213 protein-coding genes and 1 pseudogene (1 of these 214 running past the window's edge) are annotated in these 230,686 nt (G+C 41.6%); 157 read left to right on the plus strand and 57 right to left on the minus strand.

The genetic code is table 11. The features are described from left to right. Positions 1-46: 46 nt before the first annotated feature. Together R8P61_36100 and R8P61_36105 are read right to left on the minus strand one after the other, a co-directional pair. On the minus strand, positions 47-1,450 hold the full coding sequence (locus tag R8P61_36100; protein MDW3652557.1) for a S41 family peptidase: 1,404 nt from the start codon (positions 1,448-1,450) through the stop codon (positions 47-49). A 195-nt stretch (positions 1,451-1,645) separates the two neighbouring features. Beyond that, entirely contained in the window at positions 1,646-2,506 is an 861-nt protein-coding gene (locus R8P61_36105) for a helix-turn-helix domain-containing protein (GenBank protein ID MDW3652558.1), read from the minus strand. A 186-nt stretch (positions 2,507-2,692) separates the two neighbouring features. Here R8P61_36105 and R8P61_36110 point away from each other — a divergent pair, with 186 nt between their 5' ends. Continuing rightward, a complete protein-coding gene (locus R8P61_36110; GenBank protein MDW3652559.1) occupies positions 2,693-3,862 on the plus strand; it encodes a DUF3095 family protein in 1,170 nt (389 codons plus the stop codon). Here R8P61_36110 and R8P61_36115 read toward each other — a convergent pair. Then, a complete protein-coding gene (locus tag R8P61_36115; protein ID MDW3652560.1) occupies positions 3,859-4,623 on the minus strand; it encodes an SDR family oxidoreductase in 765 nt (254 codons plus the stop codon). The two genes, R8P61_36110 and R8P61_36115, sit on opposite strands and share 4 nt — an antisense overlap. 277 nt (positions 4,624-4,900) lie before the next feature. Here R8P61_36115 and R8P61_36120 point away from each other — a divergent pair, with 277 nt between their 5' ends. The 4 genes from R8P61_36120 (at position 4,901) to R8P61_36135 (ending at position 10,773) form a co-directional block, all read left to right on the plus strand. After that, the gene (locus R8P61_36120) at positions 4,901-5,608 is read left to right on the plus strand and encodes a response regulator transcription factor (protein ID MDW3652561.1); all 708 of its coding nucleotides are present in this window, start codon (positions 4,901-4,903) and stop codon (positions 5,606-5,608) included. Then, positions 5,595-6,923, plus strand: a complete 1,329-nt coding sequence (locus R8P61_36125) for a HAMP domain-containing sensor histidine kinase (protein ID MDW3652562.1) — start codon at positions 5,595-5,597, stop codon at positions 6,921-6,923. Before R8P61_36120 ends, R8P61_36125 begins: the two co-directional genes overlap by 14 nt. A 166-nt stretch (positions 6,924-7,089) precedes the next feature. After that, complete coding sequence (locus tag R8P61_36130; GenBank protein MDW3652563.1) at positions 7,090-8,730, plus strand: SulP family inorganic anion transporter; 1,641 nt, start codon at positions 7,090-7,092, stop codon at positions 8,728-8,730. 633 nt (positions 8,731-9,363) lie between these two features. After that, positions 9,364-10,773, plus strand: a complete 1,410-nt coding sequence (locus R8P61_36135; GenBank protein MDW3652564.1) for an exopolysaccharide biosynthesis polyprenyl glycosylphosphotransferase — start codon at positions 9,364-9,366, stop codon at positions 10,771-10,773. Between the two features lie 17 nt (positions 10,774-10,790). Here R8P61_36135 and R8P61_36140 read toward each other — a convergent pair whose 3' ends face one another. After that, complete coding sequence (locus R8P61_36140; protein ID MDW3652565.1) at positions 10,791-11,537, minus strand: hypothetical protein; 747 nt, start codon at positions 11,535-11,537, stop codon at positions 10,791-10,793. Positions 11,538-11,883: 346 nt separating this feature from the next. On the opposite strand from R8P61_36140, the gene R8P61_36145 reads away from it, so the two are divergent. Next, on the plus strand, positions 11,884-13,497 hold the full coding sequence (locus R8P61_36145) for a CotH kinase family protein (GenBank protein ID MDW3652566.1): 1,614 nt from the start codon (positions 11,884-11,886) through the stop codon (positions 13,495-13,497). On the opposite strand, the gene serC is transcribed toward R8P61_36145, so the two are convergent. Continuing rightward, complete coding sequence (gene serC / locus R8P61_36150) at positions 13,498-14,586, minus strand: 3-phosphoserine/phosphohydroxythreonine transaminase (GenBank protein ID MDW3652567.1); 1,089 nt, start codon at positions 14,584-14,586, stop codon at positions 13,498-13,500. Positions 14,587-14,701: 115 nt separating this feature from the next. On the opposite strand from serC, the gene R8P61_36155 reads away from it, so the two are divergent. Beyond that, positions 14,702-15,634: a sterol desaturase family protein gene (locus R8P61_36155; protein MDW3652568.1), complete on the plus strand. Its 933-nt coding sequence runs from the start codon at positions 14,702-14,704 to the stop codon at positions 15,632-15,634. Here the strand turns inward: R8P61_36155 and R8P61_36160 are convergent. The 5 genes from R8P61_36160 to R8P61_36180 all read right to left on the minus strand — a co-directional run bounded on the left by R8P61_36160 (position 15,626) and on the right by R8P61_36180 (position 25,835). Next, positions 15,626-16,816, minus strand: a complete 1,191-nt coding sequence (locus R8P61_36160; protein MDW3652569.1) for an AGE family epimerase/isomerase — start codon at positions 16,814-16,816, stop codon at positions 15,626-15,628. The two genes, R8P61_36155 and R8P61_36160, sit on opposite strands and share 9 nt — an antisense overlap. 4 nt (positions 16,817-16,820) lie before the next feature. Continuing rightward, positions 16,821-17,762, minus strand: a complete 942-nt coding sequence (locus R8P61_36165) for a DUF4434 domain-containing protein (GenBank protein ID MDW3652570.1) — start codon at positions 17,760-17,762, stop codon at positions 16,821-16,823. A 9-nt stretch (positions 17,763-17,771) separates the two neighbouring features. Next, a complete protein-coding gene (locus R8P61_36170) occupies positions 17,772-21,077 on the minus strand; it encodes a VCBS repeat-containing protein (GenBank protein MDW3652571.1) in 3,306 nt (1,101 codons plus the stop codon). 77 nt (positions 21,078-21,154) lie between these two features. Then, positions 21,155-22,732: a SusD/RagB family nutrient-binding outer membrane lipoprotein gene (locus R8P61_36175; GenBank protein ID MDW3652572.1), complete on the minus strand. Its 1,578-nt coding sequence runs from the start codon at positions 22,730-22,732 to the stop codon at positions 21,155-21,157. A gap of 52 nt (positions 22,733-22,784) precedes the next feature. Beyond that, a complete protein-coding gene (locus R8P61_36180; GenBank protein MDW3652573.1) occupies positions 22,785-25,835 on the minus strand; it encodes a SusC/RagA family TonB-linked outer membrane protein in 3,051 nt (1,016 codons plus the stop codon). Between the two features lie 533 nt (positions 25,836-26,368). Between R8P61_36180 and R8P61_36185 the strand changes: the two genes are divergently transcribed. Next, positions 26,369-27,448: a LacI family DNA-binding transcriptional regulator gene (locus R8P61_36185; GenBank protein MDW3652574.1), complete on the plus strand. Its 1,080-nt coding sequence runs from the start codon at positions 26,369-26,371 to the stop codon at positions 27,446-27,448. A 1-nt stretch (position 27,449) separates the two neighbouring features. Here R8P61_36185 and R8P61_36190 read toward each other — a convergent pair whose 3' ends face one another. Then, positions 27,450-27,800: an L-rhamnose mutarotase gene (locus R8P61_36190; GenBank protein ID MDW3652575.1), complete on the minus strand. Its 351-nt coding sequence runs from the start codon at positions 27,798-27,800 to the stop codon at positions 27,450-27,452. A gap of 48 nt (positions 27,801-27,848) precedes the next feature. Between R8P61_36190 and R8P61_36195 the strand changes: the two genes are divergently transcribed. Then, entirely contained in the window at positions 27,849-30,092 is a 2,244-nt protein-coding gene (locus R8P61_36195) for a GH92 family glycosyl hydrolase (protein ID MDW3652576.1), read from the plus strand. Positions 30,093-30,454: 362 nt separating this feature from the next. On the opposite strand, the gene R8P61_36200 is transcribed toward R8P61_36195, so the two are convergent. Then, positions 30,455-33,868, minus strand: coding sequence for a c-type cytochrome (locus tag R8P61_36200; GenBank protein ID MDW3652577.1), 3,414 nt, complete (start codon positions 33,866-33,868; stop codon positions 30,455-30,457). 33 nt (positions 33,869-33,901) lie between these two features. Beyond that, complete coding sequence (locus R8P61_36205; GenBank protein ID MDW3652578.1) at positions 33,902-35,761, minus strand: sodium:solute symporter family protein; 1,860 nt, start codon at positions 35,759-35,761, stop codon at positions 33,902-33,904. A gap of 32 nt (positions 35,762-35,793) precedes the next feature. Between R8P61_36205 and R8P61_36210 the strand changes: the two genes are divergently transcribed. After that, a complete protein-coding gene (locus tag R8P61_36210; protein ID MDW3652579.1) occupies positions 35,794-36,762 on the plus strand; it encodes a glycoside hydrolase family 130 protein in 969 nt (322 codons plus the stop codon). On the opposite strand, the gene R8P61_36215 is transcribed toward R8P61_36210, so the two are convergent. Beyond that, a complete protein-coding gene (locus R8P61_36215) occupies positions 36,759-38,231 on the minus strand; it encodes a PLP-dependent aminotransferase family protein (GenBank protein MDW3652580.1) in 1,473 nt (490 codons plus the stop codon). The genes R8P61_36210 and R8P61_36215 overlap by 4 nt on opposite strands. Positions 38,232-38,335: 104 nt before the next feature. Between R8P61_36215 and R8P61_36220 the strand changes: the two genes are divergently transcribed. After that, complete coding sequence (locus tag R8P61_36220) at positions 38,336-38,992, plus strand: pyridoxamine 5'-phosphate oxidase family protein (protein ID MDW3652581.1); 657 nt, start codon at positions 38,336-38,338, stop codon at positions 38,990-38,992. On the opposite strand, the gene R8P61_36225 is transcribed toward R8P61_36220, so the two are convergent. From R8P61_36225 to R8P61_36315, 19 genes and pseudogenes are all read right to left on the minus strand, one after another. After that, positions 38,979-42,140 (minus strand): DUF5107 domain-containing protein, encoded by a 3,162-nt coding sequence (locus tag R8P61_36225; protein MDW3652582.1) that lies wholly within the window; start codon positions 42,138-42,140, stop codon positions 38,979-38,981. The genes R8P61_36220 and R8P61_36225 overlap by 14 nt on opposite strands. A 34-nt stretch (positions 42,141-42,174) precedes the next feature. Next, entirely contained in the window at positions 42,175-42,297 is a 123-nt protein-coding gene (locus R8P61_36230) for a hypothetical protein (protein MDW3652583.1), read from the minus strand. Positions 42,298-42,308: 11 nt separating this feature from the next. Further along, positions 42,309-43,787, minus strand: coding sequence for a sodium:solute symporter family protein (locus tag R8P61_36235; protein ID MDW3652584.1), 1,479 nt, complete (start codon positions 43,785-43,787; stop codon positions 42,309-42,311). Positions 43,788-43,829: 42 nt separating this feature from the next. Further along, positions 43,830-44,525 (minus strand): carbohydrate-binding family 9-like protein, encoded by a 696-nt coding sequence (locus R8P61_36240; protein ID MDW3652585.1) that lies wholly within the window; start codon positions 44,523-44,525, stop codon positions 43,830-43,832. Between the two features lie 53 nt (positions 44,526-44,578). After that, the gene (locus R8P61_36245) at positions 44,579-45,334 is read right to left on the minus strand and encodes a creatininase family protein (GenBank protein ID MDW3652586.1); all 756 of its coding nucleotides are present in this window, start codon (positions 45,332-45,334) and stop codon (positions 44,579-44,581) included. A gap of 1 nt (position 45,335) precedes the next feature. Continuing rightward, on the minus strand, positions 45,336-45,758 hold the full coding sequence (locus R8P61_36250) for a Rid family hydrolase (protein ID MDW3652587.1): 423 nt from the start codon (positions 45,756-45,758) through the stop codon (positions 45,336-45,338). After that, positions 45,741-46,220 (minus strand): annotated as a pseudogene (locus R8P61_36255) (hypothetical protein). The gene R8P61_36250 and the pseudogene R8P61_36255 overlap by 18 nt, the downstream one beginning before the upstream one ends. Further along, a complete protein-coding gene (locus R8P61_36260; GenBank protein ID MDW3652588.1) occupies positions 46,217-47,347 on the minus strand; it encodes a mandelate racemase/muconate lactonizing enzyme family protein in 1,131 nt (376 codons plus the stop codon). The pseudogene R8P61_36255 and the gene R8P61_36260 overlap by 4 nt, the downstream one beginning before the upstream one ends. 10 nt (positions 47,348-47,357) lie before the next feature. Further along, complete coding sequence (locus tag R8P61_36265; GenBank protein MDW3652589.1) at positions 47,358-48,149, minus strand: SDR family oxidoreductase; 792 nt, start codon at positions 48,147-48,149, stop codon at positions 47,358-47,360. Between the two features lie 20 nt (positions 48,150-48,169). After that, positions 48,170-48,862, minus strand: a complete 693-nt coding sequence (locus R8P61_36270; GenBank protein ID MDW3652590.1) for an RraA family protein — start codon at positions 48,860-48,862, stop codon at positions 48,170-48,172. A gap of 190 nt (positions 48,863-49,052) precedes the next feature. Next, a complete protein-coding gene (locus R8P61_36275; GenBank protein ID MDW3652591.1) occupies positions 49,053-50,633 on the minus strand; it encodes an aldehyde dehydrogenase (NADP(+)) in 1,581 nt (526 codons plus the stop codon). Between the two features lie 12 nt (positions 50,634-50,645). After that, on the minus strand, positions 50,646-51,722 hold the full coding sequence (locus R8P61_36280) for an aminoglycoside phosphotransferase family protein (protein ID MDW3652592.1): 1,077 nt from the start codon (positions 51,720-51,722) through the stop codon (positions 50,646-50,648). A 75-nt stretch (positions 51,723-51,797) separates the two neighbouring features. After that, the gene (locus R8P61_36285) at positions 51,798-53,405 is read right to left on the minus strand and encodes a sialate O-acetylesterase (GenBank protein MDW3652593.1); all 1,608 of its coding nucleotides are present in this window, start codon (positions 53,403-53,405) and stop codon (positions 51,798-51,800) included. Positions 53,406-53,502: 97 nt separating this feature from the next. Continuing rightward, positions 53,503-55,041, minus strand: a complete 1,539-nt coding sequence (locus tag R8P61_36290; GenBank protein MDW3652594.1) for a sulfatase — start codon at positions 55,039-55,041, stop codon at positions 53,503-53,505. 4 nt (positions 55,042-55,045) lie between these two features. Further along, the gene (locus R8P61_36295; GenBank protein ID MDW3652595.1) at positions 55,046-55,882 is read right to left on the minus strand and encodes a fumarylacetoacetate hydrolase family protein; all 837 of its coding nucleotides are present in this window, start codon (positions 55,880-55,882) and stop codon (positions 55,046-55,048) included. Beyond that, complete coding sequence (locus R8P61_36300; GenBank protein ID MDW3652596.1) at positions 55,869-57,386, minus strand: sulfatase-like hydrolase/transferase; 1,518 nt, start codon at positions 57,384-57,386, stop codon at positions 55,869-55,871. The genes R8P61_36295 and R8P61_36300 overlap by 14 nt, the downstream gene beginning before the upstream one ends. Positions 57,387-57,420: 34 nt before the next feature. Next, positions 57,421-58,683, minus strand: a complete 1,263-nt coding sequence (gene fucP / locus R8P61_36305; protein MDW3652597.1) for an L-fucose:H+ symporter permease — start codon at positions 58,681-58,683, stop codon at positions 57,421-57,423. Positions 58,684-58,706: 23 nt separating this feature from the next. Beyond that, the gene (locus R8P61_36310) at positions 58,707-59,504 is read right to left on the minus strand and encodes an SDR family oxidoreductase (GenBank protein ID MDW3652598.1); all 798 of its coding nucleotides are present in this window, start codon (positions 59,502-59,504) and stop codon (positions 58,707-58,709) included. Position 59,505: 1 nt separating this feature from the next. Next, complete coding sequence (locus R8P61_36315; GenBank protein MDW3652599.1) at positions 59,506-60,336, minus strand: amidohydrolase family protein; 831 nt, start codon at positions 60,334-60,336, stop codon at positions 59,506-59,508. Positions 60,337-60,436: 100 nt separating this feature from the next. On the opposite strand from R8P61_36315, the gene R8P61_36320 reads away from it, so the two are divergent. The 4 genes from R8P61_36320 to R8P61_36335 all read left to right on the plus strand — a co-directional run bounded on the left by R8P61_36320 (position 60,437) and on the right by R8P61_36335 (position 67,026). Next, complete coding sequence (locus tag R8P61_36320) at positions 60,437-61,258, plus strand: MBL fold metallo-hydrolase (protein MDW3652600.1); 822 nt, start codon at positions 60,437-60,439, stop codon at positions 61,256-61,258. Positions 61,259-61,369: 111 nt separating this feature from the next. Beyond that, positions 61,370-64,885: a ThuA domain-containing protein gene (locus R8P61_36325; protein MDW3652601.1), complete on the plus strand. Its 3,516-nt coding sequence runs from the start codon at positions 61,370-61,372 to the stop codon at positions 64,883-64,885. A 4-nt stretch (positions 64,886-64,889) separates the two neighbouring features. Next, entirely contained in the window at positions 64,890-65,741 is an 852-nt protein-coding gene (locus R8P61_36330) for a sugar phosphate isomerase/epimerase family protein (GenBank protein MDW3652602.1), read from the plus strand. 172 nt (positions 65,742-65,913) lie between these two features. Continuing rightward, the gene (locus R8P61_36335; GenBank protein ID MDW3652603.1) at positions 65,914-67,026 is read left to right on the plus strand and encodes a Gfo/Idh/MocA family oxidoreductase; all 1,113 of its coding nucleotides are present in this window, start codon (positions 65,914-65,916) and stop codon (positions 67,024-67,026) included. Positions 67,027-67,085: 59 nt separating this feature from the next. Here R8P61_36335 and R8P61_36340 read toward each other — a convergent pair whose 3' ends face one another. Continuing rightward, positions 67,086-70,205, minus strand: a complete 3,120-nt coding sequence (locus R8P61_36340) for a glycosyl hydrolase (GenBank protein MDW3652604.1) — start codon at positions 70,203-70,205, stop codon at positions 67,086-67,088. 212 nt (positions 70,206-70,417) lie between these two features. On the opposite strand from R8P61_36340, the gene R8P61_36345 reads away from it, so the two are divergent. The 9 genes from R8P61_36345 to R8P61_36385 all read left to right on the plus strand — a co-directional run bounded on the left by R8P61_36345 (position 70,418) and on the right by R8P61_36385 (position 79,468). After that, complete coding sequence (locus R8P61_36345) at positions 70,418-72,616, plus strand: amino acid permease (protein ID MDW3652605.1); 2,199 nt, start codon at positions 70,418-70,420, stop codon at positions 72,614-72,616. 61 nt (positions 72,617-72,677) lie between these two features. Further along, positions 72,678-73,655, plus strand: a complete 978-nt coding sequence (locus R8P61_36350; protein ID MDW3652606.1) for a TRAP transporter substrate-binding protein — start codon at positions 72,678-72,680, stop codon at positions 73,653-73,655. After that, on the plus strand, positions 73,652-74,122 hold the full coding sequence (locus R8P61_36355) for a TRAP transporter small permease (protein MDW3652607.1): 471 nt from the start codon (positions 73,652-73,654) through the stop codon (positions 74,120-74,122). The genes R8P61_36350 and R8P61_36355 overlap by 4 nt, the downstream gene beginning before the upstream one ends. Further along, a complete protein-coding gene (locus R8P61_36360) occupies positions 74,119-75,393 on the plus strand; it encodes a TRAP transporter large permease (protein MDW3652608.1) in 1,275 nt (424 codons plus the stop codon). Before R8P61_36355 ends, R8P61_36360 begins: the two co-directional genes overlap by 4 nt. Before the next feature lie 20 nt (positions 75,394-75,413). After that, complete coding sequence (locus tag R8P61_36365) at positions 75,414-75,782, plus strand: cupin domain-containing protein (protein ID MDW3652609.1); 369 nt, start codon at positions 75,414-75,416, stop codon at positions 75,780-75,782. After that, the gene (locus R8P61_36370; GenBank protein ID MDW3652610.1) at positions 75,783-76,712 is read left to right on the plus strand and encodes a glyoxylate/hydroxypyruvate reductase A; all 930 of its coding nucleotides are present in this window, start codon (positions 75,783-75,785) and stop codon (positions 76,710-76,712) included. Then, positions 76,712-77,224 carry a hypothetical protein gene (locus R8P61_36375; protein ID MDW3652611.1) on the plus strand — a complete coding sequence of 171 codons (513 nt, stop codon included), beginning with the start codon at positions 76,712-76,714 and terminating at the stop codon, positions 77,222-77,224. Before R8P61_36370 ends, R8P61_36375 begins: the two co-directional genes overlap by 1 nt. A 105-nt stretch (positions 77,225-77,329) precedes the next feature. Beyond that, on the plus strand, positions 77,330-78,853 hold the full coding sequence (locus tag R8P61_36380; protein MDW3652612.1) for a Gfo/Idh/MocA family oxidoreductase: 1,524 nt from the start codon (positions 77,330-77,332) through the stop codon (positions 78,851-78,853). A 96-nt stretch (positions 78,854-78,949) separates the two neighbouring features. Next, positions 78,950-79,468, plus strand: coding sequence for a transposase (locus tag R8P61_36385; protein ID MDW3652613.1), 519 nt, complete (start codon positions 78,950-78,952; stop codon positions 79,466-79,468). A 59-nt stretch (positions 79,469-79,527) separates the two neighbouring features. Here R8P61_36385 and R8P61_36390 read toward each other — a convergent pair whose 3' ends face one another. After that, a complete protein-coding gene (locus R8P61_36390; GenBank protein ID MDW3652614.1) occupies positions 79,528-82,812 on the minus strand; it encodes a PDZ domain-containing protein in 3,285 nt (1,094 codons plus the stop codon). 162 nt (positions 82,813-82,974) lie between these two features. Between R8P61_36390 and R8P61_36395 the strand changes: the two genes are divergently transcribed. Continuing rightward, positions 82,975-84,450: a sulfatase gene (locus tag R8P61_36395; GenBank protein ID MDW3652615.1), complete on the plus strand. Its 1,476-nt coding sequence runs from the start codon at positions 82,975-82,977 to the stop codon at positions 84,448-84,450. An 86-nt stretch (positions 84,451-84,536) separates the two neighbouring features. On the opposite strand, the gene R8P61_36400 is transcribed toward R8P61_36395, so the two are convergent. Together R8P61_36400 and R8P61_36405 are read right to left on the minus strand one after the other, a co-directional pair. Further along, complete coding sequence (locus R8P61_36400) at positions 84,537-86,204, minus strand: serine hydrolase (protein MDW3652616.1); 1,668 nt, start codon at positions 86,202-86,204, stop codon at positions 84,537-84,539. Between the two features lie 130 nt (positions 86,205-86,334). Further along, the gene (locus R8P61_36405) at positions 86,335-87,492 is read right to left on the minus strand and encodes an acyl-CoA dehydrogenase family protein (protein ID MDW3652617.1); all 1,158 of its coding nucleotides are present in this window, start codon (positions 87,490-87,492) and stop codon (positions 86,335-86,337) included. A 309-nt stretch (positions 87,493-87,801) separates the two neighbouring features. Here R8P61_36405 and R8P61_36410 point away from each other — a divergent pair, with 309 nt between their 5' ends. The 11 genes from R8P61_36410 (at position 87,802) to R8P61_36460 (ending at position 96,351) form a co-directional block, all read left to right on the plus strand. Then, positions 87,802-88,527, plus strand: a complete 726-nt coding sequence (locus R8P61_36410; protein ID MDW3652618.1) for a histidine phosphatase family protein — start codon at positions 87,802-87,804, stop codon at positions 88,525-88,527. Between the two features lie 418 nt (positions 88,528-88,945). Then, positions 88,946-89,332, plus strand: coding sequence for a hypothetical protein (locus R8P61_36415; GenBank protein ID MDW3652619.1), 387 nt, complete (start codon positions 88,946-88,948; stop codon positions 89,330-89,332). A gap of 83 nt (positions 89,333-89,415) precedes the next feature. Continuing rightward, positions 89,416-90,357: an alpha/beta hydrolase gene (locus R8P61_36420; protein MDW3652620.1), complete on the plus strand. Its 942-nt coding sequence runs from the start codon at positions 89,416-89,418 to the stop codon at positions 90,355-90,357. Positions 90,358-90,470: 113 nt separating this feature from the next. Further along, complete coding sequence (locus tag R8P61_36425; GenBank protein ID MDW3652621.1) at positions 90,471-91,301, plus strand: hypothetical protein; 831 nt, start codon at positions 90,471-90,473, stop codon at positions 91,299-91,301. An 81-nt stretch (positions 91,302-91,382) separates the two neighbouring features. Next, positions 91,383-91,862 carry a hypothetical protein gene (locus R8P61_36430; protein MDW3652622.1) on the plus strand — a complete coding sequence of 160 codons (480 nt, stop codon included), beginning with the start codon at positions 91,383-91,385 and terminating at the stop codon, positions 91,860-91,862. A gap of 9 nt (positions 91,863-91,871) precedes the next feature. Beyond that, a complete protein-coding gene (locus R8P61_36435) occupies positions 91,872-92,780 on the plus strand; it encodes an aminoglycoside phosphotransferase family protein (protein MDW3652623.1) in 909 nt (302 codons plus the stop codon). Further along, the gene (locus R8P61_36440) at positions 92,770-93,333 is read left to right on the plus strand and encodes a GNAT family protein (protein ID MDW3652624.1); all 564 of its coding nucleotides are present in this window, start codon (positions 92,770-92,772) and stop codon (positions 93,331-93,333) included. Before R8P61_36435 ends, R8P61_36440 begins: the two co-directional genes overlap by 11 nt. Before the next feature lie 68 nt (positions 93,334-93,401). Then, the gene (locus R8P61_36445; protein ID MDW3652625.1) at positions 93,402-93,866 is read left to right on the plus strand and encodes a GNAT family N-acetyltransferase; all 465 of its coding nucleotides are present in this window, start codon (positions 93,402-93,404) and stop codon (positions 93,864-93,866) included. 2 nt (positions 93,867-93,868) lie between these two features. Further along, positions 93,869-94,387 (plus strand): hypothetical protein, encoded by a 519-nt coding sequence (locus R8P61_36450; GenBank protein ID MDW3652626.1) that lies wholly within the window; start codon positions 93,869-93,871, stop codon positions 94,385-94,387. 58 nt (positions 94,388-94,445) lie between these two features. Further along, complete coding sequence (locus R8P61_36455; protein ID MDW3652627.1) at positions 94,446-95,507, plus strand: helix-turn-helix domain-containing protein; 1,062 nt, start codon at positions 94,446-94,448, stop codon at positions 95,505-95,507. Between the two features lie 55 nt (positions 95,508-95,562). Continuing rightward, complete coding sequence (locus tag R8P61_36460; protein ID MDW3652628.1) at positions 95,563-96,351, plus strand: CPBP family intramembrane glutamic endopeptidase; 789 nt, start codon at positions 95,563-95,565, stop codon at positions 96,349-96,351. Positions 96,352-96,355: 4 nt separating this feature from the next. Here R8P61_36460 and modC read toward each other — a convergent pair whose 3' ends face one another. Genes modC through R8P61_36480 form a run of 4 tightly spaced genes read right to left on the minus strand, consistent with a single transcriptional unit; the run spans position 96,356 to position 99,211 of the window. Further along, positions 96,356-97,438 (minus strand): molybdenum ABC transporter ATP-binding protein, encoded by a 1,083-nt coding sequence (gene modC / locus R8P61_36465; protein MDW3652629.1) that lies wholly within the window; start codon positions 97,436-97,438, stop codon positions 96,356-96,358. After that, entirely contained in the window at positions 97,425-98,123 is a 699-nt protein-coding gene (modB, locus tag R8P61_36470; GenBank protein MDW3652630.1) for a molybdate ABC transporter permease subunit, read from the minus strand. The genes modC and modB overlap by 14 nt, the downstream gene beginning before the upstream one ends. Positions 98,124-98,138: 15 nt before the next feature. Further along, positions 98,139-98,960, minus strand: coding sequence for a molybdate ABC transporter substrate-binding protein (gene modA, locus R8P61_36475; GenBank protein ID MDW3652631.1), 822 nt, complete (start codon positions 98,958-98,960; stop codon positions 98,139-98,141). Positions 98,961-99,004: 44 nt separating this feature from the next. Next, positions 99,005-99,211: a hypothetical protein gene (locus tag R8P61_36480; protein MDW3652632.1), complete on the minus strand. Its 207-nt coding sequence runs from the start codon at positions 99,209-99,211 to the stop codon at positions 99,005-99,007. Between the two features lie 36 nt (positions 99,212-99,247). On the opposite strand from R8P61_36480, the gene R8P61_36485 reads away from it, so the two are divergent. Continuing rightward, a complete protein-coding gene (locus R8P61_36485) occupies positions 99,248-101,536 on the plus strand; it encodes a S8/S53 family peptidase (protein ID MDW3652633.1) in 2,289 nt (762 codons plus the stop codon). 5 nt (positions 101,537-101,541) lie between these two features. Here R8P61_36485 and R8P61_36490 read toward each other — a convergent pair whose 3' ends face one another. Next, complete coding sequence (locus R8P61_36490) at positions 101,542-102,429, minus strand: LytTR family DNA-binding domain-containing protein (GenBank protein ID MDW3652634.1); 888 nt, start codon at positions 102,427-102,429, stop codon at positions 101,542-101,544. Between the two features lie 177 nt (positions 102,430-102,606). Here R8P61_36490 and R8P61_36495 point away from each other — a divergent pair, with 177 nt between their 5' ends. The 24 genes from R8P61_36495 to R8P61_36610 all read left to right on the plus strand — a co-directional run bounded on the left by R8P61_36495 (position 102,607) and on the right by R8P61_36610 (position 120,804). After that, positions 102,607-103,536, plus strand: coding sequence for a DUF5694 domain-containing protein (locus R8P61_36495; protein MDW3652635.1), 930 nt, complete (start codon positions 102,607-102,609; stop codon positions 103,534-103,536). A 2-nt stretch (positions 103,537-103,538) separates the two neighbouring features. Beyond that, on the plus strand, positions 103,539-104,312 hold the full coding sequence (locus R8P61_36500) for a hypothetical protein (protein MDW3652636.1): 774 nt from the start codon (positions 103,539-103,541) through the stop codon (positions 104,310-104,312). Between the two features lie 78 nt (positions 104,313-104,390). After that, a complete protein-coding gene (locus R8P61_36505; GenBank protein MDW3652637.1) occupies positions 104,391-104,996 on the plus strand; it encodes a hypothetical protein in 606 nt (201 codons plus the stop codon). Positions 104,997-105,004: 8 nt separating this feature from the next. Continuing rightward, entirely contained in the window at positions 105,005-105,583 is a 579-nt protein-coding gene (locus R8P61_36510) for a class I SAM-dependent methyltransferase (GenBank protein MDW3652638.1), read from the plus strand. Positions 105,584-105,601: 18 nt separating this feature from the next. Continuing rightward, on the plus strand, positions 105,602-106,102 hold the full coding sequence (locus R8P61_36515) for a hypothetical protein (protein ID MDW3652639.1): 501 nt from the start codon (positions 105,602-105,604) through the stop codon (positions 106,100-106,102). 118 nt (positions 106,103-106,220) lie between these two features. Further along, complete coding sequence (locus R8P61_36520; protein ID MDW3652640.1) at positions 106,221-107,276, plus strand: helix-turn-helix domain-containing protein; 1,056 nt, start codon at positions 106,221-106,223, stop codon at positions 107,274-107,276. A 144-nt stretch (positions 107,277-107,420) separates the two neighbouring features. Next, positions 107,421-107,840, plus strand: coding sequence for a nuclear transport factor 2 family protein (locus tag R8P61_36525; protein ID MDW3652641.1), 420 nt, complete (start codon positions 107,421-107,423; stop codon positions 107,838-107,840). Continuing rightward, positions 107,792-109,042, plus strand: a complete 1,251-nt coding sequence (locus R8P61_36530) for an alpha/beta fold hydrolase (protein MDW3652642.1) — start codon at positions 107,792-107,794, stop codon at positions 109,040-109,042. The genes R8P61_36525 and R8P61_36530 overlap by 49 nt, the downstream gene beginning before the upstream one ends. 102 nt (positions 109,043-109,144) lie before the next feature. Further along, on the plus strand, positions 109,145-110,887 hold the full coding sequence (locus R8P61_36535; GenBank protein MDW3652643.1) for a sulfatase: 1,743 nt from the start codon (positions 109,145-109,147) through the stop codon (positions 110,885-110,887). Positions 110,888-110,967: 80 nt separating this feature from the next. After that, entirely contained in the window at positions 110,968-111,417 is a 450-nt protein-coding gene (locus R8P61_36540; protein MDW3652644.1) for a hypothetical protein, read from the plus strand. Continuing rightward, positions 111,407-111,934 carry a hypothetical protein gene (locus R8P61_36545; GenBank protein ID MDW3652645.1) on the plus strand — a complete coding sequence of 176 codons (528 nt, stop codon included), beginning with the start codon at positions 111,407-111,409 and terminating at the stop codon, positions 111,932-111,934. The genes R8P61_36540 and R8P61_36545 overlap by 11 nt, the downstream gene beginning before the upstream one ends. Positions 111,935-111,949: 15 nt before the next feature. Next, complete coding sequence (locus tag R8P61_36550; protein ID MDW3652646.1) at positions 111,950-112,684, plus strand: hypothetical protein; 735 nt, start codon at positions 111,950-111,952, stop codon at positions 112,682-112,684. A gap of 48 nt (positions 112,685-112,732) precedes the next feature. After that, on the plus strand, positions 112,733-113,467 hold the full coding sequence (locus R8P61_36555) for a hypothetical protein (protein ID MDW3652647.1): 735 nt from the start codon (positions 112,733-112,735) through the stop codon (positions 113,465-113,467). A gap of 35 nt (positions 113,468-113,502) precedes the next feature. Then, positions 113,503-113,694 (plus strand): hypothetical protein, encoded by a 192-nt coding sequence (locus R8P61_36560; GenBank protein ID MDW3652648.1) that lies wholly within the window; start codon positions 113,503-113,505, stop codon positions 113,692-113,694. A 204-nt stretch (positions 113,695-113,898) separates the two neighbouring features. Continuing rightward, complete coding sequence (locus R8P61_36565; GenBank protein MDW3652649.1) at positions 113,899-114,414, plus strand: hypothetical protein; 516 nt, start codon at positions 113,899-113,901, stop codon at positions 114,412-114,414. 59 nt (positions 114,415-114,473) lie between these two features. Next, positions 114,474-114,881, plus strand: a complete 408-nt coding sequence (locus R8P61_36570) for a hypothetical protein (GenBank protein ID MDW3652650.1) — start codon at positions 114,474-114,476, stop codon at positions 114,879-114,881. A gap of 2 nt (positions 114,882-114,883) precedes the next feature. Beyond that, on the plus strand, positions 114,884-115,432 hold the full coding sequence (locus tag R8P61_36575) for a CIA30 family protein (protein ID MDW3652651.1): 549 nt from the start codon (positions 114,884-114,886) through the stop codon (positions 115,430-115,432). Between the two features lie 118 nt (positions 115,433-115,550). Further along, entirely contained in the window at positions 115,551-116,042 is a 492-nt protein-coding gene (locus tag R8P61_36580) for an RNA polymerase sigma factor (GenBank protein MDW3652652.1), read from the plus strand. Next, a complete protein-coding gene (locus R8P61_36585) occupies positions 116,026-116,682 on the plus strand; it encodes a hypothetical protein (GenBank protein MDW3652653.1) in 657 nt (218 codons plus the stop codon). The genes R8P61_36580 and R8P61_36585 overlap by 17 nt, the downstream gene beginning before the upstream one ends. Before the next feature lie 41 nt (positions 116,683-116,723). Beyond that, positions 116,724-117,035, plus strand: coding sequence for a hypothetical protein (locus tag R8P61_36590; protein ID MDW3652654.1), 312 nt, complete (start codon positions 116,724-116,726; stop codon positions 117,033-117,035). A 5-nt stretch (positions 117,036-117,040) separates the two neighbouring features. Continuing rightward, complete coding sequence (locus R8P61_36595) at positions 117,041-117,565, plus strand: hypothetical protein (GenBank protein MDW3652655.1); 525 nt, start codon at positions 117,041-117,043, stop codon at positions 117,563-117,565. A 32-nt stretch (positions 117,566-117,597) separates the two neighbouring features. Further along, positions 117,598-118,731 carry a helix-turn-helix domain-containing protein gene (locus R8P61_36600; GenBank protein MDW3652656.1) on the plus strand — a complete coding sequence of 378 codons (1,134 nt, stop codon included), beginning with the start codon at positions 117,598-117,600 and terminating at the stop codon, positions 118,729-118,731. Positions 118,732-118,794: 63 nt separating this feature from the next. Beyond that, positions 118,795-119,937, plus strand: a complete 1,143-nt coding sequence (locus R8P61_36605) for an acyltransferase family protein (protein ID MDW3652657.1) — start codon at positions 118,795-118,797, stop codon at positions 119,935-119,937. Between the two features lie 246 nt (positions 119,938-120,183). Further along, positions 120,184-120,804: an NAD(P)H-dependent oxidoreductase gene (locus R8P61_36610; protein ID MDW3652658.1), complete on the plus strand. Its 621-nt coding sequence runs from the start codon at positions 120,184-120,186 to the stop codon at positions 120,802-120,804. A 373-nt stretch (positions 120,805-121,177) separates the two neighbouring features. Here the strand turns inward: R8P61_36610 and R8P61_36615 are convergent, their stop codons facing one another. Further along, positions 121,178-121,876 carry a hypothetical protein gene (locus tag R8P61_36615; protein ID MDW3652659.1) on the minus strand — a complete coding sequence of 233 codons (699 nt, stop codon included), beginning with the start codon at positions 121,874-121,876 and terminating at the stop codon, positions 121,178-121,180. A gap of 78 nt (positions 121,877-121,954) precedes the next feature. Here R8P61_36615 and R8P61_36620 point away from each other — a divergent pair, with 78 nt between their 5' ends. From R8P61_36620 to R8P61_36640, 5 genes are all read left to right on the plus strand, one after another. Continuing rightward, complete coding sequence (locus R8P61_36620) at positions 121,955-122,569, plus strand: TetR/AcrR family transcriptional regulator (protein MDW3652660.1); 615 nt, start codon at positions 121,955-121,957, stop codon at positions 122,567-122,569. 6 nt (positions 122,570-122,575) lie between these two features. Further along, a complete protein-coding gene (locus R8P61_36625; protein ID MDW3652661.1) occupies positions 122,576-123,340 on the plus strand; it encodes a helix-turn-helix domain-containing protein in 765 nt (254 codons plus the stop codon). 86 nt (positions 123,341-123,426) lie between these two features. Continuing rightward, positions 123,427-123,972 (plus strand): hypothetical protein, encoded by a 546-nt coding sequence (locus R8P61_36630; GenBank protein MDW3652662.1) that lies wholly within the window; start codon positions 123,427-123,429, stop codon positions 123,970-123,972. Between the two features lie 48 nt (positions 123,973-124,020). Further along, positions 124,021-124,611 (plus strand): hypothetical protein, encoded by a 591-nt coding sequence (locus tag R8P61_36635; GenBank protein ID MDW3652663.1) that lies wholly within the window; start codon positions 124,021-124,023, stop codon positions 124,609-124,611. 44 nt (positions 124,612-124,655) lie between these two features. After that, positions 124,656-125,270, plus strand: a complete 615-nt coding sequence (locus R8P61_36640; protein MDW3652664.1) for a DUF6434 domain-containing protein — start codon at positions 124,656-124,658, stop codon at positions 125,268-125,270. On the opposite strand, the gene R8P61_36645 is transcribed toward R8P61_36640, so the two are convergent. Continuing rightward, positions 125,247-126,077 (minus strand): phosphatase PAP2 family protein, encoded by an 831-nt coding sequence (locus R8P61_36645; GenBank protein MDW3652665.1) that lies wholly within the window; start codon positions 126,075-126,077, stop codon positions 125,247-125,249. The two genes, R8P61_36640 and R8P61_36645, sit on opposite strands and share 24 nt — an antisense overlap. 192 nt (positions 126,078-126,269) lie before the next feature. On the opposite strand from R8P61_36645, the gene R8P61_36650 reads away from it, so the two are divergent. After that, entirely contained in the window at positions 126,270-127,154 is an 885-nt protein-coding gene (locus R8P61_36650) for an alpha/beta hydrolase-fold protein (GenBank protein ID MDW3652666.1), read from the plus strand. Between the two features lie 11 nt (positions 127,155-127,165). Here the strand turns inward: R8P61_36650 and R8P61_36655 are convergent, their stop codons facing one another. The 4 genes from R8P61_36655 to R8P61_36670 form a co-directional block, all read right to left on the minus strand. Continuing rightward, complete coding sequence (locus tag R8P61_36655) at positions 127,166-128,380, minus strand: acyl-CoA dehydrogenase family protein (GenBank protein MDW3652667.1); 1,215 nt, start codon at positions 128,378-128,380, stop codon at positions 127,166-127,168. Between the two features lie 40 nt (positions 128,381-128,420). Further along, positions 128,421-129,404: a nitronate monooxygenase gene (locus R8P61_36660; protein MDW3652668.1), complete on the minus strand. Its 984-nt coding sequence runs from the start codon at positions 129,402-129,404 to the stop codon at positions 128,421-128,423. 59 nt (positions 129,405-129,463) lie between these two features. After that, a complete protein-coding gene (locus R8P61_36665) occupies positions 129,464-130,306 on the minus strand; it encodes a DUF3667 domain-containing protein (GenBank protein MDW3652669.1) in 843 nt (280 codons plus the stop codon). A 383-nt stretch (positions 130,307-130,689) separates the two neighbouring features. Continuing rightward, positions 130,690-131,649 carry a fatty acid desaturase family protein gene (locus tag R8P61_36670; protein MDW3652670.1) on the minus strand — a complete coding sequence of 320 codons (960 nt, stop codon included), beginning with the start codon at positions 131,647-131,649 and terminating at the stop codon, positions 130,690-130,692. Positions 131,650-131,931: 282 nt separating this feature from the next. On the opposite strand from R8P61_36670, the gene R8P61_36675 reads away from it, so the two are divergent. Next, the gene (locus R8P61_36675; protein MDW3652671.1) at positions 131,932-132,336 is read left to right on the plus strand and encodes a group III truncated hemoglobin; all 405 of its coding nucleotides are present in this window, start codon (positions 131,932-131,934) and stop codon (positions 132,334-132,336) included. On the opposite strand, the gene R8P61_36680 is transcribed toward R8P61_36675, so the two are convergent. Continuing rightward, positions 132,337-133,437, minus strand: a complete 1,101-nt coding sequence (locus R8P61_36680; protein MDW3652672.1) for a hypothetical protein — start codon at positions 133,435-133,437, stop codon at positions 132,337-132,339. Next, positions 133,421-134,068: an ATP-binding cassette domain-containing protein gene (locus tag R8P61_36685; GenBank protein ID MDW3652673.1), complete on the minus strand. Its 648-nt coding sequence runs from the start codon at positions 134,066-134,068 to the stop codon at positions 133,421-133,423. The genes R8P61_36680 and R8P61_36685 overlap by 17 nt, the downstream gene beginning before the upstream one ends. A 131-nt stretch (positions 134,069-134,199) precedes the next feature. Between R8P61_36685 and hypB the strand changes: the two genes are divergently transcribed. The 20 genes from hypB to R8P61_36785 all read left to right on the plus strand — a co-directional run bounded on the left by hypB (position 134,200) and on the right by R8P61_36785 (position 151,483). Further along, positions 134,200-134,910 (plus strand): hydrogenase nickel incorporation protein HypB, encoded by a 711-nt coding sequence (gene hypB, locus R8P61_36690; GenBank protein ID MDW3652674.1) that lies wholly within the window; start codon positions 134,200-134,202, stop codon positions 134,908-134,910. A 6-nt stretch (positions 134,911-134,916) separates the two neighbouring features. Then, positions 134,917-137,169, plus strand: coding sequence for a carbamoyltransferase HypF (hypF, locus tag R8P61_36695; GenBank protein ID MDW3652675.1), 2,253 nt, complete (start codon positions 134,917-134,919; stop codon positions 137,167-137,169). A gap of 141 nt (positions 137,170-137,310) precedes the next feature. After that, positions 137,311-137,604 (plus strand): HypC/HybG/HupF family hydrogenase formation chaperone, encoded by a 294-nt coding sequence (locus R8P61_36700; GenBank protein ID MDW3652676.1) that lies wholly within the window; start codon positions 137,311-137,313, stop codon positions 137,602-137,604. Further along, entirely contained in the window at positions 137,601-138,713 is a 1,113-nt protein-coding gene (gene hypD, locus R8P61_36705; protein MDW3652677.1) for a hydrogenase formation protein HypD, read from the plus strand. The genes R8P61_36700 and hypD overlap by 4 nt, the downstream gene beginning before the upstream one ends. Then, the gene (locus R8P61_36710; protein ID MDW3652678.1) at positions 138,710-140,449 is read left to right on the plus strand and encodes an enoyl-CoA hydratase-related protein; all 1,740 of its coding nucleotides are present in this window, start codon (positions 138,710-138,712) and stop codon (positions 140,447-140,449) included. The genes hypD and R8P61_36710 overlap by 4 nt, the downstream gene beginning before the upstream one ends. A gap of 59 nt (positions 140,450-140,508) precedes the next feature. Then, the gene (gene hypE / locus R8P61_36715; protein MDW3652679.1) at positions 140,509-141,528 is read left to right on the plus strand and encodes a hydrogenase expression/formation protein HypE; all 1,020 of its coding nucleotides are present in this window, start codon (positions 140,509-140,511) and stop codon (positions 141,526-141,528) included. A gap of 12 nt (positions 141,529-141,540) precedes the next feature. Then, complete coding sequence (locus tag R8P61_36720; protein MDW3652680.1) at positions 141,541-142,644, plus strand: hypothetical protein; 1,104 nt, start codon at positions 141,541-141,543, stop codon at positions 142,642-142,644. Then, positions 142,645-143,250 (plus strand): urease accessory protein, encoded by a 606-nt coding sequence (locus tag R8P61_36725; GenBank protein MDW3652681.1) that lies wholly within the window; start codon positions 142,645-142,647, stop codon positions 143,248-143,250. It begins immediately after the preceding gene. Positions 143,251-143,253: 3 nt separating this feature from the next. Next, positions 143,254-143,487, plus strand: coding sequence for a hypothetical protein (locus R8P61_36730; protein ID MDW3652682.1), 234 nt, complete (start codon positions 143,254-143,256; stop codon positions 143,485-143,487). Then, positions 143,480-144,043: a bifunctional nuclease family protein gene (locus tag R8P61_36735; GenBank protein MDW3652683.1), complete on the plus strand. Its 564-nt coding sequence runs from the start codon at positions 143,480-143,482 to the stop codon at positions 144,041-144,043. Before R8P61_36730 ends, R8P61_36735 begins: the two co-directional genes overlap by 8 nt. Before the next feature lie 31 nt (positions 144,044-144,074). Beyond that, entirely contained in the window at positions 144,075-144,746 is a 672-nt protein-coding gene (locus R8P61_36740; GenBank protein MDW3652684.1) for a TetR/AcrR family transcriptional regulator, read from the plus strand. A 28-nt stretch (positions 144,747-144,774) separates the two neighbouring features. Beyond that, positions 144,775-145,068 (plus strand): hypothetical protein, encoded by a 294-nt coding sequence (locus R8P61_36745; protein MDW3652685.1) that lies wholly within the window; start codon positions 144,775-144,777, stop codon positions 145,066-145,068. An 18-nt stretch (positions 145,069-145,086) separates the two neighbouring features. Continuing rightward, positions 145,087-145,695 (plus strand): TetR/AcrR family transcriptional regulator, encoded by a 609-nt coding sequence (locus R8P61_36750; protein ID MDW3652686.1) that lies wholly within the window; start codon positions 145,087-145,089, stop codon positions 145,693-145,695. A 152-nt stretch (positions 145,696-145,847) separates the two neighbouring features. Next, complete coding sequence (locus tag R8P61_36755; protein MDW3652687.1) at positions 145,848-146,807, plus strand: hydrogenase; 960 nt, start codon at positions 145,848-145,850, stop codon at positions 146,805-146,807. 18 nt (positions 146,808-146,825) lie between these two features. Then, positions 146,826-148,424, plus strand: a complete 1,599-nt coding sequence (locus R8P61_36760; GenBank protein MDW3652688.1) for a nickel-dependent hydrogenase large subunit — start codon at positions 146,826-146,828, stop codon at positions 148,422-148,424. Between the two features lie 74 nt (positions 148,425-148,498). Beyond that, positions 148,499-148,978, plus strand: a complete 480-nt coding sequence (locus R8P61_36765; GenBank protein MDW3652689.1) for a hydrogenase maturation protease — start codon at positions 148,499-148,501, stop codon at positions 148,976-148,978. A 3-nt stretch (positions 148,979-148,981) separates the two neighbouring features. After that, on the plus strand, positions 148,982-149,353 hold the full coding sequence (locus tag R8P61_36770) for a hypothetical protein (protein MDW3652690.1): 372 nt from the start codon (positions 148,982-148,984) through the stop codon (positions 149,351-149,353). Between the two features lies 1 nt (position 149,354). Next, complete coding sequence (locus tag R8P61_36775; protein ID MDW3652691.1) at positions 149,355-149,678, plus strand: hypothetical protein; 324 nt, start codon at positions 149,355-149,357, stop codon at positions 149,676-149,678. Next, a complete protein-coding gene (locus R8P61_36780; protein ID MDW3652692.1) occupies positions 149,653-151,140 on the plus strand; it encodes a hypothetical protein in 1,488 nt (495 codons plus the stop codon). The genes R8P61_36775 and R8P61_36780 overlap by 26 nt, the downstream gene beginning before the upstream one ends. Next, positions 151,133-151,483 (plus strand): hydrogenase maturation nickel metallochaperone HypA, encoded by a 351-nt coding sequence (locus tag R8P61_36785; protein ID MDW3652693.1) that lies wholly within the window; start codon positions 151,133-151,135, stop codon positions 151,481-151,483. Before R8P61_36780 ends, R8P61_36785 begins: the two co-directional genes overlap by 8 nt. Here R8P61_36785 and R8P61_36790 read toward each other — a convergent pair. Continuing rightward, positions 151,480-155,031 (minus strand): T9SS type A sorting domain-containing protein, encoded by a 3,552-nt coding sequence (locus R8P61_36790; GenBank protein ID MDW3652694.1) that lies wholly within the window; start codon positions 155,029-155,031, stop codon positions 151,480-151,482. The two genes, R8P61_36785 and R8P61_36790, sit on opposite strands and share 4 nt — an antisense overlap. A 164-nt stretch (positions 155,032-155,195) precedes the next feature. Here R8P61_36790 and R8P61_36795 point away from each other — a divergent pair, with 164 nt between their 5' ends. The 44 genes from R8P61_36795 (at position 155,196) to R8P61_37010 (ending at position 202,835) form a co-directional block, all read left to right on the plus strand. Beyond that, complete coding sequence (locus tag R8P61_36795) at positions 155,196-156,014, plus strand: SDR family oxidoreductase (protein ID MDW3652695.1); 819 nt, start codon at positions 155,196-155,198, stop codon at positions 156,012-156,014. Between the two features lie 66 nt (positions 156,015-156,080). Beyond that, a complete protein-coding gene (locus tag R8P61_36800) occupies positions 156,081-158,723 on the plus strand; it encodes a glucosidase (protein ID MDW3652696.1) in 2,643 nt (880 codons plus the stop codon). Positions 158,724-158,820: 97 nt separating this feature from the next. Then, positions 158,821-160,788, plus strand: a complete 1,968-nt coding sequence (locus R8P61_36805; protein MDW3652697.1) for an amylo-alpha-1,6-glucosidase — start codon at positions 158,821-158,823, stop codon at positions 160,786-160,788. Positions 160,789-161,108: 320 nt separating this feature from the next. Then, positions 161,109-161,831: an NAD(P)H-hydrate epimerase gene (locus R8P61_36810; protein MDW3652698.1), complete on the plus strand. Its 723-nt coding sequence runs from the start codon at positions 161,109-161,111 to the stop codon at positions 161,829-161,831. A gap of 106 nt (positions 161,832-161,937) precedes the next feature. Further along, on the plus strand, positions 161,938-164,529 hold the full coding sequence (locus tag R8P61_36815; GenBank protein ID MDW3652699.1) for a chondroitinase-B domain-containing protein: 2,592 nt from the start codon (positions 161,938-161,940) through the stop codon (positions 164,527-164,529). A gap of 152 nt (positions 164,530-164,681) precedes the next feature. Next, positions 164,682-165,128 carry an HIT domain-containing protein gene (locus R8P61_36820; protein ID MDW3652700.1) on the plus strand — a complete coding sequence of 149 codons (447 nt, stop codon included), beginning with the start codon at positions 164,682-164,684 and terminating at the stop codon, positions 165,126-165,128. Between the two features lie 253 nt (positions 165,129-165,381). After that, positions 165,382-166,575 carry a histidine kinase gene (locus R8P61_36825; protein MDW3652701.1) on the plus strand — a complete coding sequence of 398 codons (1,194 nt, stop codon included), beginning with the start codon at positions 165,382-165,384 and terminating at the stop codon, positions 166,573-166,575. Positions 166,576-166,583: 8 nt separating this feature from the next. Continuing rightward, complete coding sequence (locus tag R8P61_36830) at positions 166,584-167,303, plus strand: LytTR family DNA-binding domain-containing protein (protein MDW3652702.1); 720 nt, start codon at positions 166,584-166,586, stop codon at positions 167,301-167,303. A gap of 95 nt (positions 167,304-167,398) precedes the next feature. Beyond that, on the plus strand, positions 167,399-169,213 hold the full coding sequence (locus R8P61_36835) for a CocE/NonD family hydrolase (GenBank protein MDW3652703.1): 1,815 nt from the start codon (positions 167,399-167,401) through the stop codon (positions 169,211-169,213). A gap of 198 nt (positions 169,214-169,411) precedes the next feature. Continuing rightward, complete coding sequence (locus tag R8P61_36840) at positions 169,412-170,002, plus strand: Crp/Fnr family transcriptional regulator (GenBank protein ID MDW3652704.1); 591 nt, start codon at positions 169,412-169,414, stop codon at positions 170,000-170,002. 336 nt (positions 170,003-170,338) lie between these two features. Beyond that, positions 170,339-170,725, plus strand: a complete 387-nt coding sequence (locus R8P61_36845; protein MDW3652705.1) for a DUF6326 family protein — start codon at positions 170,339-170,341, stop codon at positions 170,723-170,725. A 73-nt stretch (positions 170,726-170,798) separates the two neighbouring features. Beyond that, entirely contained in the window at positions 170,799-171,326 is a 528-nt protein-coding gene (locus R8P61_36850; protein ID MDW3652706.1) for a cytochrome b/b6 domain-containing protein, read from the plus strand. A 52-nt stretch (positions 171,327-171,378) separates the two neighbouring features. After that, complete coding sequence (locus tag R8P61_36855; GenBank protein MDW3652707.1) at positions 171,379-171,915, plus strand: hypothetical protein; 537 nt, start codon at positions 171,379-171,381, stop codon at positions 171,913-171,915. 210 nt (positions 171,916-172,125) lie between these two features. After that, on the plus strand, positions 172,126-172,764 hold the full coding sequence (locus tag R8P61_36860; GenBank protein MDW3652708.1) for a hypothetical protein: 639 nt from the start codon (positions 172,126-172,128) through the stop codon (positions 172,762-172,764). 194 nt (positions 172,765-172,958) lie between these two features. Further along, the gene (locus R8P61_36865; protein MDW3652709.1) at positions 172,959-174,134 is read left to right on the plus strand and encodes a glycosyl hydrolase family 17 protein; all 1,176 of its coding nucleotides are present in this window, start codon (positions 172,959-172,961) and stop codon (positions 174,132-174,134) included. Positions 174,135-174,434: 300 nt separating this feature from the next. Further along, positions 174,435-175,328 carry a glycosyl hydrolase family 17 protein gene (locus R8P61_36870; protein MDW3652710.1) on the plus strand — a complete coding sequence of 298 codons (894 nt, stop codon included), beginning with the start codon at positions 174,435-174,437 and terminating at the stop codon, positions 175,326-175,328. Positions 175,329-175,337: 9 nt separating this feature from the next. Continuing rightward, a complete protein-coding gene (locus R8P61_36875; GenBank protein MDW3652711.1) occupies positions 175,338-176,279 on the plus strand; it encodes a glycosyl hydrolase in 942 nt (313 codons plus the stop codon). 181 nt (positions 176,280-176,460) lie between these two features. Beyond that, positions 176,461-177,060 carry a DUF6624 domain-containing protein gene (locus tag R8P61_36880; GenBank protein MDW3652712.1) on the plus strand — a complete coding sequence of 200 codons (600 nt, stop codon included), beginning with the start codon at positions 176,461-176,463 and terminating at the stop codon, positions 177,058-177,060. A gap of 191 nt (positions 177,061-177,251) precedes the next feature. After that, positions 177,252-178,181 carry a hypothetical protein gene (locus tag R8P61_36885; GenBank protein MDW3652713.1) on the plus strand — a complete coding sequence of 310 codons (930 nt, stop codon included), beginning with the start codon at positions 177,252-177,254 and terminating at the stop codon, positions 178,179-178,181. A gap of 152 nt (positions 178,182-178,333) precedes the next feature. Then, positions 178,334-179,506 (plus strand): P1 family peptidase, encoded by a 1,173-nt coding sequence (locus R8P61_36890; protein ID MDW3652714.1) that lies wholly within the window; start codon positions 178,334-178,336, stop codon positions 179,504-179,506. 95 nt (positions 179,507-179,601) lie between these two features. Next, on the plus strand, positions 179,602-182,337 hold the full coding sequence (locus tag R8P61_36895) for a PQQ-dependent sugar dehydrogenase (protein ID MDW3652715.1): 2,736 nt from the start codon (positions 179,602-179,604) through the stop codon (positions 182,335-182,337). A gap of 32 nt (positions 182,338-182,369) precedes the next feature. Further along, positions 182,370-183,665, plus strand: a complete 1,296-nt coding sequence (locus tag R8P61_36900) for a mandelate racemase/muconate lactonizing enzyme family protein (GenBank protein MDW3652716.1) — start codon at positions 182,370-182,372, stop codon at positions 183,663-183,665. Positions 183,666-183,771: 106 nt separating this feature from the next. Beyond that, complete coding sequence (locus tag R8P61_36905) at positions 183,772-184,257, plus strand: hypothetical protein (protein ID MDW3652717.1); 486 nt, start codon at positions 183,772-183,774, stop codon at positions 184,255-184,257. Positions 184,258-184,341: 84 nt separating this feature from the next. Continuing rightward, a complete protein-coding gene (locus R8P61_36910) occupies positions 184,342-185,091 on the plus strand; it encodes an NYN domain-containing protein (GenBank protein ID MDW3652718.1) in 750 nt (249 codons plus the stop codon). 9 nt (positions 185,092-185,100) lie between these two features. Further along, the gene (locus tag R8P61_36915) at positions 185,101-186,003 is read left to right on the plus strand and encodes a hypothetical protein (protein ID MDW3652719.1); all 903 of its coding nucleotides are present in this window, start codon (positions 185,101-185,103) and stop codon (positions 186,001-186,003) included. 26 nt (positions 186,004-186,029) lie between these two features. After that, positions 186,030-186,545 carry a Crp/Fnr family transcriptional regulator gene (locus R8P61_36920; protein ID MDW3652720.1) on the plus strand — a complete coding sequence of 172 codons (516 nt, stop codon included), beginning with the start codon at positions 186,030-186,032 and terminating at the stop codon, positions 186,543-186,545. A gap of 66 nt (positions 186,546-186,611) precedes the next feature. Then, the gene (locus R8P61_36925; protein MDW3652721.1) at positions 186,612-187,469 is read left to right on the plus strand and encodes a tetratricopeptide repeat protein; all 858 of its coding nucleotides are present in this window, start codon (positions 186,612-186,614) and stop codon (positions 187,467-187,469) included. Between the two features lies 1 nt (position 187,470). Continuing rightward, positions 187,471-187,992 (plus strand): hypothetical protein, encoded by a 522-nt coding sequence (locus tag R8P61_36930; protein ID MDW3652722.1) that lies wholly within the window; start codon positions 187,471-187,473, stop codon positions 187,990-187,992. Between the two features lie 26 nt (positions 187,993-188,018). Continuing rightward, a complete protein-coding gene (locus R8P61_36935; GenBank protein MDW3652723.1) occupies positions 188,019-188,333 on the plus strand; it encodes a hypothetical protein in 315 nt (104 codons plus the stop codon). A 105-nt stretch (positions 188,334-188,438) separates the two neighbouring features. Then, complete coding sequence (locus R8P61_36940) at positions 188,439-188,801, plus strand: DUF1304 domain-containing protein (protein ID MDW3652724.1); 363 nt, start codon at positions 188,439-188,441, stop codon at positions 188,799-188,801. A 92-nt stretch (positions 188,802-188,893) separates the two neighbouring features. Continuing rightward, a complete protein-coding gene (locus R8P61_36945) occupies positions 188,894-189,772 on the plus strand; it encodes an MBL fold metallo-hydrolase (protein MDW3652725.1) in 879 nt (292 codons plus the stop codon). Positions 189,773-189,828: 56 nt separating this feature from the next. Further along, positions 189,829-190,704 carry a hypothetical protein gene (locus R8P61_36950; GenBank protein MDW3652726.1) on the plus strand — a complete coding sequence of 292 codons (876 nt, stop codon included), beginning with the start codon at positions 189,829-189,831 and terminating at the stop codon, positions 190,702-190,704. Positions 190,705-190,719: 15 nt separating this feature from the next. Continuing rightward, complete coding sequence (locus R8P61_36955) at positions 190,720-191,568, plus strand: alpha/beta hydrolase (protein ID MDW3652727.1); 849 nt, start codon at positions 190,720-190,722, stop codon at positions 191,566-191,568. Beyond that, a complete protein-coding gene (locus R8P61_36960) occupies positions 191,565-191,951 on the plus strand; it encodes a hypothetical protein (GenBank protein MDW3652728.1) in 387 nt (128 codons plus the stop codon). Before R8P61_36955 ends, R8P61_36960 begins: the two co-directional genes overlap by 4 nt. A 39-nt stretch (positions 191,952-191,990) precedes the next feature. Beyond that, positions 191,991-193,037, plus strand: coding sequence for a hypothetical protein (locus R8P61_36965; GenBank protein MDW3652729.1), 1,047 nt, complete (start codon positions 191,991-191,993; stop codon positions 193,035-193,037). Between the two features lie 137 nt (positions 193,038-193,174). Continuing rightward, a complete protein-coding gene (locus tag R8P61_36970; GenBank protein ID MDW3652730.1) occupies positions 193,175-193,702 on the plus strand; it encodes an RNA polymerase sigma factor in 528 nt (175 codons plus the stop codon). Between the two features lie 2 nt (positions 193,703-193,704). Then, positions 193,705-194,514 (plus strand): HEAT repeat domain-containing protein, encoded by an 810-nt coding sequence (locus R8P61_36975; protein MDW3652731.1) that lies wholly within the window; start codon positions 193,705-193,707, stop codon positions 194,512-194,514. Between the two features lie 40 nt (positions 194,515-194,554). Further along, positions 194,555-195,424 carry a DUF4097 family beta strand repeat-containing protein gene (locus R8P61_36980; protein ID MDW3652732.1) on the plus strand — a complete coding sequence of 290 codons (870 nt, stop codon included), beginning with the start codon at positions 194,555-194,557 and terminating at the stop codon, positions 195,422-195,424. Between the two features lie 4 nt (positions 195,425-195,428). Then, positions 195,429-196,250, plus strand: a complete 822-nt coding sequence (locus R8P61_36985; GenBank protein ID MDW3652733.1) for a hypothetical protein — start codon at positions 195,429-195,431, stop codon at positions 196,248-196,250. Positions 196,251-196,428: 178 nt separating this feature from the next. Next, positions 196,429-197,766, plus strand: coding sequence for a S41 family peptidase (locus tag R8P61_36990; GenBank protein ID MDW3652734.1), 1,338 nt, complete (start codon positions 196,429-196,431; stop codon positions 197,764-197,766). Positions 197,767-197,940: 174 nt separating this feature from the next. Beyond that, complete coding sequence (locus R8P61_36995; protein ID MDW3652735.1) at positions 197,941-198,513, plus strand: hypothetical protein; 573 nt, start codon at positions 197,941-197,943, stop codon at positions 198,511-198,513. Between the two features lie 73 nt (positions 198,514-198,586). Continuing rightward, complete coding sequence (locus tag R8P61_37000; GenBank protein ID MDW3652736.1) at positions 198,587-199,228, plus strand: D-Ala-D-Ala carboxypeptidase family metallohydrolase; 642 nt, start codon at positions 198,587-198,589, stop codon at positions 199,226-199,228. An 81-nt stretch (positions 199,229-199,309) separates the two neighbouring features. Beyond that, on the plus strand, positions 199,310-201,583 hold the full coding sequence (locus tag R8P61_37005) for a CotH kinase family protein (GenBank protein MDW3652737.1): 2,274 nt from the start codon (positions 199,310-199,312) through the stop codon (positions 201,581-201,583). Between the two features lie 196 nt (positions 201,584-201,779). Then, positions 201,780-202,835 carry a bestrophin family ion channel gene (locus R8P61_37010; protein ID MDW3652738.1) on the plus strand — a complete coding sequence of 352 codons (1,056 nt, stop codon included), beginning with the start codon at positions 201,780-201,782 and terminating at the stop codon, positions 202,833-202,835. 56 nt (positions 202,836-202,891) lie between these two features. Here R8P61_37010 and R8P61_37015 read toward each other — a convergent pair whose 3' ends face one another. Next, complete coding sequence (locus tag R8P61_37015) at positions 202,892-203,257, minus strand: DoxX family protein (protein MDW3652739.1); 366 nt, start codon at positions 203,255-203,257, stop codon at positions 202,892-202,894. 97 nt (positions 203,258-203,354) lie between these two features. Here R8P61_37015 and R8P61_37020 point away from each other — a divergent pair, with 97 nt between their 5' ends. After that, positions 203,355-203,735 (plus strand): helix-turn-helix domain-containing protein, encoded by a 381-nt coding sequence (locus tag R8P61_37020; protein ID MDW3652740.1) that lies wholly within the window; start codon positions 203,355-203,357, stop codon positions 203,733-203,735. Here R8P61_37020 and R8P61_37025 read toward each other — a convergent pair. Beyond that, the gene (locus R8P61_37025) at positions 203,732-204,451 is read right to left on the minus strand and encodes a LytTR family DNA-binding domain-containing protein (GenBank protein MDW3652741.1); all 720 of its coding nucleotides are present in this window, start codon (positions 204,449-204,451) and stop codon (positions 203,732-203,734) included. The genes R8P61_37020 and R8P61_37025 overlap by 4 nt on opposite strands. 11 nt (positions 204,452-204,462) lie before the next feature. Beyond that, the gene (locus R8P61_37030; protein ID MDW3652742.1) at positions 204,463-205,608 is read right to left on the minus strand and encodes a histidine kinase; all 1,146 of its coding nucleotides are present in this window, start codon (positions 205,606-205,608) and stop codon (positions 204,463-204,465) included. A gap of 297 nt (positions 205,609-205,905) precedes the next feature. On the opposite strand from R8P61_37030, the gene R8P61_37035 reads away from it, so the two are divergent. The 9 genes from R8P61_37035 to R8P61_37075 all read left to right on the plus strand — a co-directional run bounded on the left by R8P61_37035 (position 205,906) and on the right by R8P61_37075 (position 216,625). Then, positions 205,906-206,736: a DUF2306 domain-containing protein gene (locus R8P61_37035; protein MDW3652743.1), complete on the plus strand. Its 831-nt coding sequence runs from the start codon at positions 205,906-205,908 to the stop codon at positions 206,734-206,736. Positions 206,737-206,915: 179 nt separating this feature from the next. Further along, entirely contained in the window at positions 206,916-208,346 is a 1,431-nt protein-coding gene (locus tag R8P61_37040) for an SUMF1/EgtB/PvdO family nonheme iron enzyme (protein ID MDW3652744.1), read from the plus strand. A 170-nt stretch (positions 208,347-208,516) separates the two neighbouring features. After that, entirely contained in the window at positions 208,517-211,309 is a 2,793-nt protein-coding gene (locus tag R8P61_37045; GenBank protein MDW3652745.1) for a hypothetical protein, read from the plus strand. A gap of 53 nt (positions 211,310-211,362) precedes the next feature. Then, positions 211,363-212,013, plus strand: a complete 651-nt coding sequence (locus tag R8P61_37050; GenBank protein ID MDW3652746.1) for a DUF6090 family protein — start codon at positions 211,363-211,365, stop codon at positions 212,011-212,013. Between the two features lie 126 nt (positions 212,014-212,139). Beyond that, entirely contained in the window at positions 212,140-212,787 is a 648-nt protein-coding gene (locus tag R8P61_37055; protein ID MDW3652747.1) for a DinB family protein, read from the plus strand. 98 nt (positions 212,788-212,885) lie between these two features. Beyond that, the gene (locus R8P61_37060) at positions 212,886-213,803 is read left to right on the plus strand and encodes an aspartyl protease family protein (GenBank protein MDW3652748.1); all 918 of its coding nucleotides are present in this window, start codon (positions 212,886-212,888) and stop codon (positions 213,801-213,803) included. Positions 213,804-214,034: 231 nt separating this feature from the next. Continuing rightward, positions 214,035-214,904: a hypothetical protein gene (locus tag R8P61_37065; GenBank protein MDW3652749.1), complete on the plus strand. Its 870-nt coding sequence runs from the start codon at positions 214,035-214,037 to the stop codon at positions 214,902-214,904. Between the two features lie 90 nt (positions 214,905-214,994). Next, entirely contained in the window at positions 214,995-215,933 is a 939-nt protein-coding gene (locus R8P61_37070) for a hypothetical protein (GenBank protein MDW3652750.1), read from the plus strand. Positions 215,934-215,980: 47 nt separating this feature from the next. After that, on the plus strand, positions 215,981-216,625 hold the full coding sequence (locus tag R8P61_37075) for an SMI1/KNR4 family protein (GenBank protein ID MDW3652751.1): 645 nt from the start codon (positions 215,981-215,983) through the stop codon (positions 216,623-216,625). An 82-nt stretch (positions 216,626-216,707) separates the two neighbouring features. Here R8P61_37075 and R8P61_37080 read toward each other — a convergent pair whose 3' ends face one another. Further along, the gene (locus R8P61_37080) at positions 216,708-217,043 is read right to left on the minus strand and encodes a helix-turn-helix domain-containing protein (GenBank protein ID MDW3652752.1); all 336 of its coding nucleotides are present in this window, start codon (positions 217,041-217,043) and stop codon (positions 216,708-216,710) included. Positions 217,044-217,206: 163 nt separating this feature from the next. On the opposite strand from R8P61_37080, the gene R8P61_37085 reads away from it, so the two are divergent. The 9 genes from R8P61_37085 (at position 217,207) to R8P61_37125 (ending at position 224,150) form a co-directional block, all read left to right on the plus strand. After that, positions 217,207-217,665 carry a DinB family protein gene (locus R8P61_37085; GenBank protein ID MDW3652753.1) on the plus strand — a complete coding sequence of 153 codons (459 nt, stop codon included), beginning with the start codon at positions 217,207-217,209 and terminating at the stop codon, positions 217,663-217,665. Positions 217,666-217,868: 203 nt separating this feature from the next. Continuing rightward, positions 217,869-218,597 (plus strand): amino acid racemase, encoded by a 729-nt coding sequence (locus tag R8P61_37090; GenBank protein ID MDW3652754.1) that lies wholly within the window; start codon positions 217,869-217,871, stop codon positions 218,595-218,597. 66 nt (positions 218,598-218,663) lie between these two features. Then, a complete protein-coding gene (locus tag R8P61_37095; protein MDW3652755.1) occupies positions 218,664-219,833 on the plus strand; it encodes a hypothetical protein in 1,170 nt (389 codons plus the stop codon). Between the two features lie 70 nt (positions 219,834-219,903). Beyond that, positions 219,904-220,308 carry a hypothetical protein gene (locus tag R8P61_37100; GenBank protein ID MDW3652756.1) on the plus strand — a complete coding sequence of 135 codons (405 nt, stop codon included), beginning with the start codon at positions 219,904-219,906 and terminating at the stop codon, positions 220,306-220,308. An 86-nt stretch (positions 220,309-220,394) separates the two neighbouring features. Next, positions 220,395-220,700, plus strand: coding sequence for a hypothetical protein (locus R8P61_37105; protein MDW3652757.1), 306 nt, complete (start codon positions 220,395-220,397; stop codon positions 220,698-220,700). Between the two features lie 50 nt (positions 220,701-220,750). Beyond that, complete coding sequence (locus R8P61_37110) at positions 220,751-220,915, plus strand: hypothetical protein (GenBank protein ID MDW3652758.1); 165 nt, start codon at positions 220,751-220,753, stop codon at positions 220,913-220,915. A gap of 81 nt (positions 220,916-220,996) precedes the next feature. After that, positions 220,997-221,314, plus strand: a complete 318-nt coding sequence (locus tag R8P61_37115) for a hypothetical protein (protein ID MDW3652759.1) — start codon at positions 220,997-220,999, stop codon at positions 221,312-221,314. A gap of 142 nt (positions 221,315-221,456) precedes the next feature. Beyond that, positions 221,457-223,412 (plus strand): adenylate/guanylate cyclase domain-containing protein, encoded by a 1,956-nt coding sequence (locus R8P61_37120; protein MDW3652760.1) that lies wholly within the window; start codon positions 221,457-221,459, stop codon positions 223,410-223,412. 243 nt (positions 223,413-223,655) lie between these two features. Next, positions 223,656-224,150 carry a DUF4440 domain-containing protein gene (locus R8P61_37125; GenBank protein MDW3652761.1) on the plus strand — a complete coding sequence of 165 codons (495 nt, stop codon included), beginning with the start codon at positions 223,656-223,658 and terminating at the stop codon, positions 224,148-224,150. Positions 224,151-224,624: 474 nt separating this feature from the next. Here R8P61_37125 and R8P61_37130 read toward each other — a convergent pair whose 3' ends face one another. Both R8P61_37130 and R8P61_37135 read right to left on the minus strand, forming a co-directional pair. Further along, positions 224,625-225,152 carry a 5'(3')-deoxyribonucleotidase gene (locus R8P61_37130; GenBank protein ID MDW3652762.1) on the minus strand — a complete coding sequence of 176 codons (528 nt, stop codon included), beginning with the start codon at positions 225,150-225,152 and terminating at the stop codon, positions 224,625-224,627. Positions 225,153-225,206: 54 nt separating this feature from the next. After that, positions 225,207-225,479 (minus strand): SemiSWEET transporter, encoded by a 273-nt coding sequence (locus R8P61_37135; protein ID MDW3652763.1) that lies wholly within the window; start codon positions 225,477-225,479, stop codon positions 225,207-225,209. A 133-nt stretch (positions 225,480-225,612) separates the two neighbouring features. On the opposite strand from R8P61_37135, the gene R8P61_37140 reads away from it, so the two are divergent. From R8P61_37140 to R8P61_37165, 6 genes are all read left to right on the plus strand, one after another. Beyond that, on the plus strand, positions 225,613-226,461 hold the full coding sequence (locus R8P61_37140; protein MDW3652764.1) for an AraC family transcriptional regulator: 849 nt from the start codon (positions 225,613-225,615) through the stop codon (positions 226,459-226,461). Between the two features lie 127 nt (positions 226,462-226,588). Further along, the gene (locus tag R8P61_37145) at positions 226,589-227,989 is read left to right on the plus strand and encodes a serine hydrolase domain-containing protein (GenBank protein ID MDW3652765.1); all 1,401 of its coding nucleotides are present in this window, start codon (positions 226,589-226,591) and stop codon (positions 227,987-227,989) included. Between the two features lie 78 nt (positions 227,990-228,067). Next, positions 228,068-228,730 (plus strand): NAD-dependent epimerase/dehydratase family protein, encoded by a 663-nt coding sequence (locus tag R8P61_37150; protein MDW3652766.1) that lies wholly within the window; start codon positions 228,068-228,070, stop codon positions 228,728-228,730. Between the two features lie 9 nt (positions 228,731-228,739). After that, on the plus strand, positions 228,740-229,336 hold the full coding sequence (locus R8P61_37155; GenBank protein ID MDW3652767.1) for a hypothetical protein: 597 nt from the start codon (positions 228,740-228,742) through the stop codon (positions 229,334-229,336). A 291-nt stretch (positions 229,337-229,627) separates the two neighbouring features. Continuing rightward, on the plus strand, positions 229,628-230,437 hold the full coding sequence (locus R8P61_37160; GenBank protein MDW3652768.1) for a hypothetical protein: 810 nt from the start codon (positions 229,628-229,630) through the stop codon (positions 230,435-230,437). A gap of 125 nt (positions 230,438-230,562) precedes the next feature. Beyond that, positions 230,563-230,686, plus strand: partial view of a DUF4375 domain-containing protein gene (locus R8P61_37165; protein ID MDW3652769.1) — the start only. It continues 395 nt past the right edge of the window; 124 of the gene's 519 nt are visible here — the first part of the coding sequence; it begins with the start codon at positions 230,563-230,565; its stop codon lies off the right edge, out of view.

The following is a 230,686-nucleotide window of genomic DNA, read 5'->3' on the forward strand; positions in this document are numbered from 1 at the left end:
GCCCTCTAGATTATTTCCTGTTTCCCGAAGGATTTATTTAGCTTTCCTACTCATTGCTCTTTGCCAGTTGTTTTTTGACATTGGCCAGGTTTTCTCTAAAAAGCCCCAGATTACCATCTTCATTTTTCTCCGCCAGCTCCACTGCCTTTTGATAACTCTTGATGGAAGCTTCCAGTTTCCCATTCATTGCCAAAGCTTCTCCATAACTATCATAGACATTTGCTGATTTAGGATAGAGTTTGGTATTCGTTCTGAAGATCACCTCAGCCACTTTGGGCTTCTTTTCCCGCATCAGGTATTCATACCCAAGTCCATTGATTTCATTTTCTGTCAATAAGCCCAGCTTCTTCCCCATTTTTATCCTCTTTTCAATCTCATTCCCGGAAGATTTATCCGAGTGGGAGTTCAGGGCTTTGAATAATCCCTGCAAGGCAAGTTTATACTCTGCATTTTTTCTCGATCTAAATTCGTCAGCAGCTTCTTTAGCTAATTCATGAGCCTTCTCCAGGGTCTTTTCAGGACTTACTTTTACCTCCGGAATAACACCCACTCCTTCCCAATTGGTTTTGGTGATAGGATTGATGGCTCTTCCAGTAGGAATAAATACGCCCAGTTCTTTATTGATTCGAACCATTTGACCCGGATTAGCTCCACCTCCTGTAGTTTGTCCGATAAGGGTGGCTCTTTTCCGGCTTTGCATATTGTAGGAAAATTCTTCTGCTGCTGAAAAGGTGCGATTGCTGGTTAGAACAAATAAAGGCACCTCCGGCATTTTCTCACCATTTACCTTATCCAGGGTCCAGAAATCTGTAGTTCTGTCTCCTTGCCTCCAATAGAGACTGTTCAAATGAACCCTTTCGTCAAAAAAGAAGCTACAGAGGTATTGTACCATTTCCGGATCTCCACCTCCATTTTGCCGCAGGTCAATAATGATGGCATCTGAAGTTGAAAGTAATTTCATGTAGTTATCTGCAACAGGGGCTCCTCTTTGGACACTGGCAAAGCCCCTGAGGTCGAGATAGCCGACATTTCCTTCCATTTTTTCCGCTTTAAAAAATCCCGCTGTCATTGCCCGACTACGATTGATCATGTCAAGTCTTTCCTCTATCATCCGCTCAGGGCTGTTTTCTGGCGCTTTATAAGGTGGATTGGGACGAATCCGCATGTGTTTATCTTTATTGATGTATTGGACCGATTCGGTCAGGGCCTCAGCAAAAGAAGATACATCTTTGAATTCTTTGAAATGTCCCGCTTTCAATTGCTTTTGAAGGTGCGCTGAAGTCTTCTCCGCAACTTCAGGAAATACATAGCGTTCATTCATCAATTCCGAAAGACGCTCGATGGTTTCCTCCTTGAATTTCTCACTCAGCTCCCCGTCCTGAGCTCTGAGTACCGCTGAGAAAATCAGACTTAAAAGGAGGAATAGGCTAATTTTTAGTATATTATTCATTGCTTATCTTAATTTCTTGAGTTCAAATTAGGATATGCGGAAAAGAAAAAATTGTAAAAAAGTAAAGGCAGGTGGGGATTTCAAAATTAAGAACGAGGAAGGTAGAAGTGATTGAATTCCTTTCAAGCGAAGCTGCAAAAACCAACTTCTCAATTCTCCAATCCTTGTTCCTTGTTTTTCCTTTCTTCCTCTTCCCTATCGAGGATCATACTGGTTGCTAAACCTTTGCTGGATGGCAAAGCGTGAGATTTCGAGCAGTTCACTTTTTTGACCCAAAAACTCTCGCGGTGCACTTCCCAACATGGATTTAAATTCCTTGATAAAATGGGCTTGATCATAAAAGCCACACTCCAGACATAGGGAAGTCAGGTTTTCATCTGTACTTGTATTTTTAAGTTGGAGGAAATAATTCATCCGCCAGATTCGAGATACCTTTTTGGGACTAAGGCCCACTTTATTGATAAAGTGTTTATGCAGAGTAACCTTGCTCACCCCAAATTCTGTAAATAGGTCCTGAACTCTTAATACGCCTTTTCGATCAAGAATATAATTGAGTTGGGCTCGTAAATTCTGATCAATGCTTAAGGAGTCTTCTAGTAGACTTGCTAACAACACATTTGCCTCAGAACATTGAAAATCTGTCTCCCACTTCCTCAGGATATTTTTTATGGTTTGTTCCTGAGAGGCTTTTAGCTTAAAAAGTTGACTTAGGACTAGAAACTGATCGGTGAGTTTGTGTACTGGTATGTCTAAAATATTTGCAAAGGCAAAAGGCTTAAAGCGAATTCCAAAAACCCTGATTGATTTTTTTACCCGAAAGCTAAGAGGAGTATTTCTTTGACCGAGAAAGTGAACGCCGGCAGGAATGCATTTCCATAGCTTTTCATAAGCAGCCTTAATGAAAAGATCCTGATCCGTAAAAATGATATTGAAGGTACAATCCGGTAGCAAAAGATCATTCAGATGATTGAGCTCACCTGCCTTGATCTGCATTTCCCAATAAATCTCAACATGTCTTGAGAAATGATCGGGCACATGTATTTCTTTATAATGCATATATCCTTAGAAATGAACCTTTAGGGGCAAATTTCAGGGGATAACTGAAACCAGAAGTTAATTAGGTGCAATTTGAAACAATTAAGACTTGCACTTAAAACAAATCATACGCCTTTTCTGCATTGAGGGTTTATTTCATTCCCCTTTTTCTTTTTTAACTTGTAAGCAGAAACAGGCTTTAGAGAAATGGGAACGGATAGCACTTTCTTTTATACAAATATCAATAGCCAGCAGGCACCTATCCATGAGGTTTTGGGGAAAGAGGAATTGTTCCAACGGGTACCTGAAGATTGGCATGTGGTGATCACAGATGTAAAAAACAGTACTCAGGCGGTTTCTGATGGAAAACATTCGCTGGTCAATCTCATTGCTACGGGCAGCATCATTGCCTCATTGAATCTGGCCAGAAAGGCAGGAATTAAAATTCCTTTTTTCTTTGGAGGAGACGGCGCAACCCTGATTGTCCCCGAACAAATCCTTTCGCCCCTATTACAAGCACTTCAGGAACACAAAAAGAACTCCCTGGAAAATTTCCAGCTGTATTTACGGGTCGGTAGTATGCCCGTTTCTCAAGTCTATGAAGAAAAGCATCGTCTGCTGATCAGCAAGGCAAATATGAGCCCAATACTGCCTATTCCACTTGTATTGGGATCCGGCTTGAAATATGCAGAAGATCAAATCAAAAAGGATGATCCACTTGCTGAGAGGGATGATGATTTCAGAGATTCAATGCTGGATCTTGCGGGTATGGAATGTAGATGGAAAAAGATTACTCCTCCAGAGAACAAACAGGAAGTTCTAAGTTTGCTAGTTGAATCTCTTGATGAGGAAAATCAGGGGATCGTATTTCGAAAGGTTTTGCAGGAGGTGGAGAACATTTTTGGCAGTCAGGGGAAAAGAAATCCTATATCTGTTCAAAAACTTCGGCTGGATGCCAGTATGGATAAAATTCGTGCAGAGATGAAGGTGAAACTTGGAGAAAATAGTTTTGCCTACTTTTTGGAAAATTGGCTGAGAACCCTGATTGGCAATGTCTACTTTAGATTTGACAAGGGTGGAAAGATGTACCTGGACAATTTGGTGAAATTATCTGACACTCTGGTGATAGATGGTCGGATCAATACAGTTATCAGTGGTACGGTAGCGCAAAGAAATCTTCTCATCCAGAAATTGGATCAAATTGAGGGCTCAGGCGATATCCTGTATGGAATCCATAGTAGCCCGGAAAGCATTATGTCCTGTTATGTAACTGACCGGGATGATCAACACATCCATTTTGTGGATGGTTCTGGGGGAGGCTATACCCAGGCAGCAAAAATGCTCAAAAGAAAGATTAAGCAACACAATAAAGCTTAAATTTCTGTAGAAAGACCTTCTGTATGCCCATCCAGTCCAATGGCTTGACCACTGATAAATCGGCCATTGGGTGATGCAAGAAAGAGGCATAACTGAGCCACATCTTCGGCTTCCACGAAAGTTTTCATAGAAGTTTGTTTTACATACAATTCCCGAATTTCATCTATACTTTTCCCTTGCTTTTTTGCATCTGCAGCGATAACCCTATCTATCCTTTCTCCATTTACGCTACCCGGACATATGGCATTGACCCGTATACCTTCCTTTCCTAATTCCATAGCAAGGGTTTTTGTCATTCCTATTGTAGCCCATTTTGCTGATGCATAGGGAGATCTAAATGGGAATCCGAAAAAGGATGCAGAAGAGGCAAGATTAATGATAGAAGCTGAATCAGAACGCTTTAACATCGGAATTCCTTCCCTTAAGCAATAAAACATCCCATTTACATTAACCTGGATACATCTCTCCCATGCCTCAACGGGCAGATCTTCCAATCTGCCTGTAGGCCCAGCAATTCCTGCACAGTTTATCAGTACGTCGAGTGTATCAACTTCTTTTTTTACCGCCCCGAAAAAGGATTTGACTTCCTTATAATTCGCTACATCCGTCTTTTGAACAAAAACCTTGGGAAATTCACTTCGAAATTGTTTGATCGCCTTTTCCGAAACATCACAAATAAAAAGTTTGGCATTTGCAGAAAGGAAGCTTTCCACTATCTTTTTGCCTATCCCGGATGCAGCTGCTACAATGACAACATTCATGGCCTTTTCGATTCAAAATAATTGGGGCTTAAGCCAAGCTTAAAACTTAAGGCAAAATAAATGAGTGCATGCGTAAAAAGCCACTATCTACTATTAAAAGACAAGTTTTAGACCTTCCCTTCTAAAATTGATGCAGAAGTTTGGCTTGATGTCAAAAATCTGCATCAATTTCAGTGTTCTTAATTTTATTTTAATATAATTTTAATTTCTTTAGAGAAATTAGAAACCTTTCAAATCTAAATCAGTTAGCATAAAGGTAAATTTGACTTAAGCTCAGATGAAAATACTCTTAATAGAAGACGAGCCTGCAATCTCCGGTTTTATTAAAAAGGGATTAGAGGAGAATGGCTGTGCTGTAACACAAGCCTTTGATGGAGAAATGGGGTTACGCCTTGCTGAGAGATCGGAATACGATGTGATGATCATGGATTTGATCCTCCCCGGTATCAACGGTTTGGAGCTGACACAACAAATCCGAAAAGAATTAAAAATCAAGACACCGATTATCATGCTAACTGCCCTCAATGAAACCGATGACATTGTTCGGGGATTGAATGCAGGCGCTGACGATTATTTAGGTAAACCCTTTAAATTCCAGGAATTGCTGGCCAGGGTGCATGCCTTATCCCGTCGTCCGGTAGAGCTAAAGCAGGAATCTAACCATCTGCAAATCGCGGATCTGATTGTTGACCTCAACCGAAAGACCGTCAAAAGAGCCGGTCAGGAAATCAAGCTTACCGCCAAAGAATACTTTCTTCTCACCTACCTTATGCGAAATAAAAACCGGGTTGTAAGCCGCATGGATATCCTGGAAAATGTTTGGGACGTCCAATTTGACCTGGGTACAAATGTGGTTGACGTATACGTGAATTATTTGCGGAAGAAAGTAGATAAGCCTTTTGATGAAAAACTGATTCGAACGGTGACCGGTATGGGATACATGATAGATGCCCAGAGCGAAGACAAGGTTTATGAGAATACGTGATCGACTCACCTGGACACTTTCCATTACCGCCCTTATTGCAGTTACCTTACTGGGGTCCATCATTTACATCTTTACCGCAACCTTTCATGAACTGGAGTTTTTCAGTCGCTTGGAAGAGCGGGTTGCGATAACCGAGATTATGTTTTTGGAGAATGATGCCGAATTGGAGTCTACCGTTCGGGATCGATTCTTACAGACCCTGGATGAAGAAGAAGAATACGCCATTTCTTTTCAGCCCAGCGGAGTTGATTCGCTCGAGAAACTATTCCCACCAGGATTCGCCACAGAAATTCAGAATAAAAAAAGGGTACAATTCTGGCAGGGAGATCGTCAGGGCGTAGGTGTCCATTATTATTTGCCGCGAGGAGAATACGCAGTTGTGGTGACGGCTCTCGATAAATTCGGTTTGCGAAAATTAGACTTCCTCAGAAAAGTCCTTTTATTAGGCGGTTTTTGCCTGGTAGGGATACTCGTACTGATCGACAGATTGGCGCTCTCTCAAGCCCTGAAGCCTTTAGAAAACACCAGCCAAAAAGCCAGTAACATTACCGCAGATCGCCTGGACCTAAGGCTGCATGTCAAAAACCCTAATGACGAAATCGGGAAGGTGGCTCATGCATTCAACAAAATGCTGGATCGATTGCAAAATGCCTTTGAGGCGCAACGATTATTTGTTCGGAATGCCAGCCATGAAATCAAAAATCCGTTAACGGCCATCAGCGGAGAAGCTGAGGTTCTGCTTCAAAAGAAAAGAAGCCCGGAAGAATACGAGGAAGCCCTTCAAACCGTACTTAACGAAAGCACCCGGCTTCAGGTACTTATCAGTCAATTGCTGGATCTTGAGAAAACGGATGCTCTCTTCGATTTGCCAGATCCTGAAATTTTCCCCTTAGATCAGGTTTTATTAGAATCTATTGAACACTTTCAAAGTCCGCGTTTTAAGCTGGAATTTGATCCGGGAGATGAAGACAGCCTGGTCTACGGAAGTAAGTATCTTCTCCAAACCGCCCTGATCAACATTTTGGACAATGCCCTCAAATATTCAGATAAGAAAGCAGTAACCGTTGCTTTCTCAAATCAGGATGAAAAACTCACCATTATCGTCGCGGATGAAGGCCAGGGCATCCCTGAGGAAGATGTTGACAAGATTTTTCAGGCCTTTTTCCGTTCGACTAATGCTCGGATTAAACAAGGACATGGGATTGGTCTGGCTTTGGTCAAAAAGATCATTGATCTTCACAATGGAGAAATTCAATACAATTCGGTGGAAGGAAAGGGGACAGCTGTGGTCATCAATTTACCCCAATACCCCTAAATCCCGAAAAGACCCCTAAATTCAGCCAAGCACTTCTTTTTCAACAGATTAAAATAAGATTAGATTTTCAAAAAAAATTCCTAATCGAATTCTAATATCTCTTTTAATCCTGTCTAATAGTAATGAAGGATATTGCGAGCCTCTAAATACCTTCAAAAATACCTTCATGACAAAAAATCAGAGTAACTCTCAGATGGAACTGCCTGCAAAAGGCTTGTTTGCCAATCTGAAGTACGATCTGCCAGCCAGTATCGTCGTCTTTCTTGTGGCGACGCCCCTGTGTTTGGGAATTGCGCTTGCCTCGGGTGCGCCCCTATTTTCCGGAATCATTGCTGGTATAGTGGGTGGTATCGTAGTAGGCATGCTGAGTGGATCAGACATAGGAGTAAGTGGACCTGCAGCAGGTCTTGCAGTAATTGTATTGAACGCCATTACCTCTTTAGGTGCGTATGAAACTTTCTTGCTGGCAGTAGTTATAGCGGGAGTTATTCAAACAGCGCTTGGGTTTTTGCGAGCGGGGATTATCGGTTATTATTTTCCCTCTTCTGTTATTAAAGGAATGCTATCGGGAATTGGGATTATCATTATCCTCAAGCAGATTCCCCACGCATTTGGCTATGACAAAGTACCGGAAGGAAGCCTGGCTTTTGAACAGGCTGACTCCCAAAACACGATTTCTGAGCTAACAAACATGCTCAATTTTATTGAGCCTGGAGCCTTAATTATCACTGTAATCTCTTTGGCTATCTTAATTCTTTGGGATCGTCCCTTCATGAAAAGAATTAAGCTATTCCAATTAGTACAAGGGCCCCTTGTCGCGGTTGTTACAGGTATCGTACTGAATATTGTATTCACGGCAGCATTTCCGAATCTTGCCATCGATGCCAAACACCTCGTACAGATTCCTGTTGCAGAAGGTATTTCAGGATTCTTGGGGCTCTTTACTTTACCCGATTTCACTCAGATAGGGAATCCTGAAATCTACATCACTGCAATCACCATTGCCGTTGTGGCCAGTTTGGAAACCCTCCTCTGTGTAGAAGCTACAGATAAACTGGATCCTTATAAACGTATCACCCCTACCAACCGCGAGCTCAAAGCTCAGGGTGTGGGTAACTTCCTCTCAGGTATGGTAGGTGGTCTGCCAGTAACCCAGGTAATTGTTCGTAGTTCAGCGAATATTCAATCAGGAGGTCGTTCAAAAATGTCTGCTATTATCCATGGTTTCTTTCTGCTTTTCGCAGCCATGTTGATTCCTAGCATTCTAAACATGATCCCTCTTGCGACTTTGGCTGCTATCCTCTTTATCGTAGGATACAAGCTCGCCAAGCCGGTATTGTTTAAAACCATGTACAATCAGGGTTGGACACAGTTCATTCCATTCATGGTTACCATCATCGGTATCATCACCACAGACCTTCTGATTGGTATTGGATTGGGTATGGCAGTAGCTGTATTCTTTATCCTGAGAACCAACTTTAGAAATCCTTATTTCTTTACCCAGGAAAAACGCGAAGAGGATGATGCGATTGTCATCAGCCTGTCTGAAGATGTTACCTTCCTGAACCGTGCTAATATCATGCAGACCTTGGATGAAATACCTCAAAACACCCGTCTGGTTATTGACGCTAGTCGCTCTGTCAGCATTGACCATGATGTGAAAGAGATCATTATGGAATTTAAGGACAAAGCCAAGCTCAATAACATTGACCTAACGATCATAGGCATTGGAAATGGCAGTCAAAATAATGCGAGAAATGAGGTTCGCAAGGCAATCCGGGAGAAGCAGGCTCAAGTCAGTGATTAAGTCCGTCTCTATTAATTTAGAACTGTCTATACATGAAATAGCTACCTAGTTTCTCTATCCGGGAAAGTTTCCGATCTGCTGCTAGGTAAGCGAACAGAATAAAAAATAATTCGATTTGGGGAGACTCAATCCCCAATATCTGAATTTATCATTGCCGGCTCCTGCATTTTCTGCGGAGCCGGCAATTTTTGTCACGATTCATCTCTTTTTAATTAGTTCGGAAAGGGAATGAAAAGACAACATTGGTAACGAGCTGATTCCCATTCAAAAAAATAGGATTTAAACTCATCCCTTCTATACTACCGTTCACCCAGAGTATTCTACTGTTCCTCCGAAAAATTGAACATTTCAAGGCAAAAAAACATTAGCCAGCTTTTTTAAGATTACCTTTAGACCAAGGAAATATTAGGTACTTTTTTAATTTTTAAATACATCCATAATAAAGTAGCAGGCAGGATAACTGCATGGCTCCGGAAGTACTAAAAATTAAGCTTATTCGAATTTTGATACTTGTGTTTATCCCCCGTAACTTCTTAAATAGGCAGATTCAAGTATTGCTCTGGCATAAGATTTCCGTACAGCCAAAACGACTCTATAATCTAATTGGGTTTAGAGTTCTAAATGTAATCAGGAATGATTGTTAAAAAACAGAGGATAGTCTTTGCCTATTTAATAATTGAACTTCTCTTACTCAATCTCGCGTATATTCCATTTTATATGGGAAGATTCGGCGAAATACTTCAACCCTCCTTTTGGGGAAACTTTATTCAATCTCCTCTTTTCGCCTTCATCCTGTTCAATCTTAGCTGGTTACTGATTGTCGCCTTTAAAGGGGCAAATGAAATCTATTTAAGTGAGAATCATTTGAAAAGATTTAAGCACCTGACGATCAATATTCTCGGTTATATGGGGATACTTTCCTCACTTATGCTTGTATTTGAGGTAATCGACTTTGAATGGCAACTGCTGATTTTGCCCCTCAGCCTTTTTGCCGTGCTCAATTTTCTCAGTTTTGCCTGGATTTCAAAAGTTTTCAGATCGAAAATAAGAGAACAAGCCTTCGGCTCAAATTTACTCATTATCGGTGACGGGAAAAGTGGTAGAGAAGTGATGAATTTTAGCAAAAACAACCAACATCTGGGCTATGGCGTCCTGGGATATGTAGTAGATGAGGAAGGAAAGCTGGGAACAAATCAGGAAATTAATGTATTGGGAGAATTAAAAGACTTAGGACAAATTCTCGACAATGTACCTGTTCATGAGATGGTCATCACCTTGCCACGTGAAGAAGATGAAAAAATCCGTCATGCAATAGAAGAGGCCAACTATAGAGGAATTCGCATAAGCATGATCCAGGACAATCCGGAATGGATGGGACATAATTTCAAGGACTATAGACTGGGAGATTTGAACATTATGCAGTTGCGACAAACGCCTCTGGATGATTTCAAACGCTTTATGCTAAAGAAGGTATTTGATACCCTATTTGCATTGGCAGTCCTGGTCCTCTTATCTCCCGTCTATCTTATCATAGGATTGATGATCGTCATTGAATCGGGCTTTCCGGTTTTCTATACTCCTACAAGGAAAAGGGAAGCAGGCATGACTTTTAAATGCTATAAATTCCGGACCATGAATGTGTGTGATGATCCGAATGCAGGTACAAAATCAACTGTCAAAGACGATCCCCGGCTAACCAAAATGGGGAAATTTCTCCGTAAAAAGGATTTGGATGAATTACCCCAATTTTTCAATGTTCTCAAAGGAGAAATGAGTGTTGTGGGTCCTCGGCCCCATCGTGTTCATTTGAAGCAGGACTTTAGAAGTGTCGTGCAGGAGTACATGGTCAGGCATTATGTCAAACCCGGCATTACCGGTTGGGCACAGGTAAATGGATGGCGTGGTCCTACAGTTACCCAGGAACAAAAAGAGGAACGGATCAAGCACGACCTTTGGTACATTGAAAACTGGAGTTTTTGGCTAGATGTAAAAATTGTCTTTCTGACAGTCTTCGGAAAGAAAACCCGCAAGAATGCATTTTAAGCTATCAAAGCTCTCCCTTAAAAATAATCTTCAGCAGCTGGGCAAAATTTAAAGGCATAAATGATGTCCTGAATAGCCTGAATCTCATCCTGGCTAATATTTCTCTCAAAGTTTCCGCCCGAACCAATCAGGATAAGTTTTGCCTGCTCAGATTCAATCATATTCAGAATCATTGTGTGGGTAGTCGCATTGTACTTTTGGTCAAAAAATTCCCAATATGATTCTTCCTCCTTGCCATGAATAATTTCTGATTCAGGGGCAAAGGTATAATCTCTATCCTCGCATTGAATCGTATAACCCAGAAGATCAAGGGGTTTATCTCCCTCATATTGTATGCGGAAACGAATCCAGTGTTCATTTTCTCTTTCGCCTAAATAAAGATGGAATGATTGCTTATTGGTGTATTGAGTTGTTGAGGAAGCATAATACCAGCTGATTCCTTCCTGTAAATCATAGTCTTTTCGGAGTCGAGCGAAAGCATCCTCTTTTTGTTCTTGTTTTTTCTGATAATCGCTCTGAAGGTTGTCCTTTGCCATAGAAATAATGGCATTGGCAAGCGATATATCTCGCTTCTCCTGAGATTCCGCAAGTACATGTACAGCATAGATACGGGCAGAATCCCAATTGTTTTGCTGCATATGCATACGCGCATCTTCAATACTATATCTGTGTTGAGATGAATTAGGAGTACAACTAAAAAGGGAGGTACTGAGGATTAAGAGAGTCAGGAGACGGCTTACGAATATGGGTATATAAAGGGGCATGTGTGAGAACGGAGTTTGTGCATCTCAAAAGTAAAAAGTCTTGCCGCTTTTTTCATGAGAAAAAGAATTCAAATATTACGTATTGTTTCCCTTCTGAAATAATACGCATAGGCCCAGACGTTAATTTTTTACATTTCAAAAACTATTTTATTGATGTAGAACACTTTTTTTATTAAAAATGTTACATAAGTATAAGTATGCGAGGGAATCCATTTAGGGGAAAGCTTCCTTATCTTTTATTAGGGTCAAGCCTGTTTGGGGAAATTCAACTGTAAATTTGTCGCTTTAAGGGCTTTTCCAATAAGTTCATTTGCGTAGATTTTCACTTTCTTTCTATTTTAGTCCAATGAAGCTGAACTTGCTCTTTTTCTTCTTCCTGATTATAAATTCTTTTCCAGCAATAGCCCAGGAAATTCTCGATTCTTCTCCCCTACCCATCGTTGTCATCAATACGCAGGGACAAATCATTCTGGATGATCCTCGGATACAAGCCAGAATGGGTATTATCACCAATGAAGATGGCAATCGGAACCTTTTGAGTGATCCATTCAATGAGTATGATGGCCGCATAAGCATAGAGATCCGGGGATCTTCGTCTCAGCTGTTCCCCAAGAAAGGTTATGGACTGGAAACCCAAATGCCCGATGGAAGCAATAGAAATGTATCTCTGCTCGGTATGCCCAAGGAAAATGACTGGATACTTCATGGTCCCTTCTCCGATAAATCTCTGCTTAGAAATCATTTAGCCTTTTCTCTGGGAGCCAAACTGGGGCAATATACCCCAAGGACGCGCCTGGTGGAATTGATCCTGAATGAAGATTATCAGGGCATATACCTACTCATGGAAAAGATCAAGCGGGATGATGATAGAGTTGATATTGAAAAACTCTCTCCTACGACCCTGAGTACTGATTCCCTTTCGGGAGGCTATATTATCAAGTTAGATAAAGGGACCGGTTCGGGTGCATGGCAGGGTTGGAACAGCCAGGCCGGTAGTTTTTTCCAATATGACTATCCAGATTCAGAAGATATAAATGCCGCCCAGGAGGTATATATCCAAAGCTATGTAGATTCGATGGAAGAAGCCCTTTTCAGTCCGCTTTATCAGGATTCAGAAATAGGCTACCGTAAATTTTTGGATGAAGCATCCTTCATCAATTTTATTCTGATCAATGAATTGAGCAAAAATGTAGATGGGTATAGACTCTCCACCTTTTTTCACAAAGAGAGGGGGGGCAAATTAAAAGCAGGGCCTATCTGGGATTATAATTTGGCCTTTGGCAATGCGAATTATTGTTCGGGATCAGGAACCTTCGGCTGGGGATTGAATTTCAATCAATTTTGCCCGGGAGATGGAGCCAATATCAACAACTATTGGGATCGCCTGTTAACGGATCCTGCTTTTGGGAAAGCAGTGGGTGAAAGGTGGGCTGATTTAAGAGAAGGTAGTTTCCATACCGACAGCATCATGTCTCTCATCGATAACTTCCAGCTTCAAATGGATGACGCAGTTGAGCGCAACTTCGATCGCTGGCCAATTTTGGGTACCTGGATTTGGCCCAATGTGGAAGTAGCAGCTTCCTATCCGGGAGAAATTCAATACCTCAAAGACTGGATAAGAGACCGCCTGGATTGGATGGATCAAAATATGCCCTTTATTAGTAAACAGGTTCTCGGAGTATATAGTCGGCCATCCATTAGTGTATATCCCAATCCCTTCGAAAATGAGATAAACCTCAATGTTACCAGTACCATTAGTGATGAACTGATTTTAGAGGTTCTGGATCTTCGTGGTAAAGTCGTTCGGGAACTGGAGATTATCCGAGAGTCTGGCTTTACCCTGATTTATCAATGGGATGGGAAAAGCTCAAACGGTACAGATCCGGGATCAGGTATTTATCTCTATCGTCTACGGAAAGGAGAAATTCTCATTGAAAACGGAAAGTTGATCAGGAAATAATCAGGCATTCCTTTTTTCAAAGGCTTTCATAAAGTTCACCAATTCCTCAACTCCTGCCAGAGGCATAGGATTATAAATACTTGCCCGCATGCCTCCCAGGGTACGGTAACCTTTCAGCGTTTTTAGGCCCACCTTATCTGCCTCAGCAATGAATTTAGCATCCATCTCAGCATTTCTACTCCGAAATGGGACATTCATCAGAGAGCGATCCCTGCCTTTCACATTGGCATCAAAAAACGCTGATTCATCCAAAAAGTCATAGAGCATTTGTGCCTTTTTTCGGTTCCTTTTTTCCATCTCAGCTACCCCACCCTGTCTGATCGTCCAGTCAAAAACCAATCCTGCCATATAAATAGAAAAACATGGAGGTGTATTATAAGCAGACTTTTTGGCTGCATGTGTACTGTATTTCAGCATGAGGGGAGTTTGCTCCATTTCTTTACCTACCAGCTCTTTTCTGACAATCACGAGGGTAAGACCGGCAGGTCCGATGTTTTTCTGTGCACCAGCATAGATCAATCCAAAATCATCCACTTTATATGCACGAGAAAGAATGTCTGAAGACATATCCGCTACCAGGGGAACGTTCCCGGTATCTGGAATGGAAGGCATACAGGTGCCGAAAATCGTATTGTTTGTAGTAATGTGAATATAATCCGCCTCCGAATCGAAGTTCAAATCTTCAATTGCCGGAATATAGTTATAGTTCTGATCGGCTGAGGAAGCCACTACCCGAACTTCTCCGTACCTGCGAGCTTCTCCAATGGCTTTCTTAGACCAGTTCCCGGTATCGAGGATATCGGCCTTTTTCGAATGCCTGAACAGATTGAGAGGAACCATGGAGAACTGGCTACTGGCTCCTCCTTGAAGAAAGAGAACATAATACTCTTCCCCAATTCCCATGAGCTTTCTGAGGCTTTCCTCTGCCCTATCCAGGATGTCAATAAAGTCAGCAGATCTGTGGCTCATTTCCATCACAGAGATTCCCCTTCCCTGGTAGTCCAGGAGTTCAGCTTGTGCATGTTCCAGCACCTCCTTAGGAAGGACTGCTGGCCCCGCTGAGAAATTATAGACCTTTTGCTTGTTCATCAGGCTTATTTTTGAGAGCGCCAAAATACTCTCATTCCCATATAAATAAAATATTTCTTTTCCGTCCTTGGCGAATTTTTCTCAACTTCCTTTAGATTTTTTTAATTCCAGAAGAATGGACGCTATTACTACTGCTCAAACCAGCATACAAAACTATTTGGAAATCTTCCTTCTTGGCCTTATCATTTACGGTCTTATTGAGATCGCATACCTCTATTTTTTCCGCAAGTATAAAAAGATGCATGAATTTCGACAGAATGGGATCAATTTTCTCTTTGTCATCGGGATGAATGCCTTGATGTCGGTTTTAATTGGGACCATCGGATTGGCGGTCTTTAGTTTGTGGGGCTATACATATGCCATTTTCGAAAGCGATCTGAGCTGGTATTGGTGGATCTATGGCTTGCTGGTATATGAATTCTTCTACTGGGTTCAACATTGGTTGGCACATAAAGTCCGCTTTTTCTGGTGTCTGCATTCTCCTCATCATGCCCCAGAATCAATGAACATGTTTGTGGGCTTCAATCACAATTTCCTGGAAACCATTTTCTATATGCCATTCTTTTTTGGGTTTTTCCCGGCCTTGTTAGGGGTAAATCCTATTATCATTCTTGTAGTGGGAGCTGTTGATGCGATTTGGGGAAATTTGCTCCATATCAATGAGGAAGTGATGCCGGGGAAATATGGTTTTTTGGAAAAGTTTTTACAAACGCCCTCTTATCATCGGGTGCATCATGCTCAAAACGTCCGCTATATGGACACCAACTACAATTCTATGACCCTTTTTTGGGATTGGGTCCTGGGAACTTTACAGCCATTGCAAGCAGAGGAAAAAGTCAAATACGGTATTACCCGAGAGGTAGATACAGGAAGTTTCTGGGATGTACAATTTGGAGAATATGCCTTGCTGCTGAAGGATATTTGGAAGGCGCCGGGTCTAAGAAACAAACTTCTATATCTGGCCATGCCTCCGGGTTGGTCGCATGAAGGAGAGCACAAAACCGTGAAAGTTCTAAAGGGGCAGTTAAAAGAAAAAGAATTAGCCTAAAGAGATCTTTTGTAAACTTTGAGCGCATTGAAACAAACCTCTGGGAACATGAAAGCATCCTTTCCATTTACCTCCTTTGAGGCTTAGCAAAGGGCTACCGCTTCTAGTTAGGTATCCATACCATTCGCCATATTCAGGATCAGAGAAATGAGTCCAGGCATACTCATGGATCCGTTTAAACCAAGTCCAACATGCAGCATCCCCACTAAATAGATAGGCTTTGGAAAGGGCTACCAGTGTCTCCAGATGAACCCACCAAAGCTTTTGATCCCATTCCAGTTGTTCTGTTGGATGTCCTTTTCGATCCAGAAAGTAAAAGATGCCTCCAAATTCTTTATCCCATCCATATTCCAGCATAAATAGCATTCGGTCTTTTGCCAGTTCCATCAAAGCCTTATCAGATTTCCTTTCCGCCAAATCCATGATAAACCACATAGCCTCTATGGCATGTCCAGGATTGAGAAGTCGACCAGAAAAACTATCAGACAAGTTGCCATTAGGACCCACATTTTCCAATATCAATCCTGATTCCTCATCATAAAAAACCTCCATGACTTCATGGATAACTGTTTCTATGGTTTGTTCTACAAATTCCTTTTCCAGCAAATCTTCCAGTTCCAATGAAAGATTGCAAAGGATCATAGGTAAGGCAAAATTTTTCAACTCACGACTAGCCGGATAGGCCTTATTGAATTTGCCTTTGGGATTGTTTTGTCTCTGAAGAATATTGGCGAAAGTTTGCTGAGCAATGACTGCATATTTTTCTTCTCCACTGGCCAGGGCATATTGTCCCATAGCCATGCTCGCAAAGCAATCTGAAAAAATATTATAGGGCTGTACCAAAGCTTGCCCGCTTCGGTCCAAAGAGAAGTACCAATTGCCCTCCTGATCTCTGCCATGTTTCTCGAGGAAGTGAATTCCATGAGCAGATAAGCTCAACCATTCCGGATTTTTTTGAAGTCGATTATACAGCATGCTAAAGGTCCAGGCTTGCCTTCCCTGTAGCCACATAAACTTATCCGTATCATATACCTTTCCTTCTCGACTCAGGCAGCTAAAATATCCTCCGTACTCACGATCAATCGAGTATTTTTCCCAAAAGGGAATAACCCTTTGCCTTAATTCGGCATCATAAAGTCTGGAAAGTGAAGCGGCTTCTTCTTGGATTGCTGCAGGGAACATTTGCTCAGGATTTGATCTCTTGGAGAAATTCTTGGTAACGATTATATAGGTGGCCCGCCTGAGGATAGGCAGATTGCGGACTCATAAAATGAGAGAATTCGAAGGTAATGGCTTTCTCTAATCCGGCGGCTTTTGCTGCTTCCAGTTTCCGCCTGAGTTTGTCCCATTTTATAGGCAGAAATTTGATGGGCATGTCACGGTCAAAACTCTCTGCATTGGTCCAGGAGCGGATGCCATAGCGATCAGCCATTTCTTTGTTCAGGGCAAAATAGTCTGCCAATTGATGGAGCTCTACATGTCCATCCTGAAAGGCTACAATATCGACCACTTCCTTTATGCCATCAAATATCTCGGACCATTCTTCTTCATGCTGCTTGAGAGAGACACTTTCTGCCTTTTCCAGATTTGCCTTGCTACTGAGAATAGCTTTGGTCCCGTCTATATAGGGAGAAATCAAAGTCGGCAAGCCTCCTGATATTTCTTTGCAATGTTTTGCCAGGGTTTTGTAGAGGGTTATAATGCTTCCCGTTCTTCGGCTTACCTCCTGGGAAAGATACCAGCCTTTAAAGGCTTTCTTCTTTCCATACATTTCCCAGACCTCATCAATCACCCGTAAATTGATCTCCGTTTCTTTCTGAAAATTCCCTTCTTCCCACCAGTATTTTCCTGAGTCGTATAAACCAAAATAAAAGCTCATCTCGAATTTCTCCGCAAGATTCAGGAAGAGCTCCAATAGATCCACATAGGGCCTGTAGGCTCCTTCTTCCTGAATCAGGTATCTGGAGGGATAAGTCAATTGACGTTTGTAACCGGAGCGGATCAGAATCACCGTATCAATTCCGACTTTTTTCATATGCTGAAAGTCGGCTTCCCATTCTTCTTTTCCCCAATTTTGATGAGGAATATCATGAGATATTTCGTCCAGAAAAGTCCCGCTTATTTTCACAGTAGTAAATTAAGGAGTAGGAGTAAACTGGTAAAGCTTCAAGGGGAAATCGCTTCGCCCAAAGAGCAAGCGGGGAGATTCAGAATCTTTGTCAAGAATACGGATCGCTCGTGTCTCTCCTTTCACATTCAGTCCACTTTTTGTAGGGGAAAGTGCAGAGAAATTTCCGCTACCATCTCCCAACAAAACAATGCCATGATTGGCATCATATCGACCAAATTTCACCCGGGTTCCATATAAATTACCAGCAAGAATAAGGTCTTTATTCGAATCTCCATTTACATCCAAGACTTCAATTGCGTAAATAGGAGAAAGCTGAGCTTCCAGTGGAAGAGCGTTTATCTCAAAATTCAGATTTCCTTTATTCTTGATATAGATACTTCTGAGTTCGACAGCCTTGAGGTAGCCGGCATCTTTTCTTTCCTCCTCTGTAAAGATATCCTGAAACTGTTGGTCTGCATAATCCTGATAGCGAACATAGCGGGATTTCAACATCGGTAATTGGGCAAGTAGATCATCTTTAGAGACCATGGGATAGGACTTTCCTTCTATATAGTAGCAAAGGATAGGATCAATAGCTGAGTTCTGATCAAAGTCTTTATAGTAAAGCTCAACGGGTTCTGTCGGACTTGCTTTTATTTGGCTATTCAGGCCCAGATTGCCGACAATCATATCCATATCTCCATCCTGATCCATATCGGCAATTTCCAGACTGTTCCACCAGCCTTCACTATTGGGCAGGCTCACAAACTCTTCGGTCCCATTTATCCAATACCTTATCGCTTCCCAATCTCCTACAAAAACAAGGTCAGCTTGCTCATCTCCATTCAAATCTGTCCAACTAGCATCTGTAATCATGCCCATTTCCTTCCAGCGAGGATGTGTATCGGCCGTAAAGTTTCCTTTTCCATCATTAATTAGCATGTATGAGGGTGCAGATAGCGGATAAGTTCCTGGAATCTGACGTGCTCCGATAAAGAGATCTATATCTCCATCACCATCTACATCTGCAGGAGCTACTACTCCCCCACTTATCAGCATTTCTGGAAGCGCACTTTCGGCCTTGACCCAGTTGCTATTTCTATCATTAATATAAAGTCTATCCTGCAAGGCCTCATCTGCACTTGTATATTCACTACCTCCGCTTAGCACATAAAGATCCAGGTCTTTGTCTCCATCTACGTCAAAAAAGATAGCATCCACATCTTCAGCTTCCTGGTCATTGAGAAAAATCGCCTTGGAACTACTTCCAAAACTTCCATCCATTTTTTGTAAAAGGATTTGAGCCGGAGAATCTTTGGCTCCTCCCAGAAAGACATCCTCTCTTCCATCGCCATTTACATCTCCTACTGCCAAAGCTGGGCCTTCTGTAGAGAAGAAATGATGCAAAAGAGGTTGTTGGTTAAAATCATTGTGATTGTTTTCGGTATGCCTGCCCCATTCGCCTTCAATTTCGGAGAAATAAGCGGTAGTTGGTTGGGAATCTCTCGTCTGAGTATCTTCCTGTTTGATTTCTATCCGTGTATCGATCGCTGGCTTTTCATGTACCGAATAGCTTCCGTCCGGCCAGTTGATATGAATCTTTTTTACTACTGAATCCTTACCCAACCCAAAGGTGAGGATAGGTTCAACCGAGGATTGAAATCCTCTGCTTGTCATGACTTGCTGTGTGAGCTTTTTATCCTTGAGTTCGAGCGTTACTTCCGCCCCAATAGCCATGGTGTTAAATTTTGCTCCTTCCAGTTTTAACTGGAGAAAGTGATTTCCGCTTTTTTCCCGGCTATAATTCCGATATACAGAAGCCACTTCATTGATATTGTTGACCACCAGATCAAGGTCGCCATCCAAATCCAAATCTGCATAAGCAGCTCCATTGGAGAGATGATCGCCTCCCAGTCCCCACTCATCAGCCTGGTTCACAAAGCTTAGGTCGCCCTGGTTCTGGTAGAGATAATTGGGGGCTTTGATCGCAGGGATATTTGCGAGAAGTTCAGCAACTGCTACTTCTTTATTCTCCTTCTCAGCTTTGATTTGTTCGTCGGCTGCAAAAGCAAGAAAATCCATATTGGTATAATCGCTTTCATAGCCATTGCTGATAAAAATGTCTTTCCATCCATCCAAGTCATAATCTGCGATCAGGGCTGACCAACTCCAATCGGTATTGGAGATGCCTGAAATTTGTCCAACTTCTACAAAGGAGTTTCCCTGATTGAGCTGGAGCATATTTCTCATGCTTTGATGGTGAAAGCCGGCATCAATCAGCATTTGGTATTTTTGGTAATTGTCTGAGCCGGAAGTCATCTTTTGGCGTTCATGCCCTTCGGGCAACATATCCAGGCTTATGATATCCGGCATACCGTCATTATTCAGGTCCGCTACATCTGAACCCATAGAAAACATGGATACATGATCTGTAAAGTCCCTGATACTCTCCCTGAAGCTGCCATCTTTTTGATTGATGTATAGATAGTCCTCTTCATTATAATCATTGGAAATATACATGTCCAGCCAGCCATCCCGATTTACATCTGCTATAGAGATCCCTAAACCAAATCCTAAAGCATTGGTGATGAGTCCTGCATCTTTGGTGACATTTGTAAAGCCAAAACCCGGAGGGCTTCCTGCCGCATTGACCAACTCACTGCGATAAAGTTTATCTCCATAAAAGGGATTATGTCCTTTTTTATTAGAGGGGAGAAAGCGGCTGAATCCCGCATATTCCTGGACCGAGTGATTGAGCACGTAGAGGTCCAAATCGCCATCTCTGTCATAATCAAAGAATGCGGCCTGGCTTCCATAGCCATTGTCATGCACATCGGTCACTATTGCCATCTCAACAAATTCAACAGCTTTACCATTTGTTTCTTTACCCTTATTGACGAAAAGAAGATTTTCCCTTCTCATCGGAAGATTTGCTGCCGAGCGACTGACGTAGATATCCATCCAGCCATCTCCATTTGCATCGGCCATCGTAACCCCTGTATTCCATAATCCTGCAGCTGCAACTCCTGCCTCTTCTGCCACTTCTTCAAATTCCCAGTTTCCTTTATTCAGATAAAGACGACTTGCCACCATATTTCCAGTGAAATAGATATCTGGCAATCCGTCATTATTCACATCTCCAATAGCTACTCCTCCGCCATTGTAGAAATATCCATAATTGAGTACATGAAATTCGGGAGATTCTCTCAAGAGGTTTTTGAAGGCTATGCCGGTTTGAGAAGGTGAGATTTCAACAAACAATGTCTCAGGAGTCTGAGTGCATCCGGCAATAAACAGGAGAAATCCTGCGATGAGAATCTTAGACAGAGACATAAGGGCTTTTAATGAAAATTGGAAAATAAAAAGTACCAACCAAGCGGTCGGTACTTTTTATTTTTGTGGAAATAGAATTACTTCTTATCCCACCATACTTTTGTGCTGTTTTTGTCACCACCGACTAACTCTGGATGACTTTGAGCCGCGGTAACAGCATCCGCGTTATTACTAAATTCACCATCTACATAGGTCATTCTTCTGAAGATATCAGTCGTTCCCAAATCAGGATTGTCTGAATTCAACAGAGGATAAAGTTTAGGATATCCTGTTCTTCTCACTTCTGCATAAGCTTCCCATCCATCCGGATAGATAGCGATCCACTTCTGCGTAATGATTTGTTCAAGCTGACGCTCAAAATCACCAGCGGCATCATATGCTACAGGGATATCAGAAGGAGGAGCAGAATTAGGTTCTGCAGGATCTCCACCAATTGCAGGAGTATTAGTACTTGCGATATAAGCATCTATATCACTAGCAGCTGCTCCGGCACGGTCTTCCATAGAAGCACGGATACCTGATTCATACAGGTCCTGAGCAGTTCCTCCCATGTTCCAACCACGGAGGGCACCTTCAGCACGAAGGAAAAACACTTCTGCTCTTGTCATAATCTGGATAGCTGGATTAGATCCACCTTTACCTACTGGCAACCAGGACTGACCAATATCAGAGTTGTTTCCATTCAATTCAGGAACTTTGTTCACTTTGGCCTGACCATTTCTCAAACCTTCATATAAGAATCCATCACCATCCTGATCACCAGAAGCGGCAGGACTGAACATGATACCCGCTCTTGGGTCTTCATATCCTTTCAGGATACTTTCCATCAAAGCACTCATACGAAACTCACCCCAGTTGGTGATAGTCGTATAAGGATTGAGAGAGTTTGCCGTAGTGATCATAAATGCGTTGTCAGCATTTACTTCCATAACTCCACCTGAGAAAGCTTTTTCAGCCTCAGATTGAGCTTTTGAAGGATTGGCATATGCAATTCTCATTGCCAGACGAAGGCGAAGAGAGTTTGCAAACTTGATCCACTGATCGACATCTCCTCCATAAATCTGGTCATTGGCTCCAAAGGCATTTCCTCCTCTGCTTGATTCCAGGGTAGCAATAGCTTCGTCAAGGGTAGTGAAGAAATCATTATAGATATCTTCCTGACTGTCATAAGATACGCTGGTCTCCCCGTTCCCAAATTGTGAGTAGATAATCGGACCCCAATAGTCAGTTTGACGATGGTAAGCCTGAACTCTCCAAACTTTGGCGATAGCTTCTTCCAGAGGAAGTCCGTTATCGCGGGCAAAGTCTTCAACAAATTTGATGTTAGGGGCTGCCTGTCCGTAGAAAGAAGACCAAGCCAGATCAATCCAGCGACCTACTTCTACATAACGGTCAGAGTCAAAGTTCGCTGCAGTCGTAGCAAAGTACTGGCTGTACAAATCAGAGAATAAACTCTGAGAGATTTGGAATCGCCAGTGCAATCCGTGCATTCCGTAGTATTGCCCTCTGGCAAATGCCTGTCCCAAAAGAGAAGCATCTACATTCGTAGCAATCAAGGCATCAGGCCTTGTATTAAGTTCTTCAAAATCCCCGGTACAGTTGCTGGAAAGAGCACCTGCTAACAGGACAATGATTAAAAGCTTAAAGTATTTCATGTTTCTGTCTATATGTCAATAAGTTAACAAACATATATGATTTTTGTTATATCTAGAAGTCAATTTTTATACTTCCTCCGAAAGATCTCATCGTTGGAGGACCAAATGACTGGAATCCTTCAGCAGCTTTACCTGTTCCTACCAATACTTCCGGATCAAGATCACCAGCAGCATTATAGAAGAAGAAGAGGTTACGTCCGACTAAAGAAACGGTAACGCCTGTTATAGCTGTTGTCTTAAGGGGCAATCTGTATCCAAGTACAAACTCACGTAATCTAACGTTGGTCGCACTTGTAGAGAAAGCTTCACCTACAGGAGCATTACGTCCACCAAAATTTCTCCAGAAATCCTCAGCAGTAGTTGCAATATTATTAGGCTCTCCGCTTTCGGTTACAGCTGTATACTCGTCAAAGAAACCGTCCTGACCGAAGATTAAGCCACCTTCGCGCCCCTGAAGGGTTTGCTCAGTCAAACCATCTGCGTAGATAATTGCATTGGTAAGGGAAGTTACACTACCTCCTACTCTCGCATCTACCAGGAAGCTCAAGTTGATGGCTTTGTAAGAAATTTCATTTCTCAAACCACCTAACCAGTCAGGATTGTAGTTGGCAACCAGTTCGGTCAATCCATTGGTTACCAATGGCAAGCCATTGTCTCCAACAATTACACGGCCTTGATCATCTTTCTGGAATCCACGGGAATAAACCTCACCCCAGGGTCTGCCTTGCTCGATACGGAATGAGCGTAGGAAGTCCTGAGCAACAGAAATACTGGGTCTTTGGTCATTGATCTGAACAACTGTACTTCTGTTACGAGTAAAGTTGAACAAGATGTCCCACTGAAAATCAGAAGTTTGAACCGGACGTAAAGAAAGTACGGCTTCGATACCTTTATTTTCAACATCTCCCCCATTGGTAAAGAACTGAGAAGCTCCTGAACCTACAGGTAGAGCGATGGAGAATAACTGGTTTTTGGAGTTGGTCTGGTACCAGGTGAAGTCAAGTCCTACGCGGTTGTTGAAAAAGCGAAGGTCAGCTCCTAATTCCAAAGAAGTTGTTTCCTCAGGAAGCAAGTTCTCATTAGGAATCGTAGTACTCAAGGCCAGGAATCCATTATTTCCACCTGCACCTACACTAGCAGTACGCAAGGTTTGGAAAGGACCCGTATCATTACCCACAATCGCATAAGATCCTCTCAATTTAAAGAAAGTGATCCAGGTAGGCATTTCTGTTAACTCAGAAAGGATAGCACTCAATCCAAATGATGGATAGAAGAATGATGCATTGTCCGTAGGCAAAGTAGAACTCCAGTCATTACGACCCGTTATGTCGAAATAGATTGCGTCTTTATATCCCAACTGAGCAAAACCATAGATAGAATTTACATCTCTTGGAGAACCAAAGCTATGAGTCGCACGGTTATCAGAGGTGTTACCGATGGTAAAGAAGTTCGGTACAATCAATGCATCTCCTGTATTTGCACTCAAGGTAGATCCTCTTTCCTTACGAGTATTTGCTCCCAGATTTACATTCAAAGAAAGGTCATCTGTAAGGTACTTATCATAAGTAATCAAGAGGTCATTATTCCATTCGTAGAATTCTCCTCTACTTACGGTATAGCGTCCATTGTCACCAATGATATAGTTATCTACCCAAAGTCTGTCTTCTCCCTGGCTTACAAAGCGGTCAAGAGAAGTACGAGCAAGAATAGAAATCTCATCCGTTAGCTGATATTTCAAGCTGGCAAATCCGATAATACGGTCTACATCTCTCTGATTGGTGGCACGATTGATCGACCAGTAAGGATTGGCTCCCCCGTTTGAACCGGGATTCCAATAGTGCTGTCTATTCGATCCTTCGGCATCTGTGTATTCAAAAATAGAAACATCTTCTGTTCTGATGTTTCTTGGAAGGCGTAGGGCATGACGAACAGGATTGGCAAAGTTCTCACCCTGTGGCAACTGATTGTCTACATCTTCACGGATGTAGTTCAACTTTGTATCCAAGGTCAATTTATTGGCCAATTTATTGGTTATCCGGATGTGCGCATTGTGTCTACGGAGATTATTATTCGGGACAATCCCTTCGGCATCAGTGAATGTATAAGAGAAATACGTCTGGGTATTCTCCGTACCTGCATTAATGGCAAAGTTGGTTGCCCAGTTGTAACCCGTCTGGAAGAAATCACTTACGTTGTCGGGTTGAGCAGCTAGCGTATAAGATTGAGTTGGGAAATTTGGGTCTGGAGACCAGTGGTCAACCGTTGTTCCCATTCTTGGTCCCCAGGCTTGCTCTGAAGCTGGTGAATATTGACCTGTATTACCCTGTCCATACTCATTTTGGTATTCGGTCAGAATAATTGGCTGATTTGCCTGATAGGTTGTACTCACACTCACATTATATCCACCTGCAGTTCCGGACTTGGTAGTTATAACGATGGCTCCATTGTTTGCACGGTTACCATAAAGGGCCGCAGCATTAGGACCTTTCAATACGGAGATGGAAGCAATATCATCTGGATTCACATCTGTGATATCCCCCAGAATCGGTACTCCATCTACGATGTAAAGCGGCTGACTGTTTCCTGCAATAGATCGGTTTCCTCTAAGGATGATCCGTGCGGGAGCGCCAACTCCTGCTCCTGAAGGGCTCACGGATATACCCGCAACCTTTCCGGATAGAGACTCTCCAACATTGAGGGCTCTGGCTTTTGATAAATCGTCAGTATTTACATTTTGAGCAGCAGAGGTGAGTGATTTCGCATCACGTTCAATTCCAAGGGCGGTAATAACAACCTCTTCAGCTAGAGCATCTTCTACCTCCATACTGACATTGACAGTTGTATTATCTCCCAATAGAACCTCCCGGGTGTTGTATCCGATGTAGCTAAATACCAGGGTTTCTCCGGCATTGGCTTCAACTTCATACTGACCTTGATTATTGGCCAGGGCACCACGGGTAGTTCCTTTTACTCTGACGGATGCACCCGCAAGGGCTTCTCCATCAGGACCTGTGATACTTCCTCTATAGGTGGCTACTTCAGGAGCGAGCTCCGTAAGTACAGCTACCGAGGAATTTTCAACAGGTAATGTCTGGCCCATCATGCTTGAGGAACATAGAAAGACCAAACAGCTCAGAAATATCGATCTAAGGATATTTCTTGTGTTAGTACAAGTTACCATAGTAATTAAATTAGTTTCCGTAGGCTAAATGTATTGTAAAGAACGATGATTAGTAGTTTCTACTCCGATCAGCCAACCATGACGATCGGTATATTTTTTTTGCTAGTCGCAATCAGAAATGTGGTGGAAATAAAGTCTTGCAATTAAGGCAGTATTGCAATCGAGTTGTGAAAATTTGATTGAGTTGCTGCAGTAGTGATAGTTAATCATAGCAATTCCTATAGTTACTGTAAGCCTTCCCCACTGTTATTATTTCCTCTGTTTTTGGGGTTAAAACCCTGATTTTAACCTAAGTAGTCCTTCAAATTCAAGAAAATCTGTTAATTCTTTAAGATATCCTTTGACAAGTATAATAAATTATTTTTTATTGTGCACGTGCACAACGCATTTTTGCACGTGCACACCTTTATATATCGGATACAAGATTTTCCAATTTTTTTTATATTTGTTATGTAATGGAAAAGAAAAGCTATACCATAAAGGATATAGCCAAGATGGCTAAGGTATCCAGAGGGACTGTTGACAGGGTCTTGCACAATAGGGGAAAAGTTTCAGAAGACGCTCTTATTCGAGTGAATGAAGTTTTAGAAAAAATTAATTATCACCCCAATCTTATCGCCAGAAGTCTAAAGAATAGCAAAGACTACTACGTAGCTGTTCTTATGCCGGACTATCAGAGCGATGCATACTGGAAGACTTGTTACAAGGGCATTAAAGATGCTGCCAAAGAATTTAAATCTTATGGTGTGAGCATCGAGCTATACTTCTTCACGATAAGCGAAGCGGGCTCCTTTATGGAGGCCTTTGATAAAATTCTGGAAGCAAATCCTGATGGACTTGTACTAGTACCTGCCTTTTCCCAGGAAGCCAAAAAGGTATATCAAGTCTGTGAAGAAAGATCCATTGCATACAATACCTTCAATACCCCGCCAGAAGAAGGAGTGGAAGCTTCTTTTGTAGGACAGGATATGATACAAAGTGGCCGTCTGGGGGCAGAACTGCTCCATTTGCTTGACAAGGATGCCAGCAGACTCCTCATTGTTCATATCAATGATGAAGAATTTGAAAATGCGATTCACCTTAAGAAAAAGGAAAGAGGTTTCCGGGCCTATCTTTCTGAACGTTCGGATATTGAAATTCTTCGATTGAGCATCCAACATTCTGATATAGAAGATCAACTGGCGGAGATTCGAAAATTTTTGTTGGAAAACGAAAATATCTCAGGCATTTGGGTCAGTAGCTCCAAAGCCTTTGTAGTAGCAGAGGTATTAAGTGAGTTGAACCTAAGGATCAGCCTTGTGGGATATGACCTGATCGAAAAAAATACTCGATTTTTGCAAGAGGGAAATATCGATTTCCTCATCAATCAAAATCCTCGTTCCCAGGCATTCTTCTCGGTGGCCCATGTAGCAGAAACGCTCGCCTTCCAAAAAGAAATGCCCGATGAACATTTACTACCCATAGATATCGTTAGTCGTGAGAATTTGATCTTTTATTTGAAAAATAAAAGAAACAGGACTAAACTCCTGATATAGGCTATTGCTGGCTTAAATCGAAGATCTTTTCCATCAATATCCATTTTTCTCCTGCTTTTGCCCAGGGAAGGCTTTGTTGAAATTTCCACATAAGCTCTTCCCACTCCTGCACTTTGGGATTGCCAGCATCCAGACGTGATTTTTCTTCGAAATCAAATTTTTCGTCTACTTCCATAATCATAAACAATCGATTTCCGGAAAGAAAAATTTCCATAGACTCGATTCCCGATGCATAAATACTCTCTTTGATTTCGGGCCAAATCGCACCGGGAGCATGATAGGCTTTGTACTGGGTGATTAGCTCCGGATTATCTTTCAAATCCAGGCACAGGCTAAATTTTCTAGAAGGCATGTTCCCTTATTTTTCCAGAAGTTAGTGTTTTTGTCAAATAGCTCGCACATGATTAAGCATCTTTCCCAAATCACGTTCCTATTTATCCTCATTTCTTGCGGTTGTAGACCGAATGAGAGTCAAGAACAGTCTGTATTGGATTTCGTCGATCCTTTGATCGGCACAGCTTTCCACGGCCATACCTTTCCAGGTCCAGTCCTTCCGCATGCGCGTATTCAGCCGGGACCCGACACCCATATTATGGGTTGGGATGCCAGCAGTGGATATCACTACGATGACAGCCTGCTTTATGGTTTTAGCCAAACCCATTTGAGTGGAACCGGGATAGGTGATATGGGAGATATTCTGATTCTGCCCTTTTTGGGGGAAGTGGGAGAAAACAAGCCCATAGCTGAACTAGATCATGAAAGCGAAGAGGCGGAAGCCGGATATTATGGGATAAAAGTTAAGCCCTGGGAAATATTTGCAGAAATGACGGCCACCTCCCATACTGCTATATATACATTCAGCTATCCGGCAAATGCCACTCCCCGTATAATGATCGATCTCGAACATATCTTACAGCCCAATTGGGGACATAAATTGATTTCTTCTGAGATCAGGAAGGTTGATGATTATAGCCTGGAAGGATTTCGATTTACTTCTGGTTGGGCTAAAGATGATCCGATTTGGTTCCGCATCAGCTTTAATCAAGCCCTGGACAAGATAGATTTGAAAGTAGATGGTAATATGCAGGAAAATAGCGAGATCGCGCGAGCAACTGCTATGACTGCCTTTTTAAGTTTTGCTCCATCAGATCAAGCTTTGGAAGCACGAATCAGTGTTTCTTCAGTAGATAAATTGGGAGCGAGGCAAAACCTGGAAAAAACAGTTTCCCTTTCTTTCGAACAACATAAAAAAGAGGCTCAAAGGAAATGGAAATCGGAATTGGACAAGATCCAGATCAAGACGGCAGATGAAGCTATCAAAAAGAACTTTTATACCGCTCTGTATCATAGCAAGATCGCTCCCATGAATTTCACTGATCTGGATGGAAGGTTTCGGGGAATTGATCAGAAAATCTATACCAAAGGAGTCGAAGACAGCTATACCGTCTATTCTTTATGGGATGTGTTTCGGAGTTGGTATCCGCTCATGACGATCATTGAGCCTGACCGATCCAGAAGCTGGGCTTATGATTTGTATGATCATTCGCAGAAAGGAGGCCTTCTACCAAAATGGGCCCTGAATGGAAATTATACGGGAACCATGGTGGGATATCCTGCCGTTGCAATTTTGGCAGATGCTTATGCAAAGCGCATGATAGACTCCATCCCCGAGCAGCTGCTCGATGCAAGCGTCAAAGCATCCTCCTGGCAGGAGGATTTCAATCGAAAACATAGAGGAACACGGGCGGAACGTGTCATGCCTAAACAAATCTATTTCAAAGAAGCTCATGGATTCATCCCCGCCGATAGTAGTAATGCTTCCGTTTCCTATGGCCTGGAAATGGCCTACTATGATTGGTGTGTAGCAGAGATAGCAAAAGGCATGGCGAATAAAGAAGTAGAAGAAAAGTATCGAATAAAAGCAGCTGCCTATCAGAAGTACTTTGATCCGGGGGTAGGATTTATGCGAGGACTCAATATGGATGGAAGCAGAGCAACAAAATTCAATCCGCGCTTATCAGATCATGAGCATTCAGATTATATCGAAGGCAATGCCTGGCAATGGACCCCTTTGGTATTGCATGATCCGGAGGGTTTTAGAGAATTGCTGGGTGGGAAAGAAGCCCTGGGGATTTGGTTAGACTCTTTATTTACGACTTCTTCTGAGATAGCCGGGGAAAATGCTTCAGCAGATATCACCGGACTTATCGGGCAGTATGCCCATGGAAACGAACCCAGTCATCACGTTCCCTTTCTGTATCAATACTCAGATCGCCCCTGGAGGACACAGGAAGTTCTGGACCAGATCCTCTATGAATTCTACACCCCTACCCCAGATGGCATTATTGGAAATGAAGATTGTGGCCAAATGTCGGCCTGGTATGTTCTCAATGCCTTGGGATTGTATCAATTGACTCCTGGTAAAGCAGAATTTCATATTGGAAGACCCCTTATTGAGGAAGCTAAGGTCTGGCAGGGGAAAGGCTACTTTCAGATAAAAGTCCATAATAATTCCCGCCAACATAAGTATGTGGAAAAGGTGATGCTAAATGGGAAGGAGTTGCAGGAATGGAGAATTGATTATTCCGATTTACAGCCGGGTGCTATTATTGAAATTTTCATGAGTGATAACAGAAATTCTTAGAAAGTTTTTACCAAAGATTGAAGAGTAGAATAATTCCCAACATAATTGCTGAAATACCGCCTATTATTAATCTAGTCCTTTTGAGCACATCGTATTCTTTTACTTCTTCCATTAAGTAGGCATTATTAAATGAATAAAGTCCGAGTATTATAAAAAGTACTCCTAGCAATTGTTCCATAATAAATTCAATATCTTAGGGAAGTTTTGAATTGAAACAATCTGTTCGTAATGGTAAGTAGAGGGCAAGGAGATTGCTTCACTTCGTTCGCAATGACAGGCTGATTTGCCTCCTCACTCGAGCTGTCATTGCGAGCTCTTATTAAAGAGCGAAGCAATCCCCTTGATGTTAATCATAGACTTTCCTAATGTGCAGCCTCCTTCAGTCCAGATAAAAAGGCTACCAAATCTCTGATCTCTCTTTTTGTCAGGATATTTCCCATTGCAGGCATACTGGAAGGAACATTGATCCTTTCGGCTACCTTATTTTTCGGGACTTCCCTCATATCATTTTCTGCCACCCGGATGGTGAGACTTCTGTTCGTCTCTTTCATTAGCACTCCTACCACTGGCTCTCCTTCTTTCAACCTTAAGGTTACAACTCCAAAACCGGGCGCATAGGCGGCACTGGGATCAATCATGGACTCAAGAATCTGTTTTTTACTCAATCTTTTACCCACATCGGCCAGTCCGGGGCCAGCATTTCCTCCAAATTCAAAGACTGCATGACAGCGTACGCATTGGGCCTGCTCATGTCGATAGAAAACATTTCTTCCTCTTCTCGCATTTCCTCCATACAGAGTTTCCTCATATTCTGCCAGTAGCCCCTCTCCTTTAGAAGCATGATAAGCCTTCAATTTCTCCATGAGTTGAGGATTGTTTTGGGTTTCTACGGCTTCCACCACATCCAAACGTAAATCTCTCGCTACCCTCCCTCTGATCAAATCATTGAGGGGCTTCTCTAACGCTTTTATCGCTGCTTCGCTATTATAAGTCGCGAGGGCTGCAAGGGAAGCCATCTTTTCTTGATTAGTCCCTTTGGCCAATACCGAGCTAAACAAATCAACTGCTTTGGCCTCCTCAATATCGGATTCAGGTAAAATACTAAGGGCTGTAGACCGTACTGCATTGTTCTTGCTACCCAGAGCGAGTTCAAGCGCCTCATCCAGTCTACTTGCTTTCAAACTTTTCAAGGCCTGAAGAGATGCTACCTGGACATCTTCTGTTTCCTCACCTTCCAAATGGTCAAATAACATAGTCTCAACTTCCTGTAATCCCAGTTTCGCACTCGCAGCGATGGCTGCAATACGAACAGCTTGTTCTTCGTCTTTGAAAAGCTCCTTATACAAAGTTTTGAACTTATTTACGACGGGCAAGCTATCTCTTACTACTTCTCCTCTATATCTACCATCTACTCTGTCCAGAACTGAAGGCCTGGCAAAGCCCCCGAGAGTCGCTAAGGCTTCTGCTCTCAATTCAGGACTGGCTGAACCTCTTTGCACATAGTCTGCAAGGTTTTGTAGGTTTTTCTCTTTCCCGACCCTGAGGTTGGCATTTATGGCTCTGCGTATCAGGGCTTCATTGGAGAATCTTTCTTCATTCAGGATATCTGCCAGGGCAGGCAATGCCGCTTCGATGGACCAGTCATCATTGATGCCACGAGCAGCTTCTGTAACGATAAACTCATCTTTGTCCTGAAGGAAACAAACGATGCCCGGATCTTGCATTCTTCGGAGGGCAACGACAGCTGCAATTCTAAGAGCTGTAGAAGGATGATTGCATAAATCCACCAGGCCTTGAGAATTTTCTATGCGAGAAAGAGCGATGATTCCACCATGACGCAACCAGGCATCTTCATCATTATTTTCCTCCAACATATTCAGAATTGGATCAAAGGCTTTCTTTTCTGCAGTTCTGCCTAAAGCTTCCGTGGCAAAAAATCGAATACGCGGGTTTTGATGTTTAAGTAAAGAGATCAATTTTTCATTGGCTCCTTCATATCGGACATCCCCTAGAAGTTTGGCAGCCTGAGCGATTATTTCATCATCTCCATCATCAAGTAAGGGAACCAAAGCCCGAGCATAAGAAGCTTTCTTTCTGGCCATTTGAGCTATTCCCCAAATACCATGCACGCGTGCCAATTGATGTTCTTTTTGTTCGGTGGCCGAAACCAGGGTTTCGAATCCTTCATTTCCTCTTTTCACTAATTCGAATTGAGCTTTTTGACGGATGCGCATATCCTGATGTTGCAGTAGATTTGTCAATTCTGCTCCACTTCTTTCCGCCAGATTAGCGGTCATCAGACTTTCCGTTTCTTTGCGGATTTCAGAATCAGCCCCCTCAGCTACATCCAATTTCCAAATGCGCCCTTTGTACTTTGTCGTCCATCCATCGATCCAGTCTCCAAAATATAAAGCACCATCAGGACCGAAATCCAGACCGGTAGGCAGTAAGCCACTTGCAATAATTCTTGTGCTGTCCAATTCAAAAGATGCGCCCTTAGGTTTTAGGGTAAAGGCATGTATAGGAGAACTGGCTGGAGTACCTCTGAATTCTGATATGAAAAAGTGATTATACCATTCTTCTCCTAATGCAGTACCGGGATTGTAAACCATACCGGTAGGTCCATTGACGTAGTTTTGGATACAGGGTAAAATATAAGCAGGTTGATCATCCCATCGCGGAATATTTAATCCCTCATCCATCCAGACCTTGTAGCCATTATTTTCAGGATCTGTGTATTTCCCGAATTGCCAATTGGTCCGCCAGCCGGTATCCGAGCCATTGATCAGGTAAACCAGTCTTTCTCTTTCGCCTCTATGGTCTCCATCATTGTCTTCAGAGATAAGGTTCCCATACTGATCAAACACAAACTCATGGGTATTTCTCAAGCCGCGGGAATAGACTTCAAAATTACTTCCATCAGGATCAGCCCTGACGATCACTCCCTGATTGGGATATTTCCAACGTTTGCCTTCCTTATCAAGCACATTCATGCCTATATCTCCTATCCCCCACCAAATGCGTCCGTCAGGTCCCATTTTCGCTCCAGACATTCCGTGAGCACCAAAGCCAATGTGTACCGCAAATCCATGACTGATAGATTCACGGGTGTCTGCAATTCCATCTCCATCTATATCTTCTGTTCTCCAAAAATCGGGGCCAACCGGGATATAGACTTTCCCATCAAAAACTTCTACTCCATTTGCCAAATCGGTTATCTCTTCATGGAAATCTTCGATATACATTTGTGCTCGATCCGCAATTCCGTCTCCGGAGGAATCTTCCACAAACCATATTTGTTCCTTTTCTACGGTAAGGTCTCGCCAATCAAGGGTACTATCCTGGTTGAGATCTTTGAGAAATCTTTTGCCCTGTTCATTTTCTTCGGCGAATGTTTCCCTTAGGAATTTTCTCCGGTCTTCCACACTCTGCCAGGAAATGGATTGCGTCATCCAATCTCTATGTCCACGAATGTCAAACTCAGAATTTGTAAGGCGGTTAGCTTTGCTGTAAAAGATTCTGCCCTTATCATCGATACTAATTGCGATAGGGTCTGTCATCAAAGAATCAGATGCCCATAGACTCAGTTCCAATCCGTCTGCAATTTCGGCGGCAACTTCTCCTCGGATCTCTTCTGCGATTTCAGCAGCTCTACTATCCTCTAGTTTCAATACTTTTCTGGGGTAAGTAAATCTTTCTAATTTCTTCTCTTCATTGCATGAACTAAAGATTGATAAAGTGATCAATCCTGCAATGAGAATAGCTATTTTTTTCATGTGCAGTGTAGTGTAATGTATATAGACGGTTTTTTAAACCTTTGATTTTTTCTCTTCTATCAGACTCAAATCTGCTTTATGTAAATGGTCATACCAATTTACTTTGAGGAAATATGTTCCCAGCAGGAATACCAGAAAGGCTATCCAGAAAGGTCCAAATTCCTTGATCATAATATAGATTGGCATAATGGTTAATGTCATTTGCCAGATTATACCGACAATCACATTTAAAGAATCTCTGCCAAGGTCATTATTTGGTTCAAAGCCAGGATCATCTCTTTTGAGGTCCTCAATAATGGGGTTCCAAAATCCCCAGGGTCGGGTTTGTTTGTAGAAGCTTTTAAGTACTTCACGATTATCGGGAGGACTAATAAAAGTACCAAGGATACATCCACCGAATGAGAAGGCAAGGATAATGGGGAAAAGATAAATAGCAGAGGTATCCGGAAACAAACCAGGGACAAAAGTAGCGGCTATCAATCCCGCCAACATGCCGAGAAAATATCCAAAGCCATTGAATCGCCACCAAATCCACTTCAATACATTTGCGGCAGCATACCCTCCATAGAGAGCTGAAGTAATCCAAACGGTCAGTGCATTAATCGAATCGGCAAAAAATCCGCCAAATACCCCTATTACAACCAGGATAAGAGAAGAGATATAACTATAGCGAACATAGGTTTTGTCGGAAGCATGGGGATTGATGTACTTTTTATATAAATCATTTACCACATAAGCCGGAGCAGAATTGATAAAGGCGGCAAAAGTACTCATGAAGGCCGCCAATAATCCAGCTAGCAATAAACCTTTGAATCCTACTGGAACGAATCTCTCAATTGCGAGGGGAAGTACGGTTTCAAAATCGATATTACTCCCCATAGCCTCAAATTCAGGGATCAGGAAAACCAGTGCGAGTACGGTAAAACCTGTAACCATCAAGTATCGCGGGAAATACAAAACCAACATGGTAAGCCCACTCATTTTAGCAGCCTCTGAGGGCGTACGAGTTGAAAGAATTCTTTGCATGTCATAACTCGGTACTGGACCTGCCAGACTGGCAAAGATGCCTTTGAATATCATCATCATGACCAGATAGCCAATCAATTCGAAGCCATCCTGATCAATTTTATCATTGACAGAATCCAGGTATCCTGTCCAATCCAGGTTAAGCTCCCAACCAAAAAATAGTTCTTTCCAACCTGCGGGAACTGCTTCTGAAATTTGATCAGCACTCACACTTGTAAAAGCGATATAGGCAATCACCAGACAGGAGATGGTCATAATTACAAACTGTATCACCTCGGTAAGTACCACGCTATACATTCCCCCTTTGATGACATACAAAGTGGTAATAGCGATAATGAGCATCGCATAGGATTCTGCCGAACTAAAATTTAAAGAAGCCAGACTAAAAGACAGATCCCAGGGGAAAAATATTTCGGCGAACTTCCCAATTCCGACAAAGAAATAGGCGATGAATCCAAAGACACTTATGATTGCAAATACGGTAACGATAATGTGTGAAAGTCGAGCTCCTCGTTCTTCACCAAAGCGATGGGTGATCCATTGGGCTCCTGTCATGACATTGGACCTTCGCAGCCAGACGGCAAGGAAGACCATGACAAATACCTGATTCCAGACGGGCCAAAGCCAGGGAATCCATGCACTTTTTAATCCATAGACAAAAAGGATGGTGACTGTCCACATAGTCCCTGAGATATCAAACATTCCCGATGCGTTTGAAAGGCCCAGGAAATACCATTTTATTTGATTATCCCCTAAAAAATAGGAATTTAGATTTTTGGAAGCTTTCTTCGAAATCCAAAAGCCAATGAAGATAGTGAAAATCAGGTAGGCAAGGATTATGCTTATATCGATCGGATGTAGGCTCATGTAGTAGCAAGGAATTTTCCTTAAAAGTATGCATAAATATGGATATTAACATTCCCTGGGAAGATCGGCCGGAGGGATTCGGCGATATTTTGTGGAGATACTCCCAAAATCCGGTTATCGGCCGATATCATATACCTAGTTCGAATAGCATCTTCAATAGTGCAGTCGTTCCATTCGGAGAAGGATTTGCAGGAGTTTTTCGCTGTGATAATCGCAGTGTCCAGATGAATATCCATGCAGGATTTAGTAAAGAAGGGCTCAATTGGGAAATTGAGGATACCCCTATCCAAATGCAATCAGACCATCCGGAGATTCTCCACTCCAGTTATAAATACGATCCAAGGGTCTGCAAGATTGACGATAAATATTGGGTGAGCTGGTGCAATGGGTACTATGGTCCTACTATCGGCATTGCGTATACCTATGACTTCAAGACTTTTCATCAATGCGAAAATGCCCTTTTGCCATTTAACCGAAATGGTGTTCTTTTTCCTCAGAAAATACAGGGAAAATATGCTTTGATCAGTCGACCCAGTGATAATGGACATACCCCTTTTGGAGATATCTTTCTGAGTTATAGTCCTGACATGAAATATTGGGGAGAGCATCGAATGGTCATGCAGGTTAGTCCGTTTGAGGAAAGTGGATGGCAGAGTTTAAAAATTGGAGCGGGTCCGGTTCCCATTTACACAGAAGAAGGTTGGCTCTTTATTTACCATGGAGTGATCAATACTGCCAATGGGTATAGATATTCGATGGGAGCGGCCATCCTCGATTTGGAAGATCCCTCAAAGGTCCTCTACCGTAGCCGACGTTATTTACTCGCCCCTGCAGAATTATATGAATTGACTGGCGATGTTCCCAATGTAGTCTTCCCTTGTGCAGCCTTGCAAGAGGGAGATAAACTAGCCATTTATTATGGAGCGGCGGATACCGTTACCGCTTTGGCGTTTGGCTATGTATCTGAGATTCTGGCCTTCATCAAAGAACATAATTTCTAAGAAAGTTTGGCTTGTATTCCATCTCTCAGGATTCCAAAGGCCTGATCTAATTCCTTTTTAGTTAGAGAAGCAAATCCCAAGCGACAAGCATTTTGTTTTTTCCCGATTTCATTGAAGATGGTTCCGCTGGATAGAAAGAGTCCGCGTTCCAACAAGTCTTTACTCAGTTCTATCAAATTGAGTTTCTTATCAAACTTGGTCCATATCGCCATACCACCCGCCGGTTTTCTAAAACTGAGATAGTCAGAAAATTCCTCTTCCAGAATCTGGCAGGCATAATCCCTTCTTTCCTTATATAGTTTCCATGATTTCCGCAAATGTCTCCGCAAACTTCCGTCTTCGATCAGATCTCCCATGCTTTGCTCTAGCACGATATCCCCTTGGCGGTCTATAAGGCGTCTCAATTTGGGAAGTTCTTTAATTACCCGTTTGGGAGCCACCAAATACCCCACCCGAAAAGCTGGAGCCAATACTTTGGTGAAAGATCCCAAATACAAAACCCGATCTTTTTGTTCGGCACTGGCCAGGGGAAGAATCGGGGTGTTTTTATAATGGTAGTCATAGTCATAATCGTCCTCTAAAATGAGGAAGTTGAATCGCTCTGCCAGACTTAGTAGTTGAATTCTTCGCTCAGGACTAAGGGTGACGGTCGTTGGATGATGGTGATGGGAGGTTAGGTAAATGGCCCGGATTTTTTCCTTCCGACAAAGCTCTTCTATAGCCTCCGTTTGCAAGCCATTTTCATCCACAGGCACTTTCCTCAATTCTGCTCCGAAATGTGTGAGAATGGTATTTGCCGTTTGGTAATTGCTTTCTCCTACAATCACTTTATCTCCCTTCCTGACACTAACCAAAATAGATAAGTGAATGGCCATAATCGTCCCCCGGGTAATCATGATGTTTTCTTCATCTATATTTAGGCCCCTGCTTTCATTCAAAAGTTTCACCAAATGCTCTTTCAGCTTTTTGTTACCAGCTGCATCCGTATAGGTCAGTCTTTTCTTATGAGCTAAGTGCCTCATATTGCGCGCATAAGCCCTGGCCAATTCATCTATAGGTGCAAGCCTGATGTCGGGAAGACCATCGTCAAAAGAAAGAGGATGCTCAAAGGAATAAGGTGCCGAAAGTTCCGGGTATTCATAGAATGAAAATGCTTCTTTCCCTGAACCTTCATATGTATCCCCTTCCTGCCAATTACTAGGAGTGGAAACAGGCAGGCTTTCAACCACGAAGGCGCCTTTATTAGGAATGATCTCTATCCAACCTATAGCTTGTAATTCCTCGAGGGCCTTTACAACTGTATTGCGGTGGACATTGAGGCTTTGAGAAAGACTTCTGGAGCCGGGAAGCTTAGCAGAAGGCTGCAATTGACCTCGCTGAATAATCAGGATCAATTGATTGACAATCTGAAGGAAAACCGGATGATTGGAGTTCCGATCTAATTTGATAAGATTTTTATAAGGCAGCATATCCGGACTATCTAAGTTATAAAAACTGGCATACGTGAGGGTACCGGAAATCTATTAGCTTTACTTCATAATTGCAAATCAGCCACTCTAAGAATTCAAATAATATGTCTGATTCTTATTCAATTGATAGTAGAAATAAAGTAAAGCGAATCCCCAAACGCGGGCATTATGACCGCGAAACTGTCCATCAAATCCTGGATGCAAGTTTCCTTTGTCATATCGGATTTGTGGTAGATGGACAACCTTATGTGATTCCAACTTCTTATGGGAGAAAAGGAGATACCATTTATCTGCATGGGGCTAGTACCAGTCGGATGATGGTAAATCTTTCAGAAGGAATCCCGGTTTGTATTACGGTTACCCATTTTGATGGGCTGGTATTGGCCAGGTCTGCTTTTCACCATTCCATGAATTATCGCTCAGCTGTTGTATTCGGTACAGCCCATTTGGTGGAAGGGGAAGAAAAAGAAGAAGGACTTCGCATTGTATCTGAACAAATACTTGAAGGTCGATGGGAAGAAAGCCGTGGGCCTAAAGCGAATGAACTGAAAGCAACCACAGTATTGAGGGTAGACATAGATACGGCCTCAGCCAAGATCAGAACAGGTGGACCGGGCGATGATAAGCCGGATTACGAGCTCCCCATTTGGGCAGGAGTCGTGCCAGCCAAAATCGTTTATGGCCAACCGGAGGCTGATCCCTTGCTTACAAAAGGGATTCCTCTAGCTGATAGTGTGAAGGATTTGCTTAAAGCTGAGTAATTTTCTCTAAGAACAAGACCAATTCGCTATTCGCAAATAGCGAATTGACTCTGCTAATCTCCTTAGCTTTTCTATCATCACCCACGAAACTTGCTGCTATCCAGCGAGTAGAAACGCTCTTTCCATGTGTACTATTGAGCAGATTATCAAGCAATTGCATAGCCTCTTTTTCTTTACCCAGCTTTCTCAAAGCTACTAAAGAGGTGAGATTATGGATGTTTGAACGCTCAGGATGCTGCATCGCATAGGCTGCGCAAGCTTCCCAATGAGCCTTGGCTTCTTTTTCTTTGCCTAGGCTCTCATAGGCATATCCCAGGAGGTAGTCGGAGATTCTTTCATCCGGATCAAAGGGCTTACCAACGCCCAGATTCTCCGGCCATTGTTTAGAATCAAGCAGTATTTTTATTGCTTTTTCAAAAGCGACTTTTGCCGCCTTTTTATGGCCTTTCTTTTCAAGCAGTTCCCATGCGGCATAATGATGTGCTCGCTCATAGAGTCTTCTGCCTGCGGATGCTCCTTCAAAAGGAAGTACCTGCAGGCTTTTCAATTGTGCAATGGCCTGTTGATACAAGCCCGAATTGATCAAAGCTTCCGCATAATCCATTCCTACTGCATAATTATTCGGAAACTCTCTATGGGCTCTATCCGCCATTTTTAGGGCTTCATCAGCCGGTTTATTTTGCTTCAAGTAAAGGTTTAAGCTCCTCCAGTTTCTCCAATCTTCTTTACCTACTTCAAAGGCCCTTTCCAAATCCACATACGCGTCTTTATCTCTCACTTCTTTCAGGATATGAGCTCGACTTTGATAAAAGGGAGCAAAATTGATCCGCGATTCTCTAGCATCTATGCCTTCCAAGAGATCAGCAGCTTTTTCTCCCCTGCCCAGACCCCATAGATTCAAGGCCAAATAATAACGAGATTTCCAATGCGTGCTTTGCTCATTCATCCACCTCAAGGCGTTTAAACTTTCTCTCCTATAGGGAAATACCAGAGCAGGATCAGCACGCTCTATCTTCTCTGATTCTCCTTCTACTCCCAGAAAAGCTCTCCATAGATGGATCATCGGATGATCAGGCGCCAAAGCCAATAGCTGTTTGCACTCTTCCAACTGTCCCTTGTTCCAGTAATTGATCGCTAATTCCAGAAAGGTCTGATAGCGCAATTCTGATCGATGCTTTTTCAGGAATCTCTCCCTTGCCATTTCATTAGGATTATTGAGGAAACTTTCAAAAGCCAGGAAATGATTGAGTGGATCCATATCCTGAATTTGTTGATGGCTTGTTTTCAGTAACTCATTATTTCCTTCCTTTCGAGCCAAAATTGCCAGCACTTCCCATGCATGAATATTGTAGCGGTTAAAGTCCAGGGATTTCCCTGCATAGCTTGTGGCCTTTTTATGCTTTCCTTCGCTGAGGTATATTTCGGCCATTTGTGCATAGGCATTTGACCGAAATGCCAGGGATCGAGCAGCCCATCCAAAAGCTTCCTTTGCATTGAGTTTGTCTCCTTTTGCCCGATAAGTAATTCCCGCCAGGTAATTGGCCTCTGGATGATAAGTGTCAATTTTCAACACCTTGTGAATATGCTTCAAGGCTTTCTTATAAGATGCACTACGGAAATTGAGCTCTGCCATAGCCAGATGAGTTCCTATGTGCTGCCCTTCAAGTTCTAAAGCTTTGTGAAACTTCTCTTTGGCTAAGGAGAAGTTTCGATATTTCATCTCTTCCATTCCTTGTCTATAGAGTCGCTCAACAGAATTAAGGACCGGGCGATCCTTATCACTATCAAAAGAACGCTCTATCAGTCTATCATCAGGATCACGGGTGTAATGTAGATCCCATTCTGGCAGCTTAATTTCAAAGTCTTCTCCTTCCAGCTTAAAGGATTGCTTGAAGACCTCCATTGCTTTAAGTTTTAGTTTTTGTGATTTCAGAATATTCCCATTTTGTAGCACAGATAAATTGGCTTCAGAATCCTGGAAAGGGTGTAAAGCGATATTCAGCATCCCCTTTTCTACACTTACTGCCATAGCAGCATGTTCTGATACATCAGACAGGCCTCCGAGTTCTTTTACCGGAAACCAAAGTTCCGACCAGATATCGTGTCCGTGTGCCTCAAAGTTTGCCTGGGTGACAGGATTGACATGAGCGCCAGGGGAATACTGAACAAAGAGGCGGCCTGCCTGGAATTCGATATACTGTCCATCCGTATCAGTGAGCAGGTCTTCCCAAATGCCTCCGGAACGAGACAAAGCCCACAACCACAATTTTTGTCCGGGGATAGCTTCATATTCTCCCCAATGCCCAAAGCCATATCCGGCATCATGGTAGTAACCGCCAAAAAAGTCATTGAATTCGCCCACAACATGATAAGACTTACTAGGCCCAAAGGCATTTTCCTTATACTTTGACAAATCTCTTCCCATGGCATCATAGGGCCATGATTTGGCTTCTCCGGGATGTGTCAGGTATTGATCTCCTGGTGTGTAGAATTCAAAATCCTCTCTTGCAGGAGCAGCAGCCGTCATCCAATTGTAATAAGCCTGGCTAATTGGACTGGGATTGTACCAATGAACTTTGGTTTCAAAGAGGGCTTTATCTTTGGGTAAAATAATCTGCACACGCCATTGAGTACGTGAGGGTAAGTCGATATTGCCGACGGTACAACTAACACTGCCATCTGGGTGTTCTTGCATCACATAGTCCACAGGAGTAGCCGTTGAAGGATGATGCCCGATTATGCCGAAATTGAATTCTATTCCGCCGGATGTCCAGGGGCCACGCATAGAAATATTGCGAAATTTCATCACTTCATTTCGGTAGATAAATTCTTCTCCTGTGGTTTTGTCGATTGCTCCCCATACCTTACCTCCCACTTCTGGAAGGACATAAACTTCGACCAGATCATTCTCCAGTTTTACCACCTTCCATTCTTTATCTACAGCCTCTGAACTATAGCCCTCGTATTTGTGATAGGGATAAATTTTGGGATTGGAGGTCAGAATGGGAATAGGATCAGGGTCTGAAAAAGGATAGGTCTTAAGCGTTCGAACTTCTTCCGTAATTTTTGCATCCTGAGCCTTGATACTCAGACTGAGAAAGGAACAAGCGATTCCTAAAAGATATGGCAGGAAAGTAGTAGCATTCATTGATTCAATATTTATGCCTGTGAATTCCGTGTATTTAGTTTTTCTTCTGCTTCAAGAGTGAACGAATATTTTTAAATCCTCCTACAGCTACTATTCCTGTAGCCAGGATATACCAAATGAGGCTGGATGCAATAAGAAGGAGCCAAAATATTTTCATATCTGCACTTATTATTCTGTTTGTTTTCCGAATCGTCTTTTTGCGTGGGAAGCAGCAATCATTGCCAGGGCCGTCAGAAGATAGGTAGCAATCCCGGATTTATATGGGCCTATTTGTTCGGCCAAGTCTGAAGTGCTTTCCATTTGCTGCAAAAGCAGAAAACTGATCGGAATAATACTTCCAACAAAGATGGCAGCCATCGCCCCCCAATTATTTGCTTTATCCCAATAGCAAGCAGCAATCAAAATTACTGACATACTCGCCAAATAAATCGTGCCCGTAACCTGCATATATACCCATAGATCTCCTTTTAGAGGATACCACAATCCATAGAGAAGTAGAAAAATCCCTATGCCAGCGACCAACATACGGTTTACATAAAGGCTCTTTTTTTCCGACCACTGATTTTTGTGAAAAGGTTGAAGTATGTCATTGTAAATAACAGAGCTCCAGGCTAATAGATAAGAAGAATTGGTTGACATATCGGCAGCTAACATAGCAGCAACAACAATTCCCAATAAGCCTATAGGAACTTTAGCTGCAATCAGCTGAGGCATTGCCAGAATATCCTTTTCTGGTAATTCTCCGAGCTCGGAAAAGTAGTAAAAGGCAGCTATCCCAAAGACTGCGGGCAGAGCAAAACGAACGATCCAGTAAGGAGCAGTTCCAATATAGATTTTCTGGGCTATTTTGGCATTTTTCGCTGCCAATACCCTTGCAATAATGGTTTGCCAGGTAAGGATCACTGCAAAGGCAACAAGAAAATCAAGTATAACTCTATCCCAACCATACTGTCCATCAACAAAGGGATTGAAGGCTGGGGCTCCATAGCTTTCTTCTAAATGCAAGACCAGATTTTCCCACCCAAATCCAAAAATGAATAAGAGGCTTACGGAGATCAAGCCGATATTCATCATAATGAATTGCAGATAATCTGTAACCAGTACAGACAGCATTCCTCCGAGTATAGTATAAACAGCTACTATCAAGAGCAATGCCGTCATCAATATTTCCAGATAGGCTGTATCTATTCCCAGAACCAGGGTTAGGAAATCTCCTCCCATTCTGAGAAATACTCCCATATTTAGTAATCCTCCCAAAACAATGACCAGACCACTGGCCCAGCGAACCTTGCTGCCAAATTTCTGTTCAAATAACTCGGGGATGGTTATAACTCCCTGCTCTCTGAGCGGTTTTATGCAGAAGCCTGTCCAGCCTACCACAAACATCGCCAAAGCCAGAGCAATACCCGGAGTGATCCCTGCGAAACCGTATTTGTATCCAAGTTCGGCATTGGCCATACAACTTACGATTCCAAACTCAGTAGCCGCCAAAGAAGCGATCCCCAAATACAGATCAACTTTCCGACCTGCAAGTAAATAGTCATTTACATTTTGAACGTACTTTCTGACCCATATACCAAGCGTCAAAGTACCGATGATATAGAGGACTAAAATACTTCCGTCAATATAGACATTAAAATTGCTCATCAGGGATTAAGTATTGGATCAAAAACAGAAAGCTAAATCCGTCTATTCCAACAACTTAATTGTTCCAAAAGAGGATGGAATATGAAAATCAGGGGTTTCAGAATCAGGCATGATCCAGGAAATCCATTTCACCTTAATTTCCTCCTCTTCCTTTACATATTCACCCCGATACAAGCCGGCTTTTAATATATTCCCATCTTTCATTCCCAGCATCTCCAGTGATTTGATACTTATTGCTCCTTCCAGGATATATCCTCCTTTATAAAGAGAGGCATAAATCTGTATCCCACCTTCCGGCCAATTCCAATCTGAATCAATATTTCGATGGTATCTGCCTTCAGAGTCGTACATCCTCCCAAGCGCATCCATTTCGAGTGAATAGTAGGGATTCATCTCATCATCTGATTTGAAAAAAATCTCTACCCGATCTGAAGCTACTGCCTGCATTTCAAGAGAAAGACTGCTATCCATTTGGGTGATTATATCCGGATCCTGGGCATTATACCGGAAAAAGAAATAGTCCTCATTCCAGAGGGCACGAAATTCTGTCTCCGGTGCTGCTTCTTCTCGCCAGGGGTAAGAGAAATTTGTCAGACTATTGGCTTCTCCCCAGAGAGGATCGTCGCCCCGGCCGCTAAGCAAAACCCCTTTGGCTTCTGTCTTTTTGACCAGATAGACATTGGGATCGATTTCCTCACAGGCAAGAAATGGCAGGAATAGCAGGAGTAGGTATTTCATAGTAAAGGATGTAGCTCAGTACTTAAGATCGGTCTAAAGATTCAAATATCCAATCAGCTGGTATAGAGGCTTGAAACAATGATTTTGAGTTTTTCCAAGATGAGTTTGCTGATTTTCTCTCCTTTTGCTTTACTGGCGAAAGATGGATCACCATAAACGCCTCCCGGAGTCATTTGCTTCATGCTGCGAAAAAAGGAAGCTTGTGATCCATAAATCATATCTCCTTCTGCCCAATCAAAAGTTGGCTGATTTTCTTTGGGTTTTACCTTATCCAAATGGACCAGCTCAGGAGCAATTTGCAGCATCAGAGAGGTTTCGAATTCTCCGGCATGGCCAGCTCCTCCCCGCCCCGATTCATTGAGCGCTTTCAATTCTTCTATCGCCAATTTCCACCAGGTAGCAAACACCAGATTGATATCCGGATTTCTATGCCCAAATATTTCAAAGAAACTCTGTCCTATTGCCTGATTACCGCCATGGCTGTTCAGGAGAATCAGGTTTTTGAAACCATGGCGAACTACAGAGCTCGCAATGCCTTTCAATTGTGCCAGCAAAGTTTCATGAGGCACTGATAGTGAACCTGCGAAATCCAGATGATGCTCAGAACAGCCAATCTGAATCATCGGAAGAATAAGCACCTTATCTGGTATGGCAGTATGTAAAAGTTGGCAGAAATGCTCTCCGATCATACGATCAGTTGCCAAAGGCAAATGAGCCCCATGCTGCTCAGTAGCTGAAACTGACATGATCACCGGAATCCGCCGATCCAGTTTATCGATCTCATAGGTAGTCAATTGATCCCAATACATATTATTTCTTTAAAGCCCACATTTCAATTTCAACTAAAAGAGTCATTAGCAGCGGAGTCTGAACAGCCGTTCGGACCGGGAGAGGAGTACGAAAGTAGGTTTTATAGACTTCGTTGAATCGAGGCCAATTGTCCAGGTCCGTCAGGTATACATTCACCTTAAATACATCATCGAGCCCAATGCCTGCTGTCTCCAATTGCTTTCGACAATTTTCCAGGGTAGCATGTGCCTGGGTTTCAATATCCTCTCCTATTACAGTCCCTGAGGGGTCAATAGCAGCCTGTCCTGATATGACAACCAATTTTCCCGGATTTACTTCCAATACAGGAGAATAAGGTCCCGCAGTTATATGCTGGGAAGCTCCTTCCGGAGTTTGAATACCTGGTAAAGGAGAGTTTTGTTCCCATCCCATAGGATATGGCATATAACCGGTGAATCCTGCAATTTTCCATTTCCCTTCTTCTTTGATGCATCTATACAGGGTTTGCCAGTTCAAGCGAGTTTTACTCCCATCTTTTTTACTGATATAGCCATCAAATTTTTTATGAATGAGAGCTACCGCTCCCTGAATTTCAATATCTCGCATTTGGGTTGCCTCATACAGGGCTTTCTCCGGATCTTCAGCCCATTCTTCCTGGCCAAAATCTTTTGCCTGCTTTAGCCATTCAGTTTTATAGGCTTCTAAAGTTGGGAAACTGATTTTCCAGCTATCAGGATTGTGTTTTCCCCCGGCATCAATTCCCACAAAATTTTCAGGGATAAAATCATCAGCGACCATTTCCCAACTTTCTTTACAAAAGGCAATGATGTCTCTTTCTACCAACATATGCCATATTTGGTAGCGATCGGGATCTGATTGGGGAAAGGGGTTTTGGTAAAAACTCATGAATATTCTTTTTCAGTTTGAAGGTAATGTCTGATAGCATCCATATCGGGTTCAACTCCTAATCCTTTCCCTTCCGGGAGATAGACATAGGGAGGCTCTATTTTCAGGGGTTCTTTCAACAAATCATGGCTACGTATCAATCGACCAAATATATCTCCAGGCCAAATACAAGATTCTGCTGCCGCACAGGAATGCACATACATGGCTTCAAGAATTCCCAGGTCTATCTCCGATCCATGCCAGGAAGGAAGACCTGCTGCATGGGCAATATGGTCGAGTCTTTGGAAGTTGGCCAGACCGCCATTGAAGTTGAAACCGTCAACAGCTGCATGTTGAATGGTTTGTATGCTGTCTTTGATTCTTTGGCCGTGAAGGATGTAGGGCAATGAAACGTGCAGGACAATGGGAACCGAGCTAAAATTGCGCAATCTTGCATATTCGTCCAACATCCATCTGGGTAAGGGATCTTCCAGACAAAGCACATTGCCCACCTCTGCCAAAGCAGCAGCTCGCTTACGCACTTCTCCCGGATATAGCCAACGTTCATTGGGGTCGAGTATGACCTGCATGCCAGGAGCTGCTTCATGTATCGCTTTACACCAGGCTTCTACATCATCGTCCAAATCTGTTTTGAATTTCACACAGTCATAGCCTTGCTCCGCAAAGCCTTTCGCCAAATCTCCAATTTCCCCTAACTCCCGATGACTGGACCAGGCTCCTACACGAATCTTCTCTTGCACAGGCCCTCCCAGTAGATCAACGACCCTCAAATTATGGGCCTTTGCATAAGCATCCCAAATCGCGCATTCAAAACCATCGTATTCCCGGCAAAAAGTAAAGGGAAGTTTCTGTAAGCTTAAATTTCGGATATCCTGTCCAAGCAAAATATCTATGATACTTTCTAGCTGCTTCCAATTATGATCCCGGTACAATTCTCCCCAACCGACAATTCCATTATCCAATTCCATCCTAAGGATCAGCTTGGGAAGTTCATCAAACTGCAAACTCCAGCCGGATTTAGCGCCTACTGGCAGTTTATGCAAGGGTTTGTTGATGGTCTTGCTTTGAATACTGCCTGGATGAGCAGGAACAATGACCTCATAGCAATTGAAGCGCTTTATCTTCATAGGTGCATGATTATTTTCCTTCAATGAAATCTCGATTATGCAGCATAATGGTCGTTCCGGCATCCACATATAAGGTTTGTCCTGTTACGGATGCGCTCATTTCAGATATAAGGAAGGCAGCCACATTTCCGCAGTGTCTCGGAAGAATAGGTTCAGGAATGGCTTGCTGATAATTGACAAAATCGGATAGATACTGATCGGGGTCTTCGTTCCAGTTCTTGATCAGCTCATAATTCTGCTCTGCATGAACCAGACCTGGCCCTAGCGCATTTACCCGTATACCTTCCTTGCCGAGTTCATAAGCCATTCCTTTGGTCAAACCTTCAACTGCATTTTTAGCACTACAGTAAATCGCAAAACCCGGTTGGGTGGAATAAGCATGGACGGAAGAAATATTGACGATGCTAGCTCTTTTGCCTTTTCCTATCAATTGCCGCACAAAAGCTCGAGAAACATACCATACGGCTCGGATATCGATACTATATAATCTGTCAAAGTCCTCAGGTTCAGCCAGATGTGCTTTCTTACTTAAACCAACTCCCGCATTATTTACCAAAGCTGTGATGGTACCCACCTCAGCTGCTATTTGAGCAAACATGGCATCCACTTCCTCATCTTTGCTGATATCAGCTACAATGGCGAGGGCATTGGGATATTTTTTTGCAGCTTCTTGAGCTTTCTCAGCATCTACATCATTGATGATGAGTCTTGCTCCCATTTCGGCAAGCACCTCGCAAACTCCTCCTCCCACTCCCCATCCTGCTCCGCCTGTGACAAGTACACTTTGATTAGCTAAGTTCATGTTGTTTTGTTTATGAGCGATTACATGATGCCAAATTTTTTAAACGCTTCAACAGCTCCCATTCCATTGATGATGGCTTTTTGCACCAACTTCTCCCCTTCTGCTTTCTCGATAGCGAGTCGAATGATTTCTTCCTCAGCCTCTTGCGGAATGATGCATACTCCATCCCGATCTCCAAAGACCAAATCCCCTGGCTTGATCTTAACTCCATTCATTTCAATTGGAACCCGGAAGTCAATCACCTTGCCTCTCGGCCCCTGGTCTTGTGCATAACTGCCATAGGAAAAAGTTGGGAAATTAAGATCTAATATGCCATTTGTATCTCGGACATAGCCATCCAGGACGGCACCTGCTGCACCTAGTTTGAGTGCCCTTGTGCTCATGAGTTCGCCCCACAAAGCATAAGTCGGAGAAGATCCCGTACAGATATATACCTCATGCCTTTTGAGGTCATCCAGTGCCTCCAGCATCAAGCCAAAAGATTTTTGCATAATTGGGTTGACAGAAGCAGAGGAAATTTCTTCGAAACAATCCGCTTCCAGTACTGGCATAGCACGCCCGACCAAACGCATGTCTGAACGTAAAGGCTGGATTTTAGGACTGAGAAATTGATGAAGGAGGCCCAATTTATCCATTACATCTCCGATTACGGCAGAGAATAATTTCTCCTTCATAAGCAGGATGAGCTCTGAATCATTTTTCCAAGCGTGCATAGTAGTAGTTTTATATAGCTTTCTCCTGCTTTTTAAGGCAGGACATTTTCTTTTCTGTATCTCTGTACCTTCTTTTCACAAAAAGGCAGCTACAGATCATCGGGATTTTTAAGCAAGTCTTCCATTCCTAGCCTTTAACCAAATCCTTAGAGGGAGCGGCAATGAATCTTGAACTTGCTTATACTTAAAGTTAATCTTTGCTCATTTCCCCATTGGTCATTCGCCAAATGCCAAGCGGATTAGCACTTTTCAAGGCATCGGGTAAGAGGAAATCAGGAAAATCCTGATAACAAACCGGTCTGGCAAATCGATTGATGGCATTGGTTCCTACGGAAGTACTTTGAGGTGCAGTAGTTGCTGGATAGGGTCCCCCATGAACCATAGCATGACAAACCTCTACGCCTGTCGGATATCCATTGACAATGAGACGGCCGACTTTCCTTTCCAATAAAGCAAAGAGGTCTGCATATTTTCTGAAGTCTTCCTCTGTACCATGAACCGTTGCAGTCAAGTGCCCTTCCAGATTTCGGGCAGCTTCCATCATTTCCTCTTTGGAGGAACTTTGGACCAGCAAACTTGAAGGACCAAATACTTCTTCTGCCCATTCCTGTTTCCCATGAAAATCATTCATTTGGGTGAAGAATACCTGGGACTTTACTCCTGCTGTCGTTGCCGTTTCTTTGCCTGTTGCCAAGGTTGAAATCTTGCTTTCTCCTGCCAGGGCATTTGCGCCCTTTTCGTAAGCCGATTTAATTCCAGACGTCAACATAGTTCCGGCTTCTATATCTGAAATACTGGCTACCAATTCATTTTTGAAGACTTCGGTGCGCGTATTATCGGGCAGGAATACCAGGCCGGGATTGGTACAAAATTGTCCTACCCCCAGATTGATAGAACCCGCCAGCGATTTAGCGATATTTTCTGCCTGGGCTTCTATTGCTCCTGGCAAAAGAAATACAGGATTCGTACTTCCCATTTCTGCAAAAACGGGAATAGGAACCTCTCTTTGATTCGCTATATCAAACAAAGCCTTTCCTCCTCTAAATGAACCCGTAAATCCAATGGCATGGATCAAGGGATGTTTTACCAAATAGCCCCCTACTTCATGACTTGCTCCCTGAACCATAGAAAATACACCTTCCGGCATACCTGTTTTCTGGGCTGCAGAAATAATCGCTCTTGCCACCAATTCTGAAGTGCCGGGATGTGCAGGATGACCTTTTACAACAACTGTGCAGCCGGCCGCCAATGCAGAAGCTGTATCTCCACCCGCTACTGAAAAGGCTAAGGGGAAATTGCTGGCGCCAAATACTCCTACAGGTCCCAAAGGGCGCATCATATGGCGAATATCAGCTTTAGGAATAGGCTGGCGATCAGGAATTGCTGTTTCTATTCTGGCATCTACCCATGAACCTTCTCTAACAAGCTTTGCAAAGAGTTTCATTTGGTTCATCGTTCTTCCTCTCTCTCCCTGAATACGACCTTGTGGTAGCGCTGTTTCGGCCATTGCCCGCTCAACCAAAGTATCTCCTAATGCTAAAATTTCATCTGCTATTTGTTCGAGGAATTTGGCCCTTGCTTCCGGCTGAATATTGCGATAGGCAGGAAAAGCTTTCTCAGCAGCTTTTACGGCTTCATCCACTTCACTTTCTGTAGCTTCTGAAAATGCCGTTGCTAAATTTTCTCCGCTTTTGGGATTTATTCCATAGAATTGCTGACTACTTTTTTGGGAAGTCTGATTGCCTATGAATTGAGTACCAAGTAGATCCATGTGTAGATTTCTTTATATATATTTTTGAATAATCTCTGTGAGTTCTTTTTCCTCGGCTAATATACGCTTACAAAGGTATAATTGGGCCTTTGCGCGCTGAAGATTTTGGCCGGCGAAGTGGGTTTTATAATAAATGTCTCCCTCTAGGTAATCAGTGAGGAATCGAATGCCCATCAAGTAAGCAAATAAAGCCCCGGAAACTGCCAGCAATTCGATTTCCTTTTCGCCTAAACTTTCCCGAGTCTCAGCTAAAAAACCAGCAGCGAAAGCTTCAAAGCGTTCCATATCCAACACTATCTTTTCCAAATCTTCTTCATCTTCCGGAGCGGTGCAGACTGTGGTTCTGATTCCATCTCCAAAATCATAATGCACATAGCCCGGCATGACTGTATCCAGATCGATAACACATCGACCCTTACCTCTTTTCGTCAGAAGCACATTATTGAATTTGGTATCATTGTGGGTAACCCGCATGGGTATGAGCCCTTGCTCTCCTGCCTTCTGAATTCGGGATACACTTTCTGTAACCGAAAAAGCATAATCAATGAGCTCTTTACATTCCTTTACCCTATTCACTTTATCCTCCTCAACAGCTACCCTAAGATTTCTTATTCGAAAGCCGACATGATGAAAATCAGGAATGGTATCAACCAGCTTTTCAACCGGAAAATCCGCCAGGCTTCGCATAAATATCCCAAAGGAACGGGCTCCTTCAAATATTTGTTCAGGGGTTTCTGCAATATCATAGGAAATCAGTTCACTTTTGAAATCAAACATTCGCCAATAACATCCTTCTGAATCTCTGACAAAGGGTTTGCCCTTTATACTTAAGATTACTTCCAGACTTTCCTGATCACTCTCTTTAGCAAAAACCTCCTCAAGATGCTGACAAACCAAATGGATATTGTTCATCATCCCATCCACATCTTTGAAGATATGATGGTTGATCTTTTGGAGCAGGTAGTCTTTGCCGCAGGTGTCTTTATTTATTAGGCGAAAAGTTTCATTGATGTGCCCGCTACCAAAAGGAAGAGCTTCTTTTATCTCTCCCTTGATCTGAAAACAGTTGATCAATGATTTTATATCCATCTGAAAACGTGTTGGTGTGTTGGCGTGTTGGAGTTGAATCGAAGATTGACGCCGTACTCCAAAGCGCCAATACGTTTATTCTAAGTGTTTAAGCAATTCCTCTGCGAATCTTTTTCCTAATTCTAATTGTCCTTCGGTATTATAATGGACTTCGTCTTTATTCTTTGCCAAACCTTCTGTTTCGATCATATAAACAGCCTCCATTTCATCTGCAATCCTTCTTTGGGCTTCATTTACAATATCAAGTGCCGCATACCTTTCAATTGGCGGATTGACCCGGGCAAAAATAATCGGAAGTTTTTCTTCTCCCAGTCTTTTTCTGACTTCTTCTATAAACTTTTTGAAATTGACATAATAATCCTTTCCAGCTTCTGGAATACGGGCATCCCGCTCTCCTTGCATCCAGAGTAAAGCCTTGACCTCAGGATCATGTAAATTTCGTATGCTATCGATGTAGTGGAAGAAGGTTTTGAACATATTCCCAAAGCGTTCATTGCCTGTGATTTTGGCCTTTTCCTCCGAATATTCAGGTGCCCAATCCAGGAGGGAAGATCCTCCTATGGCATATTTCAGAAAGAATACAGGCTGATGATGAATGGGCATTCGGGTGGACATTTCCTTGATCAGGCTTTTTTCCGGTCCAAATTTCTTTACAATGATGTCCCCATTCCCATTCATCCCATAGTTGAGGTAATGCATATCCATTGGATAGGATTCCTGGGCTTCATAGATCCCCTGTCCAACCATGTTGGACTGTCCGCCCATTAGAATCAACATAGGCTCAGGCGAAGCAGATTTTACCGTATCTCCTCGGATATAGCCCACATATTTCCGCCAGGCGACAGATCGGATATCACGTTTGGATGCGATTGACAAAAACAGGGGATCTTTGCTGAAATCTGCTTCTTTAAGCCCTTTCGTATTGTCCATATTTACTCCCAAAGATTCCGCAATTATCCGAGCCATGAGTAGATGTCCTTCCCTGCTGGGATGTATTCCATCCTGTGCATAGCTGAAATTTGCCTTTTCTTTTCTCTTTTCGGCTATTCGCTCATTCATTTTCGAATGAAGATCAATCAGTTGAAGTTTCTCTCCGGACAAGCTATTGAGATAATCTACATAATCTCCCAAGACCTGGTCGTAATCCTCAAAGGGCGTTTTATATCCAAATTCAGCTGCGTCTTTAGCGACAAGTCGACTCCTAATCGGGAGTTTGTCAAAGGGAGGAGGACTGATTAACACCAATTCTGCTCCCCGGGCAGCTACTTTTTCTCTTAAATCCTGGATACCTGATTGAAAAGCTTGCATTCGATCATGGGACTGGGGATGATAAATCCCATCATTCATCCCATAACAGGCAAATACTACGTCTGGCTGAATCTCTGTCAATGCTCTCTCCAATCTTTCCTTCAAACAAGGTCGGGGAAAGGGATGATCGGGCTCCGTCAGGCAAGAAACTGTTTCACTGGATAAACCAATGCTGATTATGTCTGTCTCTAGCTCCGGATAATTCTTTTCCAGGATATAGCTGAGGTAATCCACATAATAGCCCGCTTGGGTAATGCTATTGCCAAGAATGAGAACCTTTTTATCCTTGAAATAGCGGTCTATCGGATCTTGTTTGTCCTGACAGGAAAAGAGAAGGACTGACAGGATCAGAATCAGGGAAACGTAATTTTTCATGAATGAATTCATTGATTTGGGCTAATCAGTGTATTAGTGTTGTAGTTTTGAAGTTTGTAAAAGGGAACTACAACACTAAAACACAACAACACTTCCTCTAGAAAGTCTCGACTTTATACTCCTTCTGCAAGGCCGTCAATTTCTCTTTCAGTTCCGCGATACGGCTTGCTTGCGATGGATCTCCTATCAGATTTTTCATCTCTCCGGGATCGCTTTCCAAATCGTAGAGCTCCCAGCTATCAATATCCTCATAGAAATGAATCAGCTTATAGCGATCTGTCCGAATGCCATAATGCTTCTTCGTGCCATGCTCATTTGGGAATTCATAGTAATGGTAGTAAAGCGCCTCGCGTATATCCTCCTCTTTCTTTTGAAGTAAAGCTTTGAGGGAAATGCCTTGCATATCTCCGGGGATTTCAACCCCTGCAAAGTCAAGCATAGTCGGCGCATAATCGATGTTTTGCACCAACTCCTCAATCTCTCCAGCCTGGAAACCTTTGGGATATCTCATTAGCAAGGGAGTCCGGAAGGACTCTTCATACATAAAGCGCTTGTCAAACCAACCATGTTCGCCCATATAAAAGCCTTGATCAGAGGTATAAATCACAAGTGTATTTTCGCTCAGGCCCTTTTCATCAAGATAATCCAATAGACGACCCACATTATTATCTACCGATTGGACACATTTGAGGTAGTCCTGCATGTAGCGTTGGTATTTCCAAAGAGCCAGTTCTTCCCCTACTCTCTTTTTAGCCAGAAAATCCTTGATAATCGGATCATAATATTCATTCCAGGCTGTTTTCTGGGCTTCATTCATGCGACCGTACATACGCTCGTAGGCTTTGCGGTATTTGGTCTTAAGTACTCCTCCCTCATCCAGCATTTTCAAATCGTAAACCAAATCCATATCCCGATCGATTCCCATCACATGCGCAGCGGCAGCTTCTCTTCCTTCATAGTCATCAAAGTAATTGTCAGGTACTTCAAATTCGACTCCTTCAAATTCATCCAGCAATGAGGTATCAGGCATCCAGATCCGATGGGTTGCTTTGTGGTGGACGAATAGGGCAAAGGGTTTTTCCTGATCTCTTCCATCCAGCCAGGAAAGGGCTTTATCCGTAATCACATCGGTTACATATCCTTCCGATCTTTTCCGTTCTCCATTTTCGATAAAGTCGGTATTGTAATAATTGCCCTGACCAATCAGCACCTCATAATGGTCGAAGCCCGTAGGTTTTGAACGCAGATGCCATTTTCCGGTGATGGCTGTCTGATAATCAGCCGCTTGCAGCAACTTAGGCAAAGTAACTTGAGAGCTGTCAAAGCGAGTACCATTGTCAAGATGTCCATTGGTATGGCTGTGTTTACCCGTCAGCATAACGGCTCTACTGGGCGCACAAATAGAATTGCTTACAAAGCTGTTTCGAAAGATGATTCCCTCTTTGCCGATCCGGTCCAAATTTGGGGTTTGGATAAAACGATCATCATAGGCACTCAAGCTTTGATATGAGTGGTCATCCGTCATGATGAAGAGAATATTGGGTTTTTGATGTTCTTTTGCAGCAGTAGTTTCCTCTTTCTGACAGGAAAATATACTAAGCAAGATAAGACAACTTATAGCGTGTAGTGGTTTCATAATTTCAGGATCGGGTTCCGACTTTATTGACTAATTCGCCAATACCGTCAATCTTAATATAGATCATATCTCCTTCTTGCAAGGTGAAAGTTTCATCAGGAACCAGGCAGGTTCCTGTCATCAGGAAACAACCTTTGGGGAAATTGCATTCGCGAAATAAATAACCCACCAATTCCGTATGACTTCTTTTCATCATACTTATCTGGACCTCGTCTTTATACATGCTTTCGCCAGCCCTGATTATTTCCATTTGTATCAGCGTATCTGGCGAAATGGGATGTTCCGTAATATATAAACAGGGACCCAGGCCTGCACATCTTTCATAGGTTTTGGCTTGAGGCAGGTAGAGCGGATTTTCTCCTTCGATGCTCCTCGAACTCATATCATTTCCGATGGTATATCCCTCTATGCTTCCATGGGAATTGCAAAAGAGAGTAAGCTCCGGCTCAGGCACATCCCAGCTCGAATCCCGTCGAATATTTACCACATCTCCTGAACCAACCGTCCGGGCTGCAGTAGCCTTAAAAAATATCTCAGGTCTTTCGGCTTCATACACGCGATCATAAAAATCACCTCCTCCGGCTTCTTCTGCTTCCCGCATTCGCTCCTGTTTACTTCTCAAATAGGTAACGCCCGCTGCCCATACTTCCTGCCCTCCTATGGGTGGCTCTTTGCCCAATTTTGGTTTTTCATCCAACTCTTCCCAATTCTGCACATCGGATGAAAGGAAAGCAAAAAGTCCTTTGCGGTTTATCAATTGATCCCAATCCATATCCGATCGGCGATACCAATTGCCCTCTTTTTCAAGAATGGCAGCTTCTTCGTGTTTATATAGTCTCATTGTATAAAGGAGATAAATCCAGGGTGTCTTTCATTTGTGTTTGAAGATCCATAAGCTCCAGAAACATATTAGCGGTACGTTCATGGTAAACCGGATTACTTGCGAGATCCGTAATTTCTTTAGGGTCTTCCTTGATATCAAACAGTTTGATTTTTTTTGCTTTGGGATAAACCACCAATTTAAATCCATCCTTTCTGATCATTCTTTGTAAGTCTCGGTAAGCTCCATAGACCGCATCCAAATGACCCTCTTTTTGAGTGCCTTTCGCCATCCCTAGCAAACTTTGGAAATAAACGTATTCGGGTTTTTCGATTCCGGCAACTTCTAATCCCGTTGCCATTAAATCCTGTAGGTAGACATCTTCAGAAATTTTGCTTCCCGCAGGAATCTCAGGCCCTGCTATCATCAATGGAACCCGCACACTATGGTCGTACATGTTTTGCTTTCCGATCAGTCCGTGGTTCCCTACAGAAAGTCCATGATCGGCAGAAAAGAAGATATAGGTATTGTCCATTTTACCAGAAGCTTCAAGCGCATCCAATATCTTCCCCACTTGTTCATCCAGATGAGTGATAATTGCATAGTATTCCTGGATATGGGTTTTGACAGCATATTTTGTTCGGGGGAAAGGCGCTAAAGCTTCATCCCGTAATCCCGGACTACAACCGATGCTATCCTTCTCAGGATAGAGAGGCATAAAACTATCGGGGACTTTGATCTTATCGAGGGGATATTTATCAACAAAGGATTGGGGAGCCTGTCGCGGATCATGTGGGGCATTAAAAGCCAGGTACATAAAGAATGGATTTTCCTTCTTAGCAGCTGCCTGTATATAATCCAGTCCATCGTCTTTTAAAACTTCACTCCAGTGTTTACCTCCTTGCCAAAATCCTCCAAAACTGGTATCAGCCGGAGACCAACTCTTATCATTTTCATCATTAGGGCGATGGTAACCTACCGGCATCAGCGCCTTCAAATCAAGATCATTTCCGTTTTTCTCTGTCAGCACCTTCCCTTCATTTCTTCGGAAAGCTGGCCAGCTATCTCTGGGCATGCCGGGTCTTATATGGCGTGCCTCATCAAATACATAATCTGCGGGTGCAACTATATGCCATTTGCCGGACATATAGGTATCATATCCATTTCGAGCCATAATACGTCCCCAGGTTTGGGACATTACCACAGAATCCTTTTTGCGAAAGCCTTGTTCTACTTCCCAGGCAGGCCATAGAGATCTTCCAGACATGAGCATGGTTCGGGAAGCCGCACAAATTGCTCCATGCCATCCACCCATATTATAGGCATGCGTAAAAGTAGCTCCTCTGGCAGCAATTCGGTCCAGGTTGGGCGTTTCTATGGTGGAATTTCCGAGGGCTCTTACTGCTTCGTAGCTTAAATCATCCGCAAAAAGAAAGAGAATATTGGGTGCTCCTTTTTCCACCTCTTGCCCGGCTTCACAAGAGAAAAGGAGGGCCAATAGTGATATAGCTAGTAGTTTTTTCATGTATAAAGAAATTGAGGAAAGTATTCAAGGGAAATTAAGCAGGATGCTGGGCATGTTTCTGAGCCTGTATACTGTAGTAGTAAATGATAGCGAAGCATAAAAGTGGAACAATGTAAGAGAGATTTATACTATCCCATCCATCTGAAACCTGTCCCATGACCATTGGTAGCAAAGCGCCTCCCAGGATCGCCATGATCAAACCAGAACCACCAATCTTGCGATCTTCTCCTAATCCTTCTGATGCAAGACCAAAAATGGTTGGGAACATCAAGGACATACAGCCGGAAATGCCGATCAAACATACAACACCTACGCCCCCTCCGGCAAACATTACTCCCGCAGATAAGAGAATCGCTGCAATCGAGCAGTATCCCAATAATTTCGAAGGACTAATCCTCTCCATCAACCAGGTAAAGACAAAGCGTGAGAGAGTAAAGAGTACCAAAGCAGCTATATAATAGCTGGAAGAATCTTCTTCATTAAGCGAAAGTTCTTGCATGACATAGCGAATGGTAAAGGACCAGACGCAAATTTGAGCTCCCACATAAAAAAACTGAGCGATAACTCCCCATACATAATTACGATTTTTCAATAAGCGCCTGAACGTTGGGCCGAAATCAAGCCTTTTATCCGAATCACTGGCCACAGGCATTTTAGTCGCCATAAAATAGAGCGCTAACAGGATCAGAAAAACTGCCAATCCCACATAGGGACCCATAACTGCTGAAAGTTCTTCTGCCTGAACTGCTTCCAATTGTTCTGTGCCCATGGCTGCCCGTTCCGTTTCTGAAAACTCCTGCAGATTGGATAAAATGAAGTATTTACTCAAAATCACCCCAGTAATTGAGCCCAGTGGGTTGAAAGACTGTGCGAGGTTCAAGCGTCGGGTTCCGCTTGCCGGATCACCCATAGCAATGATGTAGGGATTGGCGGTAGTCTCCAAAATGGAAAGCCCACCGGCCAGCACAAAAAGGGCAATCAAAAAGTGCCCATAAACCATACTTTGACTAGCAGGATAAAAGAGAAGTGCTCCGGCGGCAAACAAACTTAACCCCAAAATTACTCCCGTTTTATAGGAATATTTTTTGATAAAGATGGCTGCAGGAATCGCCAGACAAAAGTATGATCCATAGAAGGCGACCTGTATCCAGGAGGTTTGAAAATCAGTCATTGACATGATTTTCTTAAAGGCAGCCAATAAGGTATCCGTCATATTGTTGGCCAGCCCCCAAAGAAAGAAGAGGGAAGTAACCAAAATAAAGGGCACCAAAAACTGTTTTGTAATAGTTTTATTCATTGTAGTAGTTTATAGCAAATCCGTTAAGGGTCCTTCAGCACAGATAGCGCACGATCCAAATGCGCATAGCCTCCATCCACAAATATGTGTTGTCCAGTGATGTGCGATGATCGCGATGATAATAAAAATAAGGCAGTATCTGCAATTTCTTCTGCTTTTGTCATGCGATTTCCCAAAGGTATCCGACTTTCTATTTCCGCAACCTTCTTTTCAGGCTCATCAAAGCTATTAATCCATCTTTTGTACATAGCCGTCATGACTTCGGCCGGAACAATGCTATTCACCCGGATACCATACTTCAATAATTCAACGGCCCACTCTCGTGTCAATGCCAGTTGTGCTCCTTTTGCTGCAGCATATGGAGAAGTTCCCCCTTGGCCGGTAAAAGCAGTTTTCGAACTTAAATTGAGGATAACGCCTTTGTTTTTTTTCAATTCGGCCAGGCAGTAGTGAGCCATGAAATAATAGTGATGAAGATTGTTCTCCAGAGATTTCATCCATTTTTCAGGGCTTCCCTCTTCTAAACTGATTCCATCATTTCCTCCCGCATTATTCACCAGCCCATCAATTCTCCCATAGATGTTCAGACATCTATCTACGACCGCTTTACAACTTTCTCCACTCCCCAGATTTTGGAACATAAAATGAGCCTTTCCCTCCTTGCTTTCTATCTCCTCAAGCAATCCCTTAGCAGCCTCCTCTGCCCTACCGGCAATGAAACTTATTCCGCCTTCAAGCGCAATCGCCTTTGCAATTGCCCTGCCTATTCCTTCTGCGCCTCCGGTAATGATGAAGACCTTATTTTTTATCCCGAGATCCATATCAAAGTTTGTAATAGCTTATCGCATTTCCTCCAAATATCTTTGCTTTATCCTCATCTGTATATCCCTGAAAATAGTGATCAACTATGCCTTTTGTTTCTCCATAGCTTTCGCTCCCCAGCAAACAAACCGGCCAATCGGAACCAAACATGATGCGATCAATTCCAAATGAGTCCACAATCACATCTAGAAAAGGAAGAAAATCTTCGTATTTCCACTGCTTCCAATCTGCTTCCGTCACCATACCCGAAATTTTGCAATAGAGATGTTCATACTGAGCGAGTTCCTGAATGCCTGCTTCCCAATTTTTTGTTGGCCCTGCATTCATCATAGGCTTGGCTATATGGTCCAAAACGAAGGCCTGGGAATCAAAATACTCAAGGAATTTGAGAGTAGAAGGAAGTTGTTTTTCAAATATCAGGATATCATAGCTATAGCCATATTCAAAGCATTTCTTTACCCCTCTGATAAATGAATTCTGAAGCATAAACTGATCATCCGGCTCATCCTGCAATACATGTCGAAATCCCTTCATTTTAGGGAAAGTCTTATATCTTTCCAGTTCTTCTTCAACTTTTTCCGAACGAAGATCCACCCAACCTACGAGCCCTTTTATGAAATCATGTTTCTCTGCCAATCCAATCAGGTAGTCATTTTCCTCCAGACTTTGCCGCGCCTGAACACTGACACAAGCATCTATTCCTTGCTCATCCAGGAGGGTTTGCAAGTCTTCTGGCCCAAAGGATTTTCTGATTTCTGGCATCTCATGAGAGATCCAGCCATATTCAGTTGGGCTGTAATTCCAGAAGTGTTGGTGAGAATCTACGCGCATGAGCCGGGCATTTATAAAACCAATATAATTAAGTCCCGAGAAAGTTGAGGATTTAATTGAAAAGCTTGTAGAAATCGATGCCAGCTAATTAGCTTTAGTTATGAAACTCCTTTCCCACTTCGAGTTTGAACATGTAAAGGGATACAAAATGGGATCCAGCATTTTTGGAAAACCCAAAATGATGGTCCATTCATTTTTTGTAGATGGCTTACTTATCGATACCGGACATAGCAATATGAGGAAGGAGTTTATGGAAGCGATTTCCAGCTTTGACATAGCGCAGGTTTTTATCACCCATCATCATGAAGATCATTCGGGAAATATCGATCCTGTTCAAAAGAAATTGAAGCTGCCTGTTTATGCGCATAGTCTGTGTGTAGAAACCATGAAGAGTCCTCCCTCAATTAGCCCTGCTCAGTGGTTGAGCTGGGGTCCCAGAAATGCCAATCACAACTTAATCGCTAAAGATGAGGAGATAGAAACGGAGAAATACCATTTTGATATCATTCCTATCCCCGGACATGCGCATGATATGGTGGCATTACATGAGAAAAATGAAGGATGGCTTTTTTCTGCTGACCTCTTTGTCAGTACCTATATCCGCTTCTTTATGCGAGCAGAAAGCATGAAAGGACAAATTGCGTCCATCAAAAAAATTCTCGCTCTTGATTTCGACCGCCTGTTTTGTTGCCACAATCCACAAATGGAAGGTGGGAAGGACAAGCTCAGAAGCAAACTCGCTTTTTTTGAAGATTTCTATGGAACAGTTGCTGAACTTTATAAAAAATCCTATTCCGTAGTAGCTATTCAAAAAGAGATGAAGGTGAAGCCTATGCATACGGTTGCTATCTTATCATTGGGTAATCTTTCCGCAAAGAATATGATCCGATCAGTGATCAGAGACCTTGATAAGGTCGATTAGTTCTACACAATTCCCTGCCTATCCATTTTAATATCTCGAAATTAAATCCTAAGTTTCTAAGGACTTAAGGTCAAAACTACTATTATCAAACTTGTTCTTAACAGGATCTGTATGACTATCACTACTCACAGACTATCAGGTATCGCCCTCATGGGCTCACTTTTATGCTTGAGCTTTCTGCTTTATACCTGCTCCCCTACCAAAACAAAATGGCCGGATAATTCCCCTAGAAAAATTGAGGTATTATTCCTTGGCCACGACTCAGAACATCACAATTCTGAGGCCTATATGCCGATCCTGGCCTCAGCCCTAGCCAATAAGGGGATCAATTTCACCTATACAGAAAGCCCTGAATCTCTCAAGGATGACTTTCTGGCAGATTTTGATGCCCTCATGATTTATGCCAATCATGATGAAATCAGCAAGAGTCAGGAAAAAGCTTTGCTGAGTTTTGTTGCTGAAGGGAAAGGCCTTTTGCCCATCCATTGTGCTTCCTATTGTTTTAGAAATTCCGATGAATATGTGGAATTGGTGGGAGCTCAATTCAAGGATCATGGAACAGGGGTTTTTAGATCAGATATCATTGAAGATCAAAAAGATCATCCGGTTTTGGCCGGATTTGAGGGCTTTGAAAGTTGGGACGAAACCTATGTGCATAGCCAGCATAATGAAGATCGTACGTTGTTGATGGAAAGAAAAGAAGGAGATCATACAGAAGCCTGGACCTGGGTGAGAAATTATAAGAAAGGCCGTGTATTTTATACTGCTTCCGGACATGATGAAAGGACTTGGTTAGAACCGCAGTTTCATAAATTGATGAAAAATGCCATCGTCTGGTCCGTTGGGGAGAGGGTACAGAATCTATGGAAACAATTGCCCTCATTTCCCACCCATACTTATACGGAGGCAGTCATTCCCAATTATGAAAAACGCGATCCTGCCCCTATGCTTCAAGCGCCCCTATCGGCTGAAGAGTCTCAAAAACTCATGCAAATTCCTCCTGGATTCGAATTGGAATTATTTGCCCAGGAGCCAGACATTATCAATCCTATTTCTATGGCCTGGGACGAAAGAGGCAGATTATGGGTGATTGAAACCGTTGATTATCCCAATACGGTTCGGGATGAGGACGGCATTGGAGATGACAGAATCAAAATCGTAGAAGATACAGATGGAGATGGAAAAGCGGATAAATTCACGGTTTTTGCTGACAAACTCAATATCCCTACCAGCCTGGTTTTTGCCAATGATGGTGTTATTGTTTCTCAGGCTCCTCATTTTCTTTTCCTCAAGGATACAGATGGAGATGACAAGGCGGATATACGGGAAGAAATCATTACAGGATGGGGAACCTTCGATACCCATGCTGGGCCTTCCAACCTTGCCTATGGCCACGACAATATGATCTGGGGATCGGTAGGCTATTCAGGCTTTAAAGGCAGTATAAATGGGGCTCAATATCAATTTGGACAAGGCTTCTATCGCTTTCGTCCGGATGTCTCCCATTTTGAATATATGACACGCACGACCAACAACACCTGGGGCTTGGGATTTACCGAAGACTTTCAGGTATTTGGTTCGACCGCGAATAATACACATAGCGTATATATGGCCATTCCTGACCGCTACTATGAAGGGGTAAAAGGAATGCCCCGCTTTGGCAGTAAGAAGATTGACGGCCATTATTCTTTTCATCCCATAACTGATAAGGTCCGACAGGTAGATGTTTTTGGAGGATTTACAGCAGCTGCAGGTTTTAATCTATATACAGCTCGCAACTATCCCGAGGAGTACTGGAACAAAGTCGGTTTTGTATGCGCTCCTACCGGTAGACTGGTTCATAAAGCTGTACTCTCTCCGGATGGAGCAGGATATACTGAAACAGATGGCTGGAACATGGTCGCAAGCAATGACAATTGGTTTGGGCCGGTAGATGCAGAGGTGGGTCCTGACGGAGATTTATGGGTATTGGATTGGTACAATTTCATTATCCAGCATAATCCTACCCCTACAGGTTTTGAAAACGGCAAAGGAAATGCTCATATCAATCCCTTGAGAGATAAACTGCATGGAAGGATTTATCGACTGAAATACAAAGGGGCACCCACTTACACACCTTTACATCTGAGTAAAGATGACCCCAATGCTCTGATTGCAGCGCTTTCTCATGATAATATGTTCTGGCGGGTAACAGCTCAGCGTTTGTTAGTTGAAAGAGGAGAAAAGGATGTGGTTTCAGATTTGATATCGCTTGGCAAGTCTGCCAGGAAAGATGCCATTGGATTAAAACCAGCTTTGCATCATGCACTATGGACCCTTCATGGATTGGGGGAAATGAATGGATCTAATGAGGAAGCTTTGGATTTGGCGAAAGCTGCTTTGCAAGATGAAGTTCCTGCCATTCGAAGGACAGCCCTCATGGTCCTTCCCAGAATTTCTGAAGGCAATGACGCAATTTTCGCAGCGAATATGCTCGAAGATACAGATTTGAATGTGAGGCTGAATACCGTACTAGCCATGGCGGATATGCCTGCTTCAGAAGAATTGGGAAGCAAACTATATGAGCTAAGCAAAAAGGAAGAATGGGTCAATGATCTTTGGTTATCTCGTGCCCTTTATTGTGCAGCAGTAAAGCATCAGAATGGTTTTTGGCAAGCCTATAAAAATGATCCGAACGCTGGAGGAGAAAAAGTCATAGACGAAAAAGAGATCGATTGGATCAATACAACAGATTTTGCTGACTGGCAAAAAGTTGAGCTCCCCAATATGATGGCCCAGATGGATAGAGGATATTGGGATGGGATACTTTGGTTTAAACGAAATATAGAAGTCTCCTCGGAAGATGCTGGCAAAGCTGCTATGCTCCATTTAGGCCCAATTTATGATTCTGATTCAGCCTATGTAAATGGAAAATGGATAGGAGGAATCCGAAGTGGATATAATACGCCCCGTTCTTATAAAATACCGAGAGGTCTTCTTAGAGAAGGGGCAAATACCATTACGGTTAAACTATGGGATTATGGCGGAAGTGGTGGTTTCAGAGGCCTGGAGCAGGATATGAAGGTAGAAATTGACGGGATAATCAGTTCGATAGCTGGAGAATGGTTTGTTGAAGCAGAAGAAGAATTTCTCAATGCCCATTCGAAGTTATTTGGCCCCGAAAAATCCATGGCCGAGTTCTTTGGTGAGTTTTATGGAGAAAATAGTTCGGATATGATGGCGACCAAAGTAGAAGCCGATGTGGTGCTAGAATTAGGAGTTGTAATCAATGAGATGAAATATGATCAATCCGAATTGGTAGTAGAAGCCGGGCAAAGCGTTGAAATTGTATTTAATAATACCGATTTCATGCAGCACAATTTACTGATCTTGAATCCGGGTAGTCTGGAAGAAGTAGGTGCTGCTGCCGATCTCCTGGCAACTGAGCAAGATGCCGCAGAGAGAAATTATGTGCCGGATTCCCAAAACATCCTCTACTCTACTGCTTTGGTCAATCCGAATTCCAGTGTAAGTTTGAGATTTACTGCTCCGGATAAGCCGGGAGAATATCCTTTTGTTTGTACCTTCCCGGGACACTGGAGGCAGATGAATGGAATTCTAAAAGTCGTACCCAAGAAAAGCGTTTAGATAAATGGTAACATTTGCAGCCAGCACCTGGCTTTGGACCTCGCCCTTTCAAAAAGACAGCCTTCATTTATTGGAGAAAGTCAAGCATATGGGCTTTGATGCAGTAGAAATTCCGGTCGAGTATCCAGAATTGATCGATGTATCAGGGACTAAAAAAGTTCTGGATGATTTGGATTTGGACGTTGTCGTATGTGGAGCTTTTGGGCCGAGTAGGGATTTGACGAATGAAGATTCCAAAATTCATGAGACTTGTTTTCAGTATATCCGCGAATGTTTTGACATTTGCAATGCCTGGGGAGCAGGTTTTTTGGTTGGGCCGATGTATGCAGCAGTAGGGAAAGCCCGCATGTTGAGTCCGGAGGATCGAAAAAAAGAATGGGAATTGGCGGTGAAAAATCTGGGCAAGGTCTGCGAAATGGCAGGTGCAGAAGGATTATCCATTGCCATAGAACCTTTGAACCGTTTCGAAACGGATTTGGTGAATACAGCAGAGGATGTGATGCGGCTTGTCAAAGACATCAATCATCCTTCAGCCAAAGTAATCCTGGATAGTTTTCATATGACGATAGAGGAAAGGAATCTGAAAACAGCTTTTGAAACAGTAGGAGAAAAGCTGATACATGTACAGGTATCCGAAAATTACCGAGGGACACCTGGCACAGGATTGACTCCCTGGAATGAGCTCAAAGCAGGCATAGATAGCATCGGATATGAAGGCGTAGTCTCCATCGAAAGCTTCACTCCAGAATTGAAAGAATTGGCCGGAGCTGTCTGTTTTTGGAAGCCTATGGCCGAAAGCCAGGACGCTTTTGCCACGAATGGATTGGCATTTTTGAAAGATTTATTTGCTAAATAAATTAATGTTAGAATCAAAATAGGCGCGTTGGGGATGGAACGAAAATGTAGCGGATGGAAATGCGGGATAGCCTTGGTTTTTTCGTTCCGATTTTGTGCAACTTTTCTAAAAAGTTGCGAAAAAAGCTCAATTATTAAGCGTAAAATAAATAGAAAACTTTGAACTAGAATACATGGAAAAGAAACAATGGAAGGTCGCAATCATCGGCCTTGGCTTCGGTGCCGAATTTATCCCCATTTACCAAAAGCACCCTTCAGCCAATATGTATGCGATCTGCCAACGAACCGAAAGCAAACTCAATGAAATCGGCGATACTTTTGGAATAGAGAAGCGCTATACCAGTTATGAAGAGCTGCTCAAAGATCCTGAAATCGACATGGTTCATATCAATACGCCGATTCCCGATCATGCCCCTCAATCTATTGCAGCCCTGGAAGCCGGCAAACATGTAGCTTGTACGGTTCCTATGGCAACCAGCGTAGAAGATTGCAAAAAGATTGTGGAACTCACCCAAAAAACCGGCCTCACCTATATGATGATGGAAACGGTAGTATATAGTCGGGAGTTTTTGTTTGTAAAGGAAATGTATGAGAAAGGAGAAATGGGCAAGCTCCAATTCCTCCGAGCCTCTCACCAACAGGAAATGGCCGGATGGCCTGGCTATTGGGAAGGACTGCCTCCCATGTACTATGCGACGCATTGTGTTGGTCCGGTATTGGCTTTGCCGGGCAAACAGGCGGAGAAAGTTTCCTGTATAGGTTCCGGTAGAATTGATGAAGAACTCATCAAAGTTTACGGTTCTCCTTTTGCCATCGAATCCTGCCATATCCAAATGAAGGATTCAGATTTGGGCGCAGAGATTACTCGATCCCTCTTTAACACTGCTCGCCAATATCGGGAGAGTTTTGATGTATATGGATCGAAAAAGTCTTTTGAGTGGACGCTCATTGAGCATGAGCCTTCTGTCATTCATACAGGAGAAAGCCCTGAGTTGGTTAAAATTCCGGACTATGCTCACCTTCTTCCCAAGGAAATTCAGCATTTCACCACAGGTGGAGTCTATGATGATGATGACAATCAGCATTTGTCTTTCATCCAAGGCGCGGGACATGGGGGATCGCATCCTCATTTGGTTCATGAATTTCTAGATGCCCTGGATAATAAAAGAGATCCCTATCCCAATGCAGTTGAATCAGCCAATATTACCTGTGTAGGAATTTTGGCACATGAATCAGCTATGCAGGGAGGTAAAACCCTGGATATGCCGGCTTTCACCTTGAAATAATATTATTTGAAAAAATAATCTTGTAAAGCGGGGCAGATTTCAATCTGCCCCGCTTTCATTTATTCCAATTCAAATACCTTCATCTTTGCATCCTCGATCAATTGCCTGAACTCCGGGAGTGCCCGATTGACCAGGTCCATATAGCGAATATCAAATGCTCGGTATTGATTTTTCAAATCCGCCCATCTTTCCAATTCGCCGCCTGAAGGACGGGCATTCTGGCCGATGATCACTCGATAGAGACGGATGATATGATTGGTGAATAGTCTCGGATAGTTAATCTCATCCTGGCTAACTTCTACCTTACGTTGGTAGATCATATCTTCAAGATCCAGTAGATTTTTTCTTAATTGAGTTGCTGCAGTTTTAATCTCGGGACTCGCCTTATTTTCCTTGCCCTCTTCTAACAGTAAATCTAGCTGTTTCCGCAGCTTGCGCATTTGACGGATACGATTTTGCGATTGATTGATCACAGCTTTTACTTCTTCTGCCAAAGAGAAATTGGCTTTCAAATCTTCATCCGAAACTTCCCAGCGCGGATCTTTTTTAATCCGAAAACTCTGCTCCTGAATATCTCCTCCAAAATCGATACGAACCGTATAATTTCCTGTTGCTGCTCTCTGACCGGAGCCCGGATAGCGCATATCCATCATCACCAAATCCTCCAAAAGTTCAGGAGCCGGATAAAGGAGGTTCCAGGACCAGCTATTCATTCCTTTGCTAATCTTCCAGGGCTCCTTTTCATCTTTGTTAGAAAGTTTTTTGATGCTTCTCCCCTCTTCATCCCAAATTTCCAGGGTATAGGCTTTATTGGTATCCTGCTCCGTGAGATAGAAATGTATTTCAGCCCTGTAAGGCGCTGCATCCGGTGCAGTATTTCCCCTAAAGCCTCCTAAATTACTTCTATACGTATCCGAGATCTCCAATAAGTGATCCTTATTTCCGGAATCAAAGTTGGCCAATTGATAGATGGGGGAAAGATCATCCATGATCCAGAATCCTCTCCCTTGGGTACTTATGATGAGATCATTTTGATAAATCTCCATATCGGTGATGGGTGTATGAGGAAGGTTTTGCTGAAAGGATTGCCAACTTCTTCCTTCGTCAAATGAGAGGTACATACCAAATTCGGTACCCGCATATAGCAGGCCTTTTTCTTTGGGATCCTCACAAACAACCCGGACAAAATGATCAGCTGGAATGCCATTAGTTCCATCCGTCAGCAGTTGCCAATTCATGCCGTGATTATCGGTCTGGAAGATATAAGGCTTGAAGTCACCATCTCTATATCTGTAAACCGCTATGAAAGCCCTTCCATCTGCATGGGGAGAAAGTTCGATGCTATTGATAGTACCTTCTTCAGGCATAGAGGGAGGGGTAATATCATTCCAGCTTTCTCCTCCATCCGTTGTGATATGCAATTTTCCATCATCGCTGCCCGCCCAAAGCGTATTGGGGTCCGTGGGAGATTCTTCGAAGGCAAAAATGCTACTGTATACTTCCACTCCCGTTGCATCATGTTGAATAGGACCTCCGGGGATGTCCTGATAGGCATCAATGTCCTGGGTCAGGTCGGGACTGATGATCTCCCAGCTTTGGCCTTCATTATTGGATTTGTGAACGTAGTTTGATGTATGATAAATGACTGTAGGGTCATGCTTAGAAATGCGAATGGGGAAATTCCACTGCCAGCGATACTTGAGGTTTCTTTGCTCGGTTCCTTCTGTATAATGCGGATAGGCACCTACATCCCTTCTTTCATTGGTTTTGAGATTTACTCGCGTAATGATCCCACTATAAGTCGTTGCATAAATGATGTTAGGATCATTGGGATGAACAGTTATATCCGCACTTTCGCCCCCGCCTACACTCAACCAGGCCTGTTTGGGATCAAGTCCACCAGAAGTACGGCTTGGGACTGAGATAGTTGTATTGTCCTGCTGACCTGCATAAAGGCGATAAGGGAATTGATTGTCAATCGTGAGCCGATAAAATTCAGAAGTAGGTTGATTATTCTGGGTGGACCATGTTTTACCAGCATTCAAGCTAATCGTTGCTCCTCCATCATTGCTATTGATCATGATGTTGGGATCATTGGGATTGATCCAAAGGTCATGTGTATCCCCATGTGGAACGCGATAGCGATGGCTGAAATTTTCCCCTCCATCTATGGATTTAAAGAAATTTACATTGGTAACGTAAACGGTATTTTCGTCTTTTGGATCTGCAAAGATTCGGCTATAGTACCAGCCCCTCTGACGCAGATTATGATCTCTATTTATTCGACTAAAACTTTTTCCTCCATCATCCGAACGATATACTCCTGCCGCTTCTTCTTTGGCTGCTTGTTGGATGACCCAGATTCTATTGTGGTTTACGGGTGAAATGGCAATCCCGATTTTACCGATCAGTCCTGTCGGCAATCCATTTTCAATCTTCTTCCAGCTATCTCCCCCATCTACTGATTTGTATAAACCACCTGTCATTCCTCCATCAATCAGGGTCCAGGGCTTTCTTTCCACTCTCCACATACCTGCATAAAGCACCTCAGGATTGACGGGATCCATCGCAATATCCACCGCACCTGTTGTATCGTTCAGGAATAGGACCTGTTCCCAGTTTTCCCCTCCATCTGTACTTCTATAAACCCCTCTTTCTTTATTGGGCCTAAACACATTTCCCAAAGCAGCTACATAGACCAAGTCAGGATTTTGGGGATGAATAATCACATCTCCAATTTGCCCGCACTCCTTCAGCCCCATATGTTTCCAGCTTTTTCCTTCATCCAAAGACTTATAAATGCCTATTCCTGCAGAGACATTTCCACGAGGACTATCAGAACCCGTACCTACAAAAATGGTAGAGGGTACCGAAGAAGAAACTGCAATAGAACCGATAGAACCACATGCGATTTGGCCATCTGATAAATTGGTCCAGTTTTGTCCGGCATCAGTAGTTTTCCAAACTCCTCCGCCAGTACTTCCCATATAGAAGGTATAGGGTTTAGCGGGAACTCCAGAGACGGCTGTCGAACGTCCCCCGCGATAGGGGCCGACAAATCTGTACTCCATTTTTGAGAGAAAAGAATCAACTCGCGTAGAGGATTCAGCTTGCTGGCCATAGGTAGGGAAATAGCCCAACAGGCAAATAGAAAGGAATAGGTAGGATAGTAGTTTCATAGATTTCGATCTTCTAGGCCGAAATTAGCTAATTTTAGGAGAATTAATGATGCCCTGGCCCAAGAGTTTGGAAGCTCAACACATTTCAGCCTATAGAAAAATAGCAAATGCAGGAATATTGGCATAATGTTGAAATTGCTGTATTTTGCTGAGGTATTGCTCAACGCAAAGGACTACTACTATAAAACCTTTGCGCGGATAAGAAACATCAAATGGAAAAATCTACGCAAGGCCATGCGAAAATACATGCGGAGCTGAGCCGGGATATGGGTCTAAGTACGATCCTGGCAATTGGAGTGGGAACGATGATCGCGGCAGGAATATTTACCCTCTCTGGATTGGCTATACGCAATGTGGGATCAGCAGCCATCCTTTCCTTTTTTCTGGCAGCTATTGTTGCCGTTTTTACAGCTCTAACTTATTGTGAATTTGTATCCATATACCCCAATTCGGGAGAAGGATATTTATATGCAAGAAAAACCTATCCAGCTCCTCTCGCCTATTTTGTGGGCTGGGCCCTGGTTTTGGGATATTGTTCTTCCTGCGCTTTTTACATTGCCAGTCTTGCTTCTTATTTTAATGAATTTATCTGGCATCCACCGATAGAGACCCTATTCGGACTTATTTGTCTGGCGATTCTCACCTTACTAAATATAAAAGGGACAGAGGAAAGCGGGCGATTCCAGATCATCGTCACCGTGGGCAAAGTCTTGCTGCTTTTGTGGTTTGTATTTGGAGGATTGAGTGAAGTAAGTGTAGACAGGTTTATCGAGAAATTCAGTACAGATATTGTTGATATCAGTGGGACTGCAGCATTGGTATTTATCACCTTTTTTGGGTTTTCGGCGATTGCGGCTACTGCGGGAGAAGTAAAGAATCCTGTCAAGAATATCCCCAAAGCTATATTCCTGTCTATGGGCATCGTGACAGCTTTATATGTATTAGTGGTTTTAGTAGTGGAAGTGGCAGATTTGGAGGAATATACAGAAGCCGCAATGGGAATTGCTGCGAAAAAGTACCTGGGTGAGATTGGAGGAACAGTAATTGTTTTAGGGGGAATTTTCTCCATGGTTTCAGCCTCAAATGCCTCTATTATGGCAGGTTCGCGAGTAACCATGGCCATGAGTCAATTGGGACATTTTCCCAGTGCATTTGGAGCAATCAGTTCGAGGACCAAAACGCCCATTGTTGCGGTGATGTTGGTAGGAGGAACCATCATGATATTTGCCATCAGTCTATCCCTGGAAGATCTCACTCATTTCGCCAATATTGTCTTATTGCTGGTTTTGACCCTGGTAAATGCAGCCCTGATTATTCACCGGAAAAAATACCCGGATATAGAGCGTCCCTTCAAAGTCCCCTTGGTACCCCTGATCCCTATTTTAGGGATTTTCGCCAATCTTTATCTTCTCTACCAGAATGTCCAGCATCTTGCACCTTCCATGATGGCTTTAGCTAGCTTGATGTTAGGATTTTTAGGCTTCCTGGCATGGAAAGGAAGTCAGGCAGAAGAAGAGGCCATAGAAGGTGAACCTTCCAAGGTAGCTATGGGACGTTATGCAACTAAAGAAGCCAAATTTAGAATACTGGTTCCCCTTTCCAATCCACGAACGGTTGAACCCCTTATAGATTTAGCCGCAGGAATAGGAAAAGACCGAGAAGCCGAAATTGTAGCTTTACGGGTAGCACTTATCCCGGATCAAGCCATCCCCGATGATGAGGAAGTATATGTACAGAAGGAGCAAGCGATACTTGATTTGGCACACAAAACTGCCCATAGCTATAACATGCCTATTACCTCCTTACTCAGGATAGGACATAATGCAGCCAGAGCCATTTTGGAAACAGCCAGAGAACAACATTGTGATCTCATTTTGATGGGATGGAAAGGCTATAGTACCAAAGCCCAGATGATGTTGGGAGAAGTTACTGAAGCGGTCATCAATAATGCAAAAACAGACATCATGCTGGTAAAGCTGTCTGGAAAACGCGATTTGAAAAAATTCCTTCTTCCAAGTGCTGGAGGACAGCATGCCAAGCTGGCGAGTTCCTATGTGGCTTCCATCGTGAAAGAGTCAGGAGGATCTCTAACCCTGGGAGGAGTTGTTTCACCCGGCTCGGATACAGATGAAATCAGTGAAAGACTGGGGGCTTCGATAGCCGAGATCATGGATAAAGATCAGATCAATCTGGATACCATGATTATTGAGCATAATGATGTTGCAGAAGGAATTATTGGAGCTGCTGAGGATTATGATGCTGTGGTTGTAGGTGCTGCCGGAGCGGGTTATTTCCAGCAAATCCTGTTTGGAAGTATTCCGGAAACCATTGCAAAAGGAACAGATAAGACGGTAATTCTGGTCAAACAATACGATCGGGTCAAGTCTCTGATAGAAAGGATCATGGGCTAATTGAGGAAATCCCTCGGAATCCGTATCTTTTCATTGGAAAGCATTTAACTTTCCTCACTACATGCTACGAACTACTACATATTTCTTCCTGCTTTGGCTGGTAATTGGGCTTGCCTGTAGTCCAGCTGAACAAAAGGTTTATACATTTCGCATTGGTCATGTGGCCAATGAAGACCATACCTGGCATCAATCCTTCCTCTACTTAAAGAAAATTCTCCATGAACGGACAAATGGTCGAATTAAAGTAGAAGTCTATCCCGCAGAGCAATTGGGCAAAGAGATAGAGGTCATCAGAAGTATACAGGCGGGCATCGTGGAAATGACTGTAACTGCTGGCACCTTACAGAACTGGACAGAAATGGCCGGATTTTGTGAGACGCCCTTTCTGCTAAAGGATTCCACCCATTTACATAGAGTCGCAGATGGCCCTATCGGCAAAAGAATAGAGGCCGACATCCTGGAACATACCGCAATGCGCCCCCTTGCCTATTTTGAGAGAGGTGCCAGACATCTTACCTCCAATCGCCCCATTCGCCATCCTGATGAATTGAAAGGAATAATCCTCCGAACCCCCAATGTTCCTTCTTATATCACGGCCTGGGAAGCCTTGGGAGCCAAACCAACCCCTATGGCTTTTTCCGAAGTATTTACCTCTCTGCAACAGGGAACCATCGAAGCGCAGGAAAATCCATTTGCCATGATCCGAAGTGCCAGTTTCGCGGAAGTTCAGGATTATCTCAATTTGACCGGCCATTTGATCAGTTGGGTGTATATCGTAGTAGGAGAAAAGCAGTTTCAGGCCTTACCTGATGATCTTCAGCAAGAGTTCTCCCAGGCAGCCAAAGATATGCAAGCTTATGAGCATAGCATGTTTCTGAGAAACGAAGAGATGATCAAAGCAGAGTTGAAAGAGAAAGGCATGGAATTCATAGAAGTTGATAAGCAAGCGTTCAGCGGAGGAAGCTCCAAAGCCCTTTACGAAAGACTTTCTCCCGAAATGCAAAAGATTTATAAAGAAATAGAAGCCCTGAGTCCATGAAAAGAACCAACAAAATCATAGGTAAAATCCTGAAATACGGGACTCTGCTTAGCACTTTTGCCTTGATAGGGACTGTATTGCTCCAGATTTTTGCACGCTTCTTTTTAGAAAGTGCTCCATCCTGGACAGAGGAAGCCTCGCGCTTTCTCTTCATCTATGCTATAAGTTTCGCCGCAGGTCTTGCGATGAAGCAAAACTACTATGTCCACCTTGATCTGATCTTTAACAAACTTTCACTCAAAGGTCAAAAGTGGTTGGAATTCCTCATATCGGCTTTGATTGTTTTGCTCTTTGGCATTTTTACCTTCTATGCCATTCAGTTTATCCAATTGGGCCATGCCGAAAAGTCTCCCAGCATGGCCATTCGCATGTCTTTTGCCTTCGGGAGTATGTTTATTATGGGAGCCTCCATCACCTATTTTGCCTGGATTGAAACCCAAAAAGCCTTAAAGAACCTACGCGCATGATACTTGCTCTGATTCTCGTATTCATCATCTGCCTGATTCTCCGCTTTCCTATTGCTTTTTCGCTAGGGCTGGCTTGTTTGGTTTATGTATTGATGAAAGGTCTGCCTTTACTCATCGTCCCCTTAAAGATGTATTCGGGTATAGATGTTTTTGTCCTCCTTAGTATTCCCGGCTTTATTCTAGCGGGAAATCTGATGAATCATGGAGGTTTGACCGAAAAAATCATCCACTTCTGCAATCATTTATTAGGGCACATTCGAGGGGGTCTGGCTTTGGCTAATATTGGAGCTTCTATGCTTTTTGCAGGAATTTCCGGAACCGCTGTAGCTGATACGGCCAGTATAGGTTCTGTGATGATCCCAGCCATGAAGAAAGAAGGATATAAAGTAGATTTTGCCTGTGCCGTTACGGCTTCTTCTTCCACAGTCGGTCCCATCATTCCTCCCAGTGTTCCCATGATTATAGCAGCCACCTTAAGTGGCCTTTCAGTTGGGCGTCTTTTCCTGGCAGGAGCTATACCAGGATTTATGCTGGGAATTGGGTTGATGCTGGTTGCTTATATTATTTCTGTAAAGGAAAATTATCCCAAACTGCAAAGAAGCACCCTCAAACAAATTGGAAAAGGCTTTATCGATACCTTTTGGGCCTTGTTGATGACCTTCATAATCTTATTTGGGATCATTGGAGGAGTATTCACCCCTACAGAAGCTTCGATCATTGCCGTGGTATATGCCCTCTTGGTTGGGGCCTTTGTCTATCGAAAACTTACCCTTAGGAATATTCCAGTGATTATCCTTGATTCGATGAAGACCTCCGCTTCCCTCATGGTCCTGGTCGGCTTTGCCAATCTTTTTGGATGGATACTCATTACCGAACGCTTACCCCAGGCAATTTCTGAAGGCATTCTGGACTTCACGCAAAATAAATACCTGGTTCTCCTCCTGATCAATTTACTGCTCATTTTTGTGGGAACCTTTATGGAGACCATTGCAGCTTTATTAATCCTCTTTCCCATTCTACTGAAGGTAGCGGTAACGGTTGGGGTAGATCCTATCCAATTTGCTGTGATTGCTGTATTAAATCTCATGATCGGTCTTACAACTCCTCCAGTGGGTGTTTGTCTTTTTGTTTCCTCTAGCATTGGAAAAATCTCCATTGGAGAGGTCAGCAGAGCTGGATTTCCCTTCTTCTTACTCAGTTTGGGGGTACTTGCTTTGGTAACCCTCATTCCGGAACTCTCATTATTCCTCCCGGGACTGTTTTTGGATTAGGAGAAATACTAGTTTTGGGCATGGAGAAAAAATATTTCATTCAAAAGGCTCCTTTTGTAGTTCCAACCACGGATGGGAAACTGATAGAAGAACATCATGGAAAGGCGACAACTGGAAATTCTCAAATAAGTATCGCTCATATGGTCGCTCCTCCAGGATGGAACGAACCTTTCCAAACCCCTGAATTTGATGAATACACCTACATCATCAGAGGTAAAAAGCAATTCATTATAGAAGGAGAAACCCTCATTTTGGAAGCGGGACAATCTATTAAAATTGAGAAAAACACACGAATCCAGTATTCCAATCCATTTGATCAGGAATGCGAATACCTGGCCGTTTGTTTACCTGCATTTTCTATGGATTTGGTACACCGAGAAGAGGAGTAAATGAGTATTCTCCTGATCTGTAATCATAAAGATCCCGCTCCCTGGGCAGAAGCTTTACAAAAACAGCTCCCCTCAGAACGGATAGAAATCTATCCAGAGATAGAGGATGCGAGTTCTGTAGAATTTATTCTTTCTTGGAAAGCGGAAGCAGGGATATTCGATCAATTCCCAAACCTCAGAGCTGTCCAATCATTGGGCGCATCAGTCAGTCACATTCTGGATCATCAGGACTTAGCTCCCCAAATTCAAATAGCACGAATTGTAGATGAGCGGCTTTCACAGGATATGTGGGAATATGTTCTGGCGGTAGTAATGGCTCACCTGAAAAGACTGGATAGGTATCAGGAATTAGAAAAGGAGAAAAAATGGCATCCCCTCCCCTACAAGAGCATCAGAGATATTCACATCTCATTTTTAGGATTGGGAAAAATTGGAGCCTTTGTAGCAGATAAATTTTCCCACTTGGGATTCAAGGTCTCAGGCTGGTCTAGGACTAAAAAGGAACTCGAAGGAATCAAGACTTTCGAAGGCGAGAAAGGCCTGATCCAAATGCTAGAGAGATCTGATATACTCGTCAATCTATTGCCCCACACAGCTGAAACTCAAGCTCTGATAAACGAAGCCTTTTTAGAACGCTTGCCCAAAGGTGCCTATCTGATAAACGCAGGAAGAGGAGAGACATTGGTTGAAGAGGATTTGCTGAAAGTACTGGATAAGGGACTTCTTTCCGCTGCCTACCTGGACGTTTTTCAGCAAGAACCTTTAGCAATAGATCATCCCTTCTGGCAACATCCCAAGATTAGAATCAGTCCACATATTGCCAGTATCACAAATATCGAATCTGCAAGCCAGCAAATCGTTCAGAATTATCGGCGATTAAAATCGGGAGAAGCTTTACTACATAGTGTTTCACCTCAAAATGGATATTGATGCCTCGAAAGACCTTTCCTACTTCCTACTGGACTTTCTTTTGCAATCCTCGTATTTGGGAAATAGACCATCATTTGGCTTCGAATCCCAAAGAAGGGAATTATCGGATTTCCCCCTATCAAAAATCATGGTTTGAAGTCGGGCAATTGGGAGTTATTCGAGTGGGCGTAGATCATAGAAACCGGAAGGAGCTGGCAGGAAAACCCAAAGTAAAGCCAGGGGTTTATGCAATTATTGAAGTAATATCAGGACCCTTTATCGCCCTTTCGGATCATCCCGAATTTTACCTAAACAATCACGCCAAAGCCAGTATCGCTTCTCCTCGTATTCGTTATCGAATGCTCAAAAATCTACTTAAGAAGCCCCTGCTCTTCTCTGATTTACAAGAAGACGAACTCATACAGGAAGATCCCTATCTCGTAAAAGGTTTTCAGGGCGCTTCTATGCCCTTGCATCCCTTGAGTTTCAGAAGGATTCTTGAGTTGGCAGATGTAGGCGAAATGGAAATGTAATTACATTAATACGTAATTATTCAAGTTTTGAAGGAGAAATAGGCTGAAAGCAGATTTTTCCCTAATTTCTATGTACCATTTTGTCTAACTCAACTACTACTATATATGAAATCCTCAAAGAAGGTAAATCGCAGGAAATTTATCAAAACCACAGCTGCAGGGGCAGCGAGTTTTAGTATTATTCCCAGTCATGTCCTGGCAGGTTCGGGGAAAATTGCTCCTTCCGATCGTATCCATGTGGCAAATATTGGCTGTGGGACACAAGGGCTTCGAGAGATGTCTGACATTCTAGAAAATGAGAAAGTTCAATTGACCGCCGTTTGCGATCCCAACAAGTTTTCGGAGAATTATCTGGACTGGTCACCTGCTGGCCTAAAAGCCGGAATCAGAAAAACCCTGGGGGACAAAAGCTGGGGAGAGAATTTCAAAGGAATTGCTGGTGGAAGAGATGTTGCCAAAGATTATGTAGATAAGTATTATCAAAAAAACAGTCCCAATCCCGGCAAAAAATATAAAGGCTGTACAGCATATGAAGACTTTAGGGAATTGCTGGAAAAAGAAAAGGATCTGGATGCAATCAAGATCATGACTCCTGATCATTTGCATGCGACCATTGCACTTGCAGCCCTTGATGCAGGCAAACATGTGATCACACATAAACCTATAGCCAATCGACTGAAAGAAGCTCGTCTGGTTTTTGATAAAGTCCGGGAAACCAAGCTAAAAACTCATTTGATGGCCTGGGATGAAAAGTATGAATATGGATTGATCCGCCAATGGTTGAAAGATGGAGTTATTGGTGAATTAAAAGAGATTCACAATTGGTCGGTAAGACCTGTTTGGCCTCAATTTCCGAAAGCCCCTGAAGGCGATATGCCTATCCCTAAAGATTTCAATTGGGATCTATGGTTAGGACCGGTTCCCCATCGCCCTTACCACAAGGACTGGACCCATAATGTCTTCCGAGGATGGTTTGACTTTGGAGGCGGGAGTTTTGCAGATATGGGACATTATAGCCTTTTCCCTTTGTTCCAACAGCTTGACATACGCAAGCCGGCCATCAGTGCTAAAGCCTATGGAAATGCCCAGACAACTTCTGTAAATGGTGTCTGCCGAAGGATCAATAATAAATCTGCTTATCCCCTGGCTTGCATGTTCAAATTGCGCATGCCCGAGCAGGAATGGTTACCCTCCTTTGATTTGTTCTGGTATGATGGAGGGATGAAGCCTTTTGAGTCAGATGAGCTGGAAGCGGAAGGAGTTAGTTTTGATAGAGAGGGCTTGATGTTTGTGGGGACCAAAGGAACGATACTCGCTGGATTTGAAGGAGCCAATCCCCGTATTTTATCCAAAGCCAATTCTGATGCGTACAGCGGCAAGAAGAAAATTGAAAAGTACCAATCAGAAAGACGTTCGGATACATGGGCTCGCGCTATCATCAGTGGCAATGAATCCCCCGGAAGTTTTCTGGAAGCAGAGTGCATCACCGAAACCATCAATTTGGCTACTGTCGCACTCCGGGTCGGAAAGAAAGTGGAGTATGATTCAGCAAATATGAAAATCACCAATAGCAATCTGGCAAACAAATACCTCACAAGAGAGTATCGCGAGGGTTGGGAATTGGGGTGATAAGGATATAAGAGGATATATAGGATATATAGGATATATAGAACACCATGGGGCAGCTCATGAGCTGCCCCTACCATTACATAATTTGAAAACACAATGAAACACAACAGAAAGCACATTCGTTGGCGAAGCTGGGACTATTCTTCATGCGGAGCCTATTTTGTCACAATCTGTACAGAGAAGAGAGAAAGGTACTTTGGTGAAATAAAGACCGGTCTGCTAAATTTAGACCTTGAAGATCCATTATCTTACCTAAATGCTAAGCTGATTGCTGTAAAAGCTTTCGAATTCTGGAAAGAAATTCCTCTACATTACAAATTTGTGCAAGCGGATTGTCTAGTAATTATGCCAGACCACATCCATGGTATTTTATATTTAGATCTTCCCTATAAAACTGAATGGAAATCCAATTCATTTGGGCCTCAAAGAAAAAATTTGCCTGACATAATTAGAGCTTATAAAGGAGCTGTTACTAAATGGGCAAATGAAAATCTTCATGCATTTAAATGGCAAAGAAGTTACTATGATCGTGTAATCCGTAATGAAGAAGAATACCACAGGATCAAGAGTTATATTTCTGAAAATCCTAACCGATGGTGTAAGGGCAGCTCATGAGCTGCCCCATATAAGTTACCATAGGCAAAAAGCCCCAATCAATGATTTAGGCTTTTTGTTTAATCTTTCTTCGCCGGCGTATTATAAGGTGGCACCTTTATTACTGGTGTAGGATTTCTATCCAGCATTTTCAATACTTCCTGTACAGCTCGTTCCAATTGCGGATCACGGTCTTCAGATAGGGCTTTGGCATCTTGCCTAACAGCTATATCTGGAGCGATGCCTTCATTTTCACCGATAAACTTCTTATTGATCGGGTCAAATACTGCATTATCAGGAGAAGTCAGGGCTCCTCCATCCACAAGCGCATAATGTACTGAGGATTTCACCAAACCTCCCCAGGTGGTTGCACCGATCAGGGGACCGGCTTGTTGCTGGCGGAATACCCAGGGGAAGAAGTCTCCACCGGATCCGGCCATTTCATTTACCAAAAGTACTTTTGGCCCCAGGATACCTGCGGGTAAACGGAAAGGCTTTCCATTGGGAACTTCATTGGTGATACCTGCACGCAAAGAACGAGTCATCAAGTCAACCATATAGTCATCCAGAAGTCCTCCTCCATTGAAACGCTCATCTATTACAGCCCCTTCTTTATCCTGCTGGGCAAAGAAATAACGGTTGAAAGATACAAATCCGGGACCTCCGGTATTTGGCACCCAGATATATGCGAGGCGACCCCCAGAGAGTTCGTCTACCCTCCTACGATTATCTTCTACCCAGGCACGCTGACGGAGGGCATTTTCATTTCTGATCGGCTCTACCGTCTCTTTCCACGAACCTTCAAATTCAGGCTTATCATTGAGGTGTAAAACAGTCTGATTACCTGCTGTACCATCCAATAATTCGAAGGGATCCATCGCAGTTGTTAATTCCTTGCCATTTACTCCAACCAGGAAGTTTCCTTCTTTCACTTTCATCCCCGGACGATCCAGAGGACTGGAAAGATTGGGGTTCCAGCTTTCGGTGGTAAATATTCGGCTAATCTTCCATCTTCCTTTCTCTGCTTCGAAATCTGCTCCCAACATACCTACTTCAGAACGATCCACATCAGGGAAATCTCCCCCAAATACAAAACTATGTCCTACAGAGAGTTCTCCATTGACCTGATCCAGGATGTAACTCAGATCCGAACGGTGGCGAATATGTTCTACCAATGGTGCATATCTTTCATAGACCTTATTCCAATCTCTACCATGCATATTAGGATCATAGAAATAATCCCTTTCATAGCGCCAGGCCTCCTCAAACATTTGCTTCCATTCTTCTGGTCTTTTCAATTTCATTTTCAATTTAACAGAAACCGGCTTGGCTCCTTTTCCACTAGGACCCGCAGCTGATGCAATTTTCCAGGAAGGTCCGGATTGAATCAGGATTTTCTTATGGTCTGCAGATACGGTGAACTGACGTACCCTGGAGCTAAATTCTTTGGCTTTGCGATCCTTTAAGGTGAATTTATGCAAAGTAGCTCCTGGAGTTCCTTGCTTGAACTCTGCAATGAATACACTTCCGGCTGGTCCACTTTCCATTGCGCGATAATTGGCCACTGGAATTGGCATCGCTATAGTTCGGCGGTCTAATCGATCATAATCGATTTTTAGTCCTTCATCTTTCTTTTCCTTTTTTTCCTCCGCTTTATCTTCTTTCTTTTTATCGCCTTCCTTCTCTTCTTTCATTTCTTCTCCTTCTTTTTTCTCTTCCTTGACTTCCTCTTCATCACTTCTTGGGATAAAAGGAGAGTCCTGATCGTCTGCAAGCACAATCACATAGGCCGCATAGCGGGGACGAGCCTGCATAGCACTGGTATTTGCCCAACCAGAACCCAAAGCCAAATCAGTACTTGCGAGAAAGTAGAAATGCTTTTTATCCTGATCCCAGGCTGGAGAAAAGGAATCTGCAAACTTATTTGTCAGGGCCTTATTTGTATTCGTTTCGCTATCCCAAACAATGATTTGGCGGAAGTTGTTGCTTCCTGATTTTACATAGGCCAATTTCTTTGAATCGGGTGCCCAACTTAAAGCAGTACGTCCTCTATCCAGATTATTTCCTCCGACATCTACGGTTTTTACACTACCGCTTTCCAATTCCAGTACACGAATTCTCACATCATCATCGACAAACGCGATATGTTTGCCATCCGGTGACCAAGTTGGATTCCAGGCCAGTTTAGACTCCCCGATTGGAATTTTCCTGGAAGGCTTGGACAAACCATCCTGGTCCGCCAAATAGAGGGCGTATCCTTCTCCATCTGAATCGGAGAACCAGGCAATTTTATCCCCCTTTGGAGACCAAAGTGGATTTCTATCAGCGGCATCTGAACTTTGGGTAATATTTCGGGAATCTCCATGCTCAATAGGTACGGTAAAAATCTCACCGCGAGCCTCCATCAGTGCCCGTTTTCCAGTTGGTGAAAGAGACACAGATCTCGAACGGCGACTAACATCTTCCCATTTGGGTTCAGCCCAGGGGAAATCACCACTTACGGTAATACTAAGCTGGGTCGCTGCTCCACTTTCTTTATCCAGCATATGTAAGTAACCGCCTTGCTCGATAATCATTTTTCCACCTCCATATGCGAGCCATTTCACATCCGTCTCCTTGAACTTGCTGAGCTGACGGACTTCTTTGTTTTTGGTATTGTAGGCCCAGACATTCATGGTCCAGTCTCTGTCGGACAAAAAATAGATTTCATCGTCTACCCAAACAGGCTGAATATCTGTAGTCTTTTCATTAGGTAATAAAGTCTCTGCATTTGATTTGAGATCCAATAAGATCAGGGGAGTATTTTGCCCCCCTCTATAGGCTCTCCATTCAACATCCCAACGACTCATTTTATCTACGATCATTTTGCGACCATTTGGAGAATAAGAACCATCAAATCCCCATTGGGCCGTGACTCTTTCAGAAGGTCCTCCCTCCGTAGATACTGTCCAGAGACGATTGAAAGAAGAAGGTGCACTTTCACGACTTGAAGCATAAAGTACGCCTTTCCCATCCGGCGTCCATCCTCTTACGGAGGCGGAAGAAGGATGCCAGGTCAATCTTTCAGGTATACCTCCTTCAATGGAAACAATATATACTGCATTAGGACCAGAGCGATTGGAACTAAAAGCGATCCATTTTCCATCCGGGGAAAGGTAAGGATTGCTTTCAACAGCAGGGGTACTGGTAATTCGTTTTACATTTTGACCATCGAGATCCGATAGCCAGATATCCGCTCCATATACAAAAGCGATATGATCGGAACTCAAGCTGGGTTGGCGCAACAATCGCGTGCCCTGGGCTATGCTAAAGCTATTGAGAAGCAGGCATGCCATGAGGCTGAGTAGAGTGTTTCTAAAAAACATGGGTTTTATTAATCGGTGATTGAATTTAGCTGATCCTATGTCCAGGATACAGATAATATGATAAATTAGGGAAGATTCAGATAAAGGCTTTAATACTCGAAAAAATATTCTGCCAACATTCTGATTGTATCTATCAAAATCTTTACTCCAATCTACTGCGGCATGAACCGATCTATTTACCTTCTCCTACTTCTTATATTTTTAGGGTCCTGTCAGGAGAAAACAAAGGAAAAGAAAAGCTCAGGACCGAATTTCCTCTTCTGCCTGGCAGATGACTGGAGTTACCCTCATGCCGGAATTTATGGGGATAAAATCGTTAAGACCCCCAACTTTGACCGCATAGCACGAGAAGACTATCTATTCATGAACGCCTTTACGGCCTCTCCTTCCTGTTCCCCCTCCCGGGCAGCAATTCTGAGTGGTCAGGAAATGTGGCGACTGGAAGAAGGGAGTTTACTCTTTGGGGCTCTCTCTAAAAAGATTCCTGTCTATACGCATTTGCTTAAAGACAAAGGATATGAAATTGCTCATACCGGTAAAGGATATGGACCAGCTGATCTGAAACGGGGAGGCTGGGATGAGAATCCGGCCGGTACCGCATTTCAAGCCATAGAAAAAGAAGTTCCTGAGGGAATTCGCAGTACGGATTATGCTGCCAATTTCGAAGCATTTATGGAATCAAGAGATCCCAACAAAGCCTTTTGCTTTTGGTATGGTGCTTCAGAACCACACAGGAGGTATGAATATGGAATAGGAGCAAAAAATGGATATGACTTAGACCAAATAAAAGTACCGGGATTTTTGCCAGATGCAGAAGAAACCAGAAATGATGTTGCTGATTACTACTATGAGGTAGAATGGTTTGACAATCATTTAGGCAAAATGATCGCCTATTTAGAAGAGAAAGGCTTGCTGGAGAATACGGTTATTGTTGTTACTTCCGATAATGGGATGCCTTTCCCCCGGGCGAAATCTACCCTCTACAATTATGGTACACATATGCCTTTGGCCATACGCTGGGGGAAAAGCGCAGAAAAAGGAAAAATTATTCAGAATCCCGTTTCACTCAGTGATGTTGCCCCGACCTTTCTTGATTTGGCTCAGGTCCCGATACCAGAGGAAATGACAGGACAGAGCCTTGCTCCTCTCCTGATAGGGGAAGCAGATGAAGCTCCCAGAAGTTATGTAGTAAGCGGACTTGAACGTCATACCATTGCCCGTCCGGAAAACAAAGGGTATCCCATGCGTTCCATTCACACTCGGGATCTTAGCTATGTCTATAATTTTGAGCCTGAAAGATGGCCAGTTGGAGCTCCGGATTTTGATGCCTGGCCTCAAGGATTTTATGGAGATGTAGATGGGGGCGCTTCAAAAACCCTTTTTATGGAAAAGCCTGATAAATGGAAAGAGTTATTTGAACTTTCATTTGGGAAAAGGCCTGTCGAGGAGCTTTTCTTTAGAAAAGATGATCCCTTTCAATTACGTAATCTGGCAGATTTAGAGGAACACACTGCTCTTAAGAAAGACCTTCAAAAACAGTTATTTGACTATCTGCAAAAAACCCGCGATCCACGCATGAAAGGACTCTCTCCCTGGGATGCTTATCCCTTTGCAGGAGGAGATGAATGGGAAAAGTAAGCTAAATACTATATGGCAGATATCCTTCTTGATTTAAATCTCAAAACCGATAAAAAAGGCGAGGATCATCTCCTCGCCTTTTTTATTTAATCGCCTACTTTTTCGAAGCGTAGATTGTCTACTCGCCCACCTCCAACTAGGAAGGATAGCAATTCATTCTTCTTACCAAATACAAATTCGATTTTCCCCATCCACCAGGCACTGCTTGAAAAGGTATGAGGCCCGTTTTGTGTCAATTTGATATTTCCATGTCGATGGTGAGAGGCAATAAGTCCCTCTTCTGTATAGCGGATCTTGTAAAAAGTATCCAGTTCAGAGGAATAAAAGTTCCCTTCGTAGATGCCCAGCTTTGCCTCACTCACTTCATAATTTATATACGGAATAGCATCCAGCTCTGTCTTACCGTCCAACATATCGATTTTTTCGATTTCACCTTTTTTTAGCTTATACATTAATCTTAAACCCGGATCTTCTTCAGCTAAAAAGCTATCGTCCCCCAAATGGATCAAGTGGAATTTTTCCCCACTCCATTCCAAGAGGGCAAATAACTTATCTTCTTCTGCTTTTACCGTGAAATTGATCCCATATTGAGTGAGTACAAAACGGCCCTGGTATTTTTCCAGCTCTTTTGAAGAAATAGGAACTGCTTCTATCGGCTTTTCTTCTTTCTTCTCTTCTTTGACAAAATGCTCGCCTAGAAATATATCTGAAATCTGATTGGCTTTTAAGGAAGGATTAAAGGAAGCCAAATTGCTCAGAACCACCAACCCAAAATCATGTTCCGGATACCAACGAACCGTCGAACGAAATCCTGCATCTGCTCCCCCATGACCGGCCCAACTTAATCCTTTATATTCATTTACACTTTGGCCCAAACCATAATTGATCTCATCTCCATTGTTGAGGATACCTTTTGTTCTCATTTTCACGATAAAGCTTTTACCCAAAGTAGGCTTGAGCATATTATTCATCCATTTACCCATATCCTCTACCGTAGTAAATAAACTCGTAGCTCCATCATTGGAATAGCTGAGTACAGATTTTTTGTAAAACAGACCGTCCGGACGATAAGAATATGCCCTGCGGGGAACAATCCGCTCATGATCGTCATGCACGTGGGTATCCTTCATCCCCAACGGCTTGAAGATTCTGTCTTTAGCAAATTGGCGGAAACTTTTGCCAGAGATTTTCTCCACCAAACGAGCCAAAATAGAATAGCCGCTATTAGAGTATCTGTATTGGGAACCCGGTTCGAAATTGAGTTCGCGCTGCCCTTCTATCAAACGCATGATTTGCTCTTTGGTAATGACATCATCCAGGCGCCAACCTGCTAATGCCAGCAATTGCCACTGATCCCGATATCCACTGGTATGATGCATGAGCTGTCGAATGGTGATGGTTTTCCCGAAATCTGGAATTTCAGGCATGTGTTTCCTGATATCATCTTCGATACTGAGTTTTCCTTCTTCCTCCAGCAAAAGAACCGCGAAATTGGTGAACTGCTTGGAAATCGAGGCCACATGAAAAATGCTGTTCGGTTTGATGGGGATATCATACTCAAGATTTGACATACCGTATCCTTGCGTATAGATAAGCTTGCCGTCTTTGTAGATACCTAAGGCTGCTCCAGGTGAATTAGGTTTGGCCCAGGGGGTAAAAAGGCTGTCAACACTCTTGAGTTCCTCTTCAAAGCTTTCCTGAGCATAAAGAGGATGAATGATAAAGAGGATAAGTAAGAAGAAGTAGGGTTTCATTTCGCTTCCGTTTTTAGGGATAATTAGTAAAAATTTGGGTAGTGCCTCCATAGAAACACTACCCATTTTATGTTTTATCAGTAGAGAAACTGACCCTATTATTACAATCAATTTCTATATTTTCAAAAGCTTATTTAGAATAAGCCCGATTATACTTTACTCCTTCAAACATCATTTTAGCAATGATTTCCCGCATGATCTCGGAAGTGCCGCCAACAATGGATGCTGCCCTTGCATCTCTGTACACCTGAGCTATTGGAAATTCTTCCATATATCCATAGCCACCAAACATTTGCAGGCATTCATCTACCAACTTCTTATGAAGTTCTGCAGATAACAATTTGGCCATCGAACATTCTTTCACCGCAAACTCCCCATTTTCCAAAAGCCAGGCCGTATGATAAACCAATTGACGAGTTGCCTCTAGTTCTGAAGCAATATCTGCCAATCGATGTCTGAGGGCCTGAAATTTTGAGATGGGCTTCCCAAAGGCTTCTCTTTCAGACATATATTGCTGGGTAAGTTCGAGTGTGCCATCCATCAAGCCAATAGAATTCATGGCTAATACCAGACGCTCCATCTGCAAACTCTCAGAAAGGAAGTAGAAACCCTGCCCCTCTTCTCCTAATAGATTCTCTTTGGGAACTTTTACATCCTGGAAAAATACCTCCGCTGTATCTGAGGAATGCCACCCAATTTTTTCAAGTTTATTTCTGCTTACCCCTTCAGCATCCAAGTCGACAATCAATAAGGAAATTCCCTTGGCGGTATCTGCGACCAGGGTCATAAAGTCGGCATAATAGCCATTGGTAATAAAGATTTTGGAGCCATTTACGAGGTAATGATCTCCTTTGTCTTCTGCAAAAGTTTTGAGGCCTTTTACATTGGAACCTACAGCCGGCTCACTCATTCCCAAAGCTGCTACCATATCTCCAGCAATAGCAGGTGCGAGATACTTTTCCTTTTGAAAAGAATTACCTGCATGAGCAATATGATTGGTAGCCATATAGACATGCACGGCTACTGAGATGGCAAAACCTGTATTCAGGCTTCTTGAAAGTTCTTCATTAAATACTACCTGATAGAACATATCGGCATCCAGGCCGCCATATTCTTCCTCATGACAGATGCCGAGATAACCCATCTCGCCCATCTTTTTCCATGCCCAGCGAGGTATGGCATTTTCTTTTTCCCATTCAGCAAAATAGGGTTGAAATTCTGTTTGAATAAAAGCCCTGAGGCTGTCCCTAAATAACTGGTGTTCTTCGTTGAAATAAGGTGATTTCATAGGAGAAAGGTGTATTGACTTATTGTGAGGGCAAAATTAGTATTTATTGAGGACTTAACCAATATAATCGAGAGAGTATTAAATTATTAACAGCTCCTTTTCTCCAGAGAATTTGATCGCATCCTGAAATACTTATTCTACTTAGTATGTACGAAAAGTTCAAGCTTTGTTCTGTCTACTTCTATACATTGGCGCAGACTTAAAATTAAGGAGCTGAATTTTCATAGTGGAATAAGAAACTCATGCCTTCAGAATCCTCCCCGGTTTTCATTTCTCTCACTTCCTTGATAATATTGCAAAAAACATTTCATGAGCCGACTCATCCTGATCCGACACGCCCAAGCCTCCCTGCTTTCTGACAATTATGATCAGCTCTCCGATCTTGGCCATGAGCAATCACAGGTATTGGGAAATTATCTGGCGGAGTCGAATTTCGAATTTGATGCCATCTATACCGGCCCTTTACACAGACATTGGCAAACCCTGACTCATGTGAAGGATGCTTTTCATACCAAAGGAAAAGCCTGGCAGGATCCTACAGAATTACACGAACTAAAAGAGCATCAGGCTCCGGAAACCCTTCGAACGCTCCTACCCCAATTGGTCGAACGATATCCACAAGTGAGGAAATGGCATGAAGAAGCTCAAGTTACGCCCCAGTTAGCACGCAAAACCTATCTTCGGATTTTTCACCTTTTTATAGAAGAATGGGCCAAAGGGAAAGTAGCAGATATTCAACCGGATCATCTGGAGGACTGGGCAACTTTTAGGAGCGAGGTGAGCAAGGGAGTACAAAAAATTCTGGAAGGAAATGGCAGAGGAAAAACGGTTGTAGCCTTTACTTCGGGGGGTACCATTTCAGCGGTATTGGGTCATGCCTTGAAGATGCCCTATGAAGAACAGATCATAGAACTAAATGGTAAAGTCAAAAATACTTCCATCACAGAGTTCCTATTTACTCCTGAGAAATTTAGCCTGCAGAACTTCAATACGGTTCCTCATTTACGCGAACCGAGATTAGTTACTTTTGTATAGACTGCTGTTATTTCCTAAAATTGAAGTACCTTATTAGCAAATAGCTTATATAGCTATACATGATCTATCCCTTAACAATCCTTCCCATGAAAAGTATACTCCTATATGGAATAATTAGCGGGCTCGCTTTCGCACTCTGTATGTCGGCATTTGATCATTTTGTAGATAATAATTTCAATTATGTAAAGTCTATTGTCTACTTCCTCATATTTGGAACTAGCATGGGCCTTACACAATATTATATGTCTAAAAAAAGAGAGAATTAATAGGCAAGTATTTCTAACTCCTTGAGTTGGGGCATAGCAGGACCCCACAAATAATTATTTCTTTTTCGCAATTCTTAACCGAGGTCAATGACTGGCTTTGGGAGCCCAGCTATCTTTGTTCTATTAAACAAATACAAAAGAACTAATAGATCATGAAAAGTCTAAGTATAGGCCTGGGCATAGCCCTAAGCCTACTCATCCTCCTCTTAACCACCAGTATCCTGCTTCAAAATCCAGAGCAGAAGAAATACCAGCAAACCCTAAAGGCTTTTGAAGAGCAAACAGGGATTCAATCAGAAACAGAATTATTAAGTCAATTTCCTCAATTAGAAGCACTCAAAAAGCAAATTGGGAAACTGGAACGCATGAATGGAAAGGTCCAGAATCAAATGAAAGACCCTATGCCCATGTCATCTGAAGAGTCCTGGAAGCTTAAGGAACAGATTCAATCCATTCAGCTGCTGAGACGAGATATCAATTCTATGGTAAAGATAGTCTCTTCTACTTTGCCTAATATTTCTCCATACGCAAGAAATTGATCCTTTAGCTTGAAAAAATGCCTGCCGTTGAGGTGGGCATTTTTTATTTGATTTACTGTAAAAAGATCATGTAGCTTTATGACATGTTACAGCGCCTCATTTACCTGGCCTTCATCTTTTCAATCAGCGCTACCTATGCCTGCAAACCCAAAGGGAAGCAAGCTCCTTTAACTCAAACAGAAAAAGGGAGCATTCAAATAGACGAGAGTATACTTGATTTCGCCATCGAAGGAAATGGCAGAGATTGTTTGGTCATTGGATCATCGGTCTACTATCCCCGGACTTTTTCTGCGGAATTAAGAAAGCATCTAAGAATGCATTTTGTGGACCTTAAATGGTTTGCGAAAGGCTATCAAAAAGAGGAGTTAAGCGAAGTAGATATTGCTTCCATCCTTGAGGATGTAGAGCAAATCAGAAAGGAGCTCAGCCTGGAAAAAGTCTTGATTATGGGGCATAGCATCCACGGAACCATTGCAACCGAATACGTAAAAGCCTATCCAGATGCCGTTTCAGGATTAGTTGTCATTGGTTCTCCTTCTCAATGGGGCAATGAAGCCTACGATCAAAAGGCTGCTGAACTCTGGGCTAGTGCATCCGAGGAGCGAAAGCAGATTCAGGAAAAAAACTGGGGCAAGTCTCAGGAAATTGATCGCCTGACCGGCCAGGAAGAGGCCTCTGCCCGCTACAACAATATGTCTCCCCAGTACTGGTACAATCCCACTTATGATGCTAGTTGGTTATGGGAGGGAATGACTGTTCATTCGGAATTAACTCAGCATCTGTTCACGCAGGTATTTAAGGATTACGACATGTTTGATCCTCCCGTACCTATATCTGTCCCGGTTTTTATTGCACTAGGCAAATATGATTATGTAATCCCGCATACCTTATGGAAAGACGAATATGAGAGCATAGGTGATTTGCGGTTGATCCGATTTGATACATGTGGACATACTCCCCAACTTGAAGTCCAGCAAGCATTTGATCGAGAATTGATTGCTTGGCTAGGGGATCGATATTTGTAATGGCGAGGCTGAAAGTAAGCTATCAATCTGTTTGATTTAATTCTTTTTTAGACTTAGCTCGATTTAATGAGTCCTTATTCAAAAACACAAACACTTCCAGAAAACCTACTCACATGAAGAAAGTTCGCAACTTCCTACAGAAAATTTTCCATCCAAAGTCTGGCAGCTATTCATTTTTCCTGGGTCTCATGAGTTTTTCTGCTATTCTCATTTCCCTCCTTACTTTACAGGAGATGAAAACGCAGCGAGAATTGAGCATGATGCCAATAGTAAGAATTCAAAATCCCAATAGTATAGAAATTCAGCTTGATTCTGCCTGCACCCAGAGCTATTATACCCAGGACATTAGGCTTTTGGAGGAGGATGAAATTTCTCCCAAAAAGATAGAGGATTGGTTTGCCCTGCATTTGGTGAATGTGGGTGAAGGTAGTGCAGTAAATTTAGAGATAGAATGGCAAATTGATTATAAGTGGTTTGAAGATCATTTCACGAAATTGAAACTCGATCCCTTACTTTTTAACCTTCAAACAAAGGAAGATTTTATTCTGCTTACCTATAAAAACTGTTATGAAGGCAATTCAGGAGATTATTATGAAAAAGCAGGAACAGAAAAGAAATCACATCTCCTTTCCACATCTAAAGATGTAAAACCCCTGAAGATTAGGATCCCTCCAATCCTATTGAAGCTATACATTAGTGCGATTCGCTCCGACTGGATTAAAAATGGCCAAACCAAAGAAAATTTGTTGTCTGAGCAAAGCCTGGATAGCAGATTAACTATTAGGTATGAATCTGTTACTGGCTATGCATACTCAGAACGCTATGAGCTTAATGTTTCACTCATTCCCCCCCATATAAATGCAACAAGCCTGGAAGGAAATTTAGCAGGTATTTCTGCTTCTTATAATGACTTTATCCTGGATTTGGCCATAAAGAGAATTTGAGCAACTTTTCATCAAAAAGGCAAATAGACTAAACCTTAAAGCCCTCGTTTAAGTATAAGCCTAGATACAATTGCACAAACCATGAATGAACTCAAGGATCTCTTTCTTGTCTTCTTATTCTTTCTTCTTTTTCTATTAGCGGTACCGCTATTTATACTCCTATTCCTCATTTTATCTCCTCTTTTTTGGTATCAGGAAAGGATTTTCAAAAAGAAATATCAGGCTTACCTTCGAGAACTTGAGGGCAAGAATTTCTTTTGCTACAACAATCGTAAGAAAGGAAGAAATTATATTGAAGAGGAGATTTTGCCTTATTTGCCTATAGGGATTGAAGTACTTTTTCTAAATGGAAGAGATCTGGAATCCGAACCTTATACAAAAGAGTTCATGTCCAGGGTTTTCCATGAATTCAAATACTATAGTCGCTTTCCCCAACTGCTCAAAATCAGAGATGGAAAGGCCTATGATGCCTCTTTGAACCAGGAGCTCTTCCTCTGTCTAAATCAGGCAAAGTCCAGGGCTTTATGGGAAGAAAAAATGCTAGAATTTTTCAGCACTTAACTATCCAAAATGCAATCCCTCATTTCAAAGATATGCCTCGAAGCCCTCTCTGCGGAGCTCATTTCCTCTCACCCAATTGCTGGGCTGGGAAGTGTAAATGAGATTCATGCTTTTGATACAGCAGAAGGAAAATATATCCTTAGACTCAATGATTTCGAGGAAAAACAAAGCGAATACCTAAAGGAAAAATTTTGTCTGGAAGCTACCGCAGAAATGGGCATTCCCGGGCCAAAAGTTCTGGCTATGGGCCGAATGCAAAGCTATGTCTATATGGTTCAGGATCGGATAGGCGGGATAAATGCGAAAGAAGTGCAGCAAGAAAATCGGAATAGGATCTGGAGGAAGTTGGGAACATATGCCCGAAAATTTCATCAAATTCCGAAGATTGAAGATGAAACAGTAAACAAAGCAGAATTTCATGCTGATTGGAGGGCTCGACTTCTTTACAACCTTAAAGAACTCAATCCAGAAGACAGTCTCTTAGAATTTGGCTATGTTGAGTTCCGTAAACATGAGGCAATTAGATCAGTTCTCCAATCATTATTAGCAAAAAACTTTAAGACAGGTCTCGTTCATGGCGATCTTTGCCCTAGAAATGTACACATAGAGGAAGAAAAGATTTATCTTTTGGATTGGGGGACGGCAGAAATCAATGTTGTCCCTCATACAGAAATTGGAATCCTCCTATTATCTGGAGAAGCCTCAGAAGATGAAACAGGAATTTTTCTGGAAGGGATGGGCATATCTGTTGAAGAATTTCGGCAGATGGAGAAAGATATCCATAGCTTGAATCTCCTGCACCGACTCGACAAATATCGATGGGCAGAGGCTTTTGACCCCGAAAATCTTGGTGAATATGTTAACAGGATAAAAACTGTCTTTCAGCAACTCAATCATTCAGCATCAGATGAAACATAATATACCCCTTACATACCAATTAGAAACCGAAAGATTCTTCCTGAAAATCCCGGAAGAGTCAGACCTCCCACATGTCTTTTCCGCTACACGATACAAAGGCTTCAATGAAGGCATGCAATGGGATCCCCCAGAAAATATGGAAGAACTTCAGGCTCCTCTGGAAAGAAGCCATACAAAATGGAAGGAAGAAAGGGAATTTAGTTTCAGCATTAGAGACAAAGAGACGAAGGAGTTTAAAGGACGTATTTCCATTCGAACTACAGAGCAGGAAGCTATTTGGAATGTGGGTTTCTGGACCCATCCTCGATCCCAGGGAAAAGGAGTCATGACAGAATCTTTGGCTGCTATGCTGAAGTTTGGTTTTGAAGAACTTAAGGCTCAAAAAATAGAAGCTGAATATGCGATTTGGAATAAAGCCAGTGAGAAAGTTCTCCATCGGAATGGACTTAACTTCGTCGAATTTTTGGCAAAGGGATTTCAAAAGAGAGGAGAATGGGTAGCTGAGAATGTGGTTGCGATAGATAAAAAGGAATGGGAAGGCATTCAAAAATAAGATACAGACTTACTCATCGAAGAAATTTCAAACTTTGAGATAGGCATATTTTACAGGAAATATTCGAAATGAAAGAAGGAATCAGAAAAGTAGAAGACATAGACCTGGACGCACTTAAAAAAGTCCTCGATAGCAGTGGTCTATTCCCATCGGAATACCTGGATGATATGATTTCAGATTATCTCAACAATCCCAAAAGTTCAGATATCTGGTTTACCTACCTCGAAAATGAGCTGCCCGTATCTATTGCCTACTGCGCTCCGGAGAAGTTTACCGAAGGCACCTATAACCTATATGCCATCGCAGTAGATAAAGAGCAGCAGGGAAAAGGAATTGGGCGAAAGAAAATGGCGTATTTGGAAAATTTGCTTAGAGAGAAAAGTGCCAGAGTTCTCATAGTGGAAACTTCAGGAACCGCAGATTTTGAGCTGACGCGTGAGTTCTACCATAAATGCCAGTACACCCAGGAAGCTGTCATTCGAGAATTTTATGACAAAGGGGATGATAAGGTAGTATTTTGGAAGAAGTTATAGCTGTGAATGAAGCACTTATGGAGAGAATCACCAATGACATCCAGAAATTATTTAAAGAAGCTAAAAGAGAAATAGCGGATTTTTCCTTATCTGAAGGAGAGCAAATCATTTATTCATTGAGTGAATATCCTGCCATAGTGGACTTACCCTTTCAAATGGTGATTATTCAGGATCATATGGGCAGGATGAAATATTCTTCTCGAACATGGGACAGAAGCTATGACCTGATAAGATGGAAAGAAGGGATTTATAATTTAGATCGTTTGCGGATCCTGAGCCAGGATAAGCAATTGTCTTTGGATCAAGAAGAAAAGCTATTAGCGGAATTAAAGAAGATTTCAAAGAGCAGCTTAGCTGATAGCCTGGCCAAAAAAGGAGTCATCGTACTAGATGGTTCTGAATGGGAACTCAAGCTAGCTTATGAAAGCTTTAATAGAACGTTCAAATGGAATACTCCAAATGAACAAATAGAGATTTTTCGTCCCTTGATTGAATGGATGCTACGTCTATCAGAGGAATAAGTATGTTCTAGCCTTCCTGGCCATTGCAAATCAAAGCTAAAGGTCTTTACTTACCGGAGTGGAAGAAAAGCTGCTTATAACCTCGGGAATCGGGATCATCCAATCGGTCATTTTTGGCCTGATGATCCTTCAAAAGAAACAGAAACTCCTATCAGACATCATTCTGTTTCTTTGGTTTCTCATGTTTGCCACGCATCTGGTTTTGATTTGGACAGCCCTCTATTATCCCGACAGTTCTGCTCTAGCCCTCGCCAAAAGCTTTAGTTTGATCCACGGCCCTATCCTCTTTATCTATACCCAAAGCTTATTCAAACAGAAACTCAGCCCGATTCATTTATTCCATTTACTTCCCTTCCTAAGTACCAGCCTCATCGCACTTTTTATCGTCAATCAGGAGGCAATGATCTGGGAAATATTTTTATTGATCGCTAAATCTCTCTCCCTGATCGGCTATCCACTTTTTGTTTTATTTTGGCTAAAGAAAAATCTTGAGTTCCTCAAGCAAAATCGTGCGGACAATTTTCTGCTGGATTCACTTTGGATGAAAAGGCTCTCTTGGATATTTATCCTGTATGCAGTTCTTGGAATTCTACATGTATTGGCCGATATCCTCTTCCAGGTTCAATTCTCTATCCTCATCGATCTTATTTTTTATGTAGGCATCATTACCATGATTGGATATTACGGCCTTCGCTATCAGGTAGTTTTTGAAGTCCTGGATATAGGGGAACATAAGCCTAAAGCTTATGGAACCAGCCCACTTTCTTCCAAGGAAATCGAAACCAAAACACAAATGATTGAAGGCTTCTTTCAGGAAAGGGAGGACTATTTGCAAGCTGATTTCTCTCTGACTTTGCTTTCAGAGAAACTGAACATTCCCCGACACCATTTATCCGAACTCATCAACCAGAAAATGGGCAGGAGTTTTTATGATTTGGTAAATGAAAGACGCATTAGATATGCAGTTGAAATGATTAAGGAAGGCAAAGACAAATCGATCACACTCGAAGCTCTGGGATATGACTGTGGATTCAATACTAAATCAGCTTTTTACCATCATTTCAAGCAATTTACCGGAAAAACACCCGGTCAATACCGCAAGGAAATTCGTCCTGATTAATTAAGACAGTCCTATTATTACTAAAAAGGAGCTTGATTGGGACAAAATTCAAGCGATGAAAGATGTCAAACTACTTCCCCTGATAGCTACGGTTTTCCTGATTTCCTGGATTGGAGTTATCCCAAGTTTAATGCAGGCCCACGGATATGAGGTCGGTACTTTCCTGAGACTTCTGGATAAGCTCATGATACTGGGACCTCTGCTGGGTGCCTCATTGGTCGTCTTCTATAATCAGGGGAAAGCTGGAGTAAGCTCTTTATTCCGCAGACTCCTCATCTTCAAGGCAAATCAAATTCCGATACTAATTGCAGTACTCAGTCCCATACTTTTTGCATATGGAGGCTCTTATTTGGGCCACGTTTTTTCAAAAACTGCCTGGCCAGTCTCTTATGATTTTCTGAGTATTCTCAGCAATGGCCTAATCATCATGTTGGGCTATTTGATTGTAAATACAGAAGAGATTGCCTGGCGAGGGGTAGTATTTGACAAACTTCTGGACAAATACGGCTTCTTTAAAGCCTGTTTAATTCTCGCCCCGATTTGGTGGCTGTTTCACATGCCCCTTTTCTTATTTCCCGGAGGGCATCCCGCAGGCTATGGACTGGATATATTTACCCTCATCGTTTTAGGGCAGACTTTTATCCTCGGATGGATCTATATTAAAACAAAAAGGAGCCTTGTCTATGTTCACTTGCACCACCAGCTCAATAATGGATTTGCAGAAGCCTTTCCTATTTTCCCAATCTTCATAGGAGGAAATATGCTCCCCGTCTGGATGTTTAGCGGAATGATTTTGCTCTTTGCAAGCTTACTTATTTTTTGGGATCGTAAATCTTTAAAATGAATCCTTAATCTGCCACATCAATAGCCACTGATTTAAACAAGCACCAAATCTCCGAACCCTTCCTGATATCCATTCTTTTTTGAGATTCCGCACTAATTTCGACCAATAATGGAAAGCCGACATCCACCACGCAAAGCTGGCTGGCAGCTCTTTCTATGATACCAGTGATCTTTCCTTTTAGCTGGTTTTGAATACTGACATTTTCCAGTTTTTCCTTGGAAAGGGCGATATCATCTGCCTGAATAAAAATTTTGATTTCCTGCCCCTTGCGATAGACTTCCCGACTCTGTTCACATTTTATTCTTACCTCCTGCCCTTCTCCATTCCCATTCAAAATTGTCAGCCCACTTTCTGGATAGGCCTGAACGACTCGCATATCTATGGCATTGATCACGGAACTAGCGCCAAAAAGATCAGCCAATTCCGGTTTTTTGAGCAATTCATAATAGCTATCATGTCCAATTACCTTCCCCTCCCGAATGAGGCAAAGTCGATCGCTCAATTTTAGTAAGTCAGGTAAATCATGACTGACCACCAGTATGGGGATTTTGAATTTCTGTTGGATGCGGATGATAAAGGGCAAAATTTGTTTACGCAAAACCATATCAACTGCCGAAAAAGGTTCATCCAGCAAAAGCAGATCTGGGGATGAAAGTAAAGATCGGCCTAAAGCTGTACGCTGACTTTCCCCTCCCGAAATCTGACTTATCTTCCGATCCAACAAATGTCCTAGTTGCAAGAGTTCTACAACTTCATCGAATGAGACTTGATTGTTCCCCTTCTTTTTTTGGCCGTATCTCAGGTTCTTTTCTACCTTCATATGTGGAAAAAGGCGACCTTCCTGAAAAACGTAACCTATGTTTCTCTTTTCTATAGGAACATGGAGCTTTGCTTCCCTATCGAATAAGGGCTTATCCCCTATTTTGATAAATCCCTCTTTAGGTTTTGCCAGACCGGCAATCGCATGCAGCATTGAAGTTTTTCCTGCACCGCTAGGCCCAAAAACACCTGTGATCCCAGCCGAAAATTTCTCTTGAATTTTCAGATCAAAATGGTTCCTCGGCAATAGGATATCAAGCTCTAGCATTTTTCATTTTCTTTATATACCACTCCGAAAGAATCATTGCCAGAAAGGAAATGAAAATGGATACCAAAACAAGGCGAAAAGTCGAATCTTCTTGTCCGGGGATCTGCATATAGGAATAAATGGCCAGGGGTAAAGTTTGGGTTTCTCCTTCGATATTTCCGGCGAAGGTAATCGTAGCTCCAAACTCTCCCAATGAGCGGGCAAAGCTCAAAATAGTACCCGAGATCACCCCCGGCAATGCCAGAGGAATGGTGATTTGGATAAATGTTTTGAATTTGCTGGCCCCCAACATGCGAGAGGCATCTTCCAATCCTGTATCTACCAATTCCATAGAGGTTCGAATAGAACGGACAATCAAAGGAAAGGAAACCACAACAGAGGCAATTATAGCCGCATAAAAGGAAAAGGCCAGTTTGATCCCGAAAGTATCATATATCCAGCTTCCGATCGGGCTTTTCGAGCCCAGAAGTAGGAGGAGGATATAGCCTGTAGTAACCGGAGGCATAACCAAAGGAAGATGAATGATACTTTCTACGATCGACTTCCCCCAAAACTCCTTACGTGCCATCACATAGCCGAGCCACAGAGCGAGGGGCAGAGAAATCAAGGAACAAATCAATGCGACTTGTACAGACAAGGAAATTGCCTGTAATTCCGCCCCATTAAATTCGAATAACTCACTCATTTGTCAATGCTTCCTTTACTCAAAACCGTATCGCTCCCAGATGCTTTTCCCTTCCTCTGAAACGAGATAAGACAGAAAATCTTTTACCAGACCTCTTTCTGTACACATCCCGGCATAGTAGTAAATACCATCATGCGACTCTTGTGGGAACTGAGCAAGTATATTGACTTTCTTCGATCGAAGGGCATCTGTCCGATATACAACTCCCAAAGCCGCCTCTTCCAACTCAACAACCATTAGGGCTGATCTCACATCCTTGCCCGGTAATATATAGGGCTCAGCTTCTTTATATAAATCGAAATGTTGCAGGGCCTGACGTGCATATTGTCCGGCTGGTACATGATTGGGATCTCCCAAAGAAAGTCTTTTTTCTCCAAGTATAGCTGGCAGATTCAAGCTACTATCTATCCCAAAGTCATCTAGTCGGAGGTTTTGTGGTGCTATCATGACCAATCTGTTTTGCGCAATCCTCTCAGGCTTACTTCCACCAAAAGCGCCTTCCTCTTGTAAATATTGGGCCCATTTTTCATTGGCAGAAATATAGAGATCCGGCTGGGCTCCTTCTGCGATTTGACGGGCCAGGGTTCCGCTCGATCCGAAATTAAATCTCAGATTCACTTCTTTCCCCTGCTCAAAACCCTTTCCCAACTCTCGAAGAACATCTCCCAAACTGGCCGCTGCAAAAATAGTCAGCGTATGTTCTTCTTTTTCACTTTCGCAGGCCGAAAAAAGAAATGCAGATACCATGCTCAATAGTAAACTGAGAGATAAAAGTCGTGGCCTTACCATCCAGCGGAAAACACCAGGTTTATTCAATTGATTTGTCTTTTGATCCACTCACAATAGCTTCAAATATTGAAAAAACATTCAGGATAAAAAATTCATTCCCCAAAGAAATCGGGCAGAGTCAAAAGACTTTTGGAATTGATAGAAATTTTCCGATCAAAAAGTGCCTTGATTTCATCATAAAGACTCTTTTTACCTATCCATAAAGGGCAATAGGCTGTTTCTTTCTGCTCATCCCTGACAATTAACCATTCAGGACAGATAGAGGTGTTTGCATGTGAATAATTGGGAAATTTGCTCATTCATTTACTCATAGACTCTCGGAAAGCCAAAAATTCATGTACAAGTCCATTTTAATCCTAATCAGCCTTTGTTGGGTATCCACTCTGACAATTGCACAGGATTCTCATTTTTTATCACGAGAAGGCCAACAAATATCTTTACTCGAAAACACTTCATCCCTCTGTTTATATTTTCATGATCCCGTTCAAAGGGGAGCTTTCAAGTTTAAAGAGGAAGCTCAGGTTAGCTTTGTCAGATACTCCTATGGAAATGAGCGCAAACGAGTAATCATCGACTTTGATTCGAACCTGCCGATTAGTCCCATGGAAGCCGTGGAAAAATTGGGCCTGGATCCTCTATCGATCAAGAGTGCATCCTGGTCCAGAACCCTGGATGGAGGGATGGATATGTGGCTTACTCATAGGGTTTTGTTTGAGAGTAAGGAAGGAGTTGACAGGGATAGACTAGCAGAAATTTGGGAAGTCTACAGCGGAGCGCAAAGTGGAGATTTTCCGACCGGATATTCTTATGTGGACATAGATAATATCGAAGAAGTCATTTCTCTGTCAAATAGTCTGTATGAGAGCGGGCATGTAAAATGGGCACAACCCAATTTTGCAGTTGTAGCTGTCAGCCAGAGCCTGAATATCCATGATCCTGTAAAAGTTACGGCAGATTCATTCCCGACGGACTCTCTTTTCGATAAACTTTTCTATTTGCATAATACAGGTCAAAATCCACTCGCAGACTTGAATTTCTGGTCAGGGGGAGTTGCAGATGTAGATATAGATGCACCAGAGGCCTGGGGAATTGAAACAGGTTCTCCGGGTATTACAGTGGCGATTGTGGATCAGGGGGTAACAGATCATGAAGACCTGAATGACGACAATGGGGATGGAAGCAGTCGCCTGAAAGCCGGTTGGACAGCTGACCCAAGCCTCATAGCTGGAGGTGTTCCACAACTGCCCGATGCAGCTCATGGAATTGGCGTAGCGGGTATTATCGGAGCCTCGCATAATTCCATAGGCGTAGCAGGGATCTGTCCGGAATGTGAACTTATCTCGGCAACTGCCTTTGTAGATGCCGGCCAAATAGATCAAACAGATCCTACTGAGATACAATATCTTGCCAACTCCATCAACTGGGCCTGGCAAAATGGAGGAGATGTAATCAATAATTCCTGGGTGCTGGAAACCTGTACTACGACAAGCGGAACCCTCTTCGCTCCTATCGAAGCGGCCATAGATGATGCAAAAAGCCTGGGACGTTCAGGTCTGGGTTGTGTATTCATTTTTGCTTCCGGACAATATGTGGGTTCTCCCTCCTATCCCTGGGATTGTGTAGCATATCCGGCCAATCTACCGCAGGTAATTGCAGTTGGTGCTATTGACCTAAGGGGAAACTTTCCCGCTTATGGCAATTATGGACCTGAATTGGATATCGTAGCCCCCACTTCCCGACAAGTGGGAACCACCCCCTGGCAAGGCATGGAAAATAGTGTAACTACCATTGACCTCTATCCAGACGGTTACAATCATCCGACTGCCAATCTCAACTACCCCAATATGAAATACAATCGCTATTTCGGAGGTACCTCGACTTCCTCTTCCATTGTTTCTGGGATCGTGGCCCTGATTATGTCGAGGAATTCTGGATTGACCGCTACAGAAGTAACAAATATCCTCTTAAATAATACCGTAGATGTAGGGGCTAGTGGCTTTGATAATCAGTCCGGATATGGAATGGCCAATGCTAATGATGCGTTGAGTGCTACTCCTGCCCCAACCTTCCCGGTTGAGTATCTATCTTTCTCTGGAAAGGCTTTCAACGGAAACATCAAACTGGAATGGGAGACAGCCCAGGAGTTGAATAATGATCTTTTTGTGATAGAGAAAAAGTTTGGAAATAGTTTTCAAGCTATTGGAGAAGTAGGAGGATCAGGTACAGTTAATGGCATAAGTTCATACAACTTTATTGACAAAGCTGCCAATTTAGGTAGCAATGTTTACCGCCTGAAACAAGTCGATTTTGATGGTGAATATGAATACTCCCGGAGTATAAATATCAAACTGAGTTCTCGAGACCTGGGACTTTCTAGTCGTCTTTATCCGAATCCGGCCAAAGATGAAATCCAGCTAGAACTGATCGATCTGCAAAGAAACAAAGTCAAACTTGCAATCAGAGATCTTCAGGGAAAGGAACTGTACACCTCTTCTCATGAAATTCAACAGGATCGAGAAGTCCTGCTTATCAATACAGCAGATTTAAGTAGCGGTTCTTATCTCCTGGAATTGAAAAGTAGCAGTGGGAAAAGGGAGCTTATGAAATTTGTCATCTCCCGATAAATCGATCAGGCCTGCGGAATAAATTTGTCTTTTAACTTTTTCAAACGATTCCGGGACATGATAAACTCCCTGTCCTGGGCTATAAGACGGACTACGTATTTGTCATTCTCCCAATAAGAATAATTGTGGAGATAATCCAGATTGATCAGGGTACTACGGTTGATTCGTACAAACTTATCCGGATCGAGTTTAGCTTCCAGTTCACTCAGGTTTTCTTTGAGCCGTAGTTTTTCTTTCGGGATAAAGGCAAAGGTTTTTCGATCAATCCTTTCTATCCAGGCAATCTCATTAGGTTTAAGCAATCGTTGTCCAAGCTCATCAGTAGCTGCTAATCGTTCCTGTATCTGTGGTTTTTGAGCCAAAACTAAATCCTGTCTGGTTTCGTCCAATTGCTGTTGATATAGCCTCAGCAAATTCACATTCAGGATTGCATAGCCCGCCATAAGGACAACCGGGAGATAATTGATGTAGATTTTCCAGCTATAGAAATACTGATTGAAATAGATATCCGGCTTCCAATCCGGGAAATGATGTAAAAAATACCTAAGGCTTAAAGAAAAGGGCGCAAAGAAGAGGAAAGCAAGTAGCAATAGGGGCAAAAATTTCAATTCATAAAGGAGAAGATCTTTCAAGGTCAATTCCAGTCGATTGAGTTTCCATTTTCTCGCATACAGCCTGATTAAGAAAAAAAGGATGCTAATGGTCCAAATCTCAATGAGAAATTGGTCGATAAAGAGAAAGTAGAAGAGATTGGAATAAGAGAAAGCCTTACTTCCCACCCAGTCCAGATTTTCGGGATGCAGGTATATAATGGCCTGATAAAAAAGGCTTATTAGAAAGGTAGAAAGTAGGATCACCTTCCAGTTTTTCAATAAATCATAAGTAAGACGCATAGCTCTTCATCGCTCTTCATCGCTCCTGATTCGACTCTCAATTTAGGTATTTCAGACATTTGCTCCTTTCGCAGGCCGCGATTCATTGCTGATTTCGAACCTGAAAAGCCAGCTTTCAGACATTTTCAGGATTCTCAGGAAAAAATGGAGTGTATTTTCAATGAAAAACAAACGCACATGAGATACCTGATCATCCCGCTTTTATTGTTCTTCTCTTTTCCCCTTACTGCCCAAAAACTGGATATCTACTTGCTGGGGTCAGTCCATCATTTTGAAGAAGAATACCAATCGCTTCAAAATCTGGAAGAGATAGAAAACTTTATCGTTGAGCTAAAGCCGGATATTATTTGCATCGAAGCCATTCCAACTTATGATACGGAAAGTCTGGAAGAAATCTGGGGGAATACCCTTAAAAAAGCAGATCGCTTACGCGATAGCCTGGAAAAGTCAGATTTTCACTCTCAGACCCGATCTACAGATCTCATTCTTAAAGGAGCAGCGTTTTATGCGCAATATGATTTCTGGAATGCTTATTACTATTGGATGCAAGCGGAAAGTGCAGGAGATAGTTTAGGGTATTTTGCCAAATATCACCGAAACCTCAAGCATTCAGAATACGGCCTCTTTGTTTATCCTGCCGGTATCAGATTAGGGATGGATCAGTATTATCCCATTGATTACAGAGCGGGAGAAAAAGACTTTCTCTCCAACAATAATAAAGTCCTTAAAAAGTTCTTCTTTTCCCTGAAATGGAAGCCACTCAAAAGCTATTTAAAAACCCAAAAGCGATATAAAAAAGCCCAAAAGGAAGGAGGCCTGATGGAATATGTGAATGGAGCTGAATTTCAAGATGCCTTTTCACAACTTATTGATCAACTCCCGGATCGATTGCCAACATCTCTTGAGGCCAGAGATGTCAAAAGCTATTGGTTGAAAAGAAATGAGATCATGGCAGATCGGATCATTGAGCAAGCCCGGTCAACAGGCGCCCAAAAAGTACTTCTCACAGTAGGAAGCGCGCACATCAGTCATATCAAGCGATTCCTGGAAGCAAAAGGACATAGCGTACGGACCTTTGGAGAAATCCTGGCTCAAAATCCTCATTAGATATGGAAGAAATCATGCGTTCGGAGGCATTTTTTATCCTGCCGCTTCTTCTCGCCTATTCGGCCATTTGTTTGAGTTGGTTTGTGATGAATGGCAAAAGGTTTCTTTGGCAAGCAGAAATGCCGGAGATTTCTCAAAAAGCCCGTTTAGATTTATTCTTAGCACTCCTGGCAAGTTTTGGCATACTTGGAATAGGACAATTGTATAGTGCGGGTTTCCTGATTCCAAAAGTGGACTCGGAAGCAATAGACAAATTGCTGATTTGGCCTCTGAACAATCTGCTCATATTCAGCCCCATTTTCCTCTTACTCATTTTCCGAAAACAAAGTCCCAAAACTATATATTTGTCGAGCCGCGAAGTTTTCAAAAAATTGGGCTTCGGCTTCATAGCTTCTTTAATCGGACTTTTTGTATTCCTGCTTTTGCGTGGCGAGCTACACAGATTTCCGAAAATCCTGCAATCAGCTCTCAGCCTGGACTCAATTTCCAATTTTCCGGCTGTATTTCTGGAGAATGTAGCTCTGGCCTTTCTATTTATTCGACTAAAATGGGCGACAAACTTGAAATGGGCCCTGGCCATCCCCGCTTTTCTTTTTGCTTTGGGGCATGTGCCTTCCTCTCTGGCTGAAGGAGATCCCTGGATGCATATACTTAGTTTCTTTTTCCTTACAGCTAGCATCACCATCCTTGTTCTTTACACTTTAAATCGAAGCAAGGATATTCTCTGGTTGGGTTTGGTCCATTATTTCATGGATCTGGCAATCAAAGCTTTTTAAAAGAAGGTATTTCCCATTCTACTTCTTTCATTTCTAAGTATAGCTGTTTTATCTTGAGGGAGACTAAGACAGATTTTCATGAAAGGCACACGCAAAAACTATTTGGCAGAAGGACTCCTCATTGTGTTCAGTGTACTCTTTGCCCTTTTTATCAATAAACTCTATGAGGATGGAAAAATCCGGAATAAAAAAGAAATTGCCCTGGAGAGCATTGAAAAGGAGCTAAAACAAAACCACAATAGCATCAAGCGATGGAAAGAAAAACATGTAGCTATTCGGCAACGAATAACACGGCTTATTGAGGGAAAGGAGGATAGTCTTAAACAAGAAATGGCATCCTTTAGCTACCTCAATTTAGGGCTACTCACAAAAAATGAGTCTCTGGTTGATGCCATTCTCACAAAAACTGCCTGGGAATCATCCAAGTCAACAGGAATTCTCGCAGAATTTGACTTTGAAACCACCCAAAAGTTGACGCGGGTTTATTCTTTACAAGATGTGCTCATGGATCGTACCCTCTCCAAAATTCTCGATTATTATTTCGATACCCAATCTCATGACATGAAGCAGCTGGAAAAAATTCTCATTCAGTTTCAGTTAAGGTTCTGGGAATTGACTGGGCAGGAAATACTCTTAGAGCAGATGTATGAGGATGCACTGGAAGAGGTAAAAAGAAATTTATAAAGGAAAATATGTCCAGCAGCTATAATAGCTATTATCAGCAGGAAAACCTTTTTGGGCAGGCCTATCCGGAATTACTGGCTTTTTTCAATCAATTTGAATCGAAAGGGAAAGTCCTTGACCTGGGTTGTGGTCAGGGCCGGGATGCTATTCCTTTGGCACGGATGGGATTTGAGGTTAAAGCGATCGACTCATCCGAAGTAGGAATAGAGCAAATCAAGAAAATTGTAATTCAGGAGGGTCTTAGCCTATCTGTGGAAGTGGCAGATATTTTTTCTTTTGAGGGAAGTGCAGACTTCGACTTTATTCTGCTCGATAGCATGTTTCACTTTGCAAAAAAGGACAAAGAGAAAGAATGCCGCTTGTTAGAGAAACTATTCTCAAATATGAAGCAAGGAGCGATTATGTGCATTTGTATTCAGATTACTACTAAAAAAGAGAAAGTCCTCGGAGCGTTGATAGCTCAACATTCTTATTTGCGTATGATTCGCGAAGAGGATTTCCTCTACACCTTCCATGATCAAAGTTCTGGACACACTTCTACCTCTGATTATCGAATGATCTGTTTGGAAAAAGTTCAGTTAGCATAAACCCACAAAACAATCTTATTGGAATTATTAGGAAAAGTCGGGCGAAGACCGATCTATTATCTTGCCATCCGAAATAACCGAGCCTGGAGGAAATCTCTACCAAATGGAGAATGGGTAGTATTCACCATTGCTAATGAGGAAGACGAGGAAATGATCTATCCGGTCGCCAAAGCATGTATCGACCACAAAGTAGGAGCCATTTGCTCGGCAGGAGAATTGGCTTACAGGACCGAACAGGCCTTTGATGAAGAAATCGTCTGGCGAAATTTAGATAAGCATGATTCATCCATAAAAGATGAAGATATGCCCGTAACAACTGCCTCGAATAATTTCGACGAAGAATTTTTATTGGCAACTACTGAAATGGGAGCTTACCAAAGTTCTCCGCTTTTGGTCTGCATCGATATGACGAAGAAAAAAGTAAGAAGCTATCTGCAAGCGCTTATTCCGAAAATTAATGCGGGCTGGCTTCCCTCTGAAGAAGAACATCTTTCCCCCAAATATGATGCTGAAAGCTGAACATTGGCTATTTATTCCAACAATTCCATTCAACATGAAGTCCTTTCTCTGAACCCTCCAGAGAAATTAGGGTAAAAGAAGTAGCAGGAAGATGTATATTTAAGGGGAGCTTTTTCAGATGGCATTTGAAACACAAGTATTATTCTTCTTTAGTGCACTTGGGGCATTCAATGGCCTCTTTCTAAGTGCCTATTTTGCCTTTTTTGTAAAACACAGAAATCGGGAAAGTTATTTTCTCGCAGGTCTTTTACTGGCAGTGAGTGTACGGGTTACCAAATCAGTTTTTCTCACTTTTGACCCTAATATTTCCAATACCTTCATCCAAATTGGTTTGGGAGCTTGTGCCCTGATTGGTCCTTGTTTATACCTTTATACCCGAGAAAGCCTGAAGCCCAAGGAAAACCCCTCCTGGAACTGGCTCTTGCATATCCTTCCCGTCGTAATCATTATGTTTTTACTCGGCTATTTTTTCCCCTACAGAGAAAATTATATGATGTGGCAAAGAAGCGGAGGAGGTCCTTTTGGTTGGATTCTATATGGGCAATGGTTCGTATACATCCTCTTTTCCTTCCTTCTATGTAGAAAGACCTTTGCTTGTCTGTTCAAAAAAGGAGAAAAATTGAGTGATAAGGAGATTTGGATCATAAGCCTTGTATGCGGCATATTCATCATCTGGCTCTTCTACAATTTGGTTCCTTATACCTCCTATGTATTCGGAGCGATTTCCTTTTCTTTTGTTTTCTATCTCCTTCTTCTCTTATGGATATTTAAAAGGCGGAATAATACTTCCTTTTTGGTACAGCAGGTCAAGTATGCTAATAAGAAAATTGAGGAAAAGGAAGCCAAGTCTATTGCGGGCAAACTGGACATCTTATTCCAAACAGAAGCTTTATACAAAAATCCAGAGCTCAAACTCCCCCAATTAGCAGCCAGACTCGACATCGCCCCTCACCTACTTTCTCAATATCTCAATGATAATCTGGGGAAAAGTTTTTCCAATTTCATCAATGAATATCGGATACAGGCAGCGGAGGAAATGCTAAAACATGAACATCATCTCACCCTGGAGGCCATCGGCCAGGAATGTGGTTTTAAATCCAATTCCTCTTTTTACACTGCATTCAAAAAATTCAAAGGTCAAACCCCGGCCAAATTCAAAAAGTCCCTCGTTTAGGTCTTTTTTTCTTCGGATTTATAATCTCGGAGATCATTAGCGGCATCTGAGACCCTTTTTCTAGCTACTTCTTCTAATTTGGGTAAAAGCTGATCACATTCCTTTCAGCTCCTTTACATTTTAAAACCCACATTTCATTTAGCTATGAAAAGAATAAGTTTCATCATCCTTTTACTGGCTTTTTTGCCCTCTCTTCAGGCACAATCTGAATTTGAACTCATCAGCCAAACCCTCACAGATTATATAGAAGGCTCAACCAATGGTCAACCTGACAGACTTAAAAAGGCCTTTCATCCAGATCTGAATCTCTATTATGTGAAAAATGATGATGTCGCGGTATGGTCAGGCAAATCCTATATCCTGGATACCAAAGAAGGGGAGCCTACCGGAGAAAGAGGCAAGATTATTTCTATCGATTATGAAAACAATGCAGCCGTAGCAAAAGTCGAGATTTCTCACCCCAAAAATCCAGTTCCTTATATCGACTACTTTATGCTGCTCAAAACAAATGGGAAATGGACCATCATTCACAAGATGTTTACCAAAAGAAGTACAGCAAACTAAGACCTGCATATATGCCTTACCTGAAACACAAAGGGGAGTATATCTTACTCCTCTTCCTCTCATTCACAGTAATCACTCCCCTATCCGTTTTTTCTCAAAATCTGGATACGCTGGTATCTGTGGGAAAGCAAAAACTCCATTTCAATATTCAGAAAGGAAAAGGGATACCTATCCTTTTTGAATCTGGCGGAGGAAATGATGGCAGCATCTGGAATCCCTTATTAGGACCTTTGCAGGAAATAACGGGCACTAGCCTGATTACTTACGACAGGGCCGGATACGGACAAAGCAGCCTTAATCCGGATTTGCCCGATGATGAAAAAGGCTTCATTGACCATGGAATCGATGCCTTGATGGAAGGCCTGGATAAGCTGGGCTATGATGAGGAATTGATTTTGGTTGCCCATTCTTATGGAGGATTCTATGCGGCCTATGTAGCCGCCCATTATCCCGATCGAGTCAAAGCCATTGTCCTTATAGATGTTAACCTAAAAAGCTTCTGGACCGATAAATTCCTGGAGCAAAAAAAGGCAGAATTTACCCCGGAATGGTTGGAGTATGTGAAGGGCTTAAGTCAAGGTCTTTATTATGAATGCCTTTCTCTGGAGAAGACTGTGAAAAGTGTCCGCAAATTTGATTTCCCTCCTGACATACCGATTATAGATATAGTAGCGGATAATCCTCCTGAATTTGAATTAGAAGCGGATCGGGAAAGATGGAAAGAGCGCCACATCGAATTTGCCGCAAAACGCGATAATGTCCAGGGAATACTCGCCAATGATTGTTCTCACTATCTCCATTATGATAATCCGGCTTTGGCAATAAATAGCATTGTCAAACTGTATGCACAGCTTGATCCAAATAGTGATTCACAAGATATCCTCAGCAAAAGCCTGCAGTACAATCTGGAGCAGAGCAATACCTACCGCGAACGGGAATATGAATTTTGGCATTCAGAAAGGGACCTCAATCGATGGGGCTATGAATTGCTCAATGAAGAGGAACTGGAAAAAGCCCTGGAAATATTTAAACTCAATACCCTCCTTTTTCCCAATAGTGCGAATGTCTATGATAGCTATGGGGAGGCCCTTTTATTGGACGGAAAGCATAAGGAAGCAAGGGAGATGTATAAAAAATCCCTAGAACTCAATCCTGATAATGATCGGGCAAGGGAAATACTGGATAGCATTTCTAAAAACTGAAACGAAATAGATGTTAATTAAGGCGGGGATAGCTGAATAGGGCTATCCCTTTTTTTCTGGATTCGAAAAGCGTAATTTCATTTGGCTTTATTTGATCTCCATATGAAACTACTACGAAGAATACTCATTGCTATATTTCTCCTCTTTAGCCTGCTATTAGGGGGCTTGGTCTTTTTTATAAAGAAAAACAGTTTTCAAGTGGAAGCCTGGGAATTCCCGGAACAAATGGAAGCTTCTGCTTCTGTGGATGCAAGACCTAATATTCTTTTATTGGTAGCTGAAGATATGAGTGATCGAGTCGGAGCTTTTAGAGATAATGTGGCTCATACTCCTAATATTGACCGTTTAGCGGAAAAGGGAGTTCGCTTTCCCAATACCTTCACTACCGCAGGCGTATGTTCGCCAAGTAGAGCTGCCCTGATCACGGGTATGATGCAAACCCAAATTGCTTCCCATCATATGCGGACCGGAAGCAGACCCGAAGGTGCTTATACCTCTGTTCCGCCTCCTGAGGTAAAAGCTTTCCCCGAACTCCTACGCAAAGCCGGCTACTTCACTTTCAATACTGCCAAGCAGGACTACCAATTTAGCGGGGCTTTCCCTGGCTCGGGCCCTTTCACTATTTGGGATGAAGAAAATGAGAGCAAGCTCTGGAGGAATCGAGAAACAGGCCAGCCTTTTTTTGGGATGATGAATTTCATGGAGACGCATGAAACAGGTCTTTTCGCTCCATTAGGTACAAAGCCTCATGGAGCCATGCATTTGGGAATACAGCTTTTTCGAAAACTGAGTAGCCAGGAAGCTGTCGTCCAAACCGATCCTGCTAAAGTGGAACTCCCGCCCTATTTCCCCGATACAGAAATCGTAAGAAAAGATATCGCCAAACACTATAACAATATATCTGCTATGGATGCGATTGTAGGAGATATTTTGGATAAGCTTGAGAAAGATGGCCTGACTGATAATACCATTATCATCTGGACAACGGATCATGGCGATTGTTTACCCCGATCTAAGCGAGAATTATATGATTCCGGTATCAAAGTGCCCATGATCGTTTATGTCCCTCCCCGATGGAGGAATGAGGGCTATCAGGCGGGAGGTATAGATTCTAGTCTGGTCAGTTTTATCGATCTGGCTCCCAGTATCCTGAAAATGGCTGATGCAGCTGTCCCTGATTTTATCGAAGGACAGGATTTCCTTTCGCCCGATACCTCCAGAACCTATATCCTGGCAGCCAGAGATAGAATTGATGAAGTTCCCGATCGACAAAGGGCTATCCGCGATAAACGCTTTAAGTATATCCGCAGTTGGCATCCGGAACAGGAAGGAGGACATCCTCTTGCATTTAGGGATAATCTCGACATCATGAGGGAGTTATGGCAACTCAAAGATGCCGGAAAATTGAATGCGGAGCAATTGCGTTGGTTTGAGGCGCCGGGTGAGGAAAGACTTTTCGATACCTGGACGGATCCTTTTGAACTAAAGGATTTGAGTCAGGATACTGCTTACCAGGAGGATTTGCATCGACTCAGAAGCGCACTTAAGGAATACCTGGCAAGCCATAAAGACTGGGGAGAAATCGCAGAGGGAGATATGGTAGAGGAATTTCATCCCGGAGGAAAAACTCCCAAAACCAAAGCTCCCCTTATTCAAGAGGATGGAGGTAAAATCACCATCGAATCATCCATTGAGGGAGCCTCTATCGCCTATAGAATCAATGAAGGAAAATGGAAGCTCTATCATGAAGCGCTGAATATGGAAGGAGTTACTAAAATTATGGCTAAAGCCGTAAGATATGGTTGGGAGGAAAGTGAGGAAATACAATTAGAAGTGGGAAAATAGAAGCGCCGTAAGATTCATTTCAAACTTTAGGATAGAGGACTTAATCTTTAGGATACAGTTTTCAAGAAAGTTTACATACCATGAAGCCAGAAGTCATTTTCCTAAGCGTTTTTTTACTCGTGCTTGGATATATTTTATTCCAATTTTACCGTTTAAGTAAGAAAGCCAGCGCCGTCACCTTCCCTGATTTAGAGAGTGTAAGGGTCTTATATCGAGATAAAAGAGGCTCAGGTCAATCCGACAAAGATTGGCAGGCAAAAATGGGATCTGCTGACAAAACATTGGAAATAGTCCTTACCGAAGATGAACTCTGGATTCGGGGACCTAAAATGTTCGCATTTATCGCTGAAAAGATTGATCTATTTCATCGAATACCCATTGGCAAAATTTCAAAAGTGGAGAGAAAAAGAAAAGTAATTAAGATTTGCTTTTCTTTGGATCAAGGGGCTAGCAGAACCCTTTCGATCAGGACAGCTGATCCCGATGAATTTATTGCTTTGCTGAATAAACAAAGAGGTCATGCAAATTGAAGATTTTCTCCTCTATAGTATTATTAGCGCCCTTATATTTATCGTCTATTCCTTTGTGAATAAAGGGAGTAAAAAGGAATTGGAGCTAAATCCTGATGGTTCGGGCCTTTTGCGTATGCACGCTTTTTACAGAGTCATTGGATATCTCGCTCTACTTATGACCTTAATCCTTTCCATAGGTATTCTCTTGAATGAAGAAGATGCTATTTTGATCGTATTTTTCTGCTGGTTAATTTTTGGAGGTATGGGAGTCTACCTGCTGATGTGGTATTACAAACATGAAGTTAGCTTTGACAATGATCAGATTCAGGTACATAGCTACTTGGGCAAAAGTCAGGAATTGAAATGGTCCGAAATCGAAGAAGTAGGTTTCTCTCCCCTTTCCGGATTGCTAAAAATGAAAGGCAAAGGAAAAGTGCTCAAATTGCATCAACATTTGCTAGGCTTGAGTACTCTTTTAGATGTAATGGAGAAACAAACTCCTTTTAGCAAAACCGAGCTAAATTTTCCTCAATAGAAATACAACAAAACCATGAAATACACATTCCCTTTTCTTTTACTCTATGTACTAGTCCTTTTCGGCTGCAGTTCGGAAGGCTCCTATGAATATCGAAATCCGGATAAACTGGATTGGGTCTACAGGGTTTATACCTACCAGGAAAAATTTCGTCCGGGCTCATGGTCTAGTTTCAATTACAAGGGAAGTTTGAGTTCTGGCTTGGAAAAGTACCTGGCTTCCATTGATCAAAAAGAATTTGAAGCCTATATACACGAAAGTAAATCCGACAGCTTATATCAGGATTGGGGGATTTATGAACAAAATGGAGAACAAGAAGACACCCTGTTTCATGCGCGAATCAGTCCTGTACTCTCTCGCATTGGAGATTATGGAAAGGAAGCATGGCTTATAAGTTCGGTGAAATGCAGCTGGAAGAAAAGCTGGAAGCTAAGGGCTTTTGACATCAAACCATTTGTAGGTCTTTCTTATTATAGCTCCCTCTATGGACCTGGCCATGAAGACAATGATATTACCTCCCATATGATCATGGAAATTAAAATAGATGATTCTGATTTTTGGAACCACCTCAGCTATGGATTTCGTGGGGATATGGAATTTCGGTCCGCCAAAGAAGGATGGACTATCTATAAGGATGAATATAATCTGTTCATAGCGGAAGGAAAAAATCAGGAAAATTTTGAGAATCTATTCGAAGAATCCTGGCAGACACGAGCAAGAGGGAATATTTTTCCTGAATTAAGCTATTAAGCTAGATGGAATGGATTTAGTAAAATTTTCATCCAGTTAAAATCAATCATGAAAAAACTTATCTATTACCTTCCTTTGATCATTTTGGTAAGTTCAGGATGTGGAAAAAGTGGCTCTTATGAATACCGTCAATACGAGGACCTGGATCATGCTTATCGAGTGCTGAAAGGCGTAGAAGAAAAGCAATTGTCAGGATCAAGCATTTCCAATCGTAATCCAGGAGTAGATCAATTGATGAAGGAAAAAATCGCTACATCCAGTAAAGGGCTATTGTCAACTCCGATTCTTGAAACTCAAAAAGATAGTTTATTTGAAGACTGGGGAATTTATGAGCGCAAGTCCGACAATTCAGAAGATACCTTGTTTTTTGTATCCCTGATTCCAAAAATTTCAAGAATAGGCGAAGAAAGTGATGAGATTTGGGTAATAGAATCCGTCTCATGTAAATGGTGGAAAAGCTGGAGAATCCAGGGATTTGATTTAAGGCCTTTTGTGGATTTAAGATATATGAATGCGAATTTTGAACCGGATTTTGACGATGAGCGCATCAATTCAGATTTCATGCTTCAAATCCTAATCGATCAATCAAGTCTCTTGCACAGTAAGCAATCTTTCATTTATGGACGAGGCGTGATGGATTCCAGACGTAGGTATTGGATTGAAAGTTTCTCAGATGGTCTATTCGCCAGTCTTGATGCTAAGTCAACAGCTTTGCCCCTTTTAATGGATGAAAATTGGGAAATACGATCAAGAGGAAATGTATTTCAAGGATTAAATCGATAACTATTAAGTTCTAGCAATCATTAACAAATAGGATCATGAACAAAGCGAACGTACTACAAATCATTGCCCTTATCTTACTCGTACTAGGAGGATATATTCTATACGAAAGACTTACCGCCGAAGAAGTAAATGCCTCTTTCCTTTCGGGCATCGCTCCTATTATCATGGCAATCGCACTATTTATTATTTCTAAATCCAAGTCTTTTAAAGGGGAACAGGATTCCTGACAAAATCTTGATTTATCTTCTTTAACTAAAGAGGGATATTTCGCTAATAATCAAAAGGATAAGGGCAAAGAGCTGGAGTTATCCTTGCTTTGCCCTAAAAAAAATCTACAGTCGATTATTAGGTCGTATAATTAGGCATTATCGATGATGGTTTATTCCTGATAGAGGAAGTAGGAAGAAAAGATCCCTAAACTTGTGTTAAATATGCTGGCAGAAAAAGATTGTCCCCGGGAGCAGCGATTCTTATTCACTGACATTCACTTTGGAAGCACTGCCCTGGATCATTGGAAAGCTAAATGCAGGGAAAATCTGTCAAAAGGTCTATTCAAGGAAACAGCCTTGACCCAAAAGTATCTGAACTGGGAAGCTTCGGGAAAGGAAATTGCTCTTTTCACCCATTATGCCTATGCCGATCTCAAAATTCCTAAGTCTTTTTCCTGTGTGTTTGACTTAAAAAATCCTGAAAGAGTAGAAAGGACCGATCTAAGTCTTGAACAATCCATGTATGAAGCCTGGTATCCTGTTGACTACCTCGATCATGGTCATAAGCACTTATGCATCTTTAAGTTTCAGAGTCAAATACCAGCTATCCTAAATGAAATCGAAAATTTAGAGCAAGAAATACGAAAACGGGAAGCCACAGGCTTAACAGTCGGTATCTGTCAATGGGAGGATTTCCCTTTGATAAAAAAGTCCCTGGAAGACACGAGCCAGAAATAAGAAAACTTTATCTGAGTCTATGGGTTAAGTATGCTCAGCTCAGTCAAAACCTCGACAAGATGAAACTTCTAAAAATCCCCTTTATACTCCTGGTTCTGCTGATTCTTTTTTCTTGTGGCAATAAACAGGAGAGCTCTATATACGAATCCAGCATTCCCATTACAGATATTCGCAAAGTTGGAAGTTCGCAATCTGACTTACAAAGCCATCAGCCTGGTGAGGTTCAGATTTTCAGGGAAATCAAAGGATTTGAAGGTTATGGAGTAGTCTATTATCATGATGTCAGCGGCGCACTCAGGGCTTATAGAGCTTTCCAGGGCAGCAATCAGGATTTTGACCGGGCAAATTATGAATGGACCAGTGATACCAGTCTGGCCATTACCTTACTCAATACCAGCACCCAAAAACAATTGTCTTTTCGAGTGTTTGGAAATGGAAATCGCTCCGGTATGAGCGCAGCTGAATAATTATGCTAGTAAAAGTTTTTCTTCCCCTTATTCTCTTCTTTTCCGTGACAACAGATGCCCCTTATAAAATAAACTTCGGCCAAAAGCTTGACGGTCAAAAGTGGAGAGTAATCAACGATGGGGTCATGGGAGGGCTTTCTCAGGGTTCCGCCTACCTCACTGAGGAAGGTTTGAAATTCAGCGGTAGGATTTCCCTCGATAATAATGGAGGTTTTGCTTCCCTGAGAAGTCCTTACCAGAATATGGATCTCCGAGCTTTTAAGGAAGTTCGTATCCGGTATCGGACGAAAGGATTGAAGTTGGGATTCCGCTTGGAGCTCAATCGAGCCTTCTACCTCCCCTATTACAAAAGCAATCTCAGGCAAAGCGATGGAGAATGGATTACCCAAGTCATCCCGCTCAAAGAGTTCGAAGAATATCGTTTGGGAAAGCAAACGGGTGCTAGAATTAGTTCCTCAGAGCTTGCTCGTATTATTCGGATCGGTTTTATCTGCGCAGAGAAAAGAGAAGGAGATTTTGAAATCGAAATTGACTCCATCGAATTCCGCTAAATTGCTATTAGCACTAAGGTATTTCATCCCAATGGCCTTAAATTCCTCCGCTCACGAAAATTAATTTCACTTTTTGTGTAATTTTTTCTGATTCCAGCCACTAAACAGAAAAAAGAGTGTGAGCAGCGACTTTTATCAGGCTTCTATTTTACCCTATGCCGGCATCATCATCAAGATCTGTCGGGCATATACCCATAGCCAGGCTGACTTTGAAGATTATTACCAGGAGGTATGCCTGCAAATCTGGAGAAGCAAGGATAGCTTTAAAGGCGATTCCACTTGGTCGACCTGGATTTACAGGCTGAGCCTGAATGTTTGCCTCACCCTTTTAAGAAAGGACAAAAAGAACCAACACATAGTTACTGCTGAGACCCTGCCTGCCGAGCAAAAGGAGGAGAAGGCTGCTTTTTCGGATGAGGATCTCAATCAACTCTATCGGGCCATCAGACAACTGAAGGAGATAGATCGGGCTGTCATTCTCTTATACCTGGAAGAAAAATCCTATCAGGAAATCGCCGAGATCATGGGTACCAATGCAAATAATGTGGGGGTGCGAATCAAACGAATTAAAGAAAGACTAAAGAAAATGCTTTATGGAAAAGTCTATTGAACATATATGGAATGCAGGATTTTCGGAGCATGAGGAAATGAGTATTCCACGGCTAAACGATCTTTATAGCCGTAAATCTGAGCATCTGATTGATAAATACCGGAGCATGTTTCGGAAAAACATTAACTGGATCGTTCTAGGTGCTTCTGTTATGTTGATTGCGACTAGCATATTTGGATTCGGGTATTTTGGAGTCTCCATGTTCCTGATGCTCAATTTCATGGCCTTGGTAGATAAACGTCTGCTCAGCAGGCTAAAAGAAATCGACAAGTTTAAAAGTAGCTATGAGTATCTCCGTTCATTCAGGTCCTGGATGGAATACAGGGGCAAAGTAAATATCCAGATTGCACGCGTGTTTTATCCCTTTTTCTTTATTTCTCTGGTGCTTGGGATTAGTTTCTTTAAAGTAGATGGGCAAATCCTGCTTTTTCATTTTCTGGATGCCCTGAAAGAGAACTTTGCGAATAGCTATTGGCTGTGGGGAATTCCTGCCTTGATGCTTGGAGGAGTATTGGGGATATCCGGGCTTCTCTTAAAATTTGCCGAGCGATTGTATAAATGGGATGTAAAAATGGTCTATGGAGAGATTATGGGCAAATTGGACGATTTGCTCAGAGACATCGAAGAACTTAGGTCCTAATTTAGCTGGATTCCTTATCTTTTGGGCAAATTTGAGTTCCTATGAAGATTTCTTGTGCCTGCGGTTCCTTAATCATAGATTCGACTGATGGACATAGTACCAAAGCTCATGTACTACCTGATAAATTATGGAATGCATTCTGGACAGCCGTAGATGATGCCATAGAATCACCCCAAAAAGGGAAAAAGGCCCAGGAGGCCAAATGCATGGACCTCAGGCGGAAGTTTTCTTTTCGATTTGCCTATGAATGCAACAATTGCGGTCGGCTGTATCTCTACGATCAAGAAAACCAACTCCAGGAATACCTGCCAGCCACTCAAAGCTATCAGAAAATATTGAACCATAAATCCTAATTCCATTGAGTATAGCTCCCGAAATCCCCGAAAGCAAAGCCTGGAAATATGCTCAAACAGAGTGGGAACGAAGCTTCCTGCTTCCAGGTCCACCCGCAGAATTAGGCAAACTCCCCTTCAAGGAAATAGAAGATCATTACCTCATAAATACCCAAATAAGACTCAGAAGGACTTTTGATGGAAAAAACAGGCAATGGAAGCTAAGTAAGAAGCTCAAACTCCAAAGCCAATCTCAACAATGGGTCAGCACGATTTACCTTAGTCAAAGGGAATATGACTTATTTGCCCAATTACCCGCATTCTTCCTAAAAAAAAGAAGATATTATCTTAAAGACATCGACAGTCAACACATTGGGATTGATCATATAGTCTTAGCCGAAAAAGAGCTCTGGCTGGCAGAAGTTGAGTTTTCTTCTGAGGAAAAACTAAGGGCTTATAAACTGCCCCTGGCCTTTCTTCGGGAAGTGAGCGAGGAAACTGGCTATAATGGCTTTGAGCTAGCCCGGATCTTTTCCTCATTATCTTCCTAAAAGATCTATTTATTTCCTATTCTTACGGAAATATGGAAAGTCTGGTACTTATCGGAGCCGTACAGGCATTTTTCATTGCCAGCTTATTTATAGGCGGGAAAAAGGTTATCGATGAACATAAAGTCCTGATTTTCTTTTTTCTGATAAATGGACTCCTACTCCTGGATCATTATTTTGAGATCAGTTCACTTAGTTTAAACCATCCACATCTCATTGGTTTGACCTATCCTCTTCCCCTGATTCTTGGACCCATCCTGTATTACTATACCCTGGCAATAAGCAGTAAGGTAAAGATTGCCATTCGACGATTTTTTATCTTGCACGGAATTCCCTTCCTCCTACTGACACTCTTTCTTCTCTTTGATTTTTATTTTCTATCTGCAGGGGAAAAACTTGCCTATTATCAAAGAGAAAGTCAGGAGGAAACTTCCACGATTATCTATATAGCTGAGTTTTTTCTCAATTTTTCGGTACCTCTTTATTCCCTCTTTTCGCTTATTCATATTCACAGATACAGGAAGAGATTAGCAGATGAGTTTTCCTTTACAGAAAACATCGATTTACAATGGCTAAAAGTAATTCTGTATTTCTTCATGGCCCTCTCCTTTGTTTCTCTTTCCACCCATATTATTAGCGACCTCATTCCTCTCATTCCCTTTTCTCAGGCAGACAACCTCCTCTTCCTATCTTTAAGCCTGGCGATCCTCTTCATAGGTTATTTCGGTATCAAGCAACAAGCCATTTATCCCCGGCATATAGAATCGCCCTTGTCCTCCTCCATTTCAACTGCCGAATCAAAAAGCAGGAATAAAGATTTCCAGGAGGAAAAAGCTCGCTTGGAAGAGCTTTTAAAAAGCCAAAAACTTTACCTGAGACCCAGACTTTCCCTGGATGAACTCGCGCAGGAAATGAATATGTCCTCCAATCAACTTTCCCAACTTATCAATGAGGGCTTTCAGAAAAGTTTTTATGATCTGATCAATGAAATGCGGGTGGATGAAGTGAAAGCAAAAATACATGACTTAGACTACGCTCACCTTTCTTTATTAGGAATCGGACTGGAATCTGGATTTAATTCCAAAAGCTCCTTTAACCTCATTTTTAAGAAATTTAGCGGGCAAACTCCTTCTCAATACAGAAAAAACTTCCTGAAAAACAAGTCCTAAGCTACCCATTAGGACGATACTCGCTACTGCAGAGCGCTATTTGCCTTCATATATACAATTAATATGATGGACAAAAGACTTCACTATGTAGACGCTCTCAGGGTTATTGCGATTCTGATGATGTATCTTTTTCATGTTTCTATGGTTTTTGTCAGTGATTGGGGCTGGCACATAAAGAATCAAGAAAGCAGCCAGCTATTACTGGAACTCAATTTTTGGATGTCTTCTTTTAGAATGCCGCTCCTTTTCATGGTATCCGGATGTATCTCTTATATCCTCATGCAAAGGATGTCCTGGCAGTCCTTTGGCAAACTCCGCTTTCAAAGGCTGCTTATTCCTACTTTTATTTGGACCTTCCTTCTCGTAGCTCCTCAAATCTATTTTGAAAGGAAGCTACAGGGCTCAGACTTGAATTACCTCGAATTTTATTCGACTTTTCTGGACTTCCAATGGTGGCCTCAAGGCAATTTCCATTGGCTCCATCTCTGGTTTATCCCCTATTTGTTTTCTTACAATCTCCTTTCGCTTCCTATTTTCTACTTGTTAAAACGGAGACATATTTTCTCAAAGAAACAAATCAGGAGCTATCATATCGCTTTATTTATACTTATAGCTATTATTCCTCATTGTTTGCTATATCCTTATTTCCCACCTTCTTTTGATTTGATTCATGACTTTGCCCGTCATGCCTTTTTCTTCTTTTTTATCCTGGCAGGTTTGTTCTATATCCATATCAAGGAATTAGCTACTTTCATCGAGTCCAGAAGAAAAACATTCCTCAGTTTAGCTTCTTTTTGTTTAGTATGGATTAATATTCTCCGCTGGAATGCATGGGAACCCTTTTCTCCAGGAATAGACTGGGAAGCCGGCTTAAGTTCCTATCTGTATCTCGGCTTATTGAACATCCATAGCTGGATGTGGGTCCTGACTTCATTGGGATATGGGAAGAAATACCTGAATAGACCTTCCCGCATCCTTACCTATGCAAATACCGCCGTTTACCCATTCTATATATTGCATCAAACCCTCATCGTTATCCTTGCTTTCTACACAGTCCAGACAAATGATTCAATAATCTTTAAATTCTTCTTTTTACTATTTCTAGCATTCATCAGTTTTCTGCTTATCTATCATTTGTTGATCCGTCCTTACAATTTTATTCGCTTCTTGTTCGGCATGAAGAAAAAAAGAAATACATCTTTATAGAATAAATATTCAATTAATTTTGGATTTGGCCGTTATTTATAGATAAATTGAAATATCAAGGGAAAGGAAATTACTATTATCGCATCAATTCCTTTAGCCTTGACTGCCTGAAACGAACCTAAGAATAAACAAGATCTATCTAACATCAGGTAAGAGTTTAATGACAGATTCATATAATCTGGTCTTTTAGTCTTTCACTAAAAGGCCTGGAATAGATTGTTCTTAATTCAAATTACCGTTAACAAAATGAAGTTATTACACGTCAATGCCGCGCCAAGAAAGGAATTATCCCGCACGCTAAGGGTATCCAGTGCTTATCTCGACTCTTTACAATCTCAACACCCGACCATGGAGGTCAAGCATCTTAATCTATTTGAAATGAACCTTCCTGAGATAACAGGAATGGATGCAAATTCCCTGCTTTCTGTTGTACAGGGAGGACAATTGAGTGAGGAGGCACAAAAATCAAGAGAAGCCAGTTTAGCTCTGGCCCATGAATTCCTCGATTACGACCTCATACTGGTCTCAAGCCCCATGTGGAATTTTTCTATCCCCTATAAACTCAAGCAGTACATCGATCTCATCATGCAGCCCGGTATCCTTTTCACCTATACGGAAAAAGGCCCCCAAGGCCTGGCTACTGGAAAGAAAATGATCATTATCACTTCCCGGGGAAGCGACTATAGCCCCGGAGGTCAAATGGCCGATTACGATTTTCAGGCACCCTATCTCCGCGCCATCTTCGGATTGGCAGGTATCTATGATATCACCTTTGCCCATGCTCAACCAATGGACTGGGGTCCTGAAATGATGGAAAATGCCATAAAAAAGGCTATTCAAGACTTATCGGTAATCTCTATCGCCTAAAGAGAATTTTTCATACCGATCGTGCTAGCTGTTTGAGATCCCTGTCTCACAGCTAGCTTTTTTGTTTTGTTATTAGGATGAAAATGCCAGACTTTAGGTCCTCTCGAATCAGGTTCAAATTACAAATCTTGTGATAAAAATTATCATTACGCTCTTCATGATTCCTGTGGGGTTTCTTAGAGGAGATCCTTTTACCTATGTCGCTGCTCCCAAAGAAGTCCTGAGATAGACAAGCGCAGATGTCATCATGAAGATCGGGCATGCCTTGCCATCTATTGATCTTTCTGGATATATACCTCTTTCTATCATGTCCAGATTTTCGGCAAATTATGCAGCCAAAGTAAAGGCAAAATCGAAACCATGATCCTGGGTTTTAAACACTTTCTACTACCCGTTCAGGATAACCAAGTAAGTAGATGATTTTGCCTCCTCTGCCATTATCAAGTTTGCCACTTTTCCAGGAATAATCCTTGCATCCAAGTGAGGATGTCAGTTCATCCAGATCAGTGGGTGCATACAATTTCAATAAGGCCATAGCTCCATCCAGAAAAGTTACCAGAGGCAAAACAGGCAGGAGGTAGGTGAATATTATGCGACTGAATCGAAAAGGCTTCACAAATGGAGTTGCAAGCAAAACCGTCAGAGGTACGATTACTGTCATCCCAAATACCTGCCAGAGGCTGTCATTATTCCCTTCCACAATTGCCAGAGGATGTCCCTCCGAGGCAATCCGACGGAGCAAATTTCGAGCTTTTTCTTCTTTTAATTTGTGAAAAGCATTTACACTTACATATAGACCTGATTCTTTGGTATTCAGTTCATCTATTTTCTGATACTTTATGGGAATATCGGCGTCCAGCAAGGGAGCTAAGGTTTCAAAACCTGCTCCCTGTTCCTCTTCGATTGCAATGATTTGATCAGCATGTTCGAGGCCTTGCTCAATAATCGGAAGAAAAGGAGCAGCAGCACCAACTTTACCCACAAACCAGCTCATAAATTCATGAATGTTCCTGCTAAGGAAGCCCGGAAACCAGGACTGGTCTGAAATCTGAGGAATATGGATACGTTTCATCTTAAAATTAGGCTTAATTGTCTAAAAACTCTATTTTAGACCAAATGTACTAATTTTTTTAGACCACATGGACTAAATATGAAAAAAACTCCTGAAAAAATTCTGGATACTGCCCATCAGCTCTTCAATGAAGAGGGAGTAGCAGCAGTTTCTCTTAGACAAATCGCTGCGGGTATGAAGATCAGTCATGGCAACCTGATCTACCATTTCAAATCCAAACAGGAGATAATCGAAAGGCTGCATGGAAGAATATTGCAAGCTGCCCTGGAGGAAAATCAAAAACTTAAAGACCGGCAAATGAGTATCTGGACCTTGATTCAGATGGCTCGCTCAGGATTTAAAACCTTATATGATTATCGTTTCTTTATGATAGATCTCAATCTCATCATGCGGGAGAATGAGAAATTGAAAAAGGAGTTTCTGGAGATAGAAAAGCTTCGGGCTCATATGTATCGGGAAGCCATTTCAGATGCAATAGAAGAAGGGATCATGAGAGAGAAAGAATATGCCGGAGAATACGAGCAATTCATCAAGCGAATACGAATCTTTAGTGATTGCTGGATTTCTTCTGCAGAAATTTACAATTCGGAGGGAGTAGAGCAGATTATTGAAGAGCATGTCCAACTATTTATGAATATGTTCTATCCTTATCTTACAGAAAAGGGGAAAAGCGCCTACAAAGAAAACCTATAATAGCAGATGAGATTTAAGGAATTCCTGCCCTCCAAACAGCCTGGCACCTTGATCAGAAATTTTTGGAAATTTGACATTCGTGAGACAGACTTACAGCGATTTCCTTTTCTGCACGAATCTCTTCCAGAAAACACCCTCTCTATTGTTCTGATCAAAAGAGGAGCTTATATGGGAATTCGATATATGGGCATACAAACCAAAAAGTTCCAGCAGGAAATATTTGAAAATGCCTCCCTACTAGGAATCCGTATACATCCCTGGATCATTTCGCCCCAATTATTTCCCCAAAAGTCAAATTTACTCAACATCACAGCCGCCTTTACCCATAAAGCTCATGCGCTGGAAGAGATTCTGCAAACAAATTGGGAGGTACATGAACATCAATTGATTGAAGAAGTAGAAAAAGCCTGCCTGACTGTCTTTCAGGAATATCAGCTGGAAGAAAATGAGTTAGTCAAATACCTATGTCTCCTGCTGGAAAAGGGACAAAAAGTAAAAGAAATAGTCGAAGAGCTTCCTCTTTCCATTCGCTCTCTGCAAAAGCTATTCAAAAGCATAACGGGCATCAGCATGAAACAATATCAAGACATCGCCCGAATCAGAAAAACAACTATTGATCTCTATACGGCTCAAAAAGATCGCTTCGACATCCTCTATACCAATGGATTCTTTGACCAAAGCCACTTCATCAATGATTTTAAAAGAAGGATGGATCGCTCTCCCAGGGATTTCCTCAAATACCACAACTCCTTCGAGATTGACCTGGGTTAATTGGACGCTTTTTTACAATACTTTCTTTGAGGAAAAGGGCAATTTGCTCTTGTTAATCAAATTTTGTCAACAAAAGAACACACAAAATGAATGTAAAAAAGCTAAGCCTGATTTTCCTCATGAGCCTTTTCTCTCTCAGCTTTATCTTCGCACAGGGCGAGGAACAGAAGTCGTCCATAGATGATCTGAATTTTATGATCGGCATGTGGAAAGGAGATGGTTGGATTCAAAGTCAGAGCGGTAGAAAAGAATTCAGTCAAACTGAAAGTATCCGCCCCAAAGTAGAAGGCAAACTTTTGGTGATAGATGGGATCGGTTATGGAAAAGGTTCTCCAGAAGAAGAAGCAAGAGTCATACATAATGCCTTTGGAGTCATTTCCTTTAATGATGAGCTACAACAGCTGACGATGCTCTCTTTTACAACTACGGGAGGTAAAATGGAAAACGAGATGCGTATCACCGGAGATAAAACCCTCGAATGGTCTTTCAAAGATAAGAGAGGAGGGACGATCCGATTTTCAGAAGATTTCACCCAGGAGGGTTTTTGGAAAGAGAAAGGAGAATACAGCCCGGATGGAGGAAAAACCTGGTACCAATTCTTCCAAATGGAATTGGAAAGACAAGCAGACTAGATGCAAGGAAAAGGAGAAGTATTCGTTTAAAGGGAAAGCCTGACAGCTATGCAAAAATTCTTTAGCCTATTTCTCCTTTTTCTCTCCTTCAACAGCACTTTCTCTCAGGAAGTCCATACTGAATATGTGCTTTCAGGGTATGAGGGCGAGCGCAGCTTCCTTAGCGGAAAAGAGGCGCGGGCATTTGATCTGGAAAAAGGAAAGAAGGAACAAGAAAACATCAGTATTCTCAATTACCATTTTGAAGGGGATCATTCCAATCTGTTAAGGAAAGTAACTACCAAAACAATAGAAATAGAATTCCTGGATGAATCGGGCAAGTCTTATGTATTTCTCAGATCAGAGCATCAGGATTCAGATACTGCCCTCTTCTTTTCATTTTCAGGCGAATACAGAGAGTCTCCTATAAGCACAATATATTCCTCCCTCACTGATCCTCTCCCCTATTCTGTTCCTTATTTCATGGGTTGGGGAGAATGCCCGGACGAATATCCGGATTTCATGTCTTATGTATCTTTTGAAATGAAGTATAAGGATGAGGAGGGAAAGTTATTGATGAAAAGAAGGTTTAAGATGGAGGCAGAGAATAGGGGTAAACAGGAAGCTAGTATCCGAATCCTGGATATCTTTGTCTACTAAAATCCTCGTCTTTATTTGTATTTTAGTGCCTCAAGAAGGCTGATATGCAAAGACCTGATTTTTCTGAGATCTCATCTGGAGAGGAATTCAATAAGTGGTATTGGATGAAAGAGGAAATGATGGAGATTTGTAAGGCAGCAGGCCTGCCTAGTAGAGGTAGAAAGTTTACCCTCAGAGATCGAATCATGTACGCCCTTGATCACGATGGTAAGCTCATGCCCGATCCACCAAAGAGGAAGCCTACTTCCAAATTCAACTGGGCAAAGGAAGCGCTCAGTCCAGAAACCCTTATTACCGACAACATTACTTTTGGCCAAAACCTCCGTCGCTTTATGGAAGAGCAAATCGGGGATCATTTTAGCTTCAATATAGACTTCATGGATTGGGCGAAGGAAAGTGCAGGCAAAAGTCTGCAAGATGCTGTCATCAAATGGAAGGAGTTGGAAGCCCGAAAAGCAGACCCCAATTTCCGGACTCAGATCGCCGACAACAATATGATGAATCAGTACTTCCGGGACTTCTTTGGTGAAAATCCGGAAAGAAGTTTTGAAGAAGCAGGGAGGGCCTGGTTTCTTAAAAGACGTATGCCGATGAAAGAGGGCTTTGTCCGCTACGAAAGCTCAGACCTCGATCTTCTAGAATCGCAAACTCATTCCTAAGCCATTGATATCGCCAGTAAGCGGCATAATCGCAACTTTTTTGCGATCTCTTTTGTGAAGTTCCGGCATGATAATACCCATGGCAGAACCGACAACTAGTCCTACAATGATATCCGAAGGAAAGTGTTTCCCCGCCCTGTATCTATTTACCCCTACAAAAATGGGAATTGTGGCAGCCCCGGCATAAAGTAAGTATTTCTTATTTCCGAGTTCGGGATGATAATCGATGTAAACTTTGGCTGCGAAAAAGGTTCCGGTTGCAGTAGTAGAAACATGCCCCGAATACCAGGAAGTTCGCATGTGCCCTCCGGTTTTTCTTTCCAGAGGTTCGCGGGGATTATATACTAAGGGGCGAGCCCGGTCGATGGTGACCCCAGAAGGCCAACTATAGATAGCACCATTGATAAAACCAGCCTCTATATACATCAGCAGAATGTCCATCCAGTCTTTGCGTATCTCAGGATCAAGCCCTAAGAGAAGTGGCATGGCATTGCCAATATTAGCCCCTAAATCCGAAAGCTTCTGACCATTTTCAGCAATAGCAGGATCGATACGCGTAGCCGGACGGTCAAACCAGTTCACATCCTCTGGACCCCAACCCCTAATTTCTTCCTCTGTATAGCGAGCTTTATTCTTGACGATATGCAGGCCGGAGAAATTACCCACACCAGCAACCAGCGTAATTCCCCCATCCAACCAGGGATTTACTTTATAGACCTTTGAAGTTCCAAATCTTTGTCCATAAATATCCGAACAAAAAGCGTAAAGCAGCAGTAGGGCTAGCAGCCATTTCTTTATCTCTCTCATGCTAATTTGTGTTTGCTAAATCTGTATATTTAAATCCTTTAGTCGTGTAGTTGTCCCGACAAACGTATCAGATAGAAGGCCATCTGCACCTTTCCTTCTTTTCCATCTTTTGTTCCTTCTTCTTCAATTCCCTAGTCCTATTTCCAACCCTAAGCTTTCTTCCTCTCTCTCTACCTAAACCACCCACACAAAATGCGACGAAAACTATTCATACTCTTCCTGATTGGTGTCGGCCTATTTCTACTCCTGATTCTTTTCGGGATAGGAAAACGAATGTATGAAAATTATCAACACAAACAGTACGTCGCTGGCCTTTCCCATACGGCTTCTGATCAGGTGCAGGTATTGAAAGATACTGCCTATATAGACTACCTGGATCAAAAACGGAGCTTACGTATTTATTTGCCTCCCAATTATGAGTCGGATACGATCTCTTATCCGGTCATATATTTCTACGATGCGGATGCACTTTTTGACGATAAAGTTCTGGAAGGACCCGAATGGCAATTGGATGAGGTGCTGGATAGTATCTCTAAACTAGGAGGACAGGAAGCCATCGTAATTGGAATCGACAATTCAGAAGATCGCATGACTGAGTATAAACCCTATCCAAGTGAGGATTATCCGGATGATAAGGAGATCAGTGGAGATAAACATGCAGAGTGGTTGGCAACTGATCTTAAAAGCTGGGTGGACAAGACCTATCGAACAAAAACAGAACCCGCATATAATGCAATAGGAGGAGCTTCTTTGGGCGGCATTATGTCTTATTATACCTTGATGAAGTATCCTGAAAAATTCGGACGTGCTTTTGTCTTTTCACCTTCTTTCTGGGTGAATGAAAAAATCTTTTCAATCCATCAGGAGACGGATTCTCTTTCTGCAATGAAGATTTATATGAATGTGGGGGAAGAAGAGGGAAGTATGGTAAGGAATGCAAAAAAAATGCGCGACATCCTACTAAGTCAGGGCATGAAGGAAGAGCAGATAAAATTTGACATTTTTCCTGGCCTGGGTCATGAGCATGAAACCTGGCGGAAAGGATTTAAAGCAGCCTATCCCTGGATTCTGGAATAGGCTGCCTATGCTTATTGCATCACTTTCTTAACTGTATTTTTACCCAATTGATACATATGCACCTCATCTGGTCCATCTGCCAGTCGGATGGTACGCGCAGCTGCAAAAAAGCCAGATAACGGAGTGTCTCTGCTGACGCCCATACCCCCGTGAGCCTGCATGGCTCTATCTACTACTTCCTGGGTCATGCGAGGGGCTACAATCTTGATCATGGCGATCAGGTCTTTAGCACCTTTACTTCCATATTTGTCCATAGCATCTGCTGCGGAAAGAGTAAGTAATCTTGCCTGCTCAATTTCGCATCTGCTTTTGGCGATGTCCTGACGGATGCTGCTAAAGTCTCTGATTGCACGTCCGAAAGCTATCCTTTCAGAAACCCGCACACACATCAATTCCATAGCTCTTTGCGCCATTCCAGTCAAACGCATACAGTGGTGGATACGACCTGGTCCTAAACGCCCTTGCGCAATTTCAAAACCTCTCCCCTCTCCTAATAGCATATTTTCTTTGGGCACACGCACATCTTTCAAATCAATCTCTGCATGTCCATGTGGAGAATCTACCGAACCAAATACTGGCAAGGCTCTCATGATATCAACTCCGGGCGTATTGGCTGGAACTAAAATCATACTTTGCTGAGAGTATCTGTCTGCAGTGGGATCAGTTTTTCCCATGACAATGAAAATCTCACAACGAGGATCCATTGCCCCAGAAGACCACCATTTCCGCCCATTGATGACATATTCATCTCCTTCCCGTTTGATACTGGTTTCAATATTGGTAGCGTCTGAGGAAGCTACTCTGGGCTCGGTCATCAAAAAGGCAGATCGGATTTTTCCATTCATCAAGGGCTTTAGCCAACGTTCCTGTTGAGCAGGAGTTCCGTATTTCGCCAAAACCTCCATATTTCCGGTATCAGGAGCGGCACAGTTAAATACCTCTGAGGACCACATCACTTTCCCCATGATCTCAGCCAAAGGTGCATATTCCAAATTTGTCAATCCTGGGCTCAAATCTCCATACCCTTTAGGCAGAAAAAGATTCCAGAGGCCTTCAGCTTTTGCAGCTTCTTTCAAGCCTTCCATAGCCGGATGGATTTTCCAGAGATTATCCGGATGCTCAATCCATTCTCCATATTCTTTTTCTATCGGATAGATATGTGTGTCCATGAAGCTATTGAGCTTCTCCATCAGTCCCTTTACCTTGTCTGAGTAGTCAAAATTCATCTGCTTGTATTTATAAGTTTTGGCCTGTGCATTCCTGAAATCAGGAGGCGAATATGTTAAGTAATTGTTGTTGTTCCTCTATAGCTGCCCGAAACTCTCTTTGCATTTGAGAAATGAGCTCTGCAACGGGTTTCACATCATCAATGGTAGCTACTCCCTGGCCAGCAGACCAGATTGTTTTCCAGGCTTTTGCTTCAGCCTGGGCAGCATCCAACTCTTTCCCAAAATCGATTTTGGCTTTTAGCTTCCACATTTCCTCAGTTATGCCCATCGCTTCCAGACTCTTGCTCAGGAAATTGGCATTTACCCCGGAAATTGCAGCCGTATACACGATATCTTTCGTTCCGCTTTCCATGATCATCTGCTGATACGCTTCATCCGCACGACTTTCCTCTACATTGATAAAACGTGTACCCATATAGGCGAAATCAGCTCCCATTTGCATCGCTGAAGCAATGTCACGTCCATTACTCATACAGCCACTGAGAATGATATTCTTGTCGAAAAAACTTCTCACTTCCTGCACAAAAGGCATGGGATTGAGCAAGCCGGCATGTCCTCCTGCGCCTGCACAAACAAGGATCAAACCATCCACTCCGGCAGCTGCAGCTTTTTCTGCATGTCTACGGTTGATGACGTCATGAAAAACCAGTCCTCCATAGCTATGTACTTCCTCAATCAGATCTGAAGCAGCCCCTAAAGAAGTAATGATAACAGGCACCTTATGTTTTATACAAACCTCTAAATCCGCCTGAAGGCGAGGATTGGTTCTGTGGACAATGAGGTTGACTCCATAAGGAGCAGCAGCTTTTCCATTAGCTTGTTGATAGCCATCCAATTCTTGTTCTATATCTGTGAGCCATTGGTCGAAGCCTTCCGTTGTTCTTTGGTTTAAAGCAGGAAAAGTTCCGACAACTCCATTTTTGCAGGTCTCTATCACCAGTTTTGGACCGGAGATCAGAAACATGGGAGCGGCAATCAAAGGTAAGCTAAGGTCTTTTCGAAAGGGAGCAGCGTAGTTCATAGCATAAATGTAGGCCTTTTTTAGAGGATTGCTGATAAAACCAAGCTAAGAAAAATCTCTTAGATGATAATTCCTGCCAGTCCTCCAAAGAAGATCCATAAACCGGGCACCAGAGAAATGTAGATGAGGAAAAGGAGGAAGAATTTGAAAAAGGTTTTCATGAGTCCCTGATTATATACCTTTTTGAAAGCAAAAAGCAGGTAAATGAAATGGATAAAAGGGATGTACATGAAAAATTGCACATTATCCATAAACATCAGAAAGAAGGAAGCAAAAAAGAAGAGGAGAAAGAGGAAGGCATGGACATGCAAGAGAAAGACAAAATGCTCTACAAAGAAAATTTTGTGTCGGATATAGACCAAATGTTGAAAGAGGGCAAATATGGGGAGAACCACCAATAAGACAAATGGGAGTTTTTGCAGAGAATTGCTGATAAAAATTGCCGGATTTTCCTCGGCCTCCTTTGCCTTTTCATCCATATAGTTCAGGAAGACATTATTCGTCGTACTGTCTATTCCCAGCCCATCCATGAGACCTATATTGAAGTTCCCTTTATCCAGCTTCTTTATTTCCGGCTCAATCTGTAGCGATATAATAAAGAAGCAGAGGAAACCCATGAGTAGAAAAAGTTGGGGCGGCTGAATATAACTCCTCCGTTTTCCAACGATAAACTCATTGGTGAGAAAACCTGGATTTATGACCAGATTTTTCAGGGTTCTAAAAAGTCGGTTATCGATTTTGAGTTCATCCCGAACAAAATCTCCAATAAACATCCATAATGGAACTTTACGATCGAGATTTTTTTGACCACAGGCAGGACAAAAATTCTCCCCTTCCTGCAATTGAGTTTCACAGTTCGTACAATGGGTGAGTTTTCTATCTTCTCGGGTCGGAAGGCTCATACCTTAAAGATAATAGAAACCTTTCAAGGTTTGAAATATGCAATAAAAAAAAGGACTGTCTCATTTAACAGTCCTTTCGCTCACGTAATTGTGAATAACAGTCGATAATACCCGGCATCGACATTTTTTTGAATTGCTTTGCACACTATTGCAAATGATTTTCCGTAATGTATTAGTTTAGACGGGAGGGTCTTCGCAAACATCACCGCTTGGGTAAAAAAAAATTAAGTACTCGATTTTGAGGATTTAAAAGACCACTAAAACACCCTGCTTGAAGACTAGCTGAACGATGGATTGAGGGCTGAAGGATTCAGTATCAAGTGGGACCCAAAAAACAAGATCCCTCGAGGGTGTTCGAGATTACATATTTTATGTAAGTCGAATTACTCTTGAACTGCAAGCTTCAACACATTCAGATAATTCTCTTCCAAGGTACCTTCTTCATAGAAGCCTCTTTCCTTCAAGAGTTTATGCATCCTGGGAAGGTTGTAGAAAGGAACCGTCATCAGCATGTGATGCTCCACATGATAATTGACATGATAGGGAGCAAAAAGAAGACGTTCGAAGAAATTGGCGTAGGTGGTACGGGTATTTCTGAGAGGATCAGATTGATCCGTCATGGAGTGCTCAGCCATGGAACGGACACGCAAACTAAACTGGAAGGTAGTTAAGAGAGCTCCTATCCAGAGCACATATAACCAGGGAGATGCAAAAGCCCAAAGCAAACCGAAAATGATGAGTTGAGCCAGAATAGGTCCACTCAATTTTTGGAAAAAACCTTTGAAGAATTCAGACCAGCTTCTGTCTTTCTGAGAAATCCATACGGCCTTTCCTCCCAAATTGTACTCCATATATCCCAGATGCATAGCAAAGAGCCCGACATAGGCTTTGATACCGGTTTGCCCACTCAAATCCCGAAAGAATTTACGCATCATGGATTTGCGGCTGGTCGGATACCCTCGTGTTAACAATAGATCAGGATCTTCCTCAGTACCCGTACTCACATGATGTTTCCAATGATAGGGCCGATAATCCTGTACATGGTGCATTACAGGGTAAGCACCCAGCCAGTTTCCAGCAAAATCATTGAGTTTTTTGTTTGTGAAAACTGATTTATGCGAAGCATCATGCATGAGAATGGAACAGGCCAGTTGCTGCCCGCCCAGCAGAAGGAGAGCAATCAAAACTGTCAATACATTCGGGAAAAAGTATACCAGCGCAAACGCCCCTATGATGATCAGCCAATAGTATAAAATACCCATAAAGGCTCGAAAATCATTTTTTTTCAGAAGTTCTTTCCTTTCTTCCAGACTTAAATATGGATTTGCTGACAGTTTTTTCATAGCAAAGGCTTTTGTCCAAAATACAAAAGCTAACTAAGAGTTTCGATTCCCTGGTTTAATAAGTGGGGAAGACGTGTTGGAGTTGAATAGGACTTCTCCCTTCTCCATTCCTTGTTCCTTGTTCTTCATTTATTCTGGGCAAAATAGTATTGTAGTGTTTTAGTGTTGTAGTGTTGTAGTTGTTCTTTAGAACCCGAGCGCACCAGAACACCAAAACACTTCTACATTCTCTACATGAATTAAGTCATTCCTCCAACTCATCATTTTCCCTACCTTTGTCATATGGCAGAAAATCTCAAAGATATTAGTAGCAGAGAGGACATCGAATTACTGGTCCACAATTTTTATGAAAAGGTAAAACAGGATGAATTGATTGGTCCTGTCTTTCACAGATTGGGGCCTGAGTTTTGGGATTATCATACCCCTATTATGGTAGAATTCTGGTCAGGGATTCTCCTCCATGTCGGCAACTATCCGGGAGGATTGATCTGGAAGCATATCATGATTGATAAGCAGACTCCGCTAGAGCCGGAGCATTTCGCCCGATGGAAAAAGCTATTTACTGAGGCTCTCTATAGCACTTTCAAAGGTTCGGTTGCAGATGAAGCCATGACTCGGGTAAAAGTGGTGGAACAGGTAATGATGGCCAAAATAAAAGCCAGCCGCAATCCGGGATTTATTCAGTAATCAAGCCTCCTTGAATCCATTCCACTTGTAATATTCCTCAAAAAAGATCCAACTAGAGAAAAGAAGGAGCAGAAGTCCACACAATTTTGCCCCTATCCCAAAAAGAATGAGTACGAAAAGTGTCATAAACATACCAAAAATCCATTGAATGAAATCCGGTAAAGGCATGGGTTTATAATAAAGCAGGGCAATCCCCAGCATCCATACGCCCATTCCCACTGCATAATAACTTAAGGATTGAAACAAGCTGGTATCGGTTGGGAGAAAGCTATTCCAGAAGATAAACTCGGGTAAATAGATCAATAAGCCGGTGATGAGATAGGAGAAATATCGTTTGTATCGGGGAATGGGAAGATTTCGAAGAATGAAGATCGATTCATCTTCGGCTCGTCTCAATTGATAGGCGTACACACATTGCAGACTTGCAATACACAGAAAAAGAAGATCAAGAGCTTTGGGGGCGAATGGATCATCTATTTCACTCCATACCATCAAAGCTAGTAAAGCCAAACTGATTCCTTTGAGGATGATTACCTGTCTTCTTTTTCGAAACCAAATCATTTGAATCTGGATAAAACTCAAACTCTTTTTGAGTTTACCCTCCATAAAATACTGCCAGCCACTTTTGATCTCTTTTTCATTGGGTTGTTGAATGACCTTCATCATGGCCCAGGCTGAACCAGCGATCAGAAGGCTATGAATGCCCAGAATCGCCCAAATGTGCCAACTTGCATAATAAACGCTATAGCCAGCTATTACCATCATATACAGCATGCCCGGTCCCATTACGCCTAGCAGCACTTTTACCATCACCAAAAAAAGCTCATCATTAGGTAAGGCTCCCAATAGGTATAAAAATCGATTCTCCGGCAAGCGGATGTTTCGCCAGGTATCCGTCAGACACTTTATATAATAAAGCCCGATCAGGCCAGAAACTACCCCGAAGAACAACAGGTCTTTGATCATGCCCTCAATGAAAAAAGGACTAATCAGTAAGGTGGGCGGGCGAAAAACAAAAGCCAGTAAGCTCAAACAGAGAAAAAATAGCAGGAAGTTTCTCCGATAGAATTGCTGGATCAATACCTCATATACTGCTTTCATATTGCAACAATTTTTGGTCGTGAATCCGAAAGAATAATTCTATTGGAATATCGAGTTCAGAAATATCCTGATGGGTCGCCAGCATAATGCTCGAACCTTTCGCTCTATATAATAAGATAAGTCGCTTCAAGGCTTCCTGCGAAACCTGGTCCAGCGTATTGAGAGGTTCATCCAGCAATATAAGTGAAGGACTCCCCAAAAAGGCCAACAACAGAGCCAACTTCTTCTTCATACCGGATGAATAGGAGCCAATTTTATGTTCGAGGTAATCCGTGATTCCCAGAGCGGATTTGATTTCGTCCAATTCTTCCTGCGTCCCGGATTTTAGTTTCATAAACATCTCCACCAAATAGCTGCCGGTCAGGAATTCAGGAAAAAGAGGTTCTGCTTCGCAATAACTTACACGTCTACGATGCTCTTTGCGATCTTTCTGCAGATCGATTTCATCCATGAGTCTGATTTTTCCTTCGAAAGGGATCAAGCCCGATAATACTTTGAGCAGGGTACTTTTGCCGGAACCATTGGGGCCTTGAAGGAGATGCAAGCCCTCAGGAATCTCCACCTGGTCTATTTCCAGGATGATGTGATATCCGTAGCGTTTAATAAATGAATCGAAGCGAAGCAGTGTCATGCCCCATATGTCGGAGGCTAATTGGATTTATTACAGAAGCGCTTGTCCCCTTTCTAGAAAATATTTTCTAAACCCTTCAATTCCTTCTTTTTCTCAAACAGCTCTCTTATTTTGATAAAAAGATTAAAAATATGGTCTCCAAATCCAATCGTGCCGCCCGAGGAACTGTACAATGCGACAATACTACTATGCATTTGCTCAAAGCCAATGACTTTGTAGCTGAAAGCATTCGCAAAAAAATGGAGGAAGAAAATATCCTCCTCATCAACATTGTTTCTTCCCCGGGAAGCGGTAAAACCACGCTGCTTCAAGAAACTGCTAAGCGAATCGGAGATAAGGTAAAAATGAAAATTCTGGTTGGGGATTTAGAAACGGAACGGGATGCAGAAAGACTCAAAGAAGTGGGAGCTGATGCCATGCAAATCGTGACGGGTGGAATTTGCCATTTGGAGGCCCAAATGATTTGGCAGGGGATGGAGCAAATCGACATTAAAGGTATTGACATCCTCATTATCGAAAATGTAGGAAATCTTGTATGTCCAGCCTCTTTTGATTTAGGAGAAGATTATAGGGTAACCCTGATAGCAACTACTGAGGGAGATGACAAGCCCAAGAAATATCCAAAAATGTTCCTGACCAGTGATATGATGCTGGTTTCAAAGTCTGATCTTTTGCCCTATTTGCCGTTTGAGGTGGATGCTGTGGTAAAGGATGCCAGAGACATCAATCATGAATTGGAATATCTGCCTATTAGCAGTTTGAATGGAGAAGGTATGGATGAATGGTGCGATTGGTTGCTGGAGAAAGTAGCCGAGAAAAAAGCTCAAAAGATTGCGCTTTAAGGCAGCATGAAAAGCTGGCAAATTCGATTTAAAGGGATTGTTCAGGGCGTTGGCTTTCGGCCTTTCGTCTACAAACTTGCCAAAAAATACCAGCTTCCAGGAGAAGTCAGCAATGGACCCTCAGGCGTTAGAATTGCCTTTAATTCGGATGAAGTCACAGCTAAAGCTTTCTTTGCTCATTTACAAAAGAATGCTCCACGTCTCTCCCATATTTCCTTTCAAGAACTTGTAGAAATCCCCTCTCATAGCTATGTGGATTTCCAAATAGTAGCCAGCCAGCGGGAAGGAGAAAAAGACTTACTCTTTACCCCTGATTTTGGTATTTGTGAAAACTGCAGAGAAGAAATAGCTGATCCAACAAATCGCAGGTATGGCTATGCCTTCACCACCTGTACCCTTTGTGGTCCACGCTATTCGATAATCCAAGACTTACCTTATGATCGGGAATTGACGGCCATGCATGTTTTTGAGATGTGCGAAAGCTGCCAAAAAGAATATGAGCTCCCCACGGATAGACGCTATTACTCTCAAAGCAATTCCTGTTCAACTTGTGGGATAAGTTTGCGCCTTTGGGATACTAAAGGTCCCCGCTCTTTTCCCTCTGAATCCTCACTCATTTCTCAAGTTATTGAAGAATGGAATAATGGGAAAATCATTGCTATAAAAGGAATTGGTGGCTATTTGCTAAGCTGCGATGCTACCCAAGGATCAGTTATTCAAAAACTACGAGAAAAAAAGCATCGCCCAGGAAAACCTTTGGCTCTCATGTACCCCAGCTGGAAAGAATTGGGAGACTATGATTTCTCCTGGGAGGAGCAAGCAGAACTTCTCACTTCGGTATCGCCTATCCTTTTACTCCGTAAAGGTCCTTCCTATGATTTACCTAAAGAAATAGCGCCTGGATTGGATTCAGTCGGGATCATGTTTCCCTATACCCCTTTATATCAAATACTACTAAGCGCTTTTCAAAAACCCATAGTTGCGACAAGTGCCAATATTAGCAATTCTCCCATCATTTATGAATCTGATAAGCGGGAAGAACTCTTTCAAATTGCTGATCTGATTCTGGACAATGATAGAGAGATCCTCACTCCTCAGGACGATTCTGTTATTCGACATAGCAAGTTTTTCAAACAGCGAATCATTATCCGAAGATCACGGGGACTAGCTCCCACTTTATTTCATAAGGAAGAAGAAAAGAAGGTATCCTATCTGGCTTGCGGAGCAGATATGAAATCCAGTCTTGCCCTTCGCCACAGGGGCAAATACTACATCAGTCAATATCTCGGAGATTTGGGGCATTTTGATACAGAATATTCTTTTCGGAAAGTCCTTACACACTTTGAAAATATCTTAAAGCCTGACATACAACACATTTTCCACGATTTACATCCCAACTATGCCAGTAGTAGAATATCCGAAGAGCTGGCTGGTCAGAAACAGTTGCCTCAAACCGCCTTTCAGCATCATAAGGCTCATTTCGCTGCCATCATGGGAGAGCACAGCTTACAAAAATCCAGGGAACCCATTTTGGGTATCATTTGGGATGGAACCGGTTATGGAGAAGATGGACATATATGGGGAGGAGAAGCCTTCATATACCAGGACAAAGAAATCAAACGACGGGCACATTTAGCCTATTATCCGAGTTTAGGAGGAGATAAATTTGCTAAAGAACCAAGAATGGCCCTCTTTTCTCTTTTACCCAGTCATGAAAAGGTTCGTAAAAAGTTCTCCACCTCTGAATTAAAAGTCTACGACAAACTCCATGCTAATACCCGAATCAAATGCAGTAGCATGGGGAGGGTTTTTGATGCAGTGGCTTCTTTATTAGGTATCTGCGATAAACAGGTTTATGAAGCCGAGGCAGCCATGAAATTGGAAGCTCTGGCAACGGATTATTTTGGTAATAGTCTCGCTTTTGGGGAACATTATGAAATCCCTTTAACTCAGGAGGGGTTTTTGATTAGGCCTATGTTCGAAGAGATGTTGGCAGAAAAAGAAGTAGGAAAACCAAAGGGTAAAATTGCTGCAAAGTTTCACAACAGCCTGGTTCGATTAGTGGAAGAAATAGCCAGAAAAGAAGAGATCCGTAAAATCGCCTTCAGCGGCGGTGTATTTCAAAATGCTTTATTACTTGACTTATGTATGGATCGGATGGGCAAAGCCTTTGACTTATATTTCCACAAGCAACTTAGTCCTAATGACGAAAACATCGCTTATGGACAGCTTATATTAGCTGATTTGTTTAAGGTCTAAGTCCGCTTTTCAGGCAGGACTTAAACAAAAATTAGAAAATAATTTCTAAACTTCTCATTTCCTTCTTTTTGCCATTTCCTTCCACTACTTTGTATAAACTGCCTCAATCAAGCAGGTATAAAAACGACAATTTCTACTACTATGTGCTTAGCCATACCCGGAAAGATCAAATCCATTGAATCCCAATATGACGGCCTTGTACGCATGGCCAAAGTCTCCTTTGGAGGAATAATTAAAGAAGCCAGTTTAGAAATGGTCCCCACTGCTAAGGTGGGTGATTATGTACTGGTGCATGTGGGAGTAGCGATCAGCATTGTCAAAGAGGAGGAAGCCAAAAAGACCTTTACCTATCTGGAACAGATTGGGGAGCTCGAGGAATTGGGCATGATAAAACAGCAGCTCCCGGATCCTTCACAGTATAAAGATGCCACATGAAATACTTATCCGAATATAGAGACCCGGAATTAGCCCGGCAATACCTCGAAGAGATCAAAAAAACTGTAACGCGGCCCTGGACCATCATGGAGGTATGTGGTGGTCAAACCCACAGTTTGGTTAAGCATGGTATCCTCGATGTCCTTCCTCCAGAAGTTCAAATGGTGCATGGCCCGGGTTGCCCAGTTTGCGTGACTCCGGTCAGCCTGATAGACAAGGCGATCTTCTTGGCTGAGGAAAAAAATGTCATTCTCTGCTCTTTTGGCGATATGATACGTGTGCCTGGATCAAAAAAGAGTCTTTTGGAATCCAAAGCAGAAGGGGCAGATATTCGCATTTTATATTCTCCTTTGGAAGCCGTTAAGATTGCGGAGAATAATCCCGATCGGGAAGTAGTCTTTTTTGCTGTCGGTTTTGAAACTACCGCTCCCGCCAATGCCCTCTCGGTTTTGACAGCCGAAAGAAAAGGCATCACTAACTATTCTATCCTGGCCTCTCATGTCCTGGTTCCACCTGCGATTGAAGCTGTGATGGAAGATGAAGAAAGCAGCATTCAGGCATTTCTCGCTGCAGGACATGTTTGCACCATTATGGGGACCCTGGAATACTACCCCCTCGTAGAGCGTTTCAATATCCCTATGGTTATTTCAGGCTTTGAGCCCGTTGATCTTTTGCAAGGAATTTTGATGACGATTCGCCAACTGGAAAAAGGAGAAGCAAAAGTTGAAAATCAATATGCCAGAATTGTCGAAGAAAAAGGAAACCTAATCGCACAGGATACCATTTACAAGGTATTTGAGGTGAGCGATCGCCTTTGGAGAGGTATGGAAGTTATTCCCATGAGTGGATATGAGGTAAAGGATGCCTATGCGGCCTATGATGCCAAGCGGAAATTTAATGTCAATATCGAAGAAGCCCCTGAACATGAAGCCTGTATCGCAGGTGAAATCATGAAAGGCATCAAAAAACCGCACGACTGTCCAGAATTTGGGAAAGGCTGTACTCCGCAAATGCCCCTGGGTGCACCCATGGTGAGTTCAGAAGGATCCTGTGCGGCCTATTACAATTTTTCCAACCTTGTAAACGAATTGGAGCGGGAGAAAATATGAAAATTCTCTTCCTGACATCTTCTTTCAATAGCATGGCCCAGAGGCTCTGGATCGAACTGGATCGTTTGGATCACCAGGTCAGGGTTCATGTAGTTCAGGAAGAAGTATCCATGGAGGTAGCGGTTGAAGATTTTCAACCCGAATTGATCATTGCTCCCTATTTAAGATCAAAAATTCCCAGTCGGATTTGGAAGAATTACCTGACCTGGATTGTCCATCCGGGTCCCCCCGGAGATCGGGGAGCTTCTTCTTTAGATTGGGCCATAATACAGGAAAAAGAGAGTTGGGGAACTTGCATCCTGGAGGCAGCAGAAAAAATGGATAGCGGAGGCATCTGGGGCTATGCCACTTTCAAGATGAGAGCAGGAAGCAAGGCCTCTATTTACCGTCAGGAAAGTACACAAGCAAGTGTAAAAGCCTTAAAACAGGCACTCGAGCATCTGAAACTACCTGACTTTCGCCCTTTTCGGCCGGAAGAAATACAAGACTCTCCCAAAGGCAAATGGAATCCCAAATGCAAGCAAAAGGATTATGCTATCGACTGGAACCTATCTGCTGAAGTCCTATTGAAGAAGTTTTGGGCAGCGGATAGTGAACCAGGTGTATCTATTGAATTGAAAGGGCAGCAATACTTTGCCTATGGGGCTCATTTAGAGGAAAGGTTAACTGGTAAAGCAGGTGAAATTATAGCGAAAAGACATGAGGCGATTTGCATTGCTTGTGGCGAAAAAGCCCTCTGGATTACACATCTCAAAAAGGATGCTTCTAATTCCCTCAAATTAGCTGCAAGTAAATCACTGGGAGAGCTCGCCGATCATATTCTCCTTGATGAATTAGATCCTTTTAGCGCCATATCCTATGAAAGCTTCCGAGAAATTCAGTACACCCAGAAAGGAAAAGCTGGCTATATCAGTTTTGACTTCTACAATGGAGCCATGAATAGCGATCAGTGCCGGAGGCTGAAAGATTGCATTCAGCAAGCAAAGCAAAGAGATATACAGATTCTGGTGCTGATGGGAGGAAGTGATCTTTGGTCCAACGGCATTCACCTCAATGAAATTGAAGCTTCTCAAAATCCAGAAGATGCCTCATGGGAAAATATTCTTGCCATTGATGACCTCATTCAAGAAATCATCCTGAGTCCGGATCAGTATATCATTTCTGCTATGCGTGGCAATGCTGGAGCAGGAGGAGTACCTATGGCACTTGCCGCAGACAAAATTTTCGCCCGAGAAGGAATCGTTCTCAATCCCCATACACGACAAATGGGATTATTCGGATCAGAATATTGGACCTATCTATTACCCAAAAGGATAGGGACCGAGAAAGCCACAAGATTTACGGAAGAATGCTTACCCTGGGGAACCGCAGTTGCCAAAGAAATCGGCTTGATCGATGATGTTTTCGGAGAGGATCAGATAAGCTTCGAAACTGAATTGGATGAAAGGGTTCAAAAACTGGCTGCTCTCCCCTATTTCGACAAGCTTCTCCTCGCCAAGAAATTACAAAGGAGGAAAGACGAGCGTGTCAAGCCTTTAGAATCCTACCGAAAAGAGGAGCTGGAGCATATGTGGAAGAATTTTTATGAGAATAATTGGGGATATAAAGAAAAAAGGCAGGCTTTCGTCTATAAAATTCCGATCGCCTTAGCACAGCATAGTCAAAGAGATTGGTACAGCAGCAGACGCAAAATTTACCGCAGAAGAAAGTGGGAAAGTATTAGCTACAAAGAATAAGCAGAGATATGGAAATAGCTCCTAAGAATAAAAAAGCCAAAATGAGGCTGCAGTGTCCCATGCCGAAGTTAACCTTCGACAAAATCACTTTGGGTCATGGCAGCGGAGGGAAATTGACACATCAATTGCTCGAATCGGGAGTTTTTGACATCCTCAGCAATCCCATTTTGGACAAGCAGCATGACGGAGCCATCATAGAGATGAGCGGAAAGATTGCCATGAGTACGGATAGCTTTGTGATTTCTCCTGTCTTTTTTCCGGGAGGAAATATCGGGGACCTGGCTGTAAATGGAACAGTCAATGATCTTGCTATGTGTGGAGCCAAACCCAGATACCTCTCGCTTAGCTTTATTTTGGAAGAAGGACTTAGCATGGAGGAATTTTGGGATATCCTTCTTTCTATAAAACTGGCAGCAGAAATGGCTGATGTCCAGATCATCACAGGGGATACTAAGGTAGTTGAAAGGGGAAAAGGAGATAAGATTTTCATCAATACGACCGGAATCGGAGAACTTCTTCCCGGTGCGGATATTTCCGTTGAGCGCATTTCAGCTGGCGATAAAGTTCTGATCAGCGGGCAATTGGCTGCACACGGAATAGCCATTATGTCTCTACGTGAAGGACTGGAATTTGAAAGTGATATAGAAACGGATAGCTGTAATCTCAACCACATCATAGCAGCTTTAGTCGAAAACTTTGGGACAGACATTAAGCTTCTTCGCGACCCTACCCGAGGAGGCTTGGGCACAGTTCTCAATGAAGTGGCCAAAGGAGCCAATCAGGGAATTCGTATTGAGGAAGGTAAACTACCCGTCGATATGCAGGTAAAAGGAGCCTGTGAACTTTTGGGCCTAGATCCCCTCTATGTAGCTAATGAAGGCTTATTTATGGCTGTCGTTTCTCCTCACATTGCCGATGAGGCTTTGGAACTGATCCGCAGTTTTGAATACGGAACTCATGCATGCGAAATCGGAGAAGTTATTGAAGAGCACCCAAAACAAGTCGTCCTGCATAGTGGTATAGGAGGCAAGCGAGTGATTCATATGTTAGTGGGAGAACAGTTACCCAGAATTTGTTAAGCAAAGATTAGTATGGTGGAAAATACCTCTATATATAATGAGAGCCTGATCAAAGGCATAGACATCTTCAAAGGAGCAGAAGGCAATCCTTTTTTGGCACCCCGAGGTGTTTTTTTAACGCGAAATAAACTCATCGTTTCAGATACGGGACAAAATCGCGTCTTTATTTGGAACGAACTCCCCAAAACCGAATTTCAGGAACCGGATGTCACCCTGGGACAAGAAAGTTCGGAAGGAGTGGGAAGAAATTCCGGGGGAAAGGTGAGCGCTTCTAGCCTGCTCTATCCGTCAGGAATTTGGTCAAACGGGAAATACCTGATCGTTGCAGACGCCTGGAATCATAGAGTACTTATTTGGAATGAATTTCCCCAGAGGGACGGACAGCCCGCAGATGTTGTGTTGGGACAAGAAGATTTCCAATCAAATGAGCCAAACATCAAAGGCATTGCACATCCCCCTTCTGCCCAATCACTCTATTGGCCTTATGGCGTTTTTTCAGATGAGAAATCTTTGTGGATCGCGGATACGGGAAATCGTCGGGTACTTTATTTTGAAGAGATCCCGACCACTTCCTTTCAGGCTGCTGATGGGGTAATTGGGAAAGCCTCTTTTGAAGAAAAAGATTATGATAATAAAGATGCTATCTGGCCATATTCTGTAAAAGTCTCCCCCAATGGCCAAATGGCGATTACCGATACCCAATATTATCGAGTACTCCTATGGGAGAATTGGAAAGATGGGCTTAGGAAAGGAGCAGATACCCTCATCGGCCAAAAGGATTTTGAAGGAAATGGGCAGAATCAATACGCATGGTTTCCTGAAGCCAATACCCTCAACTGGTGCTATGACAGCTGCTTTTACAAAGAAGGTCTGTGGGTAGCAGATACAGGTAATAGTCGTATCCTCTGGCATCCAAAAATCCCCAAGGAAAATAATGCAAAAGCAGATGACCTTTTGGGACAAGATAATTTCAATACCGGGAGCGAAAACAAAAACAGCATTTGGAGTACCGAAAAGAGCTATTACTGGCCTTTTTCCCTATGCATAGAGGAAGGATACTTCGTAGTAGCTGATACCGGTAATCACAGAATCGTAATAAACCACTTAAAAATATAGATGATGGAAGGAGGACTAAGTTTGTTATTCGCGGGTTTGATAGGATTTGGACATGCTTTTGAGGCGGATCATCTCCTGGCAGTCAGCACCCTGGTTTCCAAAAGTAAATCCACGCGAGAATTGGCGGGTAATGGATTTATCTGGGGCCTGGGCCATACATCGACCATCTTTCTGATTGGCTTGTTATTGATTGTATTCAATGTGCAGGGGCTGAAAGACTATTTTGAATACTTCGAATTATTGGTCGCCTTTATGTTGATAGCTTTGGGTATAATCAGATTTTTCAAAGATAGATCTCAGCAAGAGGTAGCATTTGGAGGAAATACCCGCCGGGAAGCATATGGGATTGGGTTGATTCACGGGCTGGCAGGAAGTGGTGCCCTGGTGCTACTGGTATTGACAGATTTGGATGGAAAACTCAATGCCTTGAGCTATCTTCTCCTGTTTGGATTGGGTTCTGCTCTAGGAATGTCTTTTGCAGCTTCGGTTTTGCGGATTCCTATTTTGCTAGGGAAAGCGGATAAAAGCGTAAAAAGAATCTTTTCTATCCTTTCATCCTCCCTATGTATTATCTACGGCTTCATTATTATTGGCCGATTCATTTGATATATGGAAGAGCAATTTGATCCGAGAGAATTCCTGCTGTTTGGGCTCAAGCATTTTGGGATTCAGCTTATCGAGGAGAAAGGGAACATCCTTTACCTTGAACATGCCTATCAAATCGAAATAGAAGGCCCGTCCTTATTTAAACTTATGCATGAAGGACAGGTCGTTGCTCCCTTTGGAGGAGTAGAAGAATTGTGTGATTTCCTCAAACAGGATATCCAACTCAATTATGGATAAGAAAGAATTAAATATCATTGCCTTATCCAAAAGCCTTTCCAGCAAGGGAAACTTTGTTCTTGTACTGGAAGAAAATAAAGGCTTCAGACGAATCCCCATAATTATTGGTGCTTTCGAAGCACAGGCCATTGCTCTTGCACTCGAAAGTATGACTACCCCCCGACCTCAAACTCATGATCTGGCCATGGATTTGATAGAAGCGGGAGGTTTTGAATTAAAGGAAGTGGTGATTTCTGATTTCAAGGATGAAATTTTCCATGCTCAACTCATCCTCAAAAAAGAACAGGAAGAAAAGATTCTGGATGCCAGAAGTTCAGATGCTATAGCCCTTGCTTTGAGACGCCCCTGCCCCATCTTTACTTTTGAACATATCTTACAGGAAACTGGCCTTGTTTTAGACAGTCCTGGTAAATCATTTGGAGAAAAACGCAGGAGCCTGGAACAATATTCCCTGGATGAACTTCAGATGTTATTAGATAGATTGATCGAAAAGGAGGACTATGAAAGTGCCCGAAAAATCCGGGATATTATAGATAAGAAGACAAATACAAATTAATTGTACTTTTGTCTCTAGAAAATTTATCCTCTTGAAGAACAGGGACAAAATACTAACTGCAGCCAAAAGGCTATTCAATGATCATGGCTTCGTAAATGTGCGCCTTCAACACATTTCCGATGACACCATTATCAGCGTTGGTAACATTGCCTACCACTTCAAAAATAAAGAAGCTATCGTAAGCCATATATTCGAAGAGCTGGAGCAAAAGCAAAAAGATCTTCTAATTGAATACAGGCATACCCCCATTTTTGCCAATGTCGACAGAATTTTTTCAGTTTTGAGAGAATTGCAGGAAGAATACAGCTTCTTCTACACCGATATTGTCGAAATCAAAAGGTCTTACCCTCTCCTCTTTGAGAAGATAAATCAGTTTTTTCGATATCAGGTATTGCTTTTTGAAGAAATTATTCGCTTTAATATCTCCAGAGGAGCCCTGCTAAAAGAAGAAACAGAACAACACACGCATTTTCTTGCCTCACTGATCATCAAACATCTGAGCAGTTGGAGAACCTTCTCCATTACCTGGCTGGAAAATACGAATGAGAACCTTGAAGCTATGTCTGATAGTATTTGGAATATTCTTTTCCCTTACATGAGCAAAAGTGGCAAGGAAGAATACCAAATTAATAAGGAGCAGAAAGTTAAAATTTATCCCGCCGATAAGATTCATGAGAGCAAGTCTGGACAAAAAGACCTATAAGTTACTGCTGCAATTCAAACAGCATTCTATGGATAGCGGTAAGCTGGGAAAGAACCTGGACCTGGATTTTCTTCAGGATGATCTCTGGTTGCAGGATGCCGCAGTTTTTGACAGGGTGGTTCGGATAAACGGATCCTGGCAGGTTTTTCTGGTATTTGTTCACTACCGAAATCCTTTGCTTCTCATCAAACGCTTCATCAAATCTCAAATTTCTCGACAAAAAGCCAAGGTCGACGCCGTTTACATGAAGAGATTGGCTGCAAAAGATCAAAGAGGGACTTTGCATGTCAATCCAGAACTCTACAAGATCTGCAAAAACTGATCTTGCTAATGCTTAAGAATGTCTAATACTAAGTCAAAAATACTCTCAGCAGCTCTTGACCTCTTTAATAAAAGTGGCCTCAAAAATACGACTCTGCAAACCATCGCAGACGAAGTAGGAATCAGTGTGGGAAACCTTGCTTACCATTATAAGAATAAGCAGGATATCCTTTCCGCACATACAGAAATCCTGGATGAAAAACTCCAGAAGTCTCTAACGCATTTTCGCAACTTCCCAAATTTCCTCGACTTCCATATACAGCTACAACATATTCTGGAGGTTCAGCAAGAATTTAGTTACATCTTTAGAAACCAAGGAGAAATCGCCCTCAATTATCCTGAGACATTTGATCTTCTCAAAAGCTTCCGCCAAAAGCTAAAAGCCCAAATTGAAAGCAGAATTGAGTATCAGGCCGAAAAAGGACATCTCTTAATTGAGCTGGGAGAGGAAGTCGATTTATTGGCCAATAACCTTACCCACTACATTCTTTCCTCTCAGATTCATCAATTGTATGAAGAAGAGAAAGATCCTAAACTTCTTTTTAAAAGCCTCTGGGCCCTCCTTAAAACCTATTTGAGCGAACAAGGATTGCAAGAATATACCTTCCTCATCCATTCCACTATCTAATCTAGAATAAATCTAAATTAGAGTATCTTTTCAATTTTTTAGAAAAATTTTTCTAATCAAGTTTTTTTTGCCTATACTTGGATATATGAATTCGTTCATGTGTGAGTTTCTTTAATAATCAACTCACATTTACATCTCATTCTACTACTACAATGGCAAATGTTTTATGGTTACAAGGAGGAGCATGCAGTGGTAATACCATGTCCTTCCTCGATGCTGAAGAACCTACCGTAGTTGAACTCATTACGGACTTTGGCATAAACATTCTTTGGCACCCTACAGTCGGCCTTGAAATCGGTCACCAGGTAAGTGATCTGCTTAATAGCTGTCTCAAAGGTGAAACACAACTAGACATTTTTGTTTTCGAAGGATCAATTGTTCAGGGACCCAATGGTACCGGGCAAATGAATTTCTTCGCAGATCGTCCCATGAAAGATTGGGTAAAGGAGCTCTCGGAAGTGGCTCAGTTTGTGGTTGCAATCGGTGATTGTGCTACTTATGGAGGTATTCCTGCAGTTCCCCCCAACCCATCTGAATCAACCGGGATGCAATTTCACAAAAGAGATAAAGGAGGATTCCTGGGGTCTGGATTCGTATCCAAAGGAGGTTTGCCAGTAATTAATATACCCGGTTGTCCTGCACACCCGGATTGGATCACCCAAATTCTTGTAGCCATTTCAACGGGTAGAATTGGAGATGTATTGATCGATCACTACCACAGACCCAAAACCTTTTTCACTGACTTTGTCCAAACTGGATGTACCAATGCAGCTGCTTTTGGTGAAAAGATAGATGGAGCCTTTGGAAAAAGAGGAGGCTGTCTCTTCTATGAGGTGGGTTGTAGAGGTCCGATGACTCACGCAAGTTGTAACCGTATTCTTTGGAATAGACAAAATAGTAAAACCAGGGCCAATCATCCTTGTCTAGGTTGTACAGAACCTGGCTTCCCGCATCATGACCTAAAGAAAGGCAGCATTTTCAAAACGATGAAATACCTGAATGTCTTTCCGAAAGAAGTGCCCGAGGGAGAAAGTAAACTCGGCTACTATTTTAAAGCTGGAATGCACAAGGTATTACCTACCAATAATGCATTGAAAGCTTCCTCCAAGTAAACTCCTAACCGAAAAAACATGTCTCATATAAAAGAACTTAATATATCTCCTGTAGGGAGAGTAGAAGGGGACCTGGATGTCAAGGTCTTTATGCAGGATGGCGTCGTCACTCGCGCACATACCCAGGCGGCCATGTACAGAGGCTTCGAGAAAATCCTCGTGGGTAAAGACCCTCAAGCAGGATTGATTGTTACGCCTCGTGCTTGTGGAATATGTGGGGGCTCGCACCTTTACTGTGCATCTTCAGCATTGGATGTTGCCTGGGGCACTACTCTACCCCCTAATGCGCTCTTACTCAGAGCCATAGGACAGGCCACTGAAACCATTCAAAGTATTCCCCGCTGGTTTTACGCCATTTTCGCTACCGACTTAGCCAACAAGAAATTTGCCAATAAACCTCTATATCAGGAGGTAGTAAAAAGATTTGCCGCCTATGTAGGTACCTCTTTCCAAAAAGGAGTAACTGCCTCTGGTAGACCGGTGGAAGTTTATGCCCTCTTCGGTGGACAATGGCCTCACTCAAGCTATATGGTTCCGGGAGGAGTAATGTGTGCTCCTACACTCAAGGACATTACCCGTGCGCATTCCATTATGAATCATTTCCGCAATGATTGGTTGGAAACTGTTTGGTTGGGTTGTTCTATCGAGCGCTACCTGGAAATTAAAAGCTGGGATGATATGCTGGCATGGGTGGAAGAAAATGAATCTCAAAGAAACTCTGACCTTGGCTTATTCATCAGAGCCAGTTTGGAATTTGGATTAGATAAATTTGGACAGGGAGTAGGTAAATACCTCGCATGGGGTACCTATCTACACAAAGATCTTTACCAAAAGCCTACCATAGAAGGAAGAAATCCTGCTACTATCAGTCCATCCGGATTCTTTGATGGGAAAAATTATCATGAAGCAGACCAAAAGCAGGTAAGGGAACACGTTACCCATTCGTGGTATGAAAATCAGGATGATTCTATGCATCCTTTTGATCAGCCAGCTCCTTCGGGTTCTCTTAACTCAACTATTCTCGAAAATACAGACTTTAACGGTAAATACTCCTGGGCCAAAGCCCCAAGATTTATGGAGTATGCAGCCGAAACCGGCCCACTCGCACGAGTGATCATGGCAGCTAATCCAGCAAATACCTCCCACCAATTCCAGGATCCTCTCTTTGGAGATATCATGGATAAAATGGGACCTAGTGTTTTTACACGTGCTCTGGCAAGGGTACATGAAGCACCCAGACTTTACAATATGATCAACAAGTGGTTATCTGAAGTCAATCTGGATGAAGCTTTTTACATCAAGCCAGAAGAAAAAGATGGCGTGGGTTGGGGAGCTACCGAAGCAGCTCGTGGAGCACTTGCTCATTGGATCAAGATCAAAGATGGCGTAATTGAAAATTACCAAATCATTGCTCCTACTACCTTCAATGTAGGGCCTAATGACAGCCAGGGTAATTCTGGTCCGATTGAAGCTGCCCTTGAAGGTACAGAAATCGAGGATCCACACGATCCAGTTGAAGTTGGTCTGGTTGCTCGTTCATTTGACAGTTGTCTGGTATGTACCGTACATGCACATGACGAAAAAACAGGCAAAGAATTGGCAAAATTCAAACTATAATGTCATAACTAAAATCATAAAAGATCATGGGCCTGTCCTCCCACTTGGGGAGACAGGCTTTTTACATCAAACATATGGGAAAGATCACGATAATGGGATTTGGGAATCCAGTTCGGGAAGATGATGGAGTAGGCATTTATGTAATTGAGAAACTGAAGGAGAAAATCGAGCATGAGGACATAGAAATCCTGGATATGGGAACAGCTGCTTTTGAGGTTTTATTTAAGCTTCGTGGTAGGGAAAGAATCATACTGGTCGATGCCGTAATCAATACTGGAGAGGCGGTAGGTACCCTTTATAAGCTACCTGCTTCGGAGATCAATGCGCATATTCAAGACGATCCTCTGGTATTTCTCCATAGCTTAAAATGGGACCAGGCACTCAGCTATGCTAAAAAGATTTTGCAAGAAGATTATCCTGAGAATATCGATGTATACCTCGTGGCCATAGATAGTACCCGCTTTAATACAGAAATGACCCAAGAAGCCCGTGAGGGTGGAGATAAACTGGTTGATAAAATTCTTGAAGATATTGACGCAAAGGTCCTAAATTAAGATATGATTATACCTCCCAATAAGGATATCGCCAATCTGTACAAAGCCAAGAAAGCCAAAACTGAAGTCTATTTGGAAGCTATGCATCTATGCATCGATCAGGAACTTAGTAAGAAGGTTTTCGGGACTAATTTGAGTGTGTATCTCTCGCTGAAAATTGAACACAAATTCATTTTGCTGGCATCCGTTGATCATGTTTTCTTTAAGAAAATGCATGAATCCAGCCAACATATGCTCAAAATTCGAAATGCAAAAGGAGGCAGCTCGGTTGCATTGCATGAAATCCTCATTGACCACGACTTTGACTTAGCAGATGGAGCCTTGAAATACGAGGTTTTGGAGAAAGCAAAAATCCTGAAAGTTCAGCTTACATGAGATGTACATTGACCCAGATGCTTCTTATCCGCTCACCTTTGAATGTCCGGCTCCTGAAGGGGATTTGGTCTTGCTAAAAGATGATCGTTGGCTACAGAATGCGGAAGTTCAATATCTGGTCTATGGGAGAAGAGGAAGATGGTATGTGGATATATTATTTTTTGATATTCATGAGGAAATCAAAATCAGGATTCGAAAAATCAATGACTATCATTCTCGCAAAAAAGCAGAGACTTTCGCCAGTATTTTTCAAAGAGGGATAAGAAAAGATACCCGGGGAACCCTAAAAAGAAAAAATAATGCTTACCATATTTGCAACAACTGATTTACATTCAACTATACATGAGATGATTCTTCAGGAGGATCGTCTGGAAGAGCTAATCGAAATTAGGGAAGGGACAGCGGAAGAAGGGTTTCAGTTTTCAATACATGAAGGAAAGATATCCTTGCCCATTTTCTGGGATAATAGTCTCCCCCCCTATTTATTTCCCCAATCCATTGCATTTTCTCCGGAAAATCTTCTGGCACTCATCTTTCATTTTCTGGAAAATGATCCAAAGGCCTGGCAATATGCAGAAGGAGGAGAATTGGCGATGGCTATCGAAAACCAAAACAGACTCAAATACGGATTTCCCATAGAAAAGCTTCCTGTAGGAAACGAATCTTATGAAAACCTCCATAATTTGGGGGTTATTCATCATTACTCTACTCAAAAGCCTGAACCAGTTACAGCTAATTATTCTCTCGCCATAGAAAAAGCTCCAAATGATGATTATGCAGCTTTCAGCCTTAAAGAATTGGCAACCTATGAATTGGATAGAGGCAACCTGAGCCAGGCTGAGGCTTATCTGGAAAAGGGCTTGGAGAAATCCCTGTCCGAACAAGCTACTTTCGCCTTAAAATTTTTACTAGGGAAAGTCTGGATGCAAATGCTCCAGGTACCCTACGATCAAGAATTGCTAAGCAAAGTAAAAGGAATCATTTGGGAGGGAGTTAATTTCTTCGAAAAATCAGCGAATAAAGGCCAACTGGGCTTATTACTACTGGATGCGACACATATCGCCAACATATCAGAGAGTTATAGCGAGGCTTTAGGCTACATTAGTAGGGCCATATCGATTTTTGAAGAAGAAGGCTATCAGGAATTAGTCGGAAGTGCGATTTTACGAAAAGGTACCCTGCTATATACATGGGCACAAAATGGCAATCCACAATTTTATAAATCAGCCGTAGAAGCCTATCAAAAGGCTTTGCAAATTTTCAGCAAAGAAGTCCATCCGGATGTCTTTGCGGATATTCATCACAATCTGGCAGTTTTATATGCAGAGATTCCCAGTGATCCCAAAAGGAAAAGCATCTGGGCTGGCGTTTCCTCTGCCTCCTTTCAGGAAGCCCTGGAATTTTACACTAAGCAGGCTTATCCCTACCAGTATGGAAGTATCTGCAATAACTATGGAAATGCTTTGATCAAATTTCCCAAAGCGGTACACTCTGACAATTACGAAAAAGCTATTCAGTACTATAATGAAGCACTATCGGTCCGAACAGCTGATCAATTTCCCTATGAAAGAGCCATTTCGCTGCTCAATTATTTAGAGGCAAGCTGGAGTGTAGGAAACGATCCGGATCCTGAGGTATTCAATTACATGCGCTTTGAAGATATGTTGGAGAAAGCGAAGGAGGTAAAAGAATTGGTAACTGATGCCAGCATGATAGAAGAAGCTAATCGTCATCTCCAGAATCTCGAAGAGCTCAGGTCAGTGTCAAATTACAGCGGTCATGCATGAATTATCCCTCGTACAAAGCATTTTCCAAACCCTGGAAAGTGAGCTTTCCCAGGAGGAATTAGCCAAATTAGAAGCTGTAGAACTCAACATTGGATTGTTGGCCAATGTTGAGCCCGTTCTTCTAAATAATGCCTTCAAAGCTTATCAGGAAACCCGCAATGCATATTTGGGAGTAGAACTTAAAACCAATATGATTCCCATCACCATCAACTGTCCCAGCTGTAATAAAAAATCTACGATCAAGAATTACGTATTCTTGTGCACGCATTGCGGTACACCCAGCAACCAGATTTTAACCGGAGAAGAACTACTCATTCATCGGATTCATTATGCCGAGAATTAGCGTCTAATCACTTTCTTCACATCTACCTCAATTCCCTCATCCATAATCCGAAGGAAATAGATTCCTCCTGCCAAAAGACTAAGATCCAGATCCACCACTCCTATTCCATTCAGGCCAAAATCTCCTTCCAGTACCTTTCGCCCGGATGCATCTATGACCTGATAATCGTAGCGTGCAAATCCCTCTGATTCCAACAACATCCGAATAGGACCTTCAGTTGGATTGGGGAATAGGGCAATATCTTGCTTAAGATTATTGAAATTGATCCCTCCTGCATCATGTTGAATTTCCAGATCATCTATAGCCCAGCCCCAGCCGGTAGCGAGAGGGTCTGTAAAAAGTCGAAATCGAATAGCAATGGTATCTCCTGCAGCAAAGGTATTGCTCAAGTCTACTGCATGATTGACAAACATAGAGGAAGTTCCGTCCTGACTGCTATTATAGGCATTGGTCCAGCGGCCATCAAAACTGGCATCATATCCATTTTCCAAAGGTTCCCAGTTTTTCAAATCTTTACTTCCTTCTACTACTACAAAATCAAAGAAATTAGCCTGTCCAAATACAGCGCCTTGCTGTCCCAGCTCTACAATTGCAACATCCTTATATCGCAAAATTGGATCAGTTGCAGAAACTACGATGGGAAATCGTAAGGTAGCTGTATAATTCCCTACCCCACCCGTAAGATCTATTCCGGAAGTATAGGGATGATTGGTATGAAGCACATTTCCACTAAAGCCCGTCAAATTTCCAATCTGAAAGGAATCGCTCAAGGCAAAATCAGTCGCGCGCTCAAAATCGCTTTGGTAAGAAGCTACTGGCAAGATAAAATCGATTCGATCCTCTTCCTTTAATAGCACTTTGCCTGATGAATAGGCTTCTCCGTCTTTATAGCCAATCAGTCGGATGGTAATGTCTATGTCCCGATTATCAATGTATTTTCGTTTGATGACTTCCGGAATCGAATTGCCATTTATGCTTTCTTTGCGGATTCCATTGAGCAGGATTTGGGTTGAATCATAGGCTTCCCGTAATTCCGCCTCCAGTACCAGTCCATCACTTTCGAGGATATCGCTGGTCAAACATAATACCTTGGGGCCAAGTATAGGATCAGGCAGCGGAACATTTCCCAGTTCATCTATAGTTGCTGTCCATATTCCCCTCCCGTGGGTAGCAATCACAATCTCATCATCCACCCATTTCATGTCCCAAATGATGGTTTTGGGAAATTCATCAATGATTTGCCAGCTTTGACCATCATCAGTGGTCTCAAATATTCCAATATCAGTTCCTGCCCAAATGGTTCCGGGCGCATGCGGCATCACCTGTAAAGAAAAGACCGAAACATCCGGAAAGCCCCGATCTATTCCTTCCTGAAATCCGGATAAGTCTTCCCAGCTCCTTCCCAAATCCCGGCTACGCAGAATTTTGGGGACACCCTTGGGAGAGAAGAGCATATAAGCGGTGTTTTCATCTAAAGGATCGGTATACAACCCACTTATCCTGCCGATATCAGCAATTTCCTGTGCTCTCCTCAGGCTGCTTCCTCCATCAGTGGAAACATACACATCCCGGTTTCCTGACATGCCCGTTGCTATCCAAACGACCTGGGGATTGGCGAGAGATACGGCTACATCCGGAGAGCCAAACCAGTTATTATTAATGGGTGTCAAGGACCAGGTTCTACCAAAATCATCACTTCGCCATAAACCGGAAGGTCCGCCTGTATATACTAGATCAGGATCAGTAGCTTCATTGGCGATCCGACTTACAAAAGGTGCATTTCCTCCTCCCACATCATCCAGGCCTTGAGTTGCGCTTTCACTATTTCCATTTGCTACATCGACCAGGACAAAATTATTAAATTGAGAGCCTCCCAATAGTTTGCTGGGATCAGCTTTATTCCATGCTACTTCAAATCCATCCCCCCCTATCACAAATCTGTATGGACTACTAAAGTCTGCCTCTGCATTATCATCTCCAATCAATGCACCAGCAAAAGCCCAGGTTCCATTGTCCTGCGCCCCGCCTGCATACTGCCTGCGATCTGGCCTTTTATCTGCACCGTAGAATTGAGTAGTATTATAAGTATTGCCCACCATGTTCCAGCTTCCATTTTCAAAGCCGGGATCCACACTGGAGTTGGAGACGAAAATTCCTCCATCATCCCCTAAGAGTATCCTGAATTCATCGCCAGCATCTCCAGGAAGGTAGGTCAGAAAATGTTGATCCGGATGTACACCTCCGCTAAACCAGCTATTCTTTCCTCTGTCCTGTCCACTCGCTCTGAAATAACTATCAACCAGAACTCCCACATTCTTCTCGAAACCTCCATTCCCATCTGGCAAAAGATTGATTTTCCAAAGATCAACTCCCCCGACGAAAAGCACTGAATCCGTCATCGGACTCACCATAATGGTATTATCATACCAACCTTGCCCTCCCAACAAATCGGGATCCAGACCTCCATTTACAGATCTCGCTTCCTGCCATTGATTTCCTCCATCCAAACTATAATAAATCACCCCTCTCCGGATATCATTTCCCTGTGCATCTTTTTGCCAGCGTTCGAGAGAAGCAAATACCCAGTCTGGATTATTCCTTCCAACAGCGAGTTCCAATCGATTCACTGAATTGGGCATGCCATTATTTATCTCTTGCCAGCTCTCTCCCCCATCATCTGAACGAAATACGCCCCTCCCCACAATACTAAGGTATTGACGATTGAAATCTGAAGGAGCTGCTATAATTTGGCTGATAGTAAATGCATCTGAAAAAGTACGGGTCCAGCTTTGTCCCCCATCGGTACTGCGGAATATGCCAGAATTTTGACCTGCCGGAGTTGATCCGAAAAATTCTGTTCCTCCTGAAGCCAAAACAAGATCAGCATCAGTAGGGGAAACAATAAGGCGAGTAATGTTCTGGAAAAAGGGGTCCTCAGCTCCTACGCTCAATTGAGTCCAGCTATTTCCCCGATCTGAGGATTTGAAAATCCCATCACCATCTCCATTGGCTCCTCCAAGTCCTCTTTCTCCTGTACCTGCATAAATGATATTCGGATTAGCATTGGATTGAGCCATCGTACTGAATTGTAGATTGGGTAAATCCGGAGTAATATGGATCCAATTCTGACCTGCATTACTGCTTTTCCATATCCCTCCGCTCACCGAGGCTGCCAACCATGTACTGAGAGGGTCAGCAGGATCAGGCAAAATCGAGCGAGTTCTTCCAGGAACATTGGCTGGCCCTCTTTCTGTAAAGGTAACGGCCCTCCTACTCAGGATCGGACCATTTCTATAGGCCCTTTGCAGGGCCTCCTGTTTATAGTTGTAGGAATATGCAGGACGCTCGTCTCCCTCTTTCGTCCTGAGTTCATCAAATAGTTTGCTGTATTCGTCCGGGGAATCAAATTTCTTTCCCTTTTCTTTCTTTTTGACAATATGTATAGGATCCCTTGACTCGCTGCTAGACTCCTGCTCTGATGCACATTTATAAAAGTAAAATCCAAGACATAAAATTAGAAATAGGCTAGATAGTAATTTTGCTTTCATAGACATTTTTAGGCCAGGTAATGTAGAAATAGAAGGAAGGACAAATAGCCGACCTTTCCAAGACAGAAATCATTCTCTCTCTGTCATAATTGAGACAGCTAAGTCTGCTTTCTTCCCCTATTTATGTAGAAAAATTAGCTAGCAAGCATAAAACCTTAAATCTCATGCTTCAAAAAGGTCCTTACAATAGACTTGAAAACCAGATCGCCCTGATTACCGGTGCAAATTCAGGGATCGGAAAAGCGGTAGCTCTTGAACTTGCCCAAGAAGGAGCAACTGTTATCGTAAACTGGGTGTTTAATGAAGAGGCTGCAGATGAAGTGGTCCAACAAATTCATGCTGAAGGAGGCGAAGCGATGCACATCAAAGCCGATGTTTCTCAGGAGGCGCAAGTTGTAAAGATGTTTGAGGAAATCGTCTCTCAGTACGGTCGTCTGGACATACTTGTCAATAATGCCGGTTTACAAAGAGATGCACCTTTCTGGGAAATGAGCCTACAGCAATGGGAAAAAGTCATCGATGTCAACTTAACCGGCCAATTCCTATGTGCACGTGAGGCTGTCAAATTATTCATGAAACAGGGAGTAAATGATAAGATCTCCTGTTCTGCTGGAAAGATCATTTGCATGAGTTCTGTCCATGAAGTGATTCCCTGGGCAGGCCATGCAAATTATGCTGCATCCAAAGGAGGAGTAATGCTCTTGATGCAGAGTTTGGCGCAAGAAGTTGCTCCCTACAAAATCCGGGTAAACAGCATCGGTCCGGGGGCTATAAAAACGCCTATCAATACCGCTGCCTGGTCCACGCCGGAAGCAGAAGCAGAATTGCTAAAACTTATTCCTTACAATCGAGTTGGAAATCCAGTTGATATAGCTAAAGCGGCAGTTTGGTTGTCTTCAGATGAATCTGAATATGTACAGGGAATTACCTTATTTGTAGATGGAGGAATGACGCTCTATCCCGGATTTGCAACAGGTGGCTAAAGCAGGATTTTAGCGTCTCAAGCATAATACAAACATTCAACAGCAACACATTATAAAAGATCAATCATGCTACAGGAAGAGCAAAGACTCAAACTAAATTATGGCAGAAAGGAACACTGGTTAAAGTGGGGACCCTACCTCAGCGAAAGGCAATGGGGAACGGTTCGAGAAGATTATAGCGAAAATGGATCTGCCTGGGATTATTTTCCCCACGATCATGCACGTTCACGAACCTATAGATGGGGAGAAGATGGGATAGCCGGGATTTCAGATAAATACCAACAGCTTTGTTTTGCGATTGCGTTGTGGAATGAAAAAGACCCCATTCTCAAGGAACGTTTATTTGGACTTACAGGTCCGGAAGGGAATCATGGCGAGGACGTGAAAGAGCTTTATTATTACCTGGATAGCTCTCCTACGCATTCCTACATGAAACATTTATATAAATACCCTCAGGCAGCGTTTCCTTATGCAGATTTGGTGAATACAAATGGAAGGAGATCAAAGCAGGAATTGGAATATGAATTATTGGATACAGGCATATTTGATGAGGGAAAGTATTTCGATGTTTTTACGGAATATGCAAAAGCTGCTGAAGAAGACATTTGTATAAAAATTACGATTGCTAATAGAGGAAAGGAAGCGGCTCCCATTCAACTCCTCCCTACCCTATGGTTCCGCAATCGTTGGTCTTTTGGTTTGACGGAAAATAAGCCTGCAATTTCTTTGGCCAAAGGAAGTAAAGAGTATGATTTACTGGATGTCAAGCATGAAAGGCTGGGTGATTATTTTTTTTATGTAGAAAAGGCAGAGGGTTTATTATTTACAGAGAATGAGACCAATGCGGAGCGGATTTTTGGCTTAGAGAATGAGCATCCTTTTGTGAAAGACGCCTTTCATCGAGCAGTCGTAGAGGGAGATGCAGAATTTTTAGCGAGCAAGAAAAGTGGGAGTAAATTTGCTCCTTTGTATAAATTTGAGGTAGCGGGCGAAAGTGAAATCTCGATTAGGCTCCGGCTTTCCAGAAAAAAGCATAGAGGCAATCCTCTTAAAGCTTCCTTCGAAGAAGTTTTTAACAGTCGAATCCAGGAAACAGATGAGTTTTATCAGCAATTCCTCCCTAAAAAGTCCGATTCTGACCTCGCCAATATCCAAAGACAAGCATTTGCGGGTCTGATGTGGACCAAGCAATACTATTATATCGACATTCCTCAGTGGCTTGATGGTGATCCGGGGCAACCGACTCCTCCCGAAAGTCGGAAATATGGCAGAAATAGCAATTGGAGATATCTCAATAATGAGGACATTCTTTCTATGCCCGACAAATGGGAATATCCCTGGTATGCAGCCTGGGACCTGGCCTTTCACTGTGTACCTATCGCGATGATTGATCCGGACTTTGCCAAAGATCAGCTCATACTGATCATGCGGGAGTGGTACATGGCCCCTAATGGCCAAATTCCTGCCTATGAGTGGGCCTTTGGAGATGTGAATCCGCCTGTTCAGGCCTGGGCAGCTTTGAAGATTTATCAGATGGAAAAGGAGCGTAAGGGGAAAGGAGATATAAAATTTCTCAAACGAGTCTTTCAAAAACTCATGCTCAACTTCACCTGGTGGGTCAATCGAAAAGACTCCGAAGGAAACAATGTCTTTGAAGGTGGATTTCTGGGATTGGATAATATTGGGATTTTCGACAGGAGTAATGAATTGCCGCAAGGGGGGCATTTAGAACAAGCGGATGGTACAGCATGGATGGCGACTTATTCTCTCAATATGATGCAGATCGCCCTGGAGATTACACGCGTGGATGACTCATTCGAAGATGTTGCCACCAAATTCTTTGAGCACTTTGTATACATTGCCGAAGCCCTCAATGATTTTGGGCCGGCGCATACCGGACTTTGGAATGAGGAAGAAGGCTTCTACTATGATCTTTTACACTTGCCCGGAGATCGTTATGAGAAAATCCGCGTCCGCTCTCTGGTTGGGCTTTCTCCCCTATTTGCCACTTCTGTTATCACAAAAGAAGATCAGGAACATGCACCTGATTTTATGAGGCGTTTACACTGGTTTCAAAATTACTACCAGGAGCAAAGCAATTTCTGTATATCAGAAGAAAACAAAGGTACCGATGACATCCTTCTGGCTATGGTGAACCGGGAGCGCCTACTGAGATTACTGGAGGCCCTTTTCAGCACCTCCGAATTTTTATCTGAGCGAGGTATTCGTTCCATATCTTTGCATCACAAAGAGAATCGCTATTCCCTGATGATCGATGGAGCAGACCATAGCATCAGTTACACGCCTGCAGAATCAGATACCCATCTTTTTGGAGGGAACTCCAATTGGCGAGGGCCGATATGGTTTCCGATGAATTATATGCTGATTGAATCCTTACGACAATTCTACAAATTCTACGGAGATAGGTTGACGATAGAATTTCCCGTAGGATCAGAGGATTATAAAAACCTCGATCAAATCGCAGATGATATTTCCCAAAGACTCATCAGCATTTTCCAAAAAGATAAAAATGGGAAAAGACCCGTAAATGACCTCCATGAGATCTACCATAAAGATCCTCATTTTCAGGAACTCATCCTTTTCTTTGAATATTTCCATGGAGATACTGGTCGTGGCGTGGGTGCCAGCCATCAAACCGGCTGGACAGCTTTGGTCGCAGAATTGATTGATAAATCGGGCTGGAAATGATATACTCACGCCCTGAATCTCCCTCTCTTAAGCATTGTATGAAAGGGGGTAGCGTAGAGAACCGTCAAAGCGGGGCGGAGTCCCAATTGAATTATATATGCCTCAACATAAACTTTCACTTAAAAGCTCTTCATTCGAACAGATCAAAGACCGTGAATGGCTGGTCCATAATGGAATTGGAGGCTATGCTTCTGCCCATATCAGTGGCATGAATTCTCGTCGTTATCACGGGCTCCTGGTCGCTTCCCTCAATCCTCCTACCGAAAGACAAGTCTTCGTTTCACGATTAGAAGAGCGTGCGATTTTAGCAGATCAGGAGCTTGATCTGGCGACCAATCAATATCCGGGAGCCATTTTCCCTAAAGGCTATACCTATTTAAGCAGCTTTAAGCGAAATCCAGTACCAGAGGTACTTTTTGAATTTGCAGGTCATAAATTGAAAAAGCAGGTATTCATGCCTTATGGAAGTAATACGACCATAGTCCGCTATGAAAATGCCTCAAAAAATGGCTTCGAATTGCATGTCCGTTTACAATTGAGCTATAGAAATCATCATGCTATTTTTCGGGAAGAGGAGGCTTATGATTTTTATCGGGAGCAAAAGGATGGATATGAGGTTTTTTATCCTGCTTTTAAGAAAGAGCCCTTATTTTATCGCCAGAGTTTAGGGAGTTTTATCGAAGATCGACATTGGAACAAGGACATCCAGTTTCATCGGGATGAAATGCGGGGACAAGAATTTGAAGAGGACAGCTATTCTCCAGGTTATGCAGTTATCAATTTAGCAGCGGGAGAAGAAGTATTTCTGACTTTTTCCCTGGAAGAAACTCAAATGAAAGCTGTGCCGGCATTGCTTCTCAAAGAAGAGGTCAAACGGCAGAAAAAGTTGGTGAAAGCATTCCCCAAACAGGAATTTTTACAGGACCTCATAAAAGCAGGAGATCAATTTCTGGTAGACCGGGCATCCACAAAGGCAAAAACCATATTGGCGGGCTATCACTGGTTTACAGATTGGGGTCGGGATACAATGATTGCTATGCGGGGCTTAACCATAGCCACAGGACAACAAGAAGTATCGAGACAGATATTTGAAACCTTCTTTCAATATCTCGATCAGGGCATGCTCCCCAATCGATTTTTTGATGAAGGGGAAGAAGCCGAATACAATACAGTCGATGCCACCCTTTGGCTGTTTGTGGCCCTTTATGATTATGTTCAGAAATTTGAGGATTGGGCCTATATTGAATCCGTCATGCCAAAGTTGCACAGCATAATTTGTGCTTATTCGGATGGGACACGTTATCACATTCATGCGACAAAAGAAGGTTTGCTATTTGCAGGCGACCCTAATAGTCAGTTGACCTGGATGGATGCAAGGATTTGGGGGCATACGGTTACGCCACGCTGGGGATGCCCGGTAGAGATCAATGCTTTGTGGTTCAATGCCCTTTCGATCTTTCAGTTATTCAGCGAAAAGGTCGGACAGGAATCCGAAGCTTGCCTGGACAATCTCCGAAAGCTGAAGCAAAGCTTCCTTCCTGCTTTTCAACATGCTGAAGGGTATTTGTATGATGTGGTTCTTCCGGATGGAAGCAAAGACGATAGCATACGTCCCAATCAATTGTATGCGCTAAGCCTCCCCTTTCCTTTGGTCAGCAAAAAACTTGGGAAGAAAATCCTAAAAAAGCTGCGTGAGGAATTGTTTACTCCCCTGGGCATACGAACTCTTAGTCCTTCCCATCCCGACTTCCGTCCCATCTATAATGGGGGGCCCTGGGAGCGAGACACTGCCTACCATCAGGGAACCGTTTGGCCTTTCTTGTTAGGGCCTTATTTCGAAGCCTATTTGTGGGCAGAATCTTATTCAGAGAAAGCTAAAGAAAAAGTCGCTTCGGATATGAAAGCCATAAAACAGCATTTCTATGAAGAGGGCTGTATCCAGGGAATCTCTGAGATTTTTGATGGGGAGCATCCCATATCTGAATTGGGCAAAGGAACGGCTCATCAGGCCTGGTCTGTGAGTGTATTGATTGAAGTTATTATTAAGTATGGGATTGCTTTTTAAATTTCTTCAAACTTTTTTTAGAAAAAAGTTTGGCAAAAAAGCGCAGAGCCCAAAGCCAGTCGCACTTGCCGCCCCGTCTCCCGATGGGCTCTGCAGGGCCAGCCCGCCTAAGTAGTGGGGTCGTTTGATGTCAGGGACTAAAATCATCTGACTTTCACTAACACTCAAACACCCTAACACCTCTCCCTTTTCACCCAAGCGCGAGGGCCTGCAAGATATGGTGGTCGGGGCGGACTGTGCTGCTGGTATAAAATCTTGCCGGTTTTTGCTGACTTTTTGGCGGCAAAAAGTCAGAAGAATCTATAAAAAGCGATAAAAATATGATCCCAAGAATAACCACAGAACAAATGATCGAAGTAGACCGCCTCATGATCGAAGTCTACAAAATCGAACTCATCCAAATGATGGAAAATGCCGGTCGCTGCCTGGCTTTGACAGCAAAGCGTCATTTCTTTAGGGGCGAAATCCCGGAGAAGAAGCTTATTGTACTAGCAGGAACCGGTGGCAATGGAGGTGGAGCCATGGTAGCTGCACGGAGGTTGGCTAGCTGGGGAGCAAAGGTAGAGGTCTATCTGACAAGTGTGGAGAAATTAACGCCTATTCCAAGGCATCAATACGAAATTCTGCTGAATATGGGGATAGCTGTTAAGGCGGGAGAAATTCCTTCCGATGATGTGAAGGCGGATTTGATCCTGGATGGGATTATAGGCTATAGCCTAAGAGGAAATCCCCGAGGAATCGCAAAGCAAATGATTAAGTGGGCGAATGATCATCAGGCCCCTATCCTTGCATTGGATACGCCATCGGGCATCAGTTTGACGGAGGGGGAGATATTCGATCCAGTAATCCATGCAGAAGCGACCCTTACGCTCGCTTTGCCTAAGGTGGGCCTGTTTAGGGAGGAAGTCAAACTGATACGTGGAGCGCTTTATTTGGGAGACATATCTGTTCCGCCAGAATTGTATGCCCAGTCAAGTTTGGGAATAGAGTTGGGGCCGATCTTTGGGAAGGATGATGTCTTGCGCATTGAGCCTTTAGCCTAAAACATACTTGAGTCAGGATTTTTATATTTAAAAATTCATAACCAAATTGGTAAACCAATTTTAGGATTAAAAAATGCTCTATCGGTCAATCATAATTTTTGAAAAAATGAAGACGCTCTGCCTTGTAAAGATTCAACTGTTTTTTGCAACCTCTATTCTGTTACTATTCCCAGTTTATATATTTTCTCAAACCACTTATAATATTACTGATCCTGAGGACCTGGAGACTCATACTTACGTAGCCGGCGATGAAATTATATTAGCAGATGGTATTTACGATACTGACTCGCGTATTGACTTTATTGGCAATGGAACAGCAGACAATCCTATAGTTTTTAGAGCAGAAAATCCTGGAGGGGTTAAGTTTACGGGTGGTTTGCAGATGAATATTGGTGGAGATTATGTGGTTGTTGATGGCTTTCACTGGCAAGGTGGTTATGGTGCAAGCAATTTTATTCAATTCAGAAATGGGACTGATTATGCCAATCACAGTACCATTCAAAATTGCGCGATTGATGGTTTAGCTATACATCCAGATGACGTAGCAGATGATCTAGCGAATAATTCGATTACAAAGCACAGGTGGATTGTTTTGTACGGAACCTATAATACTGTGATTAACTGCTCATTCATGAACAAAGCGAGTGCAGGTGCTTTAATTTTAGCAGAATATGAATACAATGCTGAAGACGATCCTTGTGCAACGGTTGGGCATACAATAAGCAATAACTATTTCTATAAATATGAAAAGATTGATAATACCTTAAGCAATTCTGGAGATAGTGAAACTATACGTATAGGTACAAGTGAATACCAAAATGTAAACAGCAATGTAACCCTTAGCAATAACTATTTTGTTGAAGCTGATGGTGAAAATGAAATCATTACGAATAAAAGTAAGGGCAACCTATATATTAATAATACTTTCAGAAGATGTAGAGGGTCTTTAGTCCTACGTCATGGCTCTCATGCTACAGTGGAAGGAAACTATTTTCTAGGGGAAAATGTAGAGGGTACGGGAGGCATTAGGATTACCGACAGTGAGCACACAATTACGAATAACTATATTCAAGATTGTATTACAGTTAACAATCAAGCTAAATGGAATAATGGCATAACCTTTTTAGGAGGTAGCGCTAATGCTGCGGTTCTGTGCGCTTCTACTAGTACTTCAAACGGATATCAAAAATCTGAAAACATCAGCCTTTCCAATAACTCAATTGTAAATACCCATGCTCCTTTATTTTATAACACAGATAAAGGATCAACGGATCCAACAGGGACGGTTTCTAATAACTTAATTTATTTCGCTGCTGGCAACTCAAATATTTCTGACCTTATTACAGGAGATACGCCTACTTCTTATGCTAATCTTGGTACTACATTGGTATACTCGGGAAATGTTTATACGGGAACTAATTTAGGTGCTACGAATTCAGGATTTTCCTTAGAAGCAGGAATTACAGCTGTTGCCGATGGGGAAATTTTTACTTTTTCTGGAACGGGGGCTGCAGGCAAAGGGGCTGATATGGGTACTTATACCCCAATAGCTGACAGTATGGTGGGGTATGGAATTGGTGCGTGTTTCTTAGATAATCTAGGTGGAAATATAAGTAATGGAAATTGTACCATTGTAGCAGCTGAAAGCTTAAGGCTTAGCAATTTGCCGACATTTACTGCAGCTGCAGATACCAATATAGTTTCTGTTAATGCAAACGTAAGTTGGACTGCCGTTTCTAATGATGCCTGGATAAGTATTGATACTAATTCAGGTACGGGCAATGCAAGCGTCTCGGTTATGGTTACTGAAAATACAGACCTTAACAGCAGAGTAGGTACGCTGACATTTACACAAGATCCCGGAGGGAATGATATTGTAAGGACCTTAAGCGTTACGCAAGCAGGGGTAGATTTAACAGAATTATATGACCTTATAAATATAGGTACAGGCTTGCCTGGCGACAAGGTCAGCGTGCATTCTTTCTCAAAAGAAGAAGTAAATGGAACTACTAAATTTAATTACGCAAAAAACACTTTAGATAAAGACAATGCTACTGTATGGGCTGCCGATGATGGTGCTATTGTAAGCGGAGATTACAAAGGGGATGGAGAATATATTATTTATGATTTAAGTAGTAAGCACAGCATTAATTTTATCCAGTTTAGTACCACTAATAAATCAGATGCTTTTGGATATCAAATTTGGGTATCAACTACAGGAACTGACTCCTCAGATTTTTCCATGATCCTGCCTACTTCAGGAGATTTGATCCTAACAGCAACTAATACTATAGATTTTAATCAATATGAAGTTCCTTCAACAGAGGCTCGCTATGTAAAAATAATAGGGTATGGAAGATTTAATAGTGCCGGAGATACGAGAACAAGTGTATGGAATGCAATAGGAGAAATAGAGTTTTATGGAAGTGATATTGTTTCTATCGACGAAAATGAAGGTGTAAATCAAGCGTTAATCTACCCCATTCCTAGCCAGGATATATTATATATCAAAAACTTGCAGCGTGTTAATTTGATATCAATATACGGTACAGATGGTAGAAAAATTTTAGATAAAAGCATTTCTGCTTCAGAATTAGAAATCAATCTAAATCTTTCTTCTATTTCCAATGGATCCTATATTATAATCCTGAAGGGAGATAATATATACCAATCAACACGCTTTATTATATCACGCTAAACAAAGAACTAGTTTTTATATATGCTTTTTCCTTTGTGCAAATAGCTTTAAGAGTTTACTATCCAGAGCAAGAGGTCTATACTCTTTTGGTGCAAGCTTCCTCGCTAAAGCCTTAGCAGTATAGATATCCAAGCTTGGCAAAAACAAATAGCATGGTATGCTTAAGTTGTAAATCGAATGAAGGGATAAAACGCATCAGCCCGGGTGTTCAAATTTTTGAATCAGAATACTGGCTTGTTGAACATGCTTATCCTTGTTCTTTAGAAGGCTGGTTAGTCATAGTTTTAAAACGCCATTGTGAGGAATTTCACAACTTGAGTAGGGAGGAATTTTTAGAGCTTTCACATGTTCAGCTAGCTGTGATTAAAGCTATACATCAATATTTTCATTCGGAAAAGGAATACATATTCTGCTTTGCAGAAGCTGAGGGATTTAAACATATTCACTTTCATGTGGTACCCAAGACAAAAGATTTTGATACTCAATACCAGGGTGCTAAAGTTTTTCACTATTTAAAGACGCCAAAAGAAAAATGTGTTTCTCAGCCAAGAATAAAAGAAATCTGTAAAGAACTGAAAGCAATAATGGAAAAGCGATGAAAATCTATGATCCAGACTCCAGAATAAAACCATTGTACCCAAGGTAAATCCACGAAACACTGACGACAATATCGTCCTCCTCTAAGCATTATGGCTACCCACTCATGGATACTTAGCCGAATGTTAGCACTCGCAAATATTATCTACATTAGATATGAATCAGGAAAAATTGCAAAATGAATGTTGTGAAGCATGCTATATATGTTTGCTCTAACATTCCTCTCTTCCGCATTTCTGAGCGCTAATTGTAGGCATGACAACTACGCTTGGGCATAAAATAGAAATATCCTCAACGTCCATCACCAAATATCCACTACTATGTACTTTCTCTTTTGAAATTGTGTGTATCCCTCTATTATTGATAAGAATTTTGGATCAGGAAATAAACATATTGCCAGAAAAAAGGGCTTACAGATATTGGACATACCAATTATTAGGCTGGGGCTTAGCCTCGATATATTGGGCATATATCGTATATGTTAACAATGACTATTCTGTACTTCACACCTTAGTCAATTTCATCTTTGATGTACTTATCGGTATTTCCTTGACACATACTTATAAGCTGATGATCCATAATTCAGGTCGAATATCTTTTAGCAAGGGAAGTGTGCTTCAACTCGCAATCGCAATTATCCTCCTATCCGTTTCATTTATGTTATTGGTCAATGCAAAATGGTATATCTACTGGACTATGATCAAAGCTCAACATCCGGATTTTCTTGCCTCCATGTTATTTTGGGATCCGCCTTTGATTACTGGTTTGAGATTAATGACTATTTGGGTACTTGCCTATCATTTATATCATTATCACAAACAACAGATAGCCCTAACAAAGCATAATGCAGAACTCTCTGTGCTGGCAAAGCAAATTCAAATAGATCAATTGTCGAATCAATTGAACCCCCATTTTTTATTCAATGCGTTAAATAGCGTTAAGTCTCTGATTGCTGAAAGCCCACAGAGAGCAAGGCGATCCATAGACTTATTATCTGATTTGTTGCGCTCTTCCCTTTATACTAAAGGCAACTTACAGAGTCTGGAAGATGAATTGCAATTGATCAACGATTATATCGAATTGGAAAAAATCCGCTTTGAAGAGCGTTTGCAACTACAGCTTAGCATTGCCGATGATGTTGACTTAACTTACAAAATACCTGCCCTGAGCATTCAATTACTCATAGAGAATGCCTTGAAACATGGCATTCAAAATTCGATTGCTGGAGGATGTATATCATTGAGTATTAATAAGAAAATAGAGTACCTGGAGATTATTGTTCAAAATCCGGGACGATTGAAGCTAAGCGAGGAATCACAGAATACGGCTTTGGGAATCAAGAATTTGCGACAAAGACTTCAATTGCAATATCAGGAGAAAGCAGCTTTTGAGCTGATAGAAAAACCCAAAGGCTTTGTAAATGGAACCATAAGAATACCCTTAACTTGAGCTTTGCAATGAATACGTACAAGGTTGTTGTAATAGATGATGAGAGATTGGCTCGCGAAGAGATCAAGCGTCATTTAGTTGATCACCCTGAATTCAGGCTTGTAGGGGAAGCCAGCCATGCAAATGAAGGCTTGAAATTGATTGAAGCCAACATACCGCATCTGATTTTTTTAGATATCCAAATGCCCGAGAAGTCAGGTTTTGATTTATTGGATGAATTGAGCACGATTCCTGAAGTTGTTTTCACAACGGCCTATAGCGAATACGCAGCAAAAGCTTTTGATATTAATGCCCTCGATTATTTGGTTAAACCCATACGCGAAGAACGATTCTCTAAAAGTATGGAAAAGGTGAGAAAGGAACTTGCCAACATACATGAGACACGTTCTGCATTTTCAATGCATCATAAAATTTTCATCAAAGATGGCGAGAAATGTCATTTCATTCCGATAGCTGACATTCAATACATTGAATCCTTAGAAAACTATGTCCGCTTTCATTTCAATGGAAATATGGCTGTGATGAAAAAATCACTTAATCGCATCGAAGAAAAGTTGGACCCCTCTGTGTTTTTCAGAATCAACAGGAGTCAAATCATCAATGTGAATTTTATAAGCGAAATTTATCCGGCTTTTAACAACAGACTCAAAATAGTCCTTACGAGTGGGGAAGCATTTGAAGTTTCCAGTCGAAAATCTGTACAGTTTAAAAACTGGAATAGTCTATAGTAATCAAACTTAAGCTAAAGAGAATCCTAAAGAATAGTTGCTTCAAACAGGCAGCTAAGGATATTGTAATCTCCAAACTTTAAGCAAAAAGTAAAATGAAAGAAGCAATTATTTCTACCACAACTTTACTCCTTATATTGGCAGGCCTTGCTTCTTGCAGCCTGAAAAACGCTCAGGTAAGCGAAAAAATCATTACTGAGAATGGAAAGGAGTACCTTCTCCAAGATAGCCTGTTGATCAAAACTGCTGATGGAGCAGAAATAGCCCTTTTAGTACTAAGAGATAAAAGATTGAAGGAGCCTTTGCCCACGATTTTACACCATACGATTTATACCCGGGATACCGACTTTAAAAGAGCAGTCCTGGCAGCAAGTCATGGCTATGTAGGAGTGGTAAGTTACACGCGTGGCAAAGCATGGAGTTCTAGTGAAATTATCCCCTATGAACTTGAAGTCAATGATGTAAACGAAGTAATCGAATGGATCAGCAAACAAGCCTGGAGCAATGGGGAAGTAGGGATGCGCGGAGGAAGTTATACGGGTTTTACCCAATGGGCAGCCACAAAAAAACTACATCCTGCCCTTAAAACCATTGTCCCATCAGCATCTTCCTGTCCCGGGATTGCTGAACCCTCCGAAAATGGGGTTTATATGTCCTTCCTATATCCCTGGTTTCCACATGTTAGCAATAATAAATCCCTGGATAACGAGAGCTATAATGATCATCAAAGATGGAACAGGCTAAAACAAAACTACTACCAAACAGGCATAGCCTACCGTTCGCTGGATAGTCTGGATGGAAGCCCCAACCCATTATTTAACACACAATTGAAGCATCCCACTTTTGATGAATACTGGCAAAATATAATTCCCTACAAACAAGATTTTTCAAAGATTGACATACCCATACTAAGTACAACCGGGTATTTTGACGGTGGTCAATTAGGCGTGATGTATTACCTCAAGGAGCATTACAAATACAATAAAGGAGCAGCACACTATTTAGTCATTGGACCTTTTGGGCATTTAGGATCTCAATATAAACCCGAAGAAGAAATCGGAAACTACAGCATTGATCCTGTGGCTCAAATCGATATCACCAAATTGAGCTTTGAATGGTTTGATTATATTTTCAAAAATGCTCCTAAACCCGAATTGTTAAAAGATAAAATCAATTTTCAGGTGATGGGAACAAATCAATGGAAGCATGTTTCCTCTTTGAATGAAATGAGTAATGATACGCTTACTTTTTATTTAAGCAATGAATCTTCAAAGGTCCATTTTGTGGCAAGACATGAGACTGGAAATAATGGAAACAAAGCCCATTTTTCCCTATCCAACACTAAACCCAATGACTTAGATTATATTCCTCAAGAAGTAGATTTCACAGATAGATCTATGGTAGGTGAGAATAATTATTTCAACCCAAATATTGTAGATAGCAGCCTTCCTCTGAGCAATGGCTTTTCATTTATTACCGAAGCATTTGAAACAGATACCGAATTCAATGGATCTTATTTTGGGGAATTAAAAGTAGCCATCAACAAAAAAGACTTTGACTGTTCTATAGTCATGTACGAACAAACCCCTGAAGGAAAGTATTTTAAGTTGACCCAACAATTTATAGGCAGAGCCAGTCTGGCAAAAAATAGAGAGAAAAGACAATTGTTGACTCCTGATACGATAGAAGCCTTTCCTTTTACTAATGTGAGAATGGCAAGTAAAATACTCAAAAAAGGAAGTCGGCTAATATTGGTCCTAAACGTAAATAAACACCCACATGAACAGCTAAACTACGGCACAGGGAAAGACGTAAGCATGGAAACCATGAAAGATGCAACTGAAGTATTACAGGTAAAATGGTATAACGATAGCTTTGTTAAAATTCCCATTTATAGGAATAAGAAATAGACTAAGTCTTCAGGATCTTATGCTTCACATATATCAAAGCTTGTGGAGTAGCAGAGATGTAGATTACCAGATGATACAGATGAAGTTCAAGAAATTTAAAACTGAGGAAATCTTCCTTCTTTTTCACTCACTCAATCTGATATATTTAAGCCAAAACCTTTGTAACTTTAGGTCTGATTTCGCTTAAATAGCTCACTTATGGATTCTGAAAACTTCCTGATAAACTACTTCTCTCAATACATTACCCTCAGCGAAGAAGAAGCTCAACTTATCCAAAAGGAAGATATCATTCGAGAGTATCAAAAGAATGATATCCTGCTAAGAGAAGGCGAAATTGCAAAAGAATGCTTCCTGGTCTTGAAAGGTTGTGTAAAAAGGTATTATCTGGAGGATGGGGATGAGAAAATCATGGAGTTTTACACCGAAAATGATCCAATTGCACCCGTGAGTTATACCACAAGGGAGCCCTCTAAATACTTTTTATCCTGTGTCGAGTCCTGCGTAATTTCTACCGGAACTGAGGAACGAACTCAGCGCTTTTTACAAGAATTCCCTCGCTTTATCCCGATTTTCGTTAAAATTGGAGATAGCCTTTCTGCCAAGAAACAAATCTTCCTCGATGATTATAAAAACCTTTCTCCTGAAGACCGCTATCAAAAGTTGTTAGAAGACCGACCCCAATTGGTCAATCGAGTCCCTCAATACATGATTGCCAGTTATCTGGGCATTCAACCCGAATCTCTAAGTAGAATCAGAAAAAGAATCTGGTCCAATAAAAACAAATCTTAAATACCTCCTTAACTCTTCCGATTCTCCCCTACTCCATTTTTTTCTTAACCGAGATCAATGAATAGCTGCTAAGCCGCCTCTAGCTTTGTGTCATCAAATGTAGCTAAGGAATAATTTCAAATGGTGTATTCTCAAAATCCCCACATGCAGGCCTTGTGGAGAAGGAATCATATGTCCTGTTCTCCTCTGATGTTGGAACTCGATTCGCCCAGTCCAATGAAATGAAGATAGGCCATCAGGATTCGGGCGATGGATTTTGTGGGCTCTTTTTTCCGCAAAAAGCCCTTATACCAACAAAAAAAGTACAAACCTTAAATCATATTAAAAAGAAAGAAAATGTATAACAAAAAGCTCAAGCCCCAATCTCTCCTCTCCAGCCTTTGGATCTTTGTCCTCTTTAACATGATCCTGAGAGATTTGCACGAGTTCCCAACAGAGGGATATATCGAAGAAATGATGGGCCTCCATTTATCCGAAGAATCTATGCTCTTTTTCGCCTTCATTGTGGAAATTCCTATTCTGATGGTCATTCTTCCCAGAATACTCACTGACAAAGCCAATAAATGGATGAACCTTATAGCCGTAATTCTTTCAAGCCTGGGCATACTCTATACTTTGCCTGGCGGTCATTTGGATGAATACTTTTTTGCGGCCATGAATCTGGGAGCATTCTTTCTGATTATTCGAACCGCCTGGAGGATGCCAGCCATTAATCCGGCATAAATTCCTATGTTGCAGAATAAATGAGGGAAAGGCATTGTCCAATGCGTAAAAGCTTCACAGATTCTCACACAAAATGGAAAAAAGGAATTATAGCGATAGAACCGTTTGGATTCACTGGTTATCTGCACTACTGATATTTGGATTGATTTATACCGGCATCAATATGGAACATGCCGAGCATGATCCTGCCAAATTCAGTCTGTATAAGATTCATTTTAGCATCGGATTTAGCGTATTTTTGCTGACCATCTGGCGGGTAATTGCCTTACTCAAAGACCAACGTCCCCAGGTTTTGTATCCGGAGAAATCTTTTCACCAGCGCTTCATCAACTTTGTACACAAGGGTTTTTATGTGGTTATCATTTGGATGTGCATTTCGGGTATGTCTTCCTTATTTCTGGAAGGAATCTATCCAGCCCTTTTAAGTGGAAATTTCGCAGACCTGCCCGAAATAAATGCAGATGGATTTCATCCTATTATGTTATCCCATCACATTGTTGCCAAAGTGGTTTTCCTTCTCCTGATCTTTCATATTCTGGGCTTTTTCCTACATTTTATCAGAAAAGGAGAAAATACCCTGAAAAGAATCTGGATTAGCTAAGACTTTCTTTAAACGCTATACTACTGGCAATCCTGTATTTGCAGGACTTATTATGAACAAACTCCCTCTATTTCTCTTCTGCATGCTGAATCTGGTACTACTTGATCCAGCTCTCGCTTGTTCCTGTGATTGGGAAGGTCCCTTTCTCGAAATGGCTAAAGAATCAGATTTGGTAGCCAAAATCAAAGTCCTCGAATATCAGGAAATGATGGAGATATATGAGGACAGTATTCCCAATGTGATGATTGTGGAGATTGTCGAGATATTTAAGGGAAAGGAAGAGAGAAAGCAGGTGAAAGTTTGGGGAGACAATGGCTTTCTTTGCAGGCCCTATTTGAGTATTTTTCAGTCAGGCTCGGAATGGATTTTAAACCTGAATAAAGGGGAAAAGAGTTTGGAAGGAGAAGCTGAAGAAGATTATTCACTCCTCATTTGCGGAGAAAACTGGCTAGCCCTGGAGGAAGGCCTGCTTAAAGGAGTCATCTTCCCTAAAAATGTTAGCCGTATTCGCTCAGCTGGAGATGAAGAAATCAAGCTAAATGTCCAGGAACTCTCACTATCAGCTTTTAGAGAAGAATTTGAATATTGAGTGGGGCTTATCTAAATAAATCCACTAACAAAATAACTTTTTCTAAAAAAGATTCAGAAAATCCAATCTGTATAAGGGAAAATCCCGGATATTTAGGATATTAAAGAAACCATATATGATTAACCTCCATTTTGAGCATTATGCTTAAACAAAATGAGTGTATAATTTATTAATTTGGATAGAAACTGATACTACTAAATACTTCAAATAATGTCTGCAGATACTATAATCCTACTGATTGGCGGTTTATTTATTCTATTAGCCATTGTTGACAGCCTAAGCTTCAACGGTTCCTCTCTGGGCCTCATCAATATTAAATTGAGAGTTCCGATTGGGATACTCGGTATTTTGCTCCTCATGTATGGAGGATATTCCTATGGAATGATCAACCCTCAAGCTCAAATTGAGCAAGCAGATAGAGGGAATAAGCTTACCATTGATTTTCCTATAGAAAACGTGAAATTGATCTCTCCTATAGAAGGGGATGCAGTTAAATGTAGAACTCTATCTATGGGCGTTTATCCTGATGCCCATGAAAAAGACCTTTGGGTTCTCCTGAAGCCCTCCGATGGCAAATACTATCCCCAATCTGACCATACCAATACTTCCTACAAGAGAAATGGAGAATGGCAGGTAATCACAAGATTCGGTGGAGATAAAGGAGAAGCCTATGATATCATTGTATACGAAACAGATGCCGCAGCATCCGAGTTTTTTAGCGCTACCATTTTAGACTGGAAAAGCGTGAACTCCTTCCCGGGACTCCAGCTTGCAGATATTCCAGCAGGCGCCAATGAAGTAGATAGAATCAAAATCTCCCTGCAAGAGAACTGCAGAGGAGTCTTTTAAACAAAAATCCTATTACATAAAATACTGAGGCAGATCATTTGGTCTGCCTCCTTCGCTTCCTATTCGCTTAACAGCTGTACACGCATACTCATAAGATCTAAATGAAAACTATACTAAATACCCTCCTAATTTTCCCATTACTTTGTTTTGCCCTGGGATGTAGCCCTCCAAAAGAAGATATAAAAAGAAAAGGTATGGACATCACAGCCGCGGAAATTCTGGGAAACCTCGACTACATGGCCTTCTCCTATGGAGGCTATAGAGAAGACTCTCGAGAGCTAGTTCCCACTATTGAGGACTTAAAGGAAGACATGAAAATTCTGGCGGCTATGGGAGTTAAACTCCTGAGGACTTACAATACCCAACAATTCAAGCATGCTTCTAATCTACTGGAGGCTATCAGCCAATTGAAGGATGAAGACCCGGATTTTGAGATGTATGTGATGGTGGGAGCCTGGATTGATTGTGAAGGAGCCTGGACTGCTACGGTAAATCACGAAGCAGAAAGTTTGGAAAACAATACCGTTGAGATTGCTGCTGCTGCCGAAATGGCTCGGAAGTATCCGGATATCGTAAAAATCATTGCAGTAGGAAATGAGGCGATGGTGCATTGGGCAGCGAGTTATTTTGTGAGGCCGAAAGTCATTCTCAAATGGGTCAATCATCTGAAGGGGCTGAGAGAAGAAGGAAAAATCCCTGCAGGAGTCTGGATCACAAGTTCTGACAACTTTGCTTCCTGGGGCGGAGGCTCCACTGACTATCACAATGATGATTTGGAGGAATTAATAAAAGCCGTTGATTATGTTTCACTCCACACCTACCCTTTCCACGATTCTCACTACAATCCTGCCTATTGGGCAATCCCTGAAGGAGAGCAAGACCTGGAGAAAATGGATCAAATAGAAGCCGCTATGCTCAGAGCCAAAGCGTATGCAATCTCCCAGTATCAGGCGGCAGCTGATTATATGAAAAGCCTGGGAATAGAAAAGGACATTCACATTGGAGAGACTGGATGGGCAAGTGTATGCAATTCCTTTTACGGAAATGAAGGTTCCAGAGCTGCAGATGAATACAAAGAGAAATTGTACTATGATCACATGAGGGATTGGACGAATGCAGCAGGGATTTCCTGCTTCTATTTTGAAGCATTCGATGAGCAATGGAAAGACCAGGCAAATCCCCTGGGATCAGAAAATCATTTTGGCCTGATCAATCTCCAAGGAGAGGCTAAATATCCCCTTTGGAAGATGGTAGATGCTGGTATCTTTGAAGGATTGACTCGAAATGGCTCGCCTATCACCAAAACCTATGGAGGAGATGAAGGCCAATTGTTGGAAAATGTCTTTAGTCCGCATGTAAAGACCGAATAGCAATATTTTCTTTTTTCAGGGCAATCGATTCCTATTTTTTACTAGCTTAGCGCCCGCTTTGCAAAATCATGCTAAATCACATGAGCGCATTTCACAACGAAATACAATTCAAAGCTTTATCACAACAGCCTCTCAAAAAGGTCTGTTATCATAATATACGCTTAGCAATGGCTGATTCTATCATGCAGGAATCGCCTGAAATTCAAACACTTTACCTTAGCCAAAACTTATATTTTAAGAACAATCACTTGCCCTGGATACAGGCAAGCTCTTTTTAATTCCATAAAAACTACCCCTAAAATGTCAATACGAACTGAAAATATCCTATCGCTAGCGGGAATAGATACAGGCAGTTTTTCAACAGAAGACCTTTCAACCTTATTTGGCAAATACCTCAATAATGGGATTCATGGTATCTGTTTTAGCGCTTATGTCGAAGGACAAGAACCTGGTTCCATCATCAGTGATGCCCAAATCAGGCAACGCATCGAAATACTCAAGCCTTATTCAAATTGGGTACGAACTTTTTCCTGCACGGATGGAAATGAATTGATCCCTGCCATAGCAAAAGAGTATGGGATGAAAGTGATGGTAGGTGCCTGGCTGAGCGAGGACAAAACGCTCAATGAAAAGGAAATCAATAATCTCATCGAAGTAGTCAAAGCAGGCCATGCCGACCTGGTGGCTGTTGGGAATGAGGTGCTCTATCGGGAAGAATTGACCGAAGAGGAATTGTTGGCCTACATTTACCGGGTTAAAGAAGAATTGCCTGGTGTAGAAGTCGGCTATGTGGATGCTTATTATGAGTTTAGAAATCGCCCGGCAATTACCGAAGCCTGCGATGTGATTTTTGCCAATTGTTATCCTTTCTGGGAAGGATGCCACATAGATTACTCTTTACCCTATATGAAAACCATGTACCAAATAGCGGTTCAGGCAGGGAATGGGAAAAAAGTAATCATCAGTGAAACCGGTTGGCCAAGTCAAGGCAGCAATTTTAAAGCATCAGAACCTTCTTTCGAAAATGCGATGAGGTATTTCATCAATACCCAGCAGTGGAGCAAAGAAGACAATATAGAAGTTATGTATTTCTCAAGCTTTGATGAAGCCTGGAAAGTGGGAGATGAAGGAGATGTCGGGGCATATTGGGGCATTTGGGATAAAGATGGAAATTCAAAATTCACAGAACATTAGATTTCGTGTATGAGTCTATATAAGAATGTAAATCTTGCTTTTGGAACAGCCATTTGCTATTCCGGATACAGAGACGGTCAAAGTCCGGGTACAGAAACCTACCCCACATACGATCAGATTAAAGAGGATTTATTGATCTTACAGGGTCGTTGGAAATACCTGCGACTATATGATTGCAGTAAACATGCAGAATTGACCCTTGAGGTCATTCATAAAGAGAAGCTTGACTTTCAGCTTATGCTGGGCGCTTACATCAATGCCGAAGTTAGCAATCCCAATTGTCCATGGGGAGCCAATTATTCTGAGGAAGTGCTGGAGCAAAATCGAGTCAATAATATCGAGGAGATAAATAAGTTGATCAGCCTGGCTAATCAATATCCTGATATTGCCCTTGCCCTCTCCGTTGGAAATGAAGCTACGGTCGATTGGACAGATCATTTAGTTCCGGTTGAAAGAGTGATAGAATATGTGCGTATGGTAAAGAAAGCGGCAAAGCAACCGGTTACCTTTTGTGAAAATTATGTTCCCTGGCATGGCAAATTAGCTCCCCTCGTTGAAGAAGTGGATTTTATTTCTATTCACACCTATCCGGTATGGGAATACAAAAATATTCACGAGGCTATGGCTTACACCAAAGACAATTATTGGGGAGTAGCCAATAAATATCCTCAAAAGCCCGTGATGATCACAGAAGCGGGTTGGGCCACAAATTCTAATGGGAGAGGCATCCACCCGGAAAATGTAAATGAGGATATTCAGGAGATGTATTACCATGATCTGGCGAAATGGACTGAGGAAGAAGGAATCATCTGCTTTTTATTTGAAGCCTTTGATGAATCCTGGAAAGGTTCGCCTGACGAATTGGAACCTGAAAAGCATTGGGGAATTTTCAAAGTAGATCGGACCCCCAAAAAAGTCATGAAACCCTTTTATCCTCATCTCGTGAATTAGAAGGAAGAAAATAGGGAAACGGGATGGCTCCGTAGAACCCATCGGAATCGTGGCGCTGAGTGCGACTGGCTTTGGCCTTTGCGATTTTTGGCCCCGCCTTTTTTAGAAAAGGTGGGAATACATTCTAAATCATAAATAATACTTCTTGTCAAACTCCTTCAAAGAATTCAAGCCAAAGAAGATGCACTACCCCGAAATAGCCCAACAAATCATTGAACTGAAAAATGAAGATCTGAGAGTGAGAGATCAACTCATTCAAAAGGGGCTATTAGCTAAGGGATATCATGAGGAAATGAAAGCCGTTCACGACAAGAATGCTGATGTTTTAGGCGACATACTTGATGAAATTGGTTATCCGACCATCGATAAGGTAGGAGAAGAAGGCAGTCAGGCAGCCTGGCTAGTCATACAACATGCAATAGGACAGCCCACCTTTATGAAAAGATGTGCGACTCTATTGGAAGCAGCCGTAAAGGAAAATCAGGCAGATCCTAAAAATCTGGCTTACCTCAGTGATCGAATCGCCATTTTTGAACAAAAAACCCAGCTTTACGGGACACAATTTGATTGGGACGAAAAAGGAGAACTGAGTCCTCAAGCCTTTGATGACTTAGCCAAAGTGAATCAAAGAAGAAAATCCATAGGCCTCAATACCCTCGAAGAACAAACCGAAATAATCAGGAAGCAAGCAAAGAAAGAGAAGGAATTGCCCCCTGAAGATACAGATGCAAGAAAAGCGGAACTGCAGGCATGGCTGAAGTCAGTAGGCTGGATAAACTAGAAAGGATTAAAAGCCTCGAAATAGCTACTTCCTCAATGCTTTATAGGGCATAGAAAACGAAAAGAAAAGTGTATTATAATCAATGCGAATTCTCCGCTCAGGCAATTACAATGAAAGGTGTTATATAAACGTTAAAAATGTTTTGAATTAGACTTCGCAATTGGTATACTTCGTGTAAAATATTTTATAAAATGAAAGATTTCTCACCTACAACAGTTATCAAGAGAAAAACAATTGGAGGGATACGGAATGTGTTGAAGGCTGTAAAGCTTGAGGATTATCTGTATAAACAGAATCGAAATAATCTCCGACTGCAAAGGCAAGGAATCCAGGATATCACCCTTTCTGCAAAAGGAGGACTGGATATCAATAAAGCAACTGCACTTATTGAACGTCAGGGAATCGCCATCATTACTGATTATTTTGAGGAAGATCTGATCAATAAAGCGGGATCAGAATTGGGGAACTTTATTAAAGATTTCGACAAAAATAAACAGGGTGAGACTTATGGAGAATACAATGAAGTAGAATGGCAATACTTCGGGCATAAGTATAATAAGAGCGAGATTACCAACATGCCCATTGTAAACATTCGTAATAAAGACAAGGGCAAGAATGATGGCGGAATGATTGATGTTTACAATGTAGACAAGATCGCAGAGAAAAAAAGTCTTTCGGCTAGTCTTGAATTGTTTGAGAAGTTAAAGAGCGGGGATATAAATACCCTGACTAATAATCTGATGAAAGGGTATAATTCCCGATTCAATCTATATTTCAATGATTCGATCCTCAATACCCGAGGGGCTCATAGGGATGATTACGAAACCACCTACAAAGTATTCACTTATCTGACTGATGTCACCGATGAAAGTTATGGGCCATATGCTTTTGTTCCAGGCTCTCAAAAAGTACATGATTACCTAAATAGGGAAATAGCGCTGAATAATTTCTTTGGTAAAGATTTTGGCGATATTTCTTCCATGCCTGATGATTTATTTGTCAAGTGTATTGGGAAAAAAGGGACGGTCATTATCAGTGATCAATCAGGCGTGCATAGAGGGGTACCTCAGGCAGATGGAAAAGTCCGCTTAGCCCTGGTAAATTCATTTATCAAAACCTAAAACTCTCCTCTTCGAATAAAAAATATCTAAAAGAGTGTTCCTTAGCATTAAGGGACACTTTTTTTATAAGGGAATTCTACTTTAGGGTATCAACAGCCTATACCCTATTTTGCTATTAAGAAATTTGATAGCTTGGAAAAAACTACTTGGACATGAAAAATCTACTACTACTCAGTTGTTTACTCTTCATATGGAGTCTTAGTTTCGGCCAAAAGCCTCGTGCTCGGGATCTGGGTATTCCTTTTGATGGCAAAACGGGTACTTTCAATGCTATTACTGATGTTGAAGGCCTGGAAGTAGGTTATTCAACGATCATTTCCGGCGAAGGAGAAAATATTCTGGGTAAAGGTCCTGTTCGAACTGGAGTTACCGCAATATTCCCAAGAGGTAAAGCCAAAAAGTTTAGTCCCGTCTATGCCAATTGGTATAGCCTGAATGGAAATGGGGAAATGACCGGTACGACCTGGATTACTGAATCTGGATTCCTGGAAACTCCCATTATGATTACCAATACAAATAGTGTTGGCGTCGTCAGAGATGCCGTTTTGAAATATTATGTAGAGACGGATTGGTACCGGGGTGAAAACTGGTGGTATACCTATCCCGTTGTCGCAGAAACCTATGATGGTTTATTGAATGACATTTATGGATTCCATGTGAAGGAGGAACATGTATGGGAGGCTATCAAAGATGCAAAAAGTGGTCAAATTGCAGAAGGTAATATCGGAGGGGGAACGGGTATGAATTGCCTGGGCTTCAAAGGGGGAACCGGAACAGCTTCCCGTGTCCTTGAATTTGAAAATGAGACCTATACAGTTGGTGTACTTGTTCAGGCAAATTTTGGGGCGAAAAGGAAATTAACCATCGCAGGAGTGCCAGTCGGAAAGGAATTGGTTGATACCCTAAACTATGAATTCAAAGCAGCTCCTAAAAGTAGAAAAGAAGGAGATGGTTCAATTATCGTGATTGTTGCAACCGATGCTCCTCTCCTGCCCCATCAATTGAAACGCATCGCGCAAAGGGTTCCACTGGGCATAGGACTAGTGGGAGGTAGAGGAAGCAATGGATCCGGAGATATCTTCCTCGCATTTTCCACAGCTAATGAAGGAGCTTTTAATCGAAATGAAAGTACTACCGTAGAAGTATTTCCCAATGATCGAATCTCACCCTTTTTTGATGCGACTACCCATGCCGTTGAAGAAGCCATCATAAATGCTATGATAGCAGCAGAAACCATGGAAGGCATCAATGGAAATAAATCATATGCCATTCCCCATGACCTCCTGATTCAAACCTTAAAGAAATACAATCGGATCAGGGAGTAAATCTTAAATACCAGCTGAACTTCTTTTTCGCTTAGTGTGGAAGTAAAATTCAAATTTCGTAATTTGAGGGGAAAGGCATATATGTCTAAGCCCTTATGCCGGGACTACTACACACAAAAAAACTGCATCTGAAAGCTGCTATCCTTTCTTTTTTGGGAGGCTTGATATTGCTATCCTGCCAGCAAAAGTCATCCGCAAATCTTTCCTCTTCTGCTCTTCCCGAAGCAAACAGATTTCATTTTGAGGATTTAGTGAAGAATCTAAATGAACCCATGGAATTGGATTTCCTGCCAAATGGGAACATCCTTTTTATCGAAAGAAGGGGAATACTAAAATTATACGATCAGGCCACCAAGATCGTGCAGGTGGTAGGTGAAATTCCCGTCTATTACATCAATGAAAATGGCCTCCTGGGAATGGCGATAGATCCCGATTTTCAGGAAAACAATTGGATTTACTTTTTCTATACCGATCCTGTCCGTAAAAGCTTTCAGCAGATTTCCCGCTTTGATTTCCGTAATAACCAATTGCAAAATGAAAGCGAAAAGAAATTGCTGGATTTTTATATCGATGTGAAGAATTGCTGCCACTTTGGAGGAAGTATAGCTTTTGGCCCAAAAGGAAATTTATTCATCTCATCCGGAGATAATGTAGGCGGCAAAGACTATGCTCCTATTGACGAACGGCCCGGAAGATTTCTCCACGACTCCCAACGATCTTCAGGCAATGCCAATGACCTGAGAGGAGCAATTCTACGAATAAAGCCGGAAATAGATGGAAGCTATAGCATACCAAAAGGCAATCTCTTTCCTCCCGGAACCCCTGGGACCAGGCCAGAGATTTATGTTATGGGTGCTCGAAATCCCTTGAAAATTGATGTCGATCAGGAAACAGGATGGCTATATTGGGGAGATGTAGGCCCAAATCCCGGATGGAAGTACAAAGAATGGGGCCCTCCGAGTTATGAAGAAGTGAATCAGGCTCAGCAAGCCGGTAATTATGGTTGGCCTTACTTGATGGGGGACAATCAGGCATTCAAAGATGTGGATTTCGCTTCTATGGAAGCAACTGATTTCTTCGATCCGAAACAATTAGTCAATAATTCCCCCAATAATACCGGCATCCAAGAACTTCCTCCTGCACAAAAAGCTTTGATCTGGTATCCGAACACCACTTCAGACAGCTTTCCACTCGTGGGAACAGGGGGAGGAACTATCTGTGCTGGACCTGTCTATCATTTTGAGGAGCAATTGGAATCTGCAGGAAAATGGCCGGCTTACTTTGATAAAAAGCTCTTCATATTTGAATGGATGAGAAGTTGGGTATTGGCTGTAGAACTAGATGAAGAGGGCGACTACAAAGGCATGGAGAATCCCTTCGAAGGCAATCCTTTTAAAAAGCCCATAGATATAGGATTCGGACCGGATGGAGCCATGTATGTCCTGGATTACGGCAGCAATTGGTATGCACATAATCCGGATGCCCGTTTAACAAAAATCAGCTATCAATATGGCAATCGATCTCCAAAAGCGATTATAGAAAGTAGCGAGCAGGAAATAGGCAGTTTTACCGAAATTCAATTTTCAGCCCTCAAATCCTCTGATCCGGATCTAGGAGATCAGTTAAGTTATCAATGGTTTTTTGAGGGGAAAGAAATTCCAGCTCAAGATGTCGAAATAAGCTATGCTTTTAACAAAGTGGGGATTCAAGAGGTAATGCTTGTAGTAAAGGATAAATCAGGTCTTTCCGATACAGCCTACCACAAAATTGCCGTCGGCAATGAGCCTCCAAAAATACAGATTGAACTCGAAGGAAATCAAAGTTTCTACCAACCAAATCAAAGCCTTGCTTATGAGGTTTGGGTGGAAGATGCAGAAGACGGAAAGAGCAGAAATGCTTCTATTCCTGAAAACAAAATTCAAGTAAACTTAAAACATCTGCCAAATACTACGAATCTGGCAGCTATCAGAACTACCGAATCTATCTCCTCTTCCAGTCTTTCTTTTTTACAGGGCAAAGAATTGATGGAAGGAAGTGATTGTTTTGCCTGCCATGCCATGCAGGATACATCTGTAGGTCCATCTTTTCAACAAATTTCTCAACGATATAAGTTGACAGATAAAGAGAAATTGGCCCATAAACTCCTGGAGGGAGGTTCTGGTGTCTGGGGCGAAAAATTGATGCCCGCACATCCTCAACATACTGCCTCAGAAGCAGCCTCTATGATTTCCTATATACTTGCACTGACCGAAGAAGGGGATGAAGGCAAAAAACTGGAAGCCAAAGGCAGGATTCCAGATAAAGATCTTGCATCAGATAAACTCCTGATTCTTACAGGCAGTTATACGGATCAGGGTGCAAATGATCAGCCTTCTATCCAAAGAGAAGAAAGGAAAATCCTGCTTCCCAGCTTACTGCCAGCCGTTAGCTATGATTACTCAAAACGAATCAAAGCAAAACCCTATAATGAAGCCGGAGATCTTTATGCAGAAGTAGCTCTCAATGGCTGTTACATCGGCTATCAGAATATAGACCTGAAAGGGGTAAAGCGTATTCGAGTTAAAATCAGGAGTACCTCCGATTGGGTAGAGGTAGAACTCAGGCAAAAGAGTCCAGAAGGAAAACTCCTCAATAAAAAGCGCAAGGAACTGGGTTTCAAAGAAAATAAATGGGCCCCTTACAAGGAGGAGGATTGGTTTTACATTGAGCTGGACATTCCGTCCGGGGTGGGCATGAATGACCTTTATTTTGTATTCAATTCCAGCAAACTGACTTCCGAATTTATTTATTATGATATCTGCCAGGTACACTCATTTGAATTTATCTTTTAACGCTCATGAGTTTCCTGTAAACCGAATCTATTATGCTTAGTCGAAGAAATTTTCTCAAAAATGGTAGCCTCACAACCCTTGGTCTTTCTACTAGCCTATCTTCCATGGCAACTATAGGCCAAAAGTTTGACAAAATCGATAAAGGTCCCAGCATAAAGAAGATCAGTGTATTTGCGGGCAGCGGTTCCTTTTACCGCTACATAGGCCCCAATTCTTATGACGAACGCCCAAAAGGTATCAGTGGACATAAAAGGCGAACCGTTTTAGTGGAGCTATCCGATGGAACCATAGGTATGGGAACGGTTGGATATCGTCCCTTTACAGAGGAGGTGCTAAAGGAAGTTAAAAACCTTATCGGAAAGGATGCCTTTGGATTCTACCAATGGAAAGATGAGAAGATTGTTGACTTGAGTCCTGCAACAGAAAAGTATTTTACGGATTCTATGTACTCCTGGGTAGAAAGTGCGATTCTGGATGCTATAGGAAAGAGCAAGCAATTGCCTGTCTATCGTTTGTTTGGGGAAAGTGTGAAAGAAGGTATAGATCCCTATGATGGAACCTTATACTTTGCAGATCTTGCCCAGAAGAGAGGAGTAGAAATCATCAGTCAATTGGGAAAACGTATCAAACAGGACGGATATCGAGCCATTAAGTTGAAAGTGGGAAGGCATGATAAATGGATGCCGGGAGAGGCCGGAGTTCAAAGGGACATAGACGCCTTCATCGCATTGCGAGAAGCGGTTGGCACCAATTTCAACCTGATGACAGATGCCAACAATGGCTATAAGAATAAGATCGATTGGGCCCTGAAATTTTTGAAAGCTTGTGCGCCTTATGATATGTATTTCATGGAAGAGTTGATTCCTGATGATACCGAACAGTATCGAAAACTGATCGAGGCTTTACATGCAGAGAGTTTACACATTCCCATTGCAGATGGAGAGAATGTATGGCATACCGATATGATGGATGTCTTTCATGATTATTGCGAATCTGGCGTGTATAGCTTTATTCAACCGGATATCCCGACCTGCGGCTTCACCAATCTACTTCGCATTGCTCGTATGGCTGAAAAATATCCCCATGTCAAAGTGATCCCGCATGTCTGGCAGAGTCAGATGGGCCTACTTATGAGCAATCATATCGCAAAGATTCAGGCCAATATTCCTTTTGTAGAAGATTCCCGCTATAACGAACATGTGATGCTGGCTCCGGGATATTCTTTTCAGGAAGGACAGTGGTTTGTACCGGAAGAAGCAGGTTGGGGTGTTTATCTGGCACCCGGCTATGAAGAATTTATCGAAGAAGAAGCTGTCGTTTTAGAATAATCAGAGGAGGAAAAGAATGAGGCTAAAACGAAACCCTTTGCGAAAGCAAGAGTAAAGCTCTATATAGCACATAAGCAATCATGAAACACAAGGATCTAATAAGTAGATGGCCATATCAAAAAAAGGAAGCAGAAAAATCACGGTAGCAAATACAGACTACCTCTACAAAGTCTCTAAACTCAAAAAGAAATCTGATTGGAGGGAGCAGCAAAATGAGTTGGACGAAACATTTATGAAATATGCCTCCTATTATGGACTGGGGAAAGTAAAAGATGCAACGATCAACCTGGTAGTTCAATCAGCAGATTTGCCCCGCTCTCATTTATTTGTAAAGTTCCATACGCTTCAGGTAGCGGGCTTTATGGGGCCCGAGCAGATCCTGGAAATCAAACCTGCTTTAGTCGCTAAACTCATAGAAAAAGCCCTGAAAGAGGGCTGGAGAGCAAAGCAAAAAGGGGATCATCGATTCACTTTGGCCCAAAAATGGCAGGAAAACAAAAAGCCGGTCATTCTCCAACTGCCGCAAATGAATAAAGAAGCGGGCACTTATGAAAATCTGGAAAAACCCATAGAGATCGATCTCGGAGAGTGATTTCGGCAATCAAATCTTCCCTTTTACCCTTAAACCTAATAATATCCTTATCTTCAGAAAGGGCAGGGAAAAACCAACACCCACATGAATAAAAATATAAACCTGGCCGTCCTCATTGACGGCGATAATATACCTTCCGCATATGTAAAAGAGATGATGGAAGAAATTGCTAAATATGGCAATCCCACCATCAAGCGCATTTACGGAGACTGGACAAAACCCGGCTTAAATAAATGGAAAAAACTTCTCCTCGAGAATGCCATTACTCCCATTCAACAATACGCCTACACAACTGGAAAGAATGCAACCGACTCAGCCATGATCATCGATGCTATGGACATCCTCTATAGCAATAAAGTGAATGGCTTCTGCCTCGTTTCCAGCGATAGTGACTTTACCCGCCTGGCAACTCGCCTACGAGAAGCCGGTATGTTGGTCATTGGGATCGGAGAAAAGAAAACCCCCAATCCCTTCATAGTAGCCTGTGATAGATTTATCTATATAGAAATCCTGAAAGATGAGGAGGAAGAAGAAGAAAAGGTCGAAAAGAAAAAGGAAAAGCCGACTTTCGACAAAATTACCCGCAAAGAAATCAGACTGATATCCTCCAGCATCAATGCCCTTTCGGATGATGACGGTTGGGCTTTTCTTGGAGATGTCGGGAGTTTGCTACAGAAAAAGCAGCCCAATTTCGACTCCAGAAATTATGGTTTCGAAAAGCTCACTCCTCTGATCAAATCCATCGGAAGATTTGAAATCGACCAAAGAGAGAGTGGGAAAAGTAAGTATAAGTTGATCTATGTGAGGAATAAGAAATCAGGAAAGCGGAACTAAGCCTATTCCATGAAAGAACAGCTGACTTATCTAATTTTCCTCTCTCTCTTTTTTTGGGCATGTCAAGGAGACGGGGAAAGCCTAAGTCATACGAATCCTTATCTGGCTAGTGAATTGCCTACTTATGAACCTCTGGATCTTGGTTTAATACAAATTCCTGAGGACATGCTTGTCCATCGAGGAGTCTTTTCCCCGGACCTGAGTCATTTCTACTATACCCTATCCCCTAGAGATTTTAGTCAGTTTGATATGTATGTGATAGATAAAAAAGGGAGCAGATGGAGTAAAGGGAGAAAGGCTTCCTTCAATTCCGACTTTTCCGATCACGGCATGAGTTTTTCGGCAGATGGGAATAGTCTTTATTTTAGTTCGACTCGCCCACTAGATGAAGAAGACATTCCAAATACCTGGCATATCTGGAAATCTGAACGAATGGGGGAAAGCTGGGGGGAAGCCCAGTATATCGACATTCCGAATTTACGGGATAAACTCCTCTCACATCCCAGCATAGGAAATTCAGGCAGGCTATATTTCCATGCCAGCAATCTGGACTATTCTGACATGAATCTCCATTATGCCGACATCCTGGATGGAAAATATCAAGCGGCTGTAAAGCTGGACATTCCCGGCTTGGGAGATTTACAAAGTTGTACGCCCTATATTAGTCCTAAAGAAGATCTCCTCATCTTCGCTGCTATTTCAAATCAGCTTGATCTCATGATCACACATAAGAAAGCTGATGGGAGCTGGACAAAAGCCAGAAAATTTAATACTAAAATCAATACAAAAGGCCAGGGCAATCCCTACCTCAGTCCAGATCAAAAATACCTCTTCTATGCTGCAGAAGAAGATAGTTCTTCAAATTGGTCCATCAAGTGGGTACATATTGAATCAGAATTGAAAAAAGACTAAACTGGAAGTCAAAAGCTAATAGTTCGATGCTCATAGACTCTTTACATAGCAGGCTTCAACTTCAAAAAGGCGAACATTTTCTCGAACAGGCTAAGCTCTGCACACGTATCGGTCGCCTGACCAAAGGGGTTATGCGGGGCTACGTACTGGATGCGGATGGAAATGAAATAACTACCCATTTCTACAAAGAAGGAGATATGATCATAGCGAGCTATATCCCCAATGTGCCTACTTCCATGAGCTTGCAAGCATTGGAGGATTGTGAATTGTCCACAGCTGATTATGCGACTGTAATGGATTTGGTGAATAAGAATCCGGAGATCACCGCTATCATCACAAAGACTTTTGAGCAGTTAAATGCCCAGCTCCAATCTCGTCTGGTTTCTCTACTTAACCTCAACTCCCTGGAAAAATACCAGCTCTTTCTTAAAGAATATCCCCAACTCATCAATCGTATCCCGCATTACTATGTCGCCAATTTCCTCGGCATCACCCCTACCCAATTGAGTCGGGCCCGTAAAAAATTAGCAGAAAAAAACTGACTAAGGATATGGAATTACTCAGCTGAAGAGATCAAATAATAAGAAAACCAATAAAAACGCATAATCATGAAAGTACTACTGTCAATTACCTTCCTGCTACACTGCTTCCTTTGCCTTTCTCAAAATTCTATCTCCGGCCTTACATTCAATAAAAGACATGTGGATGCGGTGGATAAATGGGTAGCCTTTCCCGATAAAGATATAGATTCAGTGTTTTATTGTGGCTTTATTTATATTGATCAACAAGCGGGATTCACCTATCAAATGGGAAGTAAATTTGCCATCAATAAGTCCGGGGAATTCCTGCTTGAAGCAGAAGATTCAACCGTAAATATAAAGGTCAGACTAGAACCTGAATGGAAAAACATCGCCATTATCCCGGACGAACGTTTGGCTGAAATGGGTTTACCCAAGGTTCCAGATTGGTTGAAATTCTACAAAGAAGATGAGGGCAAGGTATCCTATTTAAAAGATATCGGTTGGCATTACAATCACATGGGTGCTTGCGAACATGCCCTTATCCCTTTATTAACTGCTTACGAAAAGGAACCTCATTACAAAGGCCTGGAATTTGAAATCGGTTTTGCCTACAATGCCCTGCAAGCTTTCGCAGAGGCAAAAGAAGTCCTGGAAAAGGCCTATAAGCATGATCCCAAAGATCCTTTTATCCTGCGGGAATTAGGCTATACCTATAAAGGTTTGGGGGAAATTGATAAAGCCGAAAAGATCTATACAGATGGCATGAAGAAATCAAAAAATGATTTCGAAAAAAGTGAAATGGCCCTCAACATGGCGCAGGTATATTTTCAGCTAAAAAACCGAAAGAAATTTGACAAATGGGCAAAGTTGACTCGTAAGTATGCGGAAGAAGGTTCCACCTATGCCCAGTATATTGATTATTACGAAGCCCAGTGGGAGAAATAATATGAAGAAATTTAGCCTGCTTATCCTTGCATGTATCATTTCCCTACAAGCCTTTGCTAAGCTTGATACAGACCCAAAAGAAGAAGGAGCTTTTCCCTTCAGGATATTCTTCCTGAGTATGAAGATCAAATCTCATGCTATAGTTGAAGACCGACTCATCGGGAGAAGTGCGAAAAAGTCAAAGCAATACATTCGAGCGCAGAACCTTGGGGAACTGGCCTCGGATAAAAAACTGATCAAATACTGTGAGTCAAAAAGTCCTACGCTACGCGCATATTCTTATGCCCTACTTTGTAAAAGAAAGGATTCTCACTTGCTTGAAATTTTAAGTGAACATCAGACTGATAGCGTTTGCGTCGAGACTTTTGGAGGGTGTATATCGAGTTCGATGAGTGTTTTTGAATATATGTTTTACCATTTCGAGGAATTAGTTGAGGACGGGGAATATCAGTTGTCCTCTGAGGAGCAAATAATCTTCACCAAGCTTGAGGATGTTTATTACGAAATAGAATGTGTTGAATAAGGCTTATTCTTAACGTAATTTCCCATATGCTCCTCACCTACTTCCTACTTAGCAGCTTCCTCTGGCTGATAGGCTATTTCCACAATGGTCGACTGGTCCGTCCTAAATGGAAAGTTCCTGGCAAATTTCTCTTCTATGTAGGTATCTCTACTTTGCTGGCCTATTTCTTTCAGCACTATGCCCTCATTTTCATCATCCTACATCCACTCATCGGCCTCTATTTCCATACTAAAATCTGCCGAGAGCACGACATCAATTGGTGGACCTGCCAACCCGAAGAGAAATACCTCGAAATACAGGAAAGATGGGCAAAAGGAGATTTTGGGAAGAAAGCTGAATGATTTTCCTTCCTTTTTTGTAGCAATTTTTAAAAAGTATCAAAAACCTCCTATTTCCCGAAATAAATACCAATCTTAGGAAGAACCATAAACCCTAGACCTAAAATCATGGAACTTGCTATCAAAATTATCATCGGACTCGTAGCTCTCCTACACCTCTATTTTCTATACTTTGAAATGTTTGCCTGGGAGACGAGGGGACCTAAAGTATTCAGAGGGTTTCCCAAACACCTTTTTGGAGAAACCAAAGCCCTGGCAGCCAATCAGGGTTTGTACAATGGATTTCTTTCCGCGGGCTTGATCTGGACCTTTTTCATCGAAAATGTCGAATGGAGTCAAAACATTGCGCTCTTCTTTCTGGGATGCGTGAGTGTGGCGGGAATTTATGGTGCGCTTACAGCCGATAAAAAGATATTCTTTGTGCAGGCAGTTCCGGCTTTGCTAGGCATTGGCTTGATTTTGCTAAGCTAAGTCGCAGCCAAAACTCATTGAGATGCGTATATTTATTGTCATTAGCTTAGCAAGCCATTGCTTTGCTACAAAAACCATGAAATCGCAATCTTTTGGAGTATATCATTCATGCATATTCGACTGCTCTATTTTCTAGCTGGATCAATATCGAACAACTGGGTATCTTATTTGATGCTGGCGATGGCTTGAGTGCAGGGCTTTTACAAAAAGCGCACAAGATCAAACATGTCTTCATCAGTCATCCGGATAGAGATCATCTGGGAGGACTACTTCAATTCAACCAGCTCAATGCCCGTCCAGGTTTCCCTGTCATCTATTATCCCAAAGATGCTGGATCATTCCCGGCTTTGAGGGATTTTCAGAATAAATTTGATCCTCATGTTCAATTGGCCAAATGGGAAGCCATTATTGATGGAAGCGAAATTCAGATCAAAAAGCAGCTACACGTAAAGGCCATTCGGAATGAACATATTGCCTGTGATCCGGGAATACACAAAAGCCTGGGTTTTAAAGTCTTTGAATCTCGGAGAAAACTGAAAAAAGAATTCCAGGGCTTAGGTGAGCAGGAAATTAAAGAGATTGTTCTGAAAAAAGGAAGGGAATTTCTCACTCATGAACTGAAAAGAAATGTCATTTCCTATTCCGGAGATACGCCCGTAGATAATTATGAGAAATGGGATAAATCTGAAATTCTGATTCATGAAGCTACTTTCCTCAAACCAGAGAAAGATGATGCGATTGAATCCAAGGGCAATAAACATAGTCGGATTGATGAAGTGTTTAAAATGGTATCGGAAATTGAAGTTGGAAGCTTGATCTTAAGTCATTTTTCCAGTCGATATTCAAAAGAACAAATTCAAGCCTCCATCCGGCAGATGTGCAAAAACTTTCAAATTAAAATACCGGTTTATGCCATTTACCCTGGACAAATCCATCGAGACCTATTAAAGGGAGAAGCACTTAATGCCTGAATTCCTTATTTTTCCTTTTAGCAAATCAGCCATACACACAACTATAAAAATCATACATGAAAAAGATTCCAATCAAAGCATTATCCGCCATTATTATTAGCCTCCTGTCTCTGGGGTTCATAGGGGAGACAAATCGATCAGAAGCAGTCGAACTGAGATGGAAATTAAAAGAAGGCGACACCCTTACTTATGAAACCAGCATGGTGGAGATGGATTCATCCACCTTTAACTTTAACATTGATGAAATATTTGGAAATGCTTCTGATAGTAGCGATTCTGAAGCCAATGAATTTTTCGAAAAATTTAAGAATTTTTATACCAACACAAATATCATAACTCGCCTGACCCACTCTCAACATTTCGAAGATGTCTTAGCTATAGAAATGCTCGCTATCCCCAAGAAAAAAGTAACAGAAAAGGAGGAGGAAAAAGATCAATTTATGAATGCAATGTTGAGAGGGACTATGCTGCGCGGTTCTGTTCACCCCTCTGGTGAATTACATAGCTTTTGGGTCCAGTCTAAACAGAAAAACCTTATTTCCATTTTCTTCGAGTTACCCCCAGGAAAAGTAAGTGCAGGTGATAGCTGGAGCCTAAATAATGTAAACCTGATAGGAAATGATCAAAATTTCGTCTGTGAAGAAGCAAATAAATCCAATCAGGTACGTTTACGTGAAATTAAGTCTGTTGAAGGTGAATCAATTGCTGTTCTGGATTATGACATCCTGGAATATGTATCTGGTCAGTTCAACTCACCTTTTGGGGCAAAAAACAAGGGCAAAAAGACGATCATGAAATTTGTATACAAAGCACAGGCAGAATTTTCGATCGACAAGGGAAAATGGATCTCTTATCAAGGCATTATGTCACTCGATGTTCAGGGCATCATGAACTCCAAACAAAGACAAAAATTTGCCCTGGTAGAAAAATAAAAACGCCCCTGGATTATGAACCAAAACATCCCTACTCCCCGCGGAACTTTCAACATTAAAGCTTATGGTGATCCCAAAAATCCAGCCCTGATCCTGATTCATGGTTGGCCTCAAACCTCATATTGTTGGCACCACATGACTCCCTGGTTCAAGGAGTTTTATGTGATTGCTCCTGATCTTAGGGGAATGGGCGATAGCAATCGAGAATTAGACATCAAAGCCTATGCGAAAGATGAAATGGCTCGGGATATATTTGCCATAGTCGATGAATTGGGTATAGATACATTCTTTTTGGGCGGGCATGACTGGGGAGGTGCTATTGTGCAGGAAATGGCTTTTCTGCATCCGGAAAGAATCAAAAAGTTGATTGTCATAAATATGGTCCTTATCAACAATGAGACCGGACAAAATAAGGCAGCAGAGATTTTGGTCAAGCATCTCTTCCGTTCATCCTGGTACCAGTTTTTTATGAGCATCAAAGAATTTCCAGAGGCTTTATTGGCGGGAAAAGAAGAGATCTGGGTTCGCTTTTTCAGTAGGGGAATCAGTAATCCTGTGCCTGAGGATGCCATTGAAGAATACATTCGCTGCTACAAAATCCCCCATACGATCACCACAGCCGCTAACATTTATCGGATGCTCCCCAAAGACCGGGAAAGATGGGAGGCTTTCAAAGGCAAAGTCATCGACATTCCCACAAAAATTATCCATGGTATACTAGACCCGGTGATTATCAAGGAATATGTCATCGGAGTTGAGGAAGTCTACTCCCAGGTCGAAGTTGATCGTTTAAAAGGAGGACATTTTATCTGTGACGAACAGCCGGAAGCAGTGGCCAATTCCATCAAAGCCTTCTTGCTATGAAAGAGCAAGAAAATCTTTCCGGATGTCTCTGGGCAATTGGTCTCATATTATTTATTCCATTCATTCTCTTTATGATTCCCTACATCATGCAGGATTGGAAAATCTACCAAAGCAGAACAACTATCAATAATGAGTTTCGATTGGAGTATGCAGAATCAGCAAGTAGCATTTCCCTCACCAATGGAAGTCAGATATTTGTGGGCAATGTAAAAGAAGCATATTGGAATAAGGATACTTTGCTTGTTTCAGGAAAACACGAGTGCTTCATGCTCATTTTTGGAAAAACTCATTATAGGGACCAAATGATCCCAAGCGGATGTTATTGGCTGTCCAAAAAGCTTAAAAGTGGATCCATTGAAAAGTATATAGCCAATCAAAAATAGATTTTTACTTAAATTTCTATAACCAACGACATAGCACCCATGAAAATAAACAGCTGCATACTCATCTTCTTCTCATTCCTTTATACCCAGGTTTTTAGCCAGGCTCTTAGCCATCAACCCAAAGAAAAATACCAAAATGAAGCCGGTAGGTTTAAGGTTGCTTTCCCTTCTCCCCCCGAAATTTCAAACAAGAAAGTCAAAACTGATTTAGGGGAATTAGTGTTTCACGTTTTTCAGGTGGAGCCTGAAACAGACGATAATGAGAAGTACGAAGTATCCTACCTGGATTATCCGGAAGGTTTTGCAGATAGTCTTTCGATACTGGACATTTATGAGGTATTCAATGCTTCCCAATCTAGCCTTGCAAGCTCGCCAGACATACAGTCTTTAGGAACTTTTGATCTCTACCTGCTGGGATACCCGGGCAGAGAATACAGGTGGCAATTTACTAAGGAAAATTACTTCAGGAGGTTGCGCTTTTTTATGGTAAAGGATCGATTATATCTTCTCTCTGTAAAAACTGCGCCTGACAATAATTTCAATAAAAGCATCAATCAATTTTTCAACTCCTTTGAATTGATCAACACCCCTAAGAAAGAAGGAGCGGCTCCCTTAAGTGATAAAGAATTAAACAATACCTTTTTCTCAATAGAATACCCAGGACCAACAGAAAGCAGAGAAATTCAGACGACCACAGAATACGGACAAACAAAACTTATATTTGAAGGCTACCAACCCAATCCCGGAGATGAACCCAATCTGGCGTATTTTACTTCTTTGATCCGTTACCCTATGGATATCACCAAGGTTGAGGGTTTTGACTTAGAGACCTATTATGAGAATGTAACTGCCAATTCCCTGAAGGCAACTCAATCTAGCCTAATCAACAGTAAAGAGATCATGCTGGAGGGAGTAAAAGGGGTGGAGACAAAACAAAACTTCAAAGAAGGCCAAATCATCATTACGACTCGAATCTTTTTGATAAAAGATCATCAAATTTCCCTACAGGTAATGAGTTTGCGTGGACAAGATGGAAATGAAAAAATGATGAAATTCATAGATTCCCTAAAATTGCTTAAGAAATAAGGCTGATTTTCTCTCCCTTCATTTAATTTTCAAAAAAAATCTATCCATTTGTAACGTTTCAAAAAAAGGCCGGTTTACCTCTTTACAAAAGCCAATAATTACGCACAAGATTGAATAAGCAATCAGACAACGAGATCATGCTACGAGTAAAAGCTGGTGAAATAGCCCAGCTGGGCATACTCTATGAGCGATACAAAAAGAGGATCTTTGGATTTTTTTATCATATGAATGGCGACAAAACCCAAAGTGAAGATTTAGTTCAAAATGTGTTCGTTCGAGTCTTGTCCTACAAGCATAGCTATAAATCTCAAAGCAGTTTTACTTCCTGGATTTTTCAGATTGCGAGGAATGTGAATTATGATGCTTTTGGATCACGCAAAAAGAACCTGAGTTCGACAGATTCCCTGCAAAAAGTGGAGAAATATGCCCATCCCGAAGACATTCATGCTCAGATAGTCCTGGGAGAAGATTTATCCACCTTGCGGATAGCCTTGAATAAGCTGAGTGTAGAGAAAAGAGAATTCCTGGTTTTGAGCAAACTCAAAGGACTTCGCTACAAAGAGATCGCGGACATTATGGAATGTACAGAAGGAAATGCCCGAACCAAAGTACACCGGGCTTTGCACGAACTCAAAGATATTTTTCATCAATTGGAAACAAGATAGACATGCAGCATCAGGATTTCATAGACATGCAAATGGATTATCTCAGCGGGAATCTGCAAGAGGAGCAAAGGGATGATTTCGAGCAATATTTACATACTCATCCAGCAGCTGTAAAAGAAATAAATGCGCTCAAACAAAGCTGGGAGAGATTACATGTATTGCAAACTCCAGAGCCCAGTAAAAGTATGGACCAGAATTTCTACGCCTTTTTGGATCAGGAAGTAGATAAGCAAAAAGCCGAAAAGCCTACTTTCTGGGGAAGATTGAACGAATATCTTTTCGAACGCAAGATGAGTGTATCCATGGGGCAACTGGCTTTTGCGATCTCCTTGCTGCTGATCGGTATCATGCTGGGTTCAAGAATGCAGAAGGGAAATACTCCTCTTCAGCAAGCCGAGGCAATAAATGGGAGTGAAGTGGAAGAGTTGAGGACCCAATTGGTAATGTCATTGATCGAACAACCCTCTGCAAGTAAAAGATTACAAGCAGTAAATGAGGCAAACAAATTGAGTGAAATTACAGGACGTATTATCCAGGCTTTACTCAAAACCCTCAACAATGATCCCAATGCAAATGTACGCCTGGCAGCTCTGGAGTCTTTGGTTCAATATATAGACTTGCCGGAAGTTCGTGAAGGCCTCGCTACCTCCATTACTCATCAGGATTCTCCCCTTGTTCAGATTGCATTGGCAGATTTGATGGTGCGTTTACAGGAATCCGGATCTATAGAGGAAATGAAAAAACTCTTACAAAGACCAGAAATTGATAAAACAGTAAAACAAAAAATAGAAGAATCAATTCTTCAGATCTGATTGATTCTCACCTTATTTCATTCATTCAATACACATCATTATGAATTTATCACGATTGGTGGTACTACTACTTAGTACCGCATTGAGTCTCCCTGTCTTTGCTCAGGAGTCAAAAGAAGAAATCAAAAAGGAATTGCGTTTTGGCAGCTCCTCCTCGGATAACCATCTTACCGTCCAGAATATCAATGGCTCTATCAGTATTGAAGGCTATAGCGGAAGTAGTATCCAGGTAAGTGCGACCAAAACTATCAAAGGAGAGAACGGAGATGCCCTCAATAAAGGCAAAGAAGACGTTCAGCTACGATTCGCTGAAAAAGGGAATAAAGTTTTCGTTTATCTTGAAACTCCTATGAATCAGTATGATGTCGAAAAGGGAAAATACAAGGATTGGGACGATAAGAATCGCAAGTATAAGCGACCGGACTATCAGTACCTGCTTGATATTACGATCAGGGTACCTCGTTCTAGCAGTTTGAAAGTAAATACCATGAATGATGGTGACATATTGATCAAGGATGTGCAAGCCAAAGATTTGCATGTAGGCAACCTCAATGGTGCCATCAATATGGAAAATGTAGCTGGTAAGACCTATGTCAATGCTTTAAACAAAGACATCAACATTAGCTATGCCAGCAATCCCACAGAAGAGTCCGTATTTAAATCCCTAAATGGAGACATCAACATTCAACTTGCCTCCAGCCTGAATGCAGATGTTAGCTTCAAAAGCTTGAATGGGGATTTCTATACCAATATGGAAGCTACGGTGGTTCCACAGAAGATGTCTCAGACTCGAGACAGCAGTGGAAAAACGAAATATAAAATTAGCAAAAACGAGTCCTTTAGATTGGGTTCTGGCGGAGTAAAATATCGCTTCGATTTGCTAAATGGAGACGTAATGCTTAAAAAGTAATAGAATGAAAGATCTAGATAAAAACGTAAAGAGATTACTACTCGTACTGGCAGTTTTGTTCTTCTGCAATCCCGGTTTCGGCCAGAATATAGATGGGGAGACTTTTAGCCTCGAGCTCAGCAATCCCAACAGTCCAGGCAAATTGGAATTCCAAAATACAAATGGCGGGATTTCCATAGTCGGACACGATAAAGCCACCATAGAAATTTTTGCTAAGAGAAGGGAAAAAAGAAAAGCTCCCAAGACACGGGAAGGCATGAAAAGCATTAGCAATAATAATCTTGAGTATTCGGTTGAAGAGATAAAAAACACGGTGCTTATCAGAACCTGGAATAGTGGAACCGTCGATTTCGAGATTAAAGTGCCCAGAAAGTTTTCCCTTAATATTAAAACTGTCAATAGGGGAAATATTTATGTCGAGAAGGTAAGTGGAGAGTTTGAAGTCAGCAATGTAAATGGATCCATTACGATGAAGGATGTATCCGGCTCAGTTATCGCGGATGCATTGAATAAAGATATAATCGTCAACTTCATCTCCATCAATAACAGTCCTATGGCTTTCTCAAACTTTAATGGAGATATAGAGGTAAGTTTTCCCGGAAGTTTACAAGCTGAAGTGAAGGCAAAATCTCAAACGGGCGAAATTTACACTGACTTTGACATGAAAATAAAAGCAGCCGATCCTACCATCAGCAAAAAAGAGGCGAATGGTGCCTATAAGGTGACTCGGGACGAATGGGTCAGGGGAAGCATAAATGGAGGAGGAGCTGAGATTGTGTTTCAAACCCACAATGGCGATATCCTCATTCGCAATAAAGATAAATAGTATGCTCATAGCGGCAGAGCGTGTTCATCCAGTTTTCACTCTCTGCCCTTTTCTCTTTCCTTAGTTCTCATTCCCTTCCATCCATTTTGTATTTCAAGCATCAAGAATCAGCATTTCCAAAATGCCTGAATCGAATTCCTATCTCTAATCCTAAAGCTTCAATTATCAAAAAATAAGTATGAAAAATATAGCCTTTCTTTTTTTGCTCCTCCCCTATTTCTCCTTAAGTATTTTTAGTCAAGATGCTCAGGAAATAAAGGACGAAGAACGTTTCACTTCCGTCTATCCTCAGGAAAAATACCTGGCTGATCTGGATGAATTTGCAAAGAGCTTGACCGAGACTCATCCACAAGCTTATGAATTTATGAGCAAAGAAGATTTCTGGAAATCTGTTTCGGAAAAGAAAAATTCTATCAGCTCTAAAACGACCCTAAGCGAATTCATTTGGATGTGCAGTGAGCTCATTGCGAATCTGGGATGTAGTCATAGCAATTTGGGCTTTTTCAATCAGGAATTTCATTTACTGCCTGATTCGTTGAGATTTCCCATTGATAGTCGTTTTATAGGGGAAAGTTGTTTCATCACAGATCCTCTGGTAAATGCAGATAGAGTAAGTATAGGAGAGGAAATCATTTCGATAAATGGACTCAGTATAGCAGAGATCAAGGCCGGAATTTTCAAACATATTTCTTCAGATGGATACAATCCTCAAAGAAAAAAGGGCATGCTCAATGTAGAATTTAACTCCTACCTCTCTTATTTTCTGGGATTTCCAGCTTCATACAGCATTGTACTTAAAGGCAAAAAAGCGCCTATCCAGCTTAGAGCCTTGAAGAAATACAATTTCAATCCCAGGAATGCCTATGATTCGGGTTGTAAGGACAGATTATGTGCAGAAATTTCAGAAAAAGAGAATACCGCTCAACTGACAATCCGCAGTTTTTATTTTGGAGATAAAGTACAAGCCTATTACAGTTTCATTGACAGTGTATTTGAGGTTATGAATACAAAGCAAATCCAGCATTTGATTGTCGATGTACGAGGCAATGGAGGTGGCCCTAGCTTTACCGCTTCCCATTTACTCAAGTATTTGGCAGAAAAACCTTTCACCTATTTCAGCAAAGAAACGCGCTATGAAGAGGCATTCAACTTACCTATGGAGCCTTATGAAAATGCTTATAAAGGGAAGATCTATGTCTTAATGGATGAAGGCTGTGGATCCACCACCGGACATTTTCTCTCCCTGCTTGAAGATCAGCAAATCGGAACATTGGTAGGGACAGAATCGGGAAGTACATTTAGCTGCAATGATAATAGCCAAAATTTCAAGCTTACTCATACGGGTATATCATATAGAGTGGCCAGGAACACTTTTACAACAACTGCACAGGGTTTAGCCAAAAACAGAGGCATTTTGCCGGATCATCCGGTTGAGCAAACACTCAAAGATTTTCTAAACAATCGGGATACAGCTCTTGAATTCACCCAGGCATTGATAAAAGAAGGCAGGGATTAGTAAAAAAGGTCAGGAATAAGAGGCTTGGGAGTCCCCCTGTTTTTTAGGATATCTGGTGCAAACGGAAAACTTACTTTTCCCTTCTTTGCATTCCCATCTATGTGGATAAAAATTCGATTTATTTTGCGGAAAGCATATGTATATTCGGCATCAAATACATGTCGTCTAAAAATCATGAGAGTCTTTTCACTTAGCCTAATCTTTTTCCTTTCCTCATTCTGTCTTTCCGCTCAAAATTCAGATAACAATCTCCCCCTAAGATTCCTTTTCGAAGGAGCCCTTGAATTTGGTGGAGAACCCGTTGCAGAGGTTCTATTTACCAATGGAGATACACAGTCCGTAAATGCCGGACAAGGAGGCTCAATCAGAGTCGGTGGAGAATTTAGCGTCCCGAAACTCGAGCAATTGCGCTTTCGTGCATCTGCCGGAATCAAATACGTAACTACCGCTGCTGATAATGTTAACATTCGTTTGACACGAATCCCCATTCATCTCACCGCAAACTGGATGATCACAGATGATATTCGTTTGGGGGTCGGTCTGGTCAGTCACCAAAATATCAACTTTAAAGCAGATGGCATTGGAGATGATCTCCGCTTTAATGCGGCCAATGGACCCATTTTTGAAATTGCCTGGAAGGGAGTTGGGATAAACTTTACGTTGATGGAATACAGGGATAATATGGGTGAAACTTATTCTGCTAATGCGATAGGAGTTACTTTTTCCGGAGTTTTGCCAAAAAGATAGAAAATCAATTTACTGCTGTTTGGGATATCCGGTGATTAGTACTAATTTATCTGTACACACAATTTTTTTCGCCATGCCCTATTTAAATGACTGGTCGGAATACGCCGGATACCAGAACCACATCAAAGGATTAAAACTCAAACATTTCGCTCCTAATGAACTTCTGGGTTCGATAGGGAAAGTGAGAAATGGGATCACCAATGAAGGGCCACCTCCTGCGGTTTGGGGCAATATCGTTCCCACTGTAATTATCCTGGATCAATTGAGAGCAGAAATGGGAGCACCAATTCGCATCAATTCCTGCTATCGTTTCCCTGCTTACAATTCGGTAGTACCAGGCAGTTCGAAAAAAAGCATGCACATTACCTTTAGAGCCTTAGATTTTCAGGTAAGAACCAGCACACCTAAAGATAGCCTCATCAAGGCCACCAATATTCTGAAATCATGGAGAGCTGATAAAAACAAATGGTTTGAAAGTCCTGTACCGATCAATTTCCATAGAGTTCTGGACAATGAAAAATTTGAAAAACCTCTTCAGACAAAATCTGAAAATGGGAAGCACTATTTCCGTTTCTCAGGAGGAATAGGCCTGTATAATACCTTTACCCATTTTGATACAAGAGGCTATGATGCAGATTGGGATAAGCGAACGAAATCCCGCAGTCTCGCAGAGCCTGTATTCGATTGGGATGAAGTAATCGAGTACGGAGAGTAAATAAATTTTAACGTTCATAGAAGGATTTCTTTTCCTTTCCGCGTCAATAGGATTCATACCACGATCTAAACCTATTGACTTATGAACAAATCTTTCCTGTTCTGCCTATTTCTACTCACTCCATTTTTAAGTTTCAGCCAGTCTTTTTATGATGAAGCTGTCATTCAGAGCATAGAAATTACCTTTGCGCAAAGCAATTGGGATGCACTCCTTGATGCCGAAAAAGCGGGGAATGATGGCTATATCATGGCACTATCTGTCTCTATCAATGGGACGGTATTTGATAGTGTAGGAGTAAAGTATAAAGGCAACAGTACGTATAATGCCAATCAAACTAAAAATCCTTTTCATATCGAATTGGATACCTATAAGGAACAAGACTACCAGGGCTATAAGGATATAAAACTTAGCAATGGAGATAAAGATCCTTCTTTCATCCGCGAAGCCCTTTCCTATAAAATCCTGCGAAATTACATGGACGCTCCCCTGGCCAATTTCAGCCATGTCTATGTAAATTCTAGCTACCTCGGGCTCTACACCAATGTAGAAGCCATTACAAAAACCTTTGTCAGTGATCGCTTTGGCTCAAAATCAAATGCTTTTTTCAAATGTAATCCTCCTGCAGGAGCAGGCCCTGGTACCAGTACTTACCCAAATCTTGTCTATCTGGGAACAGATAGTAGCCAGTATTATAGTCGCTATGAATTGAAATCTGAGGGAGGATGGAACGAACTCATCGACTTTTGTGACACCCTGCAAAATGAGATTGCGAGCATCGAAAATATCCTGGACGTTGACAGAGCTCTTTGGATGCTGGCTTTCGATAATGTACTGGTAAATCTGGACAGTTATATAGGCAGCTTTGCCCAGAATTATTATCTCTATCGCGATGATTATGGGAGATTTTTGCCAGTGGTTTGGGATCTTAACGAATCCTTTGGCAGATTTTCTATGACGGGTACAGGAAGTTTAAATACCACCCTGGCTAAACAGCAGATGAGCCACCTCCTGAATCAAAGCAGTTCCTCTTTTCCTTTAGTCAGCAAACTCCTCAGCGTACCCAAATACAAAAAGATTTATCTCGCCCATTTTAAGACTTTATTACTGGAAAATTTTGGGAGCAATGGGCCCTATATTCAAGCTGCCCAAAGCCTTCGAACAACGATAGATGCGGCGGTGCAGGCAGATCCTAATAAGTTTTTCACCTATGCCGATTTTATCAATAACCTTAATTCAGATATCACAAGCGGAGGTGGTGGCCCGGGGGGAAGAGCCTCTACGCCTGGAATTACCAATTTGATGAATGCTAGGTATAGCTATCTAACAGCTCTTTCAGATTTTACCGCTACTGAACCTTCCATTTCAAATATCAGCCTTTCTAGCCCAAATCCTCTGCTGAATGAAATCCTAAGTGTCACTGCTGAAGTGATAAATGAAGAATCAGTCTTCCTCAGATACAGGACTGCTATTCAAGGTCCCTTTACAGAAGTCCAAATGTTTGATGATGGCCTTCACAATGATGGCTCGGCAAATGACAATATCTATGGAGCGGAATTGACCATAAATAGCACCCAAACCAGCTATTATATTTATGCAGAAAATAGCAGCATAGCGAAATTCTCTCCAACCAATGCAGAACATGAATTCTATACGATCTTCGCCAGTTCAGAAACCGTAGGTGATCTTGTGATCAATGAGTTTATGGCCTCCAATGACAATGCGGTTGCGGATCAGGATGGAGAATATGATGACTGGATCGAGCTCTATAATAAAGGGACGGAAGCTCTTGATATTGGAAACTATCACCTGAGCGATGATGGCGATGAACTGGATAAATTCACATTTCCTTCCGGAACAATCATTCAAGCCAATGAATACATAACGGTTTGGGCAGATGAAGATAGCAGCCAGGCGGGTTATCATGCCGATTTTAAAATTTCCGCAGGAGGAGAAGGACTTTATTTAAGTGATGGAGCTTTGGGCATCCTGGATTCTCTCATATTTTCTGATCAGGAAACAGATGTTTCCTTTGGGCGCTATCCCAATGGAACAGGAGCCTTCCAAACTATGCCTCACAGTTTTGGATCGGAGAATATGCTGACTACCGGCATTTTCAGCTTTGAAGAAGGAGAGGAATCCTTACGGCTTTATCCAAATCCTGCGAGTTCATCCTTCACGCTGGAATTGGGAGAAACGGCTTTTGAGGAAAGCGAAATCAAAGTCTTTGATGTAAATGCCCAACTCATTTATAAGGGTACTATGCTACAATCTACTCAGATAAATAGTAGCAATTGGACTGCGGGCATATATGTCGTCATAGTAGGAACATACAGCAAGAAGTTGATCAAATACTAAGTATAAAGACTTACTTATTCAAGCTTAATGAGCCTGGGTTTCAAATAGGAAATCCCGGGCTTTTTTCTATTTGCCCAAGTCGATAAAAGGTGGACTTTGTGAGGTTCTCCCTAAAAACTATTTATTTGTAGATCAGTTATGCAATGTATCCGTGCCGAGTAACACTACGTTTAGCACGCAGGAAATCTGATCTAGTATGTACACTCAAAAGACCTACAAAGCCTTCGACCTTGCCATGTGGACAAGGTTCGACACTCTAAAATTCATCTTCATCGGTACTTTTTGGGTATCGTTTTATTATTTCATGGACATAGCCTGGGTGAAGATTCCCTGGACTCCCCTGGCACTTATCGGTACAGCCGTAGCCTTCGTGATCGGTTTTCAAAACAACTCTGCTTATGGCAGAATCTGGGAAGCTCGAAAGATCTGGGGAGGCATCGTAAATACTTCTCGTACACTCGGGATGTTCCTTCAGGATATGATCACAAATGCCCATTCAGATATAAAATTATCTGAAGCAGAACTCAAACATGAGATAAAAACCTTAACCTATAGGCATATCGCCTGGATGACAGCCTTGCGGCATTCTATGCGTCAGAAAAAAACCTGGGAGACCAATGCTGACGAAAGAACCAATCAGGAATGGCGAGTGTTGCCTCCCGAAAGAATAACAGCCTTGAAGGATGATCTGGCTCCTTACATTTCTGATGAGGATATGGATTACGTCCTCTCCAAGAACAATAAGCAGACGGCCCTCCTCTATTTACAATCGCATCATTTGAGGAAATTAAAAGAAGAGGGTGTTATTTGGGAATTTGCCTTTCTTCAATTGGAAGGAGTTCTGGAAGAACTTTTTACCCTACAAGGTAAATCCGAGCGAATCAAAAATTTCCCCTATCCTCGTCAATTCGCTACCCTCAATCACTTTTTTATGTGGTTATTTGTCTTGTTGCTTCCTTTGGCACTCATCCCACAATTTGCAGAGATTGCCGAAGGATTTATGGACAAGATGCCTATTCTCAGTGATCTGTTTATCTGGGCTTCTATTCCCTTCTATGTAGCCGTAGCATGGATCTTTCATACTATGGAGCGGATCGGACGTACGGGAGAAAATCCTTTTGAAGGAACCTCCAATGATGTACCCATTTCAACCATAGCCCGAGGAATTGAAATAGACTTGCGTCAGAATCTTGGGGAAACCAAAGAAGAGATACCTACTCAATTTCCTGTGCATTACGATGTGCAGTTTTAAGCAAAAAAAGGGAAGCTTTTGAGGCTTCCCTTTTTATATTTCCTGGAGTTTGGGAATCAGACTTCTGTCGCTGATTTTTTCTCGTAAACATAAGAAATGATCAATAAGACAAGGGCCAGTAATGCACCCGCAAATTCTCCATCTTTAGCTACAATATGGCCCGATCCTGCCAGAATAAAATCAAAAAAGAAGCCTGCATACGCCCACTCCTTCAAGGTTTCCGACTTTTTCGTCCAAATAGCAATCAGTCCTAAAATTTTGGCGATGGCTAGAGGGTAAATGATGAAGGTTGGATACCCCAATCGGCTAAAGGTTTCGCTTACCATTTCATGATTAAAAAAATACATACTCGCCGAGAACAGCATCATAAGCGTCAACAGTCCGGTGGATATGCGGTAGATTAATACGTTTCGATTTTTCATTTCTAAATCCTATTGTGATTATTTCTTGCTAATGTAGAGCATAAGCTTTACTTTTGAAAGCAGATATACAAAAGATAGTAGTATACTAGAGTATAGCATGGAAAATGAAAAAAAAGAAGTATGGGATAAGACAGAATGCAATGACTTTCTCCTACCCATACGCGATTCCCTTGCAATATTTAGTGGGAAATGGAAAATCCCCATTATCTCTGCCTTATTATATGTAGGGGAAAGCGGCTTTAAAGAATTGGAGCGCATGGTCATGGATATCACTCCCAAGATGCTTTCCAAAGAGCTCAAAGAATTGGAGACTAATCTGATGGTGGAAAGAATAGTTTTAGACACTCGCCCTGTAAAGGTGAAGTATAGAATCACAGAATACGGCAAGTCAAGCGAGCTCGTCATTGAAGCTTTGCTTCAATGGGGAAGGAAGCATCGCGAAAAGATTATGTCTGAAGAAGTAAAGAGTCCCGTTTAACGCTTCCAAAGTTTCTTCTCCACTACCCTTTCCAATAATTCATCTCGGTAGTTTCGGCTAAGGGGAATCGGAATAGCATTGATGATCAGCTCATGGCTTTCTACGGATTCTATCTTGGAGGTCGCAATGATGTAGGATTTGTGAACCCGCATAAAAGCCTGGCCTTCCAACTTTTGTAAAATGTCCTTTAAGGTCAGCAAAGTCATGTATTTACCTTTGAGGGTGTGAATGCTCACATAATTTTGCATGCCCTGGATAAATAGGATATCCTCGAAAAAAATCTTCTCGTATTTCTGATTGCACTTCACAAAAAAGTGATCATCTTTTGTTTTTGCAGGAGGATCCTGCTCCTGCTGAAGATATTTGAACTGAGCCTTTGCTTTGCTCGCTGCCTGAAGGAATCGATCAAAAGTGATAGGCTTGAGCAAATAATCGAGCACATTGAGGCGAAATCCTTCCAAAGCATAGCTCGGATAGGCTGTTGTCAGGATCACCATAGGCGGATTAGAACTAATCTTCAGGAAATCGATCCCACTCATTTTTGGCATTTGGATATCCAGAAAGATCAGGTCCACTTGCTCACGGTCCATAAGTTCCATGAGTTCGAGGGGATGTTCGCAAACGCCTCGCAAATCCAGGAAATCCACTTCCCGAACATAATTGGCAAGTCCTTCTCTGGCAAGGGGTTCATCATCAACGATTACGGATCTTATCATGATTGCTCGATTTATTGAATTGCAGGTAATGGCTGCAGAAATACTTCTTCGGATTTTAGTTCTTCAAGTTCAAGTTCCAGTCGGATTTCATATCTATCTCCTGATTCATGAATTTCTAATTCATATTTGCCTGGATAGACCAGTTCAAGGCGTCTCTTCACATTTTGCAAGCCAATGCCTCCAACCGCAGCCCTTTCCTCCTCTCCTTCCTCTTTGCTATTTTTTACCACAAATTCCAGCTTTCCCCTTTCGTCCACAAATAAACAAATAGAGACCCAATTCAATTCTTCCGCGGATTTAGATACATGCTTAAACGCATTTTCCACAAAGGCAATGAGAACAAAAGAAGAAATCCCAAAGGCATTTTCAGGAGAATAGTTGAGCTCCAGTTTTAGTTGAAAGTCTTTATTCTTTCGCAGTTTTTCCAGGGCCACAAAATTCCTCAAATAACTGATCTCTCTGCTTAGGTGAATGAGGGGAACATTGCATTCATACAATTGGTAGCGGAGAAGATCAGAAAACTGAGCCAGAGCATTGGAGGCTTCTTTTGGGTTTTTATTGATCAAAAAGAAGATGCTATTGATGGTATTGAAGAGAAAGTGAGGATTAAATTGATTTCGGAGAAAGTCGAGTTCTACTTCCAGTTTCTCCTTTTCCAGTATTTGCTGACTTTTTCGGGATTGCAACCAACTTTTACCCAGCTTGATGCAGATTCCCAACATCAGACTTGCCGCACAGGAGGGAAAGGTATGGGTGGTGATAAAGTAGAAAAAATTAGGCCGTGCTGTGGGCTCATAGCAGAAAAAGTCCAGACTTTCCCCTGAAACGAAAGCAGCCATATAATAAGCAGAAACCAGAATTTGGCTGCATACAATCATCGTCAGAAAAAGGGATAGCAAAAACAGAATGGGTTTTCCTCTTTCCAAGAAACGAGGCCAAAGCACATAAATACAAAAGAGTACCCCCAGACTGGTTATTAGCACATAGGAGATATAAACCATCCAGCGAGGAGAATGGAAAAGCATCTCAATACATTCTTCGAAGGTAAATTGTGTGAGCCCCCAGGTAAAATGGTAGACAGCCCAAAAGAGAAAGTGGTAGAGTTTATACTTGACAAACCAGCTCTGGTTCCAGTCTATGTTCTGTGCGTTATTCATATCCGGGATATTATCAAGATAGAGGGAAGTCAGGGGGAAAGGGTTGTCTCCTTTTCTGATTTAGACAAAAAAAATCTTCCCGGCCAGGATTCCCAATAAAATTGATAGCAGGTAGGAGAAAGTTGATGAAAGGAAGCTTTCAAGGGATATCGGCTCTTTTTCAATAAAAAGGAAGCTATCTATCCAAATCCGCACTCCTTTAAGCCTCTTGTCAACTCCCTGGCTAAAGTCGTCAATGAAATTTCTCCTCTCTGAATCAAAGCTTCAATTTCGGAACAGTAGAAAAAATACATTGACATGCAATCACAAAAAGAAATTAGCTTACAATCAGCTTCTTTGGAAGCAAAAGCCCGAAAAGCCCTCGATCGTTCGGCAAGCGTATGGTTCCTCATCGCCCTCGCAGGACAATGGTTCTTCGCCCTCTATATCCTGGGGTTTTATGGGAGAACCAGCGTAAACGGAAACTATGAATCCTGGAATGAACACCTTTTTAAGGGAATCATAGAGAATGACTTTCTGGGCAATCTCTTCCTCTTCATGCATCTCATCCTGGCTTTTATGATAACGCTTGGGGGTCCCTTGCAGTTCTTCCCAAAATTTCGCAAAAAGTATCGCGCCTTTCATAGATGGAATGGTAAAATATATATTCTTATCGCACTCCTGATCAGCCTGGATGGCTTATACCTTATTTTATCGAGAGGGGTGATCGGAGGAATAGGAATGATGGGTGGAAATATGCTGAATGCCTCTCTCATCATGACATTTTCTGTTATGGCTTTCCTGACTGCCCGAAAGAAGCAATTTGCTGACCATAGAAAATGGGCCATCCGAACTTTCCTGATGGTTAGCGGAGTCTGGTTTTTCCGGGTAGGTTTTGCCTTTTGGATTTTTATCAATCAAGGTGCGCCCGGACATACAGAAAACTTTGACGGCCCTTTTGACTTTTTCCTGGCTTATGGACATTCACTTGTTCCACTAGCCATTGCAGAATTATTTTTCCTCGCAGAAAGAAGCAAGCAAGTGCAGGCAAAATTTAGCATGACAGCACTTATGATTCTCTTGAGCCTGATAACTGCCTTGGGAATATTTATGGCAACACAAATCTTCTGGATTCCTGAAATGGGTTGAGAAATAGGGACTGATAATAATCAGTCCCTCCAATTTTGCTTTACCGAATACAACAATCGGTCAATACAAGCACAAGGATCATCATTTGCGGCAATTTGGCCTTTGATAAATCTATATACCTGCCAAAATTCTCGATTTGATGCCTTGTTGTGGCAGGAGAGTCTGCCTAATTTGAGTTTATGCGAACAATAAAACTCCTATCAAGCCTCCTGCTTGCGTTTAGCTGCTACGCGGTCTCGGCAAGTGGACTCACCATAGAAAATGTTAGATCAGTCAATCGAGACGATGTCTTGTCCAGCCCCATGAGTGTCATTTTCGACATTCGCTGGGACAATGCCTGGAACAATGCCAAAAATCACGATGCTGTCTGGGTCTTCCTGAAATACAATACGCCCTATAACAATCATGTGAAAATTTTACCGACGGGGCATCAATTATTAAAAAATAGATCTCCTCAATCCGGAAATCCTACCCTGGAGGTAGCTGATGACGGGATGGGCTTTTTTATCATTCCTCCCACGGCTTGCAGAGGGAGTTTGAACTACAAACTTCAGGTTTTATTAGATACAACAGGTCGGAACATTGGCTTTCGTCAACTCAACGATTTGAAAGTACATGGAATAGAGATGGTTTATATTCCGCAAGGGCCCTTTACACTCGGCAGTCCGGATGAAGCAGCTATTACACGGGCCAGTTTATACAAAAGCGATGCGAATGGTGAAGCTGATGGGCTTTACCAAATTACTTCTGAAGCAGAGATTCAAGTCGGTCCTCAAAAAGGGAATCTCTACTACTGGTCTGAAACCGATCTCTACAATGGGGATCAAAAGGGGCCTATACCCGCAGAATTTCCCAAGGGCTTTGAGGCTTTTTACATCATGAAATACGAATTGAATCAAGGGCAATATGCTGCCTTCCTCAATAGTCTGCCTAGCGGATGGACTTTTGATCGTTCGCCCATCGGTGGAAAGGACTACTATACAAATAGAGGGAGCATAAGATTGAAGGAAGGAAAATATGTAGCTGAAAGCCCGAATCGTCCGATGAATTATGTGAGTTTTAGCGATGGCCTGGCCTTCACCGATTGGGCGGCTTTGCGTCCTATCACCGAATTGGAATATACCAAAGCCAGTCGGGGTCCTCGCAAACCCATAGAGGCAGAATTTGTCTGGGGAACAAATACCTATGCAGATCTGGAAAGATATGTTTCCCCGGATTTGGAACTGGGATGGGCAAATGGAGTAGATGAATCTCAATTACATGACAATAATCTTCCTGTATATGGAGCCAGTTACTATTGGGTGATGGATTTGAGTGGAAGTGTATGGGAAAAGGTTATCACGCTTGGGAATCCCATAGGTAGAGCCTTTACAGGTACTCATGGAGATGGCAAACTCAACTTTGGAGAAGCCACCAATGAGGATTGGCCCAAAAGCGATAATGAAGTCGGGGGCTTTGGATATAGAGGAGGAGGCTATTACCAGATCGGAACCAGTTATTCTGATTTCAATCCCCACTCCCCTATTGGGTATCGCTATTATGGGGCCTGGTCCGGTGGGCCCAGAAGTATTGCCTATGGATATCGGGCGGGAAGAAGCGCGGATCGGTAGAAGGCTGAATGCCTTATAGTTCTGTAGTTTTATAGCGGGAGGGGATTTCTGCTTTTCCTCTTCCCTGGCTGGATTTTCTCCAACTATGTTTCTGTTTAAAAAATTCAAATTTCCGGGAATTATGAAAGTTCCGATCAAAGCTGCTAAATTGCTTTCATAATGCCTATCCTATGAACTTATCTAACGTCTGGCTGACAAGAGCCATCATTTCAGGCCTATGTCTGTATTTTTTCAGCCTGAATCTCTCCGCACAATCACCCAATCTTTGTAGTACGGGGGATTGTCCCAAAGAATTATTAGATATAGTTATAGAAGGAAGTACAAGTCCTGATCCAGCTAAGTTTACCCAGAGAGCTGCCACTTTCAAAGCGGCCTACCAAAAGTTTGAAGCGCTCAGGAAAAGCTATGATCAAAATCCCGTCTGGCAGAAAAAATATGCTGATTGGACCCTGGGAGGCGAAAATTGTATGCGCCACTATCAGCTGGAAGCTCGTTTTGCCCATGAATATTCTCAGAATCACGAATTCAAGAAGTTTATCGACCAGGAAGTAAGCGATAGCAGAGCCTTTAAGAAAAAGGGCTTTGAAGCAAGTCGAAGGGCCATTTACCTGGAAGGGCAAATGAAAAAACAATGCAACAAACAGCTAGACAATCTCAATCAGCAAGGAGGGCCACAGACAGCTGATTTATCTAAGGTATATCAAAAAATTGGAGAAGCGCTGGACTATTTTGACAAGGATGGCAAACTCAAAATGCTCTCAGATGCAGAAGAGAAGAAGAAAGGCATCGAAGAACAACTTAAGAATTTGCCTTTGGGGTCCAATCTTCAAAATACCCTCTCCGGCTTGCTTCCGGGATTTAATAAGGGAAAATCTCTTTTAGGAAATTTTAAGAAAAAACAAGGAGAACTTACTTCTCTTTTGGGAAATTTGTTGCCAAAACCTGGGAACCTGCTTTCCAAGTTGGGTGATTTAAAAAAGCTGCAAGGGAATATGAGTTCAGCTTTGGGCAATCTGGCCGATCCCAATTTGCTAGACAAACTGAAAAATCTACAAAGTGCAACAGATCTTTTGAGCAATAATCTCTCAAAATTGCCCATTAAGCCCGATGAACTCAAAAATTTGTTGGAGGCGCTGGGGAAAAAAGGAGATTTGGCGAAAAGCTTGCTGGATAAACAAAATGCACTCCCTGATCAATTGAAGAAACAGCTCAATGATCTCCTGAATCAGAAAAAGGCGATTGAAGACCTCCTGAACAAACCGGGTGAAAATCTGGACGAGCTCAAAAAGCAGGCAAACAATCTCAGCAATGCCGCCCGAAATTTATCAAAGAAGGCCACGGATACCGATCAGGCAAAAAATGATCTGCTAGGTTCTTTGACTGATTTGCTCAAAGATCAAACAGGACTGGGGGATAAATTAAATGAGTTGGAGAAAAAACTGGAGGAGTTTGAGCAGAAAGCCCAGCAATTGCAAAATGACAGCCAAAGCCTCCAGGCAGAAGTTGATAAACTCAGTCCCATCCGGGAAAAGATTTCGCAGCTTAAAGATCAATTGAATAAGCTCGACAAAGATGAATCCTGGAAAAAAGAAATGGACGATTGCGAAATTGGACTCAATGCTTTAATCCAACAAATCGATCCCCTCAAAAAAGCCCAAAATGGATTCAAACAAAAAGTCAAGGGTCTCTTATCCGGGCCCAATAATCTCCTGGGAAAGCTATCCGGCTTGAAGAACCTGCAAGATAAGATCAAAGCCAAGGCTAATACGCTTAAAAATAAAATTCCCTACCTCGATAAAGTCAATCAATTGATAGCCATTCGAGAAGCCATCAAAGGAGAAGGAAATAAAGCCAAGAATAAGAAGGATAAACTGGGAGCGCGATTGGGAGTAGTGGATAAATTGATAGCCGGCCTGGAAGACAAACTCAAAGGAAAGAGCACAAATCTCGCAGGACTTCAGCAAGAATTAGAGAAACTGATACAAGATAAAAAAGGCCTGATCGGCAATCTAAACCAGCCCCTTGATAAGGTAGATGAGATTGATCAACTGGTAAACGCTTATTTGAATAAGTACGGCCTATTCGATCAAAAAGAGAAATGTCCCAATAATGAGGAAGAGAAAAAGGGAATCACTGATCTTGAGAATGAGCAGGCAGACCTTAAACAGCAGATAGAGGACCTACAAAAAGAGTTGGATACCCTGGGAAAAGATGCCAATAAATTGGGTGAAAAGAACCAGGAACTTTCGGATCAGATTGATGCAGAGGAAAAACAGGACCTGCTTCTCAAAGAAGAAGAAAAAGCCATACAAGAAGAATTTGGCAATGAGGTGAAATTGGAAGCTGTCAGTGTAGAAGAATGGGCAGAAAGTTTTGAGGTAAAAAGGCCATATTGGGATGCAGTTTTCCACCCGGATGATGAAGTTGTAGAAGGATTTAAAGGGAAATACTTTGCCATAAAGCTGAAGGATGCCGAGAAAAACGTGAAGCTCCTTTTCAAAGCCGGGCAATACTATATGGATAAAACCGAGTTTAGAGAAACTTATGGATCAACTATTGTCGCTTTCGTAACGGAAGCTTTGCACTATATGAAAAAAGGAGATGCTGATCAGGTCAAATTATTTGTACAGGGAAGTGCAGATATTGTTGGCCAGAATACCTTTAGGGGAAAGCTGGATGAGCGTTATATGTACACAGAAGTTCAGGTTTTGCCTTCAAAAGCAGATAAGGAGACATTTTCTCCTAATTCCACCAAAAAGGAAATTCCCCAAAGCAGTTTCAACAATACCCATTTACCAGATTTGAGGGGAAGGTATCTAAAGGAAATGATTTCAGTCTATTCCAGGAAGCTAAAACCCATCCAATTAGAGGGTGCGGTTAAGGATATTGCTTCAGAGGGCGAACGAAATGCAATTATCTACCTTTTTTTCCCGGAAACTCTGCTGGAAAAATACGAGGATTAAGGCCAGATGAATATTATATTTAGTATTCATCCCCTTTCTCCATGACGCAACACATGAAAAATATTAACTGGCCTGACCAGATCCTGAATTTCCTCGGGGTTATCCTTGGAGTCCTTCTAGCCTTTTATATCAGTTCGGTAGCCGAAGACAAAAAAGAGGAAAAGGAACTCGATAATATTCTGGTATCCTTTCGAACTGAACTTGAGAATGACCTGGGTGAGTATTCGAAAGGTCAAATTCCCTTTCATACCCAGCAGGCAGAGTCTATGGCTAAGTTGCTGGAAAGTTTACAGACCTATAATGAAGATAGTGTAGAGGAACAAATATCTGTAGTCTTTGAAGCCAATAACTACAGCCCTCAGAATACTACTTATCTTTCTGTAGTTTCTTCCGGAAAAATGGGACTCATAGAAGACCTTGAGCTTCGGAAAAACCTCAGTCGGTATTATGATGTACTTTCTTCCGAATCCATAGAAAGAGGAAAAAATCAAATAGATTTCTTCATGAATCAAATCATCCCCTGGATGATCAATCATACCGACCTCATGGATGTAGAATCAAAGGATATCGCCCGAGACAAAGCCTTTGCCAATAGCATCCTCATTTACCAAAGTCTCATTCAAAACAAAATAATCCAATACCAGGAAATTGCCCATTCTGCAGAGGCCCTCATTCAGCAAATCGAAGCATATCAAAATCCATAATCCTTTGGTATGCAGGAATTAACTATATCTATGCCTAAACGTACACGAGGATAAAGAAAAATATTTGGAGAAGGTCTTTCTCTGTATTGCATTTCTTTGATCTATACACTTAAGCTTCATAATTACATGGACAAACTCAAAAATCAGGAAAGCAGAAGGGCTTTCTTTCAGAAATCTACTTTATTGGCCGGTGGACTACTCGGCAGTCAAATGATCAGCCTGGCAGACACAAGGGAAGTTCCTGCTGAAGAAGGCATTTATATCATAGGTCCAAAAAAAGGCTACTCTCCTCAAATTGGCACCTTGCTTTCTACCATGGTCATGATGCGGACCTGGATTGTCCAGGGGGTTCAGAACCTGACACAGGAACAGCTCGATTTTCAGATAGACGAAGAATCCAATTCCATCGGCGCGATGTTGATGCATCTGGCTGCTACCGAGCGCTACTACCAACTCAATACCTTTGAAGGTATGTCCTGGGGAAGTTGGGACAAAGAGATCAAAAAAGAATGGGATCCAGCCATGAATTTAGGTGCAGGTGCGCGGAATAAAATCAAAGGCCAGGACATCCGTTTTTACCTGGACAAATTGAAGGAAGTTAGGGACATCACCAAAGCAGAATTTGCCAAAAGAGACGATGATTGGCTGATGCAATCGGAGCCTTTCTTTGAAAATAAACCTACCAATAATTACTGCAAATGGTTCCATGTTTGCGAGCATGAATCCAATCACAATGGCCAGATAAAGTTTATCAAAAAGCGCATGCCGAAATAAGAAATCCATCCCCCGAAAATTTGAAATTCCGGGGGATATTTTTTTTACTCCTTATTTCTTCTTTCTTGTGTTTGCTTGTTTTCCCAATTCATCAAACTATGAAGTCTATTTTTGCATTTTATGCTTCCCTCCTCTTCCTGATTTCTCCAAAATTGTATGCTCAAGAGCTTTTAGCTGTTTCTCCTTCACCTCCAGATACGATATCTTTTCGTCTGACCTCCTACAACAATATTGTATTGGAAGCGGTCCTCAATGAGCTAGATAGCCTCGATCTTATGTTTCATACGGCTGCCAATGATATGACCTTGATTGAAGCGGTCAGGGATCGACTAAAAAGTGTCACATATGGCAATCCGGATAGTGTGAATAGCTGGGGCGGAAAAGGGACTAGCAGAAGAAGTTCAGGAAACGATTTGAAAATAGGCAATCAAAACTGGGAAGATGTATTGATTTGGGAGAATAAACATTCCGGCCAGGAAACGGATGGGAAGATCGGACTGGATTTTTTCAAAGGACAAATTCTGGAAATCAATTATGAGCAGAACTATCTGGTGGTTCATCCGGAAATGCCGGAATTGGATAAAGGCTTTGAAGAATTAGCGCTAGAGATCAATTCGGGAATGAGGTTTTTGAAAGGGAGCATGCAATTGGGGGAAGAAAGCTTTGGGAATTCTTTTCTGATCCATTCCGGCTATGCGGGTTCCCTCCTACTCGATGATGCCTTCGCTCAGAAAAACAAATTGGATAGCCGTCTGGAGATCATCGATGAGAAAATCCTCAAAGACTCCTATGGCAATGAGCTCAAGACCCTCAAGGCACTCATGCCTGCTTTTGAAATGGGGAGCATTCATTTTGATCAGGTCCCGGTCGGTTTTTTCTCCGGAGCATTGGGCAGGCAGAAAATCAGCGTCATGGGAGGGGATTTACTCAAGCGCTTCAATTGGATATTTGACCTCAAAGAAGAGCGACTTTTTGTAAAACCCAATGCGAATATAAAATTGGCGTATCGGGAGTGATCCTTGCTTTTTTGTCTGGTCGGTTTTGGCGATATTGAAAGGAAGCAGAGACACCATGCCTGGCTTTCAAAAAATTATCTTTTTTTGTGTAATCGGCAGCTTTGTGAGTTTCGGCTTAGCGGGAGAAATCGGCTCTGAGAGCCTGGGAGAAGAGGATAATAAGAGATAAACGAAATAACTTCGTTTATGCTAATGTTGGGTGCAATAAAAAAATGTCAACTCTTAAATATTTTGATACAAAAAACTGAGTATAAAAATATATGTTGGTGGTGTGGATCAAAGGCTGATTCCCGAGAACATACACATAAGAAAACAGATTTTAAAAGAGTTTTCGGGAATCCACCATATCCAGAAGTAGATCAACCAATAAAAGCTTTAACTAAAGGAGGTTATCGAAATATTCAAGGTCCAAATTCAAAGGAAATTAAATTTAAGCCTGTTTTATGTAAAAAATGTAACAACGAAAGAAGTCAATCATTAGACTTAGCATATGACAAATTCATCAATTGGGTTGAAACTAATACAAACCAGATAATTGAAAATGAGACCATTGACTTCAAATTAATATTTGGAAACGATTATCTAGAGGATAAGTTGAACGTTTTGAGATATTATACTAAGCACTTTTGTTGTAGGCTTGCTGAAAATTCTATTTCTATCTCAAGAGAAATAATAAATTTTTTAAACGGATATGGGAATCTCCAATACTTAATCATAAAGTTTGAAATAAGGTATGATATACTAGCTATGGCATTAAGACATCATGAGAGAGGAAATTCTTATCCTTCCCTTTATAAAGCTTCATTGAAATATTTTTATAAAGAAGAAGTTGAGGATGAAATTGATTTTGTCTATACATTCTATAATTATAGATGGTTCCGGATTCATTTCCAGTATTCGGAAAGAATCACTAGCACTGATCCAAATTTTGATTGGTATGACGAATACAATGAAGCAGATATAATTGACGTTCCAACTTTTTACATAATTCCCCCTGAAAAATATCAAGATTGTACAGATAATGAATTGTACGAATTAATCGAGCAGTATAAAAAGAGGGAATTAGCTGAAGATCAAAATAATTTTTGGTTAGGAATATGAAAAATGCACACAACACAAGCTAAGCTCCATACTCCGCTAATGCTACGTACGAAAGCTTAGCCGCTCGTTATCGGCAATTAAAAATAAAAAATGATGAAAAAAGCAACAAACAGGCATTTTGGAGGATCAACAAATGCTTTAGGCTTCACATTCGTATTTATCCTACTTCCAATACTAGCCTTTACACAAGCAGAGCAAAAGCAATTGAGCCTGGCAGAAAGAGTACAAAATCTTAAGTTGGATAGTACAGAGATTGGAGAACTTGCTTATTATTCTGAGGGATATTTAGATCGAGCTGAACTGATAAGTATGGAAATCGAAAGGGCCAGGAAATTCTACTTAGATAGCCTTGGAATAGAAGTAGAGGTAAAAATCGCCTTGCTCGATACCAATGATTACAATACACTATCTCTTCGCATTCCATATGGACTGCCTTTCGTAAATAACGGGCTCATATTCTTACCAGCTGATACATCGACTGGGGCAGTAAAAGATATGTATGCTCCATTTTCAGGTTCTATTTCGGAAGAAGCCAAATCAATTTTAAATAGCCTTGCAATGGACTATGCCGCAGCATTGAATCGTATGGTTGATCTAATCGGATTACATGAAATAGGCCATGTTCAAAATGATGCTATGGGAATCAATGGCAGACAGAAGTGGTTTGATGAATTTATGGCATCCTATTTTGGGTACGCCTATATGCAAAATAACGATACTTCCTTAGCAGGCATTTGGGATGTTTTTACACATGCCGGGTTTGAAGGTTATACGCCTACTCATGTTTCGCTAGATGTTTTTAATAAGTTATATTTTGGAGTGGGGTTCGAAAATTATGGATGGTTTCAAAATGCTTTTCAAGAACGAATAAGAGAGGTATATGCTGCTAAGGGATTAAATTTTATTCGACTTGTAAAAGAAAAACTATCCGATTCATCCTTCCAACCTGCAACAGCGCAAGAATTATTAGAAAAGCTGGAGGAAATCGAGCCAGGATTCATAAAATGGGCTGACTCACTAGGAAATTAAAAGAGAGAAAATCCGATAACATAAGCTAGTCGTTCCTTTCAATAAAAATGGATAAAATTGATGAGATAAAAGAAAAACTTAAAGAGCTAAAAACTCTTGATTCCAAGTATGAAATATTTGGAGCCTCTCATCATAAATATGCCTTTAACGAACCAATGACTCTTGATCAACTCGATGAGTTCGAAACAAAATATCAAGTTAAATTACCAACAGATTATAAGCGCTTCCTAAATAAAATTGGTAATGGAGGTGCTGGGCCATATTATGGTATTCATCCGCTCTCAAGGAATTTGGGGAAATTTAATCCTGAAAATAAGTTTGAGAATCTAAAATTAGCGTTTCCTCACTATAGAAAATGGAACTGGAGTAAAAAAATTCTTGATCGGTTTGAAAAACTCAAAGGTGATGAGGACGAGGAAATCGCGGAGTTTTTTGATACAATATTTTGGCAACAATATGGAAAAGAGGAACTTACCTCAGGAAGCTTATATATATCTGAATATGGTTGTGCTTTAAGATACTTGTTGATAGTCACAGGTGATGATATAGGGAAAATATGGTTTGACCAAAGGGCTGATCATGATGGAATTAATCCTGTTGTGGATAACAATGGAAAAAAACTAGATTTCTATAGTTGGTACCTAGAATGGCTTGATAAATCAATAAATGAAATAAAGAAACAAGGAAGCTAACAAAACCTAAACTCCATACTCCGCTGAGGCCGCGTACAGCGTTTAGCTAGCCCTTATCAGCAACTTGAAAAATCGCACAAAATTAAAAGCGTTTCTTTACATTAGCCAAAGCGCCCCACTCAGCAACAAGCTGAATTAAAGGGATTAATGTTTTACCAAAATCAGTCAAAGAATACTCAACTTTCAGTGGGGGTTTTGAATAAAAGACTTTTCTTTTAATTATTCCATCTTCTGTTAATGATTTCAACTGTAAACTTAGCGTACGCTCGGTAACTGTTGGCATTTTCTTTCTTAGCTCATTGTATCGTAAGGTTTCGTCCAACAAATAATATATGATAGCTGCTTTCCACTTCCCACCAATAACGCCCATTGTTAAACTAGAACAACAAGGATATTCTTTTCCATTAAAATTGTACATACTTCTATAATTAGTCCAACTATACTTATTGACCGTTATTGCAAATATAGCCTACTTTAAATAGTATTGCTACTATACTATTTATAGTGATTTATATCATGGATAATAGTTCAATATTTCATATTGATTTCCAACACTATTTTAAAAGAAAAAACAAGGTAAAATGAGAGAAACAGCAAGCAAATTAGACGGACTTTTGAACATAATAAAGGAGTACATTGCTAAATCCTCTGATTCAGAACTAAGCTTTAAAGCGAATTCTGAAAAATGGTCGAAGAAAGAAATTATTGGCCATTTGATTGATTCGGGAATCAACAATACAAAGCGTTTTACAGCAGTTCTAATTGAAAAAGAGCCGTATAGGATTAGGCCAATGAAACAAGTTGAACTAGTGAAAGTAAATGATTATCAAAATTCTGAAATAGAAGAACTTTTAGCTTTACTATTGTCTATCAATATTCGAATAAAAAAGCTGATGCTTCTGCAAAACACACAAACACTAGCTACAAAAATTGAATTATATACTAAAGGAAATATGTCTGATTTGAGATACTTGATGGAAGATTATGTTGCACACTTTGAACAACACCTAAATCAATTATTGAAGCCAATATCCGCATAATACAGAAGTTTATGTGAGTATACTTGCAAATTGAAGGATTTAAAGAGCAGCTGCTAAGAATGTATATGAAATCATGGCTTCCATCCGGTCGCCAGGATTCATAAACTAAATGTTATGTTTGCAATTGATAATTAAAAACGACGACTAACAAAGCACAGCTGTCCGAGGCATATCTAGTCGTTCTAGCCCATTAAAATGAAAAAATGAGAACACTCGGTTTAATAGGGGGAACATCATGGCATTCAACAATTGAGTATTATAGATACATTAATCAAAAAGTAAATGATTATTTTGAAGATAACACCAATCCTCCTTTAATAGTGTATACTTTAAATCAATCTTTAATACATCAATTACAAAGAGAAAACAATTGGGAAGGGATAGCTGAGTTACTCATTGAAGCCGCAAGAAGTCTTGAAAAAGCTGGTGTAGATATGCTAATGTTTTGTGCTAACACACCTCACAAAGTTTATCATCTTGTCGAACAAGCAATTGATACTCCAATACTACACATAGCAGATGCAACTGCTGAATCTCTTAAATCAAAAAATATTAAAAAGGCTTGTTTTTTGGGAACTAAATATTCTATGGTTGAGAACTTTATTACAAAAAGAATAACAACAAATAATATTGAGGTAATTACTCCAAACAAGGATAATATCATACATGAATTACATCGAATAATTCAAGAAGAATTGACATATGGAAATATCATCCCTCAATCTAAAGATTATGTAATTAGCATTATTCAATCATTTGTCAAGATTGGCGCAGAAGGTGTCATATTAGGATGTACAGAATTTCCATTAATGATAAAAGAAACTGATTTGCAAATCCCGATTTTCAATACAACAGAGATACATGCAAATGCAGGAGCAAATTTTATTTTAAAAGATTTAAAAAAAATAAAAACAGGCTACAACAAAGCATAAAACGGCAATTGTTAACAAAAGCTGGCAACTGCGTTTAGGCGAGGACGTTATCTCTTAAGTTAAAATATGAAAGACAAAATATTCATATTGAATGAGACTGGCTCTCTCTCTGAGCTAACCGAATCAGGTTATGATAGTGAGGAATTGTTGCAATCTCTTCTTGAAAAATACCCTTCATTATTAGCTGGAGGTCAAATAGATGAAATTCAGCCCCGAAGGTGGATACTGATCTCCAGGGAGATTGGGATACCTGATGATTCTGAAAAAGGGAATAGATGGGCAGTAGACCATTTATTCATAGATCAAGAAGGAATCCCAACCCTGGTAGAAGTAAAAAGAAGTTCGGATACAAGAATCAGGCGAGAAGTTATAGGTCAAATCATGGATTATGCTGCAAATGCTGTTTCATATTGGTCAGTAGAAAAGCTAATGTCCATTTATGAAAAATCATGTGAAGAAAATCAGGAAGATTCAAGCGACAATATTAATGAACTGGTTGAGGGAACACTCGATTATGAAGAATATTGGGAATTAGTTTCTACAAATTTGAAAGCAGGGAAGATTAGAATGATAATTGTTGCCGATAATATTCCCAAAGAATTAAAGAATATAATTGAGTTTCTGAATTCGCAAATGTCTCCAGCAGAAATACTTGGGTTAGAAATCAAGCAGTACCGGAATGAGACAATGAAAACATTAGTACCAAAAGTCTTGGGTAAATCTGTGAAATCTGATGCTTCAAAAAGAATCAGAAGTTCAGTTTCAACAGAGATTTCGGAAGATGAATATTGGAGGGTCTTTCAGGTCCACTCAGGAAAAGCATTGCTCCAAATTGGCCAAAGAATCATAGACGGGATTAAAGACTACAAAGACTATTATTGGTTTGGAGGTAGTGGTATAGTAAGTGGATATGGCCACTCGATGGTTCCTGTAAAGAAAGCTAATTTCCCAAATAGTAATCGAATCAATATTTACCCTATTGCCCTTTGGACAAATGGTTCAGTAGAAATTAGCTTGCAATACTTCAAAGGGCGCGGGCATTTCGATCTAGAGGAGAATCAGAAAGAATTGATTGACAGGCTAAATGAAATTGAGGGAGTTGATATTGGATATGAAAAGATCTTCAAAAGACCGAGTATTAATCTTGGGCTATTTTCAGAGCCAAATGTACTTGCAAAATTCATCGAGTTGATAAGATGGGTTTTTGAAAAAAGTATGGAAAAAAAAGAGAGATAACATTGACTACGTGCTATGCCTTGCTATCGTGTCTGCACCAGCGCGTAGTCATATCGTTAGCATACATAAAATGAATCAGAAAGAAAAAGAGTTCCTAGATGACTATGAAGCATTGTTTCGTTCAAATCGGAACGCACTCCCTGAATCTTCAAGTCATAAAAATCCTAAAATGGAATATCACGTGTTGGCGGATGGAGTTTTTTGGGATGATGAAGGATTAAGGGAATTAGAATGGGAACTTTCTAATGCTTTTAGGTTCGTGATAAATTTTAGGACCAAGCTAATAACCAACTCCAATGAGCCAAATGAGTTCTACCAACAAATATATAAACTAGCACAAAGGTATTTCCCAAACTGGATTGGATTCAAGAAAGAACGATGCAGTCATAATGAGGAGCTAGCCGAAAGGATTGAAAGAATCAGAAAGGTCTCAGGTTGGAAGGTTGACAAAACATTTAAAGAACTTGAGGATTGAAAACGAATGCTAACAAAACCTAATCTACATACTTCGCTAAGGCTGGGTGCAGAGTTTAGCTGATCGCTGTGAGTAATAAAAAAATAATGGGAAAAATTGTCTGTAAAAGCCACGGGACTCAAGTCCTAAGTTTTGTGTCTAAGTTCCATCAAAAAAAAATAGCAGGAGCTGAACCCAGTCACGAAAGTGAAATAAGATATGTAGAGGTAGACAATAAAGAAGAAAATATCCAGGGGACATTTTTAGTAGATCCCAATATCTTAACGCAATTAGATAGACATGAAAAAGTATCGAAATTGAAACTGGATTCCTCGGAATTCAATAAGATATTTAGCGATTTACAAGCTGTTTGCTCTACTTGCTTGCAAGAGTACTTAGCAAGAAAAATATAATACTCACAACAAAACCTATGCTCAAATTCTTTTGACGCATCCGAAAAAAAATGTTCTTTGAAAATAAGACCGGTAAATATCTCCTCTATGCCCTGGGGGAAATCTCCCTGATTATCATAGGTGTCATGATTGCCTTAACGGTTTCAGAGTGGAATAATAACCATACAGACGGAGCCTACGAAAGAGAGATGTTGACCCTAATAAAACGGACATAGAAGATGAATATCTGGAATGAAGGAAAAAAACGAATCACCCACAAAGCCTAAAAATCAGTTCTCAAATATGCTGGTGCAACATTGCCAAAGCGCGATGCTGTTGATTCACAAATTATCGAAGAAGCTCGCAATAGTAAAGCAAGCTATGAAGGGATATACAAAACCAAGAAAGAAGTTACTGACGATTCAAAAATTACTGGCATCATTGATACACAAAGAGACGTGGCTGGCTGGCCGGAGTTGAAAAGTATGCCACCGCCAAAGGATACCGATCATGACGGAATGCCGGATAAATGGGAAAAGAAAAATGGGCTTAATCCAAAAAATGAGGATGATAAAAACAATGTCGGGGAAGACGGATACACTATGTTGGAAAAATATTTAAATAGCATAATATAATACACGACAGCATAACATCAGCTTCCGCTAATTTCGCTCGAAGCCAACACCTAAACCCAAAAAACTACCGATAGCTTGTCGTTGGGTGTCATAATCTTACAGAAAAAAATTCTTTGGCTGTGTAAAATAAAATGAATGAATTATGTCCTACACCAGAAAACTTGCCTCAATAATGTTTACAGATATTGTTGGTTATACCAAGTTAATGCAAACCAGCGAATCAGCAGCGATCAAACTCAGGAATCGACATAGAGAAGTGTTTGATTCCTTTCATGAATCTTATCGGGGTAGGATAATCCAATATTATGGAGATGGCACATTAAGTATTTTTGAGAGTGCAGTAGATGCTGTTCGTTGTGCTATTGAAATTCAGCGGAAGTTGCGAAAAGAGCCAGAAGTTCCGCTCAGGATCGGCATTCATCTCGGAGATATTTTGCTCAGCGATACGGATATTATTGGAAATAGCGTAAACTTAGCTGCTAGGGTAGAATCCTTGGGGGTTGCCGGAGCCGTTTTGGTTTCCAATAAAGTAATGGAAGAAATCAAAAACCAAGACGACATTCCCTGTCAGCTTATGGGAAACTATCATTTTAAAAATGATTCACATCCCCGAAATATCTATGCTATATCTGCATCCGGATTGCTCCTTCCTTCAACGGATCAGCTTTCAGGTAAACTGGAAGCCTCATCACAAAAGAAGGAGATTGAATCTTTAGCGGTCTTGCCATTTGACAATTTCACTGGAGAAAAGGATCAGGACTATTTAGTAGGAGGTATACATGATAACCTTATTACCGCATTATCTCAAATCAGTTCATTGCGCGTCATTTCCAAAACCTCGACACTACGCTATAAAAATTCGAATAAATCCATCCCAGATATTGCAAAAGAACTAAATGTGGATGCAATTGTAGAAGCCTCGGTTTCAAAAATCAAAGACAAAATACAACTCAATGTTCAGTTGATCCGGGCTTTCCCAGAGGAAAATCATATATGGGCAGACATTTTTGATCGGTCTTTAGATAGTATTTATTCTCTATTGAATGAAATTACCAAAACCATCTCAGAGAAGATCAATTTGGTACTTACGCCTAAAGAAGCAGAAAGTTTGTCTCACTCTCCCAAGGTAGATCCACAAGCATACCAGACTTATCTGAGGGGCATGTTTCACTGGGAAAAACTATCAGCTAAAGACTTTGAGATTGCTAAAGAATATTTTGAAAAGGCGATTGCTATAGACCCCTCCTTTGCGCCCCCTTATGCTGCAATCGCTCATACTCTGATCGGGCAAGTGCAGATGGGCCTGATCGCTCCTCCTGAAGCTATGCCCAAAATCTATCAATACAACATGAAGGCTTTGAGGCTTAATTTCAACTTTTCCGAATCCCATTATATGAATGCCATTTTGAGTTATGTGGTAGAATGGGATTGGGAAAAAAGTGAAGCTGAGTTCATCAAATCTTTGGATGGAAATCCTAACCATTCACTTTCTCATGCTTATTATGGTCATTTACTTATGATTTTGAACCGCTTTGAGGAAGCGATCAGTGAGGTGAATATTTCTCTGAAATTAGACCCCAATAATCCATTGGTTCAATCATTGGCAGGGGTGGTATTTTTTCATTCTGGTGACACCCAACGGGCATTTAGCTTAGTCAATAAATCTCATCAGATTGATCCCAATAACATCCTGAATTATAGGTTCCTTGAAAGCTGTTATGTAGAGTTCGAAGAGTATGACAATGCCTTCGAAATGCAGAAAAAAATCAATTATTCGGATCCGCAGGCTTGCCAGGCATTGGATGAAGGGTATGCAAATAAAGACTATTCCCAAGCGATGCTTGCGCTCGCTCAATCCAGAGAAGAACTTAGCAAAAAGCAATTTGTACAACCCGTGTGGGTAGCCTTGGCTTACCTTAAAGCAGGCTTAAATGAGAAAGTTATTCAATGGCTTGAGCAAGCGTTTCAAATGCATGATCAGGATCTGCCATATGTATTTATTGCTAAGGAGTTTGCTCCTTTTATGCAAGATCAACGCTTTATTCAAATCGCAAAAAAAATGAATCTGCCTATTGGAAATATTTCACTCAAAAAATAAGGAACGCCCTACATTAATAAGATTAACCGATAAAATATGAAGAGCATTCTTATATAAGTATTGGAAGCTTTAATTCTAATGATTATAAAGAACTAATAGGTGAGTATATTTCACCAAAAGTTGTAAACAAATTAGAAATCAAAAAAGAATACGCCACCTAACAATGTGTATGAAGTTCATTGCGAGCAAAAGCTCACAACGCCATATACACGGGCCCCTTGTCGGTCATAAAAAATAAAGAAGATGAAAGAAATATTACTAGTCTTTATCCTAACAATATCATTGATTTCTTGTACGGAGAATAAGAAAAACGAGCCAGAGGTGTTTGACAAACAAGCTGAGTCAGCAAAAATTCTGAAATCGATTGAAAATTGGAATTCTGGATGGGAAACAAAAAATGTTGAACTGGCGATAAAGGATTATTCGGAAAAGACAGATTGGACAAATGCCTTCGGTGCTAGAGTTCAATCAAAAGAAGAATTACAAGAACTTCTGGAAGAAATATTCGCTATGGATTTTGTTATGGAAGGAAAAGATAGTTACAAAAACGAAGCTGTTGAATTTCTTAGTAATGAAATTGCGCTGCTACGCTCAATAAATATAAGAACGGGACAAAAATGGAGTGATGGAAGCTTAATGGAAGACAGACACATACATCACCTAAGAGTATTTCAAAAAATAGGAAACGAATGGCAAATAATAAGCCATATGATTAATCAAGCTAATGAAAAAGATTAAAAAACAAACCGACAACAATCCGTATTGTGCTCATAGCTGAGGTTTGGCGTTATCGCTTAAGAGAATAAAAACATATGTTATTGCTTTCGACTGTTCATACTTTACTCAACTTGGTAGGATACGAGATGTCTGCAATGTATAGGCTGAAAACAGGTTTATTCTGGATGGGATTTGCATTGATGATAATCCATATCTTTAATAGAATAAGAGGGACAGATAAAAAGGGTATTAAAAAAGCAATGATATCCATTATTGTTACCATTGGGATTATTCTTTCAATATCATGGGCGGAGTATCTTGTTAACGCTTACTAATGAGAAATTTAAACCGATAACATCAGCTACACCCCAGCCGGCAGCTAAAGCAGTCGTCCGAAGTCTAGCTACCCTTTAGCGGAGGGAAAAATATAAGCCCCTATTTTTTTACGTCTAAAATTGGAGTTGATAAACAGAAATTTCCTCCTATTACATTTAACTATAGAAGAAGATTAGAGATTTCACTCCAACCATTTACTCTTTCATGTTTATGTCCATTTTCATTAAAATTATGTGGTTGTGTAAATAAAATGGTTCTTCCTTCAAAAACATCTAGATTCTTAAAATGATCATCGATCATTATATCTCCTTGAATAACTCTTTTTGATCCACATAAAACGATTTGTTGCCATGAAATGAAAGGAAAATGTTCTTCAAGCCAGTAATATTTTTCGCCGAGACTATTTGGGAATTGGGTAGCTGAAGACACAATAAATATTTCAAACTTTTTGCCCAACTTTTCTAATACCTCGACTGCTCCTGGTATTACCGGGGAATTTCTAAAAAAACCTTTCATCAGAAGGTGTTTTCGACTATTTGGAAATGCTTCCACTTCTGATATTCCCCAAGTATCCTGTAGATCAATCTTGTTTCCTGTCTCTTGCAACTCTTCCTTTATATACTGAGAATAAATATCAGCCAATACACCGTCCATATCTACAATTAGTCTTTTTTTAGTCTTCATCATTGATTCATTCAATTGTGAAAATTTTTTATGTAAAATGTCAAATAAATAATTGCCTCATACTTCATTTTGACGGGATGGTTCCTTTAACTTGAAAATGAGAATTGTCAAAGTGAGCACCAGCGTTATCGAATTGCATATAATTAGAGGGAAAAGCTCATAAAGTAAGCCATAGACTAACCAGCTGGAAATACCTATTACCATAACCACATACATGGGCAATGAAATGGCCTTCGTATCACGAGTTCTCACGATCATTATCACCTGTGGCAAAAAACTCGAGGTGGTTAAAAATGCAGCAATGTTTCCTATCCAAAACCCAAAATCCATATTAAGCTTTAATTATTAGTTAAACATATCAACCAAACTTATGGGCTGCATTCATCTTTGGCATCCACTTTATTGATGAAATTCTCCTCTTTTTTAGCGTATTTGTACTGAGTTAGTTAAAAAAGTATATCACTTGAGAATTGAGGCAGAAAATATTGTTAAAAATATTGGTAGCTCCCTATCCGTTGGGAAATACGGAATTTCGGATTTAGCCAAAATTAGGGGATTGCATTGGCATCCTGAATTTGAATTGATCTATATATCAGGCGGTTCTGGGAAAAGGTTTATCAACGGACATGTAAGTCATTACGAGCAAGGGGACTTAGTTTTCCTTGGGCCAAACATTCCACATGCTGGCTTCAAAGATTGTGTTCTACAAGGCTATTTTCAAGTTGTAGTTCAATTTGGAAATCTATTTGGCGGAGAATTTCTTGAGAATGTTGAGCTATCTCCATTGAGACGATTGTTGAAAAATGCGAAAGGAGGTATCGTGTTTTCTGATAAGGTAAAAAAGGAATTAGCTGAACCATTTAAGAATTTAATCTCCCTTTCGAACTTTGAGCGTTTTTTTTCATTTCTACATATCTTGAAAGTGCTCTCGAAAGATGAGTATACCAGTTTGAATTACAACCAGACTCATATTATTAAAGAACCCAGGGAGCGGATTCGGTTTGAAAAAATCCTTAGCTATATAAAAACCCATCACAATGGACGACCTCAACTAGATGAGCTTGCTCAGCTAGTTAATATGCATCCATCTTCTTTATGTAGATTCTTAAAACTGAATTCATCGAAAACGTTTATTGAGCTAGTTAATGACTTTAGAATTCAAAAATCGTGTACATTACTAATAGAAAGCGATTTAACAATAACACAAATTGCCTTTGAGTCGGGCTTTCGTACCCTTTCTTTTTATAACAAAAAATTCAATGAACTCATGAAAATGAGTCCAAGTCAATATAGAAAGTTATACCATGTTTGAATGGAAACTTTCTTAGCTAAAATTAAATTAAGGTGAAATCCTCCGATAACATCAGCTACACCCCAGCCGGCAGCTAAAGCAGTCGTCCGAAGTCTAGCTAACCCTCAGCAGCAATAAAAAAAGAACCATGAAAAGGTATTATCTATTATTAATCTTATGCTCCTTTTCTTTAACCTTATTCGGACAGCCTGGAGAACATCAGGAAATTGATAACCTATTTGTGGAATGGGAAAACGATCAATCTCCCGGTGCTGCAATAGGAATAATTAAAGAAGGGAAATTGATCTATTCCAAGGCTTATGGAATAGCTAACCTTGATTATGGAATTCCAATTACTAATGATTCGAAATTTTACATTGCTTCTACTTCCAAACAATTCACAGCAGCATGTATAGCTTTATTATCTATTGAAGGGAAAATTGGATTAGACGATAATATCAGAGAGTACCTTCCTGAAATACCTGATTATGGAAAAGAAATAACAATCAGGCACTTAGTCCATCATACAAGTGGTTTGAGGGATTATTTAGTTTTGATGTACCTGGCAGGAGAATCATTTGAGGACTACTTTTCAATTAGGGATGGGATCAAAAAACTGGAGAAGCAAAAAGCCTTAAATTTCTCTCCCGGAGAAAAGTATCAATATTCAAATTCTGGCTACATCCTATTGGCTGAGATTGTAAACCGAACGAGTGGTATGACAATAAGGCAATATGCTGAAAAGAATATTTTTCAGGTACTCGGAATGACGAATACATTTTTTAACGATGATCATAAAGAAATCACGAAGAATCGGGTAATCAGCTACCAATCTCAAGCTGATGGCACTTACAAGAGATTTCTACAAAATTTTGATGCGCTTGGCGATGGCAATCTATTAACTACAGTTAATGACTTGTTTTTATGGGATCAGAATTTTTATAACAAAACCCTTGGTGGAAAGGAACTCGAAGATATCATGCTCACACCGGGAGTTTTAAATAATGGAGACACGCTTGACTATGCATTTGGCTTGATCCATGGAGAATATAAAGGATTAAAAACCATCTCTCATAGTGGCGGTATGCTGGGCTTTAGCACGCAATTTGTTCGCTTTCCGAAACTAGGTTTTTCAGTAATTGTTCTTGCAAATCGACTCGATGCAAACGCAAGTCATAAGGCTTTTCAAATAGCAGATATTCTTCTCGAAGATAAATTTGTAGACCAATCAGAAAAGAAAGAAACTAAGGGAAACATTCCCAATACAAAAAACACCAAAAAGAATATAGACCATTCTAAGCTCAAACTGGAGGATTATATTGGGAGATTTTATTCTGAAGAACTAGACACCAGTTACCTGTTAATTCTAGAGGAAGAAAAATTAAAACTACAAATTGCAGATTATCCTGCTCGAGAATTGACAATTCATGGTGTTGATTCTTTTACTATTGATTTAGGATTAATTCGTTTCATTAGGTCAAAGGGAGTAATAACAGCTTTTGAACTTGATGCTATCGGAGAAACAAATTTGAAATTTGAAAAGGAATAATCGCTGCTAATAGAGTAAAGGCCTACAGGCTGCATGGCCGTTAATATCTGAATACAGAATTTTAACTGACAAATTGCTATGAAAGTAATCCTAACAGGCTCTACCGGAATGGTAGGTAAAGGTGTTTTATTAGAATGTCTGGATGATAATAGGCTAGATCAAGTGCTTTTGATCAATCGGTCTCCGATAAATATTAATCACCCTAAAATAAAGGAGATTCTACACAATGACTTCACTGATTTCAGCTCAATACAGCATGAATTTCAAGGCTTTGATGCCTGTTATCATTGCATGGGAGTGTCTTCTGTAGGAATAAGTGAGGAGGCTTATTATAAGTTAACATATACAATTACGGAAGCTTTGGTGGATACAGTTTACAAAGCCAATCCTGAAATGATTTTTATGTATGTTTCAGGGGAAGGAACGGATAGCACGGAGAAAAGCAGCAGCAGGTGGGCTCGGATAAAAGGCAAAACTGAAAACATGATTTTCAACAAAGCTTTTAAGGATGCCTATGCTTTTCGACCAGGAGCAATTCTACCTGAACGTGGAGTTAAATCAAAAACTAAACTATACAACGCAATATATGTCCTCACCCGCCCCATCTTTCCCCTATTGAAGAAAATGAAATCGGTTACCTCTACCATAAACATTGGTAAAGCCATGCTTCATTTAATTGATCATCCCCAAGACTTGAAACATCTTGAAGGAAAAGATATTAATCGGCTGGCGAATAATTAGATAGAAATCATGAAACTGATAATTCTACTCCTTACTCTTATCTCCATTTCTGAAATAGCCTATGGCCAGAAGGATACTTTTGATATAAATCAAAGGGCATCATATATGTGCACTAGACCTTTAATATTAGATTCTACCAAAACCAGTTTAACATCCAGGAAAGTATTCTTCCTTTTTGACCTTGAAAACAGTTCTACGAATTTAAGGTCTCAGGGAATTCAGCGAGTAGATTATCCTGCTGCTTATATTATGGCTTATCTTGTTAATACTTCAGATTCAACTTTTATAGCAGAAAGGCAAGATAGAAGTTTGATTATGATTCAAGAAGCCCTTGATGAAAAAAAGAATTGGGAACCCATTGAATATTGGTCCCCAAGTAGTTGCGGACTTAGTTACCAGAACCCTTTATTATTAGAATCTGGAAAATATGTAATGGTACCCATTAAGAAATATTCTGGAAGTTTTAGGACAAGGATTAGGTTGAAATTTAAATATGGGGATGAAGTCTTATACTCTGATTCATTCGAAGGCTCAGTTAATAAAGCTCAATTCAAGAAAATAACTGATGAATTCAATTTACCCGTGAGCTATTTGAATAAAAAGTAAAACTTCTCATGACAGCTGCCTACTCGACCATCCACACTAGCAAGAGATTATTCCCTTGGCTCTCGATTAGCATCCAACAATAGGCCCAATCTACTTATATTGAAAGCACTTTATTACAACATTAATGATGCAGCCAATCATTTCATCAAAAATTAGAATGCTCCGATATTCATACTGTTAAAGAAGTGAGTCAAATTTATTCCTTCCATTACGCTTTGCTGTCCAACAAGAAAGTTTGGAACTTGGCGTTTCTTCAAAAAAAAAGATCGAAAATAAAAATATAGCACAAAAATGAAAAACACCTTTATCTCCATGGGTTTACTGCTAATGTCCTTCCTATGCTTATCCTGTAGCAAGAATATAGTAAAGGATTTCAGATTCGAAGAGACAGCATATTATCATCTTCATCAACTCAATGATTTTGAAGCTAAGGTGAAAATGTTAATTCAGGATAAAAATACTTATGATCAGTATTTTAAACATCCTCCCAGCCTTGTAAGCCATGATTTACCCAATAGAACCAACAACCCTAATTATTGGTCTAGAAAAGATGATCTTTTAGGATCTGGAATCCTTAAGATTAATTTTGGGATAATAAGTAGTCCAGAATATGATTCAGACACGATTATTCATCAAATGACATCCATTGCGTTTGAGAAAATGGATTTTGAGGTAGGAGATTACTGGCTTCCTGTAGGCATCCAAGATGAGGTAACTCTCCCATTAGACATTAGCCAAACCTCCCATATCAATTGGAAATCCAAACTAGAAGAGAACAGGGACTTAGTCACGAATTTGAACCTATCAAATAATATAAATTTTGTTCCTAATAAGCCCTTAAGTAATTATCATTTAAATACCCTGCACGGAATTTATCACTCAAGTTTTGCCTTGAGTATTCCCCTTGCAAGCTTAACAATCAAATCGAAAGACGGCACTATTTCATTCTACAGAAACCTTAACTCCTTTGGGGACCAAATAGAGGAATTTGACTTGGAAAAAGCATCTATCAAAAAAAGAGACCTTAATAATTACGGTCGTAAAAACCAGAGATATAATAACTTGGAATATTTTGTCTATTGGGAATGGGAGGAAATATAGCTGATCGGTAAAAAAATACTATGACACAAGTCTTCGGCTAAAGTTTTTGACCATCGCATAGCCGAAGTCTTAAGTATATTGATGATTCACAATTAGATTTTGTAGCAAAAAAATGCCAACTAAATATGGGGCAGAATAAAAAATATGAATATGTGGAACTTAAAAGCATAGAAGAGCTTCCTTCCAAATATTGGGATATCAATGTTAAGGATTATATCACAACGATTGCCTTTGAGGAGGTTAAAGACG

The organism is Bacteroidia bacterium, assembly GCA_033391075.1.
In the GTDB taxonomy this organism is placed as follows: Bacteria; Bacteroidota; Bacteroidia; order J057; family J057; genus JAWPMV01.

Excerpts from the sequence above, each read along its gene's own strand:
- R8P61_36100 (MDW3652557.1), bottom strand. The coding sequence starts at position 1,450 with ATGAATAATATACTAAAAATTAGCCTATTCCTCCTTTTAAGTCTGATT.
- R8P61_36105 (MDW3652558.1), bottom strand. The coding sequence starts at position 2,506 with ATGCATTATAAAGAAATACATGTGCCCGATCATTTCTCAAGACATGTT.
- R8P61_36110 (MDW3652559.1), top strand. The coding sequence starts at position 2,693 with ATGGGAACGGATAGCACTTTCTTTTATACAAATATCAATAGCCAGCAG.
- R8P61_36115 (MDW3652560.1), bottom strand. The coding sequence starts at position 4,623 with ATGAATGTTGTCATTGTAGCAGCTGCATCCGGGATAGGCAAAAAGATA.
- R8P61_36120 (MDW3652561.1), top strand. The coding sequence starts at position 4,901 with ATGAAAATACTCTTAATAGAAGACGAGCCTGCAATCTCCGGTTTTATT.
- R8P61_36125 (MDW3652562.1), top strand. The coding sequence starts at position 5,595 with ATGAGAATACGTGATCGACTCACCTGGACACTTTCCATTACCGCCCTT.
- R8P61_36130 (MDW3652563.1), top strand. The coding sequence starts at position 7,090 with ATGACAAAAAATCAGAGTAACTCTCAGATGGAACTGCCTGCAAAAGGC.
- R8P61_36135 (MDW3652564.1), top strand. The coding sequence starts at position 9,364 with ATGATTGTTAAAAAACAGAGGATAGTCTTTGCCTATTTAATAATTGAA.
- R8P61_36140 (MDW3652565.1), bottom strand. The coding sequence starts at position 11,537 with ATGCCCCTTTATATACCCATATTCGTAAGCCGTCTCCTGACTCTCTTA.
- R8P61_36145 (MDW3652566.1), top strand. The coding sequence starts at position 11,884 with ATGAAGCTGAACTTGCTCTTTTTCTTCTTCCTGATTATAAATTCTTTT.
- serC (MDW3652567.1), bottom strand. The coding sequence starts at position 14,586 with ATGAACAAGCAAAAGGTCTATAATTTCTCAGCGGGGCCAGCAGTCCTT.
- R8P61_36155 (MDW3652568.1), top strand. The coding sequence starts at position 14,702 with ATGGACGCTATTACTACTGCTCAAACCAGCATACAAAACTATTTGGAA.
- R8P61_36160 (MDW3652569.1), bottom strand. The coding sequence starts at position 16,816 with ATGTTCCCTGCAGCAATCCAAGAAGAAGCCGCTTCACTTTCCAGACTT.
- R8P61_36170 (MDW3652571.1), bottom strand. The coding sequence starts at position 21,077 with ATGTCTCTGTCTAAGATTCTCATCGCAGGATTTCTCCTGTTTATTGCC.
- R8P61_36175 (MDW3652572.1), bottom strand. The coding sequence starts at position 22,732 with ATGAAATACTTTAAGCTTTTAATCATTGTCCTGTTAGCAGGTGCTCTT.
- R8P61_36180 (MDW3652573.1), bottom strand. The coding sequence starts at position 25,835 with ATGATGGGCCAGACATTACCTGTTGAAAATTCCTCGGTAGCTGTACTT.
- R8P61_36185 (MDW3652574.1), top strand. The coding sequence starts at position 26,369 with ATGGAAAAGAAAAGCTATACCATAAAGGATATAGCCAAGATGGCTAAG.
- R8P61_36190 (MDW3652575.1), bottom strand. The coding sequence starts at position 27,800 with ATGCCTTCTAGAAAATTTAGCCTGTGCCTGGATTTGAAAGATAATCCG.
- R8P61_36195 (MDW3652576.1), top strand. The coding sequence starts at position 27,849 with ATGATTAAGCATCTTTCCCAAATCACGTTCCTATTTATCCTCATTTCT.
- R8P61_36200 (MDW3652577.1), bottom strand. The coding sequence starts at position 33,868 with ATGAAAAAAATAGCTATTCTCATTGCAGGATTGATCACTTTATCAATC.
- R8P61_36205 (MDW3652578.1), bottom strand. The coding sequence starts at position 35,761 with ATGAGCCTACATCCGATCGATATAAGCATAATCCTTGCCTACCTGATT.
- R8P61_36215 (MDW3652580.1), bottom strand. The coding sequence starts at position 38,231 with ATGCTGCCTTATAAAAATCTTATCAAATTAGATCGGAACTCCAATCAT.
- R8P61_36220 (MDW3652581.1), top strand. The coding sequence starts at position 38,336 with ATGTCTGATTCTTATTCAATTGATAGTAGAAATAAAGTAAAGCGAATC.
- R8P61_36225 (MDW3652582.1), bottom strand. The coding sequence starts at position 42,140 with ATGAATGCTACTACTTTCCTGCCATATCTTTTAGGAATCGCTTGTTCC.
- R8P61_36230 (MDW3652583.1), bottom strand. The coding sequence starts at position 42,297 with ATGAAAATATTTTGGCTCCTTCTTATTGCATCCAGCCTCATTTGGTAT.
- R8P61_36235 (MDW3652584.1), bottom strand. The coding sequence starts at position 43,787 with ATGAGCAATTTTAATGTCTATATTGACGGAAGTATTTTAGTCCTCTAT.
- R8P61_36240 (MDW3652585.1), bottom strand. The coding sequence starts at position 44,525 with ATGAAATACCTACTCCTGCTATTCCTGCCATTTCTTGCCTGTGAGGAA.
- R8P61_36245 (MDW3652586.1), bottom strand. The coding sequence starts at position 45,334 with ATGTATTGGGATCAATTGACTACCTATGAGATCGATAAACTGGATCGG.
- R8P61_36250 (MDW3652587.1), bottom strand. The coding sequence starts at position 45,758 with ATGCCATATCCTATGGGATGGGAACAAAACTCTCCTTTACCAGGTATT.
- R8P61_36260 (MDW3652588.1), bottom strand. The coding sequence starts at position 47,347 with ATGAAGATAAAGCGCTTCAATTGCTATGAGGTCATTGTTCCTGCTCAT.
- R8P61_36265 (MDW3652589.1), bottom strand. The coding sequence starts at position 48,149 with ATGAACTTAGCTAATCAAAGTGTACTTGTCACAGGCGGAGCAGGATGG.
- R8P61_36270 (MDW3652590.1), bottom strand. The coding sequence starts at position 48,862 with ATGCACGCTTGGAAAAATGATTCAGAGCTCATCCTGCTTATGAAGGAG.
- R8P61_36275 (MDW3652591.1), bottom strand. The coding sequence starts at position 50,633 with ATGGATCTACTTGGTACTCAATTCATAGGCAATCAGACTTCCCAAAAA.
- R8P61_36280 (MDW3652592.1), bottom strand. The coding sequence starts at position 51,722 with ATGGATATAAAATCATTGATCAACTGTTTTCAGATCAAGGGAGAGATA.
- R8P61_36285 (MDW3652593.1), bottom strand. The coding sequence starts at position 53,405 with ATGAAAAATTACGTTTCCCTGATTCTGATCCTGTCAGTCCTTCTCTTT.
- R8P61_36290 (MDW3652594.1), bottom strand. The coding sequence starts at position 55,041 with ATGAAACCACTACACGCTATAAGTTGTCTTATCTTGCTTAGTATATTT.
- R8P61_36295 (MDW3652595.1), bottom strand. The coding sequence starts at position 55,882 with ATGAGACTATATAAACACGAAGAAGCTGCCATTCTTGAAAAAGAGGGC.
- R8P61_36300 (MDW3652596.1), bottom strand. The coding sequence starts at position 57,386 with ATGAAAAAACTACTAGCTATATCACTATTGGCCCTCCTTTTCTCTTGT.
- fucP (MDW3652597.1), bottom strand. The coding sequence starts at position 58,683 with ATGAATAAAACTATTACAAAACAGTTTTTGGTGCCCTTTATTTTGGTT.
- R8P61_36310 (MDW3652598.1), bottom strand. The coding sequence starts at position 59,504 with ATGGATCTCGGGATAAAAAATAAGGTCTTCATCATTACCGGAGGCGCA.
- R8P61_36315 (MDW3652599.1), bottom strand. The coding sequence starts at position 60,336 with ATGCGCGTAGATTCTCACCAACACTTCTGGAATTACAGCCCAACTGAA.
- R8P61_36320 (MDW3652600.1), top strand. The coding sequence starts at position 60,437 with ATGAAACTCCTTTCCCACTTCGAGTTTGAACATGTAAAGGGATACAAA.
- R8P61_36325 (MDW3652601.1), top strand. The coding sequence starts at position 61,370 with ATGACTATCACTACTCACAGACTATCAGGTATCGCCCTCATGGGCTCA.
- R8P61_36330 (MDW3652602.1), top strand. The coding sequence starts at position 64,890 with ATGGTAACATTTGCAGCCAGCACCTGGCTTTGGACCTCGCCCTTTCAA.
- R8P61_36335 (MDW3652603.1), top strand. The coding sequence starts at position 65,914 with ATGGAAAAGAAACAATGGAAGGTCGCAATCATCGGCCTTGGCTTCGGT.
- R8P61_36340 (MDW3652604.1), bottom strand. The coding sequence starts at position 70,205 with ATGAAACTACTATCCTACCTATTCCTTTCTATTTGCCTGTTGGGCTAT.
- R8P61_36345 (MDW3652605.1), top strand. The coding sequence starts at position 70,418 with ATGGAAAAATCTACGCAAGGCCATGCGAAAATACATGCGGAGCTGAGC.
- R8P61_36350 (MDW3652606.1), top strand. The coding sequence starts at position 72,678 with ATGCTACGAACTACTACATATTTCTTCCTGCTTTGGCTGGTAATTGGG.
- R8P61_36355 (MDW3652607.1), top strand. The coding sequence starts at position 73,652 with ATGAAAAGAACCAACAAAATCATAGGTAAAATCCTGAAATACGGGACT.
- R8P61_36360 (MDW3652608.1), top strand. The coding sequence starts at position 74,119 with ATGATACTTGCTCTGATTCTCGTATTCATCATCTGCCTGATTCTCCGC.
- R8P61_36365 (MDW3652609.1), top strand. The coding sequence starts at position 75,414 with ATGGAGAAAAAATATTTCATTCAAAAGGCTCCTTTTGTAGTTCCAACC.
- R8P61_36370 (MDW3652610.1), top strand. The coding sequence starts at position 75,783 with ATGAGTATTCTCCTGATCTGTAATCATAAAGATCCCGCTCCCTGGGCA.
- R8P61_36375 (MDW3652611.1), top strand. The coding sequence starts at position 76,712 with ATGCCTCGAAAGACCTTTCCTACTTCCTACTGGACTTTCTTTTGCAAT.
- R8P61_36380 (MDW3652612.1), top strand. The coding sequence starts at position 77,330 with ATGAAATCCTCAAAGAAGGTAAATCGCAGGAAATTTATCAAAACCACA.
- R8P61_36385 (MDW3652613.1), top strand. The coding sequence starts at position 78,950 with ATGAAACACAACAGAAAGCACATTCGTTGGCGAAGCTGGGACTATTCT.
- R8P61_36390 (MDW3652614.1), bottom strand. The coding sequence starts at position 82,812 with ATGTTTTTTAGAAACACTCTACTCAGCCTCATGGCATGCCTGCTTCTC.
- R8P61_36395 (MDW3652615.1), top strand. The coding sequence starts at position 82,975 with ATGAACCGATCTATTTACCTTCTCCTACTTCTTATATTTTTAGGGTCC.
- R8P61_36400 (MDW3652616.1), bottom strand. The coding sequence starts at position 86,204 with ATGAAACCCTACTTCTTCTTACTTATCCTCTTTATCATTCATCCTCTT.
- R8P61_36405 (MDW3652617.1), bottom strand. The coding sequence starts at position 87,492 with ATGAAATCACCTTATTTCAACGAAGAACACCAGTTATTTAGGGACAGC.
- R8P61_36410 (MDW3652618.1), top strand. The coding sequence starts at position 87,802 with ATGAGCCGACTCATCCTGATCCGACACGCCCAAGCCTCCCTGCTTTCT.
- R8P61_36415 (MDW3652619.1), top strand. The coding sequence starts at position 88,946 with ATGAAAAGTCTAAGTATAGGCCTGGGCATAGCCCTAAGCCTACTCATC.
- R8P61_36420 (MDW3652620.1), top strand. The coding sequence starts at position 89,416 with ATGTTACAGCGCCTCATTTACCTGGCCTTCATCTTTTCAATCAGCGCT.
- R8P61_36425 (MDW3652621.1), top strand. The coding sequence starts at position 90,471 with ATGAAGAAAGTTCGCAACTTCCTACAGAAAATTTTCCATCCAAAGTCT.
- R8P61_36430 (MDW3652622.1), top strand. The coding sequence starts at position 91,383 with ATGAATGAACTCAAGGATCTCTTTCTTGTCTTCTTATTCTTTCTTCTT.
- R8P61_36435 (MDW3652623.1), top strand. The coding sequence starts at position 91,872 with ATGCAATCCCTCATTTCAAAGATATGCCTCGAAGCCCTCTCTGCGGAG.
- R8P61_36440 (MDW3652624.1), top strand. The coding sequence starts at position 92,770 with ATGAAACATAATATACCCCTTACATACCAATTAGAAACCGAAAGATTC.
- R8P61_36445 (MDW3652625.1), top strand. The coding sequence starts at position 93,402 with ATGAAAGAAGGAATCAGAAAAGTAGAAGACATAGACCTGGACGCACTT.
- R8P61_36460 (MDW3652628.1), top strand. The coding sequence starts at position 95,563 with ATGAAAGATGTCAAACTACTTCCCCTGATAGCTACGGTTTTCCTGATT.
- modC (MDW3652629.1), bottom strand. The coding sequence starts at position 97,438 with ATGCTAGAGCTTGATATCCTATTGCCGAGGAACCATTTTGATCTGAAA.
- modB (MDW3652630.1), bottom strand. The coding sequence starts at position 98,123 with ATGAGTGAGTTATTCGAATTTAATGGGGCGGAATTACAGGCAATTTCC.
- R8P61_36480 (MDW3652632.1), bottom strand. The coding sequence starts at position 99,211 with ATGAGCAAATTTCCCAATTATTCACATGCAAACACCTCTATCTGTCCT.
- R8P61_36485 (MDW3652633.1), top strand. The coding sequence starts at position 99,248 with ATGTACAAGTCCATTTTAATCCTAATCAGCCTTTGTTGGGTATCCACT.
- R8P61_36490 (MDW3652634.1), bottom strand. The coding sequence starts at position 102,429 with ATGCGTCTTACTTATGATTTATTGAAAAACTGGAAGGTGATCCTACTT.
- R8P61_36495 (MDW3652635.1), top strand. The coding sequence starts at position 102,607 with ATGAGATACCTGATCATCCCGCTTTTATTGTTCTTCTCTTTTCCCCTT.
- R8P61_36500 (MDW3652636.1), top strand. The coding sequence starts at position 103,539 with ATGGAAGAAATCATGCGTTCGGAGGCATTTTTTATCCTGCCGCTTCTT.
- R8P61_36505 (MDW3652637.1), top strand. The coding sequence starts at position 104,391 with ATGAAAGGCACACGCAAAAACTATTTGGCAGAAGGACTCCTCATTGTG.
- R8P61_36510 (MDW3652638.1), top strand. The coding sequence starts at position 105,005 with ATGTCCAGCAGCTATAATAGCTATTATCAGCAGGAAAACCTTTTTGGG.
- R8P61_36520 (MDW3652640.1), top strand. The coding sequence starts at position 106,221 with ATGGCATTTGAAACACAAGTATTATTCTTCTTTAGTGCACTTGGGGCA.
- R8P61_36525 (MDW3652641.1), top strand. The coding sequence starts at position 107,421 with ATGAAAAGAATAAGTTTCATCATCCTTTTACTGGCTTTTTTGCCCTCT.
- R8P61_36530 (MDW3652642.1), top strand. The coding sequence starts at position 107,792 with ATGGACCATCATTCACAAGATGTTTACCAAAAGAAGTACAGCAAACTA.
- R8P61_36535 (MDW3652643.1), top strand. The coding sequence starts at position 109,145 with ATGAAACTACTACGAAGAATACTCATTGCTATATTTCTCCTCTTTAGC.
- R8P61_36540 (MDW3652644.1), top strand. The coding sequence starts at position 110,968 with ATGAAGCCAGAAGTCATTTTCCTAAGCGTTTTTTTACTCGTGCTTGGA.
- R8P61_36545 (MDW3652645.1), top strand. The coding sequence starts at position 111,407 with ATGCAAATTGAAGATTTTCTCCTCTATAGTATTATTAGCGCCCTTATA.
- R8P61_36550 (MDW3652646.1), top strand. The coding sequence starts at position 111,950 with ATGAAATACACATTCCCTTTTCTTTTACTCTATGTACTAGTCCTTTTC.
- R8P61_36555 (MDW3652647.1), top strand. The coding sequence starts at position 112,733 with ATGAAAAAACTTATCTATTACCTTCCTTTGATCATTTTGGTAAGTTCA.
- R8P61_36560 (MDW3652648.1), top strand. The coding sequence starts at position 113,503 with ATGAACAAAGCGAACGTACTACAAATCATTGCCCTTATCTTACTCGTA.
- R8P61_36565 (MDW3652649.1), top strand. The coding sequence starts at position 113,899 with ATGCTGGCAGAAAAAGATTGTCCCCGGGAGCAGCGATTCTTATTCACT.
- R8P61_36570 (MDW3652650.1), top strand. The coding sequence starts at position 114,474 with ATGAAACTTCTAAAAATCCCCTTTATACTCCTGGTTCTGCTGATTCTT.
- R8P61_36575 (MDW3652651.1), top strand. The coding sequence starts at position 114,884 with ATGCTAGTAAAAGTTTTTCTTCCCCTTATTCTCTTCTTTTCCGTGACA.
- R8P61_36585 (MDW3652653.1), top strand. The coding sequence starts at position 116,026 with ATGGAAAAGTCTATTGAACATATATGGAATGCAGGATTTTCGGAGCAT.
- R8P61_36590 (MDW3652654.1), top strand. The coding sequence starts at position 116,724 with ATGAAGATTTCTTGTGCCTGCGGTTCCTTAATCATAGATTCGACTGAT.
- R8P61_36600 (MDW3652656.1), top strand. The coding sequence starts at position 117,598 with ATGGAAAGTCTGGTACTTATCGGAGCCGTACAGGCATTTTTCATTGCC.
- R8P61_36605 (MDW3652657.1), top strand. The coding sequence starts at position 118,795 with ATGATGGACAAAAGACTTCACTATGTAGACGCTCTCAGGGTTATTGCG.
- R8P61_36610 (MDW3652658.1), top strand. The coding sequence starts at position 120,184 with ATGAAGTTATTACACGTCAATGCCGCGCCAAGAAAGGAATTATCCCGC.
- R8P61_36615 (MDW3652659.1), bottom strand. The coding sequence starts at position 121,876 with ATGAAACGTATCCATATTCCTCAGATTTCAGACCAGTCCTGGTTTCCG.
- R8P61_36620 (MDW3652660.1), top strand. The coding sequence starts at position 121,955 with ATGAAAAAAACTCCTGAAAAAATTCTGGATACTGCCCATCAGCTCTTC.
- R8P61_36625 (MDW3652661.1), top strand. The coding sequence starts at position 122,576 with ATGAGATTTAAGGAATTCCTGCCCTCCAAACAGCCTGGCACCTTGATC.
- R8P61_36630 (MDW3652662.1), top strand. The coding sequence starts at position 123,427 with ATGAATGTAAAAAAGCTAAGCCTGATTTTCCTCATGAGCCTTTTCTCT.
- R8P61_36635 (MDW3652663.1), top strand. The coding sequence starts at position 124,021 with ATGCAAAAATTCTTTAGCCTATTTCTCCTTTTTCTCTCCTTCAACAGC.
- R8P61_36640 (MDW3652664.1), top strand. The coding sequence starts at position 124,656 with ATGCAAAGACCTGATTTTTCTGAGATCTCATCTGGAGAGGAATTCAAT.
- R8P61_36645 (MDW3652665.1), bottom strand. The coding sequence starts at position 126,077 with ATGAGAGAGATAAAGAAATGGCTGCTAGCCCTACTGCTGCTTTACGCT.
- R8P61_36650 (MDW3652666.1), top strand. The coding sequence starts at position 126,270 with ATGCGACGAAAACTATTCATACTCTTCCTGATTGGTGTCGGCCTATTT.
- R8P61_36655 (MDW3652667.1), bottom strand. The coding sequence starts at position 128,380 with ATGAATTTTGACTACTCAGACAAGGTAAAGGGACTGATGGAGAAGCTC.
- R8P61_36660 (MDW3652668.1), bottom strand. The coding sequence starts at position 129,404 with ATGAACTACGCTGCTCCCTTTCGAAAAGACCTTAGCTTACCTTTGATT.
- R8P61_36665 (MDW3652669.1), bottom strand. The coding sequence starts at position 130,306 with ATGAGCCTTCCGACCCGAGAAGATAGAAAACTCACCCATTGTACGAAC.
- R8P61_36670 (MDW3652670.1), bottom strand. The coding sequence starts at position 131,649 with ATGAAAAAACTGTCAGCAAATCCATATTTAAGTCTGGAAGAAAGGAAA.
- R8P61_36675 (MDW3652671.1), top strand. The coding sequence starts at position 131,932 with ATGGCAGAAAATCTCAAAGATATTAGTAGCAGAGAGGACATCGAATTA.
- R8P61_36680 (MDW3652672.1), bottom strand. The coding sequence starts at position 133,437 with ATGAAAGCAGTATATGAGGTATTGATCCAGCAATTCTATCGGAGAAAC.
- R8P61_36685 (MDW3652673.1), bottom strand. The coding sequence starts at position 134,068 with ATGACACTGCTTCGCTTCGATTCATTTATTAAACGCTACGGATATCAC.
- hypB (MDW3652674.1), top strand. The coding sequence starts at position 134,200 with ATGGTCTCCAAATCCAATCGTGCCGCCCGAGGAACTGTACAATGCGAC.
- hypF (MDW3652675.1), top strand. The coding sequence starts at position 134,917 with ATGAAAAGCTGGCAAATTCGATTTAAAGGGATTGTTCAGGGCGTTGGC.
- R8P61_36700 (MDW3652676.1), top strand. The coding sequence starts at position 137,311 with ATGTGCTTAGCCATACCCGGAAAGATCAAATCCATTGAATCCCAATAT.
- hypD (MDW3652677.1), top strand. The coding sequence starts at position 137,601 with ATGAAATACTTATCCGAATATAGAGACCCGGAATTAGCCCGGCAATAC.
- R8P61_36710 (MDW3652678.1), top strand. The coding sequence starts at position 138,710 with ATGAAAATTCTCTTCCTGACATCTTCTTTCAATAGCATGGCCCAGAGG.
- hypE (MDW3652679.1), top strand. The coding sequence starts at position 140,509 with ATGCCGAAGTTAACCTTCGACAAAATCACTTTGGGTCATGGCAGCGGA.
- R8P61_36720 (MDW3652680.1), top strand. The coding sequence starts at position 141,541 with ATGGTGGAAAATACCTCTATATATAATGAGAGCCTGATCAAAGGCATA.
- R8P61_36725 (MDW3652681.1), top strand. The coding sequence starts at position 142,645 with ATGATGGAAGGAGGACTAAGTTTGTTATTCGCGGGTTTGATAGGATTT.
- R8P61_36730 (MDW3652682.1), top strand. The coding sequence starts at position 143,254 with ATGGAAGAGCAATTTGATCCGAGAGAATTCCTGCTGTTTGGGCTCAAG.
- R8P61_36735 (MDW3652683.1), top strand. The coding sequence starts at position 143,480 with ATGGATAAGAAAGAATTAAATATCATTGCCTTATCCAAAAGCCTTTCC.
- R8P61_36745 (MDW3652685.1), top strand. The coding sequence starts at position 144,775 with ATGGATAGCGGTAAGCTGGGAAAGAACCTGGACCTGGATTTTCTTCAG.
- R8P61_36750 (MDW3652686.1), top strand. The coding sequence starts at position 145,087 with ATGTCTAATACTAAGTCAAAAATACTCTCAGCAGCTCTTGACCTCTTT.
- R8P61_36755 (MDW3652687.1), top strand. The coding sequence starts at position 145,848 with ATGGCAAATGTTTTATGGTTACAAGGAGGAGCATGCAGTGGTAATACC.
- R8P61_36760 (MDW3652688.1), top strand. The coding sequence starts at position 146,826 with ATGTCTCATATAAAAGAACTTAATATATCTCCTGTAGGGAGAGTAGAA.
- R8P61_36765 (MDW3652689.1), top strand. The coding sequence starts at position 148,499 with ATGGGAAAGATCACGATAATGGGATTTGGGAATCCAGTTCGGGAAGAT.
- R8P61_36770 (MDW3652690.1), top strand. The coding sequence starts at position 148,982 with ATGATTATACCTCCCAATAAGGATATCGCCAATCTGTACAAAGCCAAG.
- R8P61_36775 (MDW3652691.1), top strand. The coding sequence starts at position 149,355 with ATGTACATTGACCCAGATGCTTCTTATCCGCTCACCTTTGAATGTCCG.
- R8P61_36780 (MDW3652692.1), top strand. The coding sequence starts at position 149,653 with ATGCTTACCATATTTGCAACAACTGATTTACATTCAACTATACATGAG.
- R8P61_36785 (MDW3652693.1), top strand. The coding sequence starts at position 151,133 with ATGCATGAATTATCCCTCGTACAAAGCATTTTCCAAACCCTGGAAAGT.
- R8P61_36790 (MDW3652694.1), bottom strand. The coding sequence starts at position 155,031 with ATGAAAGCAAAATTACTATCTAGCCTATTTCTAATTTTATGTCTTGGA.
- R8P61_36795 (MDW3652695.1), top strand. The coding sequence starts at position 155,196 with ATGCTTCAAAAAGGTCCTTACAATAGACTTGAAAACCAGATCGCCCTG.
- R8P61_36800 (MDW3652696.1), top strand. The coding sequence starts at position 156,081 with ATGCTACAGGAAGAGCAAAGACTCAAACTAAATTATGGCAGAAAGGAA.
- R8P61_36805 (MDW3652697.1), top strand. The coding sequence starts at position 158,821 with ATGCCTCAACATAAACTTTCACTTAAAAGCTCTTCATTCGAACAGATC.
- R8P61_36810 (MDW3652698.1), top strand. The coding sequence starts at position 161,109 with ATGATCCCAAGAATAACCACAGAACAAATGATCGAAGTAGACCGCCTC.
- R8P61_36815 (MDW3652699.1), top strand. The coding sequence starts at position 161,938 with ATGAAGACGCTCTGCCTTGTAAAGATTCAACTGTTTTTTGCAACCTCT.
- R8P61_36820 (MDW3652700.1), top strand. The coding sequence starts at position 164,682 with ATGGTATGCTTAAGTTGTAAATCGAATGAAGGGATAAAACGCATCAGC.
- R8P61_36825 (MDW3652701.1), top strand. The coding sequence starts at position 165,382 with ATGACAACTACGCTTGGGCATAAAATAGAAATATCCTCAACGTCCATC.
- R8P61_36830 (MDW3652702.1), top strand. The coding sequence starts at position 166,584 with ATGAATACGTACAAGGTTGTTGTAATAGATGATGAGAGATTGGCTCGC.
- R8P61_36835 (MDW3652703.1), top strand. The coding sequence starts at position 167,399 with ATGAAAGAAGCAATTATTTCTACCACAACTTTACTCCTTATATTGGCA.
- R8P61_36840 (MDW3652704.1), top strand. The coding sequence starts at position 169,412 with ATGGATTCTGAAAACTTCCTGATAAACTACTTCTCTCAATACATTACC.
- R8P61_36845 (MDW3652705.1), top strand. The coding sequence starts at position 170,339 with ATGTATAACAAAAAGCTCAAGCCCCAATCTCTCCTCTCCAGCCTTTGG.
- R8P61_36850 (MDW3652706.1), top strand. The coding sequence starts at position 170,799 with ATGGAAAAAAGGAATTATAGCGATAGAACCGTTTGGATTCACTGGTTA.
- R8P61_36855 (MDW3652707.1), top strand. The coding sequence starts at position 171,379 with ATGAACAAACTCCCTCTATTTCTCTTCTGCATGCTGAATCTGGTACTA.
- R8P61_36860 (MDW3652708.1), top strand. The coding sequence starts at position 172,126 with ATGTCTGCAGATACTATAATCCTACTGATTGGCGGTTTATTTATTCTA.
- R8P61_36865 (MDW3652709.1), top strand. The coding sequence starts at position 172,959 with ATGGACATCACAGCCGCGGAAATTCTGGGAAACCTCGACTACATGGCC.
- R8P61_36870 (MDW3652710.1), top strand. The coding sequence starts at position 174,435 with ATGTCAATACGAACTGAAAATATCCTATCGCTAGCGGGAATAGATACA.
- R8P61_36875 (MDW3652711.1), top strand. The coding sequence starts at position 175,338 with ATGAGTCTATATAAGAATGTAAATCTTGCTTTTGGAACAGCCATTTGC.
- R8P61_36880 (MDW3652712.1), top strand. The coding sequence starts at position 176,461 with ATGCACTACCCCGAAATAGCCCAACAAATCATTGAACTGAAAAATGAA.
- R8P61_36885 (MDW3652713.1), top strand. The coding sequence starts at position 177,252 with ATGAAAGATTTCTCACCTACAACAGTTATCAAGAGAAAAACAATTGGA.
- R8P61_36890 (MDW3652714.1), top strand. The coding sequence starts at position 178,334 with ATGAAAAATCTACTACTACTCAGTTGTTTACTCTTCATATGGAGTCTT.
- R8P61_36895 (MDW3652715.1), top strand. The coding sequence starts at position 179,602 with ATGCCGGGACTACTACACACAAAAAAACTGCATCTGAAAGCTGCTATC.
- R8P61_36900 (MDW3652716.1), top strand. The coding sequence starts at position 182,370 with ATGCTTAGTCGAAGAAATTTTCTCAAAAATGGTAGCCTCACAACCCTT.
- R8P61_36905 (MDW3652717.1), top strand. The coding sequence starts at position 183,772 with ATGGCCATATCAAAAAAAGGAAGCAGAAAAATCACGGTAGCAAATACA.
- R8P61_36910 (MDW3652718.1), top strand. The coding sequence starts at position 184,342 with ATGAATAAAAATATAAACCTGGCCGTCCTCATTGACGGCGATAATATA.
- R8P61_36915 (MDW3652719.1), top strand. The coding sequence starts at position 185,101 with ATGAAAGAACAGCTGACTTATCTAATTTTCCTCTCTCTCTTTTTTTGG.
- R8P61_36920 (MDW3652720.1), top strand. The coding sequence starts at position 186,030 with ATGCTCATAGACTCTTTACATAGCAGGCTTCAACTTCAAAAAGGCGAA.
- R8P61_36925 (MDW3652721.1), top strand. The coding sequence starts at position 186,612 with ATGAAAGTACTACTGTCAATTACCTTCCTGCTACACTGCTTCCTTTGC.
- R8P61_36930 (MDW3652722.1), top strand. The coding sequence starts at position 187,471 with ATGAAGAAATTTAGCCTGCTTATCCTTGCATGTATCATTTCCCTACAA.
- R8P61_36935 (MDW3652723.1), top strand. The coding sequence starts at position 188,019 with ATGCTCCTCACCTACTTCCTACTTAGCAGCTTCCTCTGGCTGATAGGC.
- R8P61_36940 (MDW3652724.1), top strand. The coding sequence starts at position 188,439 with ATGGAACTTGCTATCAAAATTATCATCGGACTCGTAGCTCTCCTACAC.
- R8P61_36950 (MDW3652726.1), top strand. The coding sequence starts at position 189,829 with ATGAAAAAGATTCCAATCAAAGCATTATCCGCCATTATTATTAGCCTC.
- R8P61_36955 (MDW3652727.1), top strand. The coding sequence starts at position 190,720 with ATGAACCAAAACATCCCTACTCCCCGCGGAACTTTCAACATTAAAGCT.
- R8P61_36960 (MDW3652728.1), top strand. The coding sequence starts at position 191,565 with ATGAAAGAGCAAGAAAATCTTTCCGGATGTCTCTGGGCAATTGGTCTC.
- R8P61_36965 (MDW3652729.1), top strand. The coding sequence starts at position 191,991 with ATGAAAATAAACAGCTGCATACTCATCTTCTTCTCATTCCTTTATACC.
- R8P61_36970 (MDW3652730.1), top strand. The coding sequence starts at position 193,175 with ATGCTACGAGTAAAAGCTGGTGAAATAGCCCAGCTGGGCATACTCTAT.
- R8P61_36975 (MDW3652731.1), top strand. The coding sequence starts at position 193,705 with ATGCAGCATCAGGATTTCATAGACATGCAAATGGATTATCTCAGCGGG.
- R8P61_36980 (MDW3652732.1), top strand. The coding sequence starts at position 194,555 with ATGAATTTATCACGATTGGTGGTACTACTACTTAGTACCGCATTGAGT.
- R8P61_36985 (MDW3652733.1), top strand. The coding sequence starts at position 195,429 with ATGAAAGATCTAGATAAAAACGTAAAGAGATTACTACTCGTACTGGCA.
- R8P61_36990 (MDW3652734.1), top strand. The coding sequence starts at position 196,429 with ATGAAAAATATAGCCTTTCTTTTTTTGCTCCTCCCCTATTTCTCCTTA.
- R8P61_36995 (MDW3652735.1), top strand. The coding sequence starts at position 197,941 with ATGAGAGTCTTTTCACTTAGCCTAATCTTTTTCCTTTCCTCATTCTGT.
- R8P61_37000 (MDW3652736.1), top strand. The coding sequence starts at position 198,587 with ATGCCCTATTTAAATGACTGGTCGGAATACGCCGGATACCAGAACCAC.
- R8P61_37005 (MDW3652737.1), top strand. The coding sequence starts at position 199,310 with ATGAACAAATCTTTCCTGTTCTGCCTATTTCTACTCACTCCATTTTTA.
- R8P61_37010 (MDW3652738.1), top strand. The coding sequence starts at position 201,780 with ATGTACACTCAAAAGACCTACAAAGCCTTCGACCTTGCCATGTGGACA.
- R8P61_37015 (MDW3652739.1), bottom strand. The coding sequence starts at position 203,257 with ATGAAAAATCGAAACGTATTAATCTACCGCATATCCACCGGACTGTTG.
- R8P61_37020 (MDW3652740.1), top strand. The coding sequence starts at position 203,355 with ATGGAAAATGAAAAAAAAGAAGTATGGGATAAGACAGAATGCAATGAC.
- R8P61_37025 (MDW3652741.1), bottom strand. The coding sequence starts at position 204,451 with ATGATAAGATCCGTAATCGTTGATGATGAACCCCTTGCCAGAGAAGGA.
- R8P61_37030 (MDW3652742.1), bottom strand. The coding sequence starts at position 205,608 with ATGAATAACGCACAGAACATAGACTGGAACCAGAGCTGGTTTGTCAAG.
- R8P61_37035 (MDW3652743.1), top strand. The coding sequence starts at position 205,906 with ATGCAATCACAAAAAGAAATTAGCTTACAATCAGCTTCTTTGGAAGCA.
- R8P61_37040 (MDW3652744.1), top strand. The coding sequence starts at position 206,916 with ATGCGAACAATAAAACTCCTATCAAGCCTCCTGCTTGCGTTTAGCTGC.
- R8P61_37045 (MDW3652745.1), top strand. The coding sequence starts at position 208,517 with ATGAACTTATCTAACGTCTGGCTGACAAGAGCCATCATTTCAGGCCTA.
- R8P61_37050 (MDW3652746.1), top strand. The coding sequence starts at position 211,363 with ATGAAAAATATTAACTGGCCTGACCAGATCCTGAATTTCCTCGGGGTT.
- R8P61_37055 (MDW3652747.1), top strand. The coding sequence starts at position 212,140 with ATGGACAAACTCAAAAATCAGGAAAGCAGAAGGGCTTTCTTTCAGAAA.
- R8P61_37060 (MDW3652748.1), top strand. The coding sequence starts at position 212,886 with ATGAAGTCTATTTTTGCATTTTATGCTTCCCTCCTCTTCCTGATTTCT.
- R8P61_37070 (MDW3652750.1), top strand. The coding sequence starts at position 214,995 with ATGATGAAAAAAGCAACAAACAGGCATTTTGGAGGATCAACAAATGCT.
- R8P61_37075 (MDW3652751.1), top strand. The coding sequence starts at position 215,981 with ATGGATAAAATTGATGAGATAAAAGAAAAACTTAAAGAGCTAAAAACT.
- R8P61_37080 (MDW3652752.1), bottom strand. The coding sequence starts at position 217,043 with ATGTACAATTTTAATGGAAAAGAATATCCTTGTTGTTCTAGTTTAACA.
- R8P61_37085 (MDW3652753.1), top strand. The coding sequence starts at position 217,207 with ATGAGAGAAACAGCAAGCAAATTAGACGGACTTTTGAACATAATAAAG.
- R8P61_37090 (MDW3652754.1), top strand. The coding sequence starts at position 217,869 with ATGAGAACACTCGGTTTAATAGGGGGAACATCATGGCATTCAACAATT.
- R8P61_37095 (MDW3652755.1), top strand. The coding sequence starts at position 218,664 with ATGAAAGACAAAATATTCATATTGAATGAGACTGGCTCTCTCTCTGAG.
- R8P61_37100 (MDW3652756.1), top strand. The coding sequence starts at position 219,904 with ATGAATCAGAAAGAAAAAGAGTTCCTAGATGACTATGAAGCATTGTTT.
- R8P61_37105 (MDW3652757.1), top strand. The coding sequence starts at position 220,395 with ATGGGAAAAATTGTCTGTAAAAGCCACGGGACTCAAGTCCTAAGTTTT.
- R8P61_37110 (MDW3652758.1), top strand. The coding sequence starts at position 220,751 with ATGTTCTTTGAAAATAAGACCGGTAAATATCTCCTCTATGCCCTGGGG.
- R8P61_37120 (MDW3652760.1), top strand. The coding sequence starts at position 221,457 with ATGTCCTACACCAGAAAACTTGCCTCAATAATGTTTACAGATATTGTT.
- R8P61_37125 (MDW3652761.1), top strand. The coding sequence starts at position 223,656 with ATGAAAGAAATATTACTAGTCTTTATCCTAACAATATCATTGATTTCT.
- R8P61_37130 (MDW3652762.1), bottom strand. The coding sequence starts at position 225,152 with ATGATGAAGACTAAAAAAAGACTAATTGTAGATATGGACGGTGTATTG.
- R8P61_37135 (MDW3652763.1), bottom strand. The coding sequence starts at position 225,479 with ATGGATTTTGGGTTTTGGATAGGAAACATTGCTGCATTTTTAACCACC.
- R8P61_37145 (MDW3652765.1), top strand. The coding sequence starts at position 226,589 with ATGAAAAGGTATTATCTATTATTAATCTTATGCTCCTTTTCTTTAACC.
- R8P61_37150 (MDW3652766.1), top strand. The coding sequence starts at position 228,068 with ATGAAAGTAATCCTAACAGGCTCTACCGGAATGGTAGGTAAAGGTGTT.
- R8P61_37155 (MDW3652767.1), top strand. The coding sequence starts at position 228,740 with ATGAAACTGATAATTCTACTCCTTACTCTTATCTCCATTTCTGAAATA.
- R8P61_37160 (MDW3652768.1), top strand. The coding sequence starts at position 229,628 with ATGAAAAACACCTTTATCTCCATGGGTTTACTGCTAATGTCCTTCCTA.